Origin of the sequence: Streptomyces sp. LUP30 (assembly GCF_001746365.1) — a bacterium.
Classification (GTDB): domain Bacteria; phylum Actinomycetota; class Actinomycetes; order Streptomycetales; family Streptomycetaceae; genus Streptomyces.
Map to the genome: position 1 here is coordinate 112,716 of NZ_MJAJ01000001.1, position 229,962 is coordinate 342,677.

Consider the following 229,962-nt stretch of genomic DNA (forward strand, 5'->3'; position numbering starts at 1 on the left):
CGGCCGGCCTTGTTCTCGTCCTCGCTCTCTTCTTCGCCGGGCTTCGGAGTGTCAGCTTCGAACTGCGGGCTGAAGCCGACGACCGTGACCGGTAGGGGGGTCCCCGACGGAGTGGGGAGGAGGAGCGGGCCGGACCGTCGCACCGCGTTGGTGAAAATCTCCGGGGTCGGGGCGAAGACCGGCGCGGACCGGTGGATGGGGTCGCGGCCCATCAGCGTGACCAGGGAGTCCCGCGCGGACTTGGGGTCGCCTCCCGGCGGTTCGCCGATGACGACGCCGAGCAGTTCGCCGTCTCCGGACGAGAACCAGGGACGGTCCACGTACACCCGGATTCCGCGGCCGCGCCGCTGGTGGACGATGGGGCCGGGCGGCCCGCCGACGTGCTCCAGGGTGAGCGTGGGCACGCAGTACAGCAGTCGCGGAGCCATAGGGGACTCACTGCTCAGCACCGAGTACTCTTGCGCCTCTCCCTCTACGGTCAGCACGTTGTTGCCGGGCGTGGCGAACTGTGGCGGGAAGTAGTCGGCGAACTTGCTGCCGGCCACCGGGTGGTAGCGCACCGTCCGATGTTTGGTGTCGCCGAACTCGTGCTTCGCGGGGACGGGCGGGAGCGGGTATGGCTTGTCGCCCCGGTTGCCCTGAGGGTTGTCCGGGGTCGGGGGGCTGCCCGGGTGTGCCGCCGCGGCCGCGGCCTCCGCCTTCGCCTTGTCCTCGGCCGCCTGGGTGCTGAAGCTCAGGACGCCGTTCTGGAGGAGGTAGGGTTCGGTCCCCGGGACGCCCTTCCGGCTCGCCCTCGCCGTCAGCAGGTCGAAGACCGGGGCGGTCATCTCACGGCTCTCGCGGCCCCCGGCGCCGTCCGTCACCTCGGTCCACTCGGCGATCAGGTCGATCCGGTCCGTACTGTCCTCGTCCAGTGCGACGGAACCGGCGAGATGCTGGGCAGTCGCCCCGTGTGCACGCGGGGTCTCCGGGTTCGTCAGTGTCAACACCGGCGATCTGAGCGGCTGTTGGACCGCGTGGACGAGGCTCAGTTCCTGCCAGGGGGTGAACATCCAGTGCCGGCTGGCTGCGGCCAGTGCCAGCGTGTCGTCGGTTCTCCGTGCCTCCGCCGCACGTCTCGCAGTCGCGTCCCCCTCCGTCTCCGACGCGAGCCTCGGTGCCGACTCCTGCTGCGCACGGCACCACCCGGCCATGCCCATGACTTTCTCGTCGAAGTCGATCCTGGAGCACACCCGGACGGTCGCCACGGCGCCCTTCGGCAGGGAGACGGTCAGCACGCGGGACGCCTCGTCGAAGCGCGGCGGCGCCGTGCCTTCGGTTAGCCGCAACCTCAGGGATTGCGGCCGGTGCCAGGCCTCGCCGTCCCAGGGGACCGGGAAGGGCTCCCCGGCGGGCATCCCAGGAAGGTCCAGGAACACAGCTCCCGTGGACAACGGGTCAGGAAGATAAGGGAGTTCGACCTGCTCGCCCGTGTGCAGAACGGTGTTCGCCGGGTTCTTGGGGTCCGCCGCCGGCGACTTGATCGTCTCGACCTGGATGTCCGGCTGGGACGGGGAGGTGTCGCTCAGCGAGCCGCGCTCCCGTACGGCCAGGTCGTACACCGCGTTCTGGACGTTGCTGTCCGTGGAGCCGATGGCATCGTCCAGCAGGCCGTGCCACTCGATGCACCGCAGTGACGCCTTCGGTGCCACCACATGGCGTTCGTCCGTGCCCCGATACGGGAGGTGTCCTTCCGCGGTGACCAGTGACGACCGGTTGAAGTCCGCGGCGTACTGCTCAGCCGTCCGGCCGGCTCCGGTACGCGCCACGGTCCCGGTTCCAGGGCCGGAACCGGTGCCGCAGTCGACGGCGAAGCCTCTGTTGCGGCCGAGTTCGGTGAGGGATGTGCAGCCGGGGATGCCGTCGGCATCGCTGCCCGTGAAGCCCTGGGCGCGTTGCTCCTCCGCGTAGGCGGTGCTCGTCTCGTTGCCGAAGATTCCGTCCGCGCCGTGAGGGAGAGAGCGGCCGTTGTCCAGGAGAGCCTGCTGGACGATGCGCACCTCGTCGTTGGTCTGACCGAAGTGGACATTGGCCAGGTGGATCGTGACGTGTGTTCCGGTTCCGGCCGGGGGTGGTCCGGCCCCCGGGCTGCTCCGGATGACCATCCGGAAGGGCGATGTGCCTTCCCCGAACGGAAATCTGGGCACCACGGCGGGCGCCAGGACGGACTCGAACCTCTGAAAGGTCAGCAGCCCGGCTTCGTCGGGGAGCATCAGGGCTTTCCTGTCCTTCAGGCCGTCGGGGGCCGCTCCATCCGTGTCCCCGCCCGCCAGGTCGACCAGGGCGTCGGCCTGCGTCACGTCCAGGCCGTTTCCCGCGAGGTCCACGGTGCGCAACCGTACCCGGTACTCGTGGCCGAACCGCAGCTTGGGCAGGCTGCCGGGCCGCACCTTGGGCGTGATTTCCAGGGGCAGTTTCGTCTCCGCCTGGTTCTTGAGCGGCACCGGCTTGTTGGGGGGCCGGCCGTCGTCGGCCGAACCGTCGTCGGTGTCCAGCACCAGGCCCGGCCGGGGCGCGGAGAGCGACCATCCGTCCCAGGTGATCAGTTGCTCGGGTACGTAGAGTTGGTCGGGATTCACGGCGTCGCGGGGTGGTGTGGCAAGGTGGGCTTGGAAGAAGCCCTCGTCCGAGGCCGTGAGCAGGACCGGTCCGCCGTGCGCCTGCCGGTACTCCACCTCGCGCTCGTGCAGTGAGAACCACTGACGTCGTGTCTCGTCCCAGATGTCGAGCCGGTGGCCACGGATCAGGTTCTGGGCGAACAGCTCGGGGGCGGGCGCCTCATCCTCCGCGGCGTGCGGTGCGGCGGCTTCCGGGTTCTGCGGGTCGGGCGTCGAACCTTGTGCTCTCTGCTGGTCGACCACGCGGGTGAACGCCGCGTCGTGCTCGGCTGCCCGCGCGAATTCCTGCTTGAGGGTGCCCAGCCGGTCGTTCCTGACCAGGCAGAGCCCATGGGTCCGTACCGGGGCGAGTCCGGTGGCGTCCTTGGCGGGCGCGATCATCTTGCCTGCGGCGGCGTCGATGTCAGCCGGCTCAACGGTGAATTTTCCCTTCAGCTCCACCAGGCCGCGGGACGGTGACGTCAGCGGGCCGTTGGTGACGGTCGAGGCCCGGGAGACGAAGGCGCGGAGGTCCGGGAGGAAGACATAACGCGTGCGAGGGGACACGTCGTGCGACCCCTTCGTGCCGTTGCCCAGTTCCGGCGTCCAGTGGGGAGTCACCTTGAGGAACCGCTCGCCTGAAGAGGCGGGGAGCAGGTCGGCCGGCAGGAGGAAGTCCAGAACGAGTCCGAGGCGTCGCAGCAGCGTGGGGTGATCGCCGAGCCAGGTGAGCATCTCGTGGAAGTCGGGATCGTGCTTCTCTGGGGGCGGCGGCGGGGGCGGCTCTTCACCGGCGAGGGTGGGCGGCCTGTTGAGTTCGATCGTATGGAAGCTGTGCAGATCCGCGAGCTCCGCAGGCATCGGCATGTCGTCCTCTGTGGGGGACGCCGGGGGCTCGTCGCCGGTCCCCGTGCCACCGGTGGCTCTTGGGAAGTCGCCCGTTGCAGGATCGCCGGTCGAGCCGTCGCTCGACGGGCGCATCAGGCCCCTGGTGGGGGGCGGTTTCTCGGGTGACTTCATGGCCGCTTCGACGTACTTGCCCTTGGTGAAGCCGCTGACCTGCTGAGTGGAGTAGGTCTTGCACGCCTGATCCGTGTGCCGTTCGAAGACGTAGGGATCGAGCGGCGTGTCCACACTGAAGAGGCTCTTCCACAAGTTCACATCAGGGAGCGGGGCTTGCGGCTTGAGCCCGGTGACGAAGGGCGTCGCAGGGGCAGGCGTGTCGGAGGTCTCGGAGACTTCGTCGTTCGTGGGGGGCTCGGAGGTGCCCTCTCCGGTGGCGAAGTCAAAAGTGGCGGGCGTGATCTTGTCCGGCCAGTGGACGAAATCGGGGAAGTGGGAGGCCAGCGTGGCGCGCTTCGTCTGATCGTCTGACGGGGGTGGCCCCGTCAGCCGCGGGGCGATGAAAACCGACACCTTGACGTGCCTGCCGTCGTCCGACAGTCCGGCCGGGAGAACGGCCCAGTTGATCTGCTGTTCGAAGTCCATGGTGGTCTCCACGCGGCTCGCTCACGCGGCGTACGCCGCGCAGTACTCCGGCCAGTCCTGATCCTTCGAGAAGCATTGGGCGAACGTCGGGTCGCCCGGTGCGCCGGCGAAACTCCGCTCCAATTCGAGTCGGACGGACTTGCTGAAGAAGGCGATCCGTACGCCTACTGTGAGGGTGCCCCTGCCGCGGACCCTCGACTGGTGGGTCTCTTCGTTCTTCTCGTAGGTGAGCTCCAGATAGAACTCGACGGACACCGTCACGATGCCCAGCACCGTGAGGAAGCCGTTGCACCGCAGGTAGCCGCTGAGGGAGACCGCTTTTTTGTCGAGCTGGAAGCGGATGCCCGCCATGATGGACACACCGCCGCTCGCGACGCCGAGATTCAGCGCCACTGCGCCACCGAACTCGATGGATCCCTCGATCTCCTGGACACCGCTGGCGTCCACCAGCATGGAGAAGTAGCCGCCGCCACCGAACAGGGAGACCGTGACGTTGAAGGGGTGCTTCTGCTCGGAGACCGAGAAACGGAACGCGACCGGCTTGCCGTCGAAGGGGATCACCAGCTCGGCCGACAGGGTGACATTCGACAGGGTGAAGACGCCGACGCCGATGTCCGGAAGGGCGAGTTTGTAGCCGGCACGAAGGCCGGTGGTCTGGACGTCGAGGAACGCGCCGGGACCGAAGACATCGGCGGGCAGCGCGCTGCGCAGGGTATTGATGAACTCCAGCGCACTGCTGAACGTCACTTCCACACCGGAGGCCGTCACCTCGGGCTTCTGCCCCGGGCCGGTCTTGAACTTCAGCTCGTCGAAATCCACTCGGGCGATGTCGAAGAAGTCCAGCGCGAAGTGCGTCAGGCTGCCCTGCACCGTGGACTTCTCGATGGCGTCCGTCGAGCGGACGGTCCGGGCGTCCAGGATCAGTGAGGCCTTGGACACGTCCAGGAGGGCGCTCGGATCCACCCCACCGCCTGGCATCGTCGGCCGTTCCAGCGGCGGCTTCCACACATACCGCAGTTCCTTGCCCTGTTGTCCGTCCACCAGGTCGCGTATGCGCAACACGGGCGCGGGCAGTTGCCTTTGAGGGTTGTCCAGAATGTCCTTGATCTGGTTGTCGTCGAGCTGCTGTAGTGCGCCGAGTTGATCCTTGACGAGGCCCTTCAGGTATGTGCTGAGGTCGATACCGAGCAGCTGGGCCCCGCCGAAGGCATCCCTGATTGTTTTGATGGGCGCCGCGTCGAGGACTGCGCCGGTGATGGGGTCCGTCGCGATGACCTCCGGGATTACGCCTGCCCGGCTGGTGATCGTCTTCACCACGGAATTCGGGCTGGAGAGTCCACCGGCTTGCTCGGCCCCGAAGGTGAGGCTGAGCGGCGTTTGCAGATCCAGATACGCGCCCGCCGGATGTCCCTGCATCGTCTGCTGGAGATAGGTGGCGTTGAACTGGACCTCGAGATCACCGGCGTTCGGGGTGAACTGCTCGACGGCGGGGACGCGTACCGCTGCTGCGGAAACGTGGGGCTGGCCCACCACAGGGGTGCCGTCCTGGGTGCCGAGCGCGAAGGTGCCGAGCCCGAAGGTGAGGGTCCCGACCGCATGGCTGGTGCTGCCGAAAGCGCCGTCGGGCGGCTCCGCCATGGCCATCACTTGACCATGCATCTCCCGCCTCAGGCGCTTCTCCATCATTGCCTTCATTTCTTCTGTGGGCGTCGCCGGGTTGTAGAGCCTCGCCAACTGCTCCTGTTCATCGGCCAGTCCGTCGGGCACGAACACCAGAGGCATCGTGAAGCTGACTTTGCGCCCCTCCGTGTCTGTGCCGATCAGGGTGAAATCGAAGTCCTTACCGGTTTCCTGAAGGTTCACCCAGAAAGCCACGTTCTGCGGGTTGTCAGTCCGAGTCTGGATCAGTGGGGTGGCCCGGTCCGTGATGCGCAGCGTGCGGAACGGCATTTCGCGTCCTGCGTGCTGGAAGCCTGTATGTGCTCCGTACTCGACCTCCGGCTGCTTGACGACGATGTACTGCTCCTTGTGCAGGTACGCGACGATTCCGTCGTCCGCGCTCGCGATGAACCACCGCCTGGTCTCCGTCACGAGGAGGGACTCGTGACCGGTCGACAAGCTGCCGTGTGTCACGACGCGGACGTACTGGTCGCGCCCCAGTCCCGTGATGTGGTCGTACGCCACCACATCGGGGAAGTGACGTCCGACCTTCCTGTACCGTTCCCGCTCCTCGGGGGTATTCGGCGGACTCCCCCAGAGGCCGTGCAGGTGGACCGAGGAACCCTGAGGCGTGACGATGAACTGCTCGGCGTGCAACGGCGCGCTGGGTACATCGATCGGCACATCGCCAGGCGGGACCAACTCGACCCGGCTGCTGAGGGTGACGAGGTCCGCCATGTTGTCGGCAGTGATCGGACTGTTCCCCGGCGGTGCCCCCCGGTCCCCGGCCGTCGCGAAGGCCCGCAGCCGGACGTCGCCGTCCCGTTCACCGTGCAACTGCAACCGGGCGTGCCACAACGCGGTCCGGCCGTCGACCTGTTGGGGTTGGGGGCGGCCGACCCAGTCCACTGGGTCGTCGTAGGTGAGGAACAGCCGGGTGGGGAACTCGATGACGCTTCGGGGAAGGCCCTGGAAGACCGTCGTCCCCGGCGTGTCCGGGCTCTGTGGGCCGATGACGGGCACCGTCATGGGCACCAGGCGCGCCCAGCCGAGCAGCGCGTCCAGCGACAGGTCCAAGCTGTCGATGTTGTCCGGCACCGAGAAAGCCAGACAGGTCGAGCCGGCGGTGACTGCCTTCACGGAAGCAGTGACCTTCAGAGTCAGGGGGACCTCTTCCAGCACATGCTGCGGCGGCAGCCCCGCGAGGACGAACGCGGGCTGCGCCCGGTCCTTGCGCACCAAGTGGCGGCCGTCGAAACGCAAGTTGACCAGGGCGATGTCGACGACGAGCATGTCCGCCGGCCGCACCACCCGGAACGGCCCCTCCGCACCGTCCACCTCGTGCGACGGCTCAGGCTCCGGGGGCCGGTCGGGTCCGGGAAAATGCCCCGGGCCTGGATGCGGACCAGGACCATGAGGCGGGCCGTGCGGCCCGCGGCCGGATCCCCCGCCGCCGAACCCTTCGCCGACGCGGTCGCCGTGATCATCGTGTCGGCCGTCACCGGGATGGCTGCACAGCTCTTCCCCGAGCCTCAGAGAAACAGGACGGCGGATACGGAAGGACATGGGGAACGCCTCACCCGAGCTCATGAAACTGGTGAAGGGTCATACGAGGGGCGAGGTGCGCTGTAGGCACCTTCTCCTCTTTCCATGCTCACTCCGGTGACGGATGCCCGCCACTGGGGCGGAACGGGCCGCTCTCGATGCCGGCGCTTCTGCTACGGGTCAAGGAATGCCAAGGAAATTGAGGAGGGTCCGGCGCACCATGAACGACATCGCGTTGTGGGGGTCGTTCAGGTTCAGCAGGTTCTGCCAAACGACGAGGAATTGCTGGCCGGTGTCGTCGTGGGAGAGGATGGTCGCCTCGGAGGCGACCACTCCCCCGGCATTGAGGGGGCCCAGTCCAATCTTCGAATGAGTGATCGTGAAACCTGCGCCCAGGCCGTTGAGGCCCGGCCGGGCTCCCGTGGTCATGAAAGAGCGGTCACCGACGGACTGGGCGTCGGCCAGGAGGCCACGCATTTCGGAGGCAATACCGTCAACGCTGCGCGAGTCCAGTGTTGCACCTTCGATGAGCAGTGCGAGGAACCGCGCCATATCGATGGTCGTGGTCGCCTGCGCTGAGTCGCCGTCATTCATCGAGGGCACCCGCACCGCAGGGAAGGGATCGGGAGGACCGGGCTTGTACGTCCCGGCCAGCCAGATGCCCCGATTCGTGGTCTGGTCGAAGAGGCCGGCCTTTTCCAGCAGCCCATTGATCCAGCTGTACCCGAGCGCTTTGATCGTGGCAGCGGCTTCGTCGTTGCTGCTGGGCACGATCATGCCCCGCACGTGTGCCGCAAAATCGGGGCTGAACGACATCAGGCATCCGCCACTCGCGAGGCCCTGCGGGGAATCGAAGATCCTGGGGTACTTGGGCACGCGCATCTGCTCGGTGATGCCCGGTTCGCTCAGGAATCGCGGGGCGGCTGCCTGGATTTGTCCGTTGAAGGCCGACTTCAAGTCGCTGAACACCACGTTCGCCGAGCAGTCGCCTTCGGTGACGGCGAAATCGGAAGCGCTCTGCCGCAGCTCAAAGGCGGCGAGCATGGCCGCGACCTTCAGCAAGCTGCCCGAGAAATGCATCTCCCCGTCGCGGAAACCGGCATAGGCGAAGGACGGGGTGGTGCTGGTCGGATTCCGGACCGCCGCCACCGAGATGGGGCATTTCACCTGCACACCCAAGGCGGGAAACGTAAGGCCCGTCTGAACCTGTGCTGCTGTCAGCGCCGCACTCATACCCGGGTCCGGCGTCAAAAGATCTGGCAGGGGGTCGGGAAAAAGCATTGATGCCTCCTCATCACCCTCCCCTCAATTATCTGTGCACGTGACGATCGTAATAGCCCCTCGGCCGGGCGGCAAAGGCAGCTCAACCCAGCTGTAGCCCAGGCGAATTCACGCGCCGAGGGCTGCGATCGCGTTCCACTCCAGCGGCGGCGACAGCGTCGACTCAGCCAAGCGGTGGCCGTGAGCCCGAAGCTGCTGACAGGTTTCGACGGCGGCGGGAGTGCGGGGCTCAGGGCCCGCGTAGGGCCGGCGGCGAGCAGCGCCACGCCGAGCACGTAGAGGCAGCCGGCCGCCTCCCAGGGGATGCTCTGATAGTTGGCCGCTGCGGTCTCGCCTTCGACACGACGGCCGGAGTCAAGCCCGGCCGGTGTCAACGACGCTCGTGATCAATACACCTGGCGCCTGGCCCGACCCGCCTGCTGTGTCTCTGAAACGGGTCTCGTCAGCCAGCGGCGATCTCCACCTCGGGCAATGCCAGACGGTGCCGACGACGAGGCCGCTCGCGCGCAGGGCGGCGAAGAGAGCGGGTGGGGCGGTGGCGGTGGAGACCGTGTTGTAAGGGGGTTGAGGGGCGTACTCGGTCACGAGTTGGATGGCCTCGGCGATCTCGTCGCCGGCCATGTGGCCGGTCAGGCTCAGGGCGAGATCGATACCGGCCGAGACGCCGGCGGCGGTGGCGTACTTGCCGTCGATGACGACCCGTTCCGTTGCGGGGACGGCGCCGAGCGCCGACAACTGGTCGAGACAGACCCAGTGCGAGGTGGCCCGGCGGCCGGTGAGCAGGCCGGCGGCAGCCAGCAGCAGAGAGCCGGAGCAGACCGAGGTCGTCCGGCTGCTGGTCTCGTCGACATGGCGGAGCCAGTCGAGGGTGGGTGCGTCCGCGAGGAGGTCAGCGGTTCCCGGACCGCCGGGGACGAGGAGGACATCGGGTGTGACCAGGCCGGAGAGCGCGGCATCGGCGGTCAGGGCGAGGCTGTTCATGTCCGTGCGGATCGGGCCTGGCCGGGCCGCGGTGAAAACGACCTCGGCGCCAGGGATGCGGGAGAGGATCTCGTAGGGGCCGACGGCGTCCAGTGCCGTGACGCAGTCGTACAACAGGATGGCCATCTGCATCAGTTTTCTCCGGGGCGGTGGGTACGGAAGCGGTGCCGGTATTCGGTCGGCGGCACGGCAAGGGCGCGGACGAAGGGGGGTCGCATCGACTCCGGGGTGCCGTAGCCCGAGGACCGGGCGATCTTCTCGATCGCGTCATCGGTGTCCTCCAGCTGTCGGCGGGCCGTCTCCAGCCGGACTCCGTCCACATACCGCCCCGGTGTCACCCCGACCTCGGCGGCGAACGCGCGGGCGAAGTGACGGGGCGACAGCGCGCAGCGGTCGGCGAGCGCGTCCACGGAGAGGTCGCCATCGGGGTGCTCGGCGATCCAGCGCTGGACCTCGCGCAACGGCTGCCGTTCGGCGTGCTGGGTACTGAACTGCGCCTGGCCCCCCGGCCTGCGCAGGAACACGACCAGGTCTCTGGCCACCTGCAGCGCGGCGTCCCGGCCGAGGTTCTATCGGGTCCTACCCCGTGTCCGCGTCCAGGACGACGGCCGGCAGGCTGTCTCCCCCGGCCGGGTCGGTCCTGCTCGTCGAAACGGTCCGCAAGACCGGCCTTGACCAGGCCATATCCCAGGCTCTGGCTCCGTCGCGCAAGCCACGGGCCGTACACCATCCCGGCAAGGCCCCCTGGGCGTCGCCCTGACGGTCGCACTGGGCGGGGACTGCCTCGCGGACGTCGCAACGACCGATGGTGGCGTTGTAGAGACGTACCGGATTTCCAGGTTGCGGCGAGCGCGACACCGAACTCGTCGTACTGCTGCACGGTGGCCGCGCCCGCGTCTGCGAGAGGCATATCAAGGCTCGGCCACGGGCTTCCGACAGCGTCACTCGCCTGGAGGTATCCCAGATGTCCTTCCCGGCTTTCCCCGCCGACCAGGCCCCTAAGCCTGGCACGTGAGGAAACAGCAGGTAGACGCCCACATCAGCGTGCGGTGCAGTGAGAACCCATCCACACGTCAGCGCGCGTTCCTTCGCATCGATGTCCGTTCTGCGGACGCCGGGCCGCGCGGTGTGGGGCAGGCTGGAGAGGTGCCTCTCACGTCGAAACTTTTCCGCGACGACCCGGTGCTGCAGAAGTGCCTGGTGTCGGACCCCAGTCACATCACGCCGGGGTCTCAGGGCGATCACGTCACCAAGATCCAGGCAGCGCTCGTCACGCTCGGCGCGGGGGTGATCGCGCCCGACGAGATCGAGGGGAAGCTCTACGGTCCGACGACGGCGCGGACCGTGCGGGCCTTCAAGGGACCGCCACGCAACATCTTGGGTCCGGGCCAGACGACGCCAGACAACATCGTCGGGAAGAAGACGATCGCCGCGCTCGACCACGAAATCGTGGCATTCGAGAACCGGCCGCCACCCCCTGTGATCAGCCTGTTCGTTTCGATGACCCACGAAGGATCCCCACACGACCACAGCACGTGCCCGGTGGACACCAGCGGGCACTCGGTCGACCACATGGCCACCCCGATCAACCCGGGCCTCGGGCGGAAAGTGAACATCGGCGGCGAAGGAGAAACCCAGTACCAGGGTTTCGAGGACTTCGTCACGGACACCGGTGTCGTCGGCGGACCACCACGCCCCCTGACCGACACCATCGCGAGCAACACGGTCACGGACATCGCGCTGCGGTCCGCGCCCATCACTCCGCGCGGAGAGAGCGAGATCCGCCGTATCGCGGCGTCCGGCGCACGCCTCACCATCGCCACGAACTCGTTCACGTTGCCGAAGATGGAGCAGATCGTGCAGCGGCTCGGTGGAGTCGTCATCGAGCGCATCTCGCTGCCGGACACCTCGGTCCCTGACGGACTCGGATACCAAGTACTGGTCGTCGTACTTCCGATCAAGCCCTAGCCTGGTGCTTTCACGTGGCCGGGCGTCCGGTGTGCGAGGTCTCAGGACATGCTTGACCGTTTGTGCTCTGGACATAGTTGACACGTTCGGCTGAACGTCCGCGTCCGCTATCTCCCGACCATCGATGCTGAAGGGCTGCTTCCGTCGGTGATGTGGATGTTCAGCAGGGGGCCGAGTACCGCTACCGGGTTGTCCGCGAGGTGCTCGGCGGGTCCCCGATCGGCGAGGTCGCGGCCCGGTACGGCACTTCGCGTCAGACGTTGCACAGCCGGCGGCGGCGTTTCGAATGGAGCCAACCCAGACGAGCACGGACGTTCGACGCGTCGTGACGCCCACCGTGGTGCAGCCGGCGTCGGCCGGTCCGGTCGCCGGGACCGCCGAGACGTTCAGCCCCGACGTGTTCGCCAAGCTCCAGGAGCTGGAGGAGCGCAGCGCGCAGCACGAGAAGAGCCTCCGGCCGGACAACACCACCGACTCCTACGCCGCCGACTGGAGGCAGTGGGAGCTCTGGGTGAGTGGTGTGAGTTGTAGCTAAAGCTCGTGACACGATCATGATCGGTGCTTCTTCAGTCGCCTCCAGCAGATGAGGCCGCAGGCCATTGAGACGAAGGCGTCGTGGAGTTCGGTTCGGCGTTCCCAGCGGACGGCGAGGCGTTTGAACTGGTGGAGCAGGGCAAAGGTCTGCTCCACGACGTAGCGGAGCTTGCCCAGGCCCTTGATATTCGGGTCGCCCTTGCGGGAGATGACCGGCAGGATTCGGCGCTTGCGCAGCTCCTCGCGGTTGGGGTTGGAGTCGTAGCCCTTGTCGCCGAGCAGCGAATCGGGGCGGCGGCGTGGCCGGCCGGGACGCCCTGACACGGGAGGGATGCCGTCGATGTTTTCACAGTCTTGAAGATGCACCGAGCCGTTGAAGGGTCACGACCACTGTTATGTCACGTCGGCCTCATGACCAGGCACTCAAGGCCCCGGCTCACTTCATGGCTGCCCGTTCTCTCATGGCCGGCCGGTGGATCGGACCGCTGGTCGACGACAGGGGAAGCCCGGTGCCCCGGTTGGTGTGGCCGATGATCTCCGCTGTGATGGAGAGGGCGGTCTCCTGCGGTGTGCGGGCGCAGAGGTCAAGGCCGATGGGGGACCGCAGCCGGGCCAGTTGGTCTTCGGTGAGGCCGGCCTGCCTCAGTAGGTGCATGCGCTCGTGGTGGGTGCGCCGCGAACCCATCGCGCCGATGTAGGCGGCAGACGTGCCGAGCGCCAGGCGCAGTAGGGGGATGTCGAACTTGGCGTCGTGGGTGAGGACGCAGATGGCGGTGCGTTCATCCACCTCGGTGTGTTCCAGGTAGCGGTGCGGCCAGTCGGTCACGACCTCGTCCGCGTGCGGGAAGCGGGCCGCGGTGGCGAAGACGGGCCGGGCGTCGCACACGGTGACCCGGTAGCCGAGAAAGGTCCCGGCCTGGCTGAGGGCGGCGGCGAAGTCCACGGCTCCGAAGATCAGCATGCGCGGGCGGGCGGCGTGGACGTGCACCAGCACGGACAGCGGTCCGGGACAGTCGTCTCCTCCGCCACCGGCCTCGGCGCGTGCGGTGCGCCCCGTTCGCATCAGGGCACGCGCCTGGTCCGCCACGGCCCGGGACGTCGGTCCGTCGTCCATGGTCCCGTGGGCGCCGTCGTCGTCGCCGAGGATGCTCACTGTCGCGCCGAGGTGCTGGTCGGGGCCGTCCACGATCTGTGCCACGGCGGCCGGCCGGCCCTCGGCGACCTCGGCGAAGGCGGCGGTCAGGTGGGGCTGCTGGGTGGGGTCGATCCGCTGGACGAGGACGTCGAGTTCGCCGCCGCAGGTCAGGCCGACGGCGAAGGCGTCGTCGTCGGAGTAGCCGAACCAGGCGCGTTGTGGGGCGCCCTGGTCGTGGAGCACCTGTTGGCACAGCTCGTACACCGCGCCTTCGACGCAGCCGCCGGAGATGCTGCCGACCGCGTTGCCTTCTTCGTCGACCGCGACCGCCGTGCCGATGGGCAGGGGTGCGCTGCCGGTGACGTCGACGACGGTGGCCAGGGCGAAGGGCCGGGCTGCGCGGCACCAGCGGTGCAGCACTTCTGCGATGTTGAGCATGGACTGCCTCCGGCGTGTGCTTCTTCGTGTGGTGGGCGGGCCGCCGCCGTACCCTTCGGGGAGTGGGGAGTGGCGGCGGCCCTGGATGGCCCGGCAGCCGGACGGGGAACTGGCGGCCGGGCCGGCCTGGACGCTCCTTGACGGCTCCGGGGTCAGAGCAACGCGTCGGTGGTGATGGGCAGTTCGCGGATGCGGCGGCCGGTGGCGTTGAAGACCGCGTTGGCGATGGCGGACGCCACCCCCACCTGGACGATCTCTCCGAGCCCCTTGACGCCGAGCGGATCGGCCCGCTTGTCCTCGCCCTCCAGGTAGATCGCCTTGATCTCGGGGATGTCGGCGTTGACCGGGACCAGGTAGTCGGCGAGGTTGGCGTTGACGATGCGACCGTCACGGTGGTCGGTGACCGTGTGCTCGAGGAGGGCCTGGCCGATGCCGCCGACCATGCCGCCCAGGGCCTGGCTGTCGGCGAGCTTGGGGCTGATGATGCGGCCCGCGTCGTAGACGCCGAGCATCCGCCGCACCCGCACCAGGCCCAGCGTCGCGTCCACCCCGACCTCGGTGAAGACCGCGCCGTAGGTGTAGCAGGAGTGCCGCTCGGGATTCGGCGGCCCTGCGTAGGAGCCGTCGGCTTCGAGGTGGGGGACGTTGTTGCGGGCCAGCAGCTGCTGATAGGTCTCGCCACGGGAGGGGTTGCCCTCTACGTGCAGTCGCCCGTTGCGCGCGACGATGTCCTCGGCCTTGACCCCGTACAGCGGCGACTCGCGGTCCTCGACGGCCAGTGTGATCGCCTGTCCGCGGACCTTGTTGCAGGCGTCGAGGTTGGCGGAGCCGACGCACGCCATGGTCATCGAGCCGCCGTGTGCCGGGGTCTTGGGATACAGGGAGTCGCCGAGGCGGAAGTCGACCGCGCGCACGGCGAGCCCGAGCGCGTCGGCCGCGACCTGGGTCTGCGAGGTGTAGGTGCCCGGGCCCATGTCACTGGCGGCGGCCTCGACGACCGCGGTGCCGTCCGCGTTCAGGCGGGCCCGGGCCTCGGCCGCCTGGCCGTCGGGGTCGTACACGGCCGCTGCCATGCCCAGACCGATCAGCCAGTCGCCGTCACGGGCCGCGCGGGGCTTGGAGTTGCGGCGGTGCCAGCCGAACTCGCGGGCGCCCACGGTGTAGCACTCGCGTAGCCGGCGGGTGGACCAGGGCAGGCCGTTCGACTGGTCTTCGGCCGGCTCGTTGCGCAGACGCAGCTCGATCGGGTCGATACGCAGCCGCTGCGCGAGTTCGTCCATGGCCGACTCGATGGCGAAGGACGCGTTCGCGAAGCCCGGGCCGCGCATCCACAGCGGGGTGTTCACGTCCAGCGGCACCGTCCGGTACGCCTGGCTGACGTTCGGCGTGCTGTAGAACATCTGGCCGGCGAGCATGATGTTCTCTTTGAACGTCTCGTACGACGAGGTCTCCGCGTCGATCTCGTGGACCGTGGCCTGCAGACGGCCCCGCCGGTCGCTGCCCAGGCGCAGCCGGTACTCGTACCTGGGCCGGAAGCCGGTACCGAAGTACTGCTGCCGGCGGGTCAGGACCAGCTTGACGGGACGTTTCAGCTCGCGGGCGGCCAGCGCGGCGACGACCGTGTGCGGCCAGCAGCGGGAGGCACTGCCGAAGCCGCCGCCGACGAAGGGGTTGATGACCCGCACGGACTTCATGGACAGGTCGAACACCGTGGAGAGCTCGGTCTGCGTGCCCACCACCCACTGCGTCTTGTCCCACACGGTGAGCTTGTCACCGTCCCAGCGGGCGATGGTGGAGTGCGTCTCCATCGGGTTGTGGTGGTTGCGGGTCATGCGGTACGTGAGATCCATCCGTACCGCCGCGTCACGCAGAGCGGTCTCGGCGTCGCCGCGAGCGTAGCGGGTCGGTTCATCGGCCGTGGCCTCGGTCAGGTCGGTCGAGGGCTGTTCAGCGTCGTAGCGGACCTCGATCAGGCTCGCGCTGTGCTGCGCGGCCTCCAGGGTGGTGGCGACCACGACGGCGACGGGCTGGCCGTGGAAGAGGACCTTGTCGTCCTGGAAGACCCGCAGCCTGCGGCCTTTCGGGTTGTTCGAGCCGTTGGAGTTGTCGCGGTACGGCAGTTTCGGCGCGTTGCCGTGATGGATCACTCGCAGCACGCCCGGCTGGGCCTCGGCTGCGCCGGTGTCGATGGACGTGATGCGGCCGCGGCCGATGCTCGCGTCGACGATGGCCGCGTGCACCACCCCGTCGACGTCGAATTCGGCGGCGTACCGCGCCCTGCCGGTGACCTTCAGAGGCCCGTCCACTCTCGACAGTGGTGCGCCCACGGCTGCCTGCGGCTGGGGGCTCACTTGGTACCTCCTACGATGCGCAGCTGACGTTCGACGGTCCGCTTCAGGAGTTCGACCTTGAACCGGTTGTGTTCCAGCGGGCGGGCTCCGTGCGCGGCTTGCGCGGCGGCGGCTTTCCACAGGGCAGCGGAAGGTCGTTCGTCGAGGAGGGCTCGCTCGACGGCGGGCAGCTTCCACGGCACGGTGCCCACTCCCCCGGCGGCGACCTTGGCCTCGCGGATCACTCCGCCGCGTACGTGCAGTGCGACGGCCGCCGAGGTCAGGGCGAACTCGTACGATTGCCGGTCGCGCACCTTGAGATAGCCGGACTTCAGCGGCCGAGGCAGGGCGGGGATCTCCACCGCCGTGATCAGCTCGCCTCGCCCAAGGTCCTGTTCGCGGTTGGGGGTGTCCTTGGGCTTGAGGAGGAAGTCGGCGAAGGGCACGGGGCGTTCCCCATGAGGGCCCAGCAGGTGCACGGTCGCCTCCAGTGCCGCGAAGGCCACGGCCACGTCGGAGGGATGGGTGGCCACGCAGGAGTCGGAGGCGCCGAGGATGGCGTGCGTGCGGTTGTAGCCGTGCAGGGCGGCACAACCGGAGCCGGGCTCGCGCTTGTTGCAGTCGGCGGTCACGTCCCGGAAGTAGGTGCAGCGGGTGCGCTGCATGATGTTGCCGCCGATGGTCGCCATGTTCCGCAGCTGGGCCGAGGCGCTCAGCTCCAGCGACTGGGAGACGACCGGGTACAGGGTGCGGACCTTGGGATGGGCGGCCGCCTCGGCCATGCTCACCAACGCGCCGATGCGCAGGCCCCCGCGCTCGGTGACGGTGACTTCCCGCAGCGGCAGGCTGCTGATGTCGACGAGCGTCTCGGGTCGCTCGACCGTCTCCCGCATCAGGTCGACGAGGGTGGTGCCGCCGGCGAGGTACCGGCCGCCTGCGCGGCCGGCGTCGAGGGCTTCGCGGGTGTCGGAGGCGCGGGTGTAGGAGAAGGGGTGCACGGGGCCGCTCCTTACTTGCGGGCGGCGGTCTGCTCGACCGCGCGCACGATCTTGACGTAGCAGCCACAGCGGCAGATGTTGCCGCTCATCCACTCGCGGATCTCCTCCGGCGAATTGGTGTGGCCCTCCTGGATGCAGCCGACACCGGAGAGGATCTGGCCCGGTGTGCAGTAGCCGCACTGGAAGGCGTCCTCGTCGATGAACGCCTGCTGCAGCGGGTGCAGTTCGTCTCCGTGGGCCAGGCCCTCGATGGTGGTGACCTCGGCGCCCTCCAGACGGACCGCGAGCGTGAGGCAGGAGTTCACCCGCTGCCCGTCGACCAGCACGGTGCACGCCCCGCAGGCCCCCGCGTTGCAGCCCTTCTTCGACCCGGTGAGGTCCAAGTGCTCGCGCAGCAGGTCCAGCAGCGAGGTGCGGTTGTCGACCGTCACCGTCCTGCGGGTGCCGTTGACCGTCAGGGAGACCCGGCTGGAGGCAGACGCCCCCACGGCGCTCGCCTCCTCAGGATCGGCGAGGCAGGTCACGCCGACCACACTGCCCGCGACGACGACGCCACCGACCGCGGTACCGGTGGCGATGAACGCGCGCCGACTGGGCGCCGAGGACGACTCACTGGATCCGGTGGGGGGAGGAATTTCGAATGCAGAGCGATCAGCAGACATACGTAGGCCTTCACATCGTGGACGGATCAGCCGTGCACAGGAATACGACTGGGTGAGATCGGCGTCGCCGCAGGACGGGATGGCCAGGCACAGGGCACCGTCGCCCTCCCACGCGGCATGTCGCGCCTTGGGGGGCCGGCTGCAGAGTCCCAACTCCCCAGCCGACCAGGTCTGTTGCGGTGGGGTGGAGCGGGCGGAGAAGAGGAACGAAAGGCTGGGTCAGAAGGTGAGGATCACCTTTGTGGCGCGCCGCTCGTCCATCGCCTTGTAGCCCTCCGCGGCCTGCTCCAGCGGCAGGGTGAGGTCGAAGACCTTGCCGGGGTCGATCTCGCGGTCCCAGATGAGCTGGATCAGGTCGGGCAGGAAGCGGCGTACGGGAGCGGGACCGCCAAGCGTGTGGATGCCGGCGAAGAACAGTTCGATCCCGGGGATCTTCACGTCGTAGTTCACGCCCACGTAGCCCAGGTGACCGCCGCCGCGGGTGGCTCCGACGGCCTGCATGAAGGATTCCTGGGTGCCGACCGCCTCGACGACCGAGTGCGCGCCGAGCCCGCCCGTGAGTTCCTTGATCTTCGCGATGCCCTCCTCGCCGCGCTCTTCGACGATGTCGGTGGCGCCGTAGTAGTGGGCCAGCTTCTGCCGCTCGGGGTGACGCGACATCGCGATGATCCGCTCGGCACCGAGCTGCTTGGCGGCGAGGACGGCCATCAGGCCGACCGCGCCGTCGCCGACGACCGCGACGGTCTTGCCGGGCCCGGCCTCGGCGGCGACAGCGGCGTACCAGCCGGTGCCGAGCACGTCGGAGGCGGCCAGCAGGGAGGGGATGAGTGCGGGGTCGGGCTGGCCGGGGGTGGCGACGAGGGTGCCGTCGGCGTGCGGGATGCGGGCCTTCTCTGCCTGGGTGCCGATCGTCTGCGAGACGAACTCGGCGTGCAGGCACTTGGACTGGAACCCGGCCCGGCAGATCTCGCAGGTGTTGTCGGAGATGACGAACGACCCGACGACGAAGTCGCCCACCTTGACGTTCCTGACCTCGGAGCCGATCTCCTCCACGACGCCGACGTACTCGTGGCCCATGACCTGGTGATCGGCGGGCTCGATGCCGCGGTACGGCCACAGGTCGGAGCCGCAGATACAGGTCGCGGTCAGCTTCACGATGGCGTCGGTCGGCTCGACGATCTTCGGATCCTCGCGCTCCTCCACCCGGACGTCGCCGGCCGTGTACATCACTACTCCACGCATGGTGGGTCTCCTTGCTCTGTTGTGCCGGCGCCTACGGCGCCAGTTCGTGTCCGGGACGGCACGGCAGTGCCGCGACCTGCTGGGTTGGTGGGACTCACGCCGGCGAGCGCCGGCGCTGGATGCATGCGATGGCGATCGTGGGGATGAGGGTCAGTGCCGCAATGACGGTGCCGATGACGGCAGGGCCCGTGGCGCCCAAGGAGGAGTCGAGGGTGAGTCCGGCGATCCAGGAACCGATGGCGGTGCCGAGGTTGAACGCCGACACGGTCAGTGCTGACCCCAGGGTCGGGGCCTGGCCTGCGAAGCGCACGCACAGGGAAATGAGCACCGGGTTCGCACCCAGACCGAACAGACCCAGCAGGGCGATCAGGACGACCGTGGGCGCAGCGTGGGTGGACAGCAGGCAGATCGCCAGCAGCAGTACGGTGGTCACCGCGGAGGCCGCGATCGTCGTCGCGTGCGGACGGTGGTCCCCCAGTCGGCCTCCCACCAGGAAACCTCCCAGGGCCCCCAGACCGAAACCGACCAGCACCAGCGGTACCAGACCGGCGGCCAGATGGGCCCGGTCGGTCAGCAACGGCGAAATGTAGGTGTACGTCGACAGCACGCCACCGGTCGTGGTCGCGCAGGCGGCCAGCGTCAGCCACAGACGCCCCGAGCGCAGAGCCGCCAGCTCGGAGCGCACAGAGATCGCCTGGCCGCCGTCGGTGTCGTGCGGAACCTGGCGGGCGATGAGCGCCATGGCGGCCGCTCCGAGGACGGCCAGGGCCCAGAAGGGTCCCCGCCAGCCCATGAGCTGTCCGGCGAAGGCGCCCAGCGGCACACCGACGACGTTGGCGAGCATCGCGCCGGCGCCCACGACGCCCAGAGCGCGGGAACTCGCGGCGGGACCGGCGGCACGGGTGGCCACCACGTTGGCCACCGCCCAGAACGCCCCTGTTGCCAGCGCCGTCAGGAACCGTGCGCTCAGCAGCAGGGTGAAGCTGGAGCCGAGCGCGACGATGACGTGTCCGGCCGCGAAGACGCCCAGGGCAAGGATCAGGGTCAGCCGCTGGGGCAGCCGCAGCGTCAGCATCGCCATCAGCGGCGCGCCGACGATCATCCCTAGGGCGAAGACCGTGATCAGCAGTCCGGCTCGCGCCACACTGACCTGCACATCGCCCGCTATCTCGGGCAGCAGGCCCGCCACTACGAACTCGGTCGTGCCCATCAGGAATGTGCCCAGCGCCAGCACGTACACAACGAGCGGAAGCCGGGTGGGCGGCCGCCCGCGGTCACTGGCGCTTACATCGGCGGGGGCGTGGAGGGCTCCTCCTCGCGTGGTCATGCATCATCTCCGCAGCGATCGACATCGGGGTGCGCGTCCCACGAAACCGCTCCTTCCGCCCGCGCGGGAGGCTGCGTTTATAGGGGGGACAAGCTCGACCCCCCTGCCGGGGATTGCGGGCCGTAGCGTGGGAAGCATGGAAAGCCGCTCCGAGAACCGCGCCGACATCCGTGACTTCCTCGCCCGCCGGCGCGCCCAGCTCACCCCCGAGCAGGTCGGCCTGCCCACCAGCGGCCGGCGCCGGGTGCCCGGGCTGCGCCGTGAGGAGGTCGCCGTTCTCGCCGGGGTGAGCACCGAGTGGTACACGCGGCTGGAGAAGGGCCACATCAGCGGTGTGTCCGAGGAGGTCCTCGACGCGGTGGCGCGCACCCTGCAGCTGAGCGAGGACGAACGCATCTACCTGTTCGACCTGGCCAAAGCGGCCCATCCCGGCCCCGCACCCCGGCGCCGCCGCAAGGCCGTCGACGTCCCGCCCCGCGTCCAGTGGCTCCTCGACTCCATGACGCTGTCCGCGGCCTTCGTCAGCAACGGCCGCCTGGACATCGTGGCCACCAACGCCCTGGCCCGCGCCCTGTTCGTGCCGATGTTCGACAGTCGCACCACCGGCGAGCGCAGCCTCCCCAACTTCGCCCGGTACTACTTCCTCGACGACGCCTCCCACGACTTCGTCGAGGACTGGGACCGCGCTGCCGACACCACCGTCGCACTGTTGCGCGCCGAAGCCGGCCGCTATCCCAATGACAGGGCACTGCGTGAACTCGTCGGCGAGCTGTCCACCGTCAGCGCCGAATTCCGCACCCGGTGGGCCGCCCACAACGTGCGCATCCACCACGGCGGAGTCAAACGCTTCCACCACCCCGACGCCGGCCCACTGGAACTGACCTATCAGCCACTGGACCTGCCCATCTCCGCTCACGAGGCGCACTCGCTGACCATCTACACCGCCCAGCCGGGCACCCCCGACGAAGAACGACTCAAGCTCCTCGCCAGCTGGACGGCCACCCCCGGACCCACCAGCTCGCTGCGCCGACGGTCGTGAGCCGGGTGAGCCGGACCGTTGCGGTGCAGGAGAGCCGAGGTGATGACGCCCGCAGGCCGGCGTGGTTGCGGTCGGCCAGCAGCAGGCCTGACTGCAGGGCGGCGGGCAGACGGCGAACGAGTTTGCTGACCCTGGCGATCGAATCGGAAGCCGCAGCAAAGAGGGCCGAAGTGCGGCACTCGATTGGCAACCCAGAACCCCGTCGCCGCGCCGGCGCCGATGAAGGTCATGGAGTTCGTCCAGCGTGCCGGTCTGCCCTCAGGGAATGTTGAACATCCGCCGCAGGCAGCAGCAAACCGCCGAGCAGCTCATCGACGGCCCGCACTGCCCTGCCGTCGAAAACGGAAGGCCTGAAAGGCCAGATCCGGTAGGCGACAGGCGCAGACCGCTTTGCATCTGAGGGCCGGCGACGATCCGAGAGGTCCACCCCTTCCTCCGGCCGTTACCCGGGTGCCTGAACCTGATTCCTGGGCTGGCGGAAAGCCGAGGAAGGAGCCTCGGATGCGTCCTGCCCCAAAACTGAGCCCGTCCAGCAGGAGCTCCCCGAGTTCGGAGAAGACGTCGCCGGCGGCCAGGCCGATGCTCTCCAGAAGGGCACCCGACTGGACTGCGTCCATCGTGACCGCCACGACCTGGGCGGCGAAAGGGCCGTTCAGCGCGCGGAAGACGCCGCTCTGCACGCCCTCCTCGATCAGTTCGTGGACTCGTTGCGCCGCGCGGCGGAGTTCGTGCGTAGATCTCTGCTGCTGGTTCTTAGCCGACCATGTCGTCGTAGAAGGCGCTGGCCCGGTCTACGTGGTCGCGCTCAAGCGCACCGCGGCGCCCGGGGTTTCGCGCCGACCAGCCGCACACTCCCATCGTAGCGGCCCACGCCCTGACCTGGCGTGATACCAAGCGTCCCGGCGACTGGACGCACGTGGCGCGGCGCCTCCGCGACGGGCACACCGAGACCTGGTGGGTCGCCGATGCCCGCCCGAGCGGCTACGGCCCCGACTCACCCTGCCTACTGGTCGTGGGCCACCACCGACCCAGCCTGCCTGCCGGAGAAGGCCACTTGGTACCTGGCCACCAATCTGCCCCCCAGCGGGCAGCCTGCCTCCCGCGAAGCGCAACGAGACTGATCGTCGTGAAGGTGGTGAGCGCCGCCTTCACCCACAGGTGCCGGAGTGAACTGGGCGGCTTCGACCGGGGCTACCCCTGCGCGAGGATTCCTGTGGCGACCTTGGCACATCCCGTGGCTCAGCTCGCCAGGTACGCGGCGAACTGCGTCTCGAGGGCCGGGTACAGCAGGGTCAGGTCGTCGTGCAGCGTGGACTTCACGTTGCGACTGAGCTCATCGACGATGGCCTCGGGCCGACCTGCCTCCAGCGCGCCCAGGGCGCTGCGGGCCACGTCGGCGGGCGGGGTCTTGGCGATGTCGATGCCGGCTTGCATGTCCGTGTCGACCGGCCCGACGTGGACGGCGACGACTTCGGTCCCCTGCGTCTTGAGCTGCTGCCTGGCGGCGTTGGTGTAGCTCCATGCAGCCGCCTTCGACGCGCTGTACGTTGCGGCCACGGGGTACGCCGCCCAGGAGACGACCGAGAGCATGTTGACGAAGGCACCGCCACCGTTGGCTGCCACGACCGGGGCGAAGGCTTGCGTCATGGCGATGAGCCCGAAGTAGTTCACCTCGAGTTCGTTGCGCGCGACGTCGAGCGGTGCGGAGAGGGCGAGGTTTCCGCTGGCGATCCCGGCGTTGTTCACGACGATCGCGACATCGGCGAACTCGGCCGCCGCGGCGGCGACAGCCGCCGGGTCCGTCACGTCCAGCGCGACGGGCGTGAGCCGCGGATCGGTGATCGTGGCGGCATCGCGTGCAGCCGCGTACACCTTGGTTGCACCGCGCTCAAGGAGTTCCTCCGCGAATGCCTTGCCGATGCCACGGTTGGCACCGGTCACCAGTGCGACCGAACCTTTGATCTTCATGTCTGCCTCTTCTGATCAGGTGTTGGGGGTTGGGCGCGGCCACGGGGTTGAGCGACGACGCCTCGAGCGCGACTGCTGCCCGATGGCGTTCCTGCGGGACTGTCCGCCGGCAAGACACCTGGCGTGTACCGGTCGTCTCGTTGCCGAAGCGTCGATGGCGTGTGGCTGCGGACCGAGGCCGTGCGGTTCGCCTTGTGATGCGGTCCGTCTGCGAGGGGTCAGCCGGGCAGCTGGTTGAGCTTGCGCATTTGCCGGTCGAATGCCCGCGCGGGCACGATGCGGCGCAGCACGCTGACACGTGAGGCTGTCGGGCCGGCGGCGTAGCGCTGCTTCGGCTTCGGTGCGGTGGCCGCGGTCACGATCACCTTGGCGACGACGGACGGATCGTCGCCCTTCTTGATCAGTTCCGCGACGAGTTGGTCGAATATGCCGCGCTGTTTCGCGTAGACGGGCAGCGGCAGGTCGGAGCGCACGGCGTTCGCGTCGAACGAGGTTTTGGTCAGGGCGGGTTCGACCAGCAGTACCCGCACCCCGTGCTCGCGGACCTCGTGGTCCACGGACTCGGAGTAGCCCTCGATCGCGTGTTTCGAGGCGGCGTACATGGCCATGTAGGGCTGCGGGACGAGCCCGACGACGGACGAGAGGTTGATGATGCGCCCGGATCCCTGGCCGCGCATGTGCGGCAGGACGGCCTTCATCATGCGTATGGCGCCGAAGACGTTGACGTCGATGATGCGCTGATCCTGCGCGAGCGAGCTTTCCTCGGCGGCGCCCGCCGCGCCGATGCCGGCGTTGTTGACGAGCACGTCGATCCCTCCGAACCGCTCGATCACCTGTTTGACCACGGTGGTGGCTGACTCGGCGCCGGTCACGTCCAGATCGAGCATCGTCACGCCCGGGGTGGGGGCGAGCCCGGAGGTGTTGCGGCTCGTCCCCACCACCTCGAATCCCGCCTCGGCGAGAGCGGCGGCGGCCGCCTTCCCGATTCCCGAGGATGCCCCTGTCACCAGTGCCACCGGCCTGTTCGTCGTCACCGCAGTCTCCTTCATCAGTGAATCAAGGCTGATTGAATTATGTTCGTAATACTATACGGCCGGATGGAGTCGCCTGGCAAGCGGGCTGATCGGGCGGCACTTTAGGGCGACGTCCGGAGTGGAGGAGGGTGCGGGCAGACGGTCCGGCGGCGCTCGTCGGGGGCGGGTGATCCGGCGCGCGTGTGACCCGTCGATTTGCATCGAGCGGCGCTGATGTCAGTACACGCGGCCGCCCCTGTGCGCGGGACTGCAGCTCCGGCGCTGCGGTGCCTCAGCTCGGCTTCGGCACGCTCAGGAGGGCGAGGGCGTTGCTGATGCCCTGTTCGAGAACCGCCTGCGACAACTGTTCATCCGCCAGAGCACGGGCCAGTTGCAGCGTGCCGACCATCCCGGCGTAGGCGGTGAGCACCGCAAGGCGCAGCGACGCCGGATCATGCGGCGCCAGCCGCTCGGCGATGTCGTCGGCAATGGCGACCACTCCGTCGGTGTAAGCCTGTTTGGTCGCCCGCCCGCACCGGCCGATCTCGTCGAGCAGGGCGGCGGACGGGCAGCCTTCCGCGGGATGGTCGCGATGCTCGATGGAGAGGTATGCGCGCACGAGCTGTTCGACGCCGCCATCACCCGCCATCGCGTCCAGGCTCTCGGCCAGGTCGCGAAGTTGTTGTGCGACGGCGTTGACGACCAGGTCGTCCTTGGATGCGAAATGGGCGTAGAAGGCGCCGTTGGTCAACCCGGCGTCCGACATGAGCACGGCGACCCCGGAGCCGTCGATGCCGTCGCGCTTGAGCCGGCGCCCGGCCGCCTCGACGATGCGCTGCCGGGTGGCCTGCTTGTGCTCTTTCCCGTAGCGAGCCAACGGTCCTCCTTCACCTGCGGACGACCATCGCCCAGACTTAACCTTATCGTACGATCATAATTCAACGAGTGGCACCCAAGTGGTCGCCATGCCCCCTTCAGGAACAGGTACTCAGCTTGTTCTTTTTCTTCTGATCTCGAACGGTGTCCCGAACAACGTCTCGTCCAAGCCGTCCTCTGCCTGCATCTGGCCAGCGCAGGACTGGTCGTCGTCGAGCTGGCCGTGGTCGTTGCGCGCGGTGGCGCTGTCACGGCTCGCATTCGCCTCTGTGGCGCCCTGCCCGGTGCCGACGCTTTGCCTGGCGGGCCGCTGCGGCGGGCGAGTTGGGCGCCGCGGCGGGCGCAAGGCAGCTCGACCAGGACGCGGGTTGTTCTAGCAGTTGGTCAGGTCCACGAGGAGATCGCAGGGTCATTGGCGTACGCCTCGCGCTCTTCGGGTGACCATTGCCCCAGGCGCCGGAGTCCCAGGCCTCGGCGAGCGGGACCAGTTGGTCGATGTCCAGACCGCGGGGGCCGTCGATGGAGCGGCGTCGTACGGGGAGTACCACTGGCCCCCGGTCAGGGTGCAGCGCTGGCTCTGCTCGGGTGCGGTGACGGCCTCGGCCTTGAGCACCTCGGCGCGGGTGTTGCAGCCGTCCTTGTCGGCGTCCACCCATGCCGTAGCCGAGGATCTGCACCTCACAACAGCGATCGAACCCCCGCTATGCGGGGCGCAGGACGGGATCGATGTCTGCCAGGCTTTCGTGCAGCCGACGGGCCCCCCGGGCAACACGATCGTCGGTGTCGCCCGACATCTCCTCGCAGAGCCGTAGCGCCTCGTCCAGGTCGTCCGAGAAGATGCTGAAGACATCGAAGATCGCGGTGTGGATGTAATCGGCATGGTTGTCGTTGGCGACTGCCAGTGCGGACGCGACGATCGTCAGTCCGGCCCTGTCCTTTCGCCGAAGCAAGCCCTCCGCGGTCCGCCGGGTGACGAAGGTGTCGCCACTGTCGAGCACAAGCCCCAGCAGCGGCTCAACGGCCTCCGGCATCTCCGCGAACCCTGCCAGGCTGTGACCGGCATCCGCCCGGTCACGCCAGTCATCGCTTCGCCCGAGTTCGCCAAGGGTCACGACCACCGCACGCCGCAGGTCACTGTCCACGGATTCGCTCGCCCCTTCCCACGATTCCGGTCAAAATATCAGCGGGGCGCCCTACCGGATGATCGCCAGGACAGGCCCTAGGCGGGGCGGCCCCCCAAAGTGGTGGTGTGGCGGCTTTCCCGGGTGCCCGCGCCGGCGTTGGGCTGCAGTCTGCAGTGCAGATCGTGGGCTGGTCCTCAAGGCCGGTCGGCACCGGCAGCGCAGGCCCGCAGCCGCACGGGTCGACCGCGTCGGGCTCGCCTGACGGGAGTTCACGGGTCAGAGGAACGCTGTGCAAGGACCGCCGGGTGATTCCTTGTGTGACTGCTCATCAATGTAGTACTTCTTATACATGAGCGAGCAGGTGCACAACAGGCTGGCGGTGGTGAGGGCTGAGCGCAAGGTGTCACGGCAAGCCCTCGCCGAGACGGTGGGGGTTCACTACCAAACCATCGGCTACATCGAGCGGGGGCAGTACAACCCCAGTCTGGACCTGGCACTGAAGATCGCCAGGTTCTTCGAACTACCGGTGGAGGCATTGTTCTCCCTCGAGCCGTTCCGGCCGCTCACCGACGAGGTCTACGGGAGGAAGCAGTGACAACGGCGACGAAGTACGACCGGCGGATGTTCGCCATCATGAACGACCGGGCGGCTGCCCCGATGTATGCGACGGCCACGCGCAGGCGGGCCGTCGTCGGCACCCACCTACTGCTTACCGCGGCCGGCTTCAGCGCCTGGGCCACCACGAGCTTCAGCGATGCGCGCTGGCCGCTGTTCGCCACACTGGCCGTGCTGCCACTTTGGGTGGTGGCCACCGGCGTCATCAACGGAGCCACCCGCGGACTGCTCGAGCTGCGCAGCCGGATGCTGGACGAGCGTCAGCTCGCCGAGCGGGACCGCGTCCATGCCGTCGCCCACCGGATGACCGGGGTGCTCCTGCTGCTGGCGGCAGTCGGCGTGGGCACGGCCGGATGGTTCGGGAATGTGCGGACCGAAGGCCTGGTCACACCGGCGCTGTTCGCCGTCCTCACCGTGCACTTGCTGATGCCGCTCTGGGTGGCCGGCCTGCGGATCCAGGGTAACCCGGCCGAGGACTGATCCACCTTGCGGGTGACGGCCGCCCGCATTCCGTTGAACCGCGGCGATGGTGTCGGCCTTGGAGACGGGCTTGTCGTTCCACTCGCCGACCCTCAAGTGGCAAAACAGGAGGCCGGGAAGCCGCGCCATCTTCGCACAGCTGGACCGCGGCATGACCGTGGCCAAGCTCCGCCGCGGCCGCCGCATCAAGGCAGAGAAGGGCCGGTACCAATACGGCACCCCGACCTATGGCTGGCAGGCCCACAAGAAGGAGCTGAACGAGGAGGAGATGGAGCAGGCCGGCCGCGCCCGCGCCGTGGCCCGCCAACTCCGGGAGACGACTTCGAGATCGCGGACAGCTGAGCGACCTGGCGCATCGTCAAGTTTGTCCGCCAGTAGGCCCGCCACCAGGAGCACTCGGTCTTCCAGCGGCAGGCCCCATGGCCGGCGCCTTTCGGACCGCGTCCGCACCCTCGCGCCGCACCACGCTCACCAGCTTGCCGAACAGCCGAGGGCTCAGCCCGGTGAACGGGGCTATCCAGACACCTCAGGGGTCCAACTCGTCAAGTGGCAGCGAGTTTCGCATGGTTCAGTCGAACATGACGGTGGTCAGATGCTGAAGAATGCGGCCAGGAGGGTGTCGGTCCGGAGTTGGAGTTCGGGACTTTCAGCCCCCGCGACACGGATGGACATCACCTCGCTGCCGACGGAGTGGGCCAGGCTGACCTCCAGCGTGGCACTCGAGCCCACCAGTGGGTACGTGTACCAGCCGTCGGGCTTCTCGTCATCGGTGTCGAAAATGCCGAGTTCGATCGTGTCCCAGTCGGTCTCGTCCAAGGGATAGTCGGCGTAGCTGGACAGCAGCTCCAGGAAGGCGCGCAGATTGCGGCCCATGATCAATCCGGCGATCGGCTCAGTCACGTCTCTCCCGTCCTTGCGAGATGGCCAGCATGGCAGAGGCGCCGCCGCGGTTATGCGGCGACGGCCGCGTGGACAGGGAAGGCGGTGTCTTCGTCAAACAGCTTGCGGTGCTGGAGACAGTGGTAGAGCTGACCGATCATGCGGTTGAAGAGGTTGCGCTGTGCGGCCGCGTGCCAGTCGCCGTGCTCATCGCGACGGCGTCGGTAGTGGGCCTTGGCGCCCGGTGAGGCGGTGATCGCTGAGAAGGCCCAGAGGTAGCCGGCGTGGTCGAGGCGGTCATTCTTCACCCACCGGCGGGTGACGGACGACTTCTTGTGCTGAGGACGTCTCCCGGTCCTACACCGGCTTCAGCACGTTCAGGGAGTGGTTGGCCCAGGTCGAGGGGTTCACGCTCGCCGAGATGGACGGCTTCGGCGGAGATCGCCAGTGATCCGGCGTCTCCACCACGCTGGTGCCACTACTCGACCATCCAGACGACGATGGCCCCGACCTCACGCCTGCTCAATGCTCGGCGATGTTGGCCCGGCTGAAAGCAATTCTCGACCAACGCTACCCTGTCGACACTGACCCTGTCCTCCGACGGCGCATCGAAGACGTCAGTCAGTTGGTCACTGTCCTGCGGATCTGCGTGGACAAGGACGTTGAGCTCATCTTCGGCTAGCCCCAGGAGCGCGGCGGCCCGTTGATAAGGGGAGGGCCCGCGGTTAAGGGACAACCCTTAATCGGCCCTTCCGCTGACCGGTGGGATGTTAGAAGCTCACTGCTCTGACCAGGTCGGATGCCGTGGTCTTCTGTCGTTGCCAGTTGGCGTCGGGTGCCCTTGGACGGCCCAAGGACGGCGCGGACGTCACCTATTGCAGGCGACACCGACGCCCAGGATCACGAGCGCGTCCCTCGCCTGTGCGATCCAGTGGTCGTGCAACACGGTGATGGCCGGGCTCGGGGTGAAGGTGGGGCTCGCCAGGATGGTCGACGCGGTGCGCGGCTTCGGCTTCGACGACACCGGCCTGCGCATCCCGTCCTGGGTGGCGAAGTCGAACTTCGACGCCGACATGAGCGACGACCAGCTGGCCCTGTCGTCCATCGGCCAGTTCGACACGGCGGCCACCCCGCTGCAGACGGCCCTGGTCGCGTCGGCCGTCGCCAACAACGGCGAGACCGCCCAGCCGCATCTGATCGAGCGCCCCACGACCTCCGGCGGCATGACAGTCGAGACCACAGGCCGCCGCAGCTACCGCCAGGCCATGTCGCCGTCCACCGCGATGCGGCTGCGCGAGCTGATGGTCCGCGCGGTCGAGGACGGCACCGGCGCCAACGGGGCCATCCCCGGCGCCGTGGTGGCGGCAAGACCGGCACGGCCGGCCCAGCACGGTTTGGGCAACGCGGGCACTCCGTACGCCTGGTTCATCGCCTGGCGCAGGCGGTGGACTCGGCGCGGCCGACGGTGAAGGACGCGGAGGCGAACCGTACGGACATCAGCGGGGGCGGGAGCGCGGCGCCGATCGCGAAGGCCGTGATGGAGGAGGGGCTGAGGCTGGAGGCGGAGGCGCGGGGACAGCGCGCCGGAAAAGGGCTCCGCCCCGCTGGGCGGACCCAGCGGGGCGGAGAAAGGACTGGCCGGATGTCAGGCCCATCGAGCCGGGAGTTCCGGGAACCCCTGGCCGATGGTCGAGATCGTCGGATACGGCAGTGACGCGACGAGGCCGGAGCCGGCCAGCAGCGCCGGATCCGCCACCACGAGATGGACCCGTGGCGGGCGGTCCGGGTCGCCGGTCAGGAACGGCTCCTCCAGGACGACCGCGTCGTCGAAGCGCGTCCACCGGGTACGGCTCCCGCCCGTCACGGGGCGAGTCCTCCCACGGGAGACGAACTCCACGGCGTCGGAGTACCGGAGACCGAAACCCTGCAGGACCGTCCAGTCCCGCAGCGTCGACCACAGGGCCACCGTCTCCACGAATTCCGTGAATCCGGCGAACATGTCCGTGTACTCGCCGCTCCAGGAAACCCCGACCCTGCCGTCGCGACGCAGAACGATCGCGCAGGGAAGGTCGTCGTTCTCCGCGATGCGGATGAACTCGTCCCCCTCGGAGGACGTGGTCCAGCCGCCCGGAGAGACCGAGAGCCGGGTCCATCCGTAGTAGTTCCCCCCGTAGCAGGGAAGGACGCAGCCCTCCCACGCCTCCGAGAGCAGTTCGATCAGTTCCCCCGTCTCGGACGGGAAGTCGATCGAATCGGCTTCGGGAAGTCCACGAGGGGCATGTACCTCCTCGTTGAAGAACCGGACGGACTCGGCTGTCGGTTTCACCCGGACGCTCCTTTCAGGGATGACGGACTAGTGGTTGACGCCCAGCAGGTAGGTGAAGAGCTTCCTGCAGTTGGGACACATCTCCCTGGGGGCGCCATGGCGATCCCATCCGTATCCCTGGGACCCGCCCCGGACGTCGACGGCCTGTGACCTGGCACCACCGATCGGCAGGCCACGGCTCTCAAGGTCGCAGAGCGCCCCGATCTCGCCGCAACCGCCGTGGTGCTCGGTGATCTGAACCGCCGTCCGCACGTTCGGGGTGAGGTCGTCGAGCGACCTGTTCGTGCTGATGCCGAGGGCGCTGTGCTGCCCGTCGGCCGTGAACACCTGCGCCGCGACGTTGGTCTGACCGGCGTTGTCGTCGGCATGGTCCAGCAGATCGTCCGAGGGTTCGCTCGTGATCTCGCAGACATGCGGATCAGCGCCACCGTCGTTGTGCACCAGGACGGGCTTCGCGCCTGCCAGCACGTAGTACGTGTGCAGATCGCCGACGGTCAGGTTGTGGACAGTGGCGGCCTGCGCCGTCCAGCGCCGGATCACCGCGATCTGGACGCGGGTGCCCGTGCTGGTGCGCAGCCACTCACCGCCCTTCAGGTCGGTGGCCTTGATCCACTGGCGGAGTTCGGGGACCCAGAAGGGGTGGCCGTCGGTCGCGGTGACCTGGGCCGTCTTCGAGCCGCTCTTGCCGTCGACGTCGATCGTGACGTCGACGAGGTGCTTGAGGCCCTGACCCTTGATCTCGGCGGTGACCGTCTCGACCCGGGTCTCCCCGGTCTTCGGGTCGGTGGCGACGACCTTGTCGCCGTCCTTCACCTTCTCGATCGGCTTGGCGGAGCCGTCGGCCATGAGCACCTTCGTGCCGGGCACGAAGCTGTTGCAGCCGGGGGAGGTCCGGCCGGCGCCTTCGCCACCACTCGAACCACCGTGGCTGCGGGAGGATCCGCTGGCCTTGGGCTCGGTCTTCCCGCCGCCGCCGTGACCGCCGCCGGAGCTCTTGCCTCCGCCGGCGTGGGCGGAAGACTTGGGCGCGGCGTGGGCCTGGGCCGCCTTGTGGACCGGGTTACCGGTCTTCTTTGCGCGTTCGGCGGCTCGGTCGGCCGCTCTCTTGGCCGCTTCGGCGGCCTTCTTCCTCGCTCGCTGGATGGCCTCCCGTTTGGCCTTCTCGATGGCCAGCTTCTTGGCGCGAAGCGCCGCTGTCTCGGCCGCCTTGGCCGCCTTGAGGACGATTTCCGCCGCCCGCTTGGCCACCTTGAAGGCCTTGATGGCCTCGATCGTGCGGTCGACGGCCTTCATGACGGCCGGGATCTTGCCGAGCTTGCCCCATGGAATGGCGTCCATGATGACGCTGGCGCAGGACCACATGTCACCGCCGAAGCAAGCGATGGCGTCGTTGATGCCGATGAAGTCCTTCAGCGTCTCCCAGGCCACGGCGAGGATCACCGAGGTAAGGGACTTGCCCTGCATCGACTGCGCCTGCGCGACCTCTGCCGCCGACAGACCCGCGCCCACGAGGGCCGCGGCCCGCTCGGAAGCGGTGAGGGCGATGGACAGACCCGTCGGGTCGTCGTACGTCACCGGATTGTTGTTCGCGTACGCGTACCCGTTGGACTGCATCGGGTCGTTCAGGTCGAGCACCGGGTCGGCGGACAGGAAGCGTCCGACCACCGGGTCGTAGAGCCGGGCGCCCAGCGGCTGGTAGCCGGAGGAGTCGTCCCGGGTCTTGCCCAGGAAGCCCTTGTGGCTCTGCAGGTTGCCGGCGAGGGTGCCGCGCTCGTTGCCGAACGGGTCCTGCTTGCGGATGCGCACCGACATGCCGCCGTAGAGGGCGACCTCCGCGTACGCGCTGCCCTGGTGGTCCGTGGTCTGGGCGACCAAGGTCTCGGAGCCCGTGCCGTAGGAGTAGCGCATGATCGCGCCACCGGGCGTGGCGTAGGTGCGCTGGGTGTTGACCAGGACACCGCCCTGCTGGACCGTCACCTCGGCCTCGCCGAGGTACAGGGTGGCCTGCTTGCCCTTGATGGTCAGCAGCCGGTTGCCGTCGGGGCCGTAGATGTGACGGGTGTCGTTCTGCGGCGCCCACAGCTGAGCGGCGGAGGCCGCGTCACAGGTCGCGAGCACGATCGCGGTGCCGTTCGCGGTCGCGCCGCCCTGCGCCGCGAGGCACAGGTGGGAGTTCCGGTGGGTCAGCTGGCCGGCGGCGTTGCGGAGCAGCTCCTGCGCGGACGAGCCGTCGCACTTCTGGATCTGCACCGCGGACCCGACCGCGTTCGCGGTCGGCTGGAGGCACCAGTCGCCGGAGACGGACAGCGTGCCCCGGTTGGGGTCGGGCTGCGGGACCGTCGCCGTGGCCGGGGTGGGCGTGAACTTGAAGTTCTGCGGCGACGACGCGTTGCAGCCGTACAGCTGGATCGGCTGCGAGGCGGCGGCGAGGCCGCTCTTGAGGTCGAGGCACTTCTGCGCCGGACCCACGTACGGGGTCTTGCCACCGGTGCCCGCGCCGGTGATCCGGTCGACCTGGCCGTCATAGGTCCAGGTCAGGTCCTGCTTGTCACCTGTCTCGACGGACGTGACCGTCTTGGTCTCACCGGTGAGCTCGTACAGCCGGGTGGCCTCGGCCGTGACGTCGGCGCCCGCGGGGCTCTTGTACTTCTTGGTGACCTTGGTCAGCGTGCGCGGCTGGGTGCCGTCCGCCTTGCCGTACTTGTAGTCGGTGACAGCGTCCTTGGTGGTGTCGCCGGCGAGGTTCCTCTGGGTCAGCTTGGAGCGGTTGCCCAGGAGGTCGTACTCGTACTCCTGCCAGTAGCCGGACTGGTCCGTGCCGGAGGCCACGTTGAGCGTGCCGTCGGCGTTCTTCGGGGCGGCCGAGCACTTGGCCTGGTTCTTGTCGGTCCACGCCGTCTTCAGCTGGCCCAGCGGGTCGTAGCTGAAGCACTGGTTCTCCGCGATCCCGGTCGAATTCTCCTGGATCGAGGTGACGTTGCCGGCCGCGTCGTAGCTGTACGCCCGGTTGGAGACGAGGTTGCCGCCGACGACGGACTTGTCGGTGGCGGGGTCGGTGGCCCCCTTCTCCCGGTAGACCTGCTGGTCCTTCAGCTCACCGCTGGACTCGTCGTAGTCGTTCTGCGTCCACACCCGGTAGGGCTGGGCGCCCATGGTGGAACGCAGCACCTGACCGAACGGGTCGTAGACCGTCTCGGAGCCGTACCAGTCCTTGCCGGAGATGGAGAGCGGCTTGCCGTCCTTGTTGTAACGGACGACGAGCTTCTCCGAGGGGAAGTTGCCGACCGCGGGAAGGGTGCTGTCCTCAAGGGCACCCGTGTCCGAGTACGAGTAGCTGTAGTTGTAGGTCTTCTTCAGACCCCATGTGTTGACGAGGGAGTCGGGCAGCGTCAGCGTGGTCGAGGTCGGCTGGTAGTCCTTCGTGTAGCCGTCGACCGACTGCGTGTACGCCTCACCGTCCGTGTAGCGCACGGCGGTGGCGGGCATGCCCTTGCCGCCCGGGGCGGCGTCGTAGGTGAACGCGGACAGGAGCTTGCCCGCCGCGTCGTTCTCGCGCACCTCCTTCGGCCGCGACAGCTCGTCGTAGCCGTTCCAGACCTTGATGCCGCGGGCGTTGGTGGTCGTCAGGAGCCGGCCGCGGTCGTCGTACGTCGTGGTGGTCGTACCCGAGTCCGGGTCGGTGGAGGTCTCCAGCTGACCGGCGTGGTTGTACGTCCAGGTCCACGGGTGCGTCGGGTCCGCCGAGGCGGTCGCCTTCACCATGTGGCCGAACTTGTCGTACTCGTAGCCCGTCGAGGTGTAGGCCTCGTGGACGCCCTTCGGGTTGACCTGGTCGGGCGCCGCCGGGTTGAAGGTGTCCGTGCGGACGGTGCGGCCGAGGGCGTCGGTGTAGACCCGGTAGGAGGAGGCCCCCTGCGGGTTGATGACCTTCGACCAGTCCTCGCCGTACTCGTACTTCGTGGCCCGGTCCTGGTACGCCTTGGAGTAGGACTTGCCGTCGGCGGGGTCGACCCACTTCATCCACGGCGTCTCCTGCGTGACGCGGCCGAGGCCGTCGTAGGAGTAGCGCGTGATGTTGGGGATCTGGAGGTCGGAGACCGGGGTGAAGAGCAGGCCCGGCGTGGCCTCCTGGGTCAGGTAGGCGTTGTTGGTCTGGTAGACCTCGCCGGTTCCGTCGTAGAGGGTGTCGGTGATCAGCCAGCCGGCGTCGTTGTCGGCCTCCTCCTGCGTCTGCCGCTCGCGGCCGAGGCCGTCGTAGAGGGTGACCGACTGCTCGACCCGGTCCTCGTAGCCACGGGCGTAGGTGGTGACGTACGGAGGCTTGCGGATCTTGATGTTGGAGTTGGTCGGGTCGGTCTCCTCCGCGGGGACCGTGTAGACCGCGCGGAAGTCCGGCACCGAGTTCGGCGACGGGGTGCGGCCCGGGATCCAGGCCTCGGCGAGGCGGCCCAGCGGGTCGTACACGGCCTCGCTGACGAGGTTGTTGGCGTCGGTCGTCTTCAGCGTGGTCGAGCGGCCCGGCTCCAGCTCCTGGATCTGGCTGTGACCGAGCACATTCGTCGTGGTGACCTTGAAGATCTGGCCCGTGGCCGGGCCTATGGACTCGTAGCTGATCGTCGACGACTTCGGGAACGCCTGCTTCAGCTGGTCCGGGTCCGTCTGCCTGATCACCCGGCCGACGTCGTCGAAGCCCGTGGTGCCGTTGGTGTTGAAGCCGGTGCCCTTGTCGTTGAGCGACCAGGACTCGGTGGCCAGGCCCCGGGTGGCGGAGCCGAGGGCGGTGCCGTAGGCCGTGCCGTCGTACGCGGTGCGGCTGCCGCCGCTGAGCGTCGTCAGGTCGGACCAATTGGCGTTCGCGCACAGCGTCGGCGAGACAAGCACCTGCTTGGAGAGACCGATGAGGTTCTTGTCGGTCCGGTTCAGGTAGGTGGACTGGGTGCAGGACTCGTCACCGGTCTTGCCGGTGTCACCCTCCGACTCCACCTGGGTCGGGTACCCGTAGGTGGGGTCGTAGGTGGTGGTCGTCCTCACCTGGCGCACGGTGCGCGGGTCGTCGGTGTCGGTGCCCGACGACTTGCTGTACGCGATCTCCGTCGGCTCCGTGACCCGCCACGCCCGCAGCGGGCTCAGGCCGTCGTCGCGGTTGCGCTTGGCGAGCTCGGTGGCGTCCGGGACGGTGATGGAGCGGGAGAGCCAGTCGGTGTCGGCCTTGGAGGAGTCGGTGTACGTGAGCTCCTCGGCGATCCGGCCGGCGAACGGCTCCTCGTCCTTGGCGATCTCGGTACCGGTGATGTCCTTGACGGACACGGTGCTGCCGAGACCGCGGAAGAAGCGGGTGACGGCCTTGGACTGCTTCAGCTCCGGGTGCTCCGTGCTGGGCGCCTGGCCGGTGAGGACCGTGGTCTGCTCGAAGCCCGCGAACTGCGAGTACGTACGCGTGGACTTCTTGGTGAACTCGGCCTCGGCCAGCTTCCAGGCCGGGTTCGCGTACACGTACTGCGTCTGCATCGGCTGGGCGCCGTCGATGTTCGGCGACTCCTCGATGGAGTCGACGACGTACTTGTGGAACCAGTCGATGTCCTCGACCTCGGGGTCGGGGTTCCAGAACACCGGGTAGCAGAGTCGGTTGTTGGCCTTCAGCGCCGCCGTGTCCGTCTTGGCGGGCAGGCTGCCGGAGAGGCAGTCACCCACGATGGGCTTGTACGTGACGAAGGTCTCGCCGCCGTACTCGTTGACGACGTGGGCGATGCGCAGCCGGGAGAAGCCGGGTCGCTGGGGGTTGACCGCCTTGACGCGGTTCGGCATGTCCTCGGTGTTCGGCTCGAACCGCACCGGGTTCAGCGTGACACTCGCGTCGGTGGAGCCGTTGCGGGCGTAGCCGGTGCGCTGGACCGACTCCAGCCAGAGGGCCGTGTTGGGGCCGGTCTTCAGCTGCGCGAAGCTCTGGTTGAGCTGGTACGTGTCGACGACCTGACGGGCGCTGGTGTCGGTGCGCCGCTGGGCCGAGGTCGTGATCTTGTCGAGGCGCTTACGGGTCCAGAAGGACGGGCCCGCGTTCCAGCACTTCTTCATGGCCTCGCAGCGCAGGTCGGCCGGGGTGTCGAACCAGGGCCGGTACTGGCCGGGGTCCTTGGACGCGAAGTTGGCGTCGGTGCAGGTGACCGAGCCGACGGTGTAGCAGCGCTCGGCGACGGTGAAGCCGACCCGGGCCGGGGCGGTCGCCGTGAAGATGTTGTTGTTGCGCTGGCCGTAGTAGATGTGGTCGAGCCAGCCGTCCCGGTCGTAGGCGATCGGGTCCTTGAAGTTGAAGTTCGGGGCGTAGTAGTTCTGGTCCTTCTTCCACCACAGCGACATGGCGTTGCCGTGGACGTCCTCGACGTAGTCGAGGCCCCAGCGCCAGCCCTGGTTGCAGTAGGAGTTGGTCCAGTCGGTGGTCGTCGGACCCTTGTAGCAGTCCTCGCCGCTGTGGTTGCCGTAGACGCGGACGGTGAGCACCGAGTCGGTGGTCGGGTCGTCCGGGTCGGTGCCGTGGTCGGACCAGCCGGGCAGCTTGTTCTTGCCGAAGTAGTACTTAGTGCCGTCCTTGGTGGTGACCCGCCAGTACTCGCCGTCCTTGGCACCGTTGCCGGTGGCCTCGCCGCGGACCTGCTCGACCTTGGAGCCGTCGCCGTTCGCGGTGAACCACTGGCCGACGGGCTTGCCATCGGTGCCGAGCGGGCCCTTGGTGTCGTCCCAGACCAGCTCGGTGGTCATGCCGCCGAGCGAGAGGGTGGCGTTGTTCGAGCCCCAGCACAGGTCCGCGGTGCGGTGCGTGGAGTTGTTGGAGCCGGCCTTCTTGGAGTCCTGACGGCAGTTGGCGTACGTACGGGTGATGGAACCCGCGTTGTAGTCCCAGCCGTCGCCGATCCAGGAAGCCTGGTTGTTCGACGAGGAGGTCCGGCCGTCCACGGTCTGCGACGAGTACCCGAGGGACACCTTCGGCATCAGGCCGCCGGCGGTCTCCGGGACCTGGATGTCGTAGTTGTAGGTGAAGGCGCCCGAGGAGGAGCCCGCCGACCAGGAGCCGGAGGACAGCAGAGGCGAGGCCGTGAAGTCACCGGAGACGGAGCTGCCGGTGTCGAGCATGCCGAGGGCGGCGCCGCCGTTCGCGGCCACCGCGGGCTGGACGCCGTCCTGGTAGGACGCCTTGGTCGCCGTCTTGTTCGTCGACGAGGCGAAGCCCGCGTCGAGGAGGGCGGAGACCGGGACGGTACCGGTGACGATCTTGTGAACCCTCGCGTTCTTCGGCGCGGGGGCCTTGGTGGGCGCGTCCTTGGCGGGCACCGTCTTGACCGAGCTGCGCAGCCGCTGGAAGTGCTGCTTGCCGTTCTTGACGTCCTTGTCGCCGTCGGCGAGGGACATCGGCGCGATGCCGCCCATCGGCGTGATGCCGCCCATCGGCGCGGTGCCGCCGCCGTCCGCGCAGTCGCCGGTGGTCGGCGAGGAGTAGACGCAGTCGGGCAGCAGCATCAGACCGAAGCGGTCGGCGGCCTGCGGTCCGTAGAGGTCGGCGAAGCCGGTGGTGTCGACGCTGATCGCCACCTCGGCGTTCGGGTCGACCGTGGCCGGCGGGGTGACCTTCATGACGATGCCGGAGGCGCCTGCGTCCACCGAGGTGGTCTGCGGAGCGACACCCACGGTCCAGTCTCCGGCGAGCGCGTTCGGGTCGCCGCCCGCGGGCACGCCGATGGCGACCGGGGTGGTACCGACGGGCTTTGTGGCGCCGGGGGTGTCGGTCGCCTGAATGGTGACCGGGAGTCCGGCCTGAGCGGTGGAGTTCCACGGCGCGACGCCCGTGGGGGCGTACGGGTCGATCGGGGTCTGCGGCGCCAGGTCAAGAGTCGTGGAGGCGCCGGCATCGCCGTCGGTCTCCGTGTTCTTCGGCAGGGCCGGCAGGTCGACCTTCGCGGCCTTCTCCGTGCGGTTCATGCCGGGACCAGGGATGGCGAGCGCCTCCCCGCCCAGACTGGTCACGGTCAGTGTCGAGGACAGCAGAAGGATTGTCGCCGTGCGGCTTCGCCGCCGGCGCCTTCGTTGTGACTCTGTCATGGCTGGGCGTCCCCGCCCCAGCCATGACAGCGGACCTGAAGCACGCATACGCGTCGACTCCCACCCTGGCGGATCATTCAACGGACGAGGTGCGGAAACACCAAAGGGCACACGTCTGGCTCAGGCGGGTGCGTGCGCACTCTCTGCCATGTCCGGCGCAGAGATCAAGATCGATCCGAGGGCCGGAACGAACACAGGGTGATCTGCGGCACGCGACGAAACAGATCAGAGCACTCCGCTCACGGCCTTTCAGGTCCTTCGGGAGAAGGGGGCGTTCACGTTTATTACAGCCCAGAAAAGCGCTGAAACCGCCTCAGTTGATGCGACACGGACCGGGTTCCGTATCTGCGTAACGGATTTACAACATCGACACGCATAGACGTGAATCTTCGCATGTGTGATCGTGTGCGCGCCTTCTGCCCCGCGGCCTGCCGACCGGGGCTGTCTGTGCTGTCCTCAATCCGCTTGGTTCCCACGGGAGTAGACCGCCGTGACCGCGCCGCCCCGATATCCCCGATATCTCAGCCCATTCGTGCGCACGCGCACGCGGCTGTCACTGACCCTCGGCCTCGTGCTGGCCGCCCTGACCGCCGCCCTGCTGCCCTGGTGGCACCCCGGCGGCACGACCCCCACCACCGCGAGCGGCGCCACCGACGCCACCCCCGCCTCGACCGGACCGCGCGACGAGGCCGCCGCCGTGAGGGAGGCCCTGCGCACCCACAAGCAGGTCCTGGTCGACACCGCGACCAGCGCCACCTCGCTGACCTGGGCGCTGCCCAACGGGCAGTTCAAGACCCGGGTCAACGCGGCCCCGGTCCGGGCGAAGAACGCCGCGGGCCACTGGGCCCCGATCGACAACACCCTCAAGCGAACGGCCAAGGCCTCCAAGGACCTTGGCATCGCGCCGGTGAACGCGGCCGTTCCGCTCCGCTTCGCGAGCGGCAACGCTCCGCATGTCCGCGCCGACCGCTCCTTCGCCCGCGCCGAGGCGCCGGGCGAGACGCTGCTCGCCGAGGTGGAGCTCGCCGGCCACACCATCGCGTACACCTGGCCGGGCCCGCTGCCCGAGCCGGTGCTCGACGGCCCCCGCGCCCTCTACTCCGAGGTGCTGCCGGGCGTCGACCTGCTGCTCGTGGCCCGCGAGGAGGGCGGTCTGGCCCAGGCCCTGATCGTCAAGACGCCCGCCGCCGCGCACAGCAAGGCGCTGGCCACCGTCTCGTACGGGCTGCGCGCGGACGACGTCACCTTCGCCCGCGACGACAAGGCCCAGCGGGTCCGGATCCTCGACAAGGGCGGCAAGGAGATCGGCTCGGTCCCCACGCCGTTCGCGTGGGACTCCAGCGGCCGTGACCCCGAGCTGCCCGGAGGCACCGAGCACCGCACCGCGGCCGGCGCCCCCGCCGAGGTCCTGAAGCTCTCCGGCCTCACCGGCGTCGAGCCGGGCGCCCAGTCCGCCCCGATGACGATGGGCCTGGACGGCGAGGGCACCGGCACCGTGCACCTGAAGGTCGGCTTCGCCGCGACCGGCCTGGCCGACCGCAAGGACGTCACCTACCCGCTGTTCGTCGACCCGTCGCTGAACCCGGGCTGGCAGGCGTGGACGGTGGCCTACAAGCCGTACCCGAGCACCAGCTTCTACAACGGCACCAACTTCTCCTCCGGCACCTCCGACGCCCGCGTCGGCCACGAGAGCGACACCGGCGGCACCGCCCGGTCGTTCTGGCGCATGGACTGGGACAGCAAGATCAAGGGCGCGGACATCACCTCCGCGACCTTCAAGGTGCTCAACAACCACTCCTGGTCCTGCACGGCCCGCGAGTTCCAGCTGTGGCGCACCGGCGCGATCTCGTCGAGCACCACGTGGAACGCCCAGCCGAGCTGGTCGGACGAGATCCAGCGCAAGTCCTTTGCGCACGGCTGGTCGACCTCCTGTCCGGACGACTACGAGGCCTTCAACGTCAAGACCGCCGCCCAGTACGTCACGGACAAGGGCTACTCGACCCTGACCCTGGGCATGCGGGCCACCAGCGAGTCGGACGTCCAGACCTGGCGCAAGTTCAGGGCGACCTCCGCGGTTGTCGAGGCCACGTACAACCGCAACCCGAACGAGCCCTACAGCGGCACCTCGAAGCCCGGCGGCGTCTGCACCCCCGGCCCCGGCAACGGCGTGACGGTCGGCAAGACCAACATCACGCTGACGGTGACCGCCAAGGACCCCGACAACAACCTGAGCAAGGTCCGCTTCCGCTTCTGGAAGACCAGCGGCACGGTCCCGGCCGGTGACTACGTCTCGTTCGCCGCGACCGGCGACACCAAGTCGTTCACCATCCCGGTCACCGACCCGCTGCTCAAGGACATCACGACCAACACCACCTTCTCCTGGGACGCCATGGCCCAGGACGCGGCGGGCGCGACGTCCACCAACTACCCGCCGGGCACCGAGCCCTGCCGCATCACGGTCGACCCGAGCGGCCCCTCGCAGCCCATCGTCACCAGTGACACGTGGCTCCGGGCCACCTCGGACGGCGCCACCTGGGCGACGGTGAACTTCGGCCAGACCGGCCCGATCACCTTCGACTCCCCGGGCGCCGTGAAGTTCACGTACGCCTGGGGCGGAGTCAACGCGCAGCCGATCAACGCCGACGCCAACGGCGTCGCCACGGTCCCCAACCTGGCGCCACTGAACGCAGGCCCGAACACGCTCCAGGTCTACGCCTACGACAACCTGGGCAACGCGAGCGCACGGACCGACTACACGACCTACGTCCCGCCGAAGAACACCGCCGACGGCCCCGGCGACGTGGGCGGCGACGGCACGCCCGACCTGATGGTCATCGACAGCACCGGCGTCCTGCGCACGTACCCCGGCCAGCCGGACGGCGAGCTGTACGGCCAGCTGACCTCGTCCTACACCGTCGGCGCCGACGGCAAGTCGACGCTGACCCCGCCGGGCCACTGGTACGACGCGACCAGCGGCAAGGCGGCGCTGATCGCGCACTACGCGGACGCCTACCCGGGCGACGGCACCACAGACCTGTTCGCCCGCACCCCGGACGGCGGCTTCTGGCTCTACCCGGGCGACGGCTATGGCTCCTTCGACGTCGGCAAGCGGATGAAGGTCCGCCTCCCGTCGAACACGCCCGCCCCGTCCACCTGGGACACGCTCAAGGCCGTCGGTGACATCACCGGCGACAAGATGCCCGACTTCACCGTGAAGGCCGGCACCGCCTTCTGGATCCTCTCCGGCTACAGCGGCGGCAGCATCCAGACGGCCACCCTGGAGGAGGGCACCGCCTGGGCCCGTCGTGACATCGTCAACCTGGCCGACATGAACAAGGACGGCACGCCCGACCTGCTCTGGCGGAACCTGGACAACGGCACCATGTACCTGCGCCGCGGCAAGCCCGGCCCGGGCACGAACAGCGTCGACCTCAACTCGATCGCACTGGCCGCCAACTCCGTCGCCGGCGACGAGTCCTTCGGCACCAACTGGACCGATACCAACGTCAAGTACGCGATCGGCATCCCGGACATCAACAACGACCAGATCCCGGACATCTGGGCTCTGTTCCCCTCGGACGGCCACATGGCGATCTACAACCCGTCCACGACGAACACCAACCTTCCGGTGAAGACCGTCATCGGATCCGGCTGGAACGACAAGCTCGCCTTCGGCTGATCCGGCAACACTTCGGCCGGTACGAGGGAGCCCCCGGCGCCAGAGCATGGGACGCTGTTGGTTAATTCGGGTCCTGGCTACTTCGCCCCGTCGATCATGTGGTCGGCGGGGCGAAGTGCTGCGAAGTGGCGGGTGCGGGTGCGGGCTCGGGGTGTGCCGGTGAGGTGGGCGTCGATGCGGGCGAGGTTGATGGCGGCGCCGGTGAGCTGGTGCTGGAGGCTGGTCTTCGCCAGGCCGCGGCAGCGCGATCGGCGCAGGGCGCAGCGCTGGAAGCCTTGCGAGATGGTGCCCTCGACTCCGGCACGGGTCTTGTAGCGGTCCTTCCAGGTGTCGGTGTCTTGGTCGGCGCGGGCCTGGCGGAGTGCTTCGTGTTCTTCGCGGACGCAGAGGGGCTCATGCCGGCGATGGCCGTGTTCGCTGCGGGCCTGAAGAAGGACGGCGACACCACCGAGCCGAAGGCCGGGATCAAGCTTCCGCAGCAGGCCGCGGCGCGGCTTGAGCGGACGATGGCCAACCTGCCCAACTTTGTTGGGCGCATCGTGCCCGGCTTCATGTCCTACGCCCCGGACGTCCAACGGCTGGAGGAACTGTCGGACCGGCTCGTACTCGCCGGCGGCGAGGACTCACGCGGCGAACTGCCCTACCGTCCGGCCGCTTTCCTGGCCGAGCGTCTCAGCACGGAACTCTGGCACTTCCCCGGCGGGCACACCGGCCTGACCACGCACCCCGCCTTCGGCGAACTCCTCCGGAAGGCCTTCCGAGCCTAACTGGCTCTAACAAAAGCTGTTGATCATGTGACTGACGGCCCGCTGGATCGTTGGTGTGGTCGTGGGGAAGAGACAGTGGAGTACCTGCCTCAGGAACTGGGCTTCGGCTCCGGCATGTGGAGGAACCCGAGGTATGGGTCGAGGCCGACCTGTTCGAGGGCGCCGTGGACGAGGCTGCGGAGGAGGCCGTAGGTGAAGGAGCGCGCCGCGTTGACGGGGTCGGTGGACGGGCGCCGGCTCAGTGGGCAATCACGCGGGCGGACGGCAGCGAGGTCCTCGGGCGGATAGCCCTTCGCTGAATGGGCCTTCACCACGGCCTTGCCGGGTGTGCGTACTGGGTCCTTGCCAAGGGCGTGATCACCCGCTTCGTCCCTGTCGACCGCCCCCTTTTGCCGCCGACGGCATGCTGGTGGGCCCGAACGACGGTGGAGTCGACCGACACCAGCCAGTCGACGTCGCCGGCCGCGTCCTTCTGCGACTGGACGGCCCGCAGCATGCGCGAGCACGTCCCGTCCAGTGCCCACCTGCGAAAACGCGTGTACAAGGTCTGCCAGGAGCGTTAACGGTCCGGCACATCACGCCAGGCTGATCCGGTCCGCAGCTTCCACACGATGCCGTTCAGTACCAGCCGGTCGTCCGAACGAGGCCGGCCCGCAGTTCCCGAACTCGGCAACAACCGCGACAACACAGCCCACTCGGCATCCGAAAGCTCATGACGACGCACCATGACCAGCATGATCTCTCATCACCTGAACACCTTTGAAGACGATCTTTAGGGCTCTGGTGCTGCCCCCGGTAGATCGGTCGGCCCAGCTAGTGACAAGTTCTCTGCTCTTCGTGCGGCTGGTGGCAACAAGCGTGCCGATCCGGTGACAACAGCGGTGCTTCGTCCGATCGGAGCGGCAGGTCGGTGGGCGCTCGCGGTGACACCTGGCATGCGTCGGCACACTCGTCGGATCTTCTTGAGTATGTGGACTTGCGGCACATGCCGGGGTGACTGCGGCGCAGCGGCGGTGGGACGGTGTGGCTCGGCGGGGTTGCGGAGAGGGAGTGCCCCCGTGGGCGTGCGAACGGCTGTTCAGACCAGCCGCTTATGTCCCCAGATGATGAGGAAGGCCACGATGCCGGCGGTCAGGGCGAACAGAATCGATGCTCCGAACCACTGCATACTGCTCATCTGTGAGATGGGGATGTAGTCGATCGACGCGCCGACGATGTCCGCTTTCTTCATGCACGACGTGGTCGCCTCCTCCGACAGCGTGTCCGTACACGTGGTCAAGTCGAAGAGTTTCCCGCTGCCGCTGACATACGAGGTGTCGAGCACGTGCGCAGTACGGGGCACCGACGAGGGGAAGGTGATCGTAGTGCCGGGACTGACCGGCTTGCTGGTGGCTGTGACGACATCGCCGAGCGACAGCTTGAAGTAGCCCCAGACGGCCTGGAGGGCGACGGCGAATCCGAGGGTCACGACCATGGCCGCCAGCGTGCGGCGCAGCACCACACCGATCAGCACCCCGCCGAACACGCAGAGGAGGGAGAGGGCGACGGGCACCGGACCCGTTGTGTTGAAGAACTCCCGGGAGGTCCAGTCGACGTCCGCATAATGGAGCTTGATGGGGCTCCACCACCAGGCGAACACCGCCGACAGCGTGACCGTGGTCACCGTCACCACCAGCCCGGCCAGCCCCAGCTTCGTGGCCAGCCAGCGGTTGCGGCTCACGGACTGGGCGGCGATCAGCTTGGCCGTGCCGCTCTCCAAATCGCTCGCGAGCAGCGGGGCGCCGAGGAGGACACCGAGTATGACGGGTATCGCCGTGAGGCCGGTGGTGACGGAAGAAAACGCGCCGACGTACGGATCGAACTGCTTTCCCGCGTCGTCGAGGCTCTTGGCGGGAAAGCCGTAGGCATCGAGGAAGTCCATCATCTGGCCGCGCTGGTAGATCATCCAGGCCACGCAGAGCACGGTGGCGGCGAGGATGGTCCAGAACGCGGCCCGGTGCTGGCGCCAGACCAGCCAGGTCATACCGCTGAGGCGGGGGCGCCGGGTGGCCTTCGTGGTCCTCGTATTCCCGGCCCCATGCCTGGGTCGATTCGTGGTTGCGTTCATCGTCCGGTTCGTCGTCCCGTTCTTGCCGTCGGTCGAGGAGCTGGTGAAGGTGCTCATGCCGCCACCGTCCCGGCGCCGAACGTGCGGCCCTGCACCTGGGCGGTGGGAGTGATCAGCGGCGGTGCGTCGGGGGAGCGGAGGTAGGCGAGCAGGAGTTCCTCCATGCTCGGGGCGGCCATCTCCCAGGGGCCGGTGACCGGGCCTTCCGGGCGGATGAGCGCGGTGAACTGCCGTCCGCTGGTCCGGGACTCGACGAGGGTGTGGTAACCGAGGGCGGCGGGCAGGCCCTCGCCCTCCCATGCACCGGTGACCACGGTGTGCACGGTCATCAGGTCGTCCACGTCACCGGCGAGGCGCACTCCACCGCCGGAGACGACGACGAGGAAGTCGCACACGTTGTCCAGTTCAGCGAGGACATGGGTGGACATGAGCACAGTGGTGCCACGCTCGCCCGCCTCGGCGAGGAGGGTGCCCATGAGTTCGTGGCGCACGACCGGATCGAGGTCCGACATCGGCTCGTCGAGCAGCAGCAGGTCGGGGCGCTTGCCGAAGGCCAGAGCCACGGCGACGCGGGTGCGCTGGCCGCCGGAGAGGGTGCCGATCTTCGCGTCGAAGGGCACGTTGCCCGCGCGGACGATGTCCTCGGCGGCGCGCTGGTCCCATCCGGGGTTGAGCTCGCGCCCCAGCCGCAGGGTCTCCGCCACGGTGAAGCGACGGAACAGCGGCTTCTCCTGCGCGAGGAAGGCGGTACGCCGGCCGGACTCCACCGAGCCCGGCGCCTCGCCGAACAGACTGATCGAGCCCTGCGTCGGCTTCAGGACATGAGCCGCGAGATTCAGCAGCGTGGTCTTGCCCGCCCCGTTCGGGCCGACCAGACCGCAGATCCGGCCCGCCGGAAGCCGGAAGGTGCAGTCCCGAAGCGCCCAGCCCCGCCGATAGCGCATCCCCAGCCCGTGCGCCTCGAGCGCCGGCTCCCCCGCGTACATGACGTCACTCACCCGTGCTCCTAGTCGTCCTGGCACCCGTGGCCGCGGTGGCCCCGGGGGCGTACTGCTTTTCCAATGCCGACGCGACCAGCGCGGCCACGTCCTCCTGCTCCAGACCGGCCTCTGCCGCCTTCGACATCCACGCCATCAGCTCCCCGTACAGCGGCGAGTCGGTGCCCGTCTCGGGGCGGCCCAGCGTGCGGCGTACGAAGGTGCCCAGGCCCGGCCGCGGTTCGACCAGACCCTCGCGCTCCAGCTCGCGGTACGCCTTGAGGGTGGTGTTCGGATTGACCGCGCTCGTCTCGGCGACGTCCTTGGCGGTGGGCAACCGGTCGCCCGGCACCAAGACGCCCAGCCGCAGGGCCTGCTTGGTCTGCTGCACGATCTGCTGGAAGGCGGGGACTCCGCTCCGCCTGTCGATGCGGTACTCCACGGCCACCACTCCCTTCCATCATCATTCCACTAATCAAATAGTGGAATGATGATGGAAGGGAGTGGTGGCCGTTGTCAACGGGATCCGGGAATTGGTGCTGTCGAGGCCGTCCCAGGACTGAACGGCCGAGCTCAGCTCGGGCAGGGACAGGACCTCGTCCAGCACCTCGACGTGTACTTCCCCATGACCATCACCGTTACAGCAAGGGGAGTTCAGGAGCATGGACCCGCCCGATGGCCAAGACGGCCAGCTCTCGCAAGCACCCGCCTGGCCGCATGCCTGCGCTGCCTCTTTGCTCAACCTGTCCGTCTGGCCGACTGGGTGAAGGAGATCTGGCCCCCGGTGGCAGGATCGTGGCGGCGCTCGACGCCCGGCTCGTCTTCGAGGACGAAGCCGGATTCTCGACGACGGCGCCGACCACCCGCACTGGTCCCGCCGCGGCCACACCCCCGCCGTCCGCGTCCGGGGGCGCTCCCCCGCCGCCGCATATCGGTGGCAGCCCCCTGGCATAGGCGTTCTTGGTGACCAGCTCGTACGGCGCCGGCCTCTGCCCGGACACATCACTGCCCGACGACGGCCACGGCAGACTTCGCATCCAACGGCGGGTCCTCGGTCTGCCGCTGACCGTCACGGCGCAGCTGCGGCTGTCCGGCCGCACGGTCAGCGCAGTGCCGGTGGCGGCGTCGGTCGCGGCGCTCCCCGTGGACCTGGCGGGCCCGCGTGTCAACGATGCGTTCACCGGGCAGAGGCGAACCCTCCCGAAGCTGCCCGCAGGCCTCGAACCAACGGACGTCTCGGTGACCCCCGCAGGCGTGGTACTGCCCGCCCACGGCAACGACATACGGCCATCCAGGCGCCGCCCGGATGACGCCCAGATCGACGTCATGCGGCGCAGCGGTCGCAGTGGGTGCGCGGTGACGTAAGGCATGCGGGGCCCGGGGCAGCTGCCGCCGGCGGCGGACGCACCGCCCCCTCGGCAGGGCGCCTCGCGGGTTCCTCCGAGGCACTCGGCTGCGAAGCCGTCCGCTGCACACCGCGGCGGGCAATGCTTCTTCATCATCGCCTCAGACTTCACCGCGACGGCGACACCATCCCTGATCAACGCAAGGCAGATCAATTCGGCGCCCCGGGGTGTCGTTCCACTGCCGACCCGACTGCTGCCGCCGCCTGCCACGCACCCGGGCGCATGCCCGTCGCCTTGCGGAAGAACACCGAGAAGTTCGATGCATCCGGGAAGCCGGGCGTCTCGGCGCAGCGAGCCGCGGAGAGGCGGTCGTGCGCGAGGAGCCGTTGGCCTCCAGGACGATCCGGTCGACGATGTACGCCTTCGCGGTGCGACCGGTGACCTGCTGCATCGCTCAGGACAGGGCGCGGGGCGGGAAGCCCAGGGTACGGGCGTAGCAGCCGGCGGCGTGATGTTCCCGGAAGTGCGCTTCGACGCTGGAGCGACAACTGGAACACCGGGTGAGTGAAGCGTGCTTGGGCGTGCGGTGCCCGCAGCCGGGCGAGAAGAGCGGAGAGAAGGGCCTAGGGCAGCTCCGTGGCGTTCTCGGGGAGAGCGGACACCTCCAGCAGGAGATGGTCGCGCGCCTTGCGAAGGCCGGCGCGGTGACCGCCGCGGAGCTGATGACGACGCCCGCCCTCACCGTCCTCGCTAACGCCACGCTCGCCCAAGCGGCGCGAACCACTCGCGCGCGAAGGTCAAGCGGCTGCCTGTTGTCGACGAGATAGGCATACGTCGCGCAACGTGAAGCGGTCGTACTCGGCGAGAAACCACGGACGGGGAAGCCGTCGACCAGCTGCAGGACCGGCTGCGCCGCCGGACGGACAACGGTCCCTGACACAGCCGTTGGACGTGGCCGTAGATGATCAGACCTTGTCGGGGTGGTAGCCGCGGTCGACAGACGCGGCCCGCGGTGGCCGGGATCACCGGAACATGCACTATGCGGTCCGAGCCCCACGCCGGCGAGAACCCGGATCGCACGGCACTCCGGTGCGCGCATGCCACCTGGCCTAACGCACCGCGGTCACGGCATTGTCAACCTCCACCGGCAACAAGCCACGCCACGTTGTCTCACAGTAGCGCGAAACCGGACACACCCCCGCGTGTCAGGGAAGCGGAACTTCTCCCTTCCCGAAGGAAGGATGCCCAGACCCCGGCGGACGGCTGAGGCCCCCGACGCGGGGCGTCCGGGGCCTCGGTAAATCACTGGTCCGGTTCGTCAGTTGCGGGTCCAGCCTGCCGGTCCCACCCACACGGTCTGTCCGCCGCGCGTCGGGACGACGTCAGTGCGGGCCACGGCCTGGTAGAAGCCGCCGCCCGGCCGCTTGCAGAACAGGTTGGCGATGATGGTGTTGCGCTGTCCCAGCGCGACCTTGCCGTAGACCAGATCGTCGCCGAAGTCCCAATTGGTGCTCCAGAAGTCCGTGTAGGCCTGGATACCCGTGACCGACGCGTTCGGACAGTTCCCGAGCCACTTCGGGAAAGAGATGTACACCCAGCCGTAGCTGGCCGCCTGCGCGGCCTGCTGGCTCGCAGCCACGCCGCTGAAGGCCAGGCCAAGCACCGACAGGGCCACGGAGAGTTTCTTGAGTCTCGTCTTGAACATGCGCCCACCCCAGTTCGTCTTTGACCATCCAGTCCGGAGCGTGAGCTGAACAGCCCGTGTGTGCTCCGGAAACCTGATCATGGGGGGGTGCGGAGGTGATGACAGAGGTACCGAGCATTCCATAGGCTTCCATGACAATCAGTTCTATTTACCCTTACGCCACCAAGTGCTCTTCGCATTCACGTTTGCTCCATGTTCGAAAGGCGCTATGAATCGGCGGTACCCGCTGCTGCAGTGGAAGGATGTAGGCCATAGCCTTTCAGGCCCCTCGGTGCGTCGTCATGTTCGTGCGCAGCCCGGTTTCGTCCCCCCCCCCGCCGTCGCAGGGATGTTCCGCCGGGCGGGACGGTACCGGAGGTCCCGTTGAAGTCCTCCCCGCAGTAGCCAGAGGGATGCCGACAGCCATGGCGTGGAACCGCCGACGTCCACGGTGCGGCGTCCACACACACACGTCCCACCCCGTGTCCCCTGCGGCCGCACCCCGCCTGGCCAGGGATGCAGAACGTCCCGGCGTCCCGGAACGGCCGTCCGTGCCGGAGCGCGCGAAGGCGGACCAGCCGCTTACCCGTGCATTCTCGCTGGGGTGAACACCGGGGCACTCTGCGAGAGTTCCCGGTCCGTACGTATGGAGTATGCACAACCCCGCGAGCGGCTCCCTGCGCCGCTCGGCGGCACCGGACAGAAAGCGACAAGTTTGTGAAGGCCATGCGACTGCTGACCTTGAACACCCTCTACACCGGCGATGTCCCGGCCCGGCTACGTGCGCTCGGAGCGGCCCTCGATCGGTCCGACTACGACATCGTCTGCCTTCAGGAGGTCATGTACCGGCGCCACGCCCGGCTGATACGGCGTGCCGCTCCCGGGTACCGGTACGTCGCCTGCTCGGGCACGGTCCTGCTCAAAGGCGGCCTGGTGCTGCTGTCCCGGTGGCCGATCAGCCGATACCGCTTCGTGCGATACCCGACAACAGGTCCGGTGCGCGGCGAACTCCTCATGCGCAAGGGTGCCCAGATGGCCTCCGTCACCACCCCGGCCGGCGAACTGGCGGTCGTGAACACCCACTTGTCGGCCAACCACGACGATGACTGGTCGCCCACGAACCGGTACACACGGATCGCGGCCGGCGAACTGGCCCGGCTCGCCCCGCTGATCACGGCCATCGACCCGTCCCTGCCCGTCGCCGTGGTCGGTGACCTGAACCTCCCGCGCGACTCGAAGCCACTCATCGACTTCATCACCGCTGCCGGGCTGAGCGACGTCCTCGCCGGCGACACGCGTCCGACCTACCGTCCCACACCTCGATGGCCGTCACCGCCGGCCCTGGACCACGTACTGATCCGAGCCGCAGCCGGGGAGACACTGACCGGCAGCGCCGACCTCGTGTTCCAGGACAAGGTGACACTGGGCGAGGGACGCCGGGCCTACCTGTCCGACCACTACGGCGTCCGGGCGAAGTTGACCTGGTCGAAGTGACGCGCAGGCCGCCGTAGGTGGAGGGCACCGCCCGCGACGCTGTCCGGGTCACCCGTACGGGACTCCCCCACGTCGCGCCGTTCGTTCCTCGATCACCACGAACGCGATGAACGCCGAGGCGGTGACGGCGAAGGTCGTCAGGGTCTCGACCGAGGCCCAGCCCACCTCCCCGCCACGGATGAGCCCACCGGTGAGCGTGGCCACGGCGATGGTGAAGGCCGCCCCACCGGGTTCCGCTGAACCGCGCACGGTGGCCGGAGGGCCCGACGGGCTGGACGGGGGGTCGGTCGGCACGCACCACCCGGAGCGTCGTGGCGATGGCGACAGCGGCGATATCTGATCTCCGTCCAGGCGGCGCGATCGACTGCGCTGTCCGATACGGCGCGCACACCCCCGTGCCCGCAACGGCCCACCCGCCGGGCGCCCGCGGCGGGCTTGCCGCATGGCGAGTGGCCGGACCACGTCCACCCGCGCCCGATCCGCCGCCGGAGTCCGGGACGGACCGGCGGGACTTCGTGGGCGTTGCACGCTTGACCCGCCAGGGCGCTGCCTGCACAGTCGGGATGCGGCACGGTGGCAGCGCCGCATCCCTTTGCCGACCAGTCCCTGGTCCATGGATCTCGGACGGCACTGACGCCCAGGAGCGACCGGTCCGATGGTTTTCGATCTGGTGGTGATCGGTACCGCCATCACCCTGGGGCCCTTGCACAACAGCGCCTTTATCCTGCTGCTCTCCTCGCGGCGCGGCGTCCGTAAAGGTCTGATGTTCCTGTTGTCGTGGCTGGCGAACCTGCTGGCCGTGATCGCCGTCGTGGTGTTGCTGACCGGTGGTCAGCCCCCGGCCCACAACAGCGCTCCCTCGACCGCAGCGGTCGCCGCGAAACTCGCCATCGGTCTGGCGCTGGTGGCATACGGCGCGTACCGGCGGCGCCGGCCGCCCCAGCCGCACGGGCCGCCCCGTTGGGTCGCCCGGGTTGACGACGCGTCCTTGGTCACGGCAGCCGGTCTGGCATGGCTGCTGCAGCCCTGGGGACTGGTCGGGGCCGGCGCTGCGACAGCCGTTGACGCGAACCTCTCCACCACCCACGACTGGCTCGCACTGACCGGCTTCTGCCTCCTGGCCACCCTCAGCCTCATCGTGATGGAGATCTACGTCGTCTGGGCCCCTGAGGCCGCGAACGCCCGACTGAACGCCCTGCGGAACTGGCTGGGCGACCACCAGGAGCAGCTGATCGTCACCATCTCCCTCCTCGCCGGTCTGTGGCTGACGGCCGAGGGCATCTACGCGCTGGTCACCTGACGCGGGAGGTCCCCTGCTGAGATCACCCATCGGGCGTAGGTTACGAGGCGCGTCGGAAGCCGGTGGCCGGACCGATGACGCGAGGGCCGAACGTGTCGCGAACCCGGTCGGCCCGCGCGCATGAAGCAGGTCAGCCGTAGGATGCCCTGCGACTCGCTGGACAAACGAAGGAGCGGGCCCTGGCGACGGTCGAGAAGCTCAGCAAGAGCGCCCCCGCCTCGGCCACCTCTCGCTCGCTGCCGAATGCCCGCATGGTCCACGGCCCCACCGCGAGGAGAACGAGCACAGCCGTGAACGCCAGCGATACGGCGAGGAGCAACACCTGCCGTCCGATGACCGTCGCTCGTCGCGCCCAGATGGCGGGGTAGGTCGCGCAGCTCTCCAGCCGGATGAACTGCGTCTCCGAGTACGCCGCGAGGTAGTTGGGGTGGCTCGGCTTCGGCGATCCGTGGTCGGCCGTCGCCCGCCGGCACTCGCCGAGCCCGGCGACGAGTTCGTCGAGTTTGGCTTTGAGCGCGGCCACCCGTGTGTCGGCGTACGCCTGCGCGACGAGAGTGAGGAAGTGGCCGCCGAAGTGGCCGCGCAGATTGCCGTCGGCGGTCTCCCAGCCGCCCGGCGGCCGGGCGCCTCGTGTGTCGAGTCCGGCGTTGGCCCGGAAGACCGCCAGGATGCGGTCGACGGGATAGGCCCTGGCGAAGTCGAGCACTCGGCGGCACCTACTTGGTCCAGCGCGACCCCGAACGCGCCACCCGCCGCGCGAGTCACCGCCCTCAACGAGCCCGGCCATACCCTCACCCTCTACCCGACCGAAGACGCAGCCCGACCGCTCACAGACCAAATGCCCGGCGGGTCTCCGACGGCCCGCGGTCCCGCGGCGGGCCGAGAGGCGGCCCTCGCTCTCCCCGACGTCGGCCGGGGCGCGCGGGCCGAGGACCAACCCGACAAGCCTCGGTAATCGAACCGCCTCAAGGATTGCCGATCACCCTGTTCCCGGATCGTCACAAGACTCCCCCAAGACATGGCAAAGCCTCGGACGGGAGCGGACGCTTTGACCTTGCCTTGAGGGTTCGGTGATCATTCTGTGGCCTGCACCCTCCTAAGGTCGCTCCGGGCTCGGCGATCTTCCAGCCCCGCCGGCCAGGCCCCGGACGCCTCCGCGCTCGTACGGCGCACCCGCTCCCGGTCCCCCACCCAGGTCCGGCGCACGATGTACTTCACTTCGAGGAATTCGATGCGTCTCCCGTCCCATGCCGTCAAAATGCTCGCCGTCGCGGCGCTCCCGCTGGCCCTGGCCGCCTGTTCCTCCACCTCCGCGGACTCCGCCGGCAGCACCCCCACGGCCGCCACGGCGTCGAAGAGCAAGGACCCCGATGCCGGCCTCCTGACGGGGACGCAGCTGAAGAAGGCACTGGCACCCGCCTCGTACTTCCCCGCCGGCTTCGCCGCCGACCGGAGCCTCGCCCGCGACACCGGGGACACCTACCAGGCGCCCGCCACCAAGAACGCCGCCAAGCCGCACTGCGCCGACCTGGCGGCCACGAGCTGGATCGGTCTCACCGGCGTGGAAGGCGTCTCGTTCGCACAGAACTCCTACATAGACAAGGACACGTCCGCCGAACTCGACCAGGAGATCGACGTCTACCGTGGCACCACCGCCGCGGACGTGCTGAAGGACCTGGCGAACGTCGTCGCCGCCTGCCCGAGCTATACGGACTCCGACACCCAGAGCAAGGTGACGGTCACCGGCGCCTCCACGGCCGGGCTCGGGGACGCGGCGTACACCATCACCCTCACCGACGACGCCTGGGAGAGCGGCACCACGTTGATCGCCTCCCGCGCGGGCACTGCCGTCGTCAGCGTGCTGTCCACGGACGGCGCCGACAACGGGGCCGCGAGCGCGAAGAAGCTGGCGAAGCAGGTTGTGGCTTCGGTGAAGAGCAGCGGTGGCGCTGCCGGCCAAGGCTGACCCGTCCCCTGGCCCAAGGTGGCCGGGGCTCGCAGGGAGGGCACCGGGCGCCGCTGGCGGTGCGTGACCACTGCCCGAGAGAACTTCTGCGCTGGGCCATACGGTCAAGGGCCGTGCGACCGGCGTCTCCCGGGTGGGTCGGTGGCTGCCGTGCAGCCACCGACCGATGCCGCCGTGTTCCCCGTGGAGACGTCCACCGCGGCGCAACAGAGCACCTGCCTCGTCGGAGGAGGGCGGCACCCCGGCCATCATCGAATCCATCCGAGCCGGGCTGGTGTTCGCCCTCAAACAGGCCGTGGGCGCCGACGCCGTTCAGGCAGCCGAGGAGCGCCACTGGCGGCAGGCGCTGACCCGCTGGGACACCAACCCGCGTATCGAGATACTCGGCGACCACCACGCCCGGCGCCTGTCCATCGTCTCCTTCCGCATCCGCCACGGCGACCGCTCCTACCTGCACCACAACTACGTCGTCGCCCTGCTCAACGACCTGTTCGGCGTCCAGGCCCGCGGCGGCTGCTCGTGCGCGGGCCCTTACGGTCACCGTCTGCTCGCCATCGACACCGCCACTTCCCACGCCCTGCTCGAGGAGATCGTCCGCGGCTGCGACGGCATCAAGCCGGGCTGGGCCCGCGTCAACTTCAACTACCTCATCAGCGATACCGTCCGCGACTACCTCATCGACGCCGTCGACCTGATCGCCGGGTACGGCCACCGGCTCCTGCCCGACTACCGCTTCGACCCGCACACCGGGCAGTGGCGCCATCACGCCGGTGTCGCCGATCCCCGCTGCGGCTGACCGGCGTGAGCTTCGCCGCAGACGGACGCATCGCAGCGGCGCCCGACCGTCACCACCGGCTGGGCGAGGAGACGATGCGCGGTCAACTCGGCCGCGCCGGTGCCGTGCTCCCGTCCCGCTCCGACCGCCTGGACGACGCCCCGACCGGGCTGCCGGCCGACTTCGAGCGCATGCGCTGTCCCGCTGCCGCGAGTCTGCCTGGAGCAAAACCGGACGGGCACCGGTTGAACGGTATACCCCACCGGGTATACGAGAGAAGACCGGGAGCCATGCCGACCGTCGACCTGACCAAGGACAACCAGCACGCATCCACGGCACCGTCCCCGAATCCTGGTGTGTGCGGGCCAGTCGCGCGATCGCCAGTACCTCGCCCACGCCCCTCGCCCCGGCGACACACCTGTCCGGTGACCCACCGTGTCGCCGGGGCAGTCCCGCTGCGGCGGCCGCGATCGCCGGGTTTCGCTCCGACCGGTTTCTCAGACGTGGCGGGCTGCGACGATGACACCCTCGGCCCCCGAGCGTGCGTGCCCTGGAGGCACCGTTTCGCGGCCCTTCGTGCCTGGTCACCGCGTCTGGTGGCGGTACAGCCGTCCGTGGTTGCGCCACCAGAGCACCTTCCCGTCGGGTCCGCGCACGAAGTCGGAGCGGGTGCCGATCGGTTGGCCCTCGGCGTCGAGGTCGAGTGCGAAGTCCTTCTTGTAGAAGGCGGCTCCCAGCTCGGTGGTCGGGTCCTGGACCGAGTCCTCTTCTTCGGAGGCTGCTTCGTCCTGGCCGACCGGGCCATGGGCAATCTGCGTACCGTGCAGCCGTCCGTTGCGACGGGTCATCTCGGTGACGACGTCCTCCATGGCGCCCTCTTCATTGATCCGCTGGGCCATGTAACGGCCCTCGTAGGGCGCGAGCTCCTGGCCGCGCAAGGCCATGGCCGTTGCCGGCAGGTTGGTCACGCCGGCGTACCGCTGGAGGGCCCAGTCGTCGGTGAACAGCTCGTCCCTGAGCCGTGTGCCGCCTTCCGAGTTGGTCAGCAGCGTCAGTGCGAAGCCGCGGGCGGGAACCATCATGAAGCCTGAGATCTGGCCCGGCCAGGTCCCGCCGTGCTGCACGACGCGGGGCCCTTGGGCGGTCGGACGCAGCATCCAGGTGACCCCCATGCCGTCGAGCTCCACGACCAGCGTGCCGCCGGGCCCGGGAGTGGAGCTCATCTCATCCAGCGATTGCTTGCTCAGCACGCGTGTGCCGTCGGGGGCGGTACCGTCCCCGAGGTGGAAGCGGGCCCAGCTCACCTGGTCGCGCACACTGGAGATCAGGCCGCCGGTCGGTGCGAGGCTGCGCGGCTGGGGCCAGAAGGCCGGCTCGAGCACGGCTTTGCCGTCGACGACGTTGTGCGACGCCGCGACGTTGAAGCCCACTATCTCGTCGCTGGAGAAGCGGGTGTGGGCCAGCCCGAGGGGCTCGATGACCAGTTCACGCACGGCGGCCTCATAGGCCTTGCCCGTCACCACCTCGATGATCCGGCCGGCCACGCACAGTGCCGCGTTGTTGTAGGCGAACACGCTGCCCGGCTCGGTCAGTTGAGGAAGCCGCGCCATGGACGCCACGAAGCGGGCCAGCGCGTCGTCGCCGGGACCGAAGTCCTGATAGTCGTCGCCCAGCCATCCGGCACTGTGGTTGAGCAGCTGGCGCACGGTGACCTGCGACGACGCGAACGGTTCGGCGACGGTGAAGTCGGGGAGATATCGGCGTACCGGGGCGTCCAGCTCGACTTTGCCCCGCTCGGCCAGCCGCATCAGCGTCGTACCGGTGAAGGTCTTGGTGGTCGAGCCGACCCGGAAGACGGTGTCGCCGTCGACCGGAACCGGATGGTCGACGTTGGTGACGCCGTAACCCTTGACGTACTCCTGGCCGTTCAGCAGCACACCCACCGCCGCGCCAGGAATCGCGTACGTCCGCATGGCCTCCTCGATCTTTGCGTCGAGGGCGCTGAACATGGGGTTCCCGGTGTCGCCGGTACCGCCCCCCTGGGGAGCGGATCGCGGGGATCCGGCCGCCGGTGGCGCCGTTCCCAGCGAGACCGTCGCGCAGCCGACGGCGGCCGCAGTGCTCAGAAAGCCGCGGCGGGACCACCGGGAGGACCCATGACGCCCAGGCGACGCAGCGGAGCGCGGAGTGTCGGAACCGGCCGACAGCAGCTCCTCATTCACTGGTGCCGGCTCCCTCGCTGCCGATGGCGAACGGCACCGGTTTCACGGTGTTCACGCAACTGGTGTCGGGGTGCCCGGGGTCGTCGAAGAAGGAGGTGATCACCTTCGCCCCGCACGGCGTGTCGTACGCGCCGTGAGCGACACCGGCCAGCGTCACCACTGTGGAACGGGAGAGTGTCCGGGCCGCGTAGCGCCCCCACTGTGCCCCGGTCTGCGCGTCGAAACTCCCGGAGACGGCGAGCGTGGGAATGCTGCTCCGAGTGACCTCGCGCACGGATTCGGGCGCCTTCGGGACGTTCCAGGCCTGACATGCCTGGCGCAGGAACGGCAGCTGGGGCGCCTGGGCCAGGACCGAGCGCGGGAGCTCGGGGAAGGCCTGCCGGCCTTTGGCGAGCTGCTCCTGGGGGGTCTCGAACGGCACCCACTCGCTGCACCACACGCTCAGCGAGAACCCGTGAGCGAACATCCCCTGCGAGCCGGGAAGCCATGCGGACGCCCACTGCTGGGCGATGAGCTCGGGGTTGCCGTGGGCCAGCTCGTCCACGCCCACCGCGAAGGTCTCGGGAGCGTGGCTGGCACGCACCATCCAGTTCAGCAGTGCTCCGCCGTCGAGGACCACCTTCACCCGTCCGGCCTGAGGCACCGTCACGTAGGTGGTGACCGGGTGAGCCTCCAGCTCACGCACCATGCGCAGATAGGTGGCCCCGATGTTCGGGTAGTGCTGGCGGCAGGAGAGCTGTGCCGCGCAGGCGGCCACGATGTTGTCGAACGACTCCCTCATGCTGCTCCACGTCCACCCGGGCGTCGCCACGGACGGCGGTACGACGCCGTCGATCGTTACGGACCGGATGCCTTCGGGGAACATGCGCATGTAGGTCAGCGCCAGTTGCGTGCCGTAGGAATGCGACAGGACGTTCCACTCCCGGATTCCCAGGGCCTTGCGCAGATCCGCCGCGTCGGCGGCATTCTCGCTGGTGTTGTAGGCAGCCAGGTCGTATCCCTGGGCCGTCAGCCGGTCATGGCACCGAGCCGCCGCCCGGGCGTAACGGTCTCCGGTGGAGGGCGCGTCGTAGAGAAGGTGGACGCGTTCGCCGTAGAACTGGTCGATCTCCGGACACGTCAGCCGCCGCTCGGACGAGTACGTCCCGCGCTGGGACAGGACGATCAGGTCGCGGTCGCGGTTCAGCCCCGCCTCGGTCAGTCCCGCGATGTCTGCCAGGGCGTCCGCGCCGGGCCCGCCGGTGAAGAACACGATCGGATCGGCGTGGGGTCGCGGAGACGCGGAGCGGACGCGCGCGACGGCCAGGCGAAGCGTGCGCGATGACGGGCGGGCCCGGTTCTCCGGCACGACGAGGAAGCCGCAGCGGGTGTCCTGCAGCTCTCCGTACGTCGTCGGGCAGGGAGCTTGCATGAACCGCGACGCCGGCAGCGTCCGCGCCGCAGAAGCCTGGGGCAGGGCGAGCATGGTGCCCGGGAAGATCCAGTGGCCGCGGTCGCTGGAGCGGTATCCGTGCCGCAGGGCCTCTTGCTCGATGGTCTGCCGGTTGAGGTCGTAGACACTGCTCCACCGCGTGGCGTCGCCGAGGGCCTGCTGGGCTATGTCCCACAGCGTGTTACCGGAGGCGACGGTGTGCATGCCGACCTTCGCCTCTGCAGGCCCGGCCTCACCGGCCGGTCGTCCCGGCGACAGGCCGGACCGTGGCCGGCTCGCCCAAGGGGAGGTGCCCTCCCCCACTGCCGGTTTCAGGCGAGTGACGGTCAGGCCGGACGCGCCGTGGGCCGGAGCCGCGCTGAGCATCGTCAAACCGGCCAGGAACATGGCGGCTGCGGCGGCAGTGCCGCGGTTGCGTATGGGCATGTCGTCCTTCCGAGGCAGTGTCGGTGGCTGCGCGACGACACCGCTCGACTCGTCACACAGGGTCGGGGTCGTCAGACGCCATACTGCAAAGCCGACTCGCGCCCCGCACCGCGGCAGACCCAAAGGGGTCAGGCAAGGGCCAGGTCGCCGGGTTCTGGTGGGGACCGTCTGCCGACCTCCGTGGACGCACAGGAACGTGCCGCTCCCGCGCAAGGCAAGGCCTCGCTGGAGTTCCTGCTGCCCGGGGTGAGGCCGCGCTCGGTGTCGAGGTCGCCGACGGCGAGCCGCATTTGAGGGCATTGGCATGCGCAGACCAGGGCTGCCCGAGCCGAGGCACGCACCGGGGACAAGGCGGCCGCCGAGAGGCTGCGCGATGAGCATGCCCAGCACGCCGGCGATGGCCCCGCCATCGGGAGGGCCCGTAGGAAGACGATGCAAGGTTGGCGGTAGTCAGCCGTGAAGGCTGCGGACAATGGCACCCACGGTGCCCTCCCCCAGGGCGACCAGCTCCCCCGCACGGTGCAGCAGCGGTCTCTTCGAGCGGCTCGAGGTGCTGCCCGATCGCAATCACGTGGGTGCCCTCGTCGGCGAAGGCACGGGCAGTGACCCGGCCGATCCCGGTGCCGGCTCCGGTGACGGCGACGATCCTGCTGGTGCGCGGCGCGATGCTGTTCATGCCGGTCATCGTCCGACCCTGCCGCCCGCGGCAAGGTCAAGCAGCGCCCGGCAGACGCTGGTCACCACCGGTGGTTGCCGCGGACACAACGGTGCAAGGCCCCTGCAGCCCCGGCGCGAGACCCGCCGCGCGGCGGGAGGAAGACGGGCGAGGTTCCTTGGGCAGGCGCCGGCATCGTGGGCCGAAACCCAGTCGAACGGCAAGGCCGCTCGAACCTACGATGACACCCGTGCACCCGACCTGGTTCGAGTTCGACGAAGACGCCAAGACCCCGGAGAACTGCGAGCCGTCCCAGCGCGAGTTCCTGCGCCTGGTGCGCGAGGGCGCGCGGGAGTGGCCTTGCCGGCCCAGCGACACGTACGTGCTGTTCTTCCCCCGCGACGAGCCCGATGAAGACGGCAACACCGCGGAGCACGACGAGATGCGCCTCGTCGTGGACCTCGATCACCGGCGAGTGCGCTTCCTCGCACTCGGCGCCGCCCTGGAGGCGGACACCGTACGGTGCAGTGAACTGCACATCTGCAACTTCGCGTTGACGCAGGAGTGCCCCGACATCGTGCCCCGCGAGCGCACCGGACCGGTCGAGGACCTGGTGGCCTTCACCCTCGGCTGGCTGGGCGAGATCCTGCGTCGACCGGCCCTACGGTACGACGGCCGCCGATACTGACCGGCGCGCCGCTCGCTCTCGCGCTCAGTCCGATTCCTGCGGTGCGGCCATCAGGTCCAGGACCTGGCCCTGTTCCTTCGGCTCGGGCGCCTCGGGCTCCAATTCCACGTGTGCTCAATGAACCGACGACGCATCGTTCCCCCAGCCAGAGGCCTAGCCAGCCCGGAGTCTGAAGACCAGAGCACTTCCGCGTTGTCGTCCAGGACCGTCAGCAGGTTGCCGCCCGTCTCGATGCCCGGCACCTGGGCAGGCACCGTGCCCCAGCAGTCCAACAGGGGCGGCTCGGCGGCCGTGCCGCCGACGGGTTCGAAACCCTGCCGCAGGAGATAGGGGGCGAGCGTGTCGGTGAGCTCGGTCTCGAGAGTGTCAGCGTAGTGTTGCGGGCTTTCGAGCTGAGCGACCAGCCTTGGCGTGGACGCGACATTCGGCGTGAACTCGGCGGGTCCCACCGGGGAAGAGAGAGTGTGACCACATACGTCAGAGACGGAGACCCCGTGACCGGCCCACCGGACGTCGGGCACGACGACCACGAGCACCACCACGATGACTCGTCCGCCATTGCCCAGTCCCTGCGGCGGCCCGAGGTCTTCGCCGTGTTGTACAACCGGTACGCAGCCGATGTCCACCGCTACGTCATGCGGCGGCTCGGCGACGCGGCCGCCGACGATCTTACGGCCGACACTTTCCTCGTGGCGTTCCGGGCTCGCTCGCGCTACGACCTGACCCGCACGAACGCCCGGCCCTGGTTCTTCGGCATCGCCGCCAACCTGATCGGCAAGCAGCGCCGCACCGAGGAGCGCGCCCTGAGGGCGCTCGCCCGCACCGGCCACGACTCGGTCACCGAGTCCTGGGTCGATCACGCGGACGACCGGGTCACCGCGCAGGCTGCGCACCGCCTCCTCGCTGGCGCGCTCGCCTCGCTGTCCGGCGGCGACCGGAACGTACTGCTCCTCGTCGCGTGGGCCGACCTCAGCTATCAGGAGGTCGCCGAGGCGCTCGCCATCCCGGTCGGCACCGTCCGTTCCCGGCTCAACCGGGCGCGCAGGAAGGTGCGCTCCGCGCTGGGCGACGACCCCACTCTCGTGCAGGATTTCGCCCCGGAGGCCGGCCATGGATGAGATGACGACGCTGAAGACCTTCCGGCCGGACGCGCCCGCCGCTGACCGGGCCCGGCTGACGCCTGGGCGGCAGAGGCTGCTGGACGCCGCCGCCGAACAAAGGCAGCGCCGCCGCTTTTGGCCACGGGCCGGCTGGAAGCTCGCCGCGGCGGGCGCTGCCGCCGGGGTGGTAGCGGCGGTGCTGGTGGCGCAGGTGGCGCCGACGACCGGCACCCACCGGGTGGAGGCCGAGTACGCCACGTCTCCCGAACCCACCGACGGTCAGTGGCTCTACCAGAAGACCCTGACGCGGCAGTCGACGCTCAACTTCCGCGACGACCTTCATCCCGTTTCCGAGAAGGGCACCCCGGCATACTGGGAGTTCACGCAGGAGACATGGACGCAGTACGGCAGCGGCAAGGTCCGCCGCACGCTGCCGAACGGCGTCCTGGATTCGGTGACCGGCGAGGCGAACACCGGATCGCCGAAGAAACTGCGTCAGAAGCTGGAGAAACTGCCGAGCGAGCCGCAGCAGCTGCTGCGGTCCCTCTCTAAGGTGATCCGCTTCGGGGGCGATTACCAGCGGATCCAGTACACGTTCTCCAGCGCGGACACCATTCCGTTCGAGGTCCGCCTGTCGCTCTTCCGCGCGCTCAAAACGATCCCCGGCGTGGTGGTCCGTCCGCAGCTCGTCAAGGACGCGATGGGCAGGCCTGCCCTGGCCATCCACCCTTCGGACGACAACCCGTTCACCAAGGAGACCCACCGCCGGGACGAGCTGCTCCTCGATCCAAAGACCTACGAGTACCGGGGTGAACGCACGATGATGCTCGTCGGCGGAATGATCGACTCCAAGGTCACGACAGAGGAAACCCTGATCAGGGTCTCAGCCGTGCAGAGGTTCGCGGCTGCCGTGAACGAGCCGGGCGTGCGTCCCTGAGCCTGTCTTCTCTGACAGCGAGGCCGATGACGGCACCACCAATCCCGCCGAAGCCCTCTCGCCGGCAGGAACGCGGACGAGGGCAGTATCGGCGTCTGTGACTGAGTGTCGTGGTTGGTCCGTCTGGCCAACCACGACACTCAGCGAGAAGACCTGGCTCGGGACTGGAAGGGGCGTCGCCCGCACGGTCTACGGACCGAACTCCTACGGCGGTACTCACGGCGGATGCTCCCCGACGCACGAGTCATGGCGACGGCACGGCAGCGTGGCTGAGGCCGGTGAGGGTGCAGCGAGGCTCTGAATGCGGCGTCCCAGTTGATCACCACTCCTCCCGGCCTGACTCAACGAGCCAGACCCTTGGAGGGGGTCAACTTTCAAGCGCCGCACCCGGTCCACTTTTCAGGTTCTGGATCACTTTTCAGCCGTCGCCGACAGACACCAACCGACGCGGACACCGGCGGTCGGCGGCGAACCTCGGCGGACAGTACGCCGAGGACCACGGCCGGTTGACCAACCTCTCCGACGCCCTGTGACCGACCCCATAAGGATGAGGCCATTGGTTCAAATCCTGTCAGCCCCATCGGTTCGAAGGACCCCCAACCCATCGTGGTCGGGGACCTTCGCATTGACGGTCCCTTACCCAGGAGGCGGACGAAGACGGCCGATTCCTGCTGAAGGCGGGCCGACGGCAGACGGGATGTGAGCCGAGGTGAGTGGTAGTTGGGCGCGAATGGGATCATCACGCATGACACTGATGAAGTACATGACGAGCGCCAAGGATGAGCGATGGTGGATCCAGGGTCTCGGGCTCACGGCCGCAGCGGTCTGGGCCGGCGCCCGCGCGTGGGGTAACGGACGACCGCCCCTACTGCGGGTGGGCTTCGGCGTAGCGGCGATCTGTTTTCTGGTTGCGCTTGCGGGACTCATCGTCGGCCAAGTTCGAGCAACCAGGCGAGGCCGCAGAGGTTTCGCGGATGGCACTGCCGCGCGCGAGCAGCAAGAGCCTTGATCGATGCGGCTGCGAGGGGACCGCGGGGTGCTGCTTCCGTGCCAGAACGGACGGGGACTCGGGCATAGAGGTGCGCACTGCGTCCGGGGGCGTCCGCCTGCAAGACTGGCCGGATGCCAGAAGTCGTCTTCAGTAGCGTCGCCCCCGTCGTCCCCGTCCGGGACCTTGATGCCGCTCTGGATCGATACCGCCGTCTGGGCTTCACGGCGCACGCCTACGAGGGCCCGGATCGCTACGGCTTCGCCGAGCGGGGCTCGGTCTCGATCCACCTCTCGGAGTGGTCCGAGCACGACCCTCACCGCACGGGAGCCGTCATCTACCTCTACGTGAGCGATGCCGACGCCGTCTACGCGGAGTGGAAGACCTTGGGTGTCGAGGGCCGCTTCGTCGAGCCGGCCGACACGCCCTACAACCTCCGCGAGTTCGCGTACGTGGACGCCGACGGCACGGCTCACCGTGTGGGGTCACCGCTCGCAGGTTGAGGGGCCGTGATCGGTGGCGTACGAGAGAAAGGCGGCCCATTCCTGCCGACCGAAGGCGAGCTGGGGGCCCTGCCTGCGCTTCGAGTCGCGTACGCGGATGGTGCCTGGAGCGGAAACCACCAGTAAACCAGGTACTGGCCACCGAGCCTCTACGTGTCGCGGAAGCCATTACGAACACCTTCAAGCACCACACGCGGGATCCAGGGCGCCCCGAAGCGCGCATCGCCGCAGTCTCGGGCGGTCCGCCTGCAACCGTGACGCTTGCGTGTTCGATGACCTGCCGGATGACCTTCCCCGCCTGGAGACCTTGCGGGTGTGGCACACGCTGTGGCTGACCCGCATGGTCGGGGCTGGTGTTGTCGCACCGTGACCGTGATCGGGCCCTGGTGGTCGGTGGCGCGGCCTGCGGATGCGCCACGCACTGCGCGGTCCGCGCGCCGCCGTCTTCTACGCAGTGCTCGGGATGCTGCCCGGTGCCCAGCCGAGAACCTCCTCGAAACGGCGGGCCGCAAAGGGAATGGGTGGGCGTCCGCGATCGCTCTCGTGAAGCCTGATGGTCGCCTGGCTCAACTGTGTGCGACGTGCAAGCTCCCTCATGGAGATGCCCTCGGCTTCCCGGAACTCGATGAGAGCTTCGCCAGCCGCTCGGATTCTTCGCTCATGGCCAAAGCGTTCCGCATCACGCACGCTCGGTCAGTATCCCGGCCTGATCCGCCCGCGACTTGCGCTTCCCGCCGCTCCATCGGGAGTTGAATCCGTTCTCGGCCGAACCGGCAGTTCGGAAAAGCGACCAGGCCGAAGCTGATCGCGCCGGACCAAATCGTTCGGGGTACCGCACACCTCCACCGCCGCCGGCCCCGAGCACCTCCAGCCTACGAAGCGGCGGCCTCCCCCGGCATCCAGGAGGCCACCGAACGAAAGGCCACCCGCGATCGCGCCACGGGATCGCGCGCCGCCGACTGTCACGCCAGGGGGGATCACCCTATGAGCTCGTAACACGATCTTGTTGAAGTGTCGTGGTGGGCCGTGACTGGTGTGCTGATTCGGCCGTTCGTGATGTGTGAGTACTCGGCCGTGGATCGTGGACGATGACTTGTGGGTGCTGATCGAGCCGTTGCTGCCGCCGTGGCCGGAGAGGTCGCCAGGTCCGCGGCCGGTGGCGGATCGGCTGTGTCTGCAAGGCATTCTTTACGTGCTCCACAACGACATAGCCTGGCAACTCCTGCCGCTGGAGCTGGGGTTCGGCTCGGGGCAGACCTGCTGGCGCCGCCTGGTTCGCTGGCAGCAGGTCGGCGTCTTCGAGCAGATGCACCGCGTTCTGCTCGCCGAGTTGAACGCGGCCGGCGAACTCGACTGGTCCCGCGCGTGTGTGGACGGCTCCCACATCCGTGCGAAAAAGGGGGTGCCGATACCGGTCCGTCGCCGGTCGACCGGCGGAAGACGGGCAGCAAGCATCACTTGATCTGCGACGGACGCGGCACTTCGCTCAAGGTCGTCACCACCGCGGCCAACGTCAACGACGTCACCCAGACCCTCGCTCTGGTCGACGGCATCCCGCCTGTGGCCGGACGGCCCGGTCGGCCACGCCGCCGCCCCGACTCGCTGCTCGGCGACAAGGGCTACGACTCCAACCCCAACCGCGAGGAGCTGCGCAAGCGCAGGATCCTGCCGGTCATCTCCCGCAAGGGCGCCCCGAACATCAAGGGCCTGGGCAAACTCCGTTACGTCGTCGAGCAGACCTTCGCCCTGCTCCACCAGTTCAAACGCCTCGCTGTCCGCTGGGAACGCCGAACCGAACTCCACGACGCCTTCATCTCATTGGCCTGCGGCCTCATCTGCTGGAGGCGGCTGAAGAAGCACCGATCATGATCACGCTCCGAGTTGCTGGCTACACCTCACACCACTTACCCAGAGGGTCGGCCGCCTGCGTCTGGGTGAACTCATGCACCAGGTTCCATGCCCGATCGATATCCAGGACGAAGTCGCCCGTGAACGCGGCGAGGTCGTCCATGATCGGGACTTCGACCTCGGCGCCCGTGGGCACCGTGCCGTCTCCTACGAGCAGAGACATCCGCTCGGTGCCACTCATCAGATGGACGACCGCGTGATCATCCCGGAAGGCCAGGATCAGCACCGGGAACTCCCTGTCCAGCGACCGAACCTCGACGTAGCCCTGTCCACGGGAACGCAGGTCGTTGAGGCGGTCCGACAGATCCTCCACCTCTGAATGTCTCTCAACCGGGTGGAACAGTCCCGATTCCGGCGACGTCGCCGCCCACACCACGCTCATCCAGACCCTCTTCCCCGCACAGGTCATCACCCACGGTCCAGGGCCACGCTCCCACGCTCCACCATGTGACGACTACTGGGACTTGGGTGCGTGATCGTGTTACGAGCTCTATGGCTGTGCCCTGTGGGAGGGCGGGTGGGTCAGCGACGGAAGTCGCCGTGGCCGTGGTGACGCCAGGACCCCTCGTCGCGGAGCGGCCGTGGTGGCGGCGGTGGCCCCAGGACTCCTCGTCGACGAGGCGGCCGTGGTCGTTGCGCAGGGTGGCGGTGTCGTAGTCGTTGTTCCACACCTAGGTACGGCGGTCCTGGAACAGGTCGGTGCGGGTGTCGCGGCCGATGCCGGCGTGGATGCGGACCGTGGCGCGGCCGACCAGGCGGTAGTCGTCGAAGGTGTAGGTCTTGCCGGACTCGTCCTCGAGAGTCCAGCCATCGAGGTTGATTGCGTGGCGGGTGGTGTTGGTCAGCTCCACCCACTCCTTGTGGGAGCGGTTGTTGCGTCCCGGCGAGTCGGCCTTGACGGCGGAGATCTCCACCCTCTCCCGGGCCGGACGATGGTCAGCCGCAGAAGCTGGCAGCGCCGCCACCGAGACAAGAGCACCGGCCGCGAGCGCGGCAGCAGCCAGACGACGTTGATTTAACTATACCTTGCAGGCAGTTGTCGCGGTCCCGCCACCCATTTTGGACACAATTTCCACGGTGATTTCGATGCACCCAGATCGCTCCAGCAGTATATTCCCATAGGCTGCCTGGCCGTCAAAAGTCACAACGAATGGCGCACCCACAGTGCGAGTCGAGGGCCTACGAGCCGTAATCGTGATTTCGTATTCAGAATGCACATACGTCATTCTTTCACTGGGCGTAAATCTCCCCCAGTCGGCCCCACATGTCGGAGAATGTCTCAATTCAACAATTCCAAGCAGTTGACGTAAAGAAGTATTGAGCTGAACGCTGTCCAGTGTCTTTACGCCAACAGGGTCATCAGCACATCCCGCGCGCTTAGGATCGGCGTTGTCTAACACGGGCTCAGGACTTTCAAGGTAGCGCGCAGTGGGCTTTACCTCATCGCCTTCTACCTGATTCGACTTCGACGAACTAGTCACATAAGGCAGGGAAACAGACACCAATAGTGCCGCCAAAGAAATAGCGAGGGCCCAGAATGACCTCCCCAGCCACGTCCAGGAGCCCTCTCCTTTGGCCCTGGAAACAGCCTGGGGGGAGTCAGTAACAATTTCAGAGACGGGAGCATTCTTGCCTGCGGACTCTGCCGGCTCCAGGCCCAGTTCAGATCGAACCGCCTTCCACCTATGGAGCCATTCATCTATGTCGCCTCCGCATACCGTGACGTAAGCCCTAGTTACTTCCCAGGTAGGAAGACGATGTCCGCTAGCGGCGGCAGAAAGAGAGGCCCTGGAAAAGTGAGCCTTCTCGCTTAGCTCTCGATATGACGGACTTCCCGCCGCCTTACGTAATTCACGAAGATCGGCAGCGAACTTCACTTCTGGTCCCGAAGCGGCATCTAACGGGCGCTCTGGTCGCGGCACGGATCCCCCAGTTGTCCACGATAGTTAACCAGGCATGGACAGGCTGTTAGCCAACCCCTACGAAGCGTAGACCAGTGGGAAGTACCGCGTCAGTTGAATCCGCGTCTGCAGTGACGTCGGGTGCGGTCCGACCCTGTCAGCTAGGAACAAGCAGCGAGAGGCAAGGATGTCCATGCAAGCGCACAAGAACCCCACCAGTAGCACTAAGTCGAACTGGCGGTCGAGGCTCGTCACCCTGGGCCTCGCCGCGGCATTGAGCACCGGCGTTACCTCGCTCGCGGCCCCATCAGCGAGCGCCGCTACATGCTCAGGTTCAGGCTGTACCTACCAGGATCCGCAGGCGAGCGGCTGCTCCGCAGACGCTGTGACCGTCGCGCACTATCAGCTTCCGGCAGTCCAACAGCAGTTGGAATTGCGTTGGTCGCCGAGTTGCCACACCAACTGGGCGCGCATGTACCTCGACACTGATCCGACGTGGTTGCGAGCTGTACAGCCTGATCGCGGCGACGGCCTGCCTCGTGTCACGCAGTTGATCGGTCGAAACGCCACATACAGCTGGTCAGCAATGATCTATTCACCCGTCCTCTGCGTTTACGCAGACGTCCAAACAAGGACCTGGGGCTACTTCCGCACTGCCTGCGTGTAGAAGGTTCAAGATCCTCATGCCAGCAAACTGAGCCCCTTTCAGGCGGTTCACGCGTCCCCGTACCGGCACACTTGCCGGTACGGGGGCGCCGTTGGTCGTTCTGGCTGGTAGATACTGCATTCACGGCGACGTAGAGCGTCGACGAGGTCATTGACCGCAGCAGAGGAGAACAGCAGGGCCGGCCCGGTCGGGTCCTTACTGTCTCGAGGGCAGGACACTCGGTGCCCGTCTTCCTGGGAAGCCAGGTCGGCCCCTGCGTGGCATGCCAGCGCAAGAACTGGAAGTACGGTCACAGCGGCAGCCCCCTGTGCCAATGGTGCGCGACACCGGTCCTTAACCAGTGAGGCCCGCGCCTGCGTCGCTTCAGCACCCGCAGCTGACCCTGCCGCCCGTTGGCACTCCAGCTGCGCCGGCCAGAACAGTTGCACCAGCAGGGGCGCACGCGACGGTGCGCCACGGGCTACGGCGTCGGACAGGCCGACGCGAGCCGTGATGCGCCGTGGGCACTGATGCCCAGTTCCACAGCACCGGGGCCGGTGGCGTACTTGCAGGCGTTGAGACCGGGCGATGTGTTCTCCCGCCTTCCGGCAATCCGTCTTCCATAAAAGGGATAGATATGCTCAAACCAGTCACTCGTGTACATATACGGCGGAGAGCCGCATGAATGTGCGAGGAGGCGTGGCTGATGAGTGAGGCAGTGCAAGGCGACAACACCAGGTTGCATCAGACCGGCGAGACGGCACGGGCCGAGGCGTCGGCCACGGCCGGCCAGGCTCAGCAGGCCGCGAGCCAGGTCGCGGGTACCGCCGTGGACCAGGCGAGGGTCGTGGCGGAGGAGGCGCGGCAGCAGGCCGGCGCTGTAGCCGTCGATCTGCGACGCCGCGCGTTGGACGAGGCCGAGGAGCAGACACGGCGGGCTGCCGGGACACTGCACGGCTGGGCGGACGACCTGGCGGGTCTGGCCGAGAACGCCCGGAGCGAGTCGCCCGCCCGAAGCCTCGCCGCTCAGGCGGCGGACGGCGGGCACCGGGCGGCCGGCTATCTGGAGAAGCAGGGCGCCGAAGGCGTCCTTTCGGACGTGCAGGGCTTCGCCCGGCGCCGCCCCGCAGCGTTCCTGGGCGGTGCGCTGCTGGCGGGGTTGGTCGTGGGACGCATGGTGAAGGTGGCGGCCAAGGTCGACCCCTCGTCCGGCGCGTCGTCGGGCGACGGAGCTTCACGGGCACTGGAGCAGGGGGCTGTCGCCGCCTCGGAGCAGGCGGCGCTGAACGAGCCGGTGCCCGCCGCGTTCCCGGCCACGGCACCGCCCGCGCCGCCGAGGGTTCCGCCGTCGGCCGGCCTCCCCCCGGGTGCGGCGCCCGGTCGCCAGGTCCCGGAGGTGTGAGATGGCCGCCGTTCCCTCCCGCCCGGTGGCCACGTCCGCCGACGACCGCACGGTCGGTGAGCTGCTGTCCGTCGTGACGTCGGACGTTCAGACCCTGTTCCGTCAGGAGGTCGAACTGGCCAAGGCCGAGGTCACGCAGGAGGCGGCCAAGGCTGGCAAAGCCGCCGGCATGTACGGCGGCGCGGGGTTCGCCGGTTACATGGTCCTGCTGTTCCTGTCGCTGGCTGCCGTGCTCGGCCTGGCCAATGTGATCGACGGGGGCTGGGCCGCCCTGATCGTCGCCGCCGTGTGGGCCGTGGTCGGAGCGGTCCTGTACCAGCGGGGCAGGACCCGCATGCGCACGGTGGCACCCAAGCCGGAACAGACAGTCGAGACCATGAAGGAGAATGCGCAATGGGCACGTCACCCGACCGGATGAGGGCCGAGATCGACGCCACTCGGGGCCGGCTGTCCGCCGATGTGGACCGGCTCGCGGACAGGGCCAGTCCGCGAAGGGTGGTCCGCCGGCGTACGCGCATCGTGCGCGGCGCCGTCTCGGGCATGCGTGAGCGGGTCATGGGAACGGCGTCGGACACCGCCCAGGGCGTCGCCGGCGGCGCCCAGTCGGCGGCCGGTTCGCTGCAGGACGGCACCCAGCAGGCGGCCGACACGGCGCGCGAGGTGGCCGACCACGCGGGTGAGGCGATACGGCAGGCACCCGATCAGGCGATACGCCGGACCCAGGGCAACCCGCTGGCTGCCGGCCTGATCGCTTTCGGCGCGGGCCTGCTGGCCTCCTCGCTGCTGCCGGCCTCCGAGACGGAACAGCAGAAGGCGGCGGACCTGATGGCACGCGGCGACGAGGCGCTTGAACCGGTGAAGGAGGCCGCACGCGAATCGGCGCAGCACCTCAAGGAAGGCACCGTGGAAGCCGCGCAAGGTGCTGCGCAGGAGGTCAAGGACGCCGCCTCGGAAGCCGCCCGCACCACGCAGGACGAGGCCCGCGAGCAGGCCGGCCAGGTCACGGACCAGGCACGCGACTCGGGCAGACAGGTCGCCGACGAGGCCCGCAATCAGCCCGGAGCCGGCTGACCCCTGCGGTCACCTTGACCTGACGCGCCCGCGCTGTCGGCCGGTTGATTCCCACGGCCGACAGCGCACACGCGCGCGCTCACCTCTCACTCCTGCTGCTCCGGCGGATCGCGCCGTGAACGACGCCGCACCGCGGCTTGCAGATCCTCGCCCAGCAGCTCGGGCAGCGGCCCGCGCCCCAGGGCCCAGCCGATCAGGGTGTCCGCGACCGTGTGCAGCTGATGTTGAGGTGCTGGGAGACCTCGCGCAGCACCTCGAACCCGGCGGCCGGCGCCAATCGGTGAGCCGCGATGAGGACACCGATCGCCTGATCAACCGCCGCGTAGGAGGCAACGGCGTGCCGTAGCTGGGCATTCTCCTGCTCACGACGGGTCAGCCGAGCGTCATACGTGTCGTCTGCCGACGCCCGCTGATCACGGGAGGTCGTCATCACTGCGTCTCCGGATGGGGACCAGGCTCTCCTATACGCCTGCCCGGAACCAGGTCAGCAAGACGCCGCCAGCCGAGTGCGAAGATCACACACGGCAGCGGAGGGACTCTCCACCGGCCATCGCCGGTGAAGAGCCCAAGAGGCTGTCTCCCCAACCCCTCTCCTCCCGAGTGGCCTTCCCGCCTACGCTCACACCCGATCCGACACAATGCCGTCGCACAGGGCGCGGGCAGTCTTCTCGCAGGCACGAGCGATGTACTCCAGAAAGGGAGCGATCTTCGGATTGCACATGTCCGCGCGCAGCGCGGCGAGTGCCTGGACCCATTCCACCGCGTCCTCGGGAAGGGTGTACGGCTGCCCGCTCAGCCGACGCGCAGACCCGGCGCCACCGGTGCCGGGACGGTACGGATGGCAGTCCGCTCCACATACCCCTGCCGCCGCTCGCCTTCCTGGACGAGCTCGTCGGTCCGGAGCCTCGTCGCTGCCGTGGTGCTCTTTGCGCCCAGGAAGATGCGGCGAGTCACCCGGCGCGCTGGGTTGTCTCCCCGGCCTGAGCGGGTACGGCGGGCAGGGAGACGGTGCAGGAGGCGCAGCGTCGGGCCTGGGCGGGTACGGGGCTAAGGCATTCGGGGCAGTCGCGTTTGGGGGCCTGGACGTCTTGGTGCGGGGCGAGGCGTTCGTGGAGCTTGTTGATCGGGAGCACGACCAGGAAGTACAGGGCGCTGGCGAGGAGGAAGAAGCTGATCGCCGCGTTGACGAAGGCGCCGTAGGGGAACTTGGTGGCGCCTGCGGTGAAGGTCTTGTGGCTCATGTCGCCCGTGGCGCCGGTGGCCAGCCCGACGAGTGGGGTCAGGAAGGCGCTGACGAAGCCGTTCACCACGGCGGTGAACGCCGCCCCGATGACGATGCCGACGGCCAGGTCGACCACGTTGCCGCGCAGGATAAAGCTGCGAAAGCCCTTCACCTTCTCACCCCTAAGAGATTCTTGACGTCGACGAGCGGCACCGAAAGTGCGGTCAGACCACCCCCTTGAGCTCGAATGCCCTGCCACCCCGCACCCATGCCGGCTCCCCCGCGCGGCGATGTACCAGTTCACCAGGTGGCGCAACGACGACAGACCATCCATGACCTGCGGCGCCGACAGGTGCGCTGCGACCGCCGAGCGTTGAGGTCAGCCGCTGGCGGATACCGGGCCGGCCGGGGCAGAGAATGCTTGATGAACGTGGTGGCAGGGCGTGGCAGAAGTCGTTTTGGGAATGCGCATCCGGCGCAGGAGATCACGGGTGGTGCGCTTGCTCAGCGTGCTGCGCCAGGTCAGTCCCGGGTGGCGTGACCGTAGGTGTGACAGCGCACGGGTGCCCAGGCCGGTGCTGTGGAAGCGCTCGTCGATGACGACGGCGGTGATGACACCTTGGGCGCAGTCAGTGCAGATCCGGTACCGGACCTGGCCGACGACCTGTCGGATGTGGACGAGGAGCAGGCATTCGTCGCCCGGGCCGAGGTCGTCCGGGATGTGCGTGGACAGGAAATCGATTGCCCGGTAGGCGAGGAGGCGGCGGCGCAGACGGCCGGTGCGCCGGCCTCGGTGTGAGTGTTTGGCGCCGTCGTGACCGGGCGGCAGCGTCTCGGCTGTGGAGATCTTGGCGATGAGACTGCTGCTGACGGGACGCGCATGTACTCCGTGCATGACGTCTCGTGTGCCCGAATAGCCAACGGCTACCCGTTCCAGCGGGCGGGGCACCCCGCCCGGGCGCACCCCCGGCTTCCGGATTGCGGCCACGCCCCTGGAGGCAGCATCCCGGCTGCACGACCAAAAATTTCGTGGTCTCGTCCACCAGTCCCTCCTCGCGGTCCGTGCCGGAATCGTTCGACGATCTCGCCGTGCAGCTGGAGCGGGTACGAGCGGAGAACAGGCATCTGCAGAATGCGGACATGTTCATCTCGATCAGCGCGCTGCGGACGTCGCTGTACTCGGGCGTGCCCTCTTCCAGCACCGCCAGCTCGTCGAAGAACGGAACGTCTCAGCGACCAGCCAGGCGAAGAACTCGTTCTTCGCTTCGAGTGGCTGGTGCAGTGCGATGGTCTCCAGCATGGCCGCGGCTTTGAGCCAGTCGCTGGCGTACACGTCAGGGCCCATGTAGTGGGCCTGGACCCGGGCGCAGGCGGCGTCCAGTACGCCCAGGTCGAGACAGGCCGGGTTGCCCGGGAGGGTCTGAGCGATCTGCAGGAGCTCTTGGGGGGTGAGGAATCGGGTCACGCGGCGTGACCGTGCTGCGGAAACTCGTGCAGGTCACGGCTACTCATGGGTGCGGGGTCAGGCCACGCGGCTGTGCTGGTGTCGGCGGCACGGGTGTCCTGGGTGGCGAAGACGTCGGCGAGCTGCGGGACGCGGTCGCGGGTCCGGCCGAGGGCCAGTTCACGCCCGTCTCGCCGGACGGGACGCGCTGCCCGGCGAGCACTGGGCCGACGCTGGCTACGTCAACGCCGCCGCGCTGACCACAGCCCGCCGCGAGCACGGCGTCGACCTGCACGGCCCCATGCAGACCAACACCACCGCCCAGGCCACCGGCGCTTACAGCCTGGACGCCTTCACCATCGACTTCGACCGGCGACGGGCCACCTGCCCCAACGGCGTCACCTCCGGCGGCTGGAAACACGGCACGTCCCAGCAAGGACTACCCGTGATCCGCATCGCCTTCCGCAAGAGCGACTGGGCCCCTCGGCGTTCGCCGTGCGGCGGATCAGACGTGATCAGACGCGCGCGGCCCGGCGGCGGCGCGCGCCGACCCACGCCGCCGCACCGCCGACGGCCAGCAGGGCGGCGGCCCACGCGCCGTAGAGACCGCCGCCGGAGCCGGTGGCGGCGAGCGAAGTCGCGCCCGCGGTGTCAGCGCCGCCGGTCGTGCCGCCCGTGGCGGCCGTGGAGCCGGACGCGGACGCCGAAGGGGTCACCGGGGCGGAAGGGGACGGTGCCTGTGAGGCGGGCGTCGACGGAGTCGCCGACGGCGAGCCCGTCGCGACGGCGGGGCCGGCCGCCACCTTGGTGCCGGCGACGTTGAAGTAACCGGAGCCGGTCATGTACATCGACGATTCCAGCGGGACGACCGTGTCCTTCCTGATGTCGCTGTGCTCGCCCAGGGACAGGTAGAGGTCGATGGCCGACAATCCGGAGGCCGCGCCGAAGCCCTTGGGGATCACGGGCAGCTCCCACTCGCTCTCGCCGCTCTGCTTCAGCTTCACGATCTTGCCGTCGATCTTGGCCTCGAGGATGAAGTCGGGATGGCCGGCGCCGTCGCGGAAGCCGCTCGCGGAGATGGTGCGGTGCAGTTCGGCCGGGAACTCGCCGGGACCGTCGGCGCGGGCCTCGAGCAGCAGGCGGGCGCGCCGGCCCGGCCGGGCGACGGCTTCGCCGTCGTCATGCACCCAGGCCTGGTTCAGCTTGCCGGGCTTGATCTGCGGGTCGGTCTTGAAGACGACGGTGTTGCGCGAGGTGGCGTCGTCGACGTCACCGACGAGCCGGCCGGCGTGGAGCGTGAAGTCACCGTCGTTCGTCGGGTACGTGGTGCTCAGACCGATGGTGACCTTCCAGGTGAACTCGGTCTTCGCCGGCACGGAGAAGACGGAGGACGCGTTGCCGGAGGCCGGGTAGAACTGGCCCTGGAAGGAGCCGTCCTGGTGGCCGATGGCGGACTTGGTGGCGGGCGCGTCGATCGGGGTCACGTCGAAGACGACGGAGTCCTTCATGACCGGGCTCGGACCATCGGGCTCGCCCGGCAACCAGGCGGAGAAGTCCTGTGCCGTGTCCGAGGAGTTGGCGACCGTCAGGATCATCGACTCGCTCGCCCCGCCGCGCTTGAGCGGGGCGCCCGGGGTGGGCGCGCCGAGCGACATCCTCAGCGCGTGACCGCCCGGCCCGTCGGCGGCGACGGCGACCGCCGGGGCGAAGGCGGCGCCGGCCACCGCGGCGACGACGGCGGTCGCGGCCATGGTGCGAACACGGCGGGCGGCGCCGGTGCGAGCGGACATGGTGAATCCCCCAAGGAATCAACGGAGAAGTTCCGGTGTGCGGTGGGCCCGCGACCGGAAGAGAAGAGAGAAGAACGGGGTGCAGGTGCGCGCGCAGGGCTGCGAGCACGTAGGCGCGCAGGTCTGCGGGATGAGCTGAGTGCGGGAAGGGCCGTTCGCCTGTCCGGTCGTGCGTTCACCCCGGCGGCTTGCGGTGCACTCATCTTCACCCCGTGAACCCACGTGATCAATCGTCGCTCCGTCACTACTTCGCAACAGCGCCGGAAGCAGTAATTCCGCAGGTCACGGCCGTATGACCGGAGGGCCGTGCTCCGCTCCCGCTCCCGGAGGCGCTCGGAGAATCGACGCCTTTCAGGCGGCTGCCATGATCAAGTCATCGCATGACGCGGCTGGTGTCAAACGGATAGTCGGGCAGGTCCACGGTGCTGCTGATCTTCTCCCCCAGCCTGAGCATTCCGTTCAGGAACAATGGGCGGGACAGCAGGGTATTGCGGACACGTATGCCGGTGGCGGTGCCGGGGGCGAGGAACTTGCCGGTGCGGTCGCCGCCTGCCTGGCAGCCCTGGGCGTACTTCCGAAGTCTGCCCTCGTACTGGGTGAAGGCCGCCCGATAGTTGCCCTGGGCTCGCGCGAGTTCGCCGGCCAGCACGTAGGCGGCGACCACCGCGGTTCCTGTCCCCATGCCGCCAATGGTGGCCCCGCAGGCTGCGTCACCGACGAGGCACACTCGCCCTGTGGACCAGGTATCCACGTCCGCGCGGCTGATCGAGTCGAAGTACAGGTCGGGAGCCTGCTTCAGTGAAGCGAGCAGGCGGGACACCTCCCAGCCGAGACCGGCGAACGCCTTGCCGATCAGACGCTTCTGCTGTTCGGGATCGTGGCGGTCGTACGACAGTTCAGGCGCGGCGAAGAGGAAGAACGCCCCTGCCTGTGCCGGGTCCTGGTGACCGGCGCCGACCGAGGCGAGACGCCCCGGCGTGTTGTACCCGACTGAGCCCTTTCCCAGACCCAGGTCGTTGGACAGCTGCCAGGTGGCGGCGTAGTAGCCGAGGTGGCTCACATAGTCCGCCTCTGGGCCGAAGGCGAGGCGACGGACGTTGGAGTGCAATCCGTCCGCGCCGATGACCAGGTCGAAGTCCCGTGAGACTCCCCGTTGGAAGTCGACCCGCACGCCGGAGGGGGTCTCGGTGAGGCGGGTGATCGAGTCGCCGAAGATGTACTCGGTGCGCGGGCGGCTGTGCTCGTACAGCACCCGGGCCAGGTCCCCGCGGAGCACCTCTATCTCGCCGCCGGCGAACTCGGCGGGCAGGTGCAGCAGTGTTCGGCCGCGTTCGTCGACGAAGCGCATCGGGCTGCCGCCTGTCTCGATGCGGCGCAGTTCGGAAATCAGGCTCATGCGTTCCAGCACGGTCAGGTGTGTTTCGCCGCGGAAGTCGACGGCCTGACCGCCGCCGCGCAGGGCTGGGGCCAGTTCGACGACGGTGGGCTTGAAGCCGTGCCGTCCCAGACAGTAAGCCAGCGCGGGGCCGGCGATGCTCGCGCCGGAGATGAGGACGTTCCCGTTCACGGATTTCTCCACTCTAGAAACTGTGTCCTGCGGACACTATTAATTACTGTGTACCGTAGACACAGTTGATTCGGCAAGGTCGGTCAGGAGGGGCGGCAGACATGGGTGACGAGCACGCCGAGGCGGTGCGGTTGCTGTGGGGTCCGCACCCCAAGCCCGCACGGGGGCCCAGACCGACACTCGACCTGGATCGCATCGCACGGGCCGGGATCGAGATCGCCGACTCGGAGGGGTTGGCCGATGTGTCCATGCAGCGGGTCGCCGCGCAACTGGGCGTGACCAAGATGGCGCTGTACCGGTACGTGCCGGGCAAGGCTGAGCTGGTCGCTCTGATGGTGGACGCGGCGATCGGCCCATACCCGCAGGTGAGGGCGCGACACAGTGGCTGGCGGGAGCAGCTGGAGGAATGGGCACGCGAGCTGATTCACGTCTTTCGCCAGCACCCCTGGGCGTTGGACGCCACCGTCGGGCCGCGGGTCATGGGACCCGCGGAGCTGTCCTGGCTGGAGCGTGCCGTCTCCGCCCTAGACGGCACGGGGCTGAGCGGCGCCGAACGAATGGACGCGGCTGTCCTACTGGTCGGTCACGTACGCGGTATCACCCATCAGACCCGTGCAACAGGCCCGGCGGGCAACCCCGAGGCCCAACTGGGCGCCATCCTCGGCGACCTGATGCAGGCACACGGCGAGCGATTTCCCGCCCTCACCGTGGCCCTCACTTCAGCAGCCCAATCCCACGGCCAGGACCAGGCATGGGAGTTCGGCCTGCAGCGCATCCTGGACGGCTTGGCCGTCCTCATCGACGAGCGCGCACGCTGACCCCAATTGCATCGGCGATACCCCACACCTGAAGGCAGGCCGCTCACCTATGACCGCCTGCGTGGACGCTCGCGACGTTCCACGCGGAGACCGACGCCGACGTTCACGCCGACCACTGGGAGATGCACCCGCAGGCCGAGGAGGCGGTGTGCTGCCTGACCGGCGGGGTCCGCCTCTACTTCCGTCCCGCCAGGCCCGACGACACCGAGGACATGGTGCAGTTGCAGCCCGGCACCGCCGTGATCGTCCCCCGTGGCCGCTGGCACCGCCTGGAGCTGGACGCCCCCAGCGACCTGATGTCGATCACCCTCCGCCACGGCACACGCCTCGAAAAACGTACCTCCACTCGCTGACAGCAGGGTGGCCCGGTCGAGCCCGCCGCCGGGCCGCCCCGCAGCAACTGTTCTGGGGAAGGCCGTCGCCGCAGGACGTCTCCTCGTTGATTCGCTCCCTTGAATCTGTCACCCCGGTGGAGCCCAAAGCCCGGCGTCCCATACTCGGTGTCATCAGTCGGGGCGAGAGAGAAGACTGTCCCGCGCCGCGGACTGCGGCCTCGTCCTCCCGGTGACCGGGCAGGACGAGGCGCGCCGTCATGCCCGCAGGAAGGCGAGGACCGCCAGGACCCGCCGGTGGCCCTCGGTGTCCACCGGGAGGTCCAGCTTGTTGAAGATGTTGCCGATGTGCTTGTTCACGGCGGCCTCGCTGATGAACAGATGCTTGGCGAGACTGGCGTTGGTGCGGCCCTCCGCGATCAGCGCGAGCACCTCGCGCTCCCGTGGGCTCAGCCGCTCCAGCGGATCCTGGCGCAGCCGCACCAGCTGGGTGATCACCTCGGGGTCCACCACGGTGCCGCCGGCAGCCACCCGCTCGATCGCGGACACGAAGTCCACGACCGCGCTCACCCGTTCCTTGAGCAGGTAGCCCACCCCGGCCCCGCCGCCCGAGTCCAGCAGGCGCAGCGCGTAGGAGCGCTCGACGTACTGGCTGAGGACGAGCACGGGCAGGCGGGGGAACTCCTCGCGCAGAGCGACCGCCGAGCGCATGCCGTCGTCGCTCAGCGAGGGCGGCATGCGGACGTCGGTGACGATCAGGTCCGGCCGGTCGGCGCGCACCGCCGCCACCAGGGCGTCGGCGTCCCCGACGGCGGCCACCACCTCGTGGCCGACCCGTTGCAGCAGCCCGACGAGCCCTTCGCGCAACAGCACGGCGTCCTCGGCCACGATCAGGCGAAGCGACACGGAACCTCCACATGCAGCAGGGTGGGTCCCCCGGCCGGACTCGACACCCGCATCCGGCCGTCGAGGGCCGTGACCCGGTCCGCGAGCCCGGTCACCCCGCTGCCCGCTTCCGGAGCGACCCCACCGTGACCGTCGTCCGTGATGTCGAGGATCAACAGATCGGAATGGTAACGCCCGCGTACCTGGGCGCTGGTGGCTCCGCTGTGTTTGGCGATGTTCGTCATGGCCTCGTTGATCAGGTAGTACATCGTCGTCTCGAGTTTCCTGGGCAGCCGTTCGGGCAGTCGCAGATCCACCGTCACCGGGATCGGGAACCGGCCGGCGTAGTCCTCGATCGCCGCGACCAGCCCGTGGTCGGCGAGGACGGGCGGGTTGAGTCCCCGGATCAGTGCCCGCAACTCCTGGTGTGCGGTGGACAGCTGGGCCTCGGCCTGGGTCAGCAGCTCGGCCTGCGCGGAGCCCTCCGGGACCTCCAGGCGCATCAGCCCGAGCGTCATCCCGAGCGAGACGAGCCGCTGCTGCGCCCCGTCGTGCAGGTCACGCTCGATGCGCACCCGCTCGGCGTCGAAGGCGTCGAGCAGCCGCGACTGCGAGGCGCGCACCTCGCGCAGTTCCTCACCGAGCTCCTTGTCGCGCGGCGCGAGGAAGGTTCGCGCCATGGCGGCCCGCGCCCCCGCCCAGGACGTCACCGTGTACGGCGAGGCGAGCAGCACGATCACCCCGAACACCGTCCACGGCCAGGTTTCGGGGCCGGTGGAGGCGAAGGTGGTGGCGGGGATGCCGAAGGAGAACGCGAGGACCATCAGGTCCATCCACCACAGTGCCGCCGCCGACAGCAGGGTGAACATCAACTCCCGCCAGGTCACCGGCTCCTTGAGCCGGGTGGCCGTCCAGGCGCGCAGGCCGGGGCCGTCCGGGGCCCGGTGCGGGTCGGCCAGGTGGTCCAGGTCGACCAGACGCAGTCGGCGGCGCTCCACCCGGGCCACCAGCGTGGACACCAGCACCATGCCCACCAGCGGGGCGACGCCGATCAGCACGACCAACAGGGCGAGCCCCGCGGCCAGGCCCAGGGTGAAGACCAGCACCGCGGCGGCGCCGACCACGACGCCTCCGCTCAGATAGGCCAGCGACCGCCAGGGCCAGCTCGAGGTCAAGAAGCTCAGGGGGCGCTGAGCCATGGCCTGCCAGGCTGTTGTGGGTTGCATGCGATCAACGAAACCACGCGGAAAGGGATTTGGGGGTAGAGCTGCCTCTACCTCAGGAGTAGAGGGTGGATCAGTACCCCGGCCACCCCCCGTGCAGTGAAATCGACGCATGACGACAACGAGGCAAACCCCGGTACAGGACACGGTCGAACTTCACGGTGTACGCAAGGTCCACGGCGCCGACGGTCGTCAGGTGACCGCGCTGGACGGGGTCTCCCTCGGCTTCCCGCGCGGCACCTTCACCGCCATCATGGGCCCTTCCGGTTCCGGGAAGTCGACCCTGCTGCAGTGCGCGGCCGGTCTTGAGCAGCCCACCGAAGGCCGCATCGTCCTGGCCGGCGTGGACATCGGGCAGCAGAACGAGAAGCAGCGCACCCAGCTCCGCCGTGACCACATCGGATTCGTCTTCCAGGCCTTCAACCTGGTGGAGTCGCTGACGGCGGCGCAGAACGTGGAGCTGCCGTCCCGGTTCGCGGGCCGCAAGGTCAGCCGCGAGCAGGTCGCGAACGCGCTCGCCGCGGTCGGTCTCGCCGAGCGCGCCGGGCACCGCCCCAGCGAGCTCTCCGGCGGTCAGCAGCAGCGCGTCGCCCTCGCCCGGGCCCTTGTCACCCGTCCCGACGTCCTCTTCGCGGACGAGCCCACCGGCGCCCTGGACACCACCACCTCACGCGAGGTGCTCAAGATGATGCGGATGCTGGTCGACCAGGAGGGCCAGACCACCTTGATGGTCACCCACGACCCGGTCGCCGCGTCCGTGGCCGATGTCGTCGTCTTCCTCAAGGACGGGCAGATCGCCGACCGCATCTCGCTCGACCGTCACCCCGGCGGCAACAACGCCGCCGCGATCGCCACCCACATGGCCCGGCTGGAGGCGTGATGCTGATCCTCGCGAACGTACGCGAACGCTGGTCCGGCTTCCTCGGAGCCTTCGTCGCCGTCCTGGTCGGCGTCGCCCTGATCTCGACCACCCTGGTCATCTACGACTCCGCCCGGCCCCGGGTCCAGCCCCGCTACGACGGCACCACCGCCCTGGCGCTGCCCCACAAGGCCCTCGACGCCGACGGCAGCCCCGAGGACCGGATGCCGTGGAGCACGGCCGAGGCCGAGCCGCTGGTGGCCGGACTCGACAAGGTTCCGGGTGTGGCCGACGCCGTGGTGGACCGCTCCTTCTACGCCCAGGCGATCAAGGACGGCAAGCCCGTCACCGACGAGGGAGCCCTGGAGTCCGGGCACGGCTGGTCCAGCGCGCAGATGGCGCCCTACAAGCTGGTCTCGGGCCACGCCCCGAGCGCCGCGAACGAGGTCGTGGTGGACCGCGCCCTGGGCGCGGCCGTGGGCAGCGGGCTGACCGTCAACCTCACCGAGGGCCGCAGGCAGTTCACCGTCGCCGGTACCGTGGACGGCCCCGGCTACTACTTCAGCGAGGCGTTCGCCGCGCGGCACCAGCCCGGGGTCGGCGCCATCGCGCTGGTCGCCGCCAAGGGAGCCGACACCGGCGCGATCGTCACCGCCGCGAAGAAGGTGCTCGGCGACAAGGGCGACGTCGTCTCCGGCGACGGCCGGTCCGAACTGCAGCCGCAGTACATCGAGCACAAGCGCTTCCTGGGCGTCCAGCTCATCAGTGCCATGGCCATCCTCGGCCTGTTCACCACGGTGTTCGTGGTCGCCTCCATGCTGGTCCTGGCGACCGGGATGCGGCGCCGCGAGATCGGTCTGCTGCGCACCATCGGCGCCGCCCCCCAGCAGGTCAAGCGCATGATCATCGGTGAGGCCGCGGTGGTCGGCCTGCTCGGCTCGATCGCCGGCTGCGTGGCCGGCGTGATCGCCGCCCCGGCGCTGCGCACCATTCTCGACAACCTGGACGTGGCGCCTCCCGGCATGGAGGTCACCGTCGCCGCCTGGCCGCTGCTCACGGCCTCCTTGATCGGTGTCGGTGTCAGTGTGATCGGTGCCTGGACCGCCGGCCGCAAGGCCGCCCGGGTCGCCCCGATCGAGGCTCTGCTGGACAGCCGCTCCGCCAACCAGGGCATGGGGCGCGGCCGCTGGATCGCCGGCCTCGCCGTCCTCGGGGCCGGTGCGCTCCTGGCCATCGGCACCGCCACCTCCAGCGCCGACAACCGCATCAACATGGCGATCTTCGCCACCATGACGCTGATCGCCGCGGCCGCCCTGCTGACCCCCGCGTTCATCGGGCCCGTCGGCCGGTTCCTGACCGCCCCGTTTCAACGAGGCGGCTCCGCGGGCCCGGTCCTGATCCGGGCGGAACTGGTCGCCAACCCGCGCCGGGCCGCCTCCCTGGTGGCCCCCGTGATCGCCGCCGTCGGTTTCGCGGTGCTGCTCAGCGGCATGGTGGAGACCATGCGGGTGGCCTACCCGGCGGGCGAGGCGCTGAAAATCTCGGGGCAGACGATCGTCACCCCGGACGGCACCCCCGGGAACACCGACGAGGTCGTCGCCGCCAACCCGGTGGGCAAGGCCGCGCTGCCGACCCGCGCGTTCGTCCTCAAGGACGCGTCGGCCGCGAAGAACGACCAGGGCACCGAGCAGGCCCGGAAGGCCACCGTCCTGGACGTCCTGGGCAGCCGGGACCCGCGCTGGAGCAAACCGGGCGAGGCCGTCCTCGGCGAGCACACCGCCAAGAAGCTGGGTCTGGCCAAGGGCCAGAAGGTTCCGGTCCGGTTCGCCGACGGCACCGCCGTCACCCTGCGCGTCGGCTCGGTCCTGCCCGACGACCCGGCCCGCGGTGACTTCGTGGTCGCCCGCGACCTGGTCCGCGTCCACGACCCGGCCGCGCTCACCGACGACATCTTCGTTCCCGGCAACGCCAAGGCCTCCGGACCCGTCCCCGGCACCGCCCTGCACGACGCCGCCGAGTACGCCCTGGCCGACTACCAGACCGACGCCAAGCTCACCGACAGCCTCGCCATGATGCTGATCGTCATCGCCGTCGGCTACAGCGTGATCGCCGTGGCCAACAGCATGGCCATGGCCGCCCACGGCCGACGCCGCGCCTTCGGGGTCATGAAGTCCGCCGGCGGCACCGTCGGCCAGCTGCTCCTGGTCTCGGTCGGCGAGACATCCCTGGTCATCGTCATCGGCGCCGCCCTCGGCATCCTGGTGACGCTGCCCCCGCTGGCGGGCATGGCCTCCGGCCTCTCCCAGGCCACCTCGTCGGACGTGAGCCTGCACCTGAGCACCGGCACCCTCGCCGCCGCCGTCCTCGGCACCCTCGTGGCGGCGGTCCTGGCGGGACTCGCGGTCACCGCGAGGACCCTGCGCAGGCAGGCAGTGTGACCAGCACGGGGCCTTGAACTGGTCAGCGGCTGCGCCTGGCGCCAACTGCCACCCTGCTTCGGCATATCGAGGACGCGGGCTTGCGGGTGATGGCGCTGCATGGCGGGGACTGACGTGGGCGGTGTCGAGGACGACGCGGGTGACGTCGATGAGGCCGGAGTCGTCGAGCCGGTGCAGCACGGCTTCGTGCAGCCGGCCCCAGACACCGGCTCTCGACCAGATCAGGAACCGGCGGTGAGCCGTCGACGGCTGAAAAGGTGGCGAACACACAGGTCCGAGCCCCGTGAACCGGGGCAAGTCGGACGCAACGCCCTGGAGCCGCGTCAAAGGCAGATTACCCCGATACGCACCCCACGGGGCTGCCTGAACTCAGGCTCTCGGCTTCGTGGCAAGCCATTCAAGAAGCCGCATGGCACTGGTGACGGCTCGTCCGCATGGATGCGCAGGAGCCCAGGAACGGTTGGACGTTTTCGGACGATCGCCCCTGGCCACGACAAGCGCGGCTACGTTCTCCTCGGTACCGCCGCAGCAGCAGCTCTTGATATCTGGCTCCGAATTCGGACAGTTACTAGTGGCTGTCGAGCCAGCGTCTTTGAAGTCCCCGACGGCGAGCTCGTCGACGAGCTGAACCGCCAGGCCGCCGCCGCCGGTATCACCGACGCCGCGATCGTCTCCCTGATCGGGGCCCGCCGACTCCTTCACCGACTGGCCCATGCCCGAAGGCGACGCGCTCAAGGACACCGTCACCAAGTACGACCTGCCCGGCGAGATGACCGGCACCGGCGAGATCCGCAACGGCTTCGCCCACATCCACGTCGTCATGGGCGTCGAAGGCGACCGCGCCATCGCCCCGGGCCCCGACGCAAGGGCCGGTCAGCTGACGGGGATGACGTAGGCGCGGGCGAAGTGGGTGCCGATGTGCGCTTCGTGGAGGTGCCCGGACCCCGGCGCCCCGGTCTTCAAGTTCGGGCCGACGAACCGAGCAGAGACGGGCCTACGCCAGGCAGTGCGTTCCTGCCGGGACATGCCGCCTTCTTCTTGCGGTAGGCATCGAAGGTCAGGGTGTGGTGCTGAGCATGATGCGCGCGCTCTGGCATGCCGACGGGGCGCCGCAGCGGCCGTCGACGCCACGAGAAGTAGCTTGACCACCAGTGGGCATGAATCCACAACGGCCCTCGGCCCGTCGGACGACGTGATGACAGTAGCCGTTCCCGTTTCGCCGCAGGCCATGGCCACGATCGTCGATTGCACCAGCATCCGCCCGGCGTGGCTGGCCTCGTCCGCGTCCGGCCCTCCGGGAAACAATCTGACTTGCGCGCAGTGCCTGGAACTGGCGGATCTCGCTGCCGCAGCGGAGTGGGAGTGCCAGCAAGCTGCGGACGCGGATACGGCGGATACCGCTGCCGCCGCGTGCAGGGCTCTGGTCGACGTCCTGGAGCAAATCATGACTGGGATTGGCTTTGTCCACGAGTACGGGCAGCGAAGTTCACCACTTCGGGAGGCACCCAGGATTCGAACGGTCCGTAACCTGCGACTGGTCGGTACGGAGCGTTCACTCCCACCAGTCGTTGCCGGTGTGCCAGCGCTGCACCCACTCCTCGAAGCCCCACGCCTGGTCACCGGGCGCCGGGACGGCACCGACGTCAGCGATCATCCACACCTCGCCCCGGCGGGGGCCAGTGGTCAGCAGGAGCCAGAACGACTGCCCGTCCTCGGACCCAAGAACGATGGACCCCTTGTTGAATGCGGCGTCGATCCGCGGGTCCTCGGGGTCGACACTCTCGTCGTCCTCCCAGGGCCATGCCGCCTTCAGGGGGAACGGTTCGCCTGGCTGTCGCGGGCCGAGGTCGGGCCACGTGTCGGGCAGCCAGCCGAGCGGCTGGAGACCACCGTCGCCGGCGGGGCCGAGGCTGGACCCGTTGCTGATCTCCGCGATGAAGGTCCTGTACGGCTCCGGGAGGACCACCCGATTCTCCTGCTCCCACGCCGCGACGGCTTCATGTCCGAGTGCCGGTTCACGCCACTCCGGCGGAAACGCGGAGCGCAGGAAATCGAGCATGGCGTCGGTGGGAGGCTGATCACGTATGTCTGTCACGTCAGCATACTGGCAGAGGGGGCTGACACCCCGTTGCGGCTGCCTCACTCCGGGGCTGTGCTGCCCAGGTCATGAACATCGAACAGAGCCAGAGGCAGGTGCCTCCCGAGGTGGGGTTCTGGCTCAGTTTCCGTGCAGCGGCCACTCTGAGTGATGTCCGGGCGTCTCCGGCAGCTGCGGAAGTCGCCCGAAGATCAATCGTCACGAGGGTGGTTGGGCTGAAGGTCCCGGCCGTGGAAGAGGTCGTGCTCCGGCTGAAGGAGCTGTTGTTCCCGTCGGTCGCGGACATCGAGGTGTTGTCGGTTGACGCGAGTATCGAGATAGTGCGCGTTGACGTGCAGTGCACGACTGTCGGTGCTGCCTGCCCGGGGTGCGGAACCTGGTCGACCCGGGTACACAGCTCCTACCTGCGGTTTCCTGCTGACGCACCGAGCGCCGGACGAAGAGTCGTGCTCCGATTACGGGTTCGGCGGTTCCGCTGCCGCGACACCGTGTGCGCTCGGCGGACCTTCGTGGAACAGATCCCGGCCTCACCTGCGAATACGGCCAGCGCACCGAGCGGCTGCGCTGCGCCCTGGCTGCCGTCGGTCTTGCCCTGGCCGGACGGGCCGGCGCCCGGCTGGCCGCCGTCCTCAGCATGTCCGTCAGCCGGAGCACGGTCCTGCGCCTGGTCGACGACCTGCCCGAGCCGGAGGTGCCTGCGCCGCGGGTGGTCGGCGTCGATGAGTACGCCACCCGAAAGGGCCGCCACTACGGCACTGTGCTGGTGGACGTCGAAACCCGCCGGCCGATCGACGCTCCCGGACCGGGGGGCATCGAGTCTGGCCGCCTCGCTCGCCCAGCGCCCCGGTGTCGAGGTCGTCTGCCGGGACCGCGCGCCGTTCTTCGCCGAAGGCGCCGCTGCTGGAGCGCCGCAGGCGATGCAGGTCGCTGACAGGTGGCATCTGTGGCACAACCTGAGCGAGGCCGCCGAGCGGAGTGTCGCCCAGCACCGACCCGAACAACGAGACGAGGAGACCCCCACCATGCCCGATCCCAGTCCCTCAGCCCCCCCGCTTCGCCGCCGCCTACGTCCTGATGCGCATGGCCGCGGACCTGGGTGACCACTGGCTCCAGTCCGACCACCAGGCCATCACCAAAGCCATCACGACCGACACAAGGGCCAGTCCAGCCGCGCCCGGGCGCATCGCCTGCACCGCACACTGCCTTTCTGTCTGGTTGGTTGCGGATCGAGGTATTGGTCGGCCGGCGTTGTCCCTGACAGAAACGCTGCGACCAGACGGGTCGCTGCGGGACAGCTGTCGTAGACGGTGCTGCACGACGACGTAGAGTGGCCCGAGGCTCGGCTGTTGGGGCCTCCAAGGGGACGGGGGCCCTCGATGGGCATGAACAAGGCGGCCAGGACCGAGTGGTGGGAGAGTCTGCCTGCCGGGATCCGCGACGAGATCGACGGATACATCCTTCAGGACTCCCTTCTCGGCGCTGTGCGTGTCATCGTCGCCATCGGCCTCGTTCCCCATGGCATCGGCGTTGGTACCGCTCAGCTGATCGCCAATGACCGCTATCTCTACTACGGCGACCGGATTGCACGCGAGCCGGAGAGCCCCCTCGATCTGGAGTCGTTGGCCTATCGGGCGGCCGGGTGCGAGGGCCGCATCGTTGCGATCGAGGCGATCTGGGATGGTGACACCGTCCACGACTGGTTCGTACGGCTGCTAGCCATCACCGCCGACCCGGCGGGAGAGTCCCACATGGCCACCGTCTATTGGTCAACGGCCAAGCGCTACCTCGGCGAGGACGCGGATGGCGACCCACGCCACCCCGCAGCGGTAGCTGCCGAGCAGGCGGGGCGTGCCCTTGCCGAGTACCTCTCTGTACCGTTCCACTTCCCCAGCCCGGACACACCCGATGATGAGGCCCCGCGCTGGCAGCCCTGAGCGACGATCGGCTTGGGCGGTCCTGGCTACTCAGGGAATTGGCCCTGCGGGTGAACGCACGGGGTGTGCTGTTCAGCGAAGGGATCGGCTCGGTCACACCGTCTCGGCACTGATGACGATGTCAACAGCACGAGCCCGTCCCTGCGCGTCGTCGACAGACACCCGGACTCGCCGCCGGCCCGGCATCCCGAGCAGGGAAGTGGTGAACGGGCTCTCGCCGACCACGTCCCCGACGACGAGTCGGCCATCGCTTAGCAGAAGATGTCCGTCGAACACCGTCGTCAGACTCTCCAGATCCCGCCCCTGGCCATCCGAGTCATCGTGATCTTGGAAGATCCGTACCTTGACCAGCACGGTCTGGGCCTGCACGCGGACGATGAGGTGAGTTTCGCAGGCAGCAGCCGGCTCGTTGTTGAGAGCCAGTGTCGTGGGGATCCACTCGGTCGAACCGATGGCCATCACTGGGTGATTCACGTACAGGTCGATACCTGCGATCTGCATCGTGCGGCTCCTGTGCCATCCGTGATGTCCCTGGAAGACAGGGCTCCGCACTGACACCGCCGTGGGGCAGGTTGGCGGCCTCGGTGACCTGAACCTCGTCTCACGGGTGTTCGGCGAGGAGATCCTGCCGCTGTGACAGTGGAAGCCCGGCTCGGACGTCGCCGGCGGCGACCGCGTCGCAAAGATCCGCCTCTGTCAGCAGTACCTCACCCTCGCCCTGCGCACCGACGTCGACGGCGAGGGCGATGTCGAATTCGACGTGATGGTGCCGTGCCCGCACGACGACGAGTGCACCGGCCGGGCGCGGGTGCCCCCCTACAGCGTCACCTGCCTGTTCCGCTCACTCAACGGCGACCTGGACGACGAGGACATCGTCTGCACCGTCCACGGACCGAATAACGACGACGACCAGGACGACGACCTCGAGGTGCAGGACCTGGAAGTGATCCACGGCTGAAGGACCTCCGTGCCGCTCCGGCCCCGCCTCCCCGCCGCGGCCGGGGCGGGCGCGGTGGTTCCTCAGTCACCGCGATCAGGAGAGGAGTGGACGTCATGACCCAGCCCCCCGTACTACGAGGTCGACGTCCCCATACGGAGCACCGAGACGCCCGGCCTGGAAGGCGTGCACGTCTTCACCGGCTGGGCTGACAGCCGTGGCGCGGCCGTGAAGGCCGCGCCTGAGGTCTATGACGCGGCCCGCGCCGCGGCGGAGGCCGGACGTGAGATCCCCTACGGAGGCCCGGACGGCTGGTCGGCCTGTGGGTACCGGCCCGGCTGGTAGCTCGACTGGCCCGCCGCGAACGCCGGCCACTGGAGGAGCCCGTACAGCTGGCTCAACTCCAAGCCCTTCGAGATGTAGCTCTGCCTCGGGACAGCCGCACGTGCTTGGCGGCTTGGACGGCTGTCCCGGGCCCACCCAACCCGTACGAGACGAGAGGGAGATCCTCAGTATGGACTCCGTCCTGCGCGTCCAGGGCCGGATCGGCCTCCGCGCCCTCCTGATCACCACCGCTGCCCTGCCGCTGACCGGCTGGACCGTGCACGCCCTGGCGCTGCACCGCAAGCTCGCCTCTACCCGGAAGGACCGCTGACCGGCCTGCTGCGCCGCGACGCCTACACCGCCCGCGCCCGCCGACTCCTGGCCCGCCATGGCGACGACACGGCCTTGATCATGGTCGGCGCCGACCATTTCAGGGCCGTGAACGACACGGTGGGCTACCCGGCCGGCGACGCCGTCCTCGCCTCGTTCGGCGTCCGGCTCACCGCCTGGGCGGCCCCGCGCGCCGCCGCTGGCAGGCTGGGAGGCGATGAGTCCGCGGTCGCCCTGGAGCTGACCGCCGAACGGCGCGAGCAGCGCCTCGCACAGCTGGTCCGCATGCTGCACACGCCGGTCGTCCTGGACGACGGCCGCACCGTCGACGTCGCCGCCTCGGTCGGCGCTGCGACCCCGGAGGCGATCGGCTCCTGCGACCTGACCGTGTTGCAGAGGGCGGCCGACGCGGCTCTGTACGACGGCAAGCACTCCGGCCGCGCGCACTTTGCCACCTAGCGTCACGCCACGGTGCCGTCCATCAACGGCCGCCGTGCGGGACGCCCCGGCACCGCCGTATGAGCGCCGTCGCCCTGCCCGAAGGCGACTGGATCCGCGGCATCACGATCCGCCAGCCCCGGGCGACCTGCATCCTCGCCGGGAAGAACCCGGAAAACAGGCCCGTGAACTGGTTGATGGATAGCTCGGTGGCTCGTCATGGGTTCTGATCTGACGCTTTGCGTGGCAGACATGTCCGTGACGGCCTAGGCCGGCCGCTGGCCTCGGTCGCGGACGACGAGATCGGCGAGATCGGCGAGGCTGCCCTGGGACTGCTGTGGGGCACTTCTGCGGTGAACACTTGGACTCCCGCCGGGAGTCGGTGCTGTCCGCCCCCGGTGACAGCCGACGCTGATCGTAGGCGGCCCGATCCGCCTGCCGCTTCCCGCCTCACTTGGTCCGGTTCATGGAAGTGGGGAATCCGGGGAGGGGGTGCGCGTGACTGGTTGCTCCCAGAGGCGGGCCAGGTGCGTGTGGAGGACGTCGTGTGCTTCGTGCGGGGTGAGGTGGCCGATGAGGACGTGCGCGGTGAGGCCGTCCGCGAGGGCGAGGAGGGTACGGGCCTCGAGTTGCGGATCGAGGCGCACGGCGCGGTCGGCGCCCTCGCCGGCTTCCGAGATGAGGCGGGTGAACGCCTCCTGCAGGGTTGCGTAGTTTGCCGTCAGCGTCCTGGCGAGCGCTTTGCTCACGGCCGCCTGCGCGACGAAGGCGAGCCAGACCCTGGCCTCGGCGCGGTGCTCTTCCCGGAGCAGTGAGATCTCGGTGGCCGCGTGGCCCAGGGCGGTGCTGGCCGACTGGGCTGGGCTCCTGAGGAGGCGGGCCTGTACGCGCTCACTGATCCGCTCGCTGATGTGCCCGAGAGCGAAAACCAGCATCTCTTCCTTGTTGCGGAAGCACCGCTGAACTGCGCCCATCGACACCTGCGCGCGGGCCGCGACGTCGCGAAGGGTCACGCCCTCCAGTCCGCGTTCGTCGGCGAGGTGGCATACGGCCTCGGCGATGAGGCGGCGTCGGCTCACGTGATCCACCTGCCTGGGCAACTCCGATGGCCTCTCATTTCACAGCGCTCCGCTTCGCAGCGCAGTTTATGCGATGCGCACGTATCGGTTCCCGGGTACGGTTCCGATGCAAGCGCATTGGTACGGGGATGAGGAAGGTAAAGCCATGCAGGACGCCCTGTGGAAGATGGCGGCCGCCGCACAGGCGGAGGCTGTGCGCAGCGCAGAGGTCTCGGCCGTCGACCTCGTCGACAGTCACCTGGATCGCATCGCCGAGGTCAACCCGCAGGTGAACGCGGTCACGCAGCTCCTGGCGGAGGGTGCACGTGAGGCCGCGGCACAGACAGACCGCCGGCGGGCCGCCGGTGAAGCGCTGGGGCCCCTCGCGGGGGTGCCCTTCACGGTGAAGGAGAGCACCGCCATCGAAGGCGTGCCGACTACGTTCGGCACGGAGCGCTTCCGCGATCTGGTGGCATCGGCCGACGCACTCCCGGTGGCACGGCTGCGCGCAGCCGGAGCCATCCCCATCGGGCACAGCAACATCCCCACCCTGATCCTGGCGGGGATGCACACGCGCAGCGAGCTGTTCGGTGACACAGTCAATCCGTGGGACAGCACCCGGACCCCGGGCGGCTCCAGCGGGGGCGACGCGGTGGCCGTCGCCACGGGCATGGCGGCGCTCGGGCTCGGCAACGACTCCGGGGGATCGGTGCGCATCCCGGCCCAGTTCTGCGGTGTGGCCGGGCTGAAGCCGTCCACGGGCCGGTTCCCCGCCGACCACCGCGTTCTCGGCCCGGACGACCCGGGCCCGGCGTCCCAGATGCTGGTCACCGACGGCCCGCTGGCCCGGAGCGTGGGGGATCTTCGGCTTGCTTACGAGGTGCTGGCCGGGACTGATCCGCGAGACCCGCGGGCCGTGCCGGCGCCCGCCTACGGCGAACCGCTCCCCGGACGCGTGAAGGTCGCGGTTGTGGCGGACCCTGGTGGGCACGGCGTCCACCCCACGGTTCGCGGAGCTATCGCGTCTGCGGCCGACGCGCTCCGCGACGCCGGATACGACGTGCGCGAGGAGCAGGACGTACCGCGGATGGACGAGGCCCTCGAGGCCTACGGCCGGATCACTGTGACCGAGTTCGCCCCCACCTGGCCGGTAGTGCGCGGGCTGCTCGGCAAGGGCGGGGACCGCTATATCGAGATGGCGATGGAGCAGACCCCGCCCGTAAGCGCGGAGGAGTTCATGAAGTTGATGGGCACCTGGATGAACATCCGCCGCTCATGGGCCGAATTCCTCAACGAATACCCGCTGTTGCTCGGCCCGGTCTTCACTGAGCCACCGGTCGAGCCGGGGCTGGAGTCGCGTGACAGGTCAGGTAGGGACCGTGTCGGGTCGGGAATGCGCCTGTGCACCGTGACCAGCTTCGTGGGCGTACCCGGTGTGGCCATACCGACCGGGATGGTCGACGGGCTCCCCTGCGGAGTACAGATCGTCGGGCGCGCGTTCCGGGAGGACCTGTGCCTGGGCGCGGCCCAGGCGATCGAGGACCGGCTCGGAGTTCTCACACCGGTCGACCCGCGAGTGGGAGGCCGGGCTGATTAGCCCGTGGGCCATAGAGGGCACGCGGCGACCCCCGTACCCCTCACGCCCCGTCCGGCGGCCTGGCGGAAACACACCCGCTCGCCACAAACCGCTTTCAACGGCAGCCCGAGATCGCGGTACGTGTAGAGACGCCCGAGGCTCCAACAACGATCGGCGCCCGGCACGACAACCGGAATGGACACCATGAACACGGCCCTCACGGAGGACCGTTCACGCTCCTGCCGCGACCCGGTCGGTCTCCTCGCCCAGACCGGCGCGCCGCCTATGCGGCCCTCGCCGGCGCGACTTCCGTGGCGGAGGTCGCCGAACCACCGCCACCGGGCACCCTCGGTTGCGGCCCCGGCGGCCGGGCTCGGGCAGGAGGCGTTCACCTCCCTCACCTGGCGGCAGGGCTCGCGGGGAGCGTTACGGTCCCGCTTCGCCGCCGTGCGTGTCCGCCCCGCCGGCAAGGCCGTCGAGCGGCCGATCCGGTCCGCCGCCTCGGCCGAACAGGGGTGGTGGGACGGCATCCTGCCCGACTGCTGGCTGCTGATCGAGTGGCCCGAGGACGCCGAGGAGCCCACCGACTGCTGGCTGTCCAGCCTGCCGGCCGACACCCCGCTCACGGACCTGGTCCGGCTGGTCAAAGTCCGCTGGCGCATCGAGCACGACTACCGCGAACTCAAGCACGGTCTGGGCCTGGACCACTTCGAAGGCCGCTCCTGGCCCGGCTGGCACCACCACGTCACCCCCGTGACCGCCGCCACGCATTTCTCACCGAACAGCGGCTGGCCCCGAAAGCACCCACACCGAGCTCACTCTTCACCAGACCCTCGACGCCCTCCAGGACGTCCTGAGGTGCTGGACCGGCATCTGCACCACCTGCCACCAGCCCCTGCCCCTGCCCCTGCCCCTGCCCCTGCCCCTGCCCAGCAGGCCACACACGACATCAAGACCGAGGCAGACCTGACGGAGTTGAGTCCTATTAGACGGGCGCGTCGTCAGGACTGACAGGGACAGTGTGGACGGCGAAGACGGACCATCGCCCGGGTGAGCCGAAAAGGGACCATGAGAGGCAAGGGGGTGCGCAGTGCGGGTCTGCGACACCGGCGGAGCGCCGCGAGCTCGCCGCCCACAGCGACGACACCTCCCCTCACGGGGTGCTGGCGTCCCTGGCGCACAGTGCGTGGTCGATCAGGGCGCTGGCCGCGTTCTCCTGCTCCAGTATGTGCTCCTTGGTGTCGCCGCGGGCCTCGGACATGGAGACCACAGCGCTTCGACGCCCGTCATCGGTGACGCCGTTGAGGGTGATGTAGCCGCCGTCCCCGCCTTCATGGCTCCAGTAGGTTCCTCCGCATCCCAGGGGGCGTTCGACCAAGCCGAGTCCGTATCGGCCCTTGGGCCACAGCTCTTGGACCTCCGCGCTCACGGGGACGGTCTGCTTCATTTTGGCCAGCTGCTGTGCCGGTAGCAGGCGGCCGTCGAGCAGCGCGCGGAAGAAGCGGTTCTCATCCCGCGTGGTCGTGACCCACGAAAGGTTCTCGTAGTCCACCGGTATCTGGTCGGTGACATTCACCCGGGAACCGGGGCCGAAGAGCTGGTAAGCCTGGGCGTGGGGCCGAGGCAGGGTGGGCGAGGTGCCCATCCACCGGGTCTGGTCGAGGCCCAGCGGGCGCAGGACGCGGCGTTCGATCTCTTGATGAGCGGGGTGACCGGTAGCCTTCTGGATGATCATGTCGAGCAGGACGTAGCCCGTGTTGGAGTACGCCCAGCCCTTGCCGGGCCGGAACTCCTCCGGCTCATGGGCCATGGCGAGGTCGACCAGCTGCTCGGGTTCGTAGATGTTGTGGCGCTGCTGGTAGTACTCCTTCGGCGTGGTGTATCCCGGCAGGGCGTCCCGGATGCCGCTGGTGTGCTGGAGCAGGTGGCGGATGGTGATCCGGCTGCCGTCGTTGCCGTTGCCCCGCACCACTCCGGGCAGCCAGTGGTCGACCGTGTCGTCCAGGGACAGCCTGCCCTCGGCCTCCATCTGGAGGACCACGGTGGCGACCATCGTCTTGGACGTGCTGGCCATGCGGAAGTAGCCGCCGGAAGAGACCGGGCGGCCGGTGTTCAGGTCGGCGGTACCGCTGGCGGCGACCGACTGCCGACCGTCCGGCGCGACCACGCGGGCCTGCACACCGCTCACACCGAGGGCGTGGATCGCCTTGGTGTCCCGGCGTAACTGCACAGGGGAGTGACCGGCGGGCTGAGCGATGGCGGGGACCACCTCGGCGGTGAGCAGCGTAGCGAGACCGAGTGCCATGACCAGGTGCTTTCTCAGAGTCGAAGTCATGGTTGGACGCTAGTTTCGCCCCCCACCGGGGCGCGATCCGGCGCACCCCAAGACCGGAACGGGGGATACCCCCCCAGCGCGGGCCGTCGCCAGTCTGGCGTAGCACTGCCGAGCGCAGTGTGACGTTCGCGAATCGAACACCACGGAGCGGTCCCGCCGTCAGACGGGACCGCTCTCTTGTCGAAGGAGCCGCAACCGCGACCGTTACCTTAATCCGGAAAGGCCTGCGCTCTTACAGAAATTGCTGGTCACAGGGTCCAACAACTCGGACGCGACGTCGTGATGGAGCACATGCACGCCCACCTCCCCCGCGGGCATCTCAAGGACTCGCCGTCAGCGGGGAAGCTCGCGGTGCTCATCGGGCACCGGGGTGATCGTGTCGCGACAGCCGCTCGGCGACGAGGTCGTAGGAACCCTCGACCGCGTCAGTGACGAGACGCTCGGTGATGCCGGGTCCCGCCCTCAGCGAGATCCAGTGGCGCTTGTCGAGATAGCGGCCCGGTGTGATCGAGGCGTAGCCGCGTTCTTGCCGCACGGGCGTGTTGGGGTTCGCACTTGACCGTGATGATCTGTTCGTCCGGGTCGTCGGTGACGATGAGGAACACCTTGCCCGCGACCTTGTACACGTCGAGGTCGGGGGTGAAGGGGCGGCCGTGGCTGACGTCGGGGAGGGCCAGGGCCGCCTGGCGGGCTGCGTCCTGAAGCCGGTCACCGGCCGCACTCACCGGGCCGCCCGCGTGCCGGTGCCGTAGGTGTGCGGGTCGACAGGCCGCTCGGCCCTGGGCAGGTGGGCGACGACGAGCCGGTAGGAGTCGGTGACGAGTTCCCTGACGAGTTCCTCGTCAACGCCTTCTCCGCTCTCCAGGGTGATCCAGTGCTTCTTGTTCATGTGGTAGCCGGGGGTGATGTGGCTGTACTGCTCCCGCAGGGCATGGGCTTCACCGGGGTCCGTCTTGAGGATCACGACGGGCCGCCCCGGGACTTCGGTCATCAGCATGAACACCTTGCCGCGCACCTTGAAGACCTCCCAGTCCGGGCCGAAGGGGTGCTCCAGCTGGGCTCCGGGAAGTTCCTCCGCGTAGTCGGCGGCAGTCTTGTGCAAGGCCGATCCGTTCAGGGGGCGTTGCCTCTCTCAGGTGGTGACGGGGTGCGGCATCGAAGGACGCGGAGGGCACGCGCGCGGTCGCGGCGGCACGTCCCATCCTTCCGTCGAAGCCGACGAGAAGGGCGGTAGTCTGCGGACACGTGATGGTCGACAAGCGACACCCCGACGAGAGCGGAACCGCGGCCGGATCGACCGCAGTTCCGCTGTACGGTTTCCAGCCCCGGTCGGCACTCCGTACGGCAAGGCCTGGCGCCCTGCCGGCAGGCCCCGCCGCCTGCGGGCGACCTACAACCGTTACGCCGGGGTGATGCACATGCTCGCCGCCCTCGACCTGGCCATGGGCAAGGTCTACTACCGGATCCGCGAGCGCAAACGGTGGCGCGAGTTCCTCGGCCTGCTCAAGGCCCTGCGAGAGCGCTGGCCTGGGGAGAGCTCTACATCGTGCTCGATAACTTCTCCCCCGCACCGGCACGCTGAGGTACGCACCTGGGCCGCCGACAACGACGTCGAACTGGTCTTCCTGCCGACCTACGGATCCTGGCTGAACTGGATCGAATCCGAGTTCGCAGCTCTGCGCTACTTCGCGCTGAACGGCACCGATCATCGCACCCACGGCGAGCAGAACGCCGCCATCGCCGCCTACATCCGCTGGTGGAACAGCCGGGCCGAGCCGAAGACTCGCTTCGCGCCCCAGTCATCGATCCGGCAGTGGACCGAATACCCGGCCAAGGCTGCATGACAAGCCACGAGCTCAGCCGATTGCCCCACGGCGGCAACGTGCACCTTGCCACGGCGAAGGGGCCGATAGTCTCAGGGAATCCTGGTTCGGATATCGCTACGCACGGAGGCCATGATGATGCGGCTGGCGCGGGGTTCAAGCCGACTGTACGGCGTGATGCTCATACTGGCGGCGGTAGTCCTGCTCGCGGACCAGCTCACCAAACTGTGGGCGGTCTCCGCGCTGACCGACGGCGAGCGCGTCGCCGTGATCCCGCATCTGATCCACTTCCGGCTGCTGTACAACCCTGGCGCCGCGTTCTCCATAGGCATCGAGGCGACATGGGTGTTCACCCTGGCAACGGCAGCGGCAGTGGTCGGCATTCTCTACACCGCACGCCGACTGGCCTCGGCGGCCTGGGCGCTCGTGCTGGGCGCGCTGCTCGGCGGTGCGGTATCCCACCTGGGCGACCGACTCTTCCGCGAGCCCGGCCTGGGCCGCGGGCATGTTGTGGACTTCATCGACTACGGCCCGTTCGTTGGTAACGTCGCCGACATCGCGCTCGTCTGCGGGTGCGCTGGGTTGGTGCTGCTCAGCCTGCGTACTGTGCAACTCGCTAAGGTGCCGGGCGAAGAATCCGCCTAGCCTCCCTGTTTCGCTTCGAGTGGCTGAGCCGGTCTGAGCTCGTGTGCAGTGGTGGTTCGGCTGCTTTTCGTCGGCGGGCATGGCTGTGGCCCGACGCGCGGGTCGGGTGCTCCAGGGTTCCTCGGGTGGTGAGCGGGCAAGGGCGCTGTCATGCTTCACGTGGCTGGCCGGGGCAGGGCTGTGAGGCCTGGCGGGGTGGTCATGTCCCCGAAAGCCTCGCGGGCTCTGCTGCGCGGCCATCCGGGGACGGACACGCCCCAGGGCGCGGACGTGGCCCGCGTGAACCTGCTCACCGACCGCGAACGGGACGTCCTCGTCCTGATCGCGGAAGGCCTGTCCAACGCCGACATCGGCACCCGCATCCATCCGAGCGCGGGCACCGTCAAAGACCACGTCAGCTCGATCCTGACCAAGCTCCGGGTCTCCAGCCGCGTCCAGGCGGCGCTCCTCGCGGAGCGGGCCGGACTGCTCCGCGACGACGGCGCCTACACGGCACGGGGCAACGCGCGATGAGCACGGGTCGGGCACTGTGGCGGCGGACGCCGCCCGGGCCGTCGACGTGGGCCTCGTCGTGCTCGCCGCGCTCGACGCCTGGATCAACCTCGACGACGAGGCGACACCACTCATGTGGGCCTGCGCCGCCCTCGGCAGCGCCGGACTGCTCCTGCGCAGGCGCTTCCCGCTCGCCGTCTTCCTGCTGACACTGCCCATGCTGCTGTTCATGGACGTGGGAGTCGCGCCGATCACCGCGCTGTACACACTGGCCGCGCGCACCCGCAACCGCCCGCTGCTGGCTGGCTGCGCCCTGCTGAACGCGGCGGCGAGCACTCTCGCCTGGCCCCTGACCGACACGTTTGCCGGCGACCGCACCTGGACGCTCATCCAGTTCGTCTACACGCTGGCCATGGCCTTCGCCCCGATCCTGTGCGGCCAGCTCATGCAGTCCAGACGCGACGTGGCCCGCCGGCTCGTCGAGGTCAAGGAGGTCCGCGAACACGAACGCGCTCTGTACGCCCAGACCGTCCTGGCCCGCGAACGCGCCCAACTGGCCCGCGAGATGCACGACGTCGTCTCCCACCAGGTCAGCCTCATCGCCGTACAGGCCGGGGTCCTGCAGGTCGCCACCAAGGACCCCGACGCCCGCGACGCGGCCCGCACCATCCGCACCCTGAGCGTGAACACCCTCGACGAACTCCGCCACATGGTCACCCTGCTGCGCGCCTCCGGCGGCAAGGAAACCGAACTCACCCCCGCCCACCCTCGCCGACCTCCAGCAGCTGATCGCCAACAGCGGCACAGAGACCACCCTGACCGGCGGGCTCCCGCCCGGCATCAGCACAACCGCCCGGCGCACCGTCTACCGCACGGTCCAGGAAGCCCTCACGAACGTACGCAAGCACGCCCCCGGCGCCCGCGCCGAGGTACGCCTGTGGCACGGCACGCAGCACTTCGGCGTCACCGTCACCAACACCGCCCCCACCCGCCCGTCCGTCGCCCTGCCCAGCGCCCGGCACGGCCTGATCGGCCTGAGAGAACGCGCCGAACTGCTCGGCGGCGCCCTCATCGCCGAACCCACGCCACACGGCGGATACAAGATCGAACTACCGGCCCCCACCCAGCTCGCCTGCGCCGTCGTTGCGCCTCGATCCAAGTGAGCGTTTGATTCTCGTTTGCCTGTTTCATTTGGCTTAAGTGTCGCGCCAGTTGGGGGTGGCTTCGTTGGTGAGGCGGCGGGTCATGAGGCTGATGGCGACGAGTTGGATCATGGCGGCCGATCGGTGGGGGTGGGTTTCGTAGTCGCGGGCCGGGCAGCGGCGGTGCATGTGCGAGCCGAGGGTGCGTTCGATGACCCAGCGGCGGGGCTGGACGTGGAATCCGCGGGTTGCGGGGGCACGCTGGACTATAGCGAGGCCGATGCCGAGGTGGGCGGCGTGTACGACGGCTTTGGTCTTGTAGCCGCTGTGAACTGCCCCGTGCACTTGACCAGTTGCCGGTGCATATCGGCATGGGAGTCGGGTTGCGGGCCGTTCGGTGACGGAAGCGGCGGGGATACCGGCCCCGCCGCCTCACACGGGTGCCAGTCTGCGGCTGAGCCTGAGGACGTTCTCGAGGGCCCGTGGGTCTTCGGCGCCGCGCGGCAGGGGAACCGGCACGGTCTCGGGCCCGATGAGTATCCCGGTCCGCCCGTCGAGGGAGGCATCAGTGGCGGCGAAGACGGACGACCGGGCGGCCACGGAGGCAGGGGCGGCCGTGGAACGTTCGAACTTGCGGCGCACCAGTGGCCACAGAAGACGCAGCGGCGGGGAGACGATCTTCGGTGAGGTCATGGTGCCGCTCGTCATTGCGGTCGCTGCTCCGCCGGGGTCCGCGGCGAAGACCGCCACCTGGCTGCCGCGAAGGCGCTCGGCCAGATCAAGGGTGTAGATCAGGTGGGCGAGCTTGGCCCGCCCGTACCAGTGGAAGCCGTAGTAGCCGCCCGGCGGTTCCACGGAATCGAAGGTGCGCTTGGCCAGGCCGACCGCGCCGGAGGTGACGTTGACGATCCGGCCCGGTGCGCCCGCTCGCAACTGCTCCAGAAGCAGTTCGGTCAACAAGTACGGCGAGAGATGGTTGACGGCGAAGGACGCCTCGACACCGTCGACGCTCTGGCGGCGCCACTCGAACATGGCGCCGACGTTGTTCACGAGCACCCGCAAGGGACCCTCGGTGGCCAATTGCGCGGCCAGGGCCCGTACCTCTTGCAGTGAGGCGAGGTCGGCCGCCACGAAGCGTGGCGCCGCTGCGGTCGCGACCGACGCCACTTCCTCGACGGCGCGCGCACCGCGCTCGGCGTTTCGGCCGACGACAGTGACGGCATACCCGCGCTCCGCAAGCCCTTTCGCCGTCTCCAGGCCGATGCCTCCGGTACCGGCCGTTACTACTGCTCGCGCGCTCATGGATCTGCTCCCTGCATGGCGACAAAGAATCGGATACTTATCCGTTTTTTCGTGGGCATGCTACAGCAACCGGATTGGTATCCGTTTATGGGGATGGCCGCGGAGGGACGCTGGACGGCTGCCGCCCGTCAGCGCGGCGGGCGGAGCCCTTCCAGCAGAACCCCGAGATACAGCTCGCGGCGCTCCCCGTCCCCGGAACGCACCGCGTGCTCCACACCGCACAGCAGGCGGCGTACATCGTCCGCCTCGATGCCGCTCCGGATCGTGCCGGCCAGCCGGGCCCGGTCGAGCAACACGGCTAGCGCTTCATCGAGCTCGGCCTTCATCTCCGAGGTCTGGGCGCGCTCACCGCCCGCCGACGACAGCACGCTCGCGAAGTCGGTATCGTCCAGCGCGAGGTCGAGCGTGAACCGCAGCAGTCCGCGCAGCCCCTCCTGCGGGTCCTCAGCCGAGGATGCTGCCCGAGCCTGCTCCACCAGTTCCCGGAAGCGTTCAACCGAGAGCGCCTCGATCAGTGCGTGGCGGTCGGGGAAGTGGCGGTAAACCGTGCCGACGCCCACCCCGGCGAGCCGGGCGATGAGGTTCAGCTGCAGCGAGTTGTCACCACCGGCAACCTGCTCGCGGGCGACCTGCAGAATCCGGGCCCGATTGCGCGCGGCATCGGGCCGCAGTCCCGCCCTCTGCCCCGATCTCGCCGCCACGTTGCCAGCATAGGCGCGCACCCCGCCATCCGAGTCATCCGGGCCTCTGCTGGCGCATCCTCCGTACCGCAGGAGGCCTCGGACAGCCCGCCTGCCGCAGGAGGGGTGTGCCCCGGGTGCGCGCCAAACGGGCAATGAGTCGCTGAGGACCCGGGCCGTCACCCGTTCGGCTCGGCATCGCCGGTGGTGACGTTGCCCATCGTCTCGGGGCCCGGCGTGGCTTGCGACCTTGATCGGGCGAACCGCAGATCCGCGCTGCAAGCGGCTGATTACCGCACATGAACCCCACCTGGTCCACTCGCCGACTCGCGATGACCCGGACTGGGCGACCGCGGCGACGGACAAGTGGCAGCTCGCTCGACCCACCCCACGGCCGTCTCCTTAGCCAGCACCAGCCGACAGAGTCCAGCGAACGAGGCGCGACGTCGCCTTACTCGCTGGTGTCTGCTTCGGGCCGGGGCTGCGCAAGTGTCGTGCTTTCCAACCGATGACTCCGCACGTAAGGAGCATGATGCGCGGCCAGCCCCATGGCGCATCTACGCCCACGTGTGGTCACTCGTTCGCGATCTCTCTATCGACATCCTCAGCGGAGCCTTCATCAGTCTTGTTGGCGCAGCGGCTCGACGAACGCGACTCCGACGAGCGGAACTTGGCCCAGCCGCCGTATCCGACGAAGCCGAATGACACCGGCACCGCTGGGCTTCGTCGCTGCCAGGCAGAACGTCAAGAGGCTCGTTGATGTCTGACGCCAGCCGCTGACACCGACAGGCACGAGCAACCGCGATCGACGCCGAACGCCAGCGGCCGGTCGGCTGAGGGCTCCAGCCGGTTGACCGACATCGCTGGTATCCCATGATCGACCTCGTAAGGATGAGGCCACAGGTTCGAATCCTGTCAGCCCCATCGGTTCGAAGGACCCCCAACCCATCGTGGTCGGGGACCTTCGCGTTGACGGTCCCTTGCCCAGGAGGCGGACGAAGACGGCCGATTCCTGCTGAAGGTGGGCCGACGGCAGACGGGATGGGAGCTGAGGTGAGTGGTAGGTGGGCGCGAATGGGATCATCACGCATGACACTGATGAAGTACATGACGAGCGCCAAGGATGAGCGATGGTGGATCCAGGGTCTCGGGCTCGCGGCCGCAGCGGTCTGGGCCGGCGCCCGCGCGTGGGGTAACGGACGACCGCCCCTACTGCGGGTGGGCTTCGGCGTAGCGGCGATCTGTTTTCTGGTTGCGCTTGCGGGACTCATCGTCGGCCAAGTTCGAGCAACCAGGCGAGGGCGCAGAGGTTTCGCGGATGGCACTGCCGCGCGCGAGCAGCAAGAGCCTTGATCGATGCGGCTACGAGGGTGCCAGAACGGACGGGGACTCGGGCATAGAGGTGCGCCAGGGTGCTTACCTCCCACGCCGCCAAGGCAGGGACTTCCCGGACAAACCTGCGATCCCCCAACCTCGCTCCTACAGCGGTGGTCAGTCTTCTGTGCTGTACAGCAGCGGAGTACAGCAACCACCGCGACCGTAGCCGGTCATCATCGACCGCACGCGCCCGGGTGACCAGGTGCGCAAACCTCAGCGACCGCCCCGCCCGTAGTCCGCATCGAGAGGCAGCCTGCCGCAACGCACGGACCACGCGGCCAGGCACAAGCCCCCACCAGCCGGGCCGTCTGTAGGCCGTCCGAGGCGGGCCGACGGTGACCGACGACGACAGGTGACGGATCGTCGCCGCAGGTGTTCAGGCGTGAAGGTGAGTTGAGGAAGGTCGGAGAAGGTCCCGCAAGCAAACCGGTACTATCGCACCCGCATTCGAAATGGCGTCGACTGGGTGGGAGCGGCAGTTTCGTGCGGGAGTTGAATCCTTACGACCTAAGCTATGTGCTTATGGCCGTGTGGGGCGCATACAGCCTCGCCATGGTGCTCATCTTGGGTCGGAAGGGCAGGCCGGCACCGGATCTGGCAGTCAAACTCCTTTTGGGGGCCGTTTGGCTGGCCTTCGCTGGACTTCAGCTCTACGTGCGCATCGTCGGCCACGCTCTCTAGCGGTTACGGGGCGCGGGCAACGACAGGCGGTCTGGCGTGGCGGAATACCACCCGGGCGTGTGGAGGAACTGCGCTCCCGCGGCCTGGGCAGCCCAGTCGTCGAGGCGCTCACCCTGGGAAACGGCCGCGCCTAGCTTCTGCGCACGGAAACCAAGGATGCAGTGGTCAGGTGCGATGCGGCCGATCACCATCCGGCCCGGGAGAGGGCGGAGATCCCCCAGGTCTACGCCCGTACGCGCGGCGGCGGCCGTCGTCCAGGGGACAGCAGCACCCTGTGCCCGAGCCCGCCGTCATCCAGCGACGGGTCCGCCACGAGCCGCCCGTCGTCGGCGAAGGAGAGGACCGCCTCGATCCGCTCAATGATCTGATCCCGGCCGTGATCCGCAAGCTGCCCGGCTTCGAACTGGCCGACCCCGCACAGGTACCGATGGTCACCGGCGTCCTCATGGCCGCGGCCATGGGCATGGACACCGTGGCCTGGCGCGACCAGTTCGGGACGATCCCGCCTGGTCGAACAGTCCGGCGCCACCGACCTGCTCATGCGGGAGACCTTCAACTTCATGGCTGCCGACGCCGGCTGACGGGCCCCGCCTCGCAGAACGCCTTGCCAACCTTGCCCTGCCGACCGTGAGGGCCGGCCGATGCCCACCACAGCTTCCAGGAGAAGTGCGATGCCCAAGAAGGCTGGCACCGACAACCCGTACGGCTACGACCCGAAGACCGACACCGTCCAGGTCGGGCGGCACGACCTGGAGCGAGTGCTGCTGATGTTCCGTTCACTGGTCCGCAACAGGAACCTGGCAGCTGGGACCACATGAGGGACTGGGACTACGACCTGTCCTTCGAACGACTCGCCGACGCCGCCGACGCCGCTGCTCAGGCCCGGCATGGTGCCCGCTGGGAGGGCCCTGACCTCCGGATGCGCTGCACCACCACCGAGCCCGTCTACGACTGGCCGGACGGCGCCCCCTACGACGGCGGGACGCCCGTCACGTGGAACGTTCCGGGCTACGGTTCCCACGCCACCGGCGAAAACTCCAGGGGCATGCCCATCTCGCTGTGTGGCTTCCGATGGTCGAAGGAGGAAGGCCGCCCCGTGAGCGGCTTGCCGGACTGCCGCGAATGCCTCCGCGAAGTCCAGCTCGGTGCCGAGCGGCCCCGCGGCAACTGGTGAGCAGCAGCCACACGTTGCCGCCCGGGTGACACGGCCGTGTCTTCGATGCGAAACGGTCCGGCCCCGGCAGCTGCAATGCCGGGACCGGACCGTTGTCACCTGATGGCTACCCGATCCAGATGACGTCCAGGACGGACAGGTTCCGGGTGAGCCGGTTGATCACGTAGACGACGGACAGCTGGCCGACAGAGGCGGAGCGGACGTCCTCGCCTTCCGGGTCGCCGGTGTTCCACTGGGGCCAGCCCCACGGGGAGCGCACCGCGATGTCCAGGACGTCGCGGACCGTCTCCTTCGCGTGCTCCGGGAACTCGGTGAGCGTCTTCGCGGCCTGCGGGGACAGACGCACTGCCCACGGCTGATCAGTCACTGGCGGGCACCGAGGACGTCGGCCAGGTCCACGAAGCCGGTTTCATCCCGGCCCGAGTCGATGTACGCGTCGACGGCTGGGGCCGCGGCGAGGCGCAGCTGCCAGGTGCGCACGACGTCGTGCAGGGGGGTGAGGCTGTAGGTGTGGCGGGAGTCCTCCAGGGCCTTCGCCCAGTCCCGCTCGAAGGCCGGCGCCCAGGTGTCGGCGCGGCGGTCGGCGCGCAGCTGGGCGAGCAACTGGGCGGCGGCGGCCGGGGCCGGCGGGGCGGGGGCTTCCTCGGGCTGCGCGCTCATCGGATCCTCCTGGCGGGTCGTATCGCCACCGTACGCGCGGTGCGGGGCGGTGGGGGCGGATATACGGTGATCCCTTCCCGTACTGTTGGGTGTCAGTCGACGCCGTAGTCGAAAACGTCTTCGTCGGTGTAGTCCTCGAGGATCTCGCCGACGGCCTCGCGCAGCCGCTGGGCGATCTCGTCAGCCACCTCGGGGCTGCACACGATCTGGCAGCCGATGTTGCGGAAGCCGGGATCGTCGTCGGCCGGTGCCTCTTCGGCGGTGTCCGTCAGCGCCACTCCAGCTCCTTCTAGTCAGAGGCTTCTTCCTCCAGTCGCTGGTATTCGTCTGAGGCTTTGCGGTTCGCCTCGCGTTCCGCGTTGTTCTTCGGGTTCGGGAACGGGTAATTGAGCCGAAGCACGATAGTTGTCACCACTGGCGCCCACTGATGGGCCACTTGCCTCTCCACGACGCCGGCTTCCCGAACGTCGGCTCAGCGGGGCTCGCCGAACCAGCGGTCGAGCGCCGGTTCCAGATCATCCGCGCCCGCCCAGCACACGTAGCCGTCCGGCCGGATGAGCATCGGCTCGGTGTCGGCGCCCTGGCCCACCCGGTCCACCCGGTCCGACCAGCGGCCGACGATGCTGGCGAACGTGTCGACCGGGTCCAGCAGGATGCCGTGCCCGGACCGCAGCAGTTCGTGCACCCGGGCCGGGCCGAGGTCCAGGTCCGGTGCGGGCCGGCCGACGAGCGGATGGGTTTCGGTGCCCGGCATCGGGTAGCGGATGGCCATCCCGGACATCAGGTCGGTGAGATAGTGCTGGACGTCCGGCAGTTGGGCCATGGCCGTGAAGACCTCCCGGGCGGCCAGCACGTCCGGATCACGGGTGCCGGCCCAGTCCATCAGCAGGCTCTGTGCCCGGACGTTGCGCAATACGGCGGCCCCAGCCGGATGCCGTTCCACGTGATACGTGTCGAGCAGGTTCTCCGGTGCCCAGCCGTGCACGGCGGCGCCGAGCTTCCAACCGAGGTTGAGTGCGTCCTGCATTCCGGTGTTCATGCCCTGCGCGCCGAGCGGAAGGTGGACATGGGCGGCATCGCCCGCCAGGAACACTCGCTTGTGCCGGTACTGCTCGACCTGCCGGGACGCGTTGGTGATACGGCGGGCGTAGCGCAGTTCCAGCAGGTGTACCCGCGTGCCGAACACGGTGCTCAGGCCGTGGCGGATTTCGTCCTCGGTGACCGGGGTCTCCCTGGGCAGTGACTGGCCCGGCCCGCCGAGGACCAGTCGGCGCAGTTGCCTGCCCTGCGGATCGGTGCCGAGCGGGAACAGTGCCGCCCAGTGCCCGTCCTCGTTCCAGGTGTGCGACGTGGACGGATCGACGCCGCTCAGCCGCACGTCGGCGGCGGTGATCGTCAACGTACCGGGCTGACCGGGGAACCCGGCCCGCAGTAGCGACCGTACGGTGCTGTGGGCTCCGTCGGCGGCGACGAGGTAACGGGAGCGGAGGGTGGCGCCGTTGGTGAAGGTCGCGGTGACCCCGTTGTCGTCCTGGGCAAGGCCGGCCAGTTCGTGGTTCCTCCGCGCCTTAAGGCCGTGCGCGGCGAGGTGCTGCTCGAAGAATCCCTCGATCGCCACCTGCGGCACGGACCGCCATGGCAGACGGTGCCGGTGGAGCGGGAGTGGGACACCAGCGAAGTGGCCAGTGGTGACGGGGTGATCTCCGGTGGCCAGCAACGGCTCCAGCAGCCCTCGTTGGTCGAGCGCCTCCAGGGTGCGGGACTGCACGCCGCCTGCCTTGGACAGGTCGCTGCGCTGCGACAGCTTGTCGACCAGTACGGTCGACACCCCCGCCAGCAGCAGCTCGTTGGCCAGCGTCATTCCGGTCGGGCCGGCGCCGACGATGAGCACATCGGTGTCCATGGACTCTCCTCTGGCTGTGTCGATCAGGACAGAGGCAACGCTCCGTCGGCCGAGCCGCCCGAGCCAGAAACTGGCCCGATTGCACTGATATCTGACACCGTCTACCCTCGGCTCGGTGGAATCCGACTACGACGAGCTGGATCGTCGGCTCGTGCACGCCCTGCAGATCGACGGCCGTGCCCCGTTCAGCACCATCGCCGAGGTTCTTCGCGTGTCGGATCGCACCATCGCCCGCCGGTACGCCCGGTTGCGGTCGGCCGGGGCGATACGGGTGCTGGGCGGGGTCGACCCCACCGCGCTGGGCGCCATCCTGTGGTTCCTGCGGGTGCGATGTGCGCCCGCCGCGTCGCTCCAGGTCGCCGAGGCGCTGGCCAGACGCCCCGACACTTCCTGGGTGAGCCTCAGCTCCGGCGGCACCGAGATCACCTGCGTGGTCCGTACCGAGAGCGAGGCGGACAGCGAGGCACTGCTGCTGGCCAAACTCCCCCGCACCCCGCGCGTGGAGGGCGTGACCGCGCACTCCGTGCTGCACGCCTTCTACGGCGGCCCGGACAACCTGGTCGGAAAACTCGGGTCGCTGGACGCGGAGGCGATCGAGCGACTGCGCCCGCCCCCAGTGCCGCATCGACGGGGACCGGTACGGCTCGACGACGGTGACCGCAAGCTCCTCGCCCTGCTCGCCACCGACGGCCGGGCCGGGTTCGAGCAGTTGGCCGCGGCGACCGGCTGGTCGCCTACGACGGTCCGGCGCCGGATGACGGAGCTGCGCGAACACGGCCTGCTCTATCTCGACATCGACGTCGACTGGCGCATGTTCGGCGTGAACGCCCGAACCCTGCTCTGGCTCTCGGTCGTCCCTGCACACCTGGAGGAAGCCGGTCAGGCGCTGGCCGGGCACCCGGAGATCGCGTTCGCCGCCGCCACGACCGGCCCGACGAACCTATACGCGAGCGTGGTGTGCACGAACCAACGGGAGCTGTTCCGGTACCTGACCACCCGGGTCGCCGCTCTCCCAGCCATCACACACATCGAAACGGCACCAGTGATCAGGACCCTCAAGCAAGCAGCGAACCAGACATAACAACCGACCAGCCCCCTGCATCCGTCCGATCCCTGGAGCGGTACGCCCGTCCCGGCGTCGACTCGGTCGCCCGGCACCTCGCCGAACGCGACCCCGCTGCACGTCGCCGCACGTAAATCCGAACGGATCAGGTCTACAAGATCATCCCGTTGCCCTTTTGGCGCGTATCTCGGTCACACCCCTACGAAGGGATGGACGACCGGCCGCGTTTGCCCCCGGGGTCTCAGGGCGGGTTTTGGTAGGTGGCGGCCCGGACCCTCAGCCGGGACGGCGATCCGGTCAAGGGAGCCGGGTGAGCTCGGCCATATGGGAGTATGCCGCCGGAGCGGGCCAGCCAGACACGGAGTTGCGGCTTCCGGTGCGCGTCTGGCGGCCTTGGAGCGTCGCGGCTGCTCTCGTCCGCCTCTACGCCCTCCCCCTGACCCGCATCGTCGAACTCACCGACGATCACATTCACCACGACCAAGGGCATACCTACCTGACGGTCAACCACCATCCCTTCGTGCTCCCGCCGAAGCTCGCCCGCCTCGTTGACGATCAGCTCCAGCACGGCTCCCGGCACAGCGGCACTGCCGGGTGCAGATACCTCTTGCCCGGTCACAGCCCTGGGCGCCCGCGCAACCCCCTCGCCCTTGCTGACACCCTGAGGCACCACGGTCTGCCCGCCCGCGCAGCACGGAACACCGCCATGAGATCAGGATCCGGTGCGATAGCGGGTGAGCATGAGGGCGACGGCTTCGTCCACGATGGCGGCGTCGGTGGGGTCGGGCGGGATGAAGTCGGTCCGTACGAGTTGAGGCCACAGGAGCTGGCTGCAGATCATGCCGAGGAACTGTTCGGCCACTGCGGATGCCGGCTGTGGTTGTCCGTCGGCCGAGCGGAAGTCGAGTGTGCCGGCCTGTGCTTCGGCGTCCAGGTAGTCGCGGAGCCGGTCGAAGAAGGGTCCGCGGTCGATGGCGAAGCCCGTGCCGACGATGTCGGCGAGTTCCGGCATCTGGGGAAGTTCGGTGATGATGAGGCGGCACAGTGCGGCCGTGCCGGGCCGCGCGACCAGGCAGGCGTAGTCGCGGCCGATGTGGTCCAGACCGTACCGGGGGTCACCGGGCGGGGGCGGTTCGGCGTACTCCACGTCCAGCTGCCACTGTTCGGAGGTGACGGCCGCGAACAGCGCAGCCTTGGACGGATACCGCTTGAAGAGGGTGCCGGTGGAGACGCGGGCCTCCTTCGCGATCTGGGCGAGGGAGGTCTTGTCGTATCCCCGGGCGAGGAAGAGGTCGCGGGCGGCGCGGATGATGCGCGCGCGGTTCTCCGCTTTGATCTGCGCGTGATACCCGGCTTTGGTCTGCGCGTCATGCCCGGCCTGGCGCGAATCGCCACCGGTTGCCGCTCGGTCCGCCACCGACATACCCACGCCCCTCACCCGTCTCCCGGCCGCATCCTCGCTGTCAGAGGACGGTCTGGCCGCCATCCAGGATAAGGTCCTGGCCCACGGTGAAGGCGGACGCATCAGAGGCCAGGTACACGACGGCTTCCGCGACCTCCCCCGGCATACCCATGCGTTCCAGCGGGATGCCGGAGCTGATCGCCTCCAGAACCGCCGCCTGCTGCGCTGGGTCCTCGATCCCGAGCTTGGAATACAGCGGGGTGTTCACCGGACCGGGGCTGATCGCGTTGAACCGGATGCCGTGCGACTTGAGCAGGTCCGCGTTCCACGACCGCATCAGGGAGCCGACAGCCGCCTTCGTCGCAGCGTAGGCGTTCGACTGCCCGTAGCCGCCGTGCGCGCTGTTTGACGCGTTGAGGATGACCGAGGACGAGTTGGACAGCACGGGCACCAGGGCCTGCGTGAGAAAGAAGACGCTCTTGACGTTGATGTCGAAGAGCCGGTCGAAACTGTCCTCCGTGTGGTCCTCGAACGGCCGCCAGTCGGAGACGCCGGCGTTCAGGAACGCGACGTCCAGCTGCCCGAAGTGCTCACGCACCTGCTTGGCCAGGCCGCGCTGCGCATCGAGATCGCGTGCGTCAGCCTGCACCACCGGCACCTTGTCGCCGAGGATCTGCCGCGCTCTGTCGATGCTGGCCGGGGTGACGCCTGTGACCAGTACGTCGGCCCCCTCCGCGATAAAACGCTGCGCGGTCTCAAGACCGATCCCGCTCGTGCCGCCGGTGATGAGGGCGCGCTTGCCCGCAAGACGATTCATGGTGGTTGTTCCTTGCCGAGTCGAAAGATAAGTCGATGAACTTACCTCTTGAACGTAGCCCCCGCACCACCCATAAGGCAAGTCGATCCACTTACCATTGGACACTCCTGGCCGGTCGCCGACCCGGCTCGCCGTTCGCGGGGAAGCTCCCGGTGCTCATCGGGCACTGGGGCGGTCACGTCGCGGCAGCCGCTCGGCGACCAGGTCGTAGGAGTCCTCGACCGCCTCGGTGATCAGCCGCTCGGTGATGCCGACCCCCGGACCCAGTGAGATCCAGTGGCGCTTGTCGAGATAGCGGCCCGGTGTGATCGAGGCGTAGCCGCGTTCCTGCGCACGGGCGTGCTCGGGTTCGCACTTCACGGTGATGATCTGTTCGTCCGGGTCGTCGGTGACGATCAGGAACACCTTGCCCGCGACCTTGTACACGTCGAGGTCGGGGGTGAAGGGGCGGCCGTGGCTGACGTCGGGGAGGGCGAGGGCCGCCTTGCGTGCGGTGTCCTGGAGACGGTCACCGGCCGCGCTCACCGGGCCGCCCGCGTGCCGGTGCCGTAGGTGTGCGGGCCGACAGGCCGCTCGGCCTTGGGCAGGTGGGCCACGACGAGCCGGTAGGAGTCGGTGACGAGCTCCCCGCTCTCCACGGTGATCCAGTGCTTCTTGTTCATGTGGTACCCGGGGGAGATGTGGCCCTTCTCGGGTGGTGACGGTGAGGGGCATCGAAGGAGGCGGAGGGCGCGCTGCGCGGGCGCGGCGGCACGTCCCATCCTTCCGTGAGAGCCGACCGGAAGAGCGTTAAGCTGCGGACACATGATGGTCGGCAAGCGACACCTTGACCCGAGCGGCAGCGCGGCCGGTGCGGTTCCGCTCTACGGTTTCCAGCCCCCGGTCGGCACTCCGTACGGCCTCGAGGTGAGTACCGTCGAGAACTTCTTCGCCGAGCACGACGACTGGCCATGGAACCCGCCCCGTCCGGGCCGTGCCACCTTCCACTACCTCATCGCGGTCACCGAGGGTGAGCTGCGGCACGACGTCGATCACGTCACGCGGACCGTCGGCCCCGGCCAGTGGCTGTGGGTGCGGCCCGGGCACGCGCAGTGCTGGCATCCGCCCGGCGCGGCCCGCGGCACATTCATCCTCTTCGAACCCGACGTACTGCGGCCCGACCTCGCCCGCCTCCTGGCCCCGCTCACCGCGCACGACGCCCCTGCCGTGCTCAGCCCGCACCCCGACGACACCGACTGGCTCCAGCAGACGGCACTCCAACTCCTGGACGAACACCGCGCACTGGGGCGGCGCCCCCTCGACATCCACCACGCCCTGCGGCGCAGCCTGCTCGAATCGCTGCTGCTGCGCCTGGCCAGCTCCCCGGGCATCGCCCCCACCGGCACGGCCACGACCGGCACCGGCCGCGCCGACAGGTACGGGCGCTTCCTGGACGCCTTGGAGCTGCACTTTCGCGAACTGCACCAAGCCGCGGACTACGCCGAACTGCTCGACTGCTCGGTCCGCACCCTCAGCCGTACCGCCCGGGACGCCACCGGCAAGCCGGTACGCGAACTCATCGACGAGCGGCGCCTCCTGGAAGCCCGGCGCCTGTTGGGAGCTGCCCGGTGGGATGCCCGGACGGTGGCAGTCCACCTCGGCTTCACCGATCCCGCGAACTTCGGCCGCTTCTTCCGCGACCGCACCGGCCTCACCCCGGCCGCCTTCGCGGCCCGCGCAGCAAGGACCGACGCGTGACGGAAGCGCGGCGGAGGCCCCGTGCCCGCCGGGAGGCGATGGCCCCCTTCGCCGTCGCGTGAACGCCCGATGGGAGCACGGGTGGAACGTCGGTGTTCGAGAGCTGCAGTATTCGCCCGCAGGGCGAGTGGCGAGTCGGCATCCGCCTTGCTCCGGTCGATCCGCCGGCGGTGCCGGCCCGGACAGCTCTCAGGAACCCCGCCCGCGCCCGGAAGAGAGCTGCGTCGATCGCTCTCCGTGGGCAGCCCGCCCTCTCCACGGAGCCTGCTACGGGCAGATGCGGGCGCGGTTCGGGGAATGTTCGGGCAGGGCTGCCGCCGGTCCGGGGGACCTCAGCTCGCTCGAGGGAAAAGCTGCTCGACAGCGGTCACCACCGCGGCGCGGCGGGCGGCGGTGGTGGGGTCCACGGCGTGTGCGGCGGCGGCCTCGCTGAGTTCGGGCTGCGACGCCCAGGTCATGGCGATCTGATTGACCAGGGCGAGGACGTCGGCCGGGTCCCAGGCGGGGTCGAGCTGTCCTGCCTGTTGGACCTGACGGAGCTGGTCGATTTTGCGGGCGATCACGGCCTGGGCGGGATCGTCGGAAACGGCTGCGGCGCCCGGCAGTTCGAGGCGGCCCCAGGCGATCAGGCGGTGGTGGTCTGGACGGGCGACAAAGTAGTCGAACAGGCGGCCCGCGTAGCCGGGGAGGTCGCGCGGGTCCATCTGGGTGGCCTCGGCGATGACGACGTACTCCCGTGCGGCGACGTCGGCGTAGAGCGCGTCTTTGCTGCGGAAGTAGGCATAGACGCGTTCTTTGCTGGTTCTGGCGAGCTTGGCGATGCGGTCCACGCGGGCGCCGGCGATGCCATGGCGGGCGAACTCCTCCATGGCAGCGGTGAGGATGCGCTCGCGCGTGGTGTCGCCGACGGCCGGCGCTGCGGTCCGGCCGGAGTCGCGGGACTGGGGCATGGCCCCAGGATAGAGCACCGAACCGTTTGGTTTGGCAGCTGGACGAGTGCCCCGTAGAGTCAAACGGAACAGTTCGGTTTGACCTCTGCGGGTGAAGCCGGCGAACTACTCAGGGAGTGAACTCATGCAGCACCGCAATCTGGGCTCTCAGGGTCTGCGCGTCTCGGCGCTCGGCCTGGGGACCATGGGCATGTCCATGGCTTACGGCGCCTCGAACGACGACGAGGGCATCGCGACCATCCACCGCGCCCATGAACTCGGGATCGACTTCTTCGACACCGCCGAGCTGTACGGCGCCGGTACCGGCAGCAACGAGATTCTCCTGGGCAAGGCAGTCCGCGACTTCCGCGACGAGGTGGTCCTCGCCACCAAGTTCGGCTTCGACATGACCGCCCCGGCGATCAGCCCCGCGTTCGACAGCCGCCCGGAAAACATCCGCAAGGTCGCCGAGAACAGCCTGCGCTACCTGCAGAGCGACCACATCGACCTCTTCTACCAGCACATCTCCGACCCCGCCGTTCCGGTCGAGGAGGTCGCCGGCGTGGTCGGCGACCTGATCACCGAAGGCAAGGTGAAGTACTTCGGCCTGAGCAACGTCGGCCCCCAGTACATCCGCCGGGCCCACGCCGTCACCCCGGTCTCCGTGCTCCAGTACGAGTACTCGCTTTTCGAGCGGGAGGTGGAGGAGAAGATCCTTCCCGTCCTGCGGGAACTCGGCATCGGCCTGGTGCCCTACTCCCCGCTCGGCCGCGGCTTCCTCACCAGCCAGGTCAAACCCGCCAGTGAATACCCCGCGGACGACATGCGCAGCTGGGACGAGCGCTGGCAGGGCGAGAACTACACGTACAACCTGCGCGCCACCGAACAGCTCAAGGATCTGGCCGGCACCAGGGGCATCACCACCGCTCAACTCGCGCTGGCCTGGCTGCTCGCCCAGGGCGAGGACGTCGCGCCCATTCCCGGCACCCGCAGCACCAAGCGCCTCGAGGAGAACGCCGGCGCCGCCGACGTCCAGCTCTCCGCCGCCGATCTGGCCCGCATCACTGAGATCCTTCCCCACGGCTCGGCAGGCAGCCGCCTCCCGGCCGCCGTACTGTCCAGCTTCACCACAGACTGACCGCGCCGACACAAGAGATGTTGGTCTTGGGCGGCCGATCCTGGCTCAGCCGGAGTCCGGGTGGCGCAGCCGGGCCCAGTGCTTCAGGCGGCGGCCGACCTCGGCCTCACGGCCGTGCTCGGTGGGCCGGTAGTAGGTCTCACGGCCCATGTCCTCGGGGAAGTATTCGGCGCCGGAGAAGCCGTCGGGGGCATCCGGGTCGTACTGGTAGCCCTTGCCGTAGCCGAGGTTCTTCATCAGCCGGGTGGGCGCGTTGAGGATGTGCGGCGGCGGCATGAGCGAGCCGGTACGGCGGGCGCTTTTGCCCGCGGCGCCGAAACCGCGGTAGACGGCGACGGACTTCGGGGCGGTGGCCAGGTAGACGACGGCCTGGGCAAGGGCGAGTTCCCCCTCGGGCGAGCCGAGCCGCTCGTACACGTCCCACGCGGCAAGGGCCTGCTGGACGGCGCTCGGGTCGGCCATGCCGACGTCCTCGCCTGCGAAGCGGACCAGCCGGCGGGCGATGAACAGCGGGTCCTCGCCGCCCTCCAGCATCCGCGCCAGCCAGTACAGGGCGGCGTCCGGGTCGCAGCCGCGCATCGCCTTGTGCAGCGCGGAGATCAGGTTGTAGTGGCCCTCCTGGGCCTTGTCGTACAGAGGGGCCCGCTGCTGCACCTGCCGGGCCAGCCCGGCCACGTCCAGCGGGCCGGTGCCGGCGGGGAGGGACTGGAGCTGCTCGGCCATGTTGAGCAGGTAGCGGCCGTCCCCGTCGGCCAGGGCGAGCAGGGCCTGTCGGGCCTCGCCGGTCAGCGGCAGCCGGCACCCGGTCAGCTCCTCGGCGCGGGTCGTGAGGGTCTGCAGAGCCTGCTCGTCGAGGCGTTTGAGGACGAAGACCCGGCTGCGCGAGAGCAGCGCGCCGTTCAGTTCGAAGCTCGGGTTCTCGGTGGTCGCGCCGACCAGGACGACCGTGCCGTCCTCCACGTAGGGCAGGAAGCTGTCCTGCTGGGCGCGGTTGAAGCGGTGGATCTCGTCGACGAACAACAGCGTCCCCCGCCCCCGGGCTCGGCGCTGCTCGGCGTCGCGGAACACCCGGCGCAGGTCGGCAACCCCGGAGAAGGTCGCCGACAGCGGGGCGAAGACCAGACCGGCGGCAGCGGCGAGGAGCCGGGCGATGGTGGTCTTCCCGCAGCCGGGCGGCCCCCACAGGACCATCGACACCAGATGCTGCCGCTCGACCATCCGCCCGATCGGCGCCTCATCGCCCAGCAGGTGCTCCTGGCCGACCACCTGGCCGAGGGTGCGCGGGCGCAGCCGGTCGGCGAGAGGACGTGAGAGGTCTTCGACGGCCGGCACGGTGGTGTCGCTCGCGCCGGCGCTGTCGGGGCCGGGATCGTCGTCGAACAGGGCGAGCGCGGGTTCGCTGTGGTCCATGGGGCTGGGCTTTCTGGCAGGTGATGGTGGTCGGGGCGGGCGGTCAGGTGCGGGCGGGCCGCAGGCTGCGGGGCGTCGAGTCGAGTGCCAGGTCGTAGGAGTCGGTGACCCAGTCCTCGACCAGGGCCGCGGTGATACCCCGGTCGCCGCCCACCGAGATCCGGTGCGTCTTGTCGAGGTTGCCCCCGGCGGTGATCGGGGGGTACTCCTCCTGCAGCCGCCACCCGTGTTCCGGCTCCGCCTTGCCTGGGATGATCCGCTCACCGGGATCGTCCGTGACGATCAGGAAGACCTTCCCGGCGACCTTGCGGGCGTCCGGCTTCTCGGTGAAGGGGCGGCTGCTTGTGGTGCCGGGCAGCGCCCGCGCGCGGGCGCTGCCACACCTCGGTGAGGGTCAGCGCGGGGCCCGGTCCCCCCGGGCGTACGTCGCCGGGTCCACCGGCCGCTGTGCTTTCGGGAGCCCCGCGACCACCAGCCGGTAGGAGTCGGTCACCAGCTCCTCGACCAGGCCGCGGTCGAGGGAGTCGCCACCGTGCAGGGTGATCCAGTGCCGCTTGTTCATGTGGTAACCGGGGGTGATCTCGGCGTGCTGCTCGCGCAGCGCCGTCGCCTCGTCGGGGGCGGACTTGAGGATCACCAACGGCTCCCCGGTGACGTCGGTCGTCAGCATGAAGACCTTGCCGCGCACCTTGTGCACGTCCCACTCCTCACCGAAGGGATGCTCCAGTGCGGTGCCGGGCAGGCCCTCGGCGCACTCGGCGGCTGTCTGCTGCAGCGTCTTTCCGTTTATGATGTTCAGCTCCTCAGCCCATGTATGACGGGACCCCAGCAGCGGCAGACCGCCGGTTCCGCGTCTCCAGCCCGTTCTCGCAGACGCTCACGAGGAGCCCCCTGCTTGCGACGCAGGGGTGCACCCATGCAGTTCGGCAAGGACCCGTGAACGTGACTTCCACATCACCGCGATGGCAAGTTAATTGACTTACCATTATCCTGACGCGTCCCGCGATCAGGTCTCAGTCGCCCAGGACGACGACGTGCTTGCCCGGCGTGGCGCCGGATTCGAGGTCGGCCTGGGCGTCGCGGACCTGTTCCAGGCCGTGGTAAGCCTTCGCGACCGGGACGTGGAGACGTCCGGCGGCGATGGCCTGGAGCTGGTGGGCGAGGACGTCGGCCGGGAGGTCGGCGGCCTCACCGCCGTAGGACGTCAGCCGCACCCCGCCCGGGATCATGAACGGGCTGAAGTCGGGGATCGTCCACTGGCCCGCCAGGGCTCCGGTGAAGCAGACCGTGCCGTGGCGGCGGACGGTGCGGAGGGTGTCGGGGAGGACCGAGCAGCCGACCAGTTCCAGGGCGGCGTCGACGCCGTCCGGGATCAGCTCGCGCGCCTGGTCGGCGAGGGTGCCGTTGTCGACGAGGGGGTGGTCGACGCCCGCGGCCCGCAGTTCCCCTGACCTCGACTCGCTGCGGGTGGTGGACAGCACGGTCGCTCCGAGGTCCTTCGCGATCGTGGCCGCGCTCAGCCCGACCGTGGAGGTGCCGCCGCGGATCAGCAACGTCTGCCCGGCCTTGAGGTCCAGGCCGCGGGTCAGGGACCCGTAAGCGGTCTGGAACATCTCCGGCAGCGCGCCGACGACATCCCACGGCAGGCTGGTCTCGAACGGGATGACCTGTGCCGCGGGTACGGTCACGTACTGGGCGTAGGCACCGTCGTAGGCGCGGCCCATGCCGCCCATCATGGTGGCCACCTGCTGGCCCGGCCGCAGGCCGCTGTCCTCGTCGGCCTCGTCGACCACGCCGACGCCCTCGATGCCGGGCACCCGCGGGTAGGTGACCTCCGAGTCCGACTCGCCTCTGCGGGTGGTGACCTCGGACTCGTTGACACCGAACGCCTTGACCTTGATCCGCACCCAGCCAGGCTTGCGGACGGGCACCGGGACGTCCTTGATCTCCAATGCCTCCAGGCCGCCGGGCCGGGTGACGACGACGGCCCTCATCGTCGCCGGTGCGGTGTCGCCGGCTGCTGTCGGTTGACTCATGTCGAGTACCTCACTCCCTGTTGTCCCTGCGTCGTCCGTATCACCCACCGGACGTCAGGGGCGGTCGATGCCTTCCCACAGGTCGAGGACCTGCTGGTAGTGGGCGGTGCCCTCGAAGGGAGAGTCGCCGACGGTTTCCGAGGTGGGCTTGTCCGTGACCGCGGGCCACAGACGGGAGTGCTCGCCGGTGGCGAAGTCGAGCACGATGTCGCGGATACGGGTGTCCCGCTCGGCCTGCTCCGCGCTGCGGCCCGGCTGTTCCTGACCGACCAGGGCGTACATCTCGGTGCCGTGCACGGCGGGTGCGCCCTCGGCGGGGCCGATCAGGAGGAGGTGGGCGTTGCCGCCGGCGGCGGCGTGGGCCAGGGCGCCGCGGGCGGCGGGGATCGCGAAGAGGTAGTCCGCCATGACCGCGGCGCGGACCTCGGCCGGGGTACGGCCGCCCTGGTCGTAGGCGTCGACGATCTTCTGCGCGCGGGAGCGGGAGATGCGCCACCCCGCGACCTCGTCGACGACGCGGTCGATGGTGCCCGGGTCGAACCGGTCGAGGTCGTTCGCCACCCACCAGCCCATGTCGTCGCTGGCCATGCTCAGCAGGATGTCGACGTCGCGGTGCGCGCCCGAGGCGAGGACGTCCATGGGGTGGGCGTGCACCACCGCGCCGGGTTGCCCGAGGTCCAGGACGACGCCGGTGGCCTTGTTGTCCACCCCGCCGCGGACTCCGAGGTCCGTCGGGGCGACCTTGCGCAGGGCGTCCCTCAGGGAGAGCGGGTCGAGGTCCAGCAGCTTCTCCGGGTTGTCCGCGACGCCGAGTTCGGTGACGAACAGGTGCGCGAGCTCCTCGGCCCACCAGGCCGGGATGGAGCGGGCGGGCCCGCCGGAGAACCCGGCCAGACGCCGGTACAGGCCGTCGGCGGAGGAGGCGCCGAGCAGACCGAAGGTGGAGTAGGCGCCGCCGCTGTGGCCGTAGACGGTGACGTTGTCGGGGTCGCCGCCGAAGTGGGCGATGTTCCGCTGGACCCAGGTGAGCGCAACGATGATGTCCTGGAGGAAGAGGTTGCTGGCCTCGGCGAGCTTCCCGCCGTATTGCGAGAGCGAGAGCGGGCCCAGGGCGCCGAGCCGGTAGTTGATGGACACGCCCACCACGCGCCCCGTCGCGGCGAGACCGGCGGCGTTCGAGGTGATCTGCGTGTTCGCGCCGTACTCGAATCCGCCGCCGTGGATGTACACGGTCACCGGGAGCGCCTTGTCGGCAGGCTGCTCGGGGGCCCACACGTTCAGGTTCAGGCAGTCCTCGCCCATCCCGCTGTCCGCCTCGAGCCAGTCGCCGCTGTCGGGCTGGATCGCGACGACGCCCTTCCGGTCGTACGGGAGACTCGGATCGAAGTCCGCGACCACGGGGCGGCGGTACCGCTCGGCGGTGGCGTACGGGATTCCCCACCAGGACCGCACCCCTGGTGCAGTCGGAGCCTTGGGAGCGGTAGCAGTCATGGCGTGAGATTCCTTCCGGTGCGGTTCGGGTGTTTTCACATGGCGTGTCGGCGGCTGATCGCTCGCGGCGACGCTCTCCAAGCATTCCCTGGACTCCGGTAGATCGCCGGGTGGACAGCGGTCACCCGGTGGTCATCAGGTGACACTTCGGCTACAAGATTTCGGTGCGGGCCATGAACTTCTCCATGAACTTCTCCTACGTGGCCGACGGCCGGATCGTCGGCGACGGCGCCGGCTCGACCTCTTCCGGGTGAAGCAGCAGATCGATGCCGTACCGGCGTCGTGAACCTCGTAACGCCGGGTGAGCCTTCTGTCGTGCGGGATAGCCGCTGCCGGGAAGGGCCCGTACGGCGCGGTGGCAGAGGACGAGGCCCGCACCGGAGCGCGGGCGCCGGCGATGGTTTACCGCGGCTGCGGATGCGGATGCGAGTGGAACGACACCTGGCGCAGGGTCTGGGCACCAGACACCGAGCCCGACGCCGTCCCGATCACCGCCATGCGGCACCCCGCCGCCCCAGCTACCGCTGCCGGCGTGCCCAACCCTGACCCACCACGACCGGCTGCCCGGCTCCCCGGATTGGCTGTGATGGCACCTGCTCTCCCCTCACCAACAGGAAGGCCGCCCATGACTGCTGACATCATCCCGCCGCGCCCGCCGATCGTCGTCCTGTGCGGATCGACCCGGTTCTGGGACGCGCTCACCGAAGCCGCCCTGTACGAGACGGCGGCCGGCCGGATCGTCCTCGCCCCCGGCTGCAACCTCAGGACCCCGCATCCGCTCTGGGCCGACCCCGCCCGCGCTGATCATCTCAAGCGCGTCCTGGGCGACCTCCACCTGCGCAAGATCGACCTCGCCGACGACGTCCTGATCGTCAACCCCGGGGGCTACATCGGCGACAGCACCCGCCACGAGATCGAATACGCCCGCCGCCTCGGCAAAACCCTCCGCTACACCGACCCGACACCCGACCACACCTGACCACCCCGCGCAGCAAAGTGGCCCCTCCGCTCCCAGAACTGAAGGAGGGGAGCGGAGGAGCCCATTCGCGTTTCCGGGCACAGAGGTCAGCTTGGCGCGTGCTCCTGGCCCGCCAGGTCGTCCAGCCGTGCCGCGCGGCAGGCTGCTTCTCGCGCAGCATCCTCAGCCACACTTGCGCACCAAAGCGAACGCTGACGGCTCCATCTTCAGTTGGAGGTGAGTCACTACCGAGGCTCATGACGAGGTGCACGTGATGGTGCGCGCCCTCGGCGGGCTACGGCACCGAATCTGACGGCCGGCGGCGCGTTTCAGGTGGCCGAGACGATTGCTCGGGTGACGGCCGTGATCGTCGGGGTGGGGCGGCCGGGGAGCCGCGCCACGAGTACCCGGCGGATCTCGGGAGGTGCGCCTTCGACGTGCAGCAGGCTCACCCCGGGCGGCAGCACCGGCGAGAGCCGTGAGGGGACCGTTGTCACCCCGAAGCCACCGGCGACCAGCTGAAGCTTCGTCAGCCAGTCGCGCGCGCAGTGGACGATGTCCGGCCGTCCGGGCAGGCCGGGCCAGACGCCGAGCAGTGGCTCGGCGTTCGACGCCGGGGCGGCAATCCACGGGGCGTCGATCAATTCGTCGACGTGCACCGCGGTGCGGCCGGCGAACTGTCCGGTCGAAGGCACCGCCACGACAAGTTCGGTGTCCATGACGGTCTCGACGTGCAGGCGCGGCGACTCGCCGTCCAAAGGCCGGTGGGGCGGTCGGGACGTCAGCACGGCAAGGTCGATCGAGCCCGCGCGCAGTGCCCGGACCAGGGAGGGCGTGGTGCCCTCGGTAGTCGTGACCGTGATCTGCGGGTCGGTCGCCGCGAGGCGAGTGAGTGAGAGAGGCAGGATGGCCGCGCCCGCGCTCAGGAACAGTCCGAGCCGCACCAGTTCGGTACGCGAGACGGTGCCGATGAGGTCGCGCTCGGCCGCCGTCAGACAGTCCAGGATCGTGCGAGCGTGGCGCAACAGAGTCAGACCCGCGGGGGTGAGCCGCACTCCGTCAGGGCGGCGTTCGAACAGGGCGGTGCCCGCGCTTCGTTCGAGGGCGGCGGCCTGGCGTGAGACCGCCGACTGTGTGTAGCCGAGCCGGGTGGCTGCTGCGGTGAAGCTGCCGGACTCGGCGATCTGCCGCAGGACCCGTAGGCCTGTGCTGGAGATGTCCATGCGGGATACGCATACCACACATGCTCGATCATCGCTTCCCGCATGCCCGCCGGGTTCCTAGTGTCGATCCCGACGAACACGGACGAACACGGAGGCCAACACATGCGAGCAGCAGTTCTGACGCAGTTCGGCGCCCCGCTCACGGTGCGGGAGGTTCCCGACCCCGAGGCCGGCGGCGGCGAGGTGGTGGTCGAGGTCCTCGCCGCCAGTGTGGTGCCCTACGCGGCTGAGGTCTTCAGCGGCGAGCGGAACTACCCCTTGATCCCTCCCGTCGTGCCTGGGATCGGCGGCGTGGGACGGGTCGTCCACGTGGGCCCGGACGCCACCCGGCTGCGCCCCGGCGACCTGGTGTGGTGCGACTCGACGGTGCGCTCGCGGGACGACGCCCTGACGCCCGACATCACGCTCCAGGGCTGGAGTTCCCGCGGTGAGGGCGGCGCGCGCCTCGCCCGGCACCTGCACGACGGGTCGTTCGCCGAGCTCATGCGGGTCCCGACGGAGAATGTCTTCCCGCTCCCCGCAGCGGCGGGGGACGACCCGGCCCGCTGGGCCGCGCTCGCCGTGCACGTCATCCCTTACGGCGGGCTGCTGGCCGGCGGGCTCGCAGCCGGTGAGACGCTGCTCGTCAGCGGGGCCACCGGCAACCTCGGCAGCAGCGCGGTTGCGGTGGCGCTTGCCATGGGGGCGGGCCGCGTGGTCGCCCCAGGCCGCAACCAGGCCGCGCTGGACCTCCTCGCCGATCGGTTCGGTCCGTTCGTGCGCCCGGTTCCGCTCACCGGGGACGAGGCCGGCGACCGCGCGGCGATGTCCGCGGCGGCCGACGGCCCGATCGACATGGTGATCGACCTGCTACCGCCGAGCGCACCCAGCTCGGCAGCGCGCACGGCAGCCATGACCGTGCGCGAATACGGCCGCGTCGTTCTCATGGGCGGCGTCGGCATGCTCGGCGGTGACGACCTCGCCCTCCCGTACCCATGGATCATGCGCAACTCGATCACCGTGCGCGGCCAGTGGATGTACCCACGCACAGCGAACGTCGGCATCATCCGGCTCCTCGCCTCGGGCGCCCTGGAACTCGCCGCCGAACGGGTCCGGTCGTTCGGCCTCAACGCCGTCAACGAGGCCGTCACGTACGCCGCCTCACATGGTGGCCCGTTCGACCGCACCACCCTCACCCCACCGGCTCGCTGACAAGACCGACTGGTCCCCACATGTCAGCGCCACGCCCCGCCCTCACGAGCGCAGGCCGCCATGCTGCTGTATTTCTCGCGAACAACCATGAGCCTCAAGATCACCAACTGCTGCCCGAACGGACGAAGACCGACCGGGGAGGGAGCACGCAGAAAGTGCCTCCCTCCTGCGATGACAGAGACCTGCGACGAGCCTCATCGTCCCAGCTCAGGAGGAAACTTTCGCTTTTCCGCTCAAGACTTCGGACACCCCCGTAAGCGAAACGCGCCGACCGGTGCGCACCGAGGGACAGAGCAATGCCCGTGCAACCAAGGGGAGTTGGGGGGCCGTACAACCGACCCCCGGAACGCAACTGAACCCGCCCCGATGCCGGCCCGAACTCAGACAGTCCCAGGTATCACAAGCCCCGACTCGTACGCCACGATCACCAGTTGCGCCCGGTCCCGCGCCCCCAATTTGCCCATGATCCGGCTGACATGGGTCTTCGCGGTCAGCGGGCTGAGTCCCAACGCGTCGGCGATCTCTGGGTTGTTGAGACCGCGCGCGACCAGCGCGAGCACCTGCCGCTCCCGTTCGGAGAGCCCGCTCGGCCCGCCCACCACGGATGGCGTCCCGGTGTTCGGCGCGCGCAGAAAGCGGGCGATCAGCCGCGAGGTGGGACCGGGCGAGAGGAGGGACTCCCCCGCGGCCACCGTCCGGATGGCGTCGAGGAGTTCGGCCGGCCTGATGTCCTTCACGAGGAAGCCGGACGCCCCGGCCCGCAGCGCCTCGACGATGTGCTCGTCGGTCTCGTACGTCGTCAGGACGAGCACCTTCACCCCCGCGAGATCCTCGTCGGCCGCGATGAGCCGGGTCGCCTCGATCCCGTCGAGGTCGGGCATGCGGATGTCCATCACGATGAGATCGGCCCGCGCCGACCGGGCCAGCGCCACGGCCTCCCGCCCGGTACCCGCCTCGGCGACGACCTCCATGTCGCCTGCCGACGAGACGAGCATCGCGAAGGAGGCCCGCACGAGGTGCTGGTCGTCGGCCAGCAGTACGCGGATGGTCATCGAACCTCGTCCTCCCGGGACAGCGGCAGTGTGGCGGTCACCTCGAAGCCTTCGGCGGGCCCCGGGCCGGCGTCCAGTGTGCCGCCCACGCTACGGGCCCGCTCCCGCATTCCGATGAGCCCGAACCCCGGCGTGCCGTCCGGCGGGCCCACTCCGCCGCCCGAGCCGTCGTCCCCGCCCGTCCCGTCGTCCCTGACACTCACCCGCAGTGCGCCGTCCGCGGTCCACAGTCCCACTCGCACCGTGAGGTCCTCGCGGCCGCCGTGACGTACGGCGTTGGTGAGCGCCTCCTGCACGATCCGGTACGCGGCGGCGCCCACGGAGGGCGGGATGTCGTCCGCGCGGACGGACAGTTCGACCTTGGCCCCGGCCACCCGGCCGGTCTCCGCGAGACCGGCCAGTCCGTCGATCCCGGGCAGCGGCCCCCGCATGTGCTCGGCCCCGGAAGCAGAACCGGACACGGAACCGGGCCCCGGATCCGCGCCCACTCCCACGACCGTCTCATCCGCCCGCAGCACCTCCAGTGTCGTACGCAGTTCCCCCCGGGCGATCCGGCAGGTCCCCGCGATGTCGTCCAGTGCCTGGGCGACGGCCTTGCGGTCGAGGCGCTCGGGGTCGGCGGTGAGGACGTGGGCCGCCACGGACGTCTGCACGCCGATGAGCGTGATGCTGTGGGCGAGCAGGTCGTGCAGGTCACGGGCCATCCGCAGCCGTTCCTCGGCGACGCGGCGCCTGGCCTCCTCCTCCCGGGTGTGTTCGGCCCGTTCGGCCCGCTCGACGATGGAGGCGACGTACCAGCGGTAGTAGCGGACGTCGATACCGATGAACAGGACCGCGATGATCCAGCCGGAGATCTCCACGGACTCCAGCGCTCCCATCGGGTTGGTGAGGCTGTTGCCGATCGCTGTCGGTCCGATGACGGCGACACCGGTGAGCAGCGTGCGGCGTACGGTGCCGGTCGCCGCGACGGTGTAGAGCGCCAGGACGGTCGCGGGGATGGGCGGGGCGGGGTTGTAGTCGAGGGCATGGTACGGAGCCATGCAGGCCGCCACCCCGAGCAGGGCCGCCACCGGACGGTGGCGCCGCCATACGAGGGGCAGGTGCCCGGCGAGCAGCAGCGTCCAGCCGAGATGGTCGGGCCGGATCCCTTCGCCGCCCGTACGGGCGAGGGCTACGGCGAACACGGCGACGCACAGGGCGAGGACCGCGTCGTTGCGGGTGCGGTGCGGTGCGGTCAGCGGTTCGCGGTTGATGGCGGACATGATGCGCTCGGCGCAACGGGACCGCCCGCCGCCACCGGCCGCCGTCTCCGCCGCCGACCGGACGCGTACCCCTGTGGTCGTTCCCCGTTCTTCCACGGCTCCATCTTCCGGTACTCGTGCGGGAACCCGGGCGCCCCTACGGAAGGAGAGGCGCCTGGGTGGGCCCGACGGATCAAGGTGCACGCTCGGCGTGCTCGATCAGAGCGTTCGATCGCGGCCTTCGAACAGTGTGCTCAGGGTGCACTGACGGTTTCCGGCTGCCGGGGCGGCTCGGTCGGCCCGCCCCTTCCGCTCGACCCGGCCGGTTCGGCCGGCCCGGCCTGCCGTGAGAGCACGCCCGGCCACCACACCTTCCGGCCCAGGGCGACGCTGGCACTGGTCACCAGATACGTCCGTACGAGGAAGGTGTCGAGCAGGACGCCGACGGCGATCACGAAGCCGAGCTGGACCAGCTGCACCAGGCCCATGTTCATCAGCACGGCGAAGGTCGCGGCGAGGACGAGTCCGGCGGAGGCGATGACGCCGCCGGTGGTGCGCAGTGCGGTGAGTGCCGCCGTGGCCGGTTCCGCTCCCGCCAGGGACTCCTCCCTCATCCGGTGCATGAGGAAGATGCCGTAGTCGACGCCGAGGGCGACCAGGAACACGAAGGACAGCAGTCCGAGCCCCGGATCGGTGCCCTTGAGGCCGAGGAGCGGTCCGAAGACCAGTCCGCCGATTCCGAGGGAGGCGCCCCACACCGCGACGACCGCGCCCACCAGGAGCAGCGGTGCGACCAGACTCCGCAGCAGCCCGATCAGGATGAGCATCACGAACACGAGGACGAGCGGTACGACGATCTTCGTGTCCCGGGCGTTGGTGACCTCCAAGTCGATCTGCTGGGCGCTGTCCCCGCCGACGTAGGAGCCCTTCAGTTCCTTCCGCAGGGACTTGATGGTGGCGGTCTCCCCCGCCGACTGGGGTGCGCTCTTCACGAAGACGGAGATCTCGGTCCAGCCGTCTCCCGTACGCCCCTTCTGCGCGCTGCCGACGCCCGGTGTGTCGCGGACGATCGCGAGGGTCTCGTCGACGCGCCCCTGCGGGGTGATCACGTCGATGGGCTGGCTGCCCTGCCCGGGATAGGCCTTGGCAACGGTCTCCATCGCGACGACGGACTCCGGCTTCTTGACGAAGGAGTCCTCCTGCTTGAGAGGTCCCGGCAGGTTGAGTGAGCCGAGGGCGAGGGCGCCGAGCAGTACGGCACCGCTCGCGAGTACGGTCAGCGGCCTGCGTCCGGCAGAGCTGCCCATCGCCGAGAACAGGCTGCGCCGCTGCTTGGGCGTGCTCCCGAAGGCCGGCACGAGCGGCCAGAACACCCGCCGCCCGACCAGTACGAGGAGGGCGGGTAGCAGGGTCAGCATCGCGATCAGCGCGCACAGCACACCGACGGTGCCGAGCGGGCCCATGCCCTTGCTGCTGTTGAGGTCGGCGGCGAGCAGGCACATCAGTCCGGCGGCGACGGTGCCGGAGGAGGCGAGCACGGCGGGCCCGCAGCCGCGCAGGGCGGCGACCATAGCCTCGTACGGTCGCTCGATGCGCCGCAGCTCCTCCCGGTAGCGCGAGATGAGCAGCAGCGCGTAGTCCGTGCCCGCCCCGAACACGAGGATCGTCATCACACCCGAACTCTGCCCCGTGATGGTCGTGCCGAAGGCCTGGTTGAGGCCGTAGGAGACACCCATCGACATGTAGTCGGCGATCCCGGCGACGACGAGGGGCACGAGCCACAGCACGGGGCTGCGGTAGATCAGGATCAGCAGTATGGCGACGACGGCGATGGTGGTGTAGAGCAGCGGTCCGCCGAGCGAGTCGTAGACGGCGCCGGAGTCGGTTCCCAGCGCGCCGGTGCCGCCCACATCGACGCTCAACCCGCCTTCGCCCTGGGCGACTTCGCGGACGTCGGTGACGAGCTTGTCCTGCTTCTCCTCGTCCGCCCCGGGATCGTTGCTGGCGACCGGGTATATCAGGGTCGTGCCGTCCTTGGACGGAATCCCCTCGGGAACACCGTCGATCAGCTTGTGCTGCCGGGCGATCTCCGCGACCTGCCCGGCCGCGGACTTCCGGTCGGCGGCGCTGAGCCCGCCGTCCCGGTGGTAGACGAGCACCATCTCGGTGGTCTCGCCACCGGGCAACTTCTCCTCGATCTTCGCCGCTTGCGTCGAGTCCGCGCTCGCCGGCAGGTAGTCGGTGACCTTGTCGTGCTGCACGTCGGCGAGCTTCGCCGCGAACGGCCCGACGAGCGCGATCACCGCAATCCACAGCCCGAGCACCGCCCATGGAACGGCTCGCCCGCGCCCCGGCCCCAGCCTCGTCGTAGCGGTTGTCTCTCCGGCCCTCATCGACCGATCTCCCTCCGGGTGACGTCTGCTTCGGTCCCCAGACTTCCGGTGAGAACCACGGCTTTCGTCGGGCGGGAGGGCGAGGCGACGCGTACTGCCGGGGGTGACGGCGGCTGCGGATTACTCCCTGGGGAGTAAGCGGCGGACGGCACGCCGCCCCGGAAGGGACGCGGGGCTGTTTCGATCTGCGGCTACCGCCGCGTGTGCGCGACCAGCCCTCAACGACCCGCAGCAGAATCAGTCCCCCGCCGGGAAGACGCGAGGGGCCCGGGCCCACCCGGGGCCCATGACGGCGTCCGCGCCGCCGTGAGCAATCGCGCCACATGCTCCGCACAGATCTTCGAACGGTGTTCCGAACGAGGTCTCGTCCAAGCCGCCCTCTGCCTGCATATGGCGAGATCAGACTGACGATGGAAAACGCTCAGGCAGGGAACCCGCGTGGAGGCGGTTCAGGTCTGCCCCTGCATACCGGGCTCGAGCAATCGGTTCAGCAGCGGACGCCGCCGTTAACGAAGGGCGTCTGATAGGCGACATCGTGCCACCACCTGTTCCCGGCGATATCGCCATACTCGTAGGAGACCTGAAGATCGTCAATGAATGCCTTGACGAAGTCTCCGTCTTCGCACCCCGGAAGGCTTGCCTCCCAATGCCTAGGGAGGTCGTTGGTGTACCCGAGCGGCATCGGGCTGTTGTAGCTACTGATTCCGTTCTTCAGTGTCTGGACCATACCTCCGGTGACTTTACAGGGATTGGGGAATTCCCTAAAACGCGCACCCCTCTCGAAGCAGGTGAAGTTCTCGATCGAAACCTTCACCTCGCCCTCATCTGCCTGGATACAGAAGTCGAAGTCAGTGAAGTACTCTGTCCGGTCATAGCGAGTGGATTGGTGCTCGCATCGCTCGACAGCAGATGCAGGTGAGGCCGCTACAGAAACGATACCGAGGGCCATTACTGCCCCTGCCGAGAGGGAAGCGAGTGCCTTCTTCAGCATGGAATTCACAGAGATCTCCTCACGTTTATGCTTGATGGCCAGAAAGGGGAGGCGCGAATCGCCAGCCGCCCTGCGGAGCCGCGCGCATCCCCTCTCCCCCTGTCACTTAGGGCGGCCAAATAGATACACGGTGAGCATAATGGGGTGCTTACGGTAGATCGGCGGATGCACTGGGTAAACCACCCGGACGTATGGCAGTGAAGATCCGACCACGGTGAGCTTGTTCTTTATCTACCAAGATCGGCCAGGTCTGCCGATGGCCTTGAGTGCGTGTTTCTCATCCGTGAGCTCGTCAGCTGTTGATCGTTAACGTTAGTGTTACGTCCTGTGACCAGAGCCTGCGGACGGATTGGGTCGGGTTCACTGCGCATGCCAGCATGTGCGGCACTGGCCGGAGTTGTCGTCGCGGCGACGGGATGCACGAGCGATGCGCAGGGCTCGGCGGGCCGTGACATAGCCCCCGCGGCGCGGACGTACTTGTCGCCGCCGTACCTTGCTGCTGATGTCCGCCAGGCGGCTCGGTACCCTCGGCGGGTCAGGCTCGCAGGTAAGCGAAGACGGCCAGGACCCTGCGATGCGTCTTGTCCGTCGGAGGCAGGTCCAGCGGTGAGGATGTTGCCGATGTGCTCGCCGATCGCCGCTTCGGAAACCACCAGCTCCTTGGCGATCGCGCCGTTGGACCTGCCTTCGGCGATCAGTGCCAGCACCTCGCGGGCGACCACCGGCTCCGTCCCGCTGCGGCGCCGACGGGCACGGCACTCAGACCGCCCCGGTGAAGCGGTCACGGGATCAGCGGGCGGTCAACGCGTTGACGAGCTGCGCGAATTCGGCGCGTTGCCGGTCGGTCAGTGTGGCGTACAGCGGCGCCTGCAGTTCGTCGGTGAGTCGCCCGGCACGCTGCCACCGGCGGATCTGGGTCGCGGCAACGGGACGTGGCGCATGCCAGCCGTAGTGGGTTGCCTGCTGGACGCCGAGGTTGATGACCATGGCCGCCTGGGCGCTCAGCCCACACAGGCGCACCGCCGCGAGATGACAGGCCCCACGGTGTTCCCGTAGCACGTGTATGCGCTGCATGGCCGAGCCCACCGGGTCGTCGCCCGGGCAGGGCTGCGCGCGCCAGCCGGCGAACAGGGGAAGGGCGTCGGCGTCGGCGGCGTCGATCAGCTGCTGAGCCAGGCGGTTGAAGTGCTCCACGTCGGCGTCGCCGGGGATGTGGGCGCGCCCCCACGTCCGGACGGCTCGTCCGTAGCAGGCGGCGGCTTCCTCCGCCGGCATGACGGGCCGCCCCGCCAGCCAGCCCGTGGTGACGAGGTGGGGGCCGAGGAAGCCTTGTACCGCTTGGACCACCGAGGCCGGTGTCTCGCCGAGCACTCCGAACCGTCCGCGGCAGTAGAAGCCGCGGCCGGGGACGAATCCGGCACTCAGCCCGACGGCGGCGGTCGTCTCGTCGGACATGAACTCGTCGCCGAAATCGTGGATGGGCCGGGCAACCGCGGCGATGCAGTCGAGGATTTCCATGCGCTGAAGATCACCCCTGGGGACTCGGCAGGTCAAGGGGATGATTTCTGATGGGACTCTTTAGCTAATCTATCGAGTCATGTTGGATATCCGCCGTCTGCACATGCTCAAGACCGTCGCCGCCCGCGGTTCCATCGCCGCGGCCGCCCAGTCACTGGCGCTGTCTCCCGGCGCCGTGTCCCAGCAACTGTCCGCGCTGCGGCACGACGTGGGAGTCGACCTGCTGCGCCCCGACGGACGAACCGTGGCCCTGACGGAGGCGGGCCAGGTGCTCCTCGAACACGCCGAGCGGATCATCGCCGCCGTAGGAGAAGCCGAATGCGCCGTCGCAGCGGTCAAGGGCACAGTCGGCGCCACCGCCACACTCGCCGCGTTGCCGTCGACCGTCGCGGCGATCGTGGCCCCCGCACTGACCGCACTGGGCTCACACCACCCGCAGCTCACCGTGACATGCCTGGTCACCGACCAGGCGCAACTGCGGGAACTCACGCTCGGCGCCGTCGACGTCGTGCTGGGACAGCGGTATCACCACCTGCCCGATGCGACACCCCGGGGAGTCGAGGTCTCGGCGCTGCTCGACGACCCGCTGCTCGTGGTCACCGCAGCCGGCCAAGCCGATGAGCGGCCCGTCGCCCTGCGGGAACTGGCCACGCACACTCTCGCCGTGCCGCCGCCGACCACGGAGTGCGGACAGGCCATCCTGCAGGCCTGCCACCACGCCGGCTTCGCCCTCGCGCCGCGCTACATCACCGCCGACATCGCCGCCCAGCTCACCCTCGCAAGGACCGGCCTCGCCACCGCGCTCATTCCCCGCACGGCCATCGACCCCACCGCACCCGGCATCCGCACTGCTCCCATCGAGGGCCAGCCGATCACACGCCTCCTGTTCGCCGCGAGTCGTCACACCCAGACCGCGAACCCGACGACCACGGCCGTCGTCGCAGCGTTGCGCACAGCGGCGCGGCAGGGTCTGGGACGCTGAAGGGGAACAGTCGGCGCTGTCCGGGCGGTGGTCCGGTGCGCTCGCACACGACGCCGCCGGCGATCGCTCCCCCCTGGGACGAACGGCCCAACCCGCCGACCATGACTGCGCGCCCACCCCTCTCCGCGGCCCCTCAGGGTGCCAGCGTCGCCGGGACGCCCCGTGCAGCCGTTCCGTCCGGCCAGGTCCACCCGCCGACAACGCCCACGGGCGGCCACTGAGAGGCCTCCGCCGGCACCAGGAGACGGTTGACCTGAACGTCTAGCCCGTCGTCAGGGCCGGTTGCGTGCACGGTGACGGTGGGTCGGGGGCGTCGCTCCTGCTCTGGTGCTGCGGCAGCGCCTCGCCGCGCACGAGCGCGCGCAACTGCGCCATCACCACCGGGTCGTGGACGCCGTCGTAGATCCACCGGGTGCCGAGCACCCCGTACTCGGCGTGCCGATCAACGCCTCGCCTGCGGCGCCCTCCAGCGCCGCACCGCGATTGTTCCGTCACCCAGCCCGGCCTGCGGTACGACCACCGTCCCTTGCCACGGCGGGTGAGCAGAGCCGTCGGACACGTGGGCCGGCCCCGCCGAAGAATCGCCCGGCCGGGCCGACACGTGTCACATCCTGTCAACTGCCCTCCGCGAGACGGCAATTCGAGCAGACTGGTCTGCGTGCCGGAATCAGACGTGGTCGTGAATCGTATGTTGGCCCGTTTCGACGTGGGCCGGTCGCCGGAGGTCGACCGGGTGCTGGCGTCCACGGGCGACGATCCGTGCGACTGGCTCGCGCCCACCGCCGGCCTGCTGCGCGCCGCGTGGAACGGTGACGGCCGGGGTGCGGCGGCTGCCGCCGTCGCCCTGATGGGTCTGGCCTTGGACACCGGCGCCCAGGACCATCCCGAACGCGCCCGGTGGACGCTGCATTTGTGGCTGGCGGAACACACCCTCTCGGCCCTGTACGGGGACTACCGGCTGACCCAGGAAGTGCGTCATCGTCTCGCCGCCCAGACCCAGCGCCGCGCGGCGGACGATCCGGTGGCGGTCGCGGCCACCTACCCGGACCTTCCCCCGCCCGACCACTTCGCAGCGGTGCCCCCGATCGAACAGGCCGCCGAGCGACTCGTCGCCATGCTGCCGCAGGACGATCTCAGCCGGGCCACGCTGCTGGCCCGACTGGCCCAGGCCGCCTACCAGCGATACGAGTCCGGGAACACCGCGGCGCTCACGGACGCCTGGGCGCGGGCACGTGCCGCGCTCGCCGCGGTCACGCCCGACCACATCGACGCGGGGACGGTGGGGCGAACGGCCGCCTACGCCGGGGTCGCCTGGTTCCGTCTGCACCTCCAGGACCACTCGGTCGTGGAGACCGCGGTCCGCGCGGGCCGCCTCGCCGTGGAGGCCGTGGACCGTGCCCGTGGACACGGCGCCCCCTACGACCGGTACGAAGCCGCGACCGCGCACTTCGTCCTGGCGATCGCCCTGATGGCGGCCGCGACCGACCGCCTTGAACTGGCCACCGTCGACGAGGCGATCGAACACCTCGAGGCGTTCCGCGCCGAGGGGCCGCCGGACGACCGCGGTATGTACAGCGTCAACATGGCGTCTATGCTGGGCGCCCGGGGCTTCCTGGCCTGGTCGCCGCAGGACGTGACGCGCTCGGACGAACTGTGGGCGGCGCTGGAGCGGGACTTGCCCCGCGGCCATCCGCTGCTGCCGCACCTCGCCCACAAGCGCGAAGCCGCGGCGAAGCTGGTGCGGTTGATGCGAGCCGTGCCGTTCAACGTCAGCGGGCTGGCCCGCGATCTGAAGCCGCTGTACGGCAACATCGTCACGGAACTGCCTCCATTGCAGTTGGACGGCCCGTTGGCGGCGCCCGGCTACACGTCCCCCGGATCGGGGACACAGCCGGGAGAGGCGGGGCAGGCTGCCGCCGGCCATGACGTCCCGTTCGCTGCAGGACCGGCGTCCGTGGCGGACGCGGAGCCGACATGGCCCCCGGGTCCGGACGCCGTCCCCGCCCCGGCCCCCGACACGACTGCCGCTCCGGTCGCCGAGACCCACGGCTTCGCGGCGCCGCCGCTCGCCGAGCTGCCGCCGGACGCGGCCGCCGTGTGGCGCAGCATGGCGGCGGCCGACGGCACTCCCGTGGATCCGCGGCTTCTCGCACTCGCCGAGGAGCAGTTGCGGGCGCGGCTCGCGCAACCCGGCCCGGACGCCGCACGCGGCTGGCTGGCTTCCGTGCTGGTTCACATCCTGGTCGCCGGCTTTACCCTCCGCAACGACCCGGCGGAGCTGGAGCGGGCGGTCAGGAGCGGTGACGAGCTGCTGGCGGACCTGCCTCGCACCAGCCCCCACTACGTCGACCTGTTGTGCGCGGTGGAGGGCTATCGGCACATGTACGGCACGCTGTGCCGGCACAGCGCCACCGTCGACCGGGCTGTGAGCGCGCTGTCGTGGGCCAGGAATCACCTGTCCGAGGGCTCGCTTCCCTGGCTGGGCGTCTCGATCCCCTACGCGCACGCGCTCTCCGACCTGTCGGGGCTGTTGCGCGACCCGGCGAGGTCGGCGGATGCGGTACGCGTCATGCAGGACGTGTCCCGGTGGCTGGAGGCGTTGCCGCAGCAGGCGGCCGCTCCCGGGGAGGAGTCGTTGCGCGACCGTCTGCGCCCGGCGTTCGACCAGGTCCACCGCGCGGTGCTCGCCACCGACGCCTATGTGCGGGCCGACAACACCGCGTTCGAGGCGGCCGACGAGCGCTGGGACCCGGCGTCGGAGCAGTCGCTGCCGCCGGCGGCGCGGTTCGAGAACGCGCGGCTGGCCCTCGGCCGCGCCCTGGCGGGCCGCAGATGGGACCAGGCCGCCGACGCCGCCGCCGTCGCCCTGGACGTGCTGCCCCTGTTGACGTCCCGCGCCCTCGACCGAGACGGCCGCCAGGAGGCCCTGCGCACCGCGATGATGGGCCGCCCCTACCTCATGGCCACACCCCAGCAGGGCAGCGCGGGCCTGCCTGATCAGATCACGGGGACCAGTCTCGGCCGCACGGGGTGCGCCGTGGCCCTCGCGGCGGGCCGGACCGAGCAGGCGCTGACGCTGCTGGAACAGGGGCGGGCCGTGCTCATGGCCCAGGACCTGGAGACCCGCACCGACATCTCGGACCTGGTCGCGGCCCTCCCCGAGGCGGCCGCACGGTTCACCGACGTCAGCGAACGGATGCTGCGCGCGGAGGGCGGCGGCGCGCCCGAGGAGTCCGCACGGGTGCGGGAACAGCACGCCGTGGCCGAGGAATGGCGGCTGCTGCTGACGGAGATCCGTGAACGCCCCGGGTTCGAGCGGTTTCTGCTGCCGCCGACCGAGCGGCAGCTGCTGGACGAAGCCGCGCAGGGGCCCATCGTCATGATCAACGTCGATCCGCTGCGCTGCGACGCGCTCGTGGTCACCGCGCGGGGCGTCAGGCACGTGCCGCTCGATGTGACCGAAGGACGCCTGGCCGACACAGCACAGGAGTTCCTGGCGGCGGTCGGCAGGGACCGGGACTCGCCTCGCGAGCAGCAGCACGCGCGGGAGGTCGTCTTCAGCACGCTGGAGTGGCTGTGGGACACCGTGGCCGAGCCGGTTCTCGACGCGGCGGGGTTCACCGCGCCGCTGCCCGACGACACGCCCCGGCAGGCGATCCCGCGACTGTGGTGGTCGGCCTCCGGCCCACTGGCCCATCTGCCGCTGCACGCCGCCGGATACCAGCGCAAGAGCCGGCTCACGGAGCGGCGGTCGGTACTGGACCGGGTCGCCTCCTCGTACACCCCGGGCATCAGGGCGCTGCGTCACGCCCGTCAGGCAGCGGCGCACGGCAACGTTCGGGGCGCGTACCTGGCGGTGGCACAGCCGACCGGTGACGGTGGTGCTTCCGGTGCGTCCGCCAGGGAAGTCGCCTCGGTCGCCCGCGTGCTGGCGGGTCTGCGCACCCTGGACGGTCCCGACGCGACCCCGGCCCGGGTGCTCGCCCAACTGCCGGCGGCGGCTCTCGTGCACTTCGCCTGCCATGGTGTGAGCGACGCCGGGAATCCGGCCGCGAGCCGTCTGTCGCTCACGGGAGGTTCCCTCACGGTCGCCGAGATCTCCCGGCAGCGGCTGCCGCACGCGCAGCTCGCCGTGCTCCTCGCCTGTCACACCGCCCGTACCGACCGGCTGCCGGACGAGGCGATCCACTTGGCGTCGGCTTTTCAGGTGGCCGGCTATCCGCAGGTGATCGGCGCGCTGTGGGAAGCCGCCGACCTGGCGTCGGTCCGGTTGACGGACCAGTTCTACCGTTCCGTGCGGGGTTATGGGTCCGGGGTCGACGTGCGCCACGCCGGCCGTGCACTGCATGTCATCATGCGCGGCCTTCGGGCCCGCTACGCCATGTCTCCCGCCGTGTGGGCGCCGTATGTGCACACGGGTTGCTGAGCGCGGCCGGCAGTCCGTCGGTCACGCCCCGAGATGGATGTGGCAGGCCCAGCCCCGCGGGTCGTCCGGGTACCGTGCGCGGATCGCCGTCACCGCGTGATGCAGTGCCTCGGACGCCCAGTCCGCGTCCGCCCGCCCCTCCCCCAGCAGCCCGGCGTACACGAGGTCGACGAGTCTGGGGGTGACCGGATCGACGGTGGGCCACAGGGTGGCGATCACATGGCGGTAGCCGATCACCTGCATGGCGGCAGCCAGATGAACCGACTCCTCCGTCAGGCGCGCGCTGCCCGCGGACGTCTGGCATGCGGACAGAAAGGCGAGTTCGGTGCGGGGCAGCCGCAGGTCGACCAACTCCGCAATCGTCAGGGGGTGCTGCTGCCAGTCCCATGGGAAGAGCGCGCTCTCCGCGGGGTTGTCGCCGTTCTGGGCCGCATGGCAGGCGAGGTGCACCCAGGGGAAGTCGGGCAGGTGCCTCTTGATCGTCTGGTGGGTCGCCTGTTCGCCGGTCAGGTGCACGGCTCGTGCGGGGGGACGCACCCTGCGGGCGAGGGCGGCGACCTCCCGGGGCACGGCGGGCAGCCGGCCCAGGCCGGGCGTGTGCGGCAACGCCACCACCAGGTGATCGGGTCGTGTCTCTCGCACGCCGTCGCGGGCGCGCAGGAGGGCGCCGATCGTGGGGATGTAGGACGACACGACCCGTGCGAGGACGCAGGCGTCGGGCTCGGCGTTCTCCCGGGCGCCGGCGGCGTGCAGCGGCAGGAAGGCCAGGACGCCGAGGGGGCACCACCACACACGTGGCCAGGTCGTCGCGGGGGAACCCGTATGGCCGAGGAGGTCAAGGACGGGGCGGCCGACAGTCGTCCACAGCCAGTCCAGCACATCGAGCATGGCCTCTCGTCCGTCCATCCGCCCGGTGTCCGCGTCGGGTGGCGCGCCGGCGGTTGAGGCGAGGCACAGGTTGGCCCGGCGTAGCGCTTCGGCGTGGTCCATGTCGGGCAGCCGCACCACGCGTGGCTGCCGGTCGTCCGAGGTGAGCAGAAGGGCGCAGCAACCGAGTCTGCTGCTGTTGACGATGACCACGGCGCCGTCGCGTGCGGCCGTGCGCAGCTCGTCGAAAGGGGTGGGGGCGAGGAACCGTTCGCATCCGTCCAGTGCGCGGACGCGGTCGACGAGTTCGTCCCATGCCCGGGCCAGTCGACGCCTCTGCTCCAGCGCCTCGCCCACCAGTGCGTCTCCGCGGGCTTCGGAGGCGGGCCGGCGGCTCGACCAGGCTGCCGGGTGGTCGAGTTGGCGGCGGATCTCCGACATGCGGCGGGAGAGTTCCGGGGAGGCCTCGGCGAGGCTGGTGAGATCGCTGCGCAGGCGCAGGGTCTGGGCCCACAGCAACGACCGTCCGTGCTCGGCGAGTTCCACCGCGCGGGAGGGATCTCCGGCCGCGACCGCTGCAGCGACGGCGTCCGAGACGAGGCCGCTCCACCGGGCCAGAGCGTGCTCCTGGGTCGCGCGGTCCAGACCTTGCCAGGCGAGCGCGGGCAGCAGTGCGACCGCCGCGTCGTACCCCCGGCTCGCCTCCCGCACGTCCCCCGCTTCCCAGGCGCGGCGGCCCCACTGATGCGCCGAGCCGATCCGGGTGTCCAACGAGGTGGTCGGGCTCTGGGCCGCCTCCCGTGCGCACTTCACCGCCTCCTGCCCGTCGCGGTCCGCGCCGTCGCGCTCGTACCGGGTATGGAGCATGGTGCCGAGGTTGGCCAGGTAGGTGCCGTGATCCGGGTGACTCACGGGGACCGCCGCGACGGCGGCACGGGCCACCTCGATCGCCTCGTCCAGGGCGGCCGCGTCGCCGCCGACGTCGAATCTGCTCTGCAGGGCGAGAGCCAGGTCGCAGAGGTAGGCGGGGCGGTTCGGGTCGCGGGCCTGGCTGGTGGCCACCGCTTCACGGGCCGTGTCGACGGCCGCCAGGCCGTCGCGTTCGTCATGTCCTGCTTCGTAGCTCATGTGCAGGGCGAGCCCGTGGTTGGAGAGGTACATGGGGCGGTCGAGATGGTCCACGGGCGTGTGCCGGACCGCCGCCTGTCCGGTCAGGACCGCCTCGCGCAGGTGACCTCGGTCGCCGGTGAGTTCGTACATGACCTGCAGGGAGGTGCCGAGGGTGTCGAGACAGGAGGCGTGGACGGGGGTGTCCGACGTAGTGAGCCGCACCGCCTCGCGGGCGGCGGTCACGGCTTCCTCCAGGTCCCGGCGCACCTGGTTGCGCTCGTACCTGATCCGCAGGGTGAGGGCCAGGTTGGCCAGGTATCCGGCCCGCTGGGGGTGGTCGGCCGGGGCGTCGCGCACCGCCGAGCGTTCCGTTCGAACGGCCTCGTCGAGGGCCTCCTCGTCGCCGGTCGACTCGAACCGCAGACGCAGCGCCATGCCGAGCGCGGACTTGCGGAAAGCTCGGTCGGCGCGTGCAACGGTGGTGTCGGCCGCCGCGCTGCGACCGGCTCGCACGGCCTCTTCGAGGTCGTCCCGGTCGGCGGTGCGCTCGTAGCGCACCCGCAGGGCCGTGGCCAGGTTCGCCAGGTACAGCATCCGGTCGGGGTGATCGTCGGGGGTGTGCTCCAGCGCGCCGCGCGTGAGCTGGACGGCTTCGTCCAGGTCGTCGGCGTCACCGCTGTGTTCATGCCTGGTCCGCAGCGCGATCCCGAGATTGGACAGGTAGATCGCGGCCTCGGGGCAGTCGTCGGCGGCGGCCTCGACGGCTGCTCGCGAGGCGCGGACGGCCTCCTCGAGGTCGGGGACCGACCCGCGGCGCTCATACCGCGTTCTCAGAGCGAGCCCCAGGTTCGACCAGTACATGGCGATGTCCGGGTCGTCCCGCGCGGTGGCGACGGCGCTGCGCCCGACGGCGATCGCCTCGTCCAGGTCCGTGAGCGCACCGCCGCGGTCGTACCTGGCCCGCAGGGCGCCGCCGAGGTTCGACAGGTACATCGCGTGGTGGGGGTCCGCTGCGTCGGTGTCCCGAACGCAGGAGCGTGCCAGCGCGATCGCCTCCTGAAGGACTGCCGCGTCGGACGTCTGCTCGTAGCGGACGCGCAGGGCCAGTGCGAGGTTGCCGGAGAACATGGGCCGGTCCGGGTCGTCCGGCGGGGCGCGGTGCAGTGCGGCCCGCCCGGTGCGGATCGCTTCGTCGAGGTCACCGGGGTCCGCGGACCGTTCGAAACGGGCGCGAAGTGCGTTGCCCAGATTGGACAGGTAGAGGGCGTGGTCGGGGTGAGGTTCGGGGACGGCGCGCACGGCCGCCCTGGCGCAGCGAACGGCTGCGTCGATGTCGGCCGGGGCTCCGCTGCGTTCGAAGCGGGTGTGCAGGGAGTTGGCGAGGGTGGACAGGTGCAGGGCACGGTCGGGGTGGTCGGCGGGGGTCGCCCGCACGGAGGCCCGGCCGGCGCGTACCGCCTCGTCGAGGTCCTGGACGTCTCCGCCCCACTCGTACCTCGAGCGCAGTGCCAGCCCCAGGTCGGTCAGCAGCACGGCTCGCTGCGGGTGCCGTGCGCTCAGTGCCGCGACGGCCCGCCCGAACATGCGGACGGCGGCGTCCAGTTCCTCCGCGGCGGACTCGGTCGGCAGCTGCAGACAGCGGCGCCAACGCGCGGTGGCGACGGCTGCGGCGAGGGCGCTCGGCCCGGCGCCACGGGCGGGTCCGCGCCGCCGCAGCCGCTCCTCCAGTTCGGCGAGGCGACGCCCGACCGCGGAGGCGAGGAGGCCGTCCTCGTCGCCTTCGAGGGATCGTTGCAGCTTGCGGCGCAGTACGTCGATGCGCTCGTCCTCGCTCGTCCGGTGCTCTCCGGTGTCGATGGCTGCTCCTGTGAGGGTGCGGTGGTCAGTCGGTCCTGTCCGTCCGATTCCGGCAATCGCGCGCGAGACGGCCGTATGGGCCGTCGGAGGGATGAACATGGGACGAGTTGGATACCACAGACAGGGTGCGGGGCCGGTGCCGCGAGCGAGGGGGGTACGTCGCATGCCGTCTGACGGAGTCGGGGTTCCACAGGACGTCCTGCGCGCGCTGTACGAGGAGGCCGTCGATCTTCTGGAGCAGGCCCGCGGGCGACGTGACGAACGCCTGCTGTCGCGTGCCGTGGAACTGCTCGAACGCTGCGCCGACGCCACGGGCGGCTCCGCGAGGACACGCGCTGCCGCACTGTCGGCCCTGGACGTGGCGTTGAAGACCCGATACGCCTGGACCGGGGAGCTCGACGACCTGCGGCGCGCGGCGCGGGCCGGTCGGGCGGCGCTCGACGTCTCTGGCGAGGGCGGCCCGGACCGGGCGGCAGCCATGGTGAACCTCGCCGACTCCTTGCGTGTGCTGGCCGAACGGACCGGGGACGACGCCGCGTTGGACGAAGCCGTCCGGCTGGGCGAGGCCGTGGACGCACAGGGCCACACCGAACCGGTGCTGCGCGTCGTGACGCTGAACAACCTCGGGCTGTGCCTGCGCGTACGGTTCGAGGCTGCCGGCGACCTCGCCGACGTCCGGCGCGCGGCCCTCGTCGGACAGCGGGCCGTGGACGCGATGCCGGACCGCTACCCCGATGCGGCGTCCGTGCTGTCGAACCTCGCGGGCACCCATCAGACGTGGTTCGAACGCACCCACGAACGCTCCGCCCTGGACCGGGCCGTGGACCTGGGCCGCCGAGCGGTGAAGGCCGCGCCCGACGGCAGTCCGTCCCGTGCGGCCATCCTGTCGAATCTGGGGACCGCGTTGCAGATCCGCTGCGAGGCCACCGGTGACAGCGCGGATCTGCGCGAGGCCATCGAGGTCGGCGCGGCCGCGGTGGAGGCCACGGACGCACGCGACCCAGCGCTGGCGGTCCGTCTCACCAATCTCGGTACCGCCCATGTGACCCGTTTCGGCATCAGCGGTGATCCCGGGGATCTCGACGCGGCGATCAGGGCGTTGGAACGGGCGATCGACAACACCGGCGAGGACGATCCCGCCCTGGCGGGCCGGCTGGCCAACCTGTGCGTGGCGGCCCGGCTGCGCTTCGAGGAGGGCGGGACCGCGTCGGACCTCGACCTGGCCGTGACCGCCGGCCGAGGGGCCGTTCGGCCTCGCCGGTCCGACCGCGTGACGCCGGCCGGGCACCTGTCCAACCTCGGCGCGGCACTGCGGGCCCGGTTCCGGTTGCACCGGGACCCCGCCGACGCGGAGGAGTCCGCGGCGGTCTTCCGCCAGGCCCTGGACAAGAGCCCCGCCGATCACCCGCAGCGCGCGGTCTTCCTGTCCAATCTCGGCGGGGTGCTGTACGAGTACGCCGGGGCCGGGGGCCCGGCGGCGCCGGCGGACCTCGCCACCCGTGCGGTGAGCGCCTTCCGGGAGGCGGCCGAGCTGCCCACCGCGCGCACCCGGGTGCGGGTGGCGACCGCCGCCGCCTGGGGGCGTGTGGCGGCCGAGCGCGGCGACTTCGGCACCGCCGTCCAGGGCCTGGAACTGGCCGTGGGGCAGCTCGGGCTGCGTGCGCCCAGGGAACTGGGCCGAGAGGACCAGGAGCGGGAACTGGCCGAGCACACCGAGCTCGCCTCCGACGCCGCGGCCTGCGCCATCCGCCTCGGTGACCTCCGGCGGGCGGTCACCCTGCTGGAGCAGGGACGTGGCGTCCTGCTCGGGCAGGCTCTGGACGCCCGCGCCGACCTCACGGCCCTGCGCCGCCGCGATGCCGGCCTCGCCGACCGTTTCGACGACGTGTGCCGCGGCCTGGACGGCGCAACGCCCGGCCTGGATCGTGCCGGTGCCGTCCGGGAACGCAGAGAGCTGGCCGATGCCTTCGACTCCGTCCTTCGGGCGATCCGCGCGCTGCGCGGCTTCGAGACCTTCCTCGCCCCGCCCGCCCTCGACGAGTTGGCGCCGCCGCCGGGCGCCGGGCCCGCGATCCTGGTCAACCTGAGCGAACTGGGCTCGGACGCCCTGGTCGTGGCCGGTGGCCGTCGTCCGTCCCGAGTCCCTTTGCCGCTCGCGACGCCGCAAGCGGTCCGCGCCCAGGTGTCGGCACTTCTCACCACCCTCGAGGCCATCAGGAACCAGGACACCGCCGACCGCGGCGCACGCAGGAGGGAGGAACAGCGCGTCCTGGCCGTGCTCGGCTGGCTGTGGGACGCGGTGACGGGACCGGTCCTGCGCCACCTGGACGTACCCGTGACCGCTGATCCCGGCCGGCGGCCCCGCGTCTGGTGGATCCCGACCGGCCTGCTGTCCTTCCTGCCGTTGCACGCCGCGCAACCCATGGACGCGGACGGGCGCGCGGAGGAGGGCGGAGCGCTCGACCTCGTGGTGTCCTCCTACAGCCCGACCCTGCGCAGCCTGTCGTTCGCCGGTCGCCCGCGGCAGCCGGGCGAGGACCGTCTGCTGGTCGTCTCCGCGTCGGGCGTGCCGGGGCACGGCGCGCTGCCCGCCACCCGCCGGGAGGCCGAACGTCTCGGCCGCCTGCCGGTGGCCACGACGGCCATGACGCAGGCGGCGGCCACACGGGACCGGGTCCTCGCCGCGCTGGCGCACCACAGCTGGGCGCACTTCGCCTGTCACGCCACCACCGACACCGCCTACCCCTCGCGCAGCGCGCTGGTGCTGGGCGACCACGACGACGCGCCGCTGCGGGTGTCGGACATCGTCGCGGCACGGCTGGACGGCGCCAAGGTCGCGTACCTGTCGGCCTGTTCGACGGCGCAGGGGGCGGCGCTGCTCCCGGACGAGGGCATCCACATCACCTCCGCGTTCCACCTGGCGGGCTACCGGCACGTGGTGGGAACCCTGTGGCCCGTCGACGACCACCCGGCCGGCCGGATCACCCGTGACTTCTACCAGGAAGTCGGCGCCGGCGGCGGACTCGCCGCCGAGGCGGCCGCGCCCGCGCTGCACGGGGCGGTGCACCATGCGCGACGGCGGATGCCCGACCATCCGAGCGTCTGGGCCGCGCACGTCCACGTCGGCGTCTGACGTGCCGCGACACCTGGGCGTCATCTCGGGATCCACAGCCAGGCCTGCGCCTGGAACTCCTTGACCTTGACCGGGCACCGCTCGAAATGCCGCGCGTCCAGCCCCGGATATCCCTCGCCGACGACGTACTCGTACAACTGGTCGGAGACCAGCACGGCGAGGTCGGCTTCGGGGTGATCGGTCAGGGCGTCGCGCAGCACGTCGCTGTTCAGCAGTCGGCTGACCTCCACGATCGTGGCCCCGGAGAAGCCGAGCGCCGCGAGCCCGACCGGCCCGAAGGCCGTGGAGAGACGCAGCCGCATACGGTCGCGGAAGCGGGCGTTGTCCGCCGCCAGGTGTTCATGCCAGGACACGAGCAGCCGGGGAAGCGCCCGGTGCAGTTCCACGTCCCCCGGGAGGAAGACGTTCATCCCGTCACCGGTCTCCTGCCGGTCGGTCCTCTCCAGAGGGCAGTGCAGGTCGTCGAGAACCTCCCGCACCAGGGCGGCGAGGCGCTCCTGCACCGAGGTCTTCTCGGGGGAGGTACGGCTGCTGTAGCGCTCGATGTCCACGGCGAAGCCCATGCGCGCGCTGATGCGGCCTGGCGTGCCGCGCTGTGCGGTGGGCGGGGTCTCCGGCCGGCGGGCACGGTCCACCGGGGGCGGAGCAGGGGTGTCCGGCTGTGCCCGCCCCATGTCGATGGGGCCCTGCCGGGCGAGCCGGCCGAACTCCCGTGCCGTCTCGCGCGCCGCCTCCAGGTACTCCGCGTCGTCGCCCAGTTGGCCGGCCAGCCAGTCGGAGAGCCGCCGGTCGCTGCCGAACGGTGCGGCGAGCGCGTCGGCCATATTGTCCGCCGCGATCTGCACGGTGCGCCGCATGGTGCGCACGTCCCTCGCAGCGGACGTCAGGTCGGCCTCGTCCAGCCGCAGCCCGAGCAGGGCGGCCGGATCGGACGACTCGCGCTCCAGTGCCGCCCGTACTTGCGCGACGTGGTCGTTCGCCCCGTCGATGAGACGCCTGAGCTGTTCGCCGTCCCCCCGTACCCGGGCCTGGTAGCGGAGTTTCGCCGCGTGCATCAGGTAGCGGCCCAGCGGCGGCAGCGCCGGATCGCCCTGACTCCATGTCCAAGCACTCAGCTCGGCGTCCCGGTCCTCGGGGGCGATCACCACGACGCGCCGCCGTCCGGCCTGTCCGTCGTCCGGCGACACCTCCCATACGGCGAACCCGTCCTCGGTGGTCCAGCCTCGCTGCCACCAGTACGGGACGTGGTCGGCGCCGGGCAGCACCGCGCGCACCTCGTGGGCGATCTCGTCGAGCGGTGGGATCGGCCGGCCGGCGAACTTCGCCTGGCAGACACGCACGACGCCGAGCAGCGCGTCCGTGCCCGCTGCGGCGAGCTCGTCCCACCAGCGGTCGAACTCGACCCAGCCGGGCGGCGAAGCGGAGCCGATGCGCAGACGGCGGGACGGTGTGTCGAGCGGGGCGGCGAACGCCATCGACAGGTTCACCACGTCGTGTTCGCGACGCACGATGGCCTGGTAGTTGGCGGTCCGGTCCTCGATCGCCGCGGCGGGCCGCCCGGGCTTCAGCGCGTCGGCGTCCGGCGGCAGCCTGGTCGGCAGGCCGGTGCTCGGGATCTCGTCGACCATGCCCAGAACGTTCCGGCACCGGTCCCAGACGCCGAGGATCTGGTGGTAGGCGCGCTTGCTGTGCGGCCCGTCGGTCGGCGCGAAGACGTGGACGACGAGTTCCTGGTCAGCCAGCGGACGTGCCGTCACCGTCACCTCCCGGGCCGTCCGAGGAGGCGTCGGCCCGCTCCTGCTGTTGCCGCTCCTGCTGGCGGCCGAGCGCGTGCACCAGGTGGTTGGCCCGGTCCCGGGTCTCCTCCGGAACCGGGATCACCGACTTGGCGCCGATCCGGGTGATCCGTACCGGCCCGGTCAGTTCCAGCTCGGCGGTGGCCTCGCGCAGGGCGTCGCCGTCCCCCCGTGCGACGGCGTCGGCCAGCGAGTCGACGATCGAGTCGACCTGCTCCCAGCGCTGCGGCGCGAGTTCCCACTCGATCAGATCCTTCAGAACGTCGACGGCGTCGTCGCGGGACTCGCCGTCGATCGGTGCCCCACCGGACATGTACGCCCCCTTCCGCCGAACTCGTCGGCGCTGGCTCACTGTAGCTTTCTCGTCACACTGTGCCGCCTCGCCCCGCTCTCCGTCAGCCTTCACCGACAAAGGCGAAAGCCGCCCGGCGGGACGGGTGTTCGGGGTGGCGCGTTTGCGCGCCGGGGACGCCCTGCGGCGTGGGACGGGCGAGCACGGCAGCGCGTCCGGTTGCGGGGCTCCCCTCGCGTTCGCACGCCGTACACGTGGTTCACGGACGCTCCCGCCCGAACTCCTTCGCGCCGGGGCCGCAGTTACCCGACCGCGCTGACAACGGCCGCCACCGCCACGGCCAACACGGCGAGCAGCAGCAGTGCGATACTGCGGCCGACCCAGCGGTACTTGCGGCCGGCCACGACCGCGATGGCCCAGATCTGGTCGGCGACGGCCGTCACCAACGCGTCCTCGTCCCGCAGCAACTCGTTCAACCGGTCGCCGTAGTCACGACCCGTAGCGCATTCGCGGGTGATGTGGTGGTAGAACAACAGGCTGGTGGGCAGCGCGCTGCCGGTCAGCCGCTGCCGGGGCAGCAGCACCAGCCCCGCGGTGACGCCGGCAGACACCGAACAGAGGGCGGAGACCGCTACCGCGACGGTGAACCAGGGCGAGCGGTCATCGCCCCCGGTGACCAGGCTGTACAGGACGCCGCCGACCACTCCGGAGGCCGCCAGGGTCGTGGCCGCCTTGGTCTCCGCGTGTTTGGTCCAGTCACGGACGGCGTCCAGAATCCGCCAGGCGTGCTCCGATCGCTGCGACTGGTGCTCGACGTCCGTCACCGTCGTCCGTTCTCCTGCCATGGCTCCGGCCCCCTCCGTGCGTCGGCTCCGGACAGCCGGCCAGGCGGTCCGCCACCTGCGTTCGTCCTCCACCCCGGACACCGGCGCGGCCGGCTCCCTCCGGCCGCGGCCCTGAGGCAGGCGTGTGCACCCCACCTATCGTTTCCAGCGCATGCCGGATTCATGCGCTGGGGGACAGCGCGGCCGGATCGGCGCGTCGTCCGAGGAGGGCACGGGCGGCTCGACGAGCACGGAGACCGGGACGCGGACGTCCGTCCCCGCCCCGGGTTGCCGGATCAGTGAGGCGAAACGTGCCCCCGACGTTGCTCCCCCGTCGTTGCTCCCCGGTCGTTCAGGGGCCGGGCCAGATGGCCGATGCGTCGTCGCGTCGGGGATCGGGCAGCCGGATCGGGCGTACCCGGATGGTGCGGCCGTGTTCCTCGGTGACGGCTGTCCACGGGACGGGGCGCCCGAAGTAGCACAGGGCCGTGAGGACGAACACGTTGTCGGCGGAGACCTCGACGTACTCGCCGATGGTGAGGATACGCAAGGTGGCGGCCGTTGCGGCCGGCAAGGTCTCCTCGAGGCGGACGCCGTCGGGGCCCAGCGTGTACTCGATGCAGCACGCGCATGGCGGGAGTAGCGCCATGAATGCATGCTCCTCAGCGGTCTGGACCTCCATCTCCGACCACTCGTCCGATGCCAACTCGGCAAGATCCACCTCGTGGGCTCGTGTCGTCGCGCCGTGTTCGCCGATGCCGCACCAACTGGAAACAGCTCGGCTGAGGTTACCGCTGTGGACCAAGCCGACATCGCCGCTCGACACACGCTCATCACCGAACGGGCGAAGGCACGCCAGGAATTGGGAGGCGGGCCGCTCCCCTGGAAGGGGGCGTTCGTGAGCGTCGGGTGCGTGCAGCGGTCTGACGTGTTGCTGTGATCGGAGGGCCGTTCACGAGTCAGTCGTAGGCGGTTGACGGGATCCAGTCCGATCACTTCGATCTGGCGGGATCTCTGCGTTTGGCCGGAGGGCGGCAGGCGCCCGGGCGGGCGGCGCCTGTAATCCGCTGTTCACCGCCTCCTTCGCGAGCAAGAATCGTCCGCATGTCTGCGATCCCCGGTGGCACGACCGCCTTCCACGACCTGCCGGCGTTCCTCGCCCAGCCTCGCGTCAACTCCCTTGCGCTGTCCGCCGACGGTGGCCATCTCGTCGCCACCGTGCAGACGCTGTCGGAGGACCGGACCAGGTTCGTGTCCGGGCTGTGGGAGATCGATCCGGCCGGGGAGCGCCAGGCGCTGCGCCTGACCCGGTCGGGGAAGGGCGAGTCCGGGCCCGCGTTCGGCCCGGACGGGGTGCTGTACTTCCTGTCGGAACGCAAGGACGACAGTGAGGAGGACAAGCACGAGGGTGCCGCGCTGTGGGCGCTGCCCGGGCGTGGTGAGGCCGCCGTCGTGGCCCGGCACCCGGGCGGGATCACCGCGTTCACCGTCGCCCGGGACTCCGGCGCGCTGGCCCACACCGCCGGACTGCTGCCCGGGGCCGCCGACGCCGACGCGCACGGCAAGCTGCGCACGGCGCGCAAGGACGCGAAGGTCACCGCGATCCTCTACGAGGCCGGTCCGACCCGCGCCTGGGACCGCGATCTCGGCCCCGAGGAACAGCACACCTTCGTGCGCGCGGGGACCGAGGGCGCCGTGGTCGACGCCGGCAGGCAGGGCGTCGGCCTCGAGCACCCCGGGGACGTGGCGCTGTCGCCCGACGGGACGCGAGTGGCCTACACCCGGTTCGTACCCGGCCGGGTACCCGCCGAGAACCGCACCGCCGTGGTGGTGGCACACGCGGCCACCGGCGAGGAGGTCTTCGTCCTGGGCGACGTGGAGCACCTCTACGAGGCACCGGTGTTCACGCACGACGGCTCGGCTGTCGTGTGCTCGCGGATGACGTGGCCGACTTACGACGAGTCGATGGACATGACGCTCGTCCGGGTCGGCGTGGACGGCGGCGAGGCCGTCGATTTGCTGCCCGGGTTCGACAACTGGCCTGCCGGCGCCGTCTGTTCGACGGTCGACGACGTCCTCTTCTTCGTGGCCGATGTGGAGGGTCACGCGCCCGTCTTCCGGCGGGACGCGGACGGCACCGTGACCCGGCTCACCGCCTCGGGCGCGTACGGCTCGCTCTGCGTGGCCCCCGACGGGCGGACGCTGTACGCGCTGCGCAACGCGATCGACTCGCCGCCGCGGCCGGTCAGGTTCGAGGCCGGCGTCGCCGACCAGACGCCGGTCGAGCTGCCCGCCCCCGGTGCGTTCGATGCGCTGCCGGGCACCCTTACCGAGGTGCACGCCAACGCGGCGGACGGGTACCGGCTGCGCGGCTGGCTCGTGCTGCCTGAGGGCGCGTCGGCCGAGAACCCCGCGCCGCTGCTCGTCGCCGTGCACGGCGGACCGCAGGGCAGCTGGAACGGCTGGACCTGGCGGTGGAACCCGTGGCCGTTCGCGGCCCGCGGCTACGCGGTGCTGCTGCCCGACCCGGCCCTGTCGACCGGCTACGGTCAGCAGGGCCACCGACGCGGCTGGGGGCAGTGGGGCGGGGTCCCGTACACGGACGTGATGGCGCTGACCGACGCTACCGAGGCGCGTGACGACATCGATGCCGCGCGCACCGCGCTCGGGGGCGGCTCCTACGGCGGCTACATGGCCAACCGGGTCGCCACGAGCACCGATAGGTTCAAGGCGATCGTGAGCCACGCGGGCCTGTGGGACCTGCGGTCCTTCCAGAGCGACACCGACGTGCCCTGGTACTTCCAGTGCATCTTCGGGGACCCGGTGACCCGGCCCGAGCGGTACGAGGCGCACTCCCCGTACCTCGACGCCGCGAAGATCCGTACGCCGATGCTGGTCATCCACGGCGCGAAGGACTACCGCGTGCCGGTCGGCCAGGGCGCCTCGCTCTTCCAGGATCTGCAGCGATTCGAGGTGCCTGCGAAGTACCTCTACTTCCCGGACGAGAACCACTGGATCCTCTCCCCGGGCCACATCCAGGTCTGGTACGAGGCGTTTCTGAACTTCCTCGACCACCACGTCCTTGGTGACGAGTGGCAGCGGCCCGGACTGCTGTGAGCGCGGGCGGGCGTCGGCCGTCGACGAGGTGGGATCCCCACTTTTAGGCAGGAACGGACGCCGCGTTCACCGCGGCCGACGCGTTAGCGGACGCCAGGTCCAGCGACACCCCGACCCGGCAGTTGGTGACCTCGACCGCGGCGCCGGTGTACTGCCAGGGCCGCTCGGACCGAAGTCCATCAGCAGCAGCCGGTCCCGCTCCAGCCACGACTCAAAGGCGAGGTGCCGTCCAGTCGTCGTCGCCCAGTACCAGCCCGGGAAGTGACGCTCCCCGCGCGACCAGCGAAACGTACGCACGGGTTCGACATGCTCGAACCGGCCCGTCCCACAGTCCCCCAGCGGAGGCCGACGACCCCCCTGCACCGCGTCCACGTACGACAACTCGATGCACGGCCCCGCGTGATCCACCCCGGCCGGTACAGCCATCCAGCGCCCCCAGCACGCTCAACCGCGCGACTAGGTTCGCTGAGACAGAAGCCCGAACGACTCGGTTCGTTGAGGAAACGACTCGATTGAGTGAGACGGGACATCAGCACCTTGTGTGGCTAGCTATTAATGAGTGGCTGTGACCAACACTTTCACAACAGACCCCAGCAGGCGACGGCAGTCCGGTTGGGTCGCGCCCTCGTCCTGGTGCGATCAGCGGGCGACAAGCCAGGACCGGCTGATGGCGATGGCCCTGAGTTCCGCGGCCGTGATCAAAGGAGCGCTGCCGCTCTTCCGTGAGGCCGGACTGGCTGCGTTGTAGGCGGACACGGACATCCACAGCCCGTTCGTGCGCAACGCGTCGACCCGGAGCTGCACGACTCCCGGCTGTTGGCCAGGCGACTGCCGTGTGCCGACCTTGGTGCCGTCAGGGAGCCTCTCATTCCACATTTCCTTGTCGCCGGCGACGCGAACGGCCTGGACGTAGGTCCGCTGGCCGGTCTTGCCGTCGACGACGACGACGTGGCCTTCGCCTCCGGTGGCGCCCTCCGAGTAAATGTGCAGACGCCGGGGCAGCAGACTCTTGAGCACGGGCAGGATGTCGCTCGGCTCGGCACGCGAACCGGGTACCGCCGTTCCCAGGGGGTCCGGCTCCCCGACGGGAGTGAACGAGCCGTCGACAAAAGCAGCCAGGTTGCGCAGCTTGCTCGGGCTCATACGGGGATTACGCGTCACCGGCTCGCTGGCCGGGGCCTTGGCCGCGGCCACGTTGTAGGTGGCGACCTCGATGACGTATCCGCTGGAGGAGAGCATCGTGACTGCCCACTTCTTGATCCCGCCCGTCTTGCCCGTCTCGGTGTATCCCTTGACAGCTCGGCTGTCGGGCTGGGTCGTGCACTCGTCGAACGGGGATTCATCCTTGGGCGGGCAGGTGATGAGCGTCTTCAGACCCGCCTGGGCCGGATCGACCCTGCGCACGGAGAGCGTGACCCTGGCCGCGCCGAACCCGTCCCCGAAGTCGATGGTTGCCGTCGCGGGCCGGCTCGCCCTGGAACTGCCCGTCGCCTTGAGCTTCGGTCTGATGTCGGCACTCCCGGAGGCGTTCATGCCGTTCTGGAGGATGTGTCGCATGTCCTCGGCGCTGACCGCGAAATGCCCGTAGTCGCGCTCGGGGTGTCGCGTCGAGGCCGGATCCTTCTTCTCGCCGTCGCGGTGCTGCCCGTCGTCCAGCTGGACACCGGTGGTCGTCGCGAGCACGACGGCCAGGGCGCTTGCGGCCACGGCGGCTGCACGGCGGCGGGCCAACCGGCGGCGGCCGCGCACCAGGCTGCCTTCGGCCAGGACCTTGCGGTCGGCGGTGAACGTGCCCGCCGTGTCACTGAGCAGCTTTCCGAGGTCGTCTTCGAAAGGCATACGGAACCACCAGTTCTCGAGTCGTTGCGGAGAGGGGAGATCCGGGGGCGGGGCGCGAGCCGCCCCGGCCGCGGGAACAGCCGATGGGAGTCAGACCGAGGCGATCAGCTCGGTGAGACCGTCCGCGAGCCGGTCGCGGAGTTTCGCCAACGCCCGGGTCGAACGGGTGCGTACAGCCGCGGGACTTACGTTCATCGCGTCGGCCGTCTCCTCCACGCTGCGGTCCTCCCAGTACCGCAGCACGACCACCACCCGGTCCTTGGCAGGCAGCTCACGCAAGGCCTCCAGCAGCGCGAGCCGCAGCGCCGGATCGTCGGCGCTCCGGGGCATCGGCGCGTCCGGCAGCTCGGCCTGGGGGCGCTCGGACGCGGAGTACCGTCGTTTGTGCGTCAGAAACGTGCGCACGAGCACGGCCTGGGCGTACGCCGCAGGGTTGTCGATCCGGGATGAGCGATCCCACAGGGTGTACATCCGGCTGAGCGTCTCCTGCACCAGGTCCTCGGCGAGATGAGTGTCACCGCTGGTGAGCAGACACGCGGCGCGGTGCAGGTGCCCGGCTCTTCTGGTGGCGAACTCCATGAACTCCTCTGTCCGGGACGATGTCCGGGACCATCTCATTCCCACCCCTCGGCACCTTTCCGTAGGCCTACACCTCACAGACGCGGCGGACCGCGGAAAATGTTTCAGACGGGTTCGAGCGGAACCGGGAGTGGCGCGCGCGAGGGCGTGGCCAGGACACGGCGCAGGGACCCGGAAGACGCGTGGGCGGGGAGGGGAGGGGAGAACGCGGATGCGATGGCGGAGGCGTGCGGGCGCGCGAGACTGGTGTGGGGGCATCGTGATCCGGCGCGGGTGACTAGGACGAGCCATGTCTTTCAGACGCCACGGATCTCCGCCGGCATGATCAGCGCGGGAGTCGCGGCCTCGGCCCCGTCCCCAGCTCTGGGGGCCGGCAGCTGAATTTATCCGGATACGACGTCTACCGCTTCGGCGGACACGAACTCGACCGGAGCAACGGCCCTCGGGTAGTGGCCAGCTTCTTCCGAGAGCTCTTCGGGCGTTACGAAATAACGATGCCGCCCACCGTAACGACGTGCAACAACTAGGACTTGTCCGCCCGATTATGTGACTGTCTGACCGTTGGCTCGTTGTGTCAGGCATGGGGCGGGGTCTTGACGGATGGCGAGTGGAAGCGGCTGCGGCCGTTCCTTCTGGTCAGCAAGGGGCGTTGTGGCCGGTGGCGGGATCACCGGCAGACGTGGGAAACGGTCTATGAACGCCACCGGCTGTGGTCGGCCGACGGCACCTGGGAGTGTCTGCTGCAGCAGGTCCAGTCCGCGGCCGACGCGGCCGGTGAGATCGGGCTGGGACATCGCGGTGGACTCCACCTTCGGCGGCGATGTCGGCGGGGTGGACCCCGCCGTGCCCGTCGACGCCGACGCGGGTGTGGGTGTAGCCGTGGTGGTCGACGAGCCGCTGGCAGGCGGCGAGGACGGCCTTGTGCTCGATCGCGGTGGTGACGTGGTGCCCGCCGTACGGGCGGGCGGCCAGGGCGGCGCCGAGGATCGCGAGGTGGTTGGCCTCGGTGGCACCGGAGGTAAGACGATCTCCAGCTCGTTCTTGGCGCCGACCAGGTCGGTGACCTGGCGGCGGGCGGTGCGGATCGCCCTCGCGGCGGTGCGTCCGCAGGTGTGCGGGCTGGAGGGGTTGCCGTACTCGCTGATGAAGTACGGCAGCATCGTCTCCAGGACTCGTTCGTCGAGCGGGGTGGTGGCCTGGTAGTCGAGGTAGATCGGTGGGGTGTTCATGCGGCCCGCTCTTCGTGTCGGGCGGCGGGCGGTGCCGTCGCGGCGTACTTGCGTTCGCCGTAGACCAGGTCCCAGCCCGACGGCGGCCACCTCGACGGCGAGGGCGGTGCCGAGCACGCCGACCGTCACGGAGGAACATCTTGGAGGGCATCATGTGCCCACGTCGATCGGACAGTTGATCCGTGATTTGCGATTACTCAAGCCCTGGACGCAAGTCCAGCTCGCCGACCAGCTGGCCATTTGCGCAGGTGACCCCACAGGGGTGCCGGGCCGGGACGCGGTCAAGCGGTGGGAGAGCGGGAAGGTCATTCCCGGCAGGTACTGGATCGGCACCTGCTCGCGTACTGAGCGTGCCTGTCGCGCAGTTGGAGGCGGAAGCCAGGCTTGATCGCGTGAACCGACGAGGCTTCTTGGGGCTGTCCGCCCTGGCCGTCACGCTCGGCGCGCTCGCCACCGATATGGCGGCCAGCAGCGCCGGAAGCGACCCGGTCCCCCTGGCCAGCGTCCAGACCACACTCCAGCGGCAGACCGAACTGGAGACAGCTCTCTGCACCAACGTAGAGTCTGCTCGGTCCCCCCGGCACAGCAGCGGCACAGACCCAGGGCGGCATCGTCCTGCCCGTGCGGTCACACTGGCAGACCCTCGCCGACAGTCGTCATGTGTACATCAGCGCGCCCGGCGACAACGCCGTGCTGGCCACCGACCACGACGGGCAGGTCGTGAAGAAGGTGGAGGGTCTCGACGGGGCGCGGGGCATGGCCGAGTCGGCTGACGAGTCCACCCTGTACGTCGCGCTCCCGGACGCTGACGCGATCTCCGTCGTCGACACGGTGACCTTGACCGAGACGCGGCGCATCTCGACCGGGGCCGACACTGAACCGGAGAGCCTCGCCCTCGCCGGCGGCCGGCTGTTCTTCGGCTACCAGGCCACCGTCTTCCACGCCGGCATCGGGTCGGTCGCCATCGCCGAGGCGACCCCGACCGTCAGCCTCGACGACAACCCCGTGTGGTACGGCAGGCCGCGACTCGCCTCGTCGCCGGGCGCGCCTGACCGGCTCGTCGCCGCGCAGAGTCAGGCCGCGCTGGGCATACGCGTGTACGACGTGGGCTCCGGCATGCTTCATGAGACCGCCTACAGCGAAGCCGTCGGCGATGTCGAGGACATGGCGGTGACACCGGACGGCCGCAGTGTGATCACTGCGAACGGCGGCAACTACTACCACCAGCGGTGGCGTTTGTCGGACCTGACGGAGGAGACCCAGTACGACACCGGCCCCTACCCCAACTCCGTCGCTGTCGATTCCCACGGCACGGTCGCCGCGGGAATCGTGGCGGGAGGGGAGTGGGACGTCCGCATCTACCGCCCAGGAGAGACCGCCGCGTACCGCACGGTGGCGTTGTCGCCCGGGTATGCGGATCTGCTCGACCGAGGTATGGCCTGGGCGCCCGACGGCAACAGGCTGTTCACTACCCGCTTCCCCTACTCGGGCGAGGTGGTTCTCGACATCATCACCGATATCGCCAAGGCGTCCAGCACGATCACACTGTCCGCTCCCCCGACGAACCCTGTCGGCACGCCGGTCGCCGTGACCGGGAAACTGACCTCGCTGGCCCCCTTCCCCAGGTACAAGACGGTCACGGTGACCCGCAACGGCGTGGAGCTGCCGGATGTGAAGGTCAAACGGGACGGCACCTTCAGCTTCAGTGACACCCCGCCCGACTGGATGACGTATCTCCAGTACACAGTCACCTACCCGGGCGACGCCCGGCATGTGCCCGGCACGGCGACCGTCATGGTCGAGCTCGTCGCCTGACCAAGCCGGTCACTTTGCCCGAGCCCGTCACAATGGTTGTGGGGCCGGTGTCCTCCGGGACACGGGCCCCACACCGCACTGACGTTGCAGATGTCGCGGGCCAGTCCCGCCCTTCCTCGGGGACCTGGTAGCGGCAGGTCTGCCCCGCCCGTACCGCCTGCCGCCGGCTGCATTGACGGGCGCTCCACGGCCGGGCAGCGCCACGAGCGGCCCGGGGTCAGCCGCCACCCGAACCGGCCGAGGCCGAACCGCCGGAGGTCCAGCCGGAGTTGGGCTGCGGCCGATCGCGCGTGCTGCGCTCGGTGCGCAGTTCCACCACGACCCCAGCCGGGCCGAGCAGGGCCTCCAGCGCGTCGGCGAGCCGCTGCGGGTCGCCGCCGAACGGGAGCACGAGCCGCTCCCTGACGCCCCGCAGGACGAATTCCAGCGCGAGCGTGGAGACGGCCGGCTTGTAGTCCCCCTGATACGGCTCCACCACCTTGTGCGTCAGCCGCACCTCGCGCAAGGTCTTGATGGGCAGCCAGTCGTCCGGCCCGGCGGCCCGGACCAACCGCAGGGACGCGGGCACCCCGGCCGTCGCGAACTCCACCCGCAGGATGTCCCGGGCCCGGGAAAAGGCCAGCGCCGGCCAGCCGATCAGGTACTCCAGCCCGGCGATCACCCCCACCACCACGAACACGGTCGATGCCCGCGCCCCGGCCAGCGCCATCCAGAAGGCGACGAGCAGGGTCGGCACGCCCAGCGCAAGCGGAGTGAACAGCGCCGACCCCGCCGAGGTCAGCGCGTTCCACGCCGGACCGGCCGGACCGGCGCGCAGGACCAGATCCGTCGAGTCGGGGCCTTGTCTCAGCAAGGGATCGGTGGCCATGCCTCCAGCGTAGGACCGGTCCGCAAGAGCGCCTCGACCATATCCGGCTGATAGCACACGACTCTGACGGCCCGTAGCCCTCAGCCGGCGGGCGCGACGGACTCCCAGGGCTCGAACCACGGGTCGGGCCGCTGCTCGGCGGCGGCCATCAGCGGGTAGAGGGTGGCGCCGTCCAGGCTCTCGCGGATGATGTCGGCGTGGCCGCCGTGGCGTGTGGTCTCCTCGATCAGGTGCAGCAGCACCCACCGCACCGACCGCAGCGAGGCGTTCACGCTGCTGCGCGCCGGGATCCAGGACTGGCTGGCACACCATCCCTGAACCGAGGGACCAGCGGGCCAATCGTCGGCGCCGCGGCAGTCAAGGCGGCCGGCCCTCAGGGTTCGGCAAGACGATCTATCGTCGCCGCAACGAAGTCGAGCGGACGACCAACCGGCTCAAGAACTTCCGAGCCGTCGCGACTCGCTTCGACAAGCGGGCGCATGTCTTCCACCGAACGGTCGCCGTGGCTGCCATTCGGCTATGGCTCCGTCCGCAGTGAGACGTCCGTTCAGAGTGCCTCGGCATCCGGGTGGTGGTGGCGCAGATCGCTGAGTACGCGTTCGTCGACAGTCCTGATATCCCACGAGGTGCTGTCGAACTCGGTCAGAACCACCATCAGTTCGTCCCCGGCGAACCCACGTGCTTCGGCGTCGATCAGCTGTAGGAAGGGGGTCGTCAACGACAACAGCGTCAACGTGTCCATCCCCGCGTCAGCGGACCTTCTCTCCATCTCGGCACAGCGAGGGGCGACGATCTCGTCGAATTCGAGCGCCAGGTCAGGTCCAGGCCGAAGCTGCCAAGGCGAACCAGTAGCTCAGCCAGGGTCACGTAGTGCTCTCCGTGCCAGGCACGAAACCTGGTCCCTTTCATTGCCGCCTCTACTGCGGCTATGTCGCGAGACATGTGGCCCCCTGCGTTCAGCGAACACTAGGCCACACCCTGATCAGCTCACACGACCCATCGGACACGGCCTAGGGCCGTACCTCGTCCTCGCCACGGCCCGGTCAGCCATGGTTCGCCCTGGAGCCCCAGCCAGCACGGCAATCCCCCGAAGGAGTGACCCGACTGCGTCGAACAGATTTCAATGGCCGCCGCCGTACCCCGCCCGCCTCACTGGCCCGATCAGAACGTGTGTTCACGAAATGAGCCGTTACGGAGCCCGATCCGTCGCGTTCTTGGAGCACCAGTGCCACTTCACCGCCCAGATGGAGGAACGTCATGAATCCCGCCCCCACCCCCGTGCATCAGCCCTCTGGAATCGAACGGCGGCGTGTCCTCGTGACGGTGCGCCGTGTTGCTCACATCCGCTGCTCAGCATTTCTGGATACGGGGTGGGCGGCATGAGTGGGTCGACCGATGAAACCGTCGAGACCGTCCCGGGGCCGCGCCCCGCCCCGCAAGTCGCGTCGGCCGCCGATGCGGAGCAGTCCTCCCCCGTGCCGGAGATGCGGTACGTGGACCTGACCGGCAGCCGTGAGGCGGCCGGCCGGTCCATCCGAATGCGGGACATGGCCCGGCGCCTGCCCGAGCTGGTCCGACGGTCGCTGGCGCTGGCCTGGCGCGTCGACCAGGGGGCCACCGCCGGTCTCCTGCTGTGCCAGACGGTCGCCGGCGTCATGCAGGCTCTGGGCCTGATCGCGATCAGCGGCACCCTCACCGCACTGCTGACCAGCGGCGACGTCTACCACCGGCTCCTTCAGGCATGGCCGTCCGTAGCCCTGCTGGCGGCTGCGACCGGGGTGCGGGCGCTGCTGGGGATCACCGTCAGCTGGCTCTCCTCCCGGCTGGGCCCCCTCATGTCGCGCGAGGCCGAGCAGATGCTGCTCACCGGCTGCGCCGAAGTGGAGCTCTCCGCCTACGACGACCCCGAATTCAATCGCGACCGCGAGGCCGCCGACCGCGGGGCACAGGTCACCGGCGACCTGGTCAGCGAGGGCCAGGACCTGATCGCCTCGGCGGCCTCCTTCCTCGCCGGGGCCATCGTGCTGGCCGGGGTGAGCTGGGTGCTCCTTCCCCTGCTGGTCGCGGCCAGCCTGCCGCAGGCCCTCGCCCAGGTCAGCGCCGCCCGGGTCCGCTACCTGGCGAACCTCCGCAGCAACGGCGACAACCGCATGCTGTCGGTGCTGCGTTGGCACATCTTCACCCGCGAGGCAGCCGACCAGATCCGCGCGGGCACCATGGCCGACTTCCTGTCCGGCCGGTACCGGCAGACGGTCGCCCGGATCAACCGCGAGGACCGGACCGCGGCCGACAAGGGCGCCCGCATGTCGCTGGTCGGCGCGCTGTGCGGCGGCCTCGGGTCGGCAGTCGTGTGGGCAGCGGTGGTGTGGCTGCTCGCCAACGGCAGCATCAGCGTCGGACACGCCGGCACAGCCGTCTTCGCTCTGCAGACCGTGGGCCAGTCGGTGCGTGGGCTGGTCGCCGTCGGCGCCCGGGCCGTACGCACCGGCCTGTACATGGACGACTGGACACGGTTCCTCGACCTGGCCGGCGGATACACCATGCGCCGCGGCACGCACCGGCCGGCGCCACCCGCCGAGATCGAGATCAAGCAGGTCTCGCACCGCTACGCCGGGAAGGACCAGGACGCGCTGTCCGACGTCTCGCTCACGCTGCGCCGGGGCGAGGTAACCGCACTGGTCGGCTACAACGGATCAGGGAAGTCAACACTGTCGAAACTGGTCAGCGGGCTGTACGTGCCCACCGGCGGCCAAGTTCTGTGGGACGGCATGCCCACCGATGCTGCCGACCCGCAGGCATTGCGGCAGCAGGTGGCCTTGGTGCCGCAGGACTACGCGCACTGGCCGCTGACGGTGCGCGAGAACGTGAACCAGGGGCAGCCCACGGCCCGCGGTGACGCGGCGGTCCTCGAGGCCTGCGAAGCCGCCGACGCGGACGAGGTCGTCGACAAGCTCGGCGCCGGCCTGGACACGCTTCTCGCCCGCGAGTGGCTGAACGGGGAGGAGCTGAGCGGCGGCCAATGGCAGCGCATCGCCCTGGCCAGGGCGTTCTTCCGCGAGGCCGGGCTCCTCGTCCTCGATGAGCCGACCGCCAACCTCGACCCCCGTGCTGAGTTCCGGATCTTCCAGCGGCTGCGGAACCTTGCCCAGGACCGAATGGTGCTCCTGGTCACGCATCGCATCACCAACGTCGCCGTGGCCGACCGGATCGTGGTCCTCGACGAAGGCAGGATCGTCCAGGAGGGCACCTACAAGGACCTCGCCGCCCAAGAGGGTGGTCTGTTCCAGCAGTTGCTGTCCTACCAGGTCACCTCGGAGGCGGACGGCGAAAAGCACGGGACCCTCGCATGAGGAGCCTCGACAGCACTTCACAAGCTCCACCCGGGCTCGCGGCCCCGACTGCCCCGCACACCGCCGACCCATCCACCAGTCCTTCCCTGCTTCTTCGAGGTGCTGACGTGCCGATCACTCGCTCCCACATCCGTGCGACCGTCGACAGCTATCTGGCTCGGCATCCGGATGAACGCGAGTCTCTGGCCGGGCTGTTTGCCATCCTGGACGGCGCTGGCGACCCGTCCAGCCGCGCCACTCTTCCCGGCCACGTCACCTGCAGCGCAGTCGTCATCGACCGCAGCCGGCGCGTACTGCACATCGGCCACAAGGTCACGGGCTTGCTACTCACTCCGGGCGGCCACACAGAGGCGGACCGTAGCCTTCTGGCCGCGGCCCTGCGGGAAGCGTCCGAGGAAATCGGTGTCCGGCCCGGGGACTTGTGTCTGACCCCGCAGTTCCTGGGCGAGCCGGTCGACATCGACGTTCACGGGATCGACGCCAACCCCACCAAGGGCGAGCCGAGTCATCAACACTTCGATTTCCGCTTCGCCTTCTACGTCAGCGCCGAGCAGCTGCCGCCGCTCAGGCTTCAGGACGACGAGGTCTTGGGGGCCCAGTGGCTCGCGTTCGCCGACGTCAGATCCGCGACGCTGCGGGCCAAGCTGCTGGACGCCGAGACCGATGGGCTCGACGGCCGGCCGGAGCCCGTCAACGCGTCGGCTCTGGTCCACGACGGCTACGGCCGCTACCTGCTTCATCTGAGGGATGTGCGTGCGGGCATCTGGGAGCCCGGGGTGTTCTCCCTCCTGGGGGGCGGGCGCGAGAGTGGCGACCGGTGCCTGGAGGGGACCTTGCGGCGGGAGCTCGCCGAGGAGGTCCCCGGCCTTGAACCTGCCGGCCTGACGCCCTACGCGGTGGAGGAGGCGACGAGCGTCGACGGCCTCGCGGTGCCGATCCAGGTCTACACAGCCCGCTGGAGTGGACACCCCGACACCGCGGACCTACGAGAAGGCGTCCTGCTGCAGTGGTTCACCCCGGACATGCTGGACCGGCTGTCACTGAGCCCCGGCCTCGGCGACCTGATCCGGCGGCACGCGGCCGAGCATCCCCCGGCCGGCAGCCCGCCGGACCGCATCCGTCCCCTGGACGAAGAGGCCCCGGAAGGAACCGAGCTCCACATCGTCGGTGTCCACCTTCATCTCCAGGACGAACAGGGACGGATCCTTCTCGGACTGCGCCACCCCAACTCGGCGTTCGCGCCGGACGAGTGGCACTTTTTGGCAGGTCATTGCGAGAGGGAAGATGCCGTCAGCTGCCTGGTGCGCGAAGCCCAGGAGGAGGCCGGGCTGATCATCGAGCCCGGTGACGTCGAGCTCGTGCACGTGGTCCACCACGTCGACTCACCGACGGCGCGGGCACGGATCGCACTCGTCTTCCGGGCTTGGACCTGGTCCGGAACCCCGCAACTCCTGGAGCCCGACCGGTGCGCGGCCTGGGAGTGGTTCAGCCCGCAGAACCTTCCGGCAAAGGTTGTGCCGTACGCCCGCCGAGCAATCGAAGGCATCACCGCGGGCCGTCCTTACACCCAGACGGGCTGGTGAGGTCCTGTGCCGCTCCCACCGACACCCGGTCCTGTCTGGCCTGAACACTTTCTCGCGCACCGCGCCGGCCGCGACTGCCCGATGTGCACCAACGACTGGACGGCCGACGACATCACATGGGGACTGCTGCTCACCGCGGCGAAGTCTCCCAGTCCTGCCTCTGGCGCTCCGGCCAGGTCCGGGGGTACTCCATCACCATCGTGACCGCACGCCACGTCACCGAGCCCACCGAACTCACCGGTGACGAAGCCGCCGCCTTCTGGCGTGACACCCTCACCCTGGGCCGAGCCCTTGAGAGGCACTACCAGCCGATGAAGATGAACTATCTCCTGCTCGGCAACGCCATGCCCCACGCCCATCAGCACGTGGTTCCGCGACGCGAGGCGGGTGCGGACCCGGCGCCGGGCGGCCCCTTGCCCTTCGACGTGCTCGACTTCGGGCACCATGACGAGGACCAACTGCAGGCGGAAGCCCGAGCGTTGCGCCAACTGCTGAACGGCCCCGGCAAGCTTGAGGCGGGGCGATGAGCGCGCAGTCCGACGTCATGGTGGTGGCGGGAGTCCTGGCACTGCACTACCGCATCGTCCCGACGGACGTCTGCGAAGGCCCGTCAGAGACCGCCACGTCCAACTACGCGGCCAAGGACGGCAACGGCCGCCGATGGTTCGTCAAGTCCTACCCGGAGCACGTTGGCCTGGACGCCGAACGGCGCGCCCTGGAGCTGGCCGAATTCGCCGCACTCGGCGGGGTCCCGGTGCCGGTCATGCGCCCCACCTTGGACGGCAATCTCATCGCCGTGGACGGCGGGTCGGCGGTACCCGTCGCCGCGTTCGCCGAGGGCACCGAGACAGCGGGAGACGGTCTGTACGGCGCACGGTGGGCCGCCGTCGGCGCGACCGTGGGCCAGCTGCACCGCACGCTCGCGCGGCATCCGGACGGGCCGCCGCGCCGCGCCCCGTCCGAGGAGATCTGCGACGTCCAGCGCGGCCGACAGCGCCTGGGAGATCCAGGACCTCGCCGACCGGTGGCGGCCCGCACGCTCCCCCGACCGCTACCGCCTCTACTTCGACGCGGACGGTAGGCAGTGGGCCGCCTCTGTACGGACGCCTGTCCTGGCACCTACCCGCCCCCCACCCGCTCGATGAGGGAGCCACTTCGTGACCTACCCCGACGGGCCCTTTCCGGGCCTCCCACCGAAGCAGGAGGCAATGTTCGAGGCCGCGGCCTCGACCTACGCCCGCCACCGCCCAGGCTTGCCGGACGCGGCGGTGCGCCTGCTCGCCGACGCGCTGCGGGGTCGGCGGTCCTCAGTGCTGCTCGACCTGGGCACCGGAACCGGGCAGGTTCCCTTCGAGCTCCTGTCTGCCGGCGCTGGCCTGACGCACATCGAAGCGGTCGACATCAGCCCGCAGATGCTGCACCAGGCCGAGCAAGCCCTCAATCCCGTGCTCGGCCACTGCACCCTCACCCTGGTCCAAGCGGCGGCCGACGCCTACGAGCCGCTCGCGACCCTGCCGGGCGAACCGGATTCCGGCCCGGACCTGATCACCTGCTGCCGGTCCTACCACTGGATGAACGGTCCGGCGGTCCTGGAGATGGCCAACCGGGTCGCCACACCAGGTGCCGCAGTGGCGATCATGAGCGACGGGAGCCTGTGGACCCACGGCGCCGACTGGACCCGTGCGCTGCGCGAGTTGATCCAGCTTAACCTGGGCCAGGAGCGCCGGGCGGGCGCCCGAGGTTCCTACTCCGAGCCCCGCCGCTCGTACGAGGAGGACCTCGCCGCCTCAGCGTTCAAGGACGTCACCGAACACCTTTTCCCCGTGACCCGCATCTGGACGCCGCGGGAGGTGCTCGGCTACCTGCGCACCACGTCCTTCGCCGGGGCCGGCCTCTTCGCAGAGCGGCATCAGGCGTTCGAGGACGAGGCCCTCGACCTTCTCCACGCGCACGCGGTGGACGGGTCTCTGGTCGAGGAGACGACGTTCAGGGTTCTGCTCGCCCGACGTCCGGAGGGAGCGCGATGAGCGGCCGGCAGCGGCATACCGAGCCGGTGGACGTCCACCTGATCCTGCGCCGGGAGGCATCCGACGGGCCGCAGGTTCTGCTGTCGCGGCGGGCCGGGCAGGTGTACGCCGCGGGCCTGTGGCACCTGCCGTCGGGGCATCTGGACGGTCCGCACGAGGACGTGGTCACCGCCGTGATCCGGGAGGCGCGGGAGGAGACCGGTGTCGTCATCGACCCGGCCGACGTGCGGGCTGCCGTGACCGTGCATCACCGTAGCCCCGGAGGCGCCAGCCGTAGCGGGCACTTCTTCGAGGTCCGGCGGTGGACGGGCGAGCCCGGGATCGCGGAGCCGAACGTCTGCGACGCGATGGATTGGGTGCCCCTTCACGCGCTGCCCGCCGAGATGGTGGCGTACTGCCGTGCAGGCCTGGGCGCCTACAGCGCCGGCGCGCGCCTCGCCGTGCATTTCCAACTGCCCGGCGACAGCATCGTCTTCGACCCCGGCGCCGACCGGTTGCGCCTCGTGCCGGACCTGACCGGCCAGGCGTATGCCGCCCGTCCCGATGCTGCGGTTGTGGAGTTCGCGGAGCAGGCAGTCGGTCGGATCACGCAGTGGACGGATACGTCATGGGCGCGCGAGAAGAGCCGCGTGTGGCGGGTCCACGGCGCCCAGGGCGGCACCTGGTACGTGAAGGTGCACCAGAGCGAGCGGTTCCACCACAGGGAAGTGCGAGGACTGCGGACGTGGGCGCGGGAGCTGGGGGCGGCCGCGCCCCGGCTGGTCGCCGCCGACGAGACCCTACGGGCGGTGGTCCTCACCGCGATGGCGGGCCACCCGCTGTACGGCGCTGTCCTTGCCCCGGACCGGGAGAGGGGGGTCTTCCAACGGATCGGCGCGCTGGCCCGCCGCATCCACCAGTCCTCTCCCCCACGGCCCGCTCCGGCCGGCAGCGGCCCGGCCGTCGCCAAGGCCGACCGGCACCTGGCCGGGGCGCGGTCTCATCTGCTCCCGGGTGATGAGGAGTTCGTCCGCGCGCTCATCCGGCAGGCCGAGGACCTGCCACCGCTGGAGTGGGTGGAGACCCACGGAGATCTCCAGCTCCGCAACGTCCTGTTCACCCCTGACACCGCTGACGAGTCGGACGCCCTTGATGTCTTCGTGGCGGTGATCGACTTCGAGCGCAGCGAGCCGGGACCGGCCGTACGGGATCTGGTCCGCCTGTCCGATGCCTGGGCCGGCCGCGTCGACTTGTTCGAGGCGTTTCTGGCCGGGTACGGCCGGTCCCTGACCGCCGCCGAGGAGGCCCGCCTCGTCATCGACGCAGCGCTCGATTCCGTGAGCGGGATCGCGTACGGAATCGCCCACTGCGATCCCGAGCTGGTCGAACGCGGCCGGCGGACCCTGGCCCGGCTGCGCGCCGAGCACCGTGAAGCCTTCTTTTCACCGACAGGAGATGCGACGTGAACGCCGACACGGCACCCACCGCCGCGGCCGAGCCGCCCGGCGCCGCCGGGCGACCGCCGGTCCGCGCGGCAACGCCTAGTGACGCCGAGGCCATCATCCGGATGCGCTCCGCATACGTCCTGTCCGCACCGCTGACCGATGACTGGGTCCGGCAGTGCACGGACGAACTGGTGCCACGGCTGACGCCGGAGGGCGATGCGCGGGCCTTCGTCGTCGACGCCCGGGACGGCACGATGGCCGCCTGCGCTCTCGGACTGATCCACCCCGTCCTGGCGGCGCCGACCTACCCCCGGGGCCGCGCAGCCCGCGTGCAGATGGTCGCCACGCATCCGGACCACCGGCGCCGCGGCTATGCCCGGGCCGTCGTCTCCTGCCTCCTCGACCACCTTGCCGACGTCGAGGACGTCACGCTGTTCGAGCTGCACACCAGCACGGAGGCCGCGCCCCTGTACCGGGAACTCGGCTTCAGCGGCAACCCGGCGCTCATGCGGATGACCCGCCACCGCCCACCCGCCGGTCCCACGCCTGGTGCACAGCCGCATTCAACGTGGGTGCCGCCGCAGCAGTACGCCGACGCACTGCCCCGGGCAGCCGCGTTCGTATGCCTCTACGTCACCGACGAGGACGACCAACCGCTCCAACTGCACTCCGTCTACTCCCCCGGCCACCCCTGGCGCCTGATCGGCGGCGCGATGGAGCTGGGCGAGCGGCCCTGGGACGCGGCGGTGCGCGAGTGCCGGGAAGAGACCGGCATGACCGCCGTGGGCCCGCCCCGGCTGCTGGCCACCGTGTACGGGCAGCCCCGAGAGAGGCGACCGTACAGCACGCTGCAGCTCGTCTTCGACGGCGGGCGTCTCACCGATGCGCAGCTCCGGGGACTCACCCTCAACGCGCACGAGCACGACGAGGCCCGCGTTCTGCCACTGGCCGAGTGGGAGGCGTTGATGCCGGCCCGCGATTTCGTGCGGCTGCGCGCCGTGGAGGAGGCCCGCCGCACCGGCGTGGCCGCCTACGTCGACACCCGGGGAACGCGTGACCACCAGCATTGCCTTGATGTCCGACCGGAGGGTCGCCGCGATACCCGTCCAGGAGTGCGGCGAGGTCCTCGTCGACGCCCGCGCGCATGGCCTGAAGGTCGACGACCGCAAACGGGACGCGGCGGGCGCCTGGCCCCACGTTCGGCAAGGCGTCCTTGCCCGGCTGCTGCACGCCCAGTCGCTGCTTCCCCCTGGCGTGTTGCTGCTGTTCATCGAGGGATTCCGGCCGCCGGCCCTGCAGCGTCGGTACTTCGAGGAGTACTCCGCGGAGCTCGCACGCGCCCACCCGGACTGGCAGGCGGCCGAACTCCGGGCAGCCGCCAGCCGCTTCGTGTCGCCTCCGGAGATCGCGCCGCACTCCGCCGGCGCGGCCGTCGACGTGACGCTGATCAACCACCAGGGCTGCGAGCTGGACATGGGAACGCGCGTCAACGCCTCACCGGAGGAGTCCGACGGCGCCTGCTACACCGACGCCCCAGGCCTCAGCGACCGGGCCCGCACGAACCGGGCCACCCTGGGCCGTGCCCTTGCCGCCGCAGGCATGTCCCCCTACCGAACCGAGTGGTGGCACTGGTCGTTCGGCGACCGGTACTGGGCATTGCAGACCCAGCGGCCGGCCGCCCTGTACCGCCCCGTCGAACTGCCCTGACACCGACCACCGTGCCTTTCACGAACGAGGAGCGATCTGTGGGAATCACCCGGACTGACTGGTCCCAGCGCTACACCGAAGGGCGACGCTTCCGGCGGCTCGGGGACGAGGAGAAAGGCCTGCTCGTCGAGCACGCGCCGGCACCCGAGGGCGCCCGCGCCCTCGACGTCGGGTGCGGGACGGGCGAGATGTCCGCCTATCTCGCCTCGCTCGGGTACACCGTCGACGGAGCTGACTCCGCCGAGGGCGCCCTGGAGCAGGCCCGCACGGACCACCCCGACGCGGAGGTGCGGTGGCTGCGCCTGGACATCGAACGCGACGACCCCGCCCCGCTGGGCAACGACCTATATGACCTGGTGGTTTTCCGCCTCTCGGTGGCCTTCTTGAACGACCGCACCCGTGTCCTGCACGCGCTCGGGCGCCGACTGCGCGAGGGCGGCACCATGCTGGTCATCACCCGGCTGGCCGCGCACACCTCCGCGGAGAAGCGGCATATCGCACTGGACGAGGATGAGATCACCGCCCTTACCTGCGGATGGACGAGCGTGCAGCGCATCGCCGTCGGCGACCTGGCAGCGCTGGTCCTGCGCGGTCCGTGTGCGGACACGGTCGCCGCGGAGCGGGCCGTGCCGGCCACCGGCTACGCCGTTGCCGGGGCGCTGGCTGTCGTGACCGACGAGTACGGGCGTGTCCTGCTCGGCTGGTCCAAACGCGGCATGTGGGAGGCTCCGGGCGGGAAGATCGACGGTGCGGAACCGCTGGACGGAGCCGGGGTGCGCGAGCTCGCCGAGGAGACCGGCCTGCACGCCACCGGCGCCACCGTGGTGTCCATCCTCACCGACGCAGCCCAAGGCGTCCCGCGGGTGACCGCCGTGATCCGGATCGCCGGGTTCACCGGCACCCTCACCACGGCGGAGCCGCAGAAGTTCACCCGCTGGGAATGGCACGACCCCCACGGTCTCGGATGTCTCGGCCCGGTGTTCACTCCGGCCGCGAACGCACTGGATGCCGTCTGGCCCGGTGTCATCCCCGGCCTGCCGCCGGTCAATGCCTACCCGACCGCCGTCGAACCCCCTCCGGTACCCGGGGAGCCGGCCGAAGCCGGCCGGCTGCGCCACCGCATGGCAGATGCCGTCATCGCCGGCGGCTGGGCTCCTTCCGCCGTGGTCCAGGAGGCGCTGCGCACGGTGCCCCGGCACCGGTTCACACCGGAGACGGACCTCCAGACCGCTTACGACAACGACCTGGCCGTCGTCACCCGCCGGGACGAGCACGGCCAGGCGACCAGCTCGGTCAGCGCAGCCTGGCTCCAGGCCGACATGGCCGAGCAACTCCAGCTGACGCCCGGGGCGGCCGTGCTCGAGGTCGGATCCGGCGGGTACAACGCGGAACTGCTCGCCCACGTCGTCGGACCGGCCGGACGGGTCGTCACGGTGGACGTCGACCCGTACGTGGTGCACCGCACGCAGCGGCTGTGCGCGGAGGCCGGCAGCGACCGGGTCACCCCCGTCCTGGGCGACGGTGGTTTCGGCGCACCGGGCCACGTCCCCGCCCAGGGGTTCGACGGGGTGGTGATCACACACAATGCGGCTGACGTCGCCCCGGCCTGGCGCGAGCAACTCCGTGAGGGCGCACGGTTGGTGGTGCCACTGGAGATGGGCGGCTACACCCGCTCCCTCACCCTGGTCCGGCGCGGCGACGTGCTGCACTGCGAGCACTGGACGTACTGCGGGTTCGTGCGGGACCGCGGCGCCGCCGCCCGCACGGCCCCCGTCCTTTACCTGGCCGACGGTGAGGTCACCGTACGGTGGGAAGACGGTGAGCCCGGTGACACCGCGGGGCTCGAGGAGGCGCTGCGCGGGCCCCGGCGCGAGCTCACCACCGGCCTTGTGGTCCGGGGCACCTTCAATTTCGAGACCTTGCAGGTCTACGCCGCGACGACGCTGCCGAGGTTCTGCCGCCTGGCCGCCCGGGAAGGTTCCGCGCTGGTGGCGCAGCAGGACGCGGCGGCGATGCTTTCGGACGGCTCCCTCGCCTACCTGACCTACCGCAAGGTCAAGGATGCCCCGGATCCGGCCGACCGTCTCACCGAATTCTTCATCCACGCCTACGGCCCAGCAGCCGAAGAAGTGGCGGAGCGCTTCGCGGAGTGTGTGCGCGTCTGGGACCGCGAGGTGCGCGAGAGCGGCTATCCGCCGATGACCATCCACCCGGCCGCCACGCCCGCCGACCAGCTGCCGCCCGGCGACGTGCTCGACAAACCCAGCGCACGACTTGTCTTCCCATGGCCGAGCTGGTCCCCCGCCAGCGCGCAGAACCTCCTGGCGGCGGGCGGACGGCATGTCTGACTCCGATGAGCTGACCCCCGCGAAACCCGTGACCTCGTCCGCTACGGCTTCCCTGCTCGGTGTGTTCGCCCATCCTGACGACGAGAGCCTCCTCGCCGGCGGTGTCCTCGCCCAGCACGCGGCCGCCCACGCGCGCACCGCCGTCGTCACCATGACCTGGGCGCCAGAGAGCCCGCGGGCCCCCGAGCTCGCGGACGCATTGCGCGCCCTCAGCGCGGGCACCCCACGGATGCTCGGGTATGGCGACGCCCGCAACCCGAACGCGGCCCCCGGCCGTCCTCGGCTCGTCGACGCACCACTGGACGAAGTGATCGCCGCCCTCGTCCACCAGATCCGCACGTTCCGCCCCGACATCGTGGTGACACACGATGCCCTGGGCCAGCTGACCGGCCATGCGGACCATCGCCGTACCCACCAAGTCGCTCTCCTCGCCGTTCAAGACGCGGGGCTCGCGCACCTTCACCCAGAAGCCGGGCAGCCCTGGCAACCGCGCGCCGTGTACTGCGCCACGCACCCCGCATCCGGCGTGGGCGAACTCGGGCCGCTGCTGGAGGCCGTCGGCAAACCCGTGCTCGCGGTCCCTGACTCGTACGCCACCACGGCCATCGACGTCACCCTCTGGCTGGAGCAGAAGTGGCGGGCGATCCTCGCGCACCGCGGAGAGGTCGCCCGCGAACGGGCGCTGCCGGGGATCCTTGCTCGCCTGCCTGAGGAGACCCGACGAAAGATCATCGCGACCGAGTTCTTCACCCGGCTCACGACCGGGCCCCTCCCCAGCGCTCGGCATCGACTGACTGCCTGACGGCGGTCAACCGCCGGACTCTTCCCTGGGCCCGACCGGCCCCTCCTGACTTGGAGAGCCATGACGACCACATCCGCTCCCCGCGAGCTGCCCGGCACCGCCATGACCGACGAGGCGTATGGCGCGCTGCGCACCTCGGCCGCCCTGTGGGTTGGCACGTCCGTGCTGATCACCAACCCCTTCGGCCGAGTCCTGGTCCAGCACGTCGACTATCGCGACACCTGTCTCGAGGAACTCGGAGTCACCGCCACCGTCGACCACTGCCTGGCCGCCGACTGGATCGCCGCCGACAGCACCGGCGCACCCGCCGCCATGCGGTTTCCCGGCGAGATTCTGCACGTCTTCGACGGCGGCACCTGGGACGACGACCGGATCGGCGACATCCGGTTGCCGCCGAGTGAGATCACCGGGATTCCGGGCCGTCCGCCAACCTGTCACCGAACTCTCCGGCCCCATTGGCTGGTAGCCGCCGCTTCGCGTCATTTGGGACAACTGGGCGAAGAACTCAGCTCCCTTCGACAGTCCAGGGCGCCAGCTCTTCTGAAAGTCTTCCGTCTGCGGTTCCACGCGGCCCCACAGGTCTGCTCGGTCCGAACCGCGTTCCTGACCCAGGCGAAGGCTCAAGACCAGCGGCCCGAGAATCGTGGTTGAGGTTGAGGTCAGGGCCGGCGCTGGCGGGCTCACGTCGGCGCCAACGCATGCGCCCCCGCGGTGCCTCCTCGGTGGGAGGGCCCGGCCGAGCCGTCGGGCGATCCTGCGCTCGGTCCCGACCGAACAGGCTCCGGACGAAGTCGGATGCTGTACGCCTCAAAGATGTCGGCCGCGAGTTGTCGGAGCGCCTCGGTGAAGGCAGTTGCCGTGGCTTTCTCGCGCGGTCGGCGTCAGGGTTCGGGCGGTGGAGCAGTACACCCCCGGCCCGATACGGCCCCCGGGACGGTAGTCGCACCGCTCCGGCAGCCACCCGGCGCTTGGCGCTCAGTCTGTACAGCAACGAAGTACAGCAGCCCCAGCGCCGGCCGACGACCGCCACCGTCCCGCACGGCCCCCTCGCCGCAGCCTGTATGACCTCCAATGACCGATCTCTGTAGAGCTACGGATCAGAGGGCTGCAGGTTCGAATCCTGCCGAGTGCACAGCTGGTCAGAGGCCCCGTGGAGGAATCTACGGAGCCTCTGGTTTTTGTGTTGACGGCAGCGGTTGACGGCAGCCGCTCCTGAGGAGCTGACGCAGGATCGATGGGAAGGCGCCTGGTGAATCACGGGATCCATCTGGTGCGGAGCTGAGTAGCTGTCACTGATGCATTGTTCCGTAACTCCGTGATCACGTGGCGGAGCGAGGGGGTAGCGGGTAATGCTGGCGTCGACTTCCTGATGGCGCCTCGCCAGCTGCTGGCGCAGCCGCTCGGGGTACGGGCCGTACTCGCCGATCGGTAGGTACGGCTTGAGGAATTCCCATTCGCTGTCGGTCAGTTGCACTCGCCTCACGCAAGAAGATCTAGCATCCCCGCGTGAGCCACCGCCCAAGAAGAACGCGCTCCCGGAGTCTTGAACAGCCCTCGGAGCGAGGTGGGGTGCCGGCCGCCAGGAATAGGGACGGTGAGCCAGGGCTTGGGGTGCGGACCGCGGTCCGTATGAGACCGCCTGCGGCCTCAGCCTGCCGACGTGCGCGCCGTGCCCCTGGTGCGAATGTGCTGACTGAGAAAGAGAGCGGCGCGGTCCAGTGCCTCGTCGGCTTCGTCCAGGACGCCGGCGAACGCCTGGAAGACATGTGGAACGTCAGCGGTGATGTCCAGGATGACGTCCACTCCGGCTTCCCTCGCGCGCGTGGCCATGCGCGTGGAGTCGTCCAGGAGTGTTTCGTTGGTGCCCGCCTGCAGAAGCACCGGAGGGAAGCCGGTCAGGTCGGCGAGGACGGCGGGGCTGAGCAAGGGCTGATGCGGATCCTGTCCCGCAAGGTACATGGTCCCGGTGTGTTCCAGGCCCTCACGCGTGAAGAACGGGTCGATGCTCGCTTTGGTGTCCATACTCTCGCCCGTCCGGGTCATGTCGAGTCCGGGGGAGAAAGCCACGATCGCGGCGGGCACGGGCAGGCCCGCGTCGCGGGCGGCGAGGCAGGTGGTGACGGCGAGGCCACCACCGGCGGAGTCCCCGGCGAACGCGATCACCGAAGGGTCTTCGCCGCTGTCGAGAAGTGCGCGGTAGGCGCTCAGTCCGTCTTCGATCGCGGCCGGGAACGGATGCTCAGGGGCAAGCCGGTAATCCAGGGAGAACGCCCTGAACCCTGTTTTGGTCACCAGGTTCCCCGTCAGCGACATCGCCGTCCCTGGTGAACCGACCACGTACGAGCCGCCGTGAAAGTAGAGGATCGTCCCGGCCTTCGGAGGGCCGGCCGGCTCGACCAGCACCGCGGGCCGATCGCCGAGCGTCGCAGTCCGGGTGCGGATCCCAGCCGGGACGATCATTTCCCCCATCATCGCCCTGAACCCGGCGCGGAGCTCCTCCACCGACCGAGGGCCCTCCGGCTGAGGCCGTCGGACCATCGCGTCGATCTCCGCGCGCTGCTGCCTGCTCATTGCCGCCTCCATCACGAGTGCATGCCAAGGAACTATATGCCCAGGCATCTAGGTTAGAATATATGCCATGGCATCTAAGTCAAGCCGTGGCCCGATCGACCTCCCGGGCTTCTTCGCCGATCTCGTCCGCTGCGAGACACGCCTCTACAACGCGCTGAACGACCGCCTTCGCGAGCGGCACGGGATCGTCACCTCGCAGTTCGAGTTCCTGCGCTTCCTGCGCGATCACCCCGGGTCCCGGGTCGCGGACCTCGCCGCCGAATTCGCCATCGGGATCGGCGCGACCAGCAAGGGCATCGACCGCCTGGAGAAGCAGGCATGGGTCGTACGGCGAACCAATCCATCGGATCGCCGCTCATCGCTGCTGGACCTGACCGCCGGAGGCCTGCAACTCATCGAGGCGGCGGAGGCGACCTTCACCAGCACACTGGCCGAGCTGACCGCAGACGTCCTGGGCGGTCCTTCAGGACTGGCCGCCGTACAGATCATCTCGGAGCTGCGCTCCGTGCTCGAACGCGACCAGATCGGCCTCCCCACCGGCTGACCGGCATGCGCATCCAGTGCGACTGCCCTTGGCCGCGTAATCAGCGCTTGTTGCGAGGGTGAATCCCGTGGATTGATCACGACTCGATACGCGGCCTAACAAGGGCTAGCACAATGAGACGACAGCGACACCGGCACCTCGACGCCGCGTGAGAGCAAGGGCACCGTTGAACACCGACAGCTCAGCTCTTGGGGGGCCGATGGAATGGGTCTCGCTGGCCAGCACCATCGTCGGTGGAGGAATCGCGACAGCATCGGCCGGAATCCTGGATCACCGCCGGTGGAGACGAGAGCGAGGCGACCAGCACGCTGAGAGCCGCCGTTCGCTCTACGTCTCCTACCTCTCTGCTCTCGCATCGGCTCGCCATGCTTGCCGCGTGACCGTGCGCGAGCCAAATCTCGACCCTCAGCAGCGCAGGCGCGCCGTGTGGGAAGCATTCGAAGCCTGCACAAGCCTGCGATACGAACTGTCGATCTGCGCGCCGCGCTACGTGGTCGAAAAGTCCGACGATTCCTTCCGGCGGCTTCGTGACCTTCGCGATGTGGTCGCTGACGGATTCAGTCGAGACAGCAACGAGTACGTAGCCGGGCGGCTTCGCTACGATCGGGCATATCAGGCCCTTCGGGATGCCATGCGTAAAGACCTCGGCGCTGATGCCTGACTTCACGGACAACCATCGAGCCAGGTCAGTGCGCCGCCAGCGAAGATGGCTTGGGGAACCACTATCTCCGCAGCAGATCGCCTGCTGGACACGCACGAGGCCGGTCCAGTGCAGAGAAGCAGGCTCCCCTGAACTGGACCGTTTTCGGAAGAACGCGATGCTCCGTCGCATGATCTGGCGCATCTCGCCGAGCCGGTCCCGAGAACGCCGCGATCTGAGTGTGCATCTGCTCCAGGGGTTCGCTCTCCCGGCGCACGTGCTCGGCTGTCGACGAACGACGTCGACCCCACGGAACGGCGCTCCGAATTCCGATCCCCCAAATTCCGCAGCCCAGGGGTGCAGTACGCGTTCCCGGCGATCCCTGGACCGCGGCGGACAGGCCTCGGCTCGGTGATGGTCGGCGAATCGCCCGTTCTGTCCGTCCCGAGCAGACTGCTCGCCGGAGCCTCGGTTCCCGCGCCAAAAAATCTTGGGCCTTCGTGTCAAGAATCCGGGGCCCGGGGGGCTGTGGGGATGTGAACGGCCGTTGCTTCACGGTGAGGCGCTTGAGGCCGCAGATTGGGGTGTTTTTCGGTGGAGATGACTGGCGTCGGCGTCGCCGTGTATCTAGTGCTGTTGTTCGCACCGGGGCTGAGCAGCGTGCTCGAGAGCATCGCGTTCCGCATCCGAGCCGCGGGGAAGGCAGACCTCGTGCGCGCAGAACGGGAGTCGGACGTGCACACGCACCGTGGGCGCACAGGGGAGCGGGGGCAGCGTGGATGAGCAGCAAGGGGTGCAGCGTGCCGAGAAGCTCGGGCGCCTGGTCGCCGAGTGGCGCGGGCAGATGGTGGGGCGCGCCGGCAAGTGGCTGCGTGCCTTAGGTGTTCCGCCCTCGTGGGCGGATCCCGAGGACGTCGTGCACAACGCCCTCATGAACGTGTTGGCCTGTTCCGTGCCGATCGAGCGGCTGCGCCCGTACGTGTTCAAGGCCATCAGGAATGAGGTGGGGCATGCGGCGCGGCGATACCGCAGCGGCCAGGGGTACGCATCCCTGGACGCGGACGTGCAGTTGGAGACGGCCGCCGGCGCCGCCGATCCCTGTGCCGCGGCCGACCTGCGCCTGACCATCCACGAGGCGCTTACTGCTCTGCCGCCCCAGCAGCGCAGGTCAGTGTGGTGCAACAAGGCGCTGGGACTGACCCAGTCGGAGACGGCCGAGGTGCTGGAGACGACGCCGGGGACCGTTGCCACCCACGTCTACCGTGGTGTCAAAGCACTGCGGGCGACTTTGGGAACTCTTCTGGCAGTGGTGTTCGCCGCCTTCACCGCGGTATGGGCGCGCACCGGCACACTGCCCATTGACCCCGCCGCGACCGGTCACATGGCGGTGCGGGTGGAACGCTGGGTGGCTCGCTGGGGGTGGCCTGAGACCGTCGTGGCCGTCCTTGCCGGCGGTTCGTTGGCGTGGTTGGCCTACGCGTTGCTGAACCGGCAGTCCTTGCAGTTGATGAGTCGGCTCCGCGGCAGGCGGGCCGCCGGGCCAGGCGCCGAGCCGGGTACCGGGGAGGCCGTCTCGCAGGGCGAGGGCTGGACCGTGCGGCAAGTGGCGGGAACCGAGGCCAAGAAGACGTACCGCTGCCCTGGCTGCATCCAGACGATCCCCGCCGGCGTTGCGCACGTGGTGGTGTGGCCCACGCACCCCGGTGCAGAGGAACGACGGCACTGGCACCAGGCCTGCTGGAACGCAGGAGACCGGTCCAGCGCGGGGACGAAGGGACCACGGACCACTGCCTCAGTGGTGCGCCGGCATTGACGGAACGTTGCCTTCCCCCTTGCTGGGCCTCACCGGCAAGGGGGAACGCCTGGAGATGGGGACCAAGACCGGAGGCCGACCATGATCATGTAGCTGCGCTCAATGGACGGTGGAAGCTGACGGAACAACAGGGAAGGTGCCGAGCCCGTTGCCGCCGGCCACTTCGGTGAGGCGCCATCGCCTCCCCGCGCGCCCGCAGCATCCGAGGCGTTCGTTGCCCGACCAGGCGTACTCGGCGACCGCGACCTTCGATGAGCGCTCCAACGCCTGGCGCAGCAGCTTGTAGGGATTGGCCGCGACCTGGCCGGCCGACTGGGGGCAGCAGCCCTCCGCGAGGCGGATCGGGTCCACCGAGCCCAGCGGGACGAAGGCCTCGGTCTCGATCGTCTTGGCCGGCGCCAACCTCGCCAAGCTCGTCGCCATGTCCCCACCGTCTTCTCCCGCACCCGGCGCCAGGTCGTGGAGGCCGGATTGTCGGAGGCATGGGAGCGGCTGGCACACATCAGCTGCTACCGGCTCGGCGAGAAGAGGACCGGCGAGACGTGGTCGTCCCCCTGCGCCGCGCAACCTGAACAGTTCCAAGAAGGAGAGCTCATGTACGCGAGGTCGATGAGTCCGACCCCAGCGTCGGTGCTCATCGACCGGCGTCGGCTGCGAGGGAGCTGATTGCCAATTGGCGCGACGGAAATGCCAGCGATTTGCTCATGGTCTCTTACCCTTTCCCGATGCCGACCTCGCAGCGGGCGACGGCCCACTGGTAATGGGCGGCACATAGAGATGTAGGGGATCCGGAGGGTCAGATCGATCGGTCATCGGCGGCGCTGAATCGCTCGGGCGACAAAAGCCGGTGAATGACTCTCCCGTAGACCGACCCGGTGCGCTCGGCCGAGCCCGGTCCCTGCCGCCAGTACAGCATCCGTCGAGCACCAAGCCCTCGACTTCCGCTTGAGCCCGACTCGTCCCGCCCTCACTGGACTCATCCCCTCGCGCCAGGAGGCTCGATGAACGGTCGGTCACCTGTCCGGCTGCCGACCGGAGGCCTCGTCGCTGGGTGCCGGGCTGCCGGGTTCGGCAACCGGACCCGCGGCCAGGTCGCCGACCAGGTCGCGGAAATGCGCGAGATTCTGTCGGACCAGAATCGCGCGTGGGTGGTCCGGGCCGAGAATCCGGACGCAATCGGCGAACAGTTCCTCGAATGCGGTCGCCGCCCCGGCGGGATCACCGGCGTCACCCAGCGCCCGGGCGTGGTTGTTGCGGGCCGCGAGGGTGTCGGGGTCGTCGGGGCCGAGGACCCGCAGACAGCCGGCGAGCAGCTCTTCATGCGCTGCCGCGGCGGAGACCGGGTCGCCGGCCGAGCCGTGGATTTCGGCGATCTCGGCGCGGACGAAGAGGACGGCGGGGTGATCGGGGCCATGTAGGTGAAGGCGATCGGCCAACAGTTCCTCGTAGTCGGCGATGGCGCTTGCGTGATCTCCGGCGTTCGCGCGCCACCGGGCCAAATGGGCGCGAGTCACGAGCGTTTCCTCGTGGCGCGGTCCGTGGAGCCGGGTGAAATCGTCCACCAGCTCCTGCAGGGAAGCCACAGTGCCGGCGACGTCGCCCGTCTCCGCCCTGGCGATGGCGACGTTTCCGCGGATCCGCCAGATCTCAGGGTGGTCCGGGCCGAGGGCGCGCAGGCTCGCGGCGAGCAGTTCCTCAGGGACGCGCACCCGCGGGTCGGCGTCCTTGTCCCGCAGGAGAGCGATCAGGAGACATGCGTTCCAGGCGTCGTCGTGGAAGGGGGTGAGGACGCGCAAGATGTCGTCCAGCAGCGCCTCCAGTTCGGCGATGGCGGCCGGCGCCCCGGCGCCGACGTCCGCGCTCACGTCGATCAGGTGGAGGCGGGTGTTCAACGTGTCCGGATGGTCAGGCCCAAGGACCCGTTTCCGGTCAGCCAACACCCTCTCGAACGCGGCACGCGCGGCGACCGGGTCGCCGGAACGCCCGATGGCGGCGGCCAGTTCATTGCGGGCTTTGAGAGTATGTGGATGATCAGCCCCGAGCACTCGTGCCCGATCGTCGCGCAGCTGCGCGAACTCGGCTGCGGCGCCTTCCGGATCCCCCGCCAGGCTCCGCCATCGAGCGAGCTCATGGCGAGCCGAGAGGGTGTCGGGATGGTCGGCGCCAAGGCCCCGCCGGGTGTCGTCGAGGATCTTCGTGAACTCGGTGACGACTCCGGCGACGTCGGCGCCTCGGCGTAAGGCGAGGTCGCCCTTGCTCTGGGCGAGGTTGTGCCGGGTCGTCAGGGTGTCAGGATGGTCAGCGCCGAGGATCGCGGTCCGGTCGGCGAGCAGCGATTCAAGGTCGGCCACGGCACCTTCCAGGTCGCCCGTCTGGCCGTGTGCGCGGGCCAGGGTGTGCCGGGCGGTGAGGGTGTCGGGGTGGCGGGGCCCGAGCACGCCCTCCCTGGTGCCGGCCAACCGCCGCGCGGTGGGCACGCTCGCCCGGTCCCCGGCTTCGGCCAGCCAGACAGCCTGGTTGCCGAGAGCGGCCAGGGTGTACCGGTGGTCGGGGCCGAGCCGCCGCACGGCCTGCTCGTGCAGCCACTCGAAGTAGGTGGCGGCGGCGGCGACCTGGCCGGCCTGGCCGAGGCTCTGGCCGGTCACGGCGAGGAGTCCGTGATACCCCTCGGCAGTCCACAGTGCCTCACCGGCGTGCGCACGGAGGGCGTCGGCGTTGGTGCGCAACGTCTGGCCGAGTTCGTCGCGTTCGATCCGTGGCCATACGGCCAGCAGAGCGTCTGCGGCGGTGTCAGCGAGGGCGGCGAACAGCTCGGGGCCGAGGTCCGCCTGGGCGATGAGGTTCTCGCGGGTGGCGCGCTGCACCAACCGGTGTACGCGGACCTGGCGGTAGGCGGCGGTGCGGTCGTGGCTGATGAGGCTGTAGCGGTGCAGCACCCGCAACACCGCATCCACGGTCTCGGCGTCCAACGTCTGGTGCTGGGCCGCTTCGGGCAGATAGGTGGCCAGGTAGTCGAGGGCGGGTGGGCTGGACAGCACGGCTTGGGGGATCCCTGCCGGGTCCAGCAGGCTGATCAGCTGCAGGACTGGCCGGGCCAGCCCAGCGGGGCGCGCGGCGTCGGCTTGGTCGATGGACAGTTCCCACGTCGCCGTGACGATCCGCTGGTGATCGTCGGTCAGATCCTGCTCCTCGGGAACCACCTCGACAAGGCGCTTGCCGGCCAGCAGCGCCTGGTAATCACGGATATCGATGTCTTCGTTGACGATGTAGGTGGCGGCCTGCGCCAGCGCCAGCGGCAGCCGGCCCAGACCCTCGGCCAGGCCATCTGCGACGGTGGGATCAGTGACCCGGTCGCCGAGCCTGGCGGCCAGGTAGGCGCGGGCCTCGGGTTCCGTGAAGGTGCCGATGGGCACCACCTGCCGGTCGGATCCGTCCAGGGCTGCTGCGCGGAGGCGGGTGGTGACCAGTACCTGCCCGCCTGTGGCCGACTGCGCAGCAGGCGGCCACAGGCCGCTCAGAACGGCGGGACTGCGTACGTCGTCCAGGACCACGAGCCACCACCGGTCGGTGGCGGTCTCCGTCCACGTCAGGAACGCTTGCGCGGACCGGTCCGGGTCGTTCCGGTCGGCCGACGGCAGCCCGAGCTCCAGGGCGCTGTCGGTGTAGGCGGAGACCACGCCGTCGCGGGTAGCCGCGTTCACCCATACCAGCACCCCCACCCCCTGGTCCCAGGCGCGGCGAGCGTGGGCGGCGGCGAGTTGGGTCTTGCCGACCCCTCCCATCCCGGCCAGCACATGAGTGAGCACCACGGTCCCGCCGGCCTCGGCCGCCTCCTCCAGACAGGCCGCTACGGCCCGGTCCTGGAAACAGTCAGCGGGCAACGGTACGGTCCCGACGCGGATCTGCCGGCCGCTCGGTGTTCGGTGCCGTTTCAGAAGGGGATCGGCCTTGGCGACCCGGGCCCGGGCGTCCAGCCACGACTGGGTGTCGTGCTCGCCGCAGGCCTCGACGAACAGCCGCACGGTGGAGGGTCTGGGGAAGCTCTGCCCATTGACCATCTTGTGCAGGGTCGACGCCGACGTCTCGCAGCGCTCAGCCAGGGCGTGATAGCTCAGCCCGGCTTGAGTGAACAAGGCCTGCAGCGCCTTGGTCCAGTCGTCCCGGGTCCGGATCCTGGACGGGTTCGCCATCTCACCCCCGCAGCCGGGGGGCCGCACATCGCCTGCCCGCCGATCGGTTCTCTGTCGTGACCGTAGACCATGACCTGCCGGTTTATGCGATTGATCCCAACACTGCTGCAACCGAACAGCGAACACTCGCAACCTGCTGCCGACCGTTCCTGAAAGGAGAACGCGGTGACCAGCAGCGCTATCAGCTCCCGTCCCACCCGGCGGCCGGCGAACGGCCAAGGCCGATGACCACGACCGTGATTTTGGCGATGATCGGCGGCATCACCCTGATCCTGACCGCCGCCGCCCGTATCCCCCCGGCGCTCGAGGAGTTCCTGCGCGCCTGCATCCCCGTGGCCACCGCTCTGCGTGAAGTCCACACCGCTTTCAAAGGACGACCCCCTCGCGATGACTCGGTCGAGAACGACGATCGAGAGTCGGCCTCATCTCCTTCTGCGGCCAAGCCTTCATGGCCGAACAGGGCGAGATCCTGCACCGACGACCCCGAAGACCCCATGCGCACCGCCATGCGCCAGATGACGGGCGTGTTCGCCCAGCTGGACCGCGGGATGACCGTGGCCAAGCTCCGCCGCGGCCGCCGCGGATTCCGCTCAGAGGCCGAAGGCGCCGCCTTCGACGAGGATGAGCAGGCCGATGGCGATGAGGACCACGGGCAGCAGGATGTGGCCCCAGCGGGCGAGGGCCTTGGCGATGACTGGACGGGTGGCGAAGAACTTGCCCGCGAAGCACCACACGGCGACCAGGAGCAGGAAGACGATCGCGTACACGCTCATGCCGCCGATGCCGGCGGTGGTGAACACCGGGACGTAGACGCCGATGTTGTCGCCGCCGTTGGCGAAGGTCACCGAGGCGACCTCCAGGGAGCTCGGTCCGCCCTCCCTGGCGATGGCCTCGTCGCTCTCGCCAATCCGGTGGTTCTTCCATACCTGCCACGCGGCCTTGAGACCGAGAGCCAGCGGAAGCAGTCCGAGGTAGGGGATGGCCGACTCGGGCAGGAACGTTGCGCCGAACGCGGCGGCCACGGCCACGGCCAGGATGGCCGCGAAACCGAGGTACTGGCCGAGCACGACCTTCCGGGTGGACCCCGCTCTTGCTGGCGCCCCGGGCGAAGAACAGCGCCAGGATCAGGATGTCGTCGATGTTGGTGACGGCGAACAGCCCGGCCGCCTGCCCGATGATGCCCAGGTTCACGAACCCGCCTGCTCCACTCATATGACAAGACTCAATGACCCTACTTGGGCCCGAACGAAGAGCCGCGGCCGTCCTGACCAGTGTGATCAGGGTTCGCTGTCATGAACCGATTGGCGGTCCACTTCGATGACATCGATCCAAGTTCGCCGTCACCGGACACGGATCGCCGGGTTCCTGCGGAAGCCGCCGGTGATCAGCCAGTGATCAGTAGCACCAGGAGGACCGACAGGGTGCCGGCTGTGAGCGCCGCTCCGACGACGGTGAACACCAAGTAGAACCACTTGGGTTCCCAGCCTCGGATCTCGAAGCAGCGGGGGTTCTTCGCGTCGTAGAGGACCGTCACGGAGCTGCCAATCCCGTAGCCGTGGAGAACTGTGCCGCGGCCGAAGCTGGAGGGGTACGTGCAGTCAAGTCCGTCCCGGGTCGTCCAGACCACGACGGGGTGGTGGTACTTGGCTCCGTCGTCGTCTCGCCTGGTGTCGTGACGCACGACTCGGCCTACAGCCGTGATGCCGGTGCGTCGCAGCGCGCTGGCGCGGCGGAGTCCATACAGGCCAGCGCAGAGGAAGCTCACACCGATCAGCAACGGTATGAGCGAGAAGAGCCATTCGCGTTCCATGTGGTGTCCGACGCGCATGTGACGACATTGGTTGCCGGTGTAGACGTGCCGCCCTTCGGTACCGCGCCGGAAGGCGAGCGCACGGCGATCTCGGTCAGATCGAAGTCCTTGGCGATCCGACCGACCGAGCGGTCACCACGTCGGCACAGCTCGATCTCCGCCTTGAAACTCCGGCATGAACGAGCGACGAGGGCGAGGCTTGTCCTTCCCCATGCTCTCCATGATGGACATCCCCAAGGGCTGAACCCCTGATCTCGGATGTCCGCCAAAGTGGATCAAGCCCAGAGTCCAGTGGGGGCGGGTCGAGTCGGGCTCAAGCGGCATGGTCGGGGGCACTTCCTCCCCACGGGGCACCGAACAGTGCAGGGTCGGAACACTGCCTCTTCACCAGTACAAGGCGAGTTCGAACCGCGCGGTACCCCTGAGGTTTACCGCAAAGATACCCCGCTCGTTTGACGCCCGCCCCCCGGGGCGCTGGCATCGTCAGGCCATCGCTTGCCCCAGCACGGCACCGCCGATCGTCCTCAGCCCGGGAGCCTGCGGAACAAGCGCAGTTCACTGAGACACGAGATCAAGGAGGAGTAATGCACGCCACTCGAAAGATCGTTTCTGTCCTGTCCTTGGGAGCCGCACTGGTTCTGGCGGTGCCCATCACCGCAGATGCCGCCAATCCTGCCGCTGCCCGGACACACGCCCAGGCCAGCGTCACGTGCCCGCAGGGCTTCGTGTGCATTTACCCGAACAGCGACTTTGGCGGGCAGCCGTACGTCAAGCGTGCCTCGGACGGCAGCGTCAGTCACCTCCCGGATTACATCCGCAGTAAGGGCAGTTCCGTCATCAATAACTCAAGCAGGACCGCACGGGTCTACCAGAGCGACAACTACAGTGGCCGTCGTGTGTGTGTAGGGCGCAATGGAGGTTCCATACAGGACCTGCGCTCTTACCAGCTCAACGACACCACGCACTCCCTGAAGAACAACGACACGGCCTGTGGTGGCTAGGGAGCTCCCACGATCCGGCACAGACACCGGCGGTAGGACGCTGCCCATGCATCCTCAACAATCTCGCCGGGTTTGCAGCAGCCCAGAATTCCGGGTTCAGTCGAAGTCGCAGACCTCCAATGCCCTTCCTCTTACTCTGAAGCAGGGAGGCTAAAGGCTGTCCCGTAAGTGATCTTCGAGTTGGTGCGGGTGAGCTCGGCTGCCGTGAAGGTCGTTGCCTATCCGCTGAGGACGAGGTTGTGCAGTCGGGCGATGCCGAGCATGGCGAAGTAGATGCCGTCGCCTTTGAGGCGGCAGTCCCGCAAGATCTTCCAGCCCTTCATTCGGGCGAAGGTGTGCTCGACGCGGGCGCGAATTCGCTTGTGGGAGCGGTTGTGTTCTTCCTTCCAGGCCGGCAGGTCGCTCCCCTTGGCGCGTCGGTGTGGGATGATCAGGCCGGTCCCCTGGTAGCCGCCGTCGGCGATCGTCATGGTGGTACCAACGGCGGCCTTGGCTCCGGACTCTTCCCAACCGCGGGAGTCGTGCCGATTTCCGGGCAAGGGCCGGCCGACTACGACGACCAGACGGGTGTCGGCGTCGATGACGACCTGGTGGGCTGTGGAGTAGCGATAGTTCTTGGACTGCTCGGCGATCGTGCGGTCGCGGGTCGGCACCAAGGTTCCGTCCGCGATGAGCACCGTGTCCTTACGGAACCGCCTTCGCTGCCGGAGCGCCAACAGCGGCCCTAGGTGGTCGATGATCCGGTCTGCGGCCGACTTGGAAATCCCCAACAGCGGAGCCAGCTGCCGTATCGTCAAGTTCGTGCGCCAGTAGGCCGTGACCAGCAGGACTCGGTCCTCCAGCGGCAGACTCCAGGGACGTCCGCGCTGTTGATGTGCAACTCGCTCGCGTCGTACCTCGGCTACCAGCTTGGCGAAGCAGCGCGGGGTCAGCCCCGTGAAGGGCTCTATCCAGGACGGCACTGACGCCGTGATCACACCAGCCACAACGTGATCGTTTCACTTTGGAGGAAGCAGCTCACGACAGGCTGTAGATCACGCAGCAGCAACCAACATGCCGGTGTCACATAGGCATTGACCAGTCCAGAATCGTGTCATGGACGAAGACGATCGCCGTGAGGCGGCAGCACGCTCATTCTTGTCCTGCGCAGCCGAAGTGGCTCGACTGCTGGACCTGGAGACCGGGACAGACGTGCCGGAAGCTCGACGTGCTCGGCACCTGGCCCATGCTGTCCGCAAGCCGCTGTTGGGGAGCGCCAGCCTGCCCGAGGAGTTCTTCGCCCCGCTCATGGCCGCAGCTGTCTACGACCCGGACCCCAGCTTCTGCCGCTGGTTCGTCGAGCCGGCGGTTTACGCGTTCGGTCGCCGTCGGGTGATGACGGCGCTGCTTGAGTATCTCCGGACCGGCACGGAAGCGGAGCGAGCGGGCGCCAAGCGGGCTTGGTACTGCGCCCACGTGCCGTTACGTGCAGATCGATCCCCGGCCTATGCACCCGGCGGAAGTCGCGATCCAGCCCTGGATGAAACCCGCGACGTCGCGGACGAGTGGCGTGCGGTTTCCGACGCCCAGCATGGATAGGACGCCTCGCGGGACCGCAACGAAGCCTGACGCCACGCAGGAGGGTTGCGGGACAACCTTTAATACTCCAGCTGCAGATCGTGATCTTCATGTCTGGGATGCGGCTTGCCGCCGGTAGTGACTGGTGCGTGATCGTGCCTCGTGGCGGCGCCAGTCGGAACAGGCAAGCGGGGTGGGCCGCGTCGCGGACGGGCCGGACGACGAGCGCGATGAACAGGCGGCAGATCTCGTTGCAGGACAGCGGGATCAGGTCGTCCGGTGGGGGCCGGTGTGCGTGTTCGTCGGCGCGGACGACGGCGAGGAAGGCGTGGGCCAGCATCGCGAGGGTGACCCAGCGGGCCCAGCATGGGTAGCGGCGGACCTGGTGCTCATCCAAGCCCGGCCAGTCCCTTCGAGGGTTCTTGTCGCACGGGCTGGAAGACCTGCGCGAGGTGGCCGGTCAGTCGCCGGCCGTCCGGCGGGGTGAGTCGGGCGCCCAGGTAGCCGTCCGGACGGACGAGGAAGGCCGCGCTCCGACGGGTCCCGTAGGTGCGGGCGAACTCGCCCCGGGCGTCGCGGTAGACCGGCAGCCGGGTGGTGCCGGCGGACGCGCGACCGGCGAGCAGTACGCAGGTCTCCACCCGTCCATGGGACAGCGTCGTTGCGATCGCCGCGAGTTCGTCGAACCCCCAGGCGGCCCCACCGTCGTCGCCGTACAGCAGCAGGACGTGTTCGCGGCCCCGTAGGAGGTCGTACAGGCGCAGCGGGTAGCGAGCGATCTCGGTGGCGAGGCCGGTGCAGTCGGGGGCTCTGTCACCGGCCTGCGGGCCGGGTGGGTCGTCGTCGGGCTGCCCCACGATCGGGCTGTCGCGGTAGCCGACGAGCAGCTGGGCTTCGCGCTGCATCAGGATGGCGGGGTCCGCCGGGTCGGCTTGGACTCCCTCGGTGGCGTGCCGGACGGTGCGGCCGACAACTTCCGCCCCCACCGGGTGCCGCTCGGCGTCGTAGCTGTCGAGGAGCCGGTCGGCGGCGATGCCCTCGACGGCGAGGGCGAGTTTCCAGGCGAGGTTGTAGGCGTCCTGGATGCCTGTGTTCATGCCCTGCGCGCCGGTGGGCGGGTGGATGTGCGCGGCGTCCCCGGCCACGAGGACCCGGCCCCGGCCGTAGCGGTCCACCAGTCGGTGGCTGATGCGGAACACCGAGGACCAGCGCATCGCTCTGGCGGTGGTGGGGCGCGGCGACAGCCGGTCCAGGACTGTCTGGATGTGCGCGAGCGTCGGCGCGGGGCCGCCCTCCAGGCCGTGTGCCACCTGTCCTCGGCCGGGTTCGGGGCGGTCGGCCTGCCGGGTGGCCGACAGCTCAGCGGGCACTGCCATCGACATCCGGTAGCGGCCCGGTCCGGGCAGCGGGATGCACACCAGCACGTCGTCGACGCTTCCGTCGGCAGCGCGGTGCATGGCGCGCACGCCGTACCCGTGCGGCAGGTCCCAGCCGACCTCGACGTCGGCAAGCATGTACTCCTCGGGGAAGGCACCCCCTTCGAAGCCGAGCCCCAGGCCCTTGCGGACGGCGCTGTGCGCGCCGTCGCAGCCCACCAGGTACCGGGAGCGGACCTCCTCCTCGGCACCGGAGGAGTCGACCAGCCGGCTGGTCACCCCGTCGGCGTCCTGGGCGAAGGACAGCAGCTCGGTGCCGCGTTCGATCCGGGTGCCGAAGCCGGTCAGGAATTCCTCCAGGATCCGCTCGGTCTCATACTGCGGTAGCGCGGCGAAGCCGTAGGGCACTTCCGGTGGCAGTGCCAGGTCGATCCGGGGCTGTTCGACACCGTTGAGGTAAGTCAGCTGCCCGCGCATCGGCACTGCCGCGTCCAGCACGGCGCGTACCAGGCCCATCCGGTCCCAGATCTCCAGCGTGCGTGGTTGGATGCCGACAGCCTTCGCGTACGGCAGCCTGGCCGGCAGCCGATCGACGATCCGGCAGGCGATCTTGCGCCGCCGCAGTTCCGCGGCGGCAGTCAGCCCGACCGGGCCCGCGCCGACGACCAGGACGTCCGGTGTTCGGGTGTGCGCCAATGGAACCTCCCGGGCGTGCCCTGGATCTCCCCTCGATTCGATCGTCGCAGGCGGCCCGCACCCCGGCCACCGCTGGCCGCTCGACATCGGCTCGCCCTGGGCATCGTGATCCCCGGCATCAGGACGTGGCTCAGGGAGGCGAGCCGCACGCAGCGGGCCACGAGCACCCGGCCGGGCCGCCGCCCCTCGGTGGGCGGTGTTCGAGGGAGCAGCGTGCAACGCACCCCTTGTCCCCACGAGCAAGCCTTCGACGACGACGTAGAACCCGGCGTCCGGGGCGTAGCGAGCGGTCAGGTCGATCAGGCCGATGTTCGCGGCGCGGGGGCTGTCGCGTTCGCGGAGGACGACACGGCGGAGGTTGTCCTGGCCGACCAGGGCCAGGCCGCGGCCGAACCGCTCGCGCAGGCCGTCCGCGACAGACGATTTCCCCGAGGCGCTGTTACCGCGCAGGACAATCAGCCGGGTCTCTCCGGTACCCGGCATCACGGCGCTCACGCTGTCGACGGCCGGTGACAACGCGGGGGCGTTGAGGGACGGGGCTTACTCCGACTCCCGCATGGGTGGTCCTCCTCCCCCGCATATGAGGGTTACTCGGAATCCGGTTCGGGGACATGGGAGACCGGCAACGTGTCTGACGGCCGTCAGAGGGGTGCTCAGTCAGGGTGCTGGTACTCGTCGGCCCCGGCTTCCCGCAGTGCGTGCGGCGAGCCCACTTCGAGAAGATGCTCGCTCAACTCGCCGGCGCCACCACTGCGAACGTTCGCATGATCGAGGCCGACCCAGGTGACTGGGCATCGATGCCGCGCGAGCAGCAGATCGACTGCAGTAGGGCAGGGAACCCATCAGGCGGGCCGAGTGCAGCAGGATGCTCAGCACTGCCTGTGCGTGCTCAACACTGCCTGTGCGGGTGAGGTGCCCCTGCAAGCCCCCGCCGCCCCGACGTAGCCCTCGTCAGCCTGGCACACCCGCGGCGGCGCGGGACCCTCGCCCAGCTCCCGGCTGGCTTCGCCTTTGTCGGCGCCGCCCGCGCCCACGCGACAGCCGTCTTCGTCCTCCCGTGGCTCGGTGGCTCTTCGCTACGTCAACTTGCCGTGTTGCGATGCCGTACGAAGATCGCTGTGGGGATGGCGACGACGAGCAGGGTGATGCCGCCGGTCAGCAGGCCGAGGTGGACGGCGTCGGTGAAGGCGCGTGCGGCGGCGTCGGTGACGGTGGGGGCGAGAGCGGCGGGCAGTTCGCCGGTCGCGTCGCCATGGACGGCGCCGGCGGTGATGCGGGCGGCGTCCGGGGCTGGAATACCTGCGGTGATCAGGCGGTCTTCGAGGTAGTGGGGGAAGCGGGTGGTGACGATGGTGCCGAGGACGCTGGGGCCGAGGACGGAACCGATCTGCCGGAACATGTTGACCGTGGCACTGGCCATGCCGGCCTGCAGCCGCGGAACGCTGTTGACCGCGGCTGCGGTCGAGGGGGCGGTCAGGAGTGCGGAGCCCATGCCCGCGATGAGCAGTCCGGGCCACAGGGCGTCGTAGCCGGTGAAGGGGCCGATGGCCAACAGGGCGAGGGCTCCGGCGCCCAGCACGACGAGGCCCGCGGTCAGCATGAGGGTGAAGCCGACCTTCTGGACGAGGCGGCTGGAGAGCGCACTGACGACGATGTAGGTGGCGAACATGGCCAGCAGCCGGGCGCCGGTTGCCAGTGCGGACAGCTGCTGGACGCGTTCCATGTACAGCACGGCGAGCAGTGAGGTGCCGACGAAGCCGAACATGGAGGCCGCGGCGACGCCCATCACCGCGGTGTAGGAGGGGTTGCGGAACAGGCGCAGGTCGAGCATGGGGTCGTGGTGGCGTACTTCGGCGGTCAGGAAGAGGGCGAGGGAGACGGCGAAGACGGCGTACATGGTCAGGATGCGGCCGGAGGCGTAGCCGGAGGAGCCGCCCTCGATGATCGCGTAGGTCGCTGAGGCGATCGCGATGGTGCCCAGGAGGACTCCGGGAAGGTCCGGCCGCCGGGTGGGGTGCTTGGACTCGGTCACGAGGAACGGGGTGAGGAGCACGGTGAGTGCGCCGATGGCGACGTCGATCAGGTACACCGAGTGCCACGTGAAGTGGTTCAGGAGCAGGCCGGCGCCGATCGGGCCGACGGCGAGTCCGAGGCCGGAGCAGCTGGCCCAGGCGCCGATGGCTTTGGTCCGCTGGTGCGGATCGGTGAACGAGTGGCTGACGATCGACAGGCTGGCGGGCAGGACGGCCGCGCCGCCGAGGCCCATGACCGCCTGAGCGGTGATCAGCAGCCCTGTGCCGTCGGCGGTGTAGGCGAGCACGCTGCCCGCGGTGAAGACGGCCGCGCCTGCGAGGAAGACCAAGCGGCGTCCGATCAGGTCGGCGAGGGTGCCGGCGGACATCACCAGGCTGGCGACGACGAGGGTGTAGGCGCTGGTCACCCAGACCAGCGTGCTGGGCGAGGGGTGCAGATCCTGCTGGATGGCTCCGAGCGCGCCGATGGTGGACGAGACGTTGACGAACGCCATCATCACGCCGAGGCACACGGTGAGTACGCCTCGCCAGGGCGGGGCGGGTGTTGCGGCGTGCCCGGCTGGAGGAGTGGCGGGCGCTGGGGCGGGCGGGTGTGCGGCGTCTGCCGCATACGGCTGACTGCTGTTTTGCATAGCCAGGAACGTAGCAGCCTGACTGCTGAAATCGCTAGCCAGGATAGGATGGGGGCATGGAACGCGTTGACCGGCAGAGCGAAGAGGCAGTGTTCACGCGCGTGGGCGAGTTCGCCGACCGGGACGCCTTCACGGCGGCCGGCTGGTGCGCCATGGAGAGATCACTGCAAGTGGTCGGCACCCGTTCGGCAATGATGCTGGTCAGGGAGGCTTTCTACGGCGGGCGCCGGTTCGATGACCTGGTACGGCGCACCGGTCTCGCCGAGACGGTCGCCTCCAAGCGGCTGCGGCAGCTGGTGGCCGACGGGCTGATGGAGCGCACCCCCTACCGGGAGCCGGGCGCGCGCACCCGGTACGAGTACGTGCTGACGGCCCGAGGCCGGGACCTGTTCCCGCTCTTCGTGGCCCTGATGCGGTGGGGGCAGCCCGCGGAGGACGGCGTGCGCGGCGGAGTGGAACTCACCCACGCCGGCTGTGGCGCCACGCTGGTGCCCGCGGTGCGGTGCGAGGCCGGGCATGACGTGCCCATCGGTGAGACCGAGGCACGCATCGCCTCCAGGTAGTCGACGCCTGCATTCGTGCTACCGCTGGCAGACGAGGGCGCGGGCGCGGTGAAGGGCTCGCGGGAGGGCGGGCCCGCCCTCAGGCGAAACACGCCCCGGTCCAGCCCCCATGACGGGGCATCAGCGATGCGCCTTCGGAACTAGGCGCAATGCCGATACGCACAGGGCAGGCCGCGGGGAGGGACCGAGGGGAGGGCGCGCTGAGCCGTTTCACGGCCCGCGCTCCTGCGGTCACATACGACCACGACGGGACAGCTTGGAAGATGAACCGTCGGATTGCCGAGGTCCTGCACGGCTGCGGGGGACGCCTAGACGCCTAGACGCCTAGGGGATCGGACGGGCGCGCACTGCTACGGTCGGGCGCCATGAGCTGGCTTCCCGACGACTTCGTCCACCCCGTCCTGGTACCACTGCCGGGCGGCGGTCATCACCTGCGGCCGATCCGGGAGGCGGACACCCCGCTCGACTATCCGGCCGTGATGGGTTCGCGTGAGCGGCTGTGGACCCTCTTCGGCCCGGCCTGGGGCTGGCCCGCGGCCACCATGACCTACGAGGCCGACCAGGCCGACCTGTTGCGGCACGAGAAGGAGATCGCCGCACACGAGTCTTTCAACTACGCGCTGTTCGACGCGGCGGAGACAGCTCTGCTCGGCTGCGTCTACATCGATCCACCGGGAAGGGCCGGCGCGGACGGCGAGGTTTCCTGGTGGGTGGTGAACGCGCTGGTGGGCAGCAAGGTCGAGCAGGCCCTCGACGAGTTGGTGCTGCAGTGGATCGCCGCCGACTGGCCGTTCCAGCAGCCGTGCTTCCCTGGCCGCGAGATCTCCCGGTCGGACTGGCTCGCCCTGCCGGAGCCCCCCGACGCGTAGTCCCGTTCCCGGCGGCGGTGCTGCATCAGCCGGCCGGAGGTCCGCTCGATCAGCCACCGTTACGGCAGCGGCTCGACCCCTTCGAACGTGGCCCCTGCACCACCGCGACGTCCCCAGGGCGGCGCCGTAGTTGAAACTGCCGTCCTGGTAACCGCCGTCGGCCCAGACCTTGGTCACGGGTCACGCGGGGATGTGCTTCGGCCAAGTCGTCGAGCAGGCGCTTGCCGCCGGTGGTGGCGTGCACGTTTCGCGGTGATGAGCAGGACGGTCAGTACCAGATCGAGCGTGTCGGTGATCAGGTGCCGCTTGCGTCCTTTGATCTTCTTGCCGGCGTCGATGCCCTGGCCGGTCTCGGCGACGTTGGCCGAGGTCACGCTCTGCGCGTCCACCATGGCCGCGGTGGGCTGGGCGCTGCCGCCAGGGAACCGACGGGTCTTGTCGCGTACAGGTGGTGGACCTGCTGTGTGGTGCCGGCGTCCCACGTCGCGTAATAGTCGTGGGACGGTCTACACCACGACTGCCTGCCGGCCGCCCGCGTCGATTGCTCGAATCAGTCGTGGCCGGTATCTATCGCCGTGGCTGGTATCTGATGCATGGTGTGCCCATAGACACACCCCCGCCATTCCAGGCGGAGGACCCCTTGGCCGGTCCTGTCGCCCCGTGCACGACAGGACCCGCTGCGCCTCCCGGCTCCCCACGGGAGGCCACGCGGCTGCCCGAAACGCTCCATCCGGCTCCTCCGTAGCACCACCCGCTCGGCCCGTACCGCCGGCCACACCCGATCACGCCTTCACCTGCGAATCACAGACGCGATAGCGCCCCCACGCTTACGAAACCGCGGCAGAACCCGCCACACGCGCGCAGATCAGCGGCCGGGCCGAGGTCTTGGAACGTCTCATCTGCCAGCCCGCCGACCCCAGCGAGTGACGGGGCTCCCAGCACGCTTGCCTTTCGTCACCTCAAGCGGCTCACCGAAGATGCCGCCCAACTGATGCCCTTGCCCAACCAGCGCCCGGCCCCAGGGGCCAGCTCGAACCCACTCCGGCACCTACGACCCCGACGCCATGGGCGGTCGAATCCACAACCCTCAGGAACCTGTCGGGGTCGTCGGGTTCCGCCAGGCGGCCCGGCTCCAGCCACGAGCCGTCGCTGAAATGGAGCCGGAACGTGGCGAATCCCCGGGGCCGACCGGCCCCGCCCTCCACACGGGCTTCGGAGACCGGGTATTCCGCGACGATCCGAAAGTCGTCCGCCGTCGTGGACGACAGCCGGCGCCGAGGCGATACGGCCACGCAGACGCGGTCGCGGGTCAGCATCACCAGGCGCTTCGGGTTGGGCAAGAGTGAGTACCAGCCCAGGAGCAGCCGGCCCGTGCTCAGGTTCCAGTCGCCGTCGAAGACGCCGTTGCTGGGTCCTCCGCGCGGCCATGGCCCCCTGCCGACCCTTGTCGGTCAACAACCCTACGGTCACGTGCTGTTGAGCAGCCTCCCGGTCCCCGCCGCGACCGCGGCTCCGATCGCGTGCGGCCGAGTCGGTCACCGCGTCTGTCGATCAGCATCATCGGAACGATCACGAAGAAGGACGCGACCGCCCCGACGTACAGCAGCCAGTGGTGCCCCGGCGTGAGCAGACCCTTTCCCGGCGCGGTGGACGTCCGCGGGCGGTTTCGGGATCCCCTTGTGGATCTCGCACCGGACCACGGCCATGGGGTCCTCCCCCGATATCGCCCGCACCCGCCGCTGAACCTTGCGCTTCGCCATGCGAGAGATCCTGGGAAGCCCTGATGCGGGCCCGGTTCACTCCACCGTGACCGTCCTGCTCTCGACGCCCGGGATCCCCTTGTCCCACCAGTGGTTGTAGCGGCGGTACGGGGCCGGGTCCCTGTCCGCGATCAGGGCAAACAACTGCCGCGCCTCCTCGGTCAGGCCGCGCCAGGCCGCCTTGTCGAGTTTGCGGAACGCGGTCAGTTCCAGGCCTTTGCCCGCCGTGCGCCACACCCCGGCGACCTGACCGTCGACCAGCAGGGTGGGCAGCACGTCGCCGTTGCGCCGGACGACGAGCGGTCGGTACTCCTGCGGCATCAGGCGCCCCGGGAGGGCGTGGGCCAGCAGCGTGCTGTCCCACATCGGCAGCAGCCTGGGCGGCGCGGGGGTGTCCTCGGCGGGCACGGTGGCGCCCGCCAGGTCGAAGAGTGCGGCGCGGGCCGGCCCGGGAACGCGCACCACCTGATCGCGGAGATCACTCAGCGCCTGGTTGATCACGGGCCGTCCCAGCAGGGTGAAGCGTGCGAAGTCCGGTGCCGACGCCGGTCCGAAGGCCCGCAGGTAGGAGATCAGGAGCCGCCGTACGCCCGCCGTGGCGTCCTTCGCCTCGTCTGCCGGGTCGACGCCCGAGGCGAGATAGGTGTTCGGCAGCTTGAAGGACCACGAAGCGCCGGTCGGGGTGTGCTGGATCGGCGCGTACGTCCTCAGAGCCCACCACAGGCGGTGCGCGTCGCCACCGAGGCTCTCGCTGAACTCGGCCTCCACGTCGGCTCCGGTGCGGGGGCGGGCCAGGAACTCGGCGAGCCGCGGAAGCAGCGTGTCGGCGTCCTCCTCGCTCAGCCCGGTCGAGGTGTAGCGGCGGTCGTACAGCCGTGACGCCCGCAGGCTCCGGACCATGGCGGCGTGGTACGGCGCGTAGTCGTCTGCGTGGACGGCGTGCAGGGTGATCCGCATGAGAGTCGCCTTCACGATCCTGCGGTCCGTGAAGGCCGCGTCGAGATCCTCGGGCATGAAGCCCTCCACGCGGCTCCACAGAGCCAGGTAGGGCGAAGCGGGCGCCTGGGCCTGAACGGCGCAGACCTGGCGGACCGCCTCCACCACGTCGAGGCGCCTGCGCTCCAGGAGGAGCTGCCGGTCCAGGGTCGCCAGGGTGAGCTGCCGCGCTGTGAGGGTCACACCCGGATTATCCTGCCCGGTCGGCGTCGACGGCGCCGCTCGTCCTTGCCGGAGGGGGTGCCATGAACGCTCAGGACTGGTACGACGACACCGCTCACGAGGACGCGGTCGAGCATTCCAAGCCGGTGACACAGGCCGGATGGACGGCGATTCTGGGCCTGTCAGGACTGCTGGGCGTGGCCGCGATCGGCGCCGCTGTCATTGCGTGGCCCCCCGCCGCCGCCATGGATCTACGTCGTCATGACGGCCACACGCCGGGACCCCCGCATTCGTCGCCGATCCGGGTGGTGAAGCGTGGCGCGCCCTGGCAAGCGCCGCTGACGCGTCGTGCGGAGCATCTCGTGAACCCGCAAAAGGATCGCCCACCACCCCTGATACGGCGTCAGGGTCCGCTCAGGGTCGAGGCGGGGGAGTCACCGATGGCGGTTGCCCGGTCGTGGCGAGCAGGCTGTGCTCATGTTGAACACGACGCCCGTTGGCCGCCGTCCGTCGCTCCCCCGCCGTGCCGCGCTCGCCCTCGCCGGGGCCGCTGCCCTGACGGGGCTGGTGGGGGCGTACACCCCTAGCTACGCCGCCTCGGACCCGGGGTCCGCCACCCCGGCGTCCGCCACCGACTTCAGCGACTGCCCCGCCCTTCCGGCCGGCGCAGACCCGGCTCTGTGGCGGTGCGAAGTCCACACCGCGGCACCCCGGTTGACGTTGGGGAAGGTCGAGGTGGCGCTCGCCCCGATCACCATGACGCACGCCGAGGGGCCGATGTCCGACGGCTCCAAGGCGCAGGTCTGGGGCGCGATGCACAGCGTGCCCACCCCCGTTCCGGGCGGACTCACCGGCACCGCCACGGGTGAGCACCCACGACAGCTCCGCCTGGCGATCGAGCCGCAGTACGGGGGCCGGTCCGACTTCTACGCCGGGCAGTTGAGCCTGCGCCTGCGGCTGTCGAGCCCACTGCTGCCGCGCGGCTGCACCATAGGGGCGAGCACGCCGGTCGACTTCCAGCTCAAGCGGTCGGGCCCCTCCAAGTGGGTCTCACAGGATCCGCCGATCATCGAGTTCTCGGCCTACGACGACACCTTCACCGCCCCCGCCGCCGAACACTGCGGGCCCCTGACAGGGCCCCTCAACCGCCGACTGGGCCTGCCGGCGCCGAGCGGCAACCTGATGACGTACGACGCGTCCTACACATTCCGGATGTACGACCAACTGCCCACCGCGTAGAACCAGAAGCCGACCACCGCGCGCGGAGGGGGCCACGGCCCCCTCCGCAGCCTCCAAGTCTCTATGCGTTGAAACGAGACGCCCTCCTCGCGGAGCAGGACCCGAAGGCCCTCGTGGCGGATGTCGTCGACCACCGCCTCGGCGACCAGGAAGTCGGCCAGCTTGGCCAGGCTCCAGGTCGAGAAGGGGAGGCCGTGCTCGGCCGGCTTGGACTTGGCGACCTTCTTGATTCCACGGCGTTCTGGGAGGGTGAACGTCTTGGGCCGGCCGCCCTTGTACTTCGGGTAGAGGGAGTCGAAGCCGTCGGCGTTGAAGTTGTGGATCACGTCCCGGACCCGGTCTGCGCTGGTGAACGTCACCTCGGCGATCTTCGCCACGGGCATGCCCTGCGCGGACAGCAGCACCATCTGGGCCCGCCGCCAGGTCACCACCGACCCGGTGCCCCTGCGGATGATCCGCAGCAGCCGCCGACCCTCGTCGTCATCGATCTCGCGGATACGTACTCGTTCGGCCACCAGCACAGCGTGCCGGCCGCGCGCCGCCGCAGTGGAATCCGGACGGTGCGTCATCTCAGCACAGCACAAGGGTCACTGATGCGGCGCTAGCCGAGATTCAGAACCTCATCGTCCGCGTGCGTGCCGAACTCGGCGACGCGCACCTCCGCGATCTGCTCGTATCGACTGATCCGGTCGGTCCACTCCGCGTCGACACCGAACGCCACCTGCGCGAAGCCCACCCGGCCGACGGCCTCGGCCCAGCCCGGATCACCAGGGGCCAGCAGCCGCACCGGCGCGTCAAGCGCCACGGTGTGCGGCGGCACGAAGTACTCGTCCGGCACAACGGTGCGCGCATGGACGAGCGCGCCGACAGCGACAACCGAGCCAGCCCCCAACCGTGCGCGCTGCAGAACCGTCGCCGTGGTCGCCACATAGACGCACCTGCCAACCTCGCAGCCCAGCAGCGTGGCATGCGGCCCCACGAAGACGTGGTCGCCGACAAGCACCGGCTGATCGCCGGCGACCGCAGACCCGCGCAGCACCGCGTTCTCGCAGATCACCGCCGCCTCCCCGACCTCGATCCGAGACCCCTCGGCATCGAGCACCGCACCGTACATCACCCGCGCCCTCGGTCCCACGCGGACATCACCGACCAGCGTGGCCGTCGGGGCGACGTAGGCGGTGGGATGGACCTGCGGTTCATGCCCGCGATGCCGGATGCGGATTCCCTGCGTTTCAACGATCATGAGCGGATTCTCGGCCGACCGACCGCGAGCATGCTGGCGGTTTTCAGACATCACGTCCGTCGAGACCTGTGCCATCCGCGAGCTGAGGCACTACAGGGCGAACGTAGGCTGACGCGGCACCAGGAGCGTGTCCCCGTGATCGGTGGGTGTCCGTGGTCGGGGTGATCGATCCGACCTGCCGGAACGCAACGTCCGATTGCCGCCAGCAGCCTTCGCTTGCTTCAGGGAGAGTCGGTGACGGCTCGTGCACCGCATGGCGAGTCTCTCCAGCTCACATCCCGCGAAAGGCGAACGAATGCACGTGGTCCCCGGGCTCAAGGTGCTGTACTTCGGGACACCGGTGGTGCTGATCAGCTCACGCAACGAGGACGGCACCGCGAACCTCGCGCCGATGTCCTCCGCCTGGTGGCTGGGCCAGTCCTGCATGCTCGGTCTCGGCAACAGCGGGCAGACGACCGCGAACCTGCTGCGCGAACGCGAATGCGTGCTCAACCTGCCCTCATCGGCGATGGTCGACGCCGTTGACCGTATCGCGCTCACCACCGGGACATCGGCCGTGCCGGACCACAAGGTGAAGCAGGGCTACCGATACGAGCCGGACAAGTTCTCGGCCGCGCAGCTGACCGAGCAGGCATCGGAGCTGGTTCGGGCGCCCCGGGTCGCGGAATGTCCGGTCCAGCTGGAGTGCAGGGTCGTCTCGGCGCACCCCTTCGGCGGTCCCACTCCTCATGCCACCGCCTTCCAGGTCGAGGTCCTTCGCGCCCACGTCGAGGAGGATCTGATCGTTCCGGGGACGCACTACGTGGACCCGCTCGGATGGGACCCGCTCATCATGAAGTTCTGCGAGTTCTTCGGCGGTGGACACAACATCCATCCGTCGAAACTCGCCGAAGGCTGGAACATGCCGCATCAGCTCCAGCCAGCGGCCCTCTGAGCTGATACCGCGTGCGTTTCGTGACCATTCGTGCGGGATGATATCGGTATGCGTGATGGGATGGGCTGGGCTAGGCGGAGCCACCTGCGTAATGGGGCGACGAGCCACTCGCTCGGCGATCTCCTGCCTAGTACTCCAGCAGCGGTTCGCTACCTTGGCTGGTCAGAGGCATCGTCGGCAGTGTAGTTGGCCGCTGGTATGTCAGGGGCGGTCTTGCCGGACCGCCCCTCCAGCGAGTGGGCTCCTCGCCCATAGGGGCAGTGGCGGGTGACGGCTTGGCGCTTGCATCGCCATTGCGACCAGCTCGTTACGTGGAGGCGAAGTGGTGGGCGCGCGGGGGTGCGGGATGGGTTGCCACACGAGCCAGCGGACTTCCGCCACGGTGACCGGAACCAGGCTGCCTGAACTTTTCCGCATCGCCTTTTGCGGCCCGCTCGGGCCCCCGCAAGGCGGGCGAGGGCGTTGCCGGTCCAGTGGCCATGGGCTGTGCCAGTCCACTATCTGCTGTCACGACCCGACATCACGGAATCAAACACAGATCCTGCATGAAAAATCGGGTGAAATCGGTTCCTCAGGGGGATTCCAGCAGCGCACGCAGGGCGGCCTTGTCCGGCTTGCCGCTGGGTGCGATGGGAACCTCGGTGATGGTGATGACACGGACCGGGACGCTGGCCTCGCCCAGTTCCCGGGCCACCAGCTGGAGCAGCGCGTCTGTCTCCGGCGCGCTTCCGGGCTGCGGAACCACGAAAGCGTGGATCGCCTCGCCGGTCCGGTCGTCCCGAACCCCGACCACGTACGCCTGGTCGACGTCGGGGTGGGAGGCGAGGACGCGCTCGATGGGGCCCGCGTAGTGAAGAATGGCATTGACGATGACGATGTCGCGTGTGCGTCCGGTCAGACGCAAGTACCCCAGCGCGTCGAGCCGGCCCAGGTCCCGGGTGCGGACCCAGCCGTCCCGCAGGACCTCCGCGGTCTCCTGCCGATCCTCCCAGTAGCCGCAGAACGCGTCCGCCATCCGCACCCACACCTCGCCCGTCCGGCCCACGGGCAGGTCCCGGCCGTCCTGGTCGCGCACGGTCATCTCGACGGTGTCGAGAGCGCGTCCGACACTGTCGGCGAGGCCAGGGTCGGCAACGAGCTCCTCGGGTTCGAGGACGGTGAGCATGCCCGTCTCGGTCTGGCCGTAGGCATGGTGGACCACGGGCCCGAGCAACTCGGCCGCCTCTGTCAGCCGGTGTGGGGCAAGGGGGGAACCGGCCACGACGAGGGCGCGCAGACTGCTCGTGCCCACGGTCCGGTCGCGCACCGCGTCGAGGATGCCGTGTAGGCGCGGCACCGTCGTCAGGCAGGCGGTGATGCGCCGGTCGGCGAACACGTCGGGGAAGTGCAGGGGCTGGTCCGGTATGACGGCGGTGCCCCCGCCCAGCAGCGACAGGCTCAGGTGCTCGAAGACGACGGCGCTCGTGAGCGTGCCGAAGAGCAGGAAGCGTGCGTACCGCGCCGCGAGGCGTCGGGTGCGGTCGGCCCATCGGGCGGGCTGCAGGCTCCACCCCTCGGACAGGGCGCCGTAGGTCACCATCGTGCCCTTGGGTCGACCGGTGCTCCCGCTGGTGAGGTGGATGACGCCGATCCCGTTCCGGTCACCTCGCGGCGTGAGGTCGTCGGGGATGGGCACGAAGCCCTCCGGAGGGCGGAGCGCGCCGCCGGTCTCCAGCAGTGGTATGCCGCCCGCCTCGGCGGCCAGTTCCGGCCGGCTCGCGGCATCGTCCGTCACCACGGCGTCGACGTCGCGGGCGAGGATGTCACGGAGGTGCTCACGGGTCAGCCCCGGGCGCAGCCCCACCACCTGGCAGCCGAGGACATGGGCGGCGACACGGACCGCGAACGCCTCCGGTGTGACACCGGTGTCCAGGGCCACGCGGGCTCCGGCGGTCAGGCCCGCACCCCGCAGTCCCCGGACGAACCCGGCGATCAGGACGAGCACCTCTCCCCTGCTGACGGCGCGTCCCCCGTACTCGAAGGCGGGCAGATCGGGGGCGTCGCGGAACGTGTCGATGAACGCTTGCGGAAAGACTTCCCCGGACTTTTCGTCCACTTCGTCTCCACTCTGGGCCGGAAACAACCGGCGTAAAGCCGGCGTGGATGGCTGGAATTCGACCATGTCGAACGGCGGATGAACTCGGCCGCCAATGACGCCTCACGTTAACCGACAGGGCAAATGCACCACCCCGAGAGGTGTGTGACCTACATCACATGAAAACGGGGTGGCTCTGTGCTTTAACCGGCAAGTACCGTTTTTCCCGCCCTCACGGAAGGCAGGACGACCTCATGTCTGGTTTAGGACAGGTTGACTATCTCGTCATCGGCGGTGGCCCCGCGGGCCTGCAAGTCGGGTACTTCCTCGAGAAAAACGACAGAGATTACCTCATCGTTGAGGAGAGTGACGCGCCGGGAGCTTTCTTCACCCGTTTTCCCCGACATCGGACACTTATCTCGTCCAACAAGGTGCACACCGGCTGGAGCGATCCGGAAATGCGCCTGCGTGTCGACTGGAACTCCCTCCTCTCGGACGCGGGCCCGCTCTTCACCACCTACTCCCCGCGGTACTTCCCCCCGGCCGACGACTTCGTCCGCTACCTGGCGGACTTCGCGCGGACACAGGAACTGCACATCCGCTTCAACAACCGTGTCACCCGCGTCACGCGGCCCCAAGGCGGCCTGTTCACGGCGACGGATCAGCGCGGCAACGTTCTGCGGGCTCGGCGGGTCATCGTCGCCACGGGTGTCTCGCGGGCGTATGTACCGCCCATCGACGGCGCCGAGGAAGCCGAACGATACGACACGGTGTCCGTCGACCCTGCCGACTTCACCGACCAGCGCGTACTCGTCATCGGGCGCGGTAATTCCGCGTTCGAGACCGCCGACAATCTCATCGAGACCGCCGCTGTCATCCACGTTGCCGGACCTGGCTCGCTCAAGCTGGCTTGGCGGACACATTTCGTCGGACATTTGCGGGCCGTCAACAACAATTTCCTGGACACCTATCAGCTCAAGTCCCAGAACGCCGTACTGGACGGCGACATCCTGCGGATAGCGCGGAAACTCGATGGCACCTATATCGTGAGCGTGAAGTTCTCGCGCGTCGCGGAAGCGGTGAAGGACATCCCGTACGACCGGGTCATTCTGGCCACCGGATTCCGTTTCGATGCCTCCATGTTCGATGGCGACTGCCGTCCCGACCTCGTCATCAAGGACCGCTTTCCGCAGCTCACCCATGCGTGGGAATCCGTGAACGTGCCCGATCTTTATTTCGCCGGCACCATCACCCAGTCCCTCGACTTCAAGAAGTCCACCAGTGGTTTCATCCACGGTTTCCGGTACGGCGTGAAGGCGCTGAGCCGCATACTCGAACGCCGGTACCACGACCGGGAATGGCCGCACACCGTCCTGCCCGCCGCCGCGGGCGCCGTGAGCGACGCGGTTGTCGCGCGGGTCAACCGCACCTCGGCCCTGTGGCAGCTGTTCGGGTTCCTCGGCGACGCGGTGCTGGTCGGCACCGACGGTGAGGTGCGCTACTGCGACGAGGTTCCGGTGGCGTATCTGCACGAGGCCGCCGCCCGGGGCGAGTTCGGGGACCTGGCCTCCTATTTCACCGTCACGCTCGAGTACGGTGCCGACCACGACCAGGTCGACCCCTTCGACGTCACCGTCAGCAGGACGCCCCAGCAGGACACCGGCGGCCTCGACGCGCGCTATCTCCACCCCGCGGTATGGCAGTTCCTGCCGGACGGCACCGGCAAGCCCGTCGCCGAGCACCACATCACGGAGAACCTGGAAAACGAGTGGGACAATCCGGACGTCCACGTCGGCCCGCTGCGCTCCTTCCTCGGCTCCCGGCTGTCCGTCGGGGACGACCTCTCGGCCGGCGGGACACTCGCCGCGCCCCGGGCATGACCGGACCGGAGACCGGCCGTCCGCACGATCCGGCCGAACTGGCACGCCTGGCCCGCAAGGAACTGAGTCCGGAGCACTACGACTTCTTCGCCGGCGGCGCGGGCGAGGAGACGGCGCTCAGGGAGAACGAGGATGCCTTCGGCCGGCTGGCCCTGCTCCCCCGGGTGCTGCGCGGCGACGCCGAGCGCGACACCCGGGTGGGCGTGCTGGGCCGGGAGTGGCCGGCGCCGCTCTTCGTCTCGCCGACCGCCTTCCACCGTCTCGCCCATCCCGACGGTGAACTGGCCACCGCACGCGCCGCCGCCGCTACCGGCACCCCACTGGTGACCAGCATGGCCGCCACCACCGCCGCCGCGGACGTCGTCGCCGCGGCCCGCGCGACGGACCCGGAGGCCGTGGTCTGGTTCCAGCTGTATCTGCAACCGGAGCACCAGGTCACCACCGCACTCGTTCGCCGGGCCGAGCGCGCGGGCTGTTCCGCTCTCGTCGTCACCGTCGACTCTCCTGTCTTCGGCACCCGCCACCGGGACCTGCGCAACGGCTTTCACGACCTGCCGCCCGGTCTCGCGGCCGAGAACATGCGGGACCTGCCCGGTGCCGCGCCCGGCAGCACGCGTGACATCGCCATGTGGCCAGCCGGCTGGGACGACCTGTGGCGGCTGCGCGAGCTGACCGACCTGCCCCTCGTCATCAAGGGCGTGCTGCATCCCGAGGACGCGCGGGTGGCCGTCGAGCAGGGTGTGGACGCGCTGCTCGTGTCCAACCACGGGGGACGGCAACTCGATGCCGCTCCGGCGTCGGTCGAGGCGCTCCCGGCCGTAGCCGAGGCCGTCGCCGGACGCGTGCCGGTCCTCATGGACGGCGGGGTTCGCCGGGGCACCGACATGGCCATGGCCCTGGCCCTCGGAGCGCGGGCCGTCGGTCTGGGGCGGCCCGTGCTGTGGGCCCTGGCGACGAGCGGCGAGGACGGTGTGCGCGAGGTGCTGACGGCACTGCGCGAGGACTTCGGCCGGGTGCTCGCCCTCTGCGGCGGACACCGGCCCCAGGACCTCACGGCCGACCAGGTGGTCGAGCGCGGGTTCCCGCGCCGTCCGGGGACAGGAGAGCGGACATGGTGAGCCGGAAGACAGCAGCGGCGCTGGCCGCGGGCGGCGCGCTGCTGCTGTCCTGTCCGGCCTGGCTGCCCGGCCGGGTCGTCGCCCTGCGAATGAAGATCTTCGCCCGCGTCAACGGCGCCGAGGGCATCCCCCTCCCCAACGCCGTCTTCGGCCCCGACCGCTTCCAGGAGATCTACGGCCATGCCGCCGCCGGGGGCCGCAGCAAGGGCGCGGCACTGTCCGACCTGTTCTGGTACTGGCTCGCGCCCGGCGCCGACGTCCACCAGGAGCACCTGGAGGCCGGCGCCCGCTACGACGAGGTGGCTCAGCGGACGCTCGCCATCCTGTCCGGTCCCACCGCCGAGATGTACGCCACCGCTGCACGGACCACCCGGCGCATTCTGGAGACGGCGCACGCGGACAGCGTCCGGTCCGTGCGGCTGCGCGACCTGATGATGCCGGTATGGGCCGAGTTCTTCTACGGGCTGGTGTTCCAGGAGCCCTGTCCGGCCGAGACCCGGCGCCTGATCGTCGCCCACGCCGAGGACGTGGTCAACGCGCTCAAGTGCACCCGGCCGCGCCATATGCGCCGCAGGAACCGGCTGACCCGCTATCTGCTGTGCCGACTGGCCGCCGGTGACGTACCGCACGAACTGCCCGCCGGGCTCTCCCCCCGCCAGCAGGCGTTCTACCTCCAGGGCACCTTCTTCAACACCGCGGTCGTCCAGATGTCGGAGGCGATGGCCCATCTCCTGCTCGTCCTGGCCCAGCACCCGGAGGTACAGGAGAAGGCGGTGGCCACACCCGACGACGACCGCTATCTGTCGTACGTCATGAACGAGACGTTCCGGCTGTTCCCGCTGTTCGGGGTGGCCCACCGCATCACCACCGCGGACATCACCCTCGACGGTCTGCCCACCATCCCGGCGGGCTCCGTCCTCACCTTCAGCTATCCCGACTACCACGCCGCCGGCTACGCCGATCCCGAGCGCTTCGATCCCGAACGCTGGGCTGCCCTCTCCGCCAAGAAGGCCCACCACATCCCCTTCGGCGTCGCCACCAACCGGCCCTGTCCCGCCTGGCGCCTCGCACCGGTCGTCATGCGTGCCGCGACCCGTGAGGTGCTGGCCCGCTACGTGCTCGACTCACCTGTCAGCCACACCCGCTCCATCCCGCACCGCGCTCCCTGTCTGCTCTTCCCGCGAGACAGGCCGGTCCCGGAAAAGACGAGGTGCTTCCTACGCGCCGCACTCACTGCCCGCGATCGGGCCGAGGACGTCGGACGCGGTCTGCTGCAACTGGTCCTCGGGACCTGGATGGTGCTGGATGCCCGCCGCACGAGGCCCGCCGCGTCGTACTTCGCCCGGCACGACACCGAGGGCCGCCCGCTGGCCGCCGACCACGGTGCGCCGGGTGCCGGGGCGGCGTGGGAGCAGGCTGCGGCCACCTGCCCGGACACGGGCCGACGGAGTGTCTGACGGCGGCGCTCATCCCCCATATGTCTCCTCATCAAGGAGTCACTGTTGTCGACCACCCGAGGCAGGCCCGGCGTTCTTCCTGACGGTAGCCCTCGTCCTCGTCGTCTGCCGTCCGACAGCTCTCTTGAAGACCCCCACGCGCGGCTTTCCGTGAGGAGTTGACCCTTGTCTGCGCCACCAATGCCGCTGATACCCCGGCCGTCACTGTTCTGGACGGGCGTCGCCCTCACCTGCGCCGGCGTCGTCGAGCACCTGTGGATGTTCATCGACTCCGCCTCCGTGAACTTTCGCATGTCCATGATGGGAATGTCGTCGGTGATGTGGGCGGCCATGGTCGCCATCGTGGTCGGCGTGGTGCTGTCCGGCTTCGCGATCGTGCAGCCGCGGACAGCCGGTCCCGGTGCCGCCTCCACTCCGGCCGGCACCACGGCGGCGAGCCGGCATCGCCTCATCGCCATTCTGAGCTTCGCCCTTCTGGTGGACCAGATGAAGCCCGCCACCCTGGCATTCATCTCGCCCGGCTTGCGGGCCGAGTACCACCTCAGCGCCGCCGACGTCTCGTGGCTGCCCACGGTGGCGCTGACCGGCACCGTGCTCGGATCGCTCGTGTGGGGACGCGCGGCGGACCGCATCGGCCGCCGGGCCACCATCCTCATCGCCTCCCTGCTCTTCCTCGGCACCACGGTGTGCGGCGCCATGCCGACCTTCGGTGGCACCCTCGCCACGTGCGCCCTCATGGGGATGGCGGCGGGAGGCATGCTGCCTGTCGTCTACGCCCTGATGACCGAGAGCCTGCCGCCCGGCCGACGCGCGGCCATCATGGTCCTGCAGGCCGGACTCACCACCACCGGCGGCTACATGGCCGCCTCCGGACTGGCCGCCGTTCTCATTCCGCTGGCCGGCTGGCGCGTGACGTGGTTCGCGCAGCTCCCCCTGGTCCTGATCCTGATCGCGCTGAACCGCTGGATTCCCGAATCGGCCGCCTTCACCACCCGCCAGACACGGACGAAGCAGGTCCCAGCCTCTACCCTGTTCACACCCCCGCAGACGGCCAAAACGCTGGTGGTCAGCGCCTACGCACTGGCCTGGGGCCTCGTCTACTGGGGCTTCATCACCTTTCTGCCCAGCCAACTGGAGTCCTCCGGCCGTCACGGCATGTCCGCCGCCACCTTGTTGTTCATCTCGTCGCTGCTCGCCATCCCCACCTGCGCGATCGGTGCATGGCTCTACATGCGCTGGTCGGCCAAGGGCACCATGGTCGTCTACGCGGCCCTCACCGTCGCCGCCCTCCTGACGCTGGCAGCCGTCGGCATGGACGGCAGCCGGCCCCTCCTGCTGGCCACCGTGATGCTGCTGTTCGCCGGCACAGCCGGCGTCATCGCGCTCATCGGCCCCTACACGGCCGAGATCTACCCCGTGGCCATCCGGGGCACCGCCGGCGGATGGGCTGCGGCGGTCGGCAAGTCCGGCGGAGCCTTCGGGCCGCCCCTGATCGCCCTGGTCCTCTCGGCGCCGGGAGGCATCCGCACCGCCGCGGTGTTCGTCGCGCTCCCCATGGCCCTGGCAGGACTCGCCGTCGCCAGTCGTGGGAGCACCCCGCAGGCCGTCGCCCAGCCCCCATCGGGCACCACTCCGCTGGTCGCCGAACCAGACGATTCGGTCGGCAGCGACGCTGTTGCCGCCCAGACCACGGAGACAGCACACCTGTCGGGCGAGGGCGGTACGGCGGCATGACCGGCGGCATCAACGGTCCGGCACTCGCCGCCTTCGCCCCCATCCTGCTCGTCACCATGCTGGGCATGGATTTTTCACCGATTCCGGGCTCTGCGCGGCCATCATCGACCGGCTGACCTCCTCACGCCCCGGTTCGGCGGTCAGCCGACCTCGAAGCCGTGTCCCAGCTTCTTCCGCGGCCACAACGCTGGTGCTGTGGCCGCATAGGTTCATCGGTTTCGCACGAGGTCCGGTAGGTCTCTGCGAACTGGCCAGCAACATTCCCGTACGCCGTTCGTCGAACAGGTGCCGAGACTGCCCGAGCGGCACCGCCGCTCCGGTGTCGGGCTGACAGACTGGCTGCAGTCGATCGCGAACGAGCTCGGCAGCCGTCGGCCGCGCGGCTGTGCCGACGCCTGCGGCAGGTCGCGGGCCGGGCCCGGTTGCTCAGGCTGCTGACGGCGCCGAGGACGCGGACACAGCGCATGAAGCACCGACGAGTCGCCTGGCTCCGAGACGCTGCGGTCCCACCGCGTCCAGGACCGTGAGGCCGAGCCGGCACCTCGAACCGCACCTTGGCCACATCAAGCGCCGTGACCTCAAACTCCGGCACGTCGAGGCCCTGTACGACGCGAACTAGCGAGAGAACTCCGAGCGGTTGCTTCACCACGCCGAGCCATCCCAGCCGGTCAGGCTGACGGGATCGCCGTTCCGCCAGCGTGTTCCCCTCTGGCCGTTTCCAGTACGGGCCGTTTCGGCCCGGGCGCTTTCCGCTGGCCGTACAGAACACTTCAGCAATCCAGGCATCCCGCGACGGTGTCGGGCGTCGACTCCCCAGCCCCTTCGGCGCCGCAAGCCACAGGTGCAGCGGGAGGGTGGTGACGGGCGCCCTCATGCGGCCCCTCTCCGTTGGCCGGCCCTGCGCCGCGGGGCCCGTATGCAGGTCCTGGCCCGTCTGGAGACCGGGCGCAGTGGCATTGGACGAGACGGAGGCCCGGTCGTCAGGCGCTCGTCTCGGTCTTCTCCATACGCTCGAGAATCTTGTTCGTGATGGCGATGGCCTCCTGGTCGTCTCCGGCGGCCCGGGCGGCCTTGGCCTCATCGAGGCGCTCCTCGATCGCACTGATCAGATCCTCATCCATGGAGTCCCCCGCCGTGAGCAAGCCGCTCTCGATCTTCCGAATGTTGATCGCCGCACGATTCTCGGTCATCCGCGCTCCTCAGTCAGTCAGTCAATTACCTTTTGTGACTAACTTTGCACGCTGCGGAGTCAACCGCAATCGGCCTCTCGGGTGGCTGAGCACCGGCAGTTCGAGTGCCGCGCCGACGCCCGCCCACGGTGCACAGGGAGTCTGCAGCGGCGGGCGTGGAGCCTGAGCCGGGCAGGCACCACCGACCGCGCCGGCAGGCATGGCCACCGGCCGCAACGGCAACCCGGCGTCATTCACTGCCGTGAAGGCCAGGGCGAAACCCGAGGCGCCGTCCGCTCTGCGCGCTGAGACCAGGGCCGGTCAGCTGGCTCCGGAGCGGTGGGGCTTTGGTGCATGGGGGCGGGGCCGTGCTCCGAGGCCGGCGAAGTGTGCGCAGAGTGCCCGTCCCGGCAGCTGCAGAGCCCTGTCACTCGCAGTGGAGGGGGTGGTGTGCTCAGGCGTCGCGGACGGCTCGCCGGATGCGACCCGGACGGCGGCCGGACCTCGTCGCCAGGCGTCCAGCAGAGTCGTCGTGGCGTTTCATCGCCTCCATCGTCACGCGGCTCAACGCATTGACCGGCACCAAGCAGACCGGGTGCGTCGTGCTGACCGTCCGCGCCGTCACGCCCTACCTGCACACCGATACCGTGCGCGGGTCCGCCCCGAGCTCGGGGTACGCGCTGCCCCGCTGTTCGCGCTCAGACCTCGGGCAGCCCGACGGCGGCGCGGTCCGCGTCGATCAGAGACAGAAGTCGGCCCAGCGGGAGTCCGCTCCCGCGAACCTGTTGTCGCGTTCGACGCCGCGGACGTCCGCCCGGCAAAGGAGCCCGAGCGCGAAGCCGTCTCTGCCGACGCTGGCACGGAGCCGTTGAGCTGGTTGAAGCAGTGTGCGACGACGTCGTGTCGGCGCACCTCGGCACGGCGCCGGAGTGAGCTCCTGCGGACTCGTCGTTCGCCGGCCGCTAATGGGTTGCGTGGATAGGCAGCTTGGCTGGGGTGGGAGGTGGCGCAGGCAGGGTTCTCAATGCCATCGAGTTATTCACCCTCTGTCCCTGCCAGGGTTTGTTCGGGTTCGGGTCGGTCCTCGCACCTGCCATTGGCAGAACGCGTTGACCTTCACGCTTGGGTCAATCCCTAGCGTGGCCGTCATGAATTCCTCCTTGAAGAGCACACCGGCGTCCCTCCGTCCCGACATTCCTCGTAACGGGCTGGAGGTCCGGCTCGTCGCGCGACCCCAGGGGCTCCCGACTCTCGACTGCTTCGAGATCACCGAGGTTGCCGTCCCGGATCTCGCACCGGGCCAGGTGCTGGTCCGTAACCTGTTCATGTCACTCGACCCGGGCATGCTCATGTTGATGGAGGGCGAGTCCGGCCTGCCGATGCCCCGCTACGAGGTCGGTGAGGTGATGTACGGGGACGCCATCGGTGAGGTGGTCGCCTCGGCGGATCCGTCACTGGACGAAGGAGACCTGGTCCTACATCGGCTGGGCTGGCGGGAGTACGCCATGTCCGGGGCCGGGGCGTTCCGCCGCGTCGACAATGACGCCTACCCATCTCCTTCCATGCATCTGGGTTTCGGGCTGGTCGCCTACGTCGGGCTCATGAACGCGGCGGAGCTGCGGCCTGGCGACACCGTCTTCGTCTCCAGCGCGGCGGGGGCGACGGGGAGCATGGCCGGTCAGATCGCCCGGCTCAAGGGAGCAGCCCGAGTGATCGGCAGCGCCGGTTCACGGGACAAGGTCGCCCACCTGACCGAGAAGCTCGGTTTCGACGCGGCGTTCGACTACCACGACGGCCCCGTCGTCGACCGACTGCGCGAAGCCGCTCCCGACGGCATCGACGTCTATTTCGACAACGTGGGGGGCGAGCAGCTGCGGGCCGCGATCGAGGTCATGAAGGTGCATGGCCGCATCGCCGTCTGCGGAGCCCTCAACCGGCAGAGCACGGCCCGTCCCGACGAGGGCCCCGGTGATCTGCTCAGCGTCCTCGGCAAGCGCCTGAACATCCGTGGCTTCACCCTGTGGGACCACCTGGAGCGTGCCGAGGAGTTCGGCGCGCAGTTTCGTAGCTGGCTGCGCGAAGGGTCGATCGTCTACGACGAGACGGTGATCGAGGGGCTGGCGAGCGCGCCGCAGGCGCTGCTCGATCTCGTCCGCGGCGTGTACACCGGGAAGACTGTGGTCCGGCTCGGAGGTTGACCTTGACGTAGGGGTGAGGCCTTACAACTGGCTCGGAGGTGGCTGAACAATGCTGATCGGTGAACTGGCCGCACAGACGGATACCACGACCCGCGCCCTGCGCTACTACGAGGAGCAGGGCCTGCTGGAGTCCGACCGGACGGGCGCGGGCTATCGCATATACAAGCCGGGCGCTGTGACCCGGGTCCGCAACGTCCGCGAGCTACTGGCCTCCGGGTTCACCGTCGAGGATGTGAAGTCCTTCGTGCGCTACCTCGACACCGATCTGCCTGAAGTGTTCGAGTACTCGCCGTCATGCGCCGACGGCTACATCGTCGGCGCGCAACGGGTGGCTGAACTGGACGAGCGGATCGCAGCCCTCGCCAGGTTGCGCGACACTCTCGTCCATCGGATGCCCTGGCTGGCAGCGCGCGGTGATACCGCGGACGGCGAGCCGCCTATTCCAGGCGAGTTGCGCAGCCCTTCTGCCGAGGCGTGCGCCCTGTCTGCCCCGGCAGACCTCTGACTCGGGGGGGGGCGCACACATCTTCCGCGCTCATCGGCGGCGGCTCGGGCCCTCGTCACGCCGGTACGGCCGGAGACGGCGATCAGGACACGCTGCGACCGGCCGTGGTCGAGCGCGGCCGCGGTGGCCGGGTCGGTGTCTCGCGTGCGAGGCGTCTCGGTGCCAGTGGTGACCGCGCCGTGGATCGCGGCCAGGGCGCGGCGACGTCCAGCAGCCGGTAAGCCTGCGCGCGGCTGATGCCGAACTCCGTCCGGCAGTACGACTTCCATGGAGTTTCCCTGTCAAGTTCAGTGTGTTGAGCTGGAGTAGTCCGCCTGGCAGCTCAGTCGATGACTGGACTGCGGCGTTCGATCAGGACCACGTCGCGCCACCGGCCGTTGTGCTGACCGATGCGCTCGCGGGTCCCGATGACCCGGAAGCCGGCCCGCTGATGCAAGGTGAGGCTGGCCATGTTCTCGGGGAAGACGCCGGACTGGATCGTCCAGATGCCCGCCGCCTCGGTGGAGGTGATCAGAGCGGTCAGCAGGGCAAGGCCGACACCGCGGCAGCGAGCCTCGGGATGGACGTAGACGGAGTGCTCGACCACCCCGGCGTACGCGCACCGGTCGGACACCGGCACCACCGCTGCCCAGCCCAGCACCTGGCCGTCGTCGTCCAACGCGACGAAGCGGTGGTCGGGCAGCTTGGCCGCGTCGAAGGCTTCCCAGGCCGGCACGGTGGTCTCGAAGGTGGCGTTCTGCTCATCGATGCCGAGCTGGTAGATCTCCAGGACGGCCGCGGCGTGCTCGGGCCGCATCACCGTGACGCGGACGCCGGTGGCCGTGTTCACGACGTCACCTCGATGCCGAGCTCGGCGAGCAGGCCGCGGATGCGCCGCTCGATCTCGTCGCGGATCGGCCGGACGGCCTCGACTCCCTGTCCGGCGGGATCGTCCAGCTTCCAGTCCAGGTACCGCTTGCCGGGGAAGTACGGGCAGGCGTCCCCGCAGCCCATCGTGATGACCACGTCCGAGGCCTGGACCGCCTCGGCAGTGAGGACCTTCGGTATCTGCGCGGAGATGTCGATGCCCACCTCCTTCATGGCCTTCACCACGGCGGTGTTCACGGCGTCGGCGGGGGCGGAGCCGGCCGAGCGGACCTGGACCTGGTCCCCGGCGAGATGGGTGAGGAAGGCGGAGGCCATCTGGGAGCGGCCGGCGTTGTGCACGCAGACGAACAGAACGGACGGGGCGGCAGAAGTGCTCATGAGACAACGGCGCTTTCTTCAGCAGGTCGGGCGGGGGCGGCGAGGTGCTGCTCGCGGTGCGGGACGACGACGTCGTCCCCGGTTGCAGGCGCCGGACGCCCGAAGGTGACGGCGACCAGGACCAGGCCCACGCCGGCACCGGCGAGCTGGGCGGCAAAGAACGGGGCCAGGGACGCGGGAGCGATGCCGGCGAAGGTGTCGGTGAAAGCCCGCCCGATCGTCACCGCCGGGTTGGCGAAGCTGGTGGAGGAGGTGAACCAGTAGGCGGCGCCGATGTAGGAGGCGACCGCCACCGGCGCAAGGTGCGCCCGGTCCGCCCGGGCCAGCCCGAAGATCAGCCACACCAGTCCCGCGGTGGCGACCGCTTCGCCCAGCCACAGATGTCCGGCGGACCGGTCGTGCGTCGACCACTGCACCAGCGGCCGGGCGAACATGGCGTCGGCGAGGACCGCGCCGCCGATGGCCCCGGCGATCTGCGCGGGCACGTACGCGGCCACCTCCCGCAGGCTGGGACCGTCGGCTGTACGGCGGCCAGTGAACCAGGCGGCGAGCGTCACGACGGGGTTGAAGTGCGCCCCGGACACGGAGCCGAGCAGGGCGATGAGCACGCCCAGGCCGAAGACGGTCGCCAGTGAGTTGGCCAGCAGCTGCAGGCCGACATCGCGGGTCAGCTCAGTCGCCTGAATCCCGGATCCGACCACCACGGCCACCAGCGCCGCCGTCCCGACGGCTTCGGCCGCCGCCCGCCGCGTCAGCGGCACCGGGGCATTCACGCGGACGCCTTCGCGGGCACGGCAGGGGTCTGCAGCAGGGCGGACAGCTTGGCCAGGGCCTCGGGGAGCACCCAGTAGTACACCCAGGTCCCCCGCCGCTCGGAGCCGACCAGACCGGCCTCGCGCAGCACCTTCAGGTGGTGGGAGATGGTCGGCTGGGAGACGTCGAACGGGCCGATCAGGTCGCACACACACGCCTCCCCGCCCTCGTGGGAGGCGATCAGGGACAGCAGCCGCAGCCGGATGGGGTCCGACAGCGCCTTGAACATCCGCGACAGCTCGATGGCGTCCACTTCACCCAGCGGCCGGCGGACCATCGGGGCGCAGCATGTCACGTCCTGACCGAGCAGCGGCAGATCAGCTTGTTTCGACATGACTCTATGTTGACGTCTGTCTATCCAGGTGGCAAGCTCGGCTGTATCGACATCCGTCGATACAGCATGCCTGTGATGGGAGACCGCCATGTCCCGAGTCCAGCTCGCCCTGCGCGTCGCCGACCTGGAAGGCTCGATCGCCTTCTACTCCAAGTTGTTCGGCACCGAGCCCGCCAAGCGGCGCGAGGGCTACGCCAACTTCGCCGTCACCGAGCCCCCGCTGAAGCTTGTGCTCATCGAGGGCGAGGCCGGAGAGGAGACCCGCCTGGACCACCTCGGTGTCGAGGTCGCCAGCGCCGAGGAGGTCACCGCTGCCACGACCCGGCTGAAGGAAGCGGGCCTGGCCACGTTCGAGGAGAACGACACCGCCTGCTGCTACGCCCTGCAGGACAAGGTGTGGGTGACCGGCCCGGGCAAGGAGCCGTGGGAGGTCTACGTGGTCAAGGCCGACGCCGACACCCTGGAGAAGGCCGGCATCGCCCCGGACGCCTGCTGCGGCACCACCGCCTGCTGCACTCCCGACGAGCAGGCCCTCGGCCCTTCCCAGACCCCGGCCGAGGCCAAGACGGCCGCCGGGTGCGCTTGCGCCGGCTGACCGGCTACCTGCCGGGCGGCGTCTGCGCGGGCAGCACGCGCACGACCGTCAGGCGGTCGGCAAGCGGCCCGCGCAGGTGACCTCCGCATCGGCACCCACTGGATCGGCTTCAACAGGGAAGACGACTTGTCCCAGGGGTGTCCGGACGCGGGCGGCGTGCGCGTCGCGGACCCGGGCGGCGAGCACCGCCGCGGAGCGCCGGACGTCGTCCATCGCCTCGCGCAGCCCGGCCGTCACCTCCCGGGCGTGCGCTGCGGTGAGCGGCGGCCGCGCCGGTTCGGCGACGTCGTCCTGGTCGTGGTCGTGCTCGGCCATGCCCCCGTCGTCCTCCGCTCCGGCGCTCCGGCGCTCCGGCCAGGGCGTACTGAGGCGCGGCTGCGAGGAGGTAGCCCGCAGACTCACACCCTCACAGCTCACGCCGTCTACCTGGGCAGACGGCGTGTGAGACGCACGATCACCGCGTCGTCGGCAGGTCCAGGCGCCGGCGCGGCCGAGGGAGCAACACGTCCGGGCCGCCGGGCAGCAGACCCCTGTTGCGCAGGAACCTGACGCAGCCGCGGCACCAGGAGGAACAGCATTCCCCGGACCGGCACCCGGACGCGGGGCAGGGCTGGGTGCACACCAGGCACTGGCCGGGGGCGCGGCTTGGCGCCGGCGCGCCTCGGTCATCGGACCGTGCGGGCCGCCTGCTCGACGATGCGGGTCACGGCCTCGGGGCGGGACACGGTTACCGCGTGTGACGCGTCGATGGTCGTGGTGCGGGCATCGGCGCGGGCTGACATGAAGCGCTGGGCAGCCACTGGGATGTTGCGGTCCTCCGTCGTCACCAGCGACCAGGAGGGGATCGTCTTCCAGGCGGCCTGGGTGGACTTCTCCTCCAGAGCGGCGGCAGCGATCGGACGCTGCCCTGCAGCCATGAGCCTGGCCTTGTCGTTCGGCACGTCTGCGGCGAACTGGCTGCGGAACTTCTCCGGCTTGATGTACACGTCCGCGCCCTGATCACCGTCGGGCAGGACGTAGTTGACGGACTCGACGGCTTGGCCGAGGGTGCTGCCGGGGAACTTGTCCGTCAGCCCGATCGAGCTCTCGCCCACGTCCGGCAGGAACGCCGCGATGTAGACCAATGCCTTCACTTTGCCCTCGAGACCCGCGGCGGCCTGGCTGATGACGGTGCCGCCGTAGGAGTGACCGACCAAGACCACGGGCCCGTCGATGTGGTCGAGGACGCTGCGCAGGTAAGCGGCATCGGTCGCCGGACCACGCAGCGGGTTGGCGGCGGACACCACCGGGTAGCCCGCACGCTGCAGCCGGGCGACGACACCGTCCCAGCTCGCGGCGTCGGCGAACGCTCCGTGTTCCAGCACGATCGTCGGACGTACGGGGTGGTGGGGCGTAGCGTCGGCCGCAGCGGGCAGGGTGACGGCGGCGACGGACAGTCCGACGGCCGCGGTGACACCGACCAGCGCGGTTCTGCTGCCCGGACGGACGAGGCGGGTGTTGCGCATGTGTGAAATCCCTCTTGTTCGATGGATGGTGCCCGACGGACCGAAGGGCAATGCAGCTGGGTACGTCGAGAAACGGGGCCCGGGGCGCTTCGCCGGTACCTGGTTGACGTGCGTCCGTCTGCGTCACGTGAGCAGCGCGGATCGGAGTGCTGGTGGCGACAGCGACAGCGCCCCGGAGAGCGGCTGCCGGGCTGCGGCCCGAGGGTGATCCCGAGGCTTCGGCCTCGCCCGTCCACCGGGCGATGAGCGCCGTCGTCCTGTCCTGCGAGGGGGCGACCGGACCGGTTCATCCGCCGGCGGACTGCTCGTTCGCGGACATGGATGGCGGTGCGACGTGCCGCGGGCAGCGGCTTCCCGATGTGATCGAGCCTATGGCCGAAGTGGTGCCGCAGCCCTCGGTCTTCGGATAGAGCCGTTCTCGGAGCGTGCGGCGACGGCGCGAAAGTGCTTGAGACGGTTGGCGGCACGTTCGGCGCTGTGCACAGCGCCGCGCGCGGAGCCTACGGCTGCACCTCAGCCGGTACGCTCCAGGACTTCGTAGACATGCCTGAGGTAGCTGTGCGTGCGCTCCGAGCCGAGGATCCCGTCGCCCACCCGGTTCATCGTGTACGCGAACGTGACGCGCCGGTCGAGGTCCATCATGACGATCGAACCGCCCCGACCGACCCAGAAGCAGACCCTCCCGGTGGGCATGTGCGGCATCGTCCTCGGATCGGCGAGTGCGTAGCCCATGCCCCAGCGGACGGGAACGCCCAGGAACAGGTCGACTCCGTCGGCCTGTACGTCGAACACCTTGTCCACCGTCTCCTCGGAGAGAAGCCGGCGGCCGTTGACCTGGCCGCGCCGCGAGATGACGGACAGCGCTCGGGCCAGGCCACGTGCGTTGCCGTGTCCGTTGACGGCTCCGAGTTCAGCGGAGCGCCACTGCGGGGTGTCGACGTGCTCGTCACGTGCAGGGCTTCCGAGCAGCGTCCTGGTGAAGATCCCCTCGGGATCAAGACCCGTGGGTATACCGCCTAGCTGCGAAGGGGCCACCAGATCGGCGATACGCGGCCAGTCGGCCCGTCGCGCGCCGATCTGGACGTCCGCTTGCGCCGGTTCGGCGATCTCGGTGGCGACGAACTCCGTCAGGGTACGACCACTGGCCCGCCGGACAAGCTCTCCCACCAGTTGCCCTTGGGTCTGCACGTGGTAGCCCGACGCGGAGCCCGGCTCCCACCAGGGTGCCTGCGCGGCCAGCCGGGCACTCGCGGTAGGCCGATCGTAGAGATCCTCCATGCAAAAGGGCTGCTCCCAGCCGGAGAGTCCCGAGGTGTGAGCCAGGACGTGACGCACCTCGATGTGCTCCTTTCCCTGGGCGGCGAACTCGGGCCAGTAGTGCGCGACCGGGCGGTGCAGATCCAGCGCGCCCCGGTCGACGAGGATGAGAGCCGCGAGATTGGTGAGGGTCTTCGTGGTCGACCACATACTCACCAACGTGTTCCGGTGCCACGGAACGGTCCGTGCTTCGTCCGCGTGGCCACCCCACAGATCGACTTCCATGACCCCGTCCACATCGACGGCGATCGACGCCCCCAACTCCTCGCCGGCTTCGAGGTGCGCCCTCAGCACCGCTCGTACCGGTTCGAATCGGTCCGTGCTCGTTCCCTCGACACCCATGCTCTTCTCCACTTCGGACGACAACTGTGAGGCTCTGGCCCCCTGATCAGGCCCGGTTCTCCGCCTGGAACATCCAGCTCTGCTTCTCGAGATCGGCCGTCAGTCCGATGAGGAGATCCTCGGTGACGACATCCACCGGGCCCACCGCGACGATGCGCTCACGCAGCCTTTCGGTCACGGCAGAGAGCGCGTACACCAAGGCCTCGACGGCGTCACTGTCCTTGGTCCAGCCCGGCGGAAAGGCGGGCACGCCACTGGCTCCCGCAACGGTCCCGGCCCGGCCGTCCGGACTGACGCCCAGGGCGGCCGCGCGCTCGGCCACCGTGTCGGCGTGGTTCCGGGCGACGGTGGCGGCCTCGTCTAGCTGGACATGAACCGAGCGGAAGCGCGGACCGTACACATTCCAGTGGGCCTGCTTGGCCACCAGGGACAGGTCGAGAAGGTCGGCCAGGGTCGCCTGCAGCGCCGCACCCGCGGTCTCGCGGTCGCGCTCGGGCAGAGCGTTGTTGAAAACCGGCACAGGAGTGCGGTCCTTTCGTGACAAGCGTCGGCTCTCAGGCGGCGAGGAAGTCGAGCAGGGCGGCGTTGACCTCGGCCGCGTGGGTGAGCAGCAGCCCGTGCGGAGCGCCGTCGATCTCGACGTACCGCGCGCCGGGCAGGCGGCGGCGGAACTCGCGGGCCGTGGCGTCGACCGGCAGGATGCGGTCGGCGGTGCCGTGCAGGATCAGCGACGGCACGTCGATGCGCTCCACGTCGGCCCGGAAGTCCGTCAGCCACGCCGGGACGCACGCGTACGCCGCTATGGGCGCCGAGTCGATGGCGGTGGCCCAGTTCGCCCGCAGCGCGGCCTCGCTGAGCCGCGACCCGAGCGTCTCGTCGGTGTTGAAGAAGTCGACGAAGAAGCTCTCGTACCAGGCGTAGCGGTCGGCCTCCGCCTGCTCCGCGATGCCGTCGAAGACGCTCTGCGGCACACCGGTGGGGTTGTCCGGCGTCTGCAACAGGAACGGCTGGAGCGAACCGAGGAACGCCGCCTTCGCCACTCGCTCCGAGCCGTGGACCCCGAGGTAGCGGGCGACCTCGCCCGAGCCCATCGAGAACCCGACGAGGACCACGTCACGCAGGTCGAGCTGCGTCAGTACGGTGTCCAGGTCGGCGGCGAAGGTGTCGTAGTCGTAGCCCGACATGGTCTTGCTCGACCGGCCGAAGCCACGGCGGTCGTAGGTGATGACGCGGTAGCCGGCCTTGACCAGCGCATCGGTCTGCTTCTCCCACGACTGCCCGTCCAGCGGGTAACCGTGGATCAGGACGACCGGCTGTCCCGACCCGTGGTCCTCGTAGTAGAGATCGATGCCGGTCGAGCCCTCGGCGCCGACGGTGATGGTTCCCATGGTGTGCCTTCCCGCCCGTCCGCCGTGTGCGCACCGGGCATGGCACAAACCTAGGAATCAAGCAGGTCGGATCGCGTCCGTCGGACTACGGCTTCGACGTACGTCATGGTGCTGCGTCTTCCGTGTACGTCATGGTGCTGCGTCTTCCGTGTACGTCATGACGCTGCGCCTTCGGGGTACGTCGTCGCGCCGCCGAGCACCGCGGCGAGTTCGCCGCGGGACGTGACCCCCAGTTTGGGGAACATCCGCTGGAGATGGGTGCTCACCGTCCGGGGCGAGACGTACAACCGCTCGCCGATCTCCCGGTTCGTCAGACCCTGCGCGGCGAGCTGGGCGACATGCAACTCGGTCGAGGTCAGCCGGTCGACCGCGGCCGGATCCTGCCGCGGGGACGACGCGCCCGCGGCGCGCAGCTCCTGCCGTGCCCGCTCCGCCCATGCCGACGCGCCGAGCGCGTCGAAAATCTCGCGTGCGGCCTGCAGGACGACGCGGGACTCAGCGGGCCGCCGGTGACGCCGCAGCCACTCGCCCAGGGCGAGGCGCGCCCGCGCCCCCTCGAACGGCCAGTCCGTGGGGACGGCGTCGAGGGCCGCCCTGTACAGCGGCTCGGCGGCATCCTGCGGGCTCAGCAGGGCCCGGCCCAGTCGCAACCCGCAGAGCAGGGCAGGCGAAGACGTCGATTTCCCGAGCGGGGTCAGCTCCCGCACGATGTCGCGTGCCACCCCCGCGGATTCACTGCGCACCCCCGCCTCGACCAGCTCCGCGACCGCGTAGAAGCGCAGCCAGGAGTGGAAGGCGGGGTCGGCCGGGTCGAAGACGCGGTGCAGGTGGCCGAACGCGTCGCCGTAGCGGCCCTGGCAGAGTGCCGCCTGCCCGCGGGCCATCTGCATGATGGCCAGCACCGGGCGCCCTCCGCTGGGAAGGGCCTCGCGTTCGGCTTCGGCCGCCCATGCCTTTGCCGCCGGGTCGCCGCTGACGGCGGCCAGCTGCGCGCGGATGGCATTCACCATCGCGTGCACAAGAGGCTGACCGGTCTCGCGGGCAAGCGACGCGGCCTCCTCCGCGGCCAGGGAACCAGCGCGCACGTCACCCAGCCGTGCGGCGCTCCCCGCCTGAACGCACAGGGCGCGGGCCAGCATCGACAGCCTGCCCTGCGCTCGCAGGGCGTCCAGCGACCTCGCCGTCAACCGGCTCGCCAGGGCGGGAGCGCCCACCGTCACGGCGGCGGCCCCCAGGAGCTGGTCCCCCTCGGCGTTCTCCGACGAGCGCTCCAGCTGACCTGCCAGGCCCTCCATGACCCCTTCCCCACGCTCGACCGGCGCCGAGTACGCCCGCAGAGCGACCAGGTCTGCGTTGTCGGCAGGCACGGGCATGAGGTCGGCAGCGGCGGCGACCCGCTCGCGGGCGGCCGGGCCCGGCTCCCCCCAGAAGCACTGCAGGACCGCGCTCCAGAGCATGCGCAACCCCAGTGTCGGCTCGCCGCCGGCGGCGATCTCGACCGCCAGCTCGGCCAGCTCGGCGGTCGCGGCGCCCTCGCCCCGCGTCCCCTCGGCCAGAGCGATGCTGACCCAGGCCGCGCGGCCTTGGTCCCGGACCGAAAGGTCCAGTGAGCGCGCCTGGGTCAGCAGATGCGTCGCGACGTCTCCTTGGCCCGACTCCAGTGCGAGCTCCGCCGCCCGGAGCAGCCGGTCCGCCCGCGCGGAGGGGTCCTTCGTCAGCTCCGCCGCCCGCCTCAGCGCGGCAAGAGCTGCGGCGACACCACCTCGCCGCAGGGCTCTGCCGGCAGTGGAGTCCAGATCCCGTGCCGCTCCTTCGTCGAGACCGGCGGTGGCGGCGGCACGGTGCCATGCCTGCCGATCGGGCTGCCCCTGGAGCGCGGCGGCCAGCGCGGCGTGCGCGGCCTGGCGTTCCGCGGCGGTGGCGGCGTGGTGCATCGCCGACCGGATGAGGGGGTGCCTGAAGGCCGTCCTCTGGGCCTCCACCAGGCCCGCGTCGATCGCTGCCTCGAAAGCACCCACGCCGACCGTCGTCCCGAGCATCCGGGTCGCCGCGGCGAGGCATTCGTCCATCGTCCCGTCACCGTTGAGGGCCGAGAGGAGCAGGACCGCACGGGTGTCGGCCGGCAGGCGGGAGATCCGTGCCGTGAACGTCCGCTCCAGCCGCGCGGTCAGCGGCAGCGGACCCGGGTTGAGCGCGTACGCCCCGCCGACCGACTGCAGCGCGACCGGCAGCTCGGTCAGCGCCAGCGGGTTCCCGGCGGCCTCCTCCAACAGCCGCCGTCTGACCTGCTGTCCCAGTCCGGGGGCCACCGTGTCCAGTACCTCACCCGACACCTCGTCCGTCAGCGGGCCCAGGTGCAGCACAGGCAGGCCGGCACTGCTGAGGCGGTCGTCGAGGCGCCGGGTGACGGCGAACAGAACGAGTGGGTCGGACTCGATCCGCCGCGCCACGAACCCGAGCACATCGAGGCTGGCACGGTCCATCCAGTGGGCGTCCTCGACGACCACCAGCAGTGGCGCCTTCGCCGCCGCGTCCGTCAGCAGGGTCAGCGCGGCCAAGCCGACGAGGTACAGATCGGGTACGGCCTCGTCGACGAGCCCGACGGCCGCGAGCAGCGCGGTGCGCTGACCTCCCGGCAAGTCGTCGATTCCGTCCCGCAGTTGGTGAACCAGCTGGTGCAGGCCGGCACAGGGCAGGTCTTCCTCCGACTGGACCCCCACAGCGGTGATCACACGGGTCCCGCCGCGTGCTGCCGCGCCTGCGGCCTCCGCGACCAGCGCCGACTTGCCGATCCCCGGCGCGCCGGTGATCACCGTCGCGCCGCCCGAACCGGCGGCCCCCTGCTCGACCAGGGCAGCCAGCGTGCGACGCTCCGTATCACGACCCAGTAGCGCCCGCCGATGCATGCCGCACCCCCGCTTTCTTTGTGCCTCCCCGGCAGCCGACGGCTCCGCGTCCTCGCGGAACCAGGCGACCTGGCGGCATCTCCACTGGCGGGCGACCTGGAGGCCTGGCCTGGATGCCGTTCATGCAATGGTATGCATGCCGCCGAGCGGGAACGACCGCTGTCCGCATCCGTGAAACCGAGCCGCCGCCGGGATCACGGCGGGGCCGCTCGGCTTTCGGGCCTCGCCCCAATACCCCTTCGTGAGGGGGCCGCCGGCTGTGGCGACCATGGTTCCAGTGGGATCGTTCCCCCACGGCGGACGGGTGGGAATGGCTACGGTGGTGAGAGCCGGCGCGGCGTCGCCGCTCGGCCGGCCGTACAGGTCTCGCGGGTCCTGCACATCCTGTAGGTCTCGCAGGTCCCGTAGGGTCACTCGGGTTCCGCGGGTGTGGTCCGCCCGGCCGGTCCAGGTCGACGAGGAGGCACATGACGAGGGAGGCGCTCCCCCACTGGATCGTGCTGCTCGACATCGAGGACTTCGGTTCGCGGCCCGACGCCGTCCGCTCGCGACTGCGTGAAGCCATGCACCGCATGGCCGGGTCCGCGCTCACGCACGCCGGGCTCGACCCGGACCGATGCCCGCGACAGGACCGCGGGGACGGCCTGCTGATCCTGATCCCCGGCTCGGTCTCCCCGGGCCGGCTGTTTCAGCCGTTCGTCTCGAGCCTCGACATCGATCTTCGGACGCACCTGGAGTCGCACAACGCCAGTCACCGCATGAGACTGCGGGTCGGGATCAGCCGGGGACTCGTGGCGGTCGAAGGTTCGCAGTGGACGGGAGGGGTCGTCGAGAACCTTGCCGAGCTGGTGGAGTCCGCCGCCGTGAGCGGGGTGTTCGCCCGGGCGATCCGCGCCCGGCTGATGGTGGTGGTCCCGGACGACCTCTACGGCTCGGTGGTGGTCCAGGACCGCGCTCGCGGCCTCGACCCCGCGGCCTTCGGTCCCAGGGACCACGTCACCAAGCAGGGCCGCACGCTTCGGGGTTGGGTCACCCTGCCCGGATACCCCAGGCCGCCGGAGCCCTTCCCGGAGGAGGCGGCGCAGGACACGGACGAGCCGAGCGTCACGGGCTTGGTCGAGGCCGACCACGACGACCACGGGACGATTCTCCTCGACCGGCCGTCGGACGGAGTCCACGCCCCCTCGGGTCACACCCCGCCCGGGCCGGAACACGATCCGGACGACGACTGGCCACGACAGACTCCGGAGCGGTAGCGCGTGGGGGACATCGCCAAAGGCGTGCTCACAGGCGGATGGGCGGTGCTCGTGGGGTGGATCCTGCCCACCGCGCTGAACCTCGCCGTGTTCGCGTTCGCCGTCGCCCCGAGCCTGCACCGGCCGGCGGTCCTCGTGCGCCTGTGGCCGGCGTCCGGCGGCCACACCGCGCTTCTGCTGCTGGTGACGGCCGTCCTGCTCGGGCTGGTTCTGAACGCTCTGCAGACTCCCCTCTACCGCTTCCTGGAGGGGTACGCGCTGTGGCCGACGGCCGCCTACGAACGAGGTTGCCGTAGGCAGCGCGCCCGGCGGCAGAGGACGACCGACCGCCTCGCCGACCCCTCGCTCGCCTCGCCCATCAGGCGAGCCCTTCTCAGAGAGAGGCTCGGCCGCTACCCGGTGAGCGACCAGCAGATCACACCGACCCGGCTCGGGAACGCCATCCGCAGGTTCGAGGAGTACGGATACGACCGGTACCGGCTCGACACCCAGGTGCTGTGGAACGAGCTGACGAGCGTCGCGCCGGAACCGGCCGGCAAGCAGGTGGTGGCGGCCCGTACGAACGTCGACTTCTTCGTGGCCCTCCTCTACGGACACGCGGCGGTGGCGCTCGCCGCGTACGCGTCGCTGAGCAGCGCCCAGGCCGACCGTCCGGTGCTCGTCCTCTCCGGCGCCTGTCTGCTCGCCCTCACGCCGGTCTGGTACCACGCGGCGGTGGCCGCCACCGACGAGTGGGCCGCAGCCGTGCGCGCTCTGGTCAACCTGGGACGCAGGCCTCTCGCCGAGGGACTCGGCCTCGCCCTCCCGAAACACCTGGAGGACGAGCGGCGCATGTGGCAACTGGTCACCCGGATGTCCAAACGCCCCTATGCACCGGCGGCCGACGAGGCGTTCGAGCCCTACCGGCTCGATCCCGGCCGACCGGCGGGCGGACCGCAGCCTCCCGGCTGCTGACACCGCTTCACGAGCCGGCGTCCGAGCGTCGGCGGCCGGGCGCGCGCCCGGCCCCGGCGAGCGTCCTACGTGATCCGTGTCGTCCTTCGTGCCCCCCGGTCTTCGCCGCATCCGGTGGGGAGGCGTTGTTCCCGACGCCGTGAGAGGACCGACGCAACGCGCGCGGGCCGTCGGGCCGTCGGGCCGTCGGGCCGTCGGGCCGTCGCCCGTCGACGTCGGACGGGCGGCGGCCCGGCAGGAGACGGTCACAGGGCGGAACACCCTTTCGGCGCCCCGCCGCCGGGACACCTCAGTCCACGTACCACTTGCCGCACTTGGTGACGCCGTCGATCTCCGCACAGGCGCGCGCGGCGAAGTTGGAGTTGAAGACGGACTGCGTACGGCTGCCGGTGTAGGGGCCGCACATCTTCCAGCCATCGCTCTTCGCCTGCTGATCGCTGACGATGCCCTTGAAGTCGGGGAAGGAGTGGAAGCTGCGGTCGACCCACAGCCGGTCGCCGGTCTGGCGACCGGACTTGATCTCCGCGCGGCTGTAGCGGTCGAGCGCCGACTCGTTCTGCAACTCGACGCGGCGGCCGTGGAAGTCGAACGAGGCTCCGGACTCGACGGCCCGGAAGCGGCCGATGACGGCGATGCCGTCGCAGTCGTCCTCGGTGGCCGAGGCCGCCGAGGCGGGCACGAAGACAACGGCGCCGCTGCTGATCAGCACGGCCGAGGCCGCGATGACGCGACCCATACGGGGCTTCTTCACAGGGTTCCTTTTCGGGTGACATGTACGGTGGGGAGTCGACGCGCCGCCGGGGGCGAGGCCTCGCCGAACGAATCTCGACGTCATCTGGGTCGCGCCCGGCGGCGTATCGCGTTGCCGGTCGAACACTGCGCCACGGACCTTGCGGAAACCTTGCGACCCGTCGTGACGTGGGGGCCGACTCATCGGCCGCACGTCCTCGGGGCCGGGCCGGAGCGACTGACCGCCGGGCGGCCGCCCCGATGCTGCGCGGAACGTCCATGACCTGCCCGAAAGCTGGGCGGGATCATCGAACCGGTGACCTGGCCGCCCAGGTCCTCATCGGCCGACTGAGCGCGGCGGGCCCCACGGAGTTCGAGGTGGAGTTCGGGATCGATCTCGCCGCGGAGGCGGGCACGGTGATCACCAAGAGCACGGTGGGCACGCACGCCCCGGGGCAGCCGAGACCCTCCACCTGCCCTGGATCCGCTCCCGCCCCCTGACCGGTCGCCGGTCGGCCGATGGGTGTGACCATGACGACGCCGGGTCTGCGCGCGCTGCCGCTGCGCGCAGCCGGCTCCCCGCGTCGCCGCTGCCCGGACCGGGCGCCCGGAAGGCCGTTGTCGCTGATGAGGCGACTGCGCGGTCTGCTGAGCGGGGGTGCAGGCCTGGTGCAGGACGCCGAGGCCGCAGGCCAGGCATCTCGTTGTGGGAGCGGAAGCTGCCCCATCAGTCACGGAGTCTGTTCCGGCGCCCCCACGCCGGACACCCGTCGCCTGCCCTCGTCCGTGCGGGCGGCAGACGGCGCGGCAGGGCTTCGACGCGGTCAAGAACACCGCCGTCCCGGACACCGCGCGGACGGCCACCGTGGACGGTGACGGCCGGCTGCGCGGCGGCCGCGGGGTCGGGGGCACCGGCGACCGGAAGGAGCGGGCCGCGTGATCGTCGACCACAGCGTCGACGCGCGCGTCGTGGACGTCGCCCAGGGCACGCGGGTACGCCACTGTCGGCGATTCGGCCAACCGCTCTGTTTCAGAGACCCGTTGCGGCGACTGGGTCCGTGCATTCTCCATACGGCCCCAGCCGCTCTATCTCGGGAAATCTGAAGCGGCTCAAACACACCAGTTCGATATCTCGGCGTGGTCGTTGAACCTCACGACCGCGCCGGACGACCGTTTGGGGGGACCCGCCTTGGCCTCGGCCGCAACGAACGAACAGCAGAAGACCGTTCCGCCGCCGCCCCTGCCCGCGGAGATCACGTACAGCGGGCAGTACTCCGTCAATCCGCTCGCCGAGGTCTCCTTCCCGCGGATGTGCGCCCAGATCCCGGCCGTCCTGGGCCGGATCGCGCGGCTGTCGTGGCGAACTGACCGGCGGGCCGTGCAGCTCCTGCTCGGCTGCCAAGTGGTCACAGGCGTCTCTGCCGCCGTGCTGCTCGCCGCCACAGCCCGCGCCATGGCACCGGTCCTCGGGGACGGCGCCGCCGGCGAGCGGCTGCGCGGCGCCCTGCCGGCGCTGCTGGTGGTGGCGCTCACCGCCGCGCTGGCACGCGCGGCGGGGGCGGTCGCCGCGTACGCCGAGCGGCGGATCACTCCGCGACTGACGACGGAGACAGACACCGCGCTGGTCGAGGCGGTGTGCCGCGTGGAGGCCTCTGCCTACGCAGAGGACGGCTTCTCGGACCGGCACGAGGCGGCCGAGATGGGGGTGATCCGTACGCACGTCATGGTCACCGACGCTCAGCGGTTCCTGTCCGCGCTGATCCGCATGGTCACCGCCGGCGGCGTGCTGTCGGTGCTGAGCCCGTGGATGTTGCCGCCGCTCTTGCTCGCGGTGCTGCCGGCCGGCGTCGGCGCCGTGCTGACCGCCCGGGTCGACTACGAGATCCACTACGCCAACATCGCGGACCGCAACGTGCGCGGCATGATGCGCTGGTGGGCGACCGAGTCGAAGTACGGTGACGAGGTCCGCGCCAACTCGATGACGGACTACCTCATCTACTGGTACCGGGCTCTGTCCGACCGGTGCGACCGGCGCACCCTGGCGGCCGCGCCACGGACCCTGCGGATCGCCCTGCTCTCCGCGCTGGCCGGCGGTGTCTTCCTCGTCGCGACCTGGGGCGCCCTGGCGTGGCTGGCGGTCTCCGGCCGGGTCGAGCTCGCGGTCGCGGCGACGGCGGTCATCGCCGTGCAGACTACGCTCGCCGCGCTCTCCCAGGTGGTCGTCAACGGCGCTGCGGTCTTCCACACCAGCCTGTACCTGAGCGACATGCAGGCTTTCCTCGACGACGCTGCGGCCCGCGCCCCCCAGCGCGGCCCCCGCGCGCATGCCGCGCCGACCGAGGAGATCCGGCTCGAGGAGGTCGTCTACCAGTACCCGGGCAAGGACAAGCCCGCCGTGGACGGTGTCTCGCTCGCTCTGCAGCGCGGGCAGATCCTCGCGATCGTCGGTGCGAACGGATCGGGAAAGTCCACCCTCACCCGGCTGCTGACCGGGATCTACCTGCCCGACAAGGGCAAAGTCACGTGGAACGGCACCGACCTCGCCGAGCTGGACCCCGCCACGGTGTGGGCGAACACCGGCCTGGTGCCTCAGATCTTCGCCCAGTGGCCACTGCGGGTCCGCGAGAACGTCACCCTCGGCCAGCCCCGCACCCAGGGCGACGCCCCCGTGTGGGAGGCCGTCGACGCGGTCGGTCTGCGCGAGGCCGTCGAGGACCTGCCCGCCGGTCTCGACACCCTCCTGGCCCGGGACGTCTTCGGCGGCTCGGAGCTCTCCGGCGGGCAGTGGCAGCGTGTGGCGTGTTCGAGGGCCCTGTACCGGCGCCCGGGCCTGCTGATCCTGGACGAGCCCACCTCCCAGATGGACCCGCGTGGCGAGCACCAGATCTTCGAGCAGATCAAGACCATCGCCGCCGATCGCATCACGATCGTGGTCACCCACCGCCTGGAGAACACCAGAATCGCTGACCACATCGTCGTGATGGAGCACGGCCGGATCACCGAACAGGGCAGGTACGACGACCTCGTCCACGCCGGCGGAACCTTCGCCGAGCTGCTGGAACTCTCCCAGGACCGCTGACCGGCCACGCCCCTTCACGTTCGTCCCCTCGCTGACAGCCGAGCCGCCCCTGCCCCCGTGCCCGGCTCGACAAGAGCCCGAGCAGTTCCACGTGACACACCCGTCCCTCCAGCGCAGAGGTTCCGATGCCGCCCTCCCTCTCTCACATCCGTACCGTGGTCACCGCCTACCTGGACCGGCACCCCGGCGAACGACACGCTCTGGCCGGCCTGCTGGCAGCCCCGGACGCCGTCGCCGACGCCGCGCCGACCAGCCGCACCGCCCTTCCTGCCCACGTCACGTGCAGCGCCGTGGTGATCGACCGACACCGGCGGGTCCTGCACATCCGCCACGGGGCGAGCGGAGGACTGCTGCTCGCCCGCGGCGGGCACGTCGAGGCTGACGACGACACTCTCCTGGCCGCGGCTCTGCGCGAGGTCAAGGAGAAGGCCGGGATCCCAACCTCGGCTCTCGTCCTTCGACCTGATCGGCCAGGTGCCCTCGCCGCCGGTCCTTGAGCCGGACGGCAAGCACGGCACCAGGCAGCTCGCGCGGCCACACCTGGACGAAGACGAGATCGGCGCCTGCATGGACAGCGACACCCGTGCCGCCCGCATCCGAGTCCTGTCCACCCTCGCCGTACGGAAGTTCACCCACCTGTGGCGTGCGGACAAGATCGCTCGTGCCCTCAGGCCCGTCTTCACCGCGCCGACCGAAGAGGCCACGCTCGAGAACGAGACCGCTGCCTTGAAGTGCGTCTACGTGGTCATCATGTAACTCCAACCACCGTGGGGTGTCCTCGCGTAGTCGCAGCAGAAACCCCAGCCGGCGCGCGGCTGGGGTTTCTCAGGGTGGTGCGTTTCGGTCAGCGGGTGGAGTCGTCCGCGTCGCAGACGGCTCGTCTACGCGTTGGCGGACCGCACCGCGTCGGGGTCACCGTTGATGGGGTGGGTCAGCGCTGCAGGGTGAGCAGGCCCGGACGGTAGGGCAGCAGCGCGTAGGAGGTGGTGTCCCCCGGGGGCGGCGGGGTCCTGCCCTGGTAAAGGAGCTGCAGGTTGCAGGCGTCGACGGTCATGGTCTGGTCGGGGTTGTTGCGGACCAGGTCGCCGTGGCTGATGTCGTTGGTCCAGGTGGCGCCGCTGTTGGCCTTGCCCGCGAAGGGGTTGGTCTCGGTGGCGGCCTGCGGGGTCCAGGTACCGGTGAGACTGGTGGCGGTGAAGGAGCGGAAGAAGCGCTGCTCGGACGCGCTGCGGGCCTCGACGATCATGAGGTACTGGTTCTGGCCCTGGACCTTGTAGACCTGCGGTGCCTCGAAGAGGTTCTTCTCCGTGTCGCTCATGATCGTCGTGTACGACGAGCCGAAGCTGCCGGGGAAGTTTCCGATCGGCATGCCCGCCCGGTAGATCTTGCCGTTGTCGCCTGCGAAGAACAGGTACATGTTCTGGCCGTCGGCGATCAGGGTCGGGTCGATCGGGACGCCGCCCTCACCGGCCGGGAAGCCGGCGGTGAACAGGTCCTGCGGCGCGGACCAGCCGTTGGGGTTGGTGGGGTCGCTGGACGTGCGGTAGGTGAAGGTCCAGTTGGTGCCCCAGCCCAGCGAGGCCAGCACCCAGATGTTCTTGGGCGCGAAGTAGAACAGCTGGGGGGCCACCGCGCCCTGGTTCATCTTGGTCTGGGCGGCCGTCGCCATGTCCGACCAGTTCGTGAAGGGAGCGAAGCCCATCGAACCCCAGTTGCCGTCGGAGTAGGTCGCGTAGACCATGTGCTTGCCGTTGTACGTCGTGGTGGTGAAGTCCTTCAGTGCCGCCCACCCGTTCGCCGGCTGCGCCAGCGCACCGGTCGACGTCCAGTGGTACGTCGACGGAAGCGAGCAGGAGGTCGTGGTCAGGCCGGTCCACTTCTGGTTGCCGGCGCCGGTGCAGGTCCAGATCTGCACCGCCGTCTGGTTGGCCGTACCGCCCCCGGAGACGTCCAGGCACAGCCCGGACTCCACGCCGACGATCGTGCCGTCGGCGTTCGCCCGCCATTGCTGGTTCGCGCCGCCGTTGCAGGTGTAGATAGCCACCCGGGTTCCGGCCGCGGTGGCGTGGCCCGGAACGTCCAGGCACTTGTTGCCGTACACGGTCAGCTGGTTGCTGTCCGTCAGCGTCCACTGCTGGTTGACGCCGCCCGTGCAGTCCCAGATCTGCATGAGCGTGCCGTCGGTCTGACTGAAGCCCGGCACATCGAGACACCGGTTGGAAGCGGCACCGCGCACGGCGCTGGTGGTGGCCGCCTGAGCCGGGTTGGCGACGAGCATCGCCGCCAATGAAACGAGAGCCGCGATGACGGCGGCGAGCACTGCAGACAACTGTCTGCGGCGGGAACTGCGTTCGCGCATGGGGACCTCGTATTACGTGAGTGAGCGGGTTTCCGGTTGGCCCCGTCCAGAGCTGTGCGGACCTCGATGCGACACGACCCCGACGTTCGCCATCCCGAACAAAGGTCGAAGTATCGAGCAAATGGATGATAGGGAACCGGTGGACCGCGTCAATATGTCGCGCAAGAATTCGCGAGCCGAAACATTCCCGGCTGACAGCAGCCGACTTCAACTCGGCTGCTGTTGCCGGTCCTTGGCGTGAGAGGGAGGTGGCCGTGCGGGCACCGGCTTGGTGATCACGCAGGTGTCCTACGCTCAATGATCGCGAGGGAGCCCCGCGCCTGCTGACGCAGGCGGGTCCATGTGCCTCGGACATCGGCCGATCACCCGATGATGGGCCAGCCGATGACCTGGTCGAGATGTAGGTCGCGGAGGACGGCGTTGTCCAGCTTGATGCCGGTGGCGTTGGTCAACCCCCGGGGCGGAGTGCCAGTGAGGACCTGCCCCAATCGCGCGCCGGTCAGGTCCGCCGACCGGAGATCGGCGCCGGTCAGATCGCAGCCCGCCAGGGAGACTCCTCGCAGGGATGCGCCGCTCAGGTTGACCCCGCGAAGATCGCACAGCTTGAAGCGGCAGCCGTCCAGGGTGGCTTGACGCAGATCAGCCCCGCGAAACGAGCACCGCGTGAACCACAACTGCCGCAAGCTCACCGATACGAGATCACCACCGTCGAAGGACTCCCGATGGAGAGCCGCATACCGAGGGCGGGACGCGAGGTCTTGCTTTGCCGTCACCACTCTGTCCATGCCGGACATAGTGTCAGCCGTCGGGGCGGCCATCGGCCCGGTCGGACTCGACCTGCTCAGCCTGACGCACGACGCGGCTCCTGTACTCACCCTGGTCGAGGCCACCCTGACACTGGTCCTGTTCACCGACGCGATGTCCGTGCGTCGACGTGAGCTCCGCCTCGACGGGTTCCTCGTGAACACCATCGGCGCCGGCACGGCGGTCATGGCCGGCCGCCGGGAGAAGAGGGCGTAGCCCGCCGTCACGGCGGCCACCGCCGCCCCGTCCATGCGCTGTCAGTCACCCCGCCCTCGCGTCGCGGACCTTCCATCCGCGGCACCACGGAGCCTGCGGTGCCCGTCGCCCACGGCGGCCCCCGGCGTGGGGGAACCGCCCGGCCGACGTGCGTCTCCCCCAGTCAGACGGTCCACCGGGTGAGGGGGCGGTTACGGCCTCCCGTGGCCACAGCAACCGAACACCCAAGGTCGAGTTGGATGGAACTCGGCGCTTTCGGCCCAGTTGCGCGCCGTGGCTGACCGTTCGATCTGGCACGTATGCGGCACGTGCAGCAGAACTACCGGACGCAGGGTTCGCGGTGGAGGCGGTCTCCGAACGAGCCGGTGTGGGCAACCGGATGGCGGAGGTGCGTCAGTACTGAACTTGATTGGGTGATCTCGGTCAGTCGCTTATGGACAGGTCAGTCCCGGTGAGGCAACCGTCGATGAGCTGTGGGCGGTACTGGATCATCTTGAGCTTGCGTTTGACGGCTTGCGTCAGCTGATCGAGGTTGGCAGTGGCGAGGTTGCCATGTCGCGCTTGACCAGCGACAAGCGCCTTCCTTGGGGTTGAGGTCTGGTGCGTAGGTGGGTATTGGAAGACAGTCAGCCAGTGGGCGTTGGCCTCGAAGAACGCTTTCAGCGGTGGCACGAGGTGGATGCGGGCGTTGTCCAAGACGAGCACGATGGGGCCGCCGAGCTGGATGCGGGCGCGGACGATGAGATCGCGGAAGTCGCGCCAGGCGAAGCCCTTCGGCTCGCCCTCGCGGCCCCGGTACTCGCGGATTGCGTAGATCAGCCGGGACCGTTCGCCTGGTCTGTAGCACGCCATGCCGGCCATCGAGACCTGACCGGAGCCCCGGTCGCGCACGCGGACGACCGGCGTGTGCCCGATACGGCCCCAGGTCCTGGCGCGTGGCGGCGTCATCGACTGTCCGGCTTCGTCCTCGAAGACGATCCAGCCGTTGCACGCCGCCGCGGCGCTTTTACCCGCGGCCGCACCTCCTTCTTCCAGAGTTCCACCGCCGCGTCGTCGCGCTCGATCGCCCGGCGAGCGGGTTGCTGCCACGACCAACGGTGCCGCTTCAGCAGACGCCACGTGCCTTCGACCGTGTAGGACACGTGGAACAGTCGGCCGATCAGCGTCTTCACCCTCGCCAGCGTCCACCGCTGATCCACCCAGCCGTGGGCCAGCGGGCCGCGCTCCAACTCCCGCTCCAACCTGGCGATCTGCTGCTCAACGAGCCTCGGGCGCCCTGGTGATCCCTTCGACAACACCCCTGCCTCGCCGCGCTCGCGCCACTGCCGACGCCACCGCTCCACCGACCGCTCCGACACCCGCAGCGCGGCAGCGATCTCCCGGGTCTTCTCCTCACCCTCGAAGCGTTCCACTGCCTGTTGCCGGATTCGCTCCCGCACGGCCCTCTCGGCGTCGGTCAAACCGCCGCCCTGCGCGTACCTCACGATCCGGGGCTGCTGAAAACGAGGGAGGGATGTCAGGCGAACGGCTCCTACATCACCCAATCAAGTTCAAGTAGCCGCGCCATGCTGTCGTCCGAATTGAGCAAGATCCATCCTGAATGAGCTGGCGGGAGGGTTGACCTACGGCTGGGTGGGTGTGCCCGCGCCGACCGGGGGAGAGATCACCGGAACTGATCGTCCGTCGGTCGTGTGAACCGGCCGGGATCTGCACTCAGTCCAGGTGGCGGCGTCCCCACGGGGGCCCGCCCCGGTGCCCCGGTCATCCGGCGTGCGCAGAGTCATCTGGCTTGTCCTGTGCACGTCGCTGTCTTCCGAGGTCTACCGCGCTGACAAAGACTCTGACTCCGAAACCGAGCAGGAGGAGGTCCAGGAGCATCTGTGCGGTCACGACCAGCCGGGCGGCGTCGGTTTTGGGTGCCATGTCGCCAAAGCCGACAGTTGAGAACACTGTGACGCTGAAGTACAAAGCGCCGGTGCGTGTCATCGGCTGGGTGAAGTAGGAACCGTCCGCCTGCTCCGTGAGGAAGTACGTGGCGGCGAACGCCAGGATGTACAACGGCACCGCCACGGCGAGTGTCTCGATCGCCCGCAGGCCAGGGTAGTGCGAACGGGTGATCCCCCGAATCCGCCAGGCCAGAACGGCGACAAAGACAGCCAGGCACAGGACCAGCAGCAGCACCGTGTGTGTATCCAGAACGCTGTTCATCGGCAAGACGTAGTACAACACGACCAGCAGCACGGCAGTCACCAGCGCGCGCAGCCCCGTGCGCAGGAAGAGGGAGCGGCGCTGCCGGGGGGTGGGATCACCCAAGGTCGCCATCGTCGTCTCTCCTCAGCCATGGACCAAGACGTTCCCTTAGGCGTCGGGGCACCCCCTGCCGGCCCTGGTTCGCGCGTCTTGACAGCGCCGGCCAAAATGTTCGCCATCCTGCCACCGCGCGTAGCCGCATTTCACTGGAACGGGACGCTCAAGACCTGACGGGGCACGCCTCGTCTATTCGGCGGTCGATGTCAGTTTTCCGTGCTTGGGGGCTCGCCGAGAGCGGCGCGCACCCAGTCGTGCTCGCTGCCCGGCTCGAGGTCGGCCAGGAACTCCGAGCGTGTGCCGTCCCAGCTGGCGATGGCCCGGTCGGCCGCTCGCGCGGCGACTGTCTTTCGTGTTTCCCCATCCTGGCAACCAACCAGGAGGATGGCTGCGGACGGGCCAGCCTGAGCGAGAATCCTGTGGGCGGCTTGTTCATCCGATCCAACGTGTCCCTCGTGCACGTGGCCAGCATGACCGCCCCTTTTGGCGCCTCTCAGTATCGACATCGTGCCCATGAACCCGACCATCCACGACAAAGAGATGCGGAGGAGGGCGTCCGCAATGCCCGCACCCGTCAGCACTCGGGACTGGGTGACCTTCAGCGAACCGTCCTTGTTGCCGCTGATCACGACGGCGGCCACGTGACCCTTGCCGGCCTTCTTCCGGAACTCCCGCCCGAGTGAGGCCAGCATCCGCTCGGCGACATGACGGTTCTCGAAGCTAGCGAGGACTACCGACCTCTGCGCGACGGGACGGACTTCCGGGGCCGAATCCGCACCCATCCGCCTCCTCCTCTCGCCACTCGATAACGCCGTGACAACTCCTGCGACCAACTCCGAGTCTCACACGCCCCCGCCAGGCTGGCATCACCCATCGCCCGGACGAGCGTCCCCCCTGCCGCGAGCACCCAGCTCCCGCCGCCGCCGGCGCCAGCGTTTAACGGACCGCCTCTCACCCGCAACGCGGCAACGAATCTCCGGGTTCTTCTCCGCGCCCTCACAGTGAACTGCCTCCAGCAGGGTCCGCTCCCGCGCGGCCATTCTCTGGTTCGGTCAAGCCGCCGCTCGGTGCGTATCTCACGGGCCGGAACTTCTGGAGCTGCCCAGCACCTGACAGGCGAACGGCCCCGACATCACCCAATCAAGTTCAGTAGCCGGTGCCGCGCTTGACCTGGGCCCGCTCGGTCCGATGGGTCGCACCCTTGTCGTCCAAGGTGCGGCACGCGTCGGCGATGTCCTGGCTCAGGCGATCGATCTGCTCGCGACTCAGGGTCTCCTTGACCAGGGCACGCATGATCTTCACCTTCTCCGCGTTGGGCGGGAGCGTGTACGCCGGGACCATCCAGCCGCGCTCGGCCGAGAGTTGCCAGGCGATGTCGGACTCGTCGTAGGCGTGCTTGCCGGCGAGGCGGAAAGCGACCAGCGGCAACTGTTCGAGGTCGCTGCCGATCACTTCGAAGCGGCCGCTGCTCCGCAGGTTGTCCGCCAGCGCTTGGGCGTTCTGCTGCATCATCTTCATGACGTAGGTGTAGCCCTGACGGCCGAGCCGGACGAAGTTGTAGTACTGCGCGAGCACCATTGCCGCGCCGGTGGAGAAGTTCAGCGTGAACGTCGAGTCGATCTTGCCCAGGTAGTTCTCCTCGAACACGAGGTCCTTGGGCAGGTCGGACTCCTCGCGGAAGATCAGCCAGCCGATGCCGGGATAGACCAGGCCGTACTTGTGTCCCGAGACGTTGATCGAGCGGACCTGCTCGAGCCGGAAGTCCCATTTCGAGTCCGGGTAGAGGAAGGGCCACACGAATGCGCCGCTGGCGCCGTCGACGTGGATCGGGATGTCGAGGTCCCGCTCCTTGCGGACGTCCCGCAGAAGCTTGTCGATCCCGACGACGTCGTCCTTGTGGCCGGTGAACGTGGTGCCGAGGACGGCGACCACGCCGATCGTGTTCTCGTCGAGGTGGGGCTCGACGTCCTCCGGTCCGATCGTGTACTTGCCCTCCGCAAGCGGCACGATCCGCGGTTCGACGTCGAAGTAGCGGCAGAACTTCTCCCACACGACATGGACGTCCCCGCCGAAGATGAGATTGGGCCGGTCGACCGACAGGCCGGCCGCCTGGCGGCGCTCGCGCCACTTCCACTTCAGCGACAGCGCGCCGAGCATGATCGCCTCGGACGAGCCCTGGGTCCGGCATCCGGTCGTCGTGCCCGGTGCGTGGAAGAGGTCGGCGAGCATGCGCACGCAGCGCTGCTCGATCTCGGCGGAAATGGGGTACTCCGCGTGGTCGATGAAATTGCGGTGGAGGTTCTCCGCGATCAGCCGTTGCGCCTCCGGCTCCATCCAAGTGGTGACGAACGTGGCGAGGTTGCGCTGTGGGTCGCCCTCCATGGCGAGGTC

187 protein-coding genes and 32 pseudogenes (2 of these 219 running past the window's edge) are annotated in these 229,962 nt (G+C 69.4%); 92 read left to right on the top strand and 127 right to left on the bottom strand.

What is annotated here, in order from left to right; all coding sequences use genetic code 11:
* The 5 genes and pseudogenes from BG482_RS43650 to BG482_RS00540 all read right to left on the bottom strand — a co-directional run.
* Positions 1-4,124: the 5' portion of a peptidoglycan-binding protein gene (locus BG482_RS43650; RefSeq protein WP_176741271.1), read on the bottom strand. It extends 646 nt beyond the left edge of the window; 4,124 of the gene's 4,770 nt are visible here — the first part of the coding sequence; its start codon is at positions 4,122-4,124; the stop codon falls past the left edge of the window.
* 21 nt (positions 4,125-4,145) lie between these two features.
* Positions 4,146-7,349 (bottom strand): hypothetical protein, encoded by a 3,204-nt coding sequence (locus tag BG482_RS00525; RefSeq protein ID WP_079141468.1) that lies wholly within the window; start codon positions 7,347-7,349, stop codon positions 4,146-4,148.
* 159 nt (positions 7,350-7,508) lie between these two features.
* Positions 7,509-8,609, bottom strand: a complete 1,101-nt coding sequence (locus BG482_RS00530) for a hypothetical protein (RefSeq protein ID WP_069766789.1) — start codon at positions 8,607-8,609, stop codon at positions 7,509-7,511.
* 501 nt (positions 8,610-9,110) lie between these two features.
* Positions 9,111-9,722: pseudogene (locus BG482_RS00535) on the bottom strand (DJ-1/PfpI family protein); the annotation flags it as partial.
* Positions 9,722-10,159 (bottom strand): annotated as a pseudogene (locus BG482_RS00540) (GlxA family transcriptional regulator); the annotation flags it as partial. The pseudogenes BG482_RS00535 and BG482_RS00540, both read right to left, overlap by 1 nt.
* Here BG482_RS00540 and BG482_RS40110 point away from each other — a divergent pair.
* The 4 genes and pseudogenes from BG482_RS40110 to BG482_RS00550 form a co-directional block, all read left to right on the top strand.
* Positions 10,125-10,388, top strand: a pseudogene (locus BG482_RS40110) (transposase); the annotation flags it as partial. The pseudogenes BG482_RS00540 and BG482_RS40110 sit on opposite strands and share 35 nt — an antisense overlap.
* Before the next feature lie 213 nt (positions 10,389-10,601).
* Positions 10,602-11,558, top strand: a complete 957-nt coding sequence (locus tag BG482_RS00545; RefSeq protein ID WP_141746509.1) for a peptidoglycan-binding protein — start codon at positions 10,602-10,604, stop codon at positions 11,556-11,558.
* A gap of 200 nt (positions 11,559-11,758) precedes the next feature.
* A complete protein-coding gene (locus BG482_RS45910; RefSeq protein ID WP_370745734.1) occupies positions 11,759-11,887 on the top strand; it encodes a hypothetical protein in 129 nt (42 codons plus the stop codon).
* Positions 11,884-12,093 (top strand): hypothetical protein, encoded by a 210-nt coding sequence (locus BG482_RS00550; protein ID WP_069766792.1) that lies wholly within the window; start codon positions 11,884-11,886, stop codon positions 12,091-12,093. Before BG482_RS45910 ends, BG482_RS00550 begins: the two co-directional genes overlap by 4 nt.
* A 14-nt stretch (positions 12,094-12,107) precedes the next feature.
* Here the strand turns inward: BG482_RS00550 and BG482_RS00555 are convergent, their stop codons facing one another.
* The 7 genes from BG482_RS00555 to BG482_RS00585 form a co-directional block, all read right to left on the bottom strand.
* Positions 12,108-12,416 carry a transposase gene (locus tag BG482_RS00555; protein WP_079141470.1) on the bottom strand — a complete coding sequence of 103 codons (309 nt, stop codon included), beginning with the start codon at positions 12,414-12,416 and terminating at the stop codon, positions 12,108-12,110.
* Positions 12,417-12,528: 112 nt separating this feature from the next.
* Positions 12,529-13,665 carry an XdhC family protein gene (locus BG482_RS00560; RefSeq protein WP_069766794.1) on the bottom strand — a complete coding sequence of 379 codons (1,137 nt, stop codon included), beginning with the start codon at positions 13,663-13,665 and terminating at the stop codon, positions 12,529-12,531.
* A 152-nt stretch (positions 13,666-13,817) separates the two neighbouring features.
* Positions 13,818-16,016 carry a xanthine dehydrogenase family protein molybdopterin-binding subunit gene (locus BG482_RS00565; protein WP_069766795.1) on the bottom strand — a complete coding sequence of 733 codons (2,199 nt, stop codon included), beginning with the start codon at positions 16,014-16,016 and terminating at the stop codon, positions 13,818-13,820.
* A complete protein-coding gene (locus tag BG482_RS00570) occupies positions 16,013-16,993 on the bottom strand; it encodes a xanthine dehydrogenase family protein subunit M (protein WP_069766796.1) in 981 nt (326 codons plus the stop codon). The genes BG482_RS00565 and BG482_RS00570 overlap by 4 nt, the downstream gene beginning before the upstream one ends.
* Positions 16,994-17,004: 11 nt before the next feature.
* Positions 17,005-17,655, bottom strand: a complete 651-nt coding sequence (locus BG482_RS00575) for a (2Fe-2S)-binding protein (RefSeq protein WP_069766797.1) — start codon at positions 17,653-17,655, stop codon at positions 17,005-17,007.
* 219 nt (positions 17,656-17,874) lie between these two features.
* Positions 17,875-18,897, bottom strand: a complete 1,023-nt coding sequence (locus BG482_RS00580; protein WP_218108751.1) for a zinc-dependent alcohol dehydrogenase family protein — start codon at positions 18,895-18,897, stop codon at positions 17,875-17,877.
* A 94-nt stretch (positions 18,898-18,991) separates the two neighbouring features.
* A complete protein-coding gene (locus BG482_RS00585) occupies positions 18,992-20,224 on the bottom strand; it encodes an MFS transporter (protein WP_069766799.1) in 1,233 nt (410 codons plus the stop codon).
* Positions 20,225-20,360: 136 nt separating this feature from the next.
* Here BG482_RS00585 and BG482_RS00590 point away from each other — a divergent pair, with 136 nt between their 5' ends.
* Positions 20,361-21,263 carry a helix-turn-helix transcriptional regulator gene (locus BG482_RS00590; protein ID WP_069766800.1) on the top strand — a complete coding sequence of 301 codons (903 nt, stop codon included), beginning with the start codon at positions 20,361-20,363 and terminating at the stop codon, positions 21,261-21,263.
* A 1,239-nt stretch (positions 21,264-22,502) separates the two neighbouring features.
* Here BG482_RS00590 and BG482_RS00595 read toward each other — a convergent pair.
* The 5 genes and pseudogenes from BG482_RS00595 to BG482_RS00610 all read right to left on the bottom strand — a co-directional run bounded on the left by BG482_RS00595 (position 22,503) and on the right by BG482_RS00610 (position 26,262).
* Entirely contained in the window at positions 22,503-23,231 is a 729-nt protein-coding gene (locus BG482_RS00595; protein ID WP_069766801.1) for an SDR family oxidoreductase, read from the bottom strand.
* A gap of 218 nt (positions 23,232-23,449) precedes the next feature.
* Entirely contained in the window at positions 23,450-24,265 is an 816-nt protein-coding gene (locus tag BG482_RS00600) for an oxidoreductase (protein ID WP_069766802.1), read from the bottom strand.
* A 271-nt stretch (positions 24,266-24,536) separates the two neighbouring features.
* Positions 24,537-25,121: a TetR/AcrR family transcriptional regulator gene (locus BG482_RS00605; RefSeq protein ID WP_069766803.1), complete on the bottom strand. Its 585-nt coding sequence runs from the start codon at positions 25,119-25,121 to the stop codon at positions 24,537-24,539.
* A 407-nt stretch (positions 25,122-25,528) separates the two neighbouring features.
* Positions 25,529-25,811: pseudogene (locus BG482_RS44715) on the bottom strand (HNH endonuclease); the annotation flags it as partial.
* A 10-nt stretch (positions 25,812-25,821) separates the two neighbouring features.
* Positions 25,822-26,262 (bottom strand): hypothetical protein, encoded by a 441-nt coding sequence (locus tag BG482_RS00610; protein ID WP_256096136.1) that lies wholly within the window; start codon positions 26,260-26,262, stop codon positions 25,822-25,824.
* 331 nt (positions 26,263-26,593) lie between these two features.
* Between BG482_RS00610 and BG482_RS00615 the strand changes: the two genes are divergently transcribed.
* Both BG482_RS00615 and BG482_RS00620 read left to right on the top strand, forming a co-directional pair.
* Positions 26,594-26,839 (top strand): helix-turn-helix transcriptional regulator, encoded by a 246-nt coding sequence (locus BG482_RS00615; protein WP_069766804.1) that lies wholly within the window; start codon positions 26,594-26,596, stop codon positions 26,837-26,839.
* Complete coding sequence (locus tag BG482_RS00620; protein ID WP_069766805.1) at positions 26,836-27,339, top strand: hypothetical protein; 504 nt, start codon at positions 26,836-26,838, stop codon at positions 27,337-27,339. The genes BG482_RS00615 and BG482_RS00620 overlap by 4 nt, the downstream gene beginning before the upstream one ends.
* A 314-nt stretch (positions 27,340-27,653) precedes the next feature.
* Here the strand turns inward: BG482_RS00620 and BG482_RS40125 are convergent.
* The 3 genes and pseudogenes from BG482_RS40125 to BG482_RS00630 form a co-directional block, all read right to left on the bottom strand.
* Positions 27,654-27,856 (bottom strand): annotated as a pseudogene (locus BG482_RS40125) (transposase family protein); the annotation flags it as partial.
* A 71-nt stretch (positions 27,857-27,927) separates the two neighbouring features.
* The gene (locus BG482_RS00625; RefSeq protein ID WP_069766806.1) at positions 27,928-28,239 is read right to left on the bottom strand and encodes a hypothetical protein; all 312 of its coding nucleotides are present in this window, start codon (positions 28,237-28,239) and stop codon (positions 27,928-27,930) included.
* Positions 28,240-28,289: 50 nt separating this feature from the next.
* Positions 28,290-28,565, bottom strand: a pseudogene (locus tag BG482_RS00630) (IS110 family transposase); the annotation flags it as partial.
* Positions 28,566-29,126: 561 nt separating this feature from the next.
* Here BG482_RS00630 and BG482_RS00640 point away from each other — a divergent pair.
* Positions 29,127-29,770 (top strand): annotated as a pseudogene (locus BG482_RS00640) (penicillin-binding transpeptidase domain-containing protein); the annotation flags it as partial.
* A gap of 93 nt (positions 29,771-29,863) precedes the next feature.
* Here the strand turns inward: BG482_RS00640 and BG482_RS00645 are convergent.
* Together BG482_RS00645 and BG482_RS00650 are read right to left on the bottom strand one after the other, a co-directional pair.
* Positions 29,864-30,544, bottom strand: a complete 681-nt coding sequence (locus BG482_RS00645) for a hypothetical protein (protein ID WP_069766808.1) — start codon at positions 30,542-30,544, stop codon at positions 29,864-29,866.
* 27 nt (positions 30,545-30,571) lie between these two features.
* The gene (locus tag BG482_RS00650; protein WP_069766809.1) at positions 30,572-38,557 is read right to left on the bottom strand and encodes a ricin-type beta-trefoil lectin domain protein; all 7,986 of its coding nucleotides are present in this window, start codon (positions 38,555-38,557) and stop codon (positions 30,572-30,574) included.
* A gap of 607 nt (positions 38,558-39,164) precedes the next feature.
* On the opposite strand from BG482_RS00650, the gene BG482_RS00655 reads away from it, so the two are divergent.
* Positions 39,165-42,311 carry a DNRLRE domain-containing protein gene (locus BG482_RS00655; protein ID WP_107450274.1) on the top strand — a complete coding sequence of 1,049 codons (3,147 nt, stop codon included), beginning with the start codon at positions 39,165-39,167 and terminating at the stop codon, positions 42,309-42,311.
* A 77-nt stretch (positions 42,312-42,388) separates the two neighbouring features.
* Here BG482_RS00655 and BG482_RS40130 read toward each other — a convergent pair.
* Positions 42,389-42,730 (bottom strand): annotated as a pseudogene (locus tag BG482_RS40130) (transposase); the annotation flags it as partial.
* Here BG482_RS40130 and BG482_RS00660 point away from each other — a divergent pair.
* Positions 42,698-43,078: pseudogene (locus tag BG482_RS00660) on the top strand (alpha/beta hydrolase); the annotation flags it as partial. The pseudogenes BG482_RS40130 and BG482_RS00660 sit on opposite strands and share 33 nt — an antisense overlap.
* An 89-nt stretch (positions 43,079-43,167) precedes the next feature.
* Here BG482_RS00660 and BG482_RS45915 read toward each other — a convergent pair.
* The 5 genes from BG482_RS45915 to BG482_RS00685 all read right to left on the bottom strand — a co-directional run bounded on the left by BG482_RS45915 (position 43,168) and on the right by BG482_RS00685 (position 46,613).
* Entirely contained in the window at positions 43,168-43,602 is a 435-nt protein-coding gene (locus BG482_RS45915) for a CRISPR-associated endonuclease Cas1 (RefSeq protein WP_370745729.1), read from the bottom strand.
* Between the two features lie 35 nt (positions 43,603-43,637).
* On the bottom strand, positions 43,638-43,814 hold the full coding sequence (locus BG482_RS45920) for a transposase (RefSeq protein ID WP_107450278.1): 177 nt from the start codon (positions 43,812-43,814) through the stop codon (positions 43,638-43,640).
* Between the two features lie 342 nt (positions 43,815-44,156).
* A complete protein-coding gene (locus BG482_RS00675) occupies positions 44,157-45,101 on the bottom strand; it encodes an ABC transporter permease subunit (RefSeq protein ID WP_256096137.1) in 945 nt (314 codons plus the stop codon).
* A 137-nt stretch (positions 45,102-45,238) separates the two neighbouring features.
* The gene (locus BG482_RS00680) at positions 45,239-46,171 is read right to left on the bottom strand and encodes an ABC transporter ATP-binding protein (RefSeq protein WP_069767035.1); all 933 of its coding nucleotides are present in this window, start codon (positions 46,169-46,171) and stop codon (positions 45,239-45,241) included.
* A 4-nt stretch (positions 46,172-46,175) separates the two neighbouring features.
* Positions 46,176-46,613, bottom strand: coding sequence for a GntR family transcriptional regulator (locus BG482_RS00685; protein WP_079141473.1), 438 nt, complete (start codon positions 46,611-46,613; stop codon positions 46,176-46,178).
* A 512-nt stretch (positions 46,614-47,125) separates the two neighbouring features.
* On the opposite strand from BG482_RS00685, the gene BG482_RS43305 reads away from it, so the two are divergent.
* Positions 47,126-47,527, top strand: coding sequence for a hypothetical protein (locus tag BG482_RS43305; RefSeq protein WP_069766813.1), 402 nt, complete (start codon positions 47,126-47,128; stop codon positions 47,525-47,527).
* Between the two features lie 190 nt (positions 47,528-47,717).
* Here the strand turns inward: BG482_RS43305 and BG482_RS44725 are convergent.
* Positions 47,718-48,194: pseudogene (locus BG482_RS44725) on the bottom strand (helix-turn-helix domain-containing protein); the annotation flags it as partial.
* Here BG482_RS44725 and BG482_RS44730 point away from each other — a divergent pair.
* A pseudogene (locus BG482_RS44730) lies at positions 48,192-48,340 on the top strand (CBS domain-containing protein); the annotation flags it as partial. The pseudogenes BG482_RS44725 and BG482_RS44730 sit on opposite strands and share 3 nt — an antisense overlap.
* A gap of 486 nt (positions 48,341-48,826) precedes the next feature.
* Here BG482_RS44730 and BG482_RS00700 read toward each other — a convergent pair.
* Positions 48,827-49,213, bottom strand: a complete 387-nt coding sequence (locus BG482_RS00700) for a hypothetical protein (RefSeq protein ID WP_069766815.1) — start codon at positions 49,211-49,213, stop codon at positions 48,827-48,829.
* Positions 49,214-49,918: 705 nt separating this feature from the next.
* Here BG482_RS00700 and BG482_RS00705 point away from each other — a divergent pair.
* The gene (locus tag BG482_RS00705) at positions 49,919-50,686 is read left to right on the top strand and encodes an endonuclease/exonuclease/phosphatase family protein (RefSeq protein ID WP_069766816.1); all 768 of its coding nucleotides are present in this window, start codon (positions 49,919-49,921) and stop codon (positions 50,684-50,686) included.
* 48 nt (positions 50,687-50,734) lie between these two features.
* Here the strand turns inward: BG482_RS00705 and BG482_RS00710 are convergent, their stop codons facing one another.
* Positions 50,735-50,935, bottom strand: coding sequence for a hypothetical protein (locus tag BG482_RS00710; RefSeq protein WP_141746510.1), 201 nt, complete (start codon positions 50,933-50,935; stop codon positions 50,735-50,737).
* Positions 50,936-51,341: 406 nt separating this feature from the next.
* On the opposite strand from BG482_RS00710, the gene BG482_RS00715 reads away from it, so the two are divergent.
* Positions 51,342-51,986 carry a GAP family protein gene (locus BG482_RS00715; RefSeq protein ID WP_069766818.1) on the top strand — a complete coding sequence of 215 codons (645 nt, stop codon included), beginning with the start codon at positions 51,342-51,344 and terminating at the stop codon, positions 51,984-51,986.
* Between the two features lie 130 nt (positions 51,987-52,116).
* On the opposite strand, the gene BG482_RS45925 is transcribed toward BG482_RS00715, so the two are convergent.
* Positions 52,117-52,692: a beta-L-arabinofuranosidase domain-containing protein gene (locus BG482_RS45925; protein ID WP_069766819.1), complete on the bottom strand. Its 576-nt coding sequence runs from the start codon at positions 52,690-52,692 to the stop codon at positions 52,117-52,119.
* Between the two features lie 525 nt (positions 52,693-53,217).
* On the opposite strand from BG482_RS45925, the gene BG482_RS00725 reads away from it, so the two are divergent.
* The gene (locus tag BG482_RS00725) at positions 53,218-53,952 is read left to right on the top strand and encodes a hypothetical protein (RefSeq protein WP_069766820.1); all 735 of its coding nucleotides are present in this window, start codon (positions 53,218-53,220) and stop codon (positions 53,950-53,952) included.
* 166 nt (positions 53,953-54,118) lie between these two features.
* Complete coding sequence (locus tag BG482_RS44735) at positions 54,119-54,748, top strand: aminotransferase class V-fold PLP-dependent enzyme (protein ID WP_306286764.1); 630 nt, start codon at positions 54,119-54,121, stop codon at positions 54,746-54,748.
* A gap of 563 nt (positions 54,749-55,311) precedes the next feature.
* Here BG482_RS44735 and BG482_RS00735 read toward each other — a convergent pair.
* The 3 genes from BG482_RS00735 to BG482_RS45930 all read right to left on the bottom strand — a co-directional run bounded on the left by BG482_RS00735 (position 55,312) and on the right by BG482_RS45930 (position 59,492).
* Positions 55,312-56,736 (bottom strand): serine hydrolase, encoded by a 1,425-nt coding sequence (locus BG482_RS00735; RefSeq protein WP_069766821.1) that lies wholly within the window; start codon positions 56,734-56,736, stop codon positions 55,312-55,314.
* 205 nt (positions 56,737-56,941) lie between these two features.
* On the bottom strand, positions 56,942-58,807 hold the full coding sequence (locus tag BG482_RS00740) for an alpha/beta fold hydrolase (RefSeq protein WP_176741273.1): 1,866 nt from the start codon (positions 58,805-58,807) through the stop codon (positions 56,942-56,944).
* Between the two features lie 52 nt (positions 58,808-58,859).
* A complete protein-coding gene (locus BG482_RS45930) occupies positions 58,860-59,492 on the bottom strand; it encodes an SDR family NAD(P)-dependent oxidoreductase (RefSeq protein WP_079141475.1) in 633 nt (210 codons plus the stop codon).
* 220 nt (positions 59,493-59,712) lie between these two features.
* On the opposite strand from BG482_RS45930, the gene BG482_RS00745 reads away from it, so the two are divergent.
* The 4 genes from BG482_RS00745 to BG482_RS00765 all read left to right on the top strand — a co-directional run bounded on the left by BG482_RS00745 (position 59,713) and on the right by BG482_RS00765 (position 63,678).
* A complete protein-coding gene (locus BG482_RS00745; protein ID WP_069766822.1) occupies positions 59,713-60,150 on the top strand; it encodes a hypothetical protein in 438 nt (145 codons plus the stop codon).
* Between the two features lie 494 nt (positions 60,151-60,644).
* Positions 60,645-61,268 carry an RNA polymerase sigma factor gene (locus tag BG482_RS00755; RefSeq protein WP_069766824.1) on the top strand — a complete coding sequence of 208 codons (624 nt, stop codon included), beginning with the start codon at positions 60,645-60,647 and terminating at the stop codon, positions 61,266-61,268.
* Positions 61,261-62,187, top strand: a complete 927-nt coding sequence (locus BG482_RS00760) for a hypothetical protein (RefSeq protein ID WP_141746511.1) — start codon at positions 61,261-61,263, stop codon at positions 62,185-62,187. Before BG482_RS00755 ends, BG482_RS00760 begins: the two co-directional genes overlap by 8 nt.
* A 1,122-nt stretch (positions 62,188-63,309) precedes the next feature.
* Complete coding sequence (locus tag BG482_RS00765; RefSeq protein WP_069766826.1) at positions 63,310-63,678, top strand: VOC family protein; 369 nt, start codon at positions 63,310-63,312, stop codon at positions 63,676-63,678.
* On the opposite strand, the gene BG482_RS40165 is transcribed toward BG482_RS00765, so the two are convergent.
* Positions 63,661-63,798, bottom strand: coding sequence for a DUF397 domain-containing protein (locus BG482_RS40165; protein WP_256096139.1), 138 nt, complete (start codon positions 63,796-63,798; stop codon positions 63,661-63,663). The two genes, BG482_RS00765 and BG482_RS40165, sit on opposite strands and share 18 nt — an antisense overlap.
* Before the next feature lie 327 nt (positions 63,799-64,125).
* Positions 64,126-64,275, bottom strand: coding sequence for a hypothetical protein (locus BG482_RS40170; protein WP_256096170.1), 150 nt, complete (start codon positions 64,273-64,275; stop codon positions 64,126-64,128).
* Between the two features lie 463 nt (positions 64,276-64,738).
* Here BG482_RS40170 and BG482_RS40175 point away from each other — a divergent pair.
* Positions 64,739-65,547 (top strand): IS5 family transposase gene (locus BG482_RS40175; protein ID WP_256096140.1). Its coding sequence is split into 2 segments (ribosomal slippage): positions 64,739-65,056 and positions 65,059-65,547, totalling 807 coding nucleotides; the frame shifts between segments, so codons are not numbered across the junction.
* 19 nt (positions 65,548-65,566) lie between these two features.
* On the opposite strand, the gene BG482_RS00780 is transcribed toward BG482_RS40175, so the two are convergent.
* The 3 genes and pseudogenes from BG482_RS00780 to BG482_RS40185 form a co-directional block, all read right to left on the bottom strand.
* Positions 65,567-65,968 (bottom strand): hypothetical protein, encoded by a 402-nt coding sequence (locus tag BG482_RS00780; protein ID WP_069766829.1) that lies wholly within the window; start codon positions 65,966-65,968, stop codon positions 65,567-65,569.
* Positions 65,969-66,164: 196 nt separating this feature from the next.
* Positions 66,165-66,551, bottom strand: a pseudogene (locus tag BG482_RS44745) (lamin tail domain-containing protein); the annotation flags it as partial.
* Between the two features lie 54 nt (positions 66,552-66,605).
* The gene (locus BG482_RS40185) at positions 66,606-67,508 is read right to left on the bottom strand and encodes a helix-turn-helix domain-containing protein (protein ID WP_079141478.1); all 903 of its coding nucleotides are present in this window, start codon (positions 67,506-67,508) and stop codon (positions 66,606-66,608) included.
* A 172-nt stretch (positions 67,509-67,680) separates the two neighbouring features.
* Between BG482_RS40185 and BG482_RS45935 the strand changes: the two genes are divergently transcribed.
* Positions 67,681-68,154, top strand: a complete 474-nt coding sequence (locus BG482_RS45935; RefSeq protein WP_176741274.1) for a DUF2690 domain-containing protein — start codon at positions 67,681-67,683, stop codon at positions 68,152-68,154.
* A gap of 47 nt (positions 68,155-68,201) precedes the next feature.
* On the opposite strand, the gene BG482_RS45940 is transcribed toward BG482_RS45935, so the two are convergent.
* On the bottom strand, positions 68,202-68,582 hold the full coding sequence (locus BG482_RS45940) for a DUF397 domain-containing protein (RefSeq protein WP_370745730.1): 381 nt from the start codon (positions 68,580-68,582) through the stop codon (positions 68,202-68,204).
* A gap of 257 nt (positions 68,583-68,839) precedes the next feature.
* Between BG482_RS45940 and BG482_RS00795 the strand changes: the two genes are divergently transcribed.
* From BG482_RS00795 to BG482_RS00805, 3 genes are read left to right on the top strand one after another with little or no spacing between them, the layout of a single operon-like run.
* Positions 68,840-69,535 (top strand): hypothetical protein, encoded by a 696-nt coding sequence (locus BG482_RS00795; protein WP_141746512.1) that lies wholly within the window; start codon positions 68,840-68,842, stop codon positions 69,533-69,535.
* A 1-nt stretch (position 69,536) separates the two neighbouring features.
* A complete protein-coding gene (locus BG482_RS00800; RefSeq protein WP_069766832.1) occupies positions 69,537-69,953 on the top strand; it encodes a phage holin family protein in 417 nt (138 codons plus the stop codon).
* Entirely contained in the window at positions 69,929-70,606 is a 678-nt protein-coding gene (locus BG482_RS00805) for a DUF3618 domain-containing protein (protein WP_069766833.1), read from the top strand. Before BG482_RS00800 ends, BG482_RS00805 begins: the two co-directional genes overlap by 25 nt.
* A gap of 193 nt (positions 70,607-70,799) precedes the next feature.
* On the opposite strand, the gene BG482_RS00810 is transcribed toward BG482_RS00805, so the two are convergent.
* Positions 70,800-71,036, bottom strand: coding sequence for an ANTAR domain-containing protein (locus BG482_RS00810; RefSeq protein WP_141746513.1), 237 nt, complete (start codon positions 71,034-71,036; stop codon positions 70,800-70,802).
* Between the two features lie 520 nt (positions 71,037-71,556).
* The gene (gene mscL, locus BG482_RS00815) at positions 71,557-72,000 is read right to left on the bottom strand and encodes a large conductance mechanosensitive channel protein MscL (RefSeq protein ID WP_069766834.1); all 444 of its coding nucleotides are present in this window, start codon (positions 71,998-72,000) and stop codon (positions 71,557-71,559) included.
* Positions 72,001-72,408: 408 nt separating this feature from the next.
* Here mscL and BG482_RS43655 point away from each other — a divergent pair, with 408 nt between their 5' ends.
* Complete coding sequence (locus BG482_RS43655; RefSeq protein ID WP_176741275.1) at positions 72,409-72,627, top strand: hypothetical protein; 219 nt, start codon at positions 72,409-72,411, stop codon at positions 72,625-72,627.
* A gap of 337 nt (positions 72,628-72,964) precedes the next feature.
* On the opposite strand, the pseudogene BG482_RS44750 reads toward BG482_RS43655, so the two are convergent.
* The 3 genes and pseudogenes from BG482_RS44750 to BG482_RS00835 form a co-directional block, all read right to left on the bottom strand.
* Positions 72,965-73,048 (bottom strand): annotated as a pseudogene (locus tag BG482_RS44750) (RNA polymerase sigma factor SigF); the annotation flags it as partial.
* 739 nt (positions 73,049-73,787) lie between these two features.
* Complete coding sequence (locus BG482_RS00830) at positions 73,788-75,062, bottom strand: hypothetical protein (protein ID WP_069766836.1); 1,275 nt, start codon at positions 75,060-75,062, stop codon at positions 73,788-73,790.
* 373 nt (positions 75,063-75,435) lie between these two features.
* Positions 75,436-76,629 (bottom strand): FAD-dependent monooxygenase, encoded by a 1,194-nt coding sequence (locus BG482_RS00835; RefSeq protein WP_069767040.1) that lies wholly within the window; start codon positions 76,627-76,629, stop codon positions 75,436-75,438.
* A 101-nt stretch (positions 76,630-76,730) separates the two neighbouring features.
* Here BG482_RS00835 and BG482_RS00840 point away from each other — a divergent pair, with 101 nt between their 5' ends.
* Together BG482_RS00840 and BG482_RS00845 are read left to right on the top strand one after the other, a co-directional pair.
* A complete protein-coding gene (locus BG482_RS00840; protein WP_069766837.1) occupies positions 76,731-77,447 on the top strand; it encodes a TetR/AcrR family transcriptional regulator in 717 nt (238 codons plus the stop codon).
* 59 nt (positions 77,448-77,506) lie between these two features.
* Positions 77,507-77,800: pseudogene (locus BG482_RS00845) on the top strand (cupin); the annotation flags it as partial.
* 237 nt (positions 77,801-78,037) lie between these two features.
* On the opposite strand, the gene BG482_RS00850 reads toward BG482_RS00845, so the two are convergent.
* Positions 78,038-78,670, bottom strand: coding sequence for a response regulator transcription factor (locus BG482_RS00850; RefSeq protein WP_069767041.1), 633 nt, complete (start codon positions 78,668-78,670; stop codon positions 78,038-78,040).
* Entirely contained in the window at positions 78,670-79,890 is a 1,221-nt protein-coding gene (locus BG482_RS00855; RefSeq protein WP_069766838.1) for a sensor histidine kinase, read from the bottom strand. The genes BG482_RS00850 and BG482_RS00855 overlap by 1 nt, the downstream gene beginning before the upstream one ends.
* A gap of 109 nt (positions 79,891-79,999) precedes the next feature.
* Here BG482_RS00855 and BG482_RS00860 point away from each other — a divergent pair, with 109 nt between their 5' ends.
* Both BG482_RS00860 and BG482_RS00865 read left to right on the top strand, forming a co-directional pair.
* On the top strand, positions 80,000-80,767 hold the full coding sequence (locus BG482_RS00860; protein ID WP_069766839.1) for an ABC transporter ATP-binding protein: 768 nt from the start codon (positions 80,000-80,002) through the stop codon (positions 80,765-80,767).
* Complete coding sequence (locus BG482_RS00865; protein ID WP_069766840.1) at positions 80,767-83,184, top strand: FtsX-like permease family protein; 2,418 nt, start codon at positions 80,767-80,769, stop codon at positions 83,182-83,184. The genes BG482_RS00860 and BG482_RS00865 overlap by 1 nt, the downstream gene beginning before the upstream one ends.
* 84 nt (positions 83,185-83,268) lie before the next feature.
* On the opposite strand, the pseudogene BG482_RS44495 reads toward BG482_RS00865, so the two are convergent.
* Positions 83,269-83,430 (bottom strand): annotated as a pseudogene (locus BG482_RS44495) (IS5/IS1182 family transposase); the annotation flags it as partial.
* A gap of 466 nt (positions 83,431-83,896) precedes the next feature.
* Between BG482_RS44495 and BG482_RS44755 the strand changes: the two are divergent.
* Entirely contained in the window at positions 83,897-84,079 is a 183-nt protein-coding gene (locus tag BG482_RS44755; RefSeq protein ID WP_256096142.1) for a hypothetical protein, read from the top strand.
* 657 nt (positions 84,080-84,736) lie between these two features.
* Here the strand turns inward: BG482_RS44755 and BG482_RS00875 are convergent.
* The gene (locus tag BG482_RS00875; protein ID WP_141746514.1) at positions 84,737-85,279 is read right to left on the bottom strand and encodes an SMI1/KNR4 family protein; all 543 of its coding nucleotides are present in this window, start codon (positions 85,277-85,279) and stop codon (positions 84,737-84,739) included.
* Positions 85,280-85,350: 71 nt separating this feature from the next.
* On the opposite strand from BG482_RS00875, the gene BG482_RS40200 reads away from it, so the two are divergent.
* Complete coding sequence (locus BG482_RS40200) at positions 85,351-86,382, top strand: transposase family protein (RefSeq protein WP_256096143.1); 1,032 nt, start codon at positions 85,351-85,353, stop codon at positions 86,380-86,382.
* A 276-nt stretch (positions 86,383-86,658) separates the two neighbouring features.
* Positions 86,659-87,216: a hypothetical protein gene (locus tag BG482_RS00880; protein WP_256096144.1), complete on the top strand. Its 558-nt coding sequence runs from the start codon at positions 86,659-86,661 to the stop codon at positions 87,214-87,216.
* 93 nt (positions 87,217-87,309) lie between these two features.
* Here BG482_RS00880 and BG482_RS00885 read toward each other — a convergent pair whose 3' ends face one another.
* Entirely contained in the window at positions 87,310-87,717 is a 408-nt protein-coding gene (locus BG482_RS00885; protein WP_069766842.1) for a hypothetical protein, read from the bottom strand.
* 262 nt (positions 87,718-87,979) lie between these two features.
* Here BG482_RS00885 and BG482_RS45945 point away from each other — a divergent pair, with 262 nt between their 5' ends.
* The 3 genes and pseudogenes from BG482_RS45945 (at position 87,980) to BG482_RS43665 (ending at position 89,475) form a co-directional block, all read left to right on the top strand.
* Positions 87,980-88,174: a hypothetical protein gene (locus BG482_RS45945; RefSeq protein ID WP_370745731.1), complete on the top strand. Its 195-nt coding sequence runs from the start codon at positions 87,980-87,982 to the stop codon at positions 88,172-88,174.
* Between the two features lie 493 nt (positions 88,175-88,667).
* Positions 88,668-89,329 (top strand): annotated as a pseudogene (locus BG482_RS00900) (GGDEF domain-containing protein).
* Positions 89,326-89,475, top strand: a complete 150-nt coding sequence (locus BG482_RS43665) for a hypothetical protein (protein ID WP_176741259.1) — start codon at positions 89,326-89,328, stop codon at positions 89,473-89,475. The pseudogene BG482_RS00900 and the gene BG482_RS43665 overlap by 4 nt, the downstream one beginning before the upstream one ends.
* Positions 89,476-89,709: 234 nt before the next feature.
* Here the strand turns inward: BG482_RS43665 and BG482_RS00905 are convergent, their stop codons facing one another.
* Positions 89,710-90,345: a TetR/AcrR family transcriptional regulator gene (locus BG482_RS00905; RefSeq protein ID WP_069766843.1), complete on the bottom strand. Its 636-nt coding sequence runs from the start codon at positions 90,343-90,345 to the stop codon at positions 89,710-89,712.
* A 124-nt stretch (positions 90,346-90,469) separates the two neighbouring features.
* Here BG482_RS00905 and BG482_RS00910 point away from each other — a divergent pair, with 124 nt between their 5' ends.
* Positions 90,470-91,900, top strand: coding sequence for an amidase (locus BG482_RS00910; RefSeq protein ID WP_069766844.1), 1,431 nt, complete (start codon positions 90,470-90,472; stop codon positions 91,898-91,900).
* Positions 91,901-92,161: 261 nt separating this feature from the next.
* Positions 92,162-92,736, top strand: a pseudogene (locus tag BG482_RS40205) (IS701 family transposase); the annotation flags it as partial.
* A 296-nt stretch (positions 92,737-93,032) separates the two neighbouring features.
* On the opposite strand, the gene BG482_RS00920 reads toward BG482_RS40205, so the two are convergent.
* The 4 genes and pseudogenes from BG482_RS00920 to BG482_RS00930 all read right to left on the bottom strand — a co-directional run bounded on the left by BG482_RS00920 (position 93,033) and on the right by BG482_RS00930 (position 95,331).
* The gene (locus BG482_RS00920) at positions 93,033-94,214 is read right to left on the bottom strand and encodes a serine hydrolase (RefSeq protein WP_069766846.1); all 1,182 of its coding nucleotides are present in this window, start codon (positions 94,212-94,214) and stop codon (positions 93,033-93,035) included.
* Between the two features lie 355 nt (positions 94,215-94,569).
* A complete protein-coding gene (locus tag BG482_RS44760; protein WP_256096178.1) occupies positions 94,570-94,749 on the bottom strand; it encodes an MmcQ/YjbR family DNA-binding protein in 180 nt (59 codons plus the stop codon).
* Positions 94,750-94,795: 46 nt separating this feature from the next.
* Positions 94,796-94,939: pseudogene (locus tag BG482_RS45950) on the bottom strand (MmcQ/YjbR family DNA-binding protein); the annotation flags it as partial.
* Entirely contained in the window at positions 94,936-95,331 is a 396-nt protein-coding gene (locus BG482_RS00930) for an MmcQ/YjbR family DNA-binding protein (protein WP_069766847.1), read from the bottom strand. The gene BG482_RS00930 and the pseudogene BG482_RS45950, both read right to left, overlap by 4 nt.
* A 22-nt stretch (positions 95,332-95,353) precedes the next feature.
* Between BG482_RS00930 and BG482_RS00935 the strand changes: the two genes are divergently transcribed.
* The 4 genes and pseudogenes from BG482_RS00935 to BG482_RS00950 all read left to right on the top strand — a co-directional run bounded on the left by BG482_RS00935 (position 95,354) and on the right by BG482_RS00950 (position 98,337).
* Entirely contained in the window at positions 95,354-96,058 is a 705-nt protein-coding gene (locus BG482_RS00935; RefSeq protein WP_256096172.1) for a transposase, read from the top strand.
* 111 nt (positions 96,059-96,169) lie between these two features.
* Complete coding sequence (locus BG482_RS00940) at positions 96,170-96,682, top strand: signal peptidase II (RefSeq protein ID WP_256096145.1); 513 nt, start codon at positions 96,170-96,172, stop codon at positions 96,680-96,682.
* A gap of 174 nt (positions 96,683-96,856) precedes the next feature.
* Positions 96,857-97,195 (top strand): annotated as a pseudogene (locus BG482_RS00945) (response regulator transcription factor); the annotation flags it as partial.
* A pseudogene (locus tag BG482_RS00950) lies at positions 97,192-98,337 on the top strand (sensor histidine kinase). The pseudogenes BG482_RS00945 and BG482_RS00950, both read left to right, overlap by 4 nt.
* Before the next feature lie 33 nt (positions 98,338-98,370).
* Here the strand turns inward: BG482_RS00950 and BG482_RS45955 are convergent.
* The 3 genes and pseudogenes from BG482_RS45955 to BG482_RS00965 all read right to left on the bottom strand — a co-directional run.
* Positions 98,371-98,643 (bottom strand): annotated as a pseudogene (locus BG482_RS45955) (IS5/IS1182 family transposase); the annotation flags it as partial.
* A gap of 105 nt (positions 98,644-98,748) precedes the next feature.
* Positions 98,749-99,618, bottom strand: coding sequence for an SDR family NAD(P)-dependent oxidoreductase (locus BG482_RS00960; RefSeq protein ID WP_069766849.1), 870 nt, complete (start codon positions 99,616-99,618; stop codon positions 98,749-98,751).
* Positions 99,619-99,746: 128 nt separating this feature from the next.
* Positions 99,747-100,340: a TetR/AcrR family transcriptional regulator gene (locus BG482_RS00965; RefSeq protein WP_256096146.1), complete on the bottom strand. Its 594-nt coding sequence runs from the start codon at positions 100,338-100,340 to the stop codon at positions 99,747-99,749.
* Between the two features lie 2,290 nt (positions 100,341-102,630).
* Between BG482_RS00965 and BG482_RS43315 the strand changes: the two genes are divergently transcribed.
* Genes BG482_RS43315 through BG482_RS00980 form a run of 3 tightly spaced genes read left to right on the top strand, consistent with a single transcriptional unit; the run spans position 102,631 to position 103,530 of the window.
* Positions 102,631-102,987, top strand: a complete 357-nt coding sequence (locus BG482_RS43315; protein ID WP_141746515.1) for a hypothetical protein — start codon at positions 102,631-102,633, stop codon at positions 102,985-102,987.
* Positions 102,988-103,027: 40 nt separating this feature from the next.
* Positions 103,028-103,174: a hypothetical protein gene (locus tag BG482_RS43670; RefSeq protein WP_176741276.1), complete on the top strand. Its 147-nt coding sequence runs from the start codon at positions 103,028-103,030 to the stop codon at positions 103,172-103,174.
* A complete protein-coding gene (locus BG482_RS00980; protein ID WP_069766853.1) occupies positions 103,171-103,530 on the top strand; it encodes a hypothetical protein in 360 nt (119 codons plus the stop codon). Before BG482_RS43670 ends, BG482_RS00980 begins: the two co-directional genes overlap by 4 nt.
* A gap of 106 nt (positions 103,531-103,636) precedes the next feature.
* Here the strand turns inward: BG482_RS00980 and BG482_RS00985 are convergent, their stop codons facing one another.
* From BG482_RS00985 to BG482_RS01000, 4 genes are all read right to left on the bottom strand, one after another.
* The gene (locus BG482_RS00985) at positions 103,637-103,897 is read right to left on the bottom strand and encodes a hypothetical protein (RefSeq protein WP_069766854.1); all 261 of its coding nucleotides are present in this window, start codon (positions 103,895-103,897) and stop codon (positions 103,637-103,639) included.
* Positions 103,894-104,190 (bottom strand): DUF6247 family protein, encoded by a 297-nt coding sequence (locus tag BG482_RS00990; RefSeq protein ID WP_069766855.1) that lies wholly within the window; start codon positions 104,188-104,190, stop codon positions 103,894-103,896. Before BG482_RS00990 ends, BG482_RS00985 begins: the two co-directional genes overlap by 4 nt.
* 92 nt (positions 104,191-104,282) lie before the next feature.
* Positions 104,283-104,468, bottom strand: coding sequence for a hypothetical protein (locus BG482_RS00995; RefSeq protein WP_069766856.1), 186 nt, complete (start codon positions 104,466-104,468; stop codon positions 104,283-104,285).
* A gap of 194 nt (positions 104,469-104,662) precedes the next feature.
* On the bottom strand, positions 104,663-106,093 hold the full coding sequence (locus BG482_RS01000) for an FAD-dependent monooxygenase (protein WP_069766857.1): 1,431 nt from the start codon (positions 106,091-106,093) through the stop codon (positions 104,663-104,665).
* Between the two features lie 115 nt (positions 106,094-106,208).
* Between BG482_RS01000 and BG482_RS01005 the strand changes: the two genes are divergently transcribed.
* A complete protein-coding gene (locus tag BG482_RS01005; RefSeq protein ID WP_069766858.1) occupies positions 106,209-107,174 on the top strand; it encodes an Lrp/AsnC family transcriptional regulator in 966 nt (321 codons plus the stop codon).
* 694 nt (positions 107,175-107,868) lie between these two features.
* On the opposite strand, the gene BG482_RS01015 is transcribed toward BG482_RS01005, so the two are convergent.
* From BG482_RS01015 to BG482_RS01030, 4 genes and pseudogenes are all read right to left on the bottom strand, one after another.
* Positions 107,869-108,579, bottom strand: coding sequence for a TetR/AcrR family transcriptional regulator (locus BG482_RS01015; RefSeq protein ID WP_069766860.1), 711 nt, complete (start codon positions 108,577-108,579; stop codon positions 107,869-107,871).
* 40 nt (positions 108,580-108,619) lie between these two features.
* Positions 108,620-109,375 (bottom strand): SDR family oxidoreductase, encoded by a 756-nt coding sequence (locus BG482_RS01020; RefSeq protein ID WP_069766861.1) that lies wholly within the window; start codon positions 109,373-109,375, stop codon positions 108,620-108,622.
* 156 nt (positions 109,376-109,531) lie between these two features.
* Positions 109,532-109,900, bottom strand: a complete 369-nt coding sequence (locus BG482_RS01025; protein WP_069766862.1) for an MmcQ/YjbR family DNA-binding protein — start codon at positions 109,898-109,900, stop codon at positions 109,532-109,534.
* Positions 109,897-110,055: pseudogene (locus BG482_RS01030) on the bottom strand (MmcQ/YjbR family DNA-binding protein); the annotation flags it as partial. The gene BG482_RS01025 and the pseudogene BG482_RS01030, both read right to left, overlap by 4 nt.
* Before the next feature lie 124 nt (positions 110,056-110,179).
* On the opposite strand from BG482_RS01030, the gene BG482_RS01035 reads away from it, so the two are divergent.
* The gene (locus tag BG482_RS01035; protein WP_069766863.1) at positions 110,180-111,112 is read left to right on the top strand and encodes an AraC family transcriptional regulator; all 933 of its coding nucleotides are present in this window, start codon (positions 110,180-110,182) and stop codon (positions 111,110-111,112) included.
* Positions 111,113-111,444: 332 nt separating this feature from the next.
* Here the strand turns inward: BG482_RS01035 and BG482_RS01040 are convergent, their stop codons facing one another.
* Complete coding sequence (locus tag BG482_RS01040; protein WP_069766864.1) at positions 111,445-112,062, bottom strand: TetR family transcriptional regulator; 618 nt, start codon at positions 112,060-112,062, stop codon at positions 111,445-111,447.
* 124 nt (positions 112,063-112,186) lie between these two features.
* Between BG482_RS01040 and BG482_RS01045 the strand changes: the two genes are divergently transcribed.
* A complete protein-coding gene (locus BG482_RS01045) occupies positions 112,187-113,179 on the top strand; it encodes an aldo/keto reductase (RefSeq protein ID WP_069766865.1) in 993 nt (330 codons plus the stop codon).
* Between the two features lie 45 nt (positions 113,180-113,224).
* Here the strand turns inward: BG482_RS01045 and BG482_RS01050 are convergent, their stop codons facing one another.
* The 5 genes from BG482_RS01050 to BG482_RS01065 all read right to left on the bottom strand — a co-directional run bounded on the left by BG482_RS01050 (position 113,225) and on the right by BG482_RS01065 (position 118,116).
* Positions 113,225-114,589, bottom strand: a complete 1,365-nt coding sequence (locus tag BG482_RS01050) for a replication-associated recombination protein A (protein ID WP_079141481.1) — start codon at positions 114,587-114,589, stop codon at positions 113,225-113,227.
* Positions 114,590-114,632: 43 nt separating this feature from the next.
* On the bottom strand, positions 114,633-114,947 hold the full coding sequence (locus tag BG482_RS40215; RefSeq protein ID WP_079141482.1) for an MmcQ/YjbR family DNA-binding protein: 315 nt from the start codon (positions 114,945-114,947) through the stop codon (positions 114,633-114,635).
* Between the two features lie 36 nt (positions 114,948-114,983).
* Positions 114,984-115,379: an MmcQ/YjbR family DNA-binding protein gene (locus tag BG482_RS01055; protein WP_069766866.1), complete on the bottom strand. Its 396-nt coding sequence runs from the start codon at positions 115,377-115,379 to the stop codon at positions 114,984-114,986.
* Between the two features lie 223 nt (positions 115,380-115,602).
* Positions 115,603-116,625, bottom strand: coding sequence for a zinc-binding dehydrogenase (locus BG482_RS01060; protein ID WP_069766867.1), 1,023 nt, complete (start codon positions 116,623-116,625; stop codon positions 115,603-115,605).
* A gap of 54 nt (positions 116,626-116,679) precedes the next feature.
* Entirely contained in the window at positions 116,680-118,116 is a 1,437-nt protein-coding gene (locus tag BG482_RS01065; RefSeq protein WP_069766868.1) for a carboxylesterase family protein, read from the bottom strand.
* Between the two features lie 625 nt (positions 118,117-118,741).
* Between BG482_RS01065 and BG482_RS01070 the strand changes: the two genes are divergently transcribed.
* Positions 118,742-119,095 carry a hypothetical protein gene (locus BG482_RS01070; protein WP_069766869.1) on the top strand — a complete coding sequence of 118 codons (354 nt, stop codon included), beginning with the start codon at positions 118,742-118,744 and terminating at the stop codon, positions 119,093-119,095.
* A 308-nt stretch (positions 119,096-119,403) separates the two neighbouring features.
* Here BG482_RS01070 and BG482_RS01075 read toward each other — a convergent pair whose 3' ends face one another.
* Positions 119,404-120,297 (bottom strand): LysR family transcriptional regulator, encoded by an 894-nt coding sequence (locus tag BG482_RS01075; RefSeq protein WP_069766870.1) that lies wholly within the window; start codon positions 120,295-120,297, stop codon positions 119,404-119,406.
* Positions 120,298-120,399: 102 nt separating this feature from the next.
* Here BG482_RS01075 and BG482_RS01080 point away from each other — a divergent pair, with 102 nt between their 5' ends.
* Positions 120,400-121,488 (top strand): alcohol dehydrogenase catalytic domain-containing protein, encoded by a 1,089-nt coding sequence (locus tag BG482_RS01080; protein WP_079141483.1) that lies wholly within the window; start codon positions 120,400-120,402, stop codon positions 121,486-121,488.
* Between the two features lie 380 nt (positions 121,489-121,868).
* On the opposite strand, the gene BG482_RS01085 is transcribed toward BG482_RS01080, so the two are convergent.
* The 6 genes and pseudogenes from BG482_RS01085 to BG482_RS01105 form a co-directional block, all read right to left on the bottom strand.
* Entirely contained in the window at positions 121,869-122,540 is a 672-nt protein-coding gene (locus tag BG482_RS01085; protein ID WP_069766871.1) for a response regulator transcription factor, read from the bottom strand.
* A complete protein-coding gene (locus BG482_RS01090; protein WP_107450291.1) occupies positions 122,537-123,802 on the bottom strand; it encodes a sensor histidine kinase in 1,266 nt (421 codons plus the stop codon). Before BG482_RS01090 ends, BG482_RS01085 begins: the two co-directional genes overlap by 4 nt.
* 233 nt (positions 123,803-124,035) lie before the next feature.
* Positions 124,036-126,174 (bottom strand): MMPL family transporter, encoded by a 2,139-nt coding sequence (locus BG482_RS01095; protein WP_069766873.1) that lies wholly within the window; start codon positions 126,172-126,174, stop codon positions 124,036-124,038.
* 487 nt (positions 126,175-126,661) lie between these two features.
* Positions 126,662-127,174: a hypothetical protein gene (locus BG482_RS43325; protein WP_141746516.1), complete on the bottom strand. Its 513-nt coding sequence runs from the start codon at positions 127,172-127,174 to the stop codon at positions 126,662-126,664.
* A 526-nt stretch (positions 127,175-127,700) separates the two neighbouring features.
* Positions 127,701-127,914 (bottom strand): annotated as a pseudogene (locus tag BG482_RS40220) (LuxR C-terminal-related transcriptional regulator); the annotation flags it as partial.
* 40 nt (positions 127,915-127,954) lie between these two features.
* On the bottom strand, positions 127,955-128,683 hold the full coding sequence (locus BG482_RS01105) for a hypothetical protein (protein WP_069766875.1): 729 nt from the start codon (positions 128,681-128,683) through the stop codon (positions 127,955-127,957).
* A 79-nt stretch (positions 128,684-128,762) separates the two neighbouring features.
* Between BG482_RS01105 and BG482_RS01110 the strand changes: the two genes are divergently transcribed.
* Positions 128,763-129,665 carry a LysR substrate-binding domain-containing protein gene (locus BG482_RS01110; protein ID WP_079141484.1) on the top strand — a complete coding sequence of 301 codons (903 nt, stop codon included), beginning with the start codon at positions 128,763-128,765 and terminating at the stop codon, positions 129,663-129,665.
* Positions 129,666-129,798: 133 nt separating this feature from the next.
* Here BG482_RS01110 and BG482_RS40225 read toward each other — a convergent pair.
* Positions 129,799-130,147 (bottom strand): annotated as a pseudogene (locus BG482_RS40225) (1,4-alpha-glucan branching protein); the annotation flags it as partial.
* Between the two features lie 206 nt (positions 130,148-130,353).
* On the opposite strand from BG482_RS40225, the gene BG482_RS01115 reads away from it, so the two are divergent.
* Positions 130,354-134,091, top strand: a complete 3,738-nt coding sequence (locus BG482_RS01115; protein WP_069766877.1) for a CHAT domain-containing protein — start codon at positions 130,354-130,356, stop codon at positions 134,089-134,091.
* A 21-nt stretch (positions 134,092-134,112) separates the two neighbouring features.
* Here BG482_RS01115 and BG482_RS01120 read toward each other — a convergent pair whose 3' ends face one another.
* Complete coding sequence (locus BG482_RS01120; protein ID WP_069766878.1) at positions 134,113-138,024, bottom strand: CHAT domain-containing tetratricopeptide repeat protein; 3,912 nt, start codon at positions 138,022-138,024, stop codon at positions 134,113-134,115.
* 64 nt (positions 138,025-138,088) lie between these two features.
* Here BG482_RS01120 and BG482_RS01125 point away from each other — a divergent pair, with 64 nt between their 5' ends.
* Positions 138,089-141,058 (top strand): CHAT domain-containing protein, encoded by a 2,970-nt coding sequence (locus tag BG482_RS01125; RefSeq protein ID WP_069766879.1) that lies wholly within the window; start codon positions 138,089-138,091, stop codon positions 141,056-141,058.
* A 20-nt stretch (positions 141,059-141,078) separates the two neighbouring features.
* Here BG482_RS01125 and BG482_RS01130 read toward each other — a convergent pair whose 3' ends face one another.
* The 4 genes from BG482_RS01130 to BG482_RS44770 all read right to left on the bottom strand — a co-directional run bounded on the left by BG482_RS01130 (position 141,079) and on the right by BG482_RS44770 (position 144,796).
* Entirely contained in the window at positions 141,079-142,815 is a 1,737-nt protein-coding gene (locus tag BG482_RS01130) for a CATRA conflict system CASPASE/TPR repeat-associated protein (protein ID WP_141746518.1), read from the bottom strand.
* Entirely contained in the window at positions 142,793-143,167 is a 375-nt protein-coding gene (locus tag BG482_RS01135; RefSeq protein WP_069766881.1) for a CATRA system-associated protein, read from the bottom strand. The genes BG482_RS01130 and BG482_RS01135 overlap by 23 nt, the downstream gene beginning before the upstream one ends.
* Before the next feature lie 281 nt (positions 143,168-143,448).
* On the bottom strand, positions 143,449-143,991 hold the full coding sequence (locus tag BG482_RS01140; protein WP_141746519.1) for a Pycsar system effector family protein: 543 nt from the start codon (positions 143,989-143,991) through the stop codon (positions 143,449-143,451).
* Positions 143,992-144,322: 331 nt separating this feature from the next.
* Positions 144,323-144,796 (bottom strand): hypothetical protein, encoded by a 474-nt coding sequence (locus BG482_RS44770; protein ID WP_256096147.1) that lies wholly within the window; start codon positions 144,794-144,796, stop codon positions 144,323-144,325.
* A 278-nt stretch (positions 144,797-145,074) separates the two neighbouring features.
* Here BG482_RS44770 and BG482_RS01150 point away from each other — a divergent pair, with 278 nt between their 5' ends.
* Positions 145,075-147,087: a prolyl oligopeptidase family serine peptidase gene (locus BG482_RS01150; RefSeq protein WP_069766884.1), complete on the top strand. Its 2,013-nt coding sequence runs from the start codon at positions 145,075-145,077 to the stop codon at positions 147,085-147,087.
* A 639-nt stretch (positions 147,088-147,726) separates the two neighbouring features.
* On the opposite strand, the gene BG482_RS01155 is transcribed toward BG482_RS01150, so the two are convergent.
* From BG482_RS01155 to BG482_RS45965, 4 genes and pseudogenes are all read right to left on the bottom strand, one after another.
* Positions 147,727-148,926: a hypothetical protein gene (locus BG482_RS01155; protein ID WP_069766885.1), complete on the bottom strand. Its 1,200-nt coding sequence runs from the start codon at positions 148,924-148,926 to the stop codon at positions 147,727-147,729.
* 90 nt (positions 148,927-149,016) lie between these two features.
* Positions 149,017-149,544, bottom strand: a complete 528-nt coding sequence (locus BG482_RS01160) for a SigE family RNA polymerase sigma factor (protein WP_069766886.1) — start codon at positions 149,542-149,544, stop codon at positions 149,017-149,019.
* A gap of 597 nt (positions 149,545-150,141) precedes the next feature.
* Positions 150,142-150,615 carry an aminotransferase class V-fold PLP-dependent enzyme gene (locus BG482_RS45960; protein WP_370745735.1) on the bottom strand — a complete coding sequence of 158 codons (474 nt, stop codon included), beginning with the start codon at positions 150,613-150,615 and terminating at the stop codon, positions 150,142-150,144.
* Positions 150,588-150,734: pseudogene (locus BG482_RS45965) on the bottom strand (aminotransferase class V-fold PLP-dependent enzyme); the annotation flags it as partial. The pseudogene BG482_RS45965 and the gene BG482_RS45960, both read right to left, overlap by 28 nt.
* A gap of 621 nt (positions 150,735-151,355) precedes the next feature.
* On the opposite strand from BG482_RS45965, the gene BG482_RS01170 reads away from it, so the two are divergent.
* Positions 151,356-152,549: a hypothetical protein gene (locus BG482_RS01170; RefSeq protein WP_141746520.1), complete on the top strand. Its 1,194-nt coding sequence runs from the start codon at positions 151,356-151,358 to the stop codon at positions 152,547-152,549.
* 217 nt (positions 152,550-152,766) lie between these two features.
* Here the strand turns inward: BG482_RS01170 and BG482_RS01175 are convergent, their stop codons facing one another.
* Together BG482_RS01175 and BG482_RS01180 are read right to left on the bottom strand one after the other, a co-directional pair.
* Positions 152,767-153,417: a hypothetical protein gene (locus tag BG482_RS01175; RefSeq protein WP_069766889.1), complete on the bottom strand. Its 651-nt coding sequence runs from the start codon at positions 153,415-153,417 to the stop codon at positions 152,767-152,769.
* A gap of 80 nt (positions 153,418-153,497) precedes the next feature.
* A pseudogene (locus BG482_RS01180) lies at positions 153,498-153,671 on the bottom strand (DUF664 domain-containing protein); the annotation flags it as partial.
* A gap of 50 nt (positions 153,672-153,721) precedes the next feature.
* Between BG482_RS01180 and BG482_RS40245 the strand changes: the two are divergent.
* Positions 153,722-153,955: pseudogene (locus BG482_RS40245) on the top strand (transposase); the annotation flags it as partial.
* A 9-nt stretch (positions 153,956-153,964) separates the two neighbouring features.
* On the opposite strand, the gene BG482_RS44795 reads toward BG482_RS40245, so the two are convergent.
* Complete coding sequence (locus BG482_RS44795) at positions 153,965-154,159, bottom strand: hypothetical protein (protein ID WP_256096148.1); 195 nt, start codon at positions 154,157-154,159, stop codon at positions 153,965-153,967.
* 742 nt (positions 154,160-154,901) lie between these two features.
* On the opposite strand from BG482_RS44795, the gene BG482_RS01190 reads away from it, so the two are divergent.
* The 11 genes and pseudogenes from BG482_RS01190 to BG482_RS43680 all read left to right on the top strand — a co-directional run bounded on the left by BG482_RS01190 (position 154,902) and on the right by BG482_RS43680 (position 167,309).
* Entirely contained in the window at positions 154,902-156,767 is a 1,866-nt protein-coding gene (locus tag BG482_RS01190; RefSeq protein WP_069767046.1) for an ABC transporter ATP-binding protein, read from the top strand.
* A 107-nt stretch (positions 156,768-156,874) separates the two neighbouring features.
* The gene (locus tag BG482_RS01195) at positions 156,875-158,350 is read left to right on the top strand and encodes an NUDIX domain-containing protein (RefSeq protein ID WP_069766891.1); all 1,476 of its coding nucleotides are present in this window, start codon (positions 156,875-156,877) and stop codon (positions 158,348-158,350) included.
* A gap of 200 nt (positions 158,351-158,550) precedes the next feature.
* The gene (locus BG482_RS01200) at positions 158,551-158,877 is read left to right on the top strand and encodes an HIT family protein (RefSeq protein WP_256096149.1); all 327 of its coding nucleotides are present in this window, start codon (positions 158,551-158,553) and stop codon (positions 158,875-158,877) included.
* Positions 158,874-159,431 carry a phosphotransferase gene (locus BG482_RS43675; RefSeq protein ID WP_069766892.1) on the top strand — a complete coding sequence of 186 codons (558 nt, stop codon included), beginning with the start codon at positions 158,874-158,876 and terminating at the stop codon, positions 159,429-159,431. Before BG482_RS01200 ends, BG482_RS43675 begins: the two co-directional genes overlap by 4 nt.
* 127 nt (positions 159,432-159,558) lie before the next feature.
* Positions 159,559-160,377 carry a class I SAM-dependent methyltransferase gene (locus BG482_RS01210; protein ID WP_069766893.1) on the top strand — a complete coding sequence of 273 codons (819 nt, stop codon included), beginning with the start codon at positions 159,559-159,561 and terminating at the stop codon, positions 160,375-160,377.
* Positions 160,374-161,822, top strand: a complete 1,449-nt coding sequence (locus BG482_RS01215; RefSeq protein ID WP_069766894.1) for a phosphotransferase — start codon at positions 160,374-160,376, stop codon at positions 161,820-161,822. Before BG482_RS01210 ends, BG482_RS01215 begins: the two co-directional genes overlap by 4 nt.
* Before the next feature lie 101 nt (positions 161,823-161,923).
* Positions 161,924-162,697, top strand: a pseudogene (locus BG482_RS40250) (GNAT family N-acetyltransferase); the annotation flags it as partial.
* A 178-nt stretch (positions 162,698-162,875) separates the two neighbouring features.
* Positions 162,876-163,508 carry a M15 family metallopeptidase gene (locus BG482_RS01225; protein WP_069766896.1) on the top strand — a complete coding sequence of 211 codons (633 nt, stop codon included), beginning with the start codon at positions 162,876-162,878 and terminating at the stop codon, positions 163,506-163,508.
* Between the two features lie 38 nt (positions 163,509-163,546).
* Positions 163,547-165,856 carry a methyltransferase, FxLD system gene (fxlM, locus tag BG482_RS01230; RefSeq protein WP_069766897.1) on the top strand — a complete coding sequence of 770 codons (2,310 nt, stop codon included), beginning with the start codon at positions 163,547-163,549 and terminating at the stop codon, positions 165,854-165,856.
* Positions 165,849-166,658 carry a PIG-L deacetylase family protein gene (locus BG482_RS01235; protein WP_069766898.1) on the top strand — a complete coding sequence of 270 codons (810 nt, stop codon included), beginning with the start codon at positions 165,849-165,851 and terminating at the stop codon, positions 166,656-166,658. The genes fxlM and BG482_RS01235 overlap by 8 nt, the downstream gene beginning before the upstream one ends.
* 60 nt (positions 166,659-166,718) lie before the next feature.
* Positions 166,719-167,309 carry a hypothetical protein gene (locus tag BG482_RS43680; protein ID WP_176741277.1) on the top strand — a complete coding sequence of 197 codons (591 nt, stop codon included), beginning with the start codon at positions 166,719-166,721 and terminating at the stop codon, positions 167,307-167,309.
* A 996-nt stretch (positions 167,310-168,305) separates the two neighbouring features.
* Here BG482_RS43680 and BG482_RS01245 read toward each other — a convergent pair.
* Positions 168,306-169,229 (bottom strand): alpha/beta hydrolase, encoded by a 924-nt coding sequence (locus BG482_RS01245; RefSeq protein WP_069766899.1) that lies wholly within the window; start codon positions 169,227-169,229, stop codon positions 168,306-168,308.
* Positions 169,230-169,296: 67 nt separating this feature from the next.
* On the opposite strand from BG482_RS01245, the gene BG482_RS01250 reads away from it, so the two are divergent.
* From BG482_RS01250 to BG482_RS42190, 4 genes and pseudogenes are all read left to right on the top strand, one after another.
* The gene (locus tag BG482_RS01250) at positions 169,297-169,773 is read left to right on the top strand and encodes a MarR family winged helix-turn-helix transcriptional regulator (protein WP_069766900.1); all 477 of its coding nucleotides are present in this window, start codon (positions 169,297-169,299) and stop codon (positions 169,771-169,773) included.
* 376 nt (positions 169,774-170,149) lie between these two features.
* Positions 170,150-170,434 (top strand): hypothetical protein, encoded by a 285-nt coding sequence (locus tag BG482_RS43330; RefSeq protein ID WP_141746521.1) that lies wholly within the window; start codon positions 170,150-170,152, stop codon positions 170,432-170,434.
* An 823-nt stretch (positions 170,435-171,257) separates the two neighbouring features.
* A pseudogene (locus BG482_RS42185) lies at positions 171,258-171,686 on the top strand (sigma-70 family RNA polymerase sigma factor); the annotation flags it as partial.
* Between the two features lie 234 nt (positions 171,687-171,920).
* Positions 171,921-172,226 carry a hypothetical protein gene (locus BG482_RS42190; RefSeq protein ID WP_069767047.1) on the top strand — a complete coding sequence of 102 codons (306 nt, stop codon included), beginning with the start codon at positions 171,921-171,923 and terminating at the stop codon, positions 172,224-172,226.
* Positions 172,227-172,325: 99 nt separating this feature from the next.
* On the opposite strand, the gene BG482_RS45970 is transcribed toward BG482_RS42190, so the two are convergent.
* The 5 genes and pseudogenes from BG482_RS45970 to BG482_RS01280 form a co-directional block, all read right to left on the bottom strand.
* Positions 172,326-172,649: a Ku protein gene (locus BG482_RS45970; protein WP_370745732.1), complete on the bottom strand. Its 324-nt coding sequence runs from the start codon at positions 172,647-172,649 to the stop codon at positions 172,326-172,328.
* A 590-nt stretch (positions 172,650-173,239) separates the two neighbouring features.
* Complete coding sequence (locus BG482_RS42195; protein WP_069766903.1) at positions 173,240-176,416, bottom strand: tetratricopeptide repeat protein; 3,177 nt, start codon at positions 176,414-176,416, stop codon at positions 173,240-173,242.
* A gap of 181 nt (positions 176,417-176,597) precedes the next feature.
* Positions 176,598-176,924, bottom strand: a complete 327-nt coding sequence (locus BG482_RS43685) for a hypothetical protein (protein WP_176741278.1) — start codon at positions 176,922-176,924, stop codon at positions 176,598-176,600.
* Positions 176,925-177,006: 82 nt separating this feature from the next.
* Positions 177,007-177,628: pseudogene (locus BG482_RS01275) on the bottom strand (cadmium resistance transporter).
* Between the two features lie 172 nt (positions 177,629-177,800).
* The gene (locus tag BG482_RS01280) at positions 177,801-178,244 is read right to left on the bottom strand and encodes a DUF3592 domain-containing protein (RefSeq protein ID WP_069766904.1); all 444 of its coding nucleotides are present in this window, start codon (positions 178,242-178,244) and stop codon (positions 177,801-177,803) included.
* A 566-nt stretch (positions 178,245-178,810) separates the two neighbouring features.
* Between BG482_RS01280 and BG482_RS40290 the strand changes: the two genes are divergently transcribed.
* On the top strand, positions 178,811-179,227 hold the full coding sequence (locus tag BG482_RS40290) for a peptidase inhibitor family I36 protein (protein WP_079141489.1): 417 nt from the start codon (positions 178,811-178,813) through the stop codon (positions 179,225-179,227).
* A 218-nt stretch (positions 179,228-179,445) separates the two neighbouring features.
* On the opposite strand, the gene BG482_RS01285 is transcribed toward BG482_RS40290, so the two are convergent.
* A complete protein-coding gene (locus BG482_RS01285) occupies positions 179,446-180,213 on the bottom strand; it encodes an IS5/IS1182 family transposase (RefSeq protein ID WP_069766905.1) in 768 nt (255 codons plus the stop codon).
* Positions 180,214-180,322: 109 nt separating this feature from the next.
* Here BG482_RS01285 and BG482_RS40295 point away from each other — a divergent pair, with 109 nt between their 5' ends.
* A complete protein-coding gene (locus BG482_RS40295; RefSeq protein ID WP_256096151.1) occupies positions 180,323-180,805 on the top strand; it encodes a hypothetical protein in 483 nt (160 codons plus the stop codon).
* 87 nt (positions 180,806-180,892) lie between these two features.
* On the opposite strand, the pseudogene BG482_RS40300 reads toward BG482_RS40295, so the two are convergent.
* Together BG482_RS40300 and BG482_RS01295 are read right to left on the bottom strand one after the other, a co-directional pair.
* Positions 180,893-181,181, bottom strand: a pseudogene (locus tag BG482_RS40300) (IS701 family transposase); the annotation flags it as partial.
* Positions 181,174-182,856: an FAD-dependent monooxygenase gene (locus BG482_RS01295; protein ID WP_069766907.1), complete on the bottom strand. Its 1,683-nt coding sequence runs from the start codon at positions 182,854-182,856 to the stop codon at positions 181,174-181,176. The gene BG482_RS01295 and the pseudogene BG482_RS40300, both read right to left, overlap by 8 nt.
* A 213-nt stretch (positions 182,857-183,069) precedes the next feature.
* Between BG482_RS01295 and BG482_RS01300 the strand changes: the two genes are divergently transcribed.
* The gene (locus tag BG482_RS01300; RefSeq protein ID WP_069766908.1) at positions 183,070-183,369 is read left to right on the top strand and encodes a hypothetical protein; all 300 of its coding nucleotides are present in this window, start codon (positions 183,070-183,072) and stop codon (positions 183,367-183,369) included.
* Positions 183,370-183,937: 568 nt separating this feature from the next.
* Here BG482_RS01300 and BG482_RS01305 read toward each other — a convergent pair.
* Positions 183,938-185,401: an MFS transporter gene (locus tag BG482_RS01305; RefSeq protein ID WP_256096152.1), complete on the bottom strand. Its 1,464-nt coding sequence runs from the start codon at positions 185,399-185,401 to the stop codon at positions 183,938-183,940.
* Between the two features lie 176 nt (positions 185,402-185,577).
* On the opposite strand from BG482_RS01305, the gene BG482_RS01310 reads away from it, so the two are divergent.
* Positions 185,578-186,084: a helix-turn-helix domain-containing protein gene (locus BG482_RS01310; RefSeq protein WP_069766910.1), complete on the top strand. Its 507-nt coding sequence runs from the start codon at positions 185,578-185,580 to the stop codon at positions 186,082-186,084.
* Positions 186,085-186,449: 365 nt separating this feature from the next.
* Positions 186,450-186,953 carry a GNAT family N-acetyltransferase gene (locus BG482_RS01315; RefSeq protein ID WP_069766911.1) on the top strand — a complete coding sequence of 168 codons (504 nt, stop codon included), beginning with the start codon at positions 186,450-186,452 and terminating at the stop codon, positions 186,951-186,953.
* Between the two features lie 173 nt (positions 186,954-187,126).
* On the opposite strand, the gene BG482_RS45975 is transcribed toward BG482_RS01315, so the two are convergent.
* The gene (locus tag BG482_RS45975) at positions 187,127-187,345 is read right to left on the bottom strand and encodes a transposase (protein ID WP_218108753.1); all 219 of its coding nucleotides are present in this window, start codon (positions 187,343-187,345) and stop codon (positions 187,127-187,129) included.
* Positions 187,346-188,749: 1,404 nt separating this feature from the next.
* Complete coding sequence (locus tag BG482_RS01325) at positions 188,750-189,892, bottom strand: winged helix DNA-binding domain-containing protein (protein ID WP_069766912.1); 1,143 nt, start codon at positions 189,890-189,892, stop codon at positions 188,750-188,752.
* A 456-nt stretch (positions 189,893-190,348) separates the two neighbouring features.
* Here BG482_RS01325 and BG482_RS01330 point away from each other — a divergent pair, with 456 nt between their 5' ends.
* Positions 190,349-191,110: a hypothetical protein gene (locus tag BG482_RS01330; RefSeq protein WP_069767048.1), complete on the top strand. Its 762-nt coding sequence runs from the start codon at positions 190,349-190,351 to the stop codon at positions 191,108-191,110.
* Between the two features lie 35 nt (positions 191,111-191,145).
* On the opposite strand, the pseudogene BG482_RS01335 reads toward BG482_RS01330, so the two are convergent.
* Both BG482_RS01335 and BG482_RS01340 read right to left on the bottom strand, forming a co-directional pair.
* Positions 191,146-191,625: pseudogene (locus tag BG482_RS01335) on the bottom strand (helix-turn-helix domain-containing protein); the annotation flags it as partial.
* Between the two features lie 86 nt (positions 191,626-191,711).
* Entirely contained in the window at positions 191,712-192,353 is a 642-nt protein-coding gene (locus BG482_RS01340; RefSeq protein WP_079141490.1) for a gamma carbonic anhydrase family protein, read from the bottom strand.
* A gap of 295 nt (positions 192,354-192,648) precedes the next feature.
* Here BG482_RS01340 and BG482_RS01345 point away from each other — a divergent pair, with 295 nt between their 5' ends.
* Positions 192,649-193,287, top strand: a complete 639-nt coding sequence (locus BG482_RS01345) for a flavin reductase family protein (RefSeq protein ID WP_069766913.1) — start codon at positions 192,649-192,651, stop codon at positions 193,285-193,287.
* Positions 193,288-193,858: 571 nt separating this feature from the next.
* Here the strand turns inward: BG482_RS01345 and BG482_RS01350 are convergent.
* Positions 193,859-195,382: a class I adenylate-forming enzyme family protein gene (locus BG482_RS01350; RefSeq protein WP_256096154.1), complete on the bottom strand. Its 1,524-nt coding sequence runs from the start codon at positions 195,380-195,382 to the stop codon at positions 193,859-193,861.
* A gap of 233 nt (positions 195,383-195,615) precedes the next feature.
* Between BG482_RS01350 and BG482_RS01355 the strand changes: the two genes are divergently transcribed.
* The 4 genes from BG482_RS01355 to BG482_RS01370 all read left to right on the top strand — a co-directional run bounded on the left by BG482_RS01355 (position 195,616) and on the right by BG482_RS01370 (position 201,550).
* Positions 195,616-197,241 carry an NAD(P)-binding domain-containing protein gene (locus BG482_RS01355; protein WP_079141493.1) on the top strand — a complete coding sequence of 542 codons (1,626 nt, stop codon included), beginning with the start codon at positions 195,616-195,618 and terminating at the stop codon, positions 197,239-197,241.
* Positions 197,238-198,359, top strand: coding sequence for an alpha-hydroxy acid oxidase (locus tag BG482_RS01360; protein WP_069766915.1), 1,122 nt, complete (start codon positions 197,238-197,240; stop codon positions 198,357-198,359). Before BG482_RS01355 ends, BG482_RS01360 begins: the two co-directional genes overlap by 4 nt.
* Positions 198,353-199,816 (top strand): cytochrome P450, encoded by a 1,464-nt coding sequence (locus BG482_RS01365; RefSeq protein ID WP_069766916.1) that lies wholly within the window; start codon positions 198,353-198,355, stop codon positions 199,814-199,816. Before BG482_RS01360 ends, BG482_RS01365 begins: the two co-directional genes overlap by 7 nt.
* A 165-nt stretch (positions 199,817-199,981) precedes the next feature.
* Positions 199,982-201,550 carry an MFS transporter gene (locus tag BG482_RS01370; protein WP_256096155.1) on the top strand — a complete coding sequence of 523 codons (1,569 nt, stop codon included), beginning with the start codon at positions 199,982-199,984 and terminating at the stop codon, positions 201,548-201,550.
* Between the two features lie 980 nt (positions 201,551-202,530).
* Here BG482_RS01370 and BG482_RS01375 read toward each other — a convergent pair.
* Positions 202,531-202,740 (bottom strand): hypothetical protein, encoded by a 210-nt coding sequence (locus BG482_RS01375; RefSeq protein WP_069766918.1) that lies wholly within the window; start codon positions 202,738-202,740, stop codon positions 202,531-202,533.
* A gap of 1,127 nt (positions 202,741-203,867) precedes the next feature.
* Here BG482_RS01375 and BG482_RS01385 point away from each other — a divergent pair.
* Together BG482_RS01385 and BG482_RS01390 are read left to right on the top strand one after the other, a co-directional pair.
* Positions 203,868-204,917 (top strand): NADP-dependent oxidoreductase, encoded by a 1,050-nt coding sequence (locus tag BG482_RS01385; protein ID WP_069767051.1) that lies wholly within the window; start codon positions 203,868-203,870, stop codon positions 204,915-204,917.
* Between the two features lie 49 nt (positions 204,918-204,966).
* Positions 204,967-205,422 (top strand): MerR family transcriptional regulator, encoded by a 456-nt coding sequence (locus tag BG482_RS01390; protein ID WP_079141494.1) that lies wholly within the window; start codon positions 204,967-204,969, stop codon positions 205,420-205,422.
* 322 nt (positions 205,423-205,744) lie between these two features.
* Here the strand turns inward: BG482_RS01390 and BG482_RS01395 are convergent, their stop codons facing one another.
* From BG482_RS01395 to BG482_RS01410, 4 genes are read right to left on the bottom strand one after another with little or no spacing between them, the layout of a single operon-like run.
* Positions 205,745-206,218, bottom strand: a complete 474-nt coding sequence (locus tag BG482_RS01395; protein ID WP_069767052.1) for a GNAT family N-acetyltransferase — start codon at positions 206,216-206,218, stop codon at positions 205,745-205,747.
* A 29-nt stretch (positions 206,219-206,247) separates the two neighbouring features.
* Complete coding sequence (locus BG482_RS01400; RefSeq protein ID WP_069766920.1) at positions 206,248-206,667, bottom strand: arsenate reductase ArsC; 420 nt, start codon at positions 206,665-206,667, stop codon at positions 206,248-206,250.
* The gene (locus BG482_RS01405) at positions 206,664-207,440 is read right to left on the bottom strand and encodes an aquaporin (RefSeq protein WP_069766921.1); all 777 of its coding nucleotides are present in this window, start codon (positions 207,438-207,440) and stop codon (positions 206,664-206,666) included. The genes BG482_RS01400 and BG482_RS01405 overlap by 4 nt, the downstream gene beginning before the upstream one ends.
* A complete protein-coding gene (locus BG482_RS01410; RefSeq protein ID WP_069766922.1) occupies positions 207,437-207,814 on the bottom strand; it encodes a helix-turn-helix transcriptional regulator in 378 nt (125 codons plus the stop codon). Before BG482_RS01410 ends, BG482_RS01405 begins: the two co-directional genes overlap by 4 nt.
* Before the next feature lie 88 nt (positions 207,815-207,902).
* Here BG482_RS01410 and BG482_RS01415 point away from each other — a divergent pair, with 88 nt between their 5' ends.
* On the top strand, positions 207,903-208,409 hold the full coding sequence (locus BG482_RS01415) for an ArsI/CadI family heavy metal resistance metalloenzyme (RefSeq protein ID WP_069766923.1): 507 nt from the start codon (positions 207,903-207,905) through the stop codon (positions 208,407-208,409).
* Positions 208,410-208,457: 48 nt separating this feature from the next.
* On the opposite strand, the gene BG482_RS01420 is transcribed toward BG482_RS01415, so the two are convergent.
* The 6 genes from BG482_RS01420 to BG482_RS01445 all read right to left on the bottom strand — a co-directional run bounded on the left by BG482_RS01420 (position 208,458) and on the right by BG482_RS01445 (position 215,867).
* Positions 208,458-208,724, bottom strand: a complete 267-nt coding sequence (locus tag BG482_RS01420) for a hypothetical protein (RefSeq protein ID WP_069766924.1) — start codon at positions 208,722-208,724, stop codon at positions 208,458-208,460.
* Positions 208,725-209,074: 350 nt separating this feature from the next.
* Entirely contained in the window at positions 209,075-209,914 is an 840-nt protein-coding gene (locus BG482_RS01425) for an alpha/beta fold hydrolase (RefSeq protein WP_069766925.1), read from the bottom strand.
* A gap of 513 nt (positions 209,915-210,427) precedes the next feature.
* Positions 210,428-211,573, bottom strand: a complete 1,146-nt coding sequence (locus BG482_RS01430; RefSeq protein ID WP_069766926.1) for a serine hydrolase — start codon at positions 211,571-211,573, stop codon at positions 210,428-210,430.
* Between the two features lie 46 nt (positions 211,574-211,619).
* Positions 211,620-212,093 (bottom strand): Dps family protein, encoded by a 474-nt coding sequence (locus tag BG482_RS01435; RefSeq protein ID WP_069766927.1) that lies wholly within the window; start codon positions 212,091-212,093, stop codon positions 211,620-211,622.
* Positions 212,094-212,127: 34 nt separating this feature from the next.
* Positions 212,128-212,961 (bottom strand): alpha/beta fold hydrolase, encoded by an 834-nt coding sequence (locus BG482_RS01440; protein WP_069766928.1) that lies wholly within the window; start codon positions 212,959-212,961, stop codon positions 212,128-212,130.
* A gap of 155 nt (positions 212,962-213,116) precedes the next feature.
* A complete protein-coding gene (locus BG482_RS01445) occupies positions 213,117-215,867 on the bottom strand; it encodes an AAA family ATPase (RefSeq protein ID WP_069766929.1) in 2,751 nt (916 codons plus the stop codon).
* A 467-nt stretch (positions 215,868-216,334) separates the two neighbouring features.
* Here BG482_RS01445 and BG482_RS01450 point away from each other — a divergent pair, with 467 nt between their 5' ends.
* Positions 216,335-217,123, top strand: coding sequence for a hypothetical protein (locus BG482_RS01450; RefSeq protein WP_069766930.1), 789 nt, complete (start codon positions 216,335-216,337; stop codon positions 217,121-217,123).
* Positions 217,124-217,126: 3 nt separating this feature from the next.
* Positions 217,127-218,077, top strand: a complete 951-nt coding sequence (locus tag BG482_RS01455) for a hypothetical protein (protein ID WP_069766931.1) — start codon at positions 217,127-217,129, stop codon at positions 218,075-218,077.
* 289 nt (positions 218,078-218,366) lie between these two features.
* On the opposite strand, the gene BG482_RS01460 is transcribed toward BG482_RS01455, so the two are convergent.
* Positions 218,367-218,813: a hypothetical protein gene (locus tag BG482_RS01460; protein ID WP_069766932.1), complete on the bottom strand. Its 447-nt coding sequence runs from the start codon at positions 218,811-218,813 to the stop codon at positions 218,367-218,369.
* Between the two features lie 272 nt (positions 218,814-219,085).
* Between BG482_RS01460 and BG482_RS01465 the strand changes: the two genes are divergently transcribed.
* The 4 genes from BG482_RS01465 to BG482_RS44805 all read left to right on the top strand — a co-directional run bounded on the left by BG482_RS01465 (position 219,086) and on the right by BG482_RS44805 (position 222,641).
* Positions 219,086-219,307 carry a CU044_2847 family protein gene (locus BG482_RS01465; RefSeq protein WP_176741279.1) on the top strand — a complete coding sequence of 74 codons (222 nt, stop codon included), beginning with the start codon at positions 219,086-219,088 and terminating at the stop codon, positions 219,305-219,307.
* A gap of 688 nt (positions 219,308-219,995) precedes the next feature.
* Positions 219,996-221,885 carry an ABC transporter ATP-binding protein gene (locus tag BG482_RS01470; RefSeq protein ID WP_069766934.1) on the top strand — a complete coding sequence of 630 codons (1,890 nt, stop codon included), beginning with the start codon at positions 219,996-219,998 and terminating at the stop codon, positions 221,883-221,885.
* 155 nt (positions 221,886-222,040) lie between these two features.
* Positions 222,041-222,382: an NUDIX domain-containing protein gene (locus BG482_RS01475; RefSeq protein WP_256096156.1), complete on the top strand. Its 342-nt coding sequence runs from the start codon at positions 222,041-222,043 to the stop codon at positions 222,380-222,382.
* Positions 222,360-222,641, top strand: a complete 282-nt coding sequence (locus BG482_RS44805) for a hypothetical protein (RefSeq protein WP_069766936.1) — start codon at positions 222,360-222,362, stop codon at positions 222,639-222,641. The genes BG482_RS01475 and BG482_RS44805 overlap by 23 nt, the downstream gene beginning before the upstream one ends.
* Before the next feature lie 175 nt (positions 222,642-222,816).
* On the opposite strand, the gene BG482_RS01485 is transcribed toward BG482_RS44805, so the two are convergent.
* On the bottom strand, positions 222,817-224,244 hold the full coding sequence (locus tag BG482_RS01485) for a non-reducing end alpha-L-arabinofuranosidase family hydrolase (protein ID WP_069766937.1): 1,428 nt from the start codon (positions 224,242-224,244) through the stop codon (positions 222,817-222,819).
* A gap of 362 nt (positions 224,245-224,606) precedes the next feature.
* Entirely contained in the window at positions 224,607-225,029 is a 423-nt protein-coding gene (locus BG482_RS01490; protein ID WP_069767053.1) for a pentapeptide repeat-containing protein, read from the bottom strand.
* Between BG482_RS01490 and BG482_RS01495 the strand changes: the two genes are divergently transcribed.
* On the top strand, positions 225,028-225,264 hold the full coding sequence (locus BG482_RS01495; RefSeq protein WP_141746522.1) for a hypothetical protein: 237 nt from the start codon (positions 225,028-225,030) through the stop codon (positions 225,262-225,264). The genes BG482_RS01490 and BG482_RS01495 overlap by 2 nt on opposite strands.
* Before the next feature lie 423 nt (positions 225,265-225,687).
* Here BG482_RS01495 and BG482_RS01500 read toward each other — a convergent pair whose 3' ends face one another.
* The 5 genes from BG482_RS01500 to BG482_RS01520 all read right to left on the bottom strand — a co-directional run.
* The gene (locus BG482_RS01500; protein ID WP_370745733.1) at positions 225,688-226,212 is read right to left on the bottom strand and encodes a transposase; all 525 of its coding nucleotides are present in this window, start codon (positions 226,210-226,212) and stop codon (positions 225,688-225,690) included.
* Positions 226,209-226,748, bottom strand: coding sequence for a winged helix-turn-helix domain-containing protein (locus BG482_RS01505; protein ID WP_069766939.1), 540 nt, complete (start codon positions 226,746-226,748; stop codon positions 226,209-226,211). Before BG482_RS01505 ends, BG482_RS01500 begins: the two co-directional genes overlap by 4 nt.
* A gap of 277 nt (positions 226,749-227,025) precedes the next feature.
* Positions 227,026-227,586 carry a potassium channel family protein gene (locus BG482_RS01510; RefSeq protein WP_069766940.1) on the bottom strand — a complete coding sequence of 187 codons (561 nt, stop codon included), beginning with the start codon at positions 227,584-227,586 and terminating at the stop codon, positions 227,026-227,028.
* Between the two features lie 191 nt (positions 227,587-227,777).
* Entirely contained in the window at positions 227,778-228,353 is a 576-nt protein-coding gene (locus tag BG482_RS01515; protein ID WP_069766941.1) for a hypothetical protein, read from the bottom strand.
* A 364-nt stretch (positions 228,354-228,717) separates the two neighbouring features.
* A protein-coding gene (locus BG482_RS01520) for a glutamate decarboxylase (protein ID WP_069766942.1) crosses the window boundary here: on the bottom strand, positions 228,718-229,962 show its 3' portion. 120 nt of this gene lie beyond the right edge of the window; the window shows 1,245 of its 1,365 coding nt (coding positions 121-1,365); the start codon falls outside the window, past its right edge — the gene reads right to left on this strand; its stop codon occupies positions 228,718-228,720.

Bases quoted from the DNA above. Each gene is read 5' to 3' on its own strand.
- BG482_RS40200 (WP_256096143.1), top strand. From the start codon at position 85,351: ATGAACATCGAACAGAGCCAGAGGCAGGTGCCTCCCGAGGTGGGGTTC.
- BG482_RS01105 (WP_069766875.1), bottom strand. From the start codon at position 128,683: ATGGAAATCCTCGACTGCATCGCCGCGGTTGCCCGGCCCATCCACGAT.
- BG482_RS01385 (WP_069767051.1), top strand. From the start codon at position 203,868: ATGAATTCCTCCTTGAAGAGCACACCGGCGTCCCTCCGTCCCGACATT.
- BG482_RS45930 (WP_079141475.1), bottom strand. From the start codon at position 59,492: ATGACCGGCATGAACAGCATCGCGCCGCGCACCAGCAGGATCGTCGCC.
- BG482_RS00530 (WP_069766789.1), bottom strand. From the start codon at position 8,609: ATGCTTTTTCCCGACCCCCTGCCAGATCTTTTGACGCCGGACCCGGGT.
- BG482_RS00675 (WP_256096137.1), bottom strand. From the start codon at position 45,101: ATGACCTGGCTGGTCTGGCGCCAGCACCGGGCCGCGTTCTGGACCATC.
- BG482_RS01235 (WP_069766898.1), top strand. From the start codon at position 165,849: ATGTCTGACTCCGATGAGCTGACCCCCGCGAAACCCGTGACCTCGTCC.
- BG482_RS01190 (WP_069767046.1), top strand. From the start codon at position 154,902: ATGCGGTACGTGGACCTGACCGGCAGCCGTGAGGCGGCCGGCCGGTCC.
- BG482_RS01495 (WP_141746522.1), top strand. From the start codon at position 225,028: ATGCCGGACATAGTGTCAGCCGTCGGGGCGGCCATCGGCCCGGTCGGA.
- BG482_RS44755 (WP_256096142.1), top strand. From the start codon at position 83,897: ATGCCCGAAGGCGACGCGCTCAAGGACACCGTCACCAAGTACGACCTG.
- BG482_RS01355 (WP_079141493.1), top strand. From the start codon at position 195,616: ATGTCTGGTTTAGGACAGGTTGACTATCTCGTCATCGGCGGTGGCCCC.
- BG482_RS01175 (WP_069766889.1), bottom strand. From the start codon at position 153,417: ATGGCCACCGATCCCTTGCTGAGACAAGGCCCCGACTCGACGGATCTG.
- BG482_RS01345 (WP_069766913.1), top strand. From the start codon at position 192,649: ATGCACGTGGTCCCCGGGCTCAAGGTGCTGTACTTCGGGACACCGGTG.
- BG482_RS01460 (WP_069766932.1), bottom strand. From the start codon at position 218,813: ATGGGTCGCGTCATCGCGGCCTCGGCCGTGCTGATCAGCAGCGGCGCC.
- BG482_RS00705 (WP_069766816.1), top strand. From the start codon at position 49,919: ATGCGACTGCTGACCTTGAACACCCTCTACACCGGCGATGTCCCGGCC.
- BG482_RS00795 (WP_141746512.1), top strand. From the start codon at position 68,840: ATGAGTGAGGCAGTGCAAGGCGACAACACCAGGTTGCATCAGACCGGC.
- BG482_RS01440 (WP_069766928.1), bottom strand. From the start codon at position 212,961: ATGGGAACCATCACCGTCGGCGCCGAGGGCTCGACCGGCATCGATCTC.
- BG482_RS44735 (WP_306286764.1), top strand. From the start codon at position 54,119: ATGCCGCCGTGTTCCCCGTGGAGACGTCCACCGCGGCGCAACAGAGCA.
- BG482_RS01310 (WP_069766910.1), top strand. From the start codon at position 185,578: ATGGAACGCGTTGACCGGCAGAGCGAAGAGGCAGTGTTCACGCGCGTG.
- BG482_RS01215 (WP_069766894.1), top strand. From the start codon at position 160,374: ATGAGCGGCCGGCAGCGGCATACCGAGCCGGTGGACGTCCACCTGATC.
- BG482_RS01120 (WP_069766878.1), bottom strand. From the start codon at position 138,024: ATGTTCATCCCTCCGACGGCCCATACGGCCGTCTCGCGCGCGATTGCC.
- BG482_RS00715 (WP_069766818.1), top strand. From the start codon at position 51,342: ATGGTTTTCGATCTGGTGGTGATCGGTACCGCCATCACCCTGGGGCCC.
- BG482_RS01160 (WP_069766886.1), bottom strand. From the start codon at position 149,544: ATGAGATGGTCCCGGACATCGTCCCGGACAGAGGAGTTCATGGAGTTC.
- BG482_RS00865 (WP_069766840.1), top strand. From the start codon at position 80,767: ATGCTGATCCTCGCGAACGTACGCGAACGCTGGTCCGGCTTCCTCGGA.
- BG482_RS01500 (WP_370745733.1), bottom strand. From the start codon at position 226,212: ATGACGCCGCCACGCGCCAGGACCTGGGGCCGTATCGGGCACACGCCG.
- BG482_RS00580 (WP_218108751.1), bottom strand. From the start codon at position 18,897: ATGCGTGGAGTAGTGATGTACACGGCCGGCGACGTCCGGGTGGAGGAG.
- BG482_RS00525 (WP_079141468.1), bottom strand. From the start codon at position 7,349: ATGTCCTTCCGTATCCGCCGTCCTGTTTCTCTGAGGCTCGGGGAAGAG.
- BG482_RS01360 (WP_069766915.1), top strand. From the start codon at position 197,238: ATGACCGGACCGGAGACCGGCCGTCCGCACGATCCGGCCGAACTGGCA.
- BG482_RS01415 (WP_069766923.1), top strand. From the start codon at position 207,903: ATGTCCCGAGTCCAGCTCGCCCTGCGCGTCGCCGACCTGGAAGGCTCG.
- BG482_RS01060 (WP_069766867.1), bottom strand. From the start codon at position 116,625: ATGAGTCAACCGACAGCAGCCGGCGACACCGCACCGGCGACGATGAGG.
- BG482_RS00940 (WP_256096145.1), top strand. From the start codon at position 96,170: ATGATGATGCGGCTGGCGCGGGGTTCAAGCCGACTGTACGGCGTGATG.
- BG482_RS00980 (WP_069766853.1), top strand. From the start codon at position 103,171: ATGAGGGACTGGGACTACGACCTGTCCTTCGAACGACTCGCCGACGCC.
- BG482_RS01280 (WP_069766904.1), bottom strand. From the start codon at position 178,244: ATGCGCGTCGGACACCACATGGAACGCGAATGGCTCTTCTCGCTCATA.
- BG482_RS01080 (WP_079141483.1), top strand. From the start codon at position 120,400: ATGCGAGCAGCAGTTCTGACGCAGTTCGGCGCCCCGCTCACGGTGCGG.
- BG482_RS00700 (WP_069766815.1), bottom strand. From the start codon at position 49,213: ATGTTCAAGACGAGACTCAAGAAACTCTCCGTGGCCCTGTCGGTGCTT.
- BG482_RS43680 (WP_176741277.1), top strand. From the start codon at position 166,719: ATGACGACCACATCCGCTCCCCGCGAGCTGCCCGGCACCGCCATGACC.
- BG482_RS01515 (WP_069766941.1), bottom strand. From the start codon at position 228,353: ATGGGTGCGGATTCGGCCCCGGAAGTCCGTCCCGTCGCGCAGAGGTCG.
- BG482_RS00860 (WP_069766839.1), top strand. From the start codon at position 80,000: ATGACGACAACGAGGCAAACCCCGGTACAGGACACGGTCGAACTTCAC.
- BG482_RS43670 (WP_176741276.1), top strand. From the start codon at position 103,028: ATGCCCAAGAAGGCTGGCACCGACAACCCGTACGGCTACGACCCGAAG.
- BG482_RS01510 (WP_069766940.1), bottom strand. From the start codon at position 227,586: ATGGCGACCTTGGGTGATCCCACCCCCCGGCAGCGCCGCTCCCTCTTC.
- BG482_RS00740 (WP_176741273.1), bottom strand. From the start codon at position 58,807: ATGCCCATACGCAACCGCGGCACTGCCGCCGCAGCCGCCATGTTCCTG.
- BG482_RS00680 (WP_069767035.1), bottom strand. From the start codon at position 46,171: ATGTACGCGGGGGAGCCGGCGCTCGAGGCGCACGGGCTGGGGATGCGC.
- BG482_RS01045 (WP_069766865.1), top strand. From the start codon at position 112,187: ATGCAGCACCGCAATCTGGGCTCTCAGGGTCTGCGCGTCTCGGCGCTC.
- BG482_RS00840 (WP_069766837.1), top strand. From the start codon at position 76,731: ATGGGTGACGAGCACGCCGAGGCGGTGCGGTTGCTGTGGGGTCCGCAC.
- BG482_RS42190 (WP_069767047.1), top strand. From the start codon at position 171,921: ATGAGTCGGCTCCGCGGCAGGCGGGCCGCCGGGCCAGGCGCCGAGCCG.
- BG482_RS01095 (WP_069766873.1), bottom strand. From the start codon at position 126,174: ATGAGGGCCGGAGAGACAACCGCTACGACGAGGCTGGGGCCGGGGCGC.
- BG482_RS00590 (WP_069766800.1), top strand. From the start codon at position 20,361: ATGGAAAGCCGCTCCGAGAACCGCGCCGACATCCGTGACTTCCTCGCC.
- BG482_RS01015 (WP_069766860.1), bottom strand. From the start codon at position 108,579: ATGTCGGTGGCGGACCGAGCGGCAACCGGTGGCGATTCGCGCCAGGCC.
- BG482_RS00990 (WP_069766855.1), bottom strand. From the start codon at position 104,190: ATGAGCGCGCAGCCCGAGGAAGCCCCCGCCCCGCCGGCCCCGGCCGCC.
- BG482_RS00810 (WP_141746513.1), bottom strand. From the start codon at position 71,036: ATGACGACCTCCCGTGATCAGCGGGCGTCGGCAGACGACACGTATGAC.
- BG482_RS01070 (WP_069766869.1), top strand. From the start codon at position 118,742: ATGACTGCTGACATCATCCCGCCGCGCCCGCCGATCGTCGTCCTGTGC.
- BG482_RS01065 (WP_069766868.1), bottom strand. From the start codon at position 118,116: ATGACTGCTACCGCTCCCAAGGCTCCGACTGCACCAGGGGTGCGGTCC.
- BG482_RS00780 (WP_069766829.1), bottom strand. From the start codon at position 65,968: ATGAGCGTGGTGTGGGCGGCGACGTCGCCGGAATCGGGACTGTTCCAC.
- BG482_RS01110 (WP_079141484.1), top strand. From the start codon at position 128,763: ATGTTGGATATCCGCCGTCTGCACATGCTCAAGACCGTCGCCGCCCGC.
- BG482_RS01020 (WP_069766861.1), bottom strand. From the start codon at position 109,375: ATGAATCGTCTTGCGGGCAAGCGCGCCCTCATCACCGGCGGCACGAGC.
- BG482_RS43675 (WP_069766892.1), top strand. From the start codon at position 158,874: ATGAGCGCGCAGTCCGACGTCATGGTGGTGGCGGGAGTCCTGGCACTG.
- BG482_RS01140 (WP_141746519.1), bottom strand. From the start codon at position 143,991: ATGGCAGGAGAACGGACGACGGTGACGGACGTCGAGCACCAGTCGCAG.
- BG482_RS01210 (WP_069766893.1), top strand. From the start codon at position 159,559: ATGTTCGAGGCCGCGGCCTCGACCTACGCCCGCCACCGCCCAGGCTTG.
- BG482_RS45975 (WP_218108753.1), bottom strand. From the start codon at position 187,345: ATGGTGGACGCGCAGAGCGTGACCTCGGCCAACGTCGCCGAGACCGGC.
- BG482_RS00885 (WP_069766842.1), bottom strand. From the start codon at position 87,717: ATGCAGATCGCAGGTATCGACCTGTACGTGAATCACCCAGTGATGGCC.
- BG482_RS01430 (WP_069766926.1), bottom strand. From the start codon at position 211,573: ATGGGTGTCGAGGGAACGAGCACGGACCGATTCGAACCGGTACGAGCG.
- BG482_RS44795 (WP_256096148.1), bottom strand. From the start codon at position 154,159: ATGGACACGTTGACGCTGTTGTCGTTGACGACCCCCTTCCTACAGCTG.
- BG482_RS01445 (WP_069766929.1), bottom strand. From the start codon at position 215,867: ATGCATCGGCGGGCGCTACTGGGTCGTGATACGGAGCGTCGCACGCTG.
- BG482_RS00575 (WP_069766797.1), bottom strand. From the start codon at position 17,655: ATGTCTGCTGATCGCTCTGCATTCGAAATTCCTCCCCCCACCGGATCC.
- BG482_RS00880 (WP_256096144.1), top strand. From the start codon at position 86,659: ATGGGCATGAACAAGGCGGCCAGGACCGAGTGGTGGGAGAGTCTGCCT.
- BG482_RS01395 (WP_069767052.1), bottom strand. From the start codon at position 206,218: ATGCGGCCCGAGCACGCCGCGGCCGTCCTGGAGATCTACCAGCTCGGC.
- BG482_RS00910 (WP_069766844.1), top strand. From the start codon at position 90,470: ATGCAGGACGCCCTGTGGAAGATGGCGGCCGCCGCACAGGCGGAGGCT.
- BG482_RS01090 (WP_107450291.1), bottom strand. From the start codon at position 123,802: ATGTCCGCCATCAACCGCGAACCGCTGACCGCACCGCACCGCACCCGC.
- BG482_RS00760 (WP_141746511.1), top strand. From the start codon at position 61,261: ATGGATGAGATGACGACGCTGAAGACCTTCCGGCCGGACGCGCCCGCC.
- BG482_RS40295 (WP_256096151.1), top strand. From the start codon at position 180,323: ATGGACGAAGACGATCGCCGTGAGGCGGCAGCACGCTCATTCTTGTCC.
- BG482_RS01075 (WP_069766870.1), bottom strand. From the start codon at position 120,297: ATGGACATCTCCAGCACAGGCCTACGGGTCCTGCGGCAGATCGCCGAG.
- BG482_RS01420 (WP_069766924.1), bottom strand. From the start codon at position 208,724: ATGGCCGAGCACGACCACGACCAGGACGACGTCGCCGAACCGGCGCGG.
- BG482_RS01375 (WP_069766918.1), bottom strand. From the start codon at position 202,740: ATGACCGAGAATCGTGCGGCGATCAACATTCGGAAGATCGAGAGCGGC.
- BG482_RS01315 (WP_069766911.1), top strand. From the start codon at position 186,450: ATGAGCTGGCTTCCCGACGACTTCGTCCACCCCGTCCTGGTACCACTG.
- BG482_RS00615 (WP_069766804.1), top strand. From the start codon at position 26,594: ATGAGCGAGCAGGTGCACAACAGGCTGGCGGTGGTGAGGGCTGAGCGC.
- BG482_RS01225 (WP_069766896.1), top strand. From the start codon at position 162,876: ATGTCCGACCGGAGGGTCGCCGCGATACCCGTCCAGGAGTGCGGCGAG.
- BG482_RS01000 (WP_069766857.1), bottom strand. From the start codon at position 106,093: ATGGACACCGATGTGCTCATCGTCGGCGCCGGCCCGACCGGAATGACG.
- BG482_RS01485 (WP_069766937.1), bottom strand. From the start codon at position 224,244: ATGCGCGAACGCAGTTCCCGCCGCAGACAGTTGTCTGCAGTGCTCGCC.
- BG482_RS01155 (WP_069766885.1), bottom strand. From the start codon at position 148,926: ATGCCTTTCGAAGACGACCTCGGAAAGCTGCTCAGTGACACGGCGGGC.
- BG482_RS00735 (WP_069766821.1), bottom strand. From the start codon at position 56,736: ATGTTCAGCGCCCTCGACGCAAAGATCGAGGAGGCCATGCGGACGTAC.
- BG482_RS01250 (WP_069766900.1), top strand. From the start codon at position 169,297: ATGGCATCTAAGTCAAGCCGTGGCCCGATCGACCTCCCGGGCTTCTTC.
- BG482_RS00585 (WP_069766799.1), bottom strand. From the start codon at position 20,224: ATGACCACGCGAGGAGGAGCCCTCCACGCCCCCGCCGATGTAAGCGCC.
- BG482_RS01135 (WP_069766881.1), bottom strand. From the start codon at position 143,167: ATGTCCGGTGGGGCACCGATCGACGGCGAGTCCCGCGACGACGCCGTC.
- BG482_RS01115 (WP_069766877.1), top strand. From the start codon at position 130,354: ATGTTGGCCCGTTTCGACGTGGGCCGGTCGCCGGAGGTCGACCGGGTG.
- BG482_RS01450 (WP_069766930.1), top strand. From the start codon at position 216,335: ATGACGAGGGAGGCGCTCCCCCACTGGATCGTGCTGCTCGACATCGAG.
- BG482_RS00560 (WP_069766794.1), bottom strand. From the start codon at position 13,665: ATGCTCAACATCGCAGAAGTGCTGCACCGCTGGTGCCGCGCAGCCCGG.
- BG482_RS01390 (WP_079141494.1), top strand. From the start codon at position 204,967: ATGCTGATCGGTGAACTGGCCGCACAGACGGATACCACGACCCGCGCC.
- BG482_RS01410 (WP_069766922.1), bottom strand. From the start codon at position 207,814: ATGTCGAAACAAGCTGATCTGCCGCTGCTCGGTCAGGACGTGACATGC.
- BG482_RS01400 (WP_069766920.1), bottom strand. From the start codon at position 206,667: ATGAGCACTTCTGCCGCCCCGTCCGTTCTGTTCGTCTGCGTGCACAAC.
- BG482_RS45935 (WP_176741274.1), top strand. From the start codon at position 67,681: ATGCAAGCGCACAAGAACCCCACCAGTAGCACTAAGTCGAACTGGCGG.
- BG482_RS01330 (WP_069767048.1), top strand. From the start codon at position 190,349: ATGTTGAACACGACGCCCGTTGGCCGCCGTCCGTCGCTCCCCCGCCGT.
- BG482_RS01425 (WP_069766925.1), bottom strand. From the start codon at position 209,914: ATGCGCAACACCCGCCTCGTCCGTCCGGGCAGCAGAACCGCGCTGGTC.
- BG482_RS01050 (WP_079141481.1), bottom strand. From the start codon at position 114,589: ATGGACCACAGCGAACCCGCGCTCGCCCTGTTCGACGACGATCCCGGC.
- BG482_RS01150 (WP_069766884.1), top strand. From the start codon at position 145,075: ATGTCTGCGATCCCCGGTGGCACGACCGCCTTCCACGACCTGCCGGCG.
- BG482_RS00805 (WP_069766833.1), top strand. From the start codon at position 69,929: ATGGGCACGTCACCCGACCGGATGAGGGCCGAGATCGACGCCACTCGG.
- BG482_RS01035 (WP_069766863.1), top strand. From the start codon at position 110,180: ATGATGGTCGGCAAGCGACACCTTGACCCGAGCGGCAGCGCGGCCGGT.
- BG482_RS00765 (WP_069766826.1), top strand. From the start codon at position 63,310: ATGCCAGAAGTCGTCTTCAGTAGCGTCGCCCCCGTCGTCCCCGTCCGG.
- BG482_RS40170 (WP_256096170.1), bottom strand. From the start codon at position 64,275: ATGAGGGAGCTTGCACGTCGCACACAGTTGAGCCAGGCGACCATCAGG.
- BG482_RS01490 (WP_069767053.1), bottom strand. From the start codon at position 225,029: ATGGACAGAGTGGTGACGGCAAAGCAAGACCTCGCGTCCCGCCCTCGG.
- BG482_RS00830 (WP_069766836.1), bottom strand. From the start codon at position 75,062: ATGTCCGCTCGCACCGGCGCCGCCCGCCGTGTTCGCACCATGGCCGCG.
- BG482_RS00595 (WP_069766801.1), bottom strand. From the start codon at position 23,231: ATGAAGATCAAAGGTTCGGTCGCACTGGTGACCGGTGCCAACCGTGGC.
- BG482_RS45970 (WP_370745732.1), bottom strand. From the start codon at position 172,649: ATGGCGACGAGCTTGGCGAGGTTGGCGCCGGCCAAGACGATCGAGACC.
- BG482_RS01465 (WP_176741279.1), top strand. From the start codon at position 219,086: ATGACCTGCCCGAAAGCTGGGCGGGATCATCGAACCGGTGACCTGGCC.
- BG482_RS45920 (WP_107450278.1), bottom strand. From the start codon at position 43,814: ATGCTGGTCATGGTGCGTCGTCATGAGCTTTCGGATGCCGAGTGGGCT.
- BG482_RS45945 (WP_370745731.1), top strand. From the start codon at position 87,980: ATGGTGCCGTGCCCGCACGACGACGAGTGCACCGGCCGGGCGCGGGTG.
- BG482_RS00920 (WP_069766846.1), bottom strand. From the start codon at position 94,214: ATGACTTCGACTCTGAGAAAGCACCTGGTCATGGCACTCGGTCTCGCT.
- BG482_RS01125 (WP_069766879.1), top strand. From the start codon at position 138,089: ATGCCGTCTGACGGAGTCGGGGTTCCACAGGACGTCCTGCGCGCGCTG.
- BG482_RS00855 (WP_069766838.1), bottom strand. From the start codon at position 79,890: ATGCAACCCACAACAGCCTGGCAGGCCATGGCTCAGCGCCCCCTGAGC.
- BG482_RS01340 (WP_079141490.1), bottom strand. From the start codon at position 192,353: ATGATCGTTGAAACGCAGGGAATCCGCATCCGGCATCGCGGGCATGAA.
- BG482_RS01085 (WP_069766871.1), bottom strand. From the start codon at position 122,540: ATGACCATCCGCGTACTGCTGGCCGACGACCAGCACCTCGTGCGGGCC.
- BG482_RS43685 (WP_176741278.1), bottom strand. From the start codon at position 176,924: ATGGCGGTGCGCATGGGGTCTTCGGGGTCGTCGGTGCAGGATCTCGCC.
- BG482_RS00960 (WP_069766849.1), bottom strand. From the start codon at position 99,618: ATGAGCGCGCGAGCAGTAGTAACGGCCGGTACCGGAGGCATCGGCCTG.
- BG482_RS00800 (WP_069766832.1), top strand. From the start codon at position 69,537: ATGGCCGCCGTTCCCTCCCGCCCGGTGGCCACGTCCGCCGACGACCGC.
- BG482_RS01365 (WP_069766916.1), top strand. From the start codon at position 198,353: ATGGTGAGCCGGAAGACAGCAGCGGCGCTGGCCGCGGGCGGCGCGCTG.
- BG482_RS43665 (WP_176741259.1), top strand. From the start codon at position 89,326: ATGAGCGCCGTCGCCCTGCCCGAAGGCGACTGGATCCGCGGCATCACG.
- BG482_RS00725 (WP_069766820.1), top strand. From the start codon at position 53,218: ATGCGTCTCCCGTCCCATGCCGTCAAAATGCTCGCCGTCGCGGCGCTC.
- BG482_RS40290 (WP_079141489.1), top strand. From the start codon at position 178,811: ATGCACGCCACTCGAAAGATCGTTTCTGTCCTGTCCTTGGGAGCCGCA.
- BG482_RS01040 (WP_069766864.1), bottom strand. From the start codon at position 112,062: ATGCCCCAGTCCCGCGACTCCGGCCGGACCGCAGCGCCGGCCGTCGGC.
- BG482_RS42195 (WP_069766903.1), bottom strand. From the start codon at position 176,416: ATGGCGAACCCGTCCAGGATCCGGACCCGGGACGACTGGACCAAGGCG.
- BG482_RS01245 (WP_069766899.1), bottom strand. From the start codon at position 169,229: ATGAGCAGGCAGCAGCGCGCGGAGATCGACGCGATGGTCCGACGGCCT.